Here is a 163,478-nt window from a genome sequence, read left to right as displayed (position 1 = left end):
GCCGATCGCCCTCGACAAACGGACTGGCGATGAACCGCTCGGCTGTCAGCTCAGGGCGGTTCAGGTAGCCCCGTGCCACTCCCGCCCCGCCAATGTAAAGCTCGCCCACCGCGCCGAATGGCACCAGCCCGCCACGGCCATCCAGCAGGTAAACCCGCGTGTTGGCGATTGGACGCCCGACGTGAGGCATCTGGGGCCAACATGACGGATCAGCTGCAAGGTGGTGCTCGGAAATGACGCTGATTTCCGTGGAGCCATATTGATTGATCAATCTCGCGTTCGGGTGTGCTTCGAAGAACGCTCTAAGCAATGGAGTGGCCTGCAATCGCTCGCCGGCTGTATAAAGCTCTCTTAAAGAGGGCAGCTGCACGCGCTGCGTGCTCCAGACTTCCGCAAAATGATTCAATGCCACGAACGGGAGGAAAAGCCGCTCGATCGCCTCGCACTCTACAAACTCCAGCAGGTCGGAGAAGCGCCTCCGGGTCTCTTCCCGCAGGAGCACAAGCACTCCGCCCTCCTTCCAACAGATGAACAATTCCTGACAGGACACATCGAAGTTCAGGGTCGCGAATTGAAGTGTGCGCAGCTTTGACGTGCCAATCCCCGCAAGCGAATTCACAAGCGCGCCATGGGACATTTCAACGCCCTTGGGGATTCCGGTTGAGCCGGAGGTATAGATGACATAGGCGAGATGGCGCGATGTGAGGCTAAGCGTGCCCGGGTCCGGGTTCGAAGGCGGCCGCTCGCCCCACGTCGGGGTCGCCGTCTCCAGATTGACGACCGTCACATCGGCCACGGCTTCGGCGCCCAATGCGGTTCGACCGGCGACATCGCAAAGCAGCAGTTTCGGTTTTGCATCGTCGACAATCTGCCGCAGGCGCGCTGACGGATAAGCCGGATCTAGCGGCAGATAGGCGCCGCCAGCCTTCAGGATCGCCAAGAGGCCAACCACCATCGCTAGGCTGCGTTCCAGGCAGATCGCCACCGGCTGGTCCGGCTTGACCCCGAGCTCGATCAGATAATGCGCCAGCCGGTTGGCCCGCGCATTGAGTGCGCCATAGCTCAGTCTCTCCTTCTCATGGACCACCGCCACCGCTTCCGGTGCCTTTTGCACCTGCGCCTCGAACAGCTCATGGATACATCGCTCAAAAGAATAAGGCGCCGCCTTCCCATTCAAATCCTCAAGTAGATACCTGCGCTCGTCAGTCGGCAGAATGTCGATCCGGCCGACAGACTGCCCCGCATCGTCCATCACGCCGCATAACAAAGCTTGCAAATGCTGCGTCATGCGGTCGGTCTGCTTGGGCGCTAATCGGGCGGCATCAAAATGCCAGCGGAAGTTTCCATCCAGAGCGCGAACCTCAAAGGTCAGCAAATCGCCGCATAAGGCTTGGCCAGCCTTGTGGCTCGTCGTCAGATCGTCAGCGATGGAACAGCTCTCTGCGGTGATTGCAATGCCGATCGGCCAAGGCTGGCGCGACCGTAGCGCCTCCACACTTCGCAATGTCGGACAGCGCGCGATAAGATCCCGGGTATAGCTAGCGTGCGTCCTCAGCTGAGCGACTTCGGCTGCTACGGTTTTGCGAACTTCTTCAAAATCGAGAGCAAGTCCGATGCAAACATCCATCGGCACGACGGAGGAGATCAACACCTCGACGAGTTTGCAGCCAGTTTGCAATACATCCCTTGCAGGCGTCCATCCCAGTTGAAGTTCTTTTTCCCCCGTGATCCGAGCGAGATAGATCAGCCAAGCCGTTACCAGATATTCCGACCGATCCTGTGGGGAAACTTGAGCCAAAGCGCTTGGGCAAAACCACGAACTCGACTGCCATCGGGAAGGCGCCGCAGCCACGGAGGATGACACGAAAGGAGGATGCAATCTTCTAAACTGCTCGAGCCGCCGTCGCCAAAACTCCTCCCCACGCGCCAGGAGTTCATGTGCGCCAGATATGCTCTGCACCTGTTCATCGCTCAAGATCGGAAGGCGACTTCCTTGATTCACGCAAATCGCTCACACTGGTTCTAATCTGTTTTGGGGCTTAGGCTGGTCTGCATTGATGTGGCGAGCCCCTTCGCCGAAGCAGATCACTCAATCTTCCTGCCAACCTTCCGCATCATCAAATATGGTGTCGGCAGTAGCCGCGGGGAGGCGTTGCGGTAATCGCAGCTGCCACTCAACCGCGTCAGAGTTTCTGGCAAGCGTTCTCATCGAACGGCTTCTCCTTTATGGCGCCCTTTTAGAGGATTACGCATGTATCGTGCCAAAGGTGAAATCGAGTGCAATCAATGCGGTAGCCACAGCAGTGCTATGTCAGCTGTCGAACAGCGCCGCCAGACATCGTACAACTGAGCGCGCTATCAATCGGCACAAGCCTCCGCTCGCGTGGTCTTCCGGACAGAGGAAAATGGACTTGGAATGCCAAAGTAATTTGTCGTAAAGCCGGGACAAAGACTTTTTCTGAGGTCCGCGCGTGCGATACGAGACAGCGCTGGATCGCTCGAGTAAATGTTTTCGCAATTAGCGGCAGTTCATGTTGGATTGGCGTTTCTTCGCATCGCTCAATATGTGGAGCCTGCCGGGTCGTCGAGCTTGTGGCGCTCGGTTCCGGTCAGGGGCGGGTTGAAGATGCTCACGAGGATCATGTCCTTGTCCCGTCCCCCGCGCAGGAAATGCTTGTCATGCTTGTCAAGCACATACATGTCACCCTTGCGAATGGGAAAGACATTGCCGTCCATGTCCTCGACCTCGCCCTCTCCGCCGATGCAGTAGCAGGCTTCGAGATGATTCCGGTATTGCAGAAGCGAAACGGTGTTAGCGCGCACCACGGTGTGGCAGATGCTAAAACCCATGCCGTCCTTATCCGTCAAAAGGCGGTGGCTAGTGCCATTGCCCCAATCGACGAAGCGATCGGTTGCTTCGACGTCGTGCAGGTTACGCACAATCATAGTGTTCGATTGCCGGGTGCAGGTTGAAGTGATTGATCCAAAAGCTGGAGGCCGTTGTTCTGCCCCGGAACTGCGACTTCCCTGTCGCGCGGCCGACCTGCGGTCTCCGTCGAAACAACCAACCGTCGGTCGCGGAGAGCCCGTGCAGTAGTCCTATCGGATAGGCTACACGCAAAAGGCCTGCCATTTGCCGACGGCGACTAGTGAGAATATCGGCGCGAGGGTATTTCGCAGCCGATCCCGATCGGCGCGTACCAAATTGATGTTCCACCCTTCGCGTGGTGCCGCCGCTCACCTTTGTATTCCCCAGAATGCTGCTAGAGATATTGCCGGCGACATAAACTGTCTCCAGTCGCAGATTTGGCAAGTCGTTTCCTTCCTTGCTGTGCCTCTCGCCGCGAACACGGTCCGCAGCGTCTCAGCTAGTAGAGCAAATCTCATGCCGTGGTCACAGGCCGATGAAGGATGAATTTGTGGCTGTCTCAGCTGGCTAGCGAGTGAGAACGATTTGCCTGGGCGTGTAGCCAATCTAACAAACTGCCGAGATATGGCCGAACACAAACAGGCCCGCGAGCGAGAACCGGTCGAACAGTGCGGCTTTTTATTCCGCTATGGCAAGTGCCGATATAGATTGAGCACCTGATACCCGAGCCGAATGAACTCACGTGCAAGTCCGCAGATCAGGTCCTCGGGGCTAGGCCAACAGCGGGCGGATATCGTCGATTATTTGCCGTTTCGCGAGCTCATGATGATGCCGTCGGCGAGAAATTGCGTGGTCCCGAATGCGCGCGTCGTTCGCGGCTCGGCGCCTAGCTTGCCGGCATGTCCGTCCCCTTCGGAAGGCTAAACGCGAGCGGAAAGGTGTCGGCCGAAAGAGACTCGAGCGCGGTCTGCTCTTCGGTGAGGCGTCTTTCAATGAACTGACGTTCGACATCCGACAGGTTCGACTTCAGCAGGCGACGATAGCGGTGGACGTTGTTGCGGTGAGCACGAATGCGCGCCAAATATTCATCAAGCATCCTGGACGCTCCTGAGGTCGTCGCAATCTCAACGAAGAGATATTCAGGTGAGCATGTCGTCGATCAGCGCGGCGCCTGTCATCGCACCTCGGAACCCGTTCGGCAGGCGGACAAGGACCATGGCAGTCCGTGCTATCATTCGTTCGCCTAGCCTAGCTTAGGCTAGCCTTTCCATCGCGACGATCCGCAGCGTTTTTGGCACGCCATACGCCGTCTTTCTGCTCGGTTAGTCCCTCAAACAGAGCTGGACGCTTGTAAGGCGCAAGGAATAGTCGGTCACGCCCCCGGCGGCGGACGCTTATCCCTAACAAGCTCGCCCGTCAGTATTCTCTGCCGACGAGCTGAACATCATTTGGCGATGTGCTATACGCATCTTCGTTGAGAACAGCTTTGTTTGAGAGTTTCGATGTCTCTTTCGATTGGATTGATTGTGGACGGCTATGTGAAACTAAACAACCGCAGCGCGCTGGAGAACCTTCTGGCGCATCGGCGGGAGCTACTGCAGCAGTTGAACTGCGTTACTGGAGTTGATCCAAAGCCAGCGATCGCTCAGGTCAGTCAAGACATCACAGTGATCGAAAGGGCACTTGCGGCGCTCGCACAGGACTAAACAGCAACGGCGCACCGGCTCGCGTGAGTTGACGGCGCTCCGGCGCCGAACACTGAGTTCGCCCTCGTTTCCGGACGAAGGTAATTAGCGCGACGCCTCACCGGCATCGTGGCGCGCGTGCGCCAAGGCTTGGATGCGCTGCCTGTTGTACGAGCTGCTCTCTCGTTTCAACGAACGGCCTCGCAGCGAGCAACGCGCCAACCGATTCACATCAGATAACGCCGCGTCTTGGCTAGGCCGCCATCGATTTGCGACCACGATACACCTCTGCGAGCTGGTCGGATCGCTATGCCGCAGGCTACGCGACGGCGCGCGCGAACCTGGATAGCAGGCCAGGATCTTCAGCACTTTAACTTGGAAATTCACCTCAATGACAAGCCATGCCCTAGATCTTTCGCCACATCGATGGTGCCCTGGAAAGAGCTTCCTGACCGATCTGTTTAAGCAGATCGGGGCGCGTCTCACCTCTGGTGGCGGCCTCCAGGATTTTGGAGGCAACGTAGGCGCGGACGCCGACGTCATACGGTGGGACGGTCTCGCAAACCTCATCCAGGATCGTGCGCAGAAGCGCGGTCGTGGCACCGTCCAGCATTGGGAGATCTCCCTCATACCATCGAGGAAGATAATGGGCATTTGCTGGACCGCAACTCAAGTACATCAGATCCTCCGCGAATGTCATAATACTGAACCGAACTCGCACTTGGCTGCTCTCGGCAGCGTGGGAGCGGCCCCGCCTCGCTCCACCCCGTCTGCGGCAGAGCCAATCTCCAACCGACATCATGAACTCGAGCGTGGGGCAGTTGCTCAGCACGCAAAGGGCAGTTCCCGATCGTCTTCGAGAGTTCTTCCAGGATGTTGAGGATCTCAGGGCCAACCCATCCGGTTCGAGTGGCTTCTGAGCGCTATCACTTGCGGATCTGCCTACGACGGCGACCAGAACAGGTCTACATTGTCGATCAACCGAGTCGAGCCGACGTACGCTGCGACACAGAGCACCGCCGGATAACGCAGAGGGCTCTCCGCAATCCTTAGGGTCCCAGTGTCGACAAGCTCAAGGTACTGCAGTCGATCGACCCTTTCCAAATGCTTTCTTGCAAGCGCAATCAGCGTTGCCGCGTCGCGCTCCCCTGAGGCGAACTCTTGCGCTGCGGCGGACAAGCCACGGCTGATCGCAAGGCTTCGACCACGTTCTTCCGGGCTGAGATAACGGTTGCGACTGCTCATTGCCAGCCCATCTGGCTCCCGCACGGTTGGCACAGTGACAATCTCGATCGGAAGATTCAGATCAACCGTCATGCGGCGTATCACAGCGCATTGCTGAAAATCTTTCTGTCCAAAGTACGCGACGTCCGGCTGCACCATGTTGAATAGCTTGCAAACGACAGTCGCTACACCACGAAAATGTCCAGGCCTGAAAGCTCCGCAGAGCGGTTTTGCGAGTTCGCCCGGCTCGACAAAGCTCTCGAATTGGGCCGGGTAGATCTCCTCTGCACTTGGCGCGAAGATGATGGAGACCCCGGCCCTGCGGCACAACGCTTCATCGCGCGCGAAGTCGCGAGGGTACCTGCTGAGATCCTCATTTGGGCCGAACTGAGTGGGGTTGACGAAGATGCTAACGACAGTGACGTCGCAATGTCCCCGGCTAGCCGAGATCAGGGCCAGGTGGCCCTCGTGCAAGTATCCCATCGTCGGAACGAATCCGATGCGCTTATCGGCCTTGCGAACGTCTGCAAGGGCGCGACGCAGCTCAGCGACCTTCGTAATGACTTGCATTTCTTACCCTGAGGTTGAGTTGGAGGGCACCCAGTTGGCGACGGCAGGCCGAAGCTGATCAGGAAGCCGATAGCACTCCTCTGAGCCCGGGAATGCACCTTTGCGGATATCGGCAGCCCAGCGCGACAGCGCCTCCTGGAACAACTGGAATCCATTTGTATAGGCACGAACGAATTTGGGGCGATGGCCTTCGGTTAGCCCCAAGACATCATGAAACACGAGCACTTGGCCCGAGCAATCGGGTCCTGCTCCGATCCCGATGGTTGGTATCGTGAGAAATTCGGTCGCTCGCGCCGCGAGCTCGGCAGGAATGCCCTCCAGGACCAGCGCGAAGCAGCCGGCTTCCTGCAGACGGTGCGCGTCATCGAGCAGCCGCAAGGCGGTATCCGTTGTCCTTCCCTGCACCTTGAATCCACCCATGACGTTGACGCTCTGCGGGGTCAGACCTAGATGTCCCATCACAGGAATTTCGCAATCGACCAAGGCGCGTACCATCTCGATGCGTTTGGCACCACCCTCGAGTTTCACAGCATCGGCGCCGCGCTGCAGAAAACCTCCTGCATTGCGAATTGTATCCTCAGAACCGAGATGAAAGCTCAGAAAGGGCATATCGGCAACAAGCAGAGCATGAGGCCTCGTGCGCGCAACAGCCTCCAGGTGATGATTCATCATGGCCACGCTGACGGGCAGCGTGTTGTCGAATCCCAGGCAGACGTTTCCAACGCTATCGCCGACCAGGATGATATCGACAATGGGATCTGCGATGCGCGCCGCAACCGCATCGTAGGCGGTGGTCATCACGACACGCCGTCCTTTATCCTTCCACTGCTGCAGTGCCGGAATCGTGACACGTTCTAGAGGCTGCTCTGAATGGTGGCTCATATTGGATCCTCTCCCACACACCGTCGGCGCTTCCTAGAGAAAGCGGGAGAAACCTGTCAATGGCATGGAGGATGGAGATCCCAGTTCTCTAAAACTGGAGAACAACGCAAAAACAGTCCAATGGTCGCGCAACCATGAGGCAAGACCTTCCTCATCGCGATTCCCCCCAATGGCTCATCTTCCCGTACAGCTTCAGCGACTATGCCCGCCGCCGCCTCGATCGAGGAGTGGCACTCGCGACGAGCCACCATCTGCACGCGCTTTCTGCGCTGATTGCAGGCTCTCCAAACGGTGAAGGCTCGACCCGACCGGGCTGCAGATGCACGCAGTGGCGACTTCCTCTCCAGGGCACATCTCCAGGGCACATCTCCATGTCTGCTCCCTAGGGGTACTCGTGAGACTCCTGCTTCGGCGCTGACGCAGCGAGCAAAGCAAACGGATGGCAGGCCATGAACGTCCAAACGTGACAGGCCGCTGTAAGCGCAGCGAGAATCGCGGTCGAGTAGACGTCGTCGCGAAGGCGCTCAGACCGAGCCAGCCTGCTGGCCCTGTAAGTCCTGAAGTCGATTATTTTTGCCGATGTTTCTGTCACTTGATTTCCACGCGCTCTAGAGGGAACACTCGAAGCCGCAACAAGTCTGAGCAGGGCGGTAGCGGCACAACTCGGTCTAGTCCTAAGCCGCTCGCAACCATCGAAGCCATTTTTGATCGGCCTCCCGCCGCGCCTTGAAGCGGTTGACGCATTTCGTGGAGCAAAGGGCCGTTCGCCAGCAGTAATGGCGGATCAGCCCAAACTTTCCTCCGCATATGGCGCAGCATGTGGCTGAATGGTGGAGGGAATTACGGAAGCCAATGTGCATTCGCGCCTCCTGTCAGACTTTTACTTGGGAAGCCCCGCTGCCCTCTCACCACATCACCACGCGCGCACCAAATGTGCGGTCGCCCGGCGGCCCGTCTCCCCGGTTCTTGCAGCCATCAAGTGACTGATGTGCGGCTGCCTCGTGAAGCAGTACTTTCCGCAGAAAGCCTCGCCGAGAATTTGCTCAAGATAATGGATTTCTCTATCGTGATTAACGCAATTCGCTCGACATTTCGGCCAAATGCTGCGCCTTTCATGTCTAGCCCGCAGGATTGCTGCGGCAGTTGGATCTGGAGCGCTTAAAGCAAGTGCTCAAAGCACGATCAGCCTGCGAGCCGTGGGTGCTGCATCCTCGTTGCACTATCAAACGGCAGCAATACGGACACTTTCGCCTTGCAAGATGCTGTCACTGCAGACGATTGCACAGTCTCATGCACCTCACATCAGGAAGTCAGCAGCGTCACGGATGGCAGCATAGATTTCATCAAGGTCGGCCGCCGTAACGCAGTAAGGCGGCATCACGTAGATCGTGTTACCGAGTGGGCGTAACAGCAGATTCCGCGCTTGGAAGAAAGCCAAAAGCTTCAGCCCGATGTCCGCCAGATAGCCTGCATCGCTCGTGTTGAGTTCAAGCGCTGTGACTGTTCCTGTGCGTCGGACGTTTGCGAACCGTGAATCGGCGCGGAATGGCACGAGTGCCTGTTCTTGCATCCTGGCCAAGGATGCCGGCCGCCGACGATATTCCTGATCCTGCCATAGGTCCAGATTGGCCTTGGCGGCAGCACAGGCCACCGGATTGGCCGTATATGAGCTCGAATGAAAAAACGTACGGGTGCGATCTTCAGAATAATGCGCATCGAAAATATCGGCACGACAGAGTGTGACGGCGAGCGGCAGCGCCCCAGCCGTGAGGCCTTTCGAATAGCAGGCGATATCGGGCGTGACATCGGCCTGCTCACACGCAAACAAGGTACCCGTCCGGCCCCAGCCCGTCATGACCTCGTCGGCAATAAACAGCACATCGAAGGCTTCGCAGATCCGCTTCATCTCTCTTAGCACCGAGGGAGAATACATCAGCATTCCACCGGCACCCAATATTAGGGGCTCCACGATAAAGGCTGCGGGATGTTGGTTTCGACACGCGTTCTCAAGCGCATCGAGCGCTATTTGCTCACGATCTCTTGCCGGGAACGGAATCGAGGTCACCTCGAACATCAGCGCCTCGTAGGCCCCATTGAAGACACCTCGGCTACCTACCGACATCGCCCCGATCGTGTCGCCATGGTACGAGTTCTGCATCACCACAATTTGGGTTCGCTGTCTTCCGGTATTGTGCCAGTAGCCGAGCGCCATTTTCAGCGCGACTTCGACGCTGGTCGACCCGCTATCGGAGAAGAACACATGCTCGAGCGCCGGGGAGGTGACCTTCAATAGTTCCGTCGCAACTTGCTCAGCCGGGTCGTGAGTGTATCCGGCGAAGATGACCTGGTTGAGCTTGCCTGCCTGCTCTCGGATCGCGTTCACGATGTATGGATGGCAATGGCCGTGGGTCACGACCCACCAGGAGGAGATTGCATCGATAAGGCGCCGGCCGTCTTCGGTGTAGAGATAAGCCCCCTCTCCCCGCAGCACCTTCGTCATGTCCCGCTGTAGAGCATGCTGCGTGAACGGGTGCCAGATCGGCGACCTCTTGGCTATCTTCATAGGTTCAGGAAATCACTGCTAACAAAGGAGTCTTTGAAAGCGGCCTGCAGCCTTTCGTCCGTGAGGGGAACAAGCCATGGGAGCCGTCCCAACCAACGCACTCTCCCGCTCTCGCAAATCGCGCTTTCAGTTTCGGTGTTTCTTTCCCCAATGAACGCAATTCCAAGGATTCGAATCTGACGCTTCCGCAGAGCCTCTATGGAGAGCAGGGAGTGATTGATTGTGCCCAGTCCCGTCCTTGCGCAAAGCACGACGGGAAGCTGCCAGCGCTCGAAGATGTCGATGTAAAGAGTGCGGGCTGTCAGCGGCACCATGAGTCCGCCGGCCCCCTCGATCACGAGTTGCCGCTCGCCGCTGTCCGGCAGTCGAAGCGTCTCTGTATCTATGCGAACGCCGTCGATCTCCGCGGAGTAATGGGGCGACGCAGGCCTCCGAAGTCGATAGAGCTCCGGGACAATCCGATCGGACGAGAGGCCGCCGAGGCGGCGGACGCACTCGGAGTCGGTCTCTTGTTCGAGTCCAGCCTGGACCGGCTTCCAGTAATTCGCGCCGAGAAAGCCGGCGAGCCCTGCGGAAAATACCGTTTTGCCGACCCCGGTGTCCGTACCAGTCACGACGATCCGCTTATTCATCAAAACGAGCCCCTCGTCACCTCAACCAGCGCATCGAGCATTGCGCGCACGTCGGCCTCCCCAACATTGAGTGTCAATGAAATTCGCAAGCGGGCGGTGCCTGCAGGGACGGTTGGCGGCCGAATTCCGCGGATATCGAAGCCGCGCGCCTGCAGAGCAGAGGCAACTCGCATTGCATGAGCATTGTCACCTACGATGTACGGCACGATCTGAGAGGTCGATGGTGTGCGCAAACCAAGCGAGGTGATCTGCCGATGCGCGAACGCAACGAGTTTGGCCAGCCGTTGCTGCCGCTCCGGCTCTTTCTGCAGGATGAGGAGTGCCTCTCGAACGGCAACGGCCATTAATGGTGGTGGGGCGGTAGCAAAAATAAACGGACGGCAGCGGTTGACCATGAAATCGCGCAAGATGCCGGAGGCCGTAACAAGTGCACCCGCCGCACCGAGCGCTTTGCCGCAGGTATGAACGACGATGAGATTTTCGCGCCTGTCATAAGGGGCCGTGAGCCCTCGTCCCTGATGCCCGTAAGCGCCTGTGGCATGAGCCTCATCCACGATCAGAAACGCGTCATGGCGATCGGCGATTGCCACCAGCTCTTCGAGTGGAGCGAAGTCGCCATCCATACTGTAGAGACTTTCGGCCACAATCCAGACGCGGCCCGCTCCACCTTTGGTTCGCCAGTCGCGAATTGCGTCTTCGACTGACTGGGAATCATTGTGCGCGTGAATTCGGCACTCTGCGCGGCCGGCTCGTGCCCCCTCGTGAATACTGGCGTGCACGAGCGAATCGAGAACGAGCAGATCGCCGCGCTGCGGCAGCGTTGTCAGGAGGGCAAAATTTGCGATGTAGCCGCCTCCAAAGAAAAGCGCTGCCTCCGCGCCAAAGAACTTGGCCGCTTCCGTTTCGAGCCGTTCATGCTCCTCGCAATTGCCGCGCAGAAGCCGCGACCCGCCGGCTCCAACCGGAGTGCCCGCCTCGAGCGCGGCGACCATCGCCATTTTGATGCGCGGGGCGCTCCCGAGCGCCAGATAGTCGTTGGATGCAAAATCGATCCCCACGCGCGGCTTGAGGCAGCGCAGGCGTTTATCTTCGTTCAAGGCATTCAATGCTGCGACGTAGGGACTAAGTCTAGCTGCTTGGATTGACCGCATTCATCGCTCCCAGGATCGCATCAATCACGCAAAAAATGCGTTGGCCGTTTAAGAAGGAAGGATGGCCCTTGAGGTTCAACTTGCCAGGATGCGATTGTCTCGGTCCACACGCACAATGCGTGGCTTGAATATCTTTGCTTCGGCCTCGTCAAATGAGGCATATGCAACGATAATGATCTTGTCTCCGGGCATCGCCAGTCGGGCGGCCGCACCGTTCAGGCTTATCGTGCCAGACCTCGGCGGCGCCTCGATCACGTAGGTGGCAAAGCGCGTTCCAGTTTCGACATTGTAGATTTCGACGCGCTCGTTGATCACCATTCCTGCTGCCTCAAGGAGCGTACGATCTATCGAGATCGAGCCTTCATAGTGCAGATCAGCTTCGGTCACTGAGGCGCGATGGATTTTGCCCTTCATCAAAGTTATCTGCATTTCTCACCTAGGCTGGATGCAGCGGCAACATATTCCGCGCACTGCTTTCCTCCGGCGAGCCCGGACGTGACGCCGAGCCGGGCCAGCAGATCCGCATCGCGATCAACTTTCGGGTTATTGGTGGTCAAGAGCACGTCCCCGATGAAGATTGAATTTGCGCCGGCCAAGAAGCAAAGCGCCTGCAATTCATCGGTCATGTATTGCCGCCCGGCGGACAAGCGAACCACACTCCTCGGCATCATGATCCGAGCGGTCGCCAGCAGCCGGACCAGCGCGATCGGATCGGGAGGCTCCGCCGTGTCTTCCACCGGCACGCCCGAGATCTTGTTCCACAGGTTGATCGGCACGCTTTCGGGATGTTTGGGAAGATTGGCGAGCAGCACGAGCATAGCTAGGCGGTCCTCGACGCGCTCGCCCATGCCGATAATCCCGCCGCAGCAGATCTTGATGCCGGCATCGCGCACATGCGCCAGCGTATCGATGCGGTCCTGCAGGCTGCGGGTGGTGATGATCTTACTGTAAAACTCGGGCGATGTGTCGACGTTGTGATTGTAGAAGTCAAGGCCGGCCTCGGCGAGGCGCGCGGCCTGCTTCGGTGTCAGCATGCCGAGCGTGACGCACGTTTCCATGCCGAGTCCTTTGACCGCGTTGACCATGTCGCAGACGGAATCAAGATCGCGATCTTTTGGCGTGCGCCATGCCGCGGCCATGCAGAAGCGGGTGGCCCCGGCATCCTTCGCGCGCTGCGCGGTCGCAACCACATCGGCGCAACGCATCAGACGGGTCGCTTTCAGGCCGGTCTCGTAATGCGCGCTTTGCGAGCAGTAGCCGCAGTCTTCCGGACAGCCGCCGGTCTTGATGCTGAGTAGGCTCGCAGTTTCGACGTGGTTTGGATCGAAGTTCTTGCGATGAGCGCGCTGCGCCTGAAGCATCAGGTCGGCAAAAGGAAGATCGTAGAGCGTCTTAGCCTCTCCGACGTTCCAATGATCACGAACCTGCGCCCCGTTGCTTGCTTCGTTCCGTTGGACTTGCGCAGCAGCATCCATAACCCAATCCCGCTCAATTGTAGATAATCGCGTGAATTATCTATAGTCATTGCTCTCGAAGAGATGCTAATCGAGCTGCCTCGCAAATGCACCGGTTATTGCGGTAGATAATCTATGATCACTGCTGACAACATGACGACGGTCGCGCGCATCGCGGACTCAATCGCTGAGCGCATTATCAGCGGCGCCTTAGAGCCAGGCGCGCCACTCCGTCAGGATCACCTTGCAAGAGAATTCAATTCCAGCCACGTCCCGGTGCGCGAGGCCTTTCGGCAGCTGCAGGCACAACATCTTGTTGTCGCTGTGCCGCGCCGCGGTGTTCGGGTTGCCCCGCTCGATACCCGTTCAGTGAAGGAGATCGCCGAAATGCGCGCCGCGCTCGAAGTGGTGGCATTGCGCCATTCGGGGCCAAGGCTCACGTCAGCTCATTTGGCTCGGATCGAGCTCACCGTGATCGAAGGAGACAATGCAAAGACGATCGAGGAGTTTGAGATGGCCAACCGCGCCTTTCACCAAGCCTTGGTCGCGCCGTGCGGAATGCCGCGTCTGCTCGCGAGCCTCGATGGACTGCAGCTTGCCAATTCTCGATTGGTGTTCGCGATGGCGCGTTCGGTGGGCTGGCGACCGCGCTCCAATCAAGATCACCGCCTGATTCTGCAAGCCTTGCGAACGCGCAACCTCGATCAAGCCTGTAACCTGCTCACGCGCCACATTCAAACCATTGAGCGCCTTGCCCTTCCGGCGTCCTGAGGAAATCCGGCAAGCTTCATTGCGGATCGCCGACGATCGCAAGCGACGATCATGCAGCAAGCGACCAGCCTCATTGCAACGGGCTCTATTCCCAGATAATTATGCCACCCGCTAGCGACATCTCCACGGACGGCCATGATTCGCCACATCGTCTTCTTCAGCGCCAAGGACGAGGCGCATATCGACCAGATCATCGAAGGTCTTTCGCTTCTCACCACGATACCACATGCGCGCCGGCTTGAGGTTGCCCGCAACCGCAAGACCGATCAGCTCGGCAACGATATCGACATCGTGCTCTATGGTGAGTTCGACAGCGAGGTGGAGCTCGCAGCGTACAAAGCGCACGATCTCTACCAGGAGTCGATTAAACGGGTCCGACCGCTCCGCGAGCTTCGGCTCGCTGCCGACTACAATGTATCAATAGATACCGCTTTCGTCTTCACGGCAGGATGATCCAGGTGCTGCCGCAGCAAAACGTCCACCGCCGGCTTAACTTGGCAATGAGCCTCAAGTTCCGGTCCATCGCAGACCAGCGTCGTTCTCATTGGGTGGGGCAACAGATGGAACGGCACTTTCGCGGCGTCAGCCTCCGGTGACCGATGACCCGATGTACGTTCGCGAGTTGCAGTGGGTTGAACCTGTCACAGCGATGCGACGTCTTGGGCATCGATCGCATCTCACGTTTCTCGATAGCGCAGCAAGGCACGAGCTGCTTGGGCGCTACTCATATCTAACGTGCGACCCGTTCAGCACCTATAGGGTTGCAAACGGCCAAGCCAGTTTGAACGGACTGACTCTCGAGGCCGATCCATGGAAGGTCCTTCGCACGCTACTCGCAAAGTACCCGCAAGAGCATCGTCCGGATCTCCCGCCGTTCCAGGGAGGAGCGGCAGGCTACCTTGCCTACGGCATGAACAGGACATTGGAGCGATTGTCTGCGCCGGCAATTGCCGGTCTGGGTTTGCCCCAATCCATCCTGCATTTCTATGACGTGGTCATCAGCTTCGACCACCGGGATAACAAATGCTGGATCGTTTCGACCGGGTGGCCGGAGCAGGATCGCGTGCGACGGAGCGAACGAGCGCGTCGTCGAGCCGACGAGTTTGCAGCATTGCTTGACGGTCCAAAGGCGCCACAGAAGGGTTGTCCCAGCAAGGCGGGCGAATGGCGCTCGAACTTCAGCCGCGAGGGCTACATTGCGGCGGTACAACGCGTGATCGACTTGATCCTGGCGGGTGACGTGTTCCAGACGAATATTGCGCAGCGTTTCAGCACCCGCCTGTCGACCTCATTTGATCCGCTCGCCTTCTATTGCCAGCTACGATCATTGAATCCAGCGCCTTTTGCGGCCCTGCTGCGATGGGGAAAGCTGACCATCGCATCAAGTTCGCCGGAACGATTCCTGAAGCTTGAGGGGCGACAAGTCGAGACACGACCCATCAAGGGCACGATCGCGCGTTCGCCTGATTCCAAGGAAGACCACCGCCGTGCGGCTGTTCTCCTCGCTTCCGAAAAGGATCATGCCGAGAACACGATGATTGTCGACCTTTTGCGTAACGATCTGTCACGCGTTTGCACTGCGCATTCGGTCGAGGTTCCGGCCCTGTGCAATCTCGAGTCCTATGCCTCGGTGCACCATCTCGTGTCGATCGTTACGGGGAAACTTGCCGAAGACGAAGACGCCGTTAGCCTGCTCCGTGCTTGCTTTCCCGGCGGCTCCATTACGGGAGCGCCAAAGCCGCGGTCGATGGAAATTATTACAGAAATCGAGCGCATAGCGCGAGAGGTCTATTGTGGGGCGATCGGCTTCATCGGCTTCAACGGGCACATGGACACAAGTATTGCGATCCGCACTGTCACGATCGACGGCGACTTGGCTGTGTTTCATGCGGGCAGCGGTATAACGGCCCTGTCGGAGCCCGAGGCCGAATACGAGGAAACGCTCGCCAAGGCAGAGCGAATCTTTGATGCATTTGGTTCTGAACCAGCTGGTGCATTTTGATTGTCATCATCGATAATTATGATTCCTTCGTGTTCAACATTGCGCGCTATTTCCACAAGCTCGGTGAAGCAACGGAAGTGATCCGAAACGACGCTATCAGCATCAGCGAGCTCGTTGGTCTCAAGCCGCGCGCGGTGGTGATATCGCCCGGCCCCTGCACCCCAACTGAGGCAGGAATATCGACAGCAGTGGTCCGCGAACTTTCAGGGCGCGTGCCAATTCTCGGCATCTGCCTTGGACATCAGTGTATTGCGAGCGTTTTCGGAGGACGGGTGGCGCGTGCGTATCGGCCCATGCACGGTCGGCGCTCATACGTTGAGCATGACGGCCGAGGGTTATTCAAGGGGCTGCCAACCCCGCTTGGCGTCGGGCGCTACCATTCTCTTATCGCAGAGCTTGATCAGTCCTGTGCGCATAACCTCATAGTGACAGCGCGTTCGGAGGAAGGCGAGATCATGGCCCTCACGCACGGCTATTACGCCACCTATGGGGTCCAGTTCCATCCCGAGTCGATCCTTACCTCACAGGGGCACGTTCTGCTTATGAACTTCTTGCGACTGACAGAGGATGTCCGAAACCAGGCGCAGCAATGAGAGGCTCGGCCTGTCCATCAAGATGGTGGATGGTTGGTTTCGGACGTGGTTGGAAGGAGCAGCGTCATATGCCAGTCATTTTGTGGTAATCAGCGCTGTTGCGTGCTCGGCTCCGCAGTCAGCGGCGCGCCTCCGATAGAAACCGGACCTTGCGGTTTCGAGCGCCGGACGTCTCTCTTGGCCGGCTTGGATGTGGTGCGCACGGGTGGCGAAGAAGCAGCAGGAGCAGGAGAAGCAACAGGCGCCGGATTCTGCAGCTCCTCGATTCTCTGGGTCAGAGCTGCGACCTGATCCGAGATCCGCTTTAGCTCGGCTTGCTGGGCATCGACATTGCGATTGAGCTCGGCAATTTCATCGGCTGTCTTCTGCTGCCCTGATTGGATCCCCAAAAGGACGGCCCTATCTTCAGATGACAGGCCAAGCGTGGGAGGCTCGACTTCATGCGCCGGCGGCGCCTCCGCAAACGTTTCGATATTCGTCCAAAAATAGGCTCCTCCGGCGCAAAAAGCGAGCAATACGGCTAGAAGAGCAAAGATCCACCGAAAGCCTTTCGACGGTCTCCGCAAGGCCAACGGCAACTCCGATTCCTGGGATTGATCCGTCACAGCCCGCGCTCTCATCATCTCGATCTGCCTTGGTTGTTCTCGTTGCCGCGATAGCAGAAGATGGTCAAGAGCTGGCGCGAGCCGCAACCCCGGCTGCATCGTTTTCAGCAATGTTGTCCCCAAAACCGAGGCTTCATCGCATCAGGGTTTGTACGAGCTTCGCATTGCGCCCCAGGTGGTGAGGTAAATAATGAGGGCCGGTAGAGGGGTTTACCCGTGAAGCACATTCATACCTGCTTGCTCTTGAGGGGGCCGCCTCACTCAAACGCTGTGCGCGTTGGGGATTTGCTGGGTGACGCCCCCAGCGCTCCTGTGCCTGATTGTTCGAGGGTCGATAGTTGTCGCGCCGAAGTTGACCTGGCGCAGAAATGCTGCGCAAACCACGCAAAAAGCGCGTGATGCGAGCGCAATCATAAGACTAACTATATCGTTCGATGGAGAGGGACCTACGTTGTTAGTGGGCACTGCACGAAGCCCAGCCAGGAGATCAGATCCGCCGTTCAAAAAAGCGGGCACGACATGCGAAAGCGAAGCGTTTCGAGGAAGCGGATCCCTACGGCTGCTTAAGCAGGTCATCTACAACCGCCGGGCCGCCATACGTGGAAAACCACACCAGCGCACTCTGTCCGGCTGCGTACCGTCTTGCGTGACGTCTTGCAGGGATCCTAGCTCGCCAAAGGTCGACCGCGGGATCTAAATGAAAGCAAATGCGAGCAGGCTAGAGCAAAGCAGCGCAAGCCCAGCGGCTGTCAGCGCCAACAGGCTGCCGGACACAATGTCATGATTGCGCATGAACCGTCCTTCATGGGGAAGCAGCACGAGGGGGCGGCTGCCTTCACGGTGAATAGCCGATTACCCGATTACTACTCAAATTCGCTGCACTATTCCTGCGGTCTGCGAGGGAAAATGCATTTTTTGAGCGCAAATGTCCCGCTGTTCGGTGGCTAACGGCGAGAACGAACGAGTATCAAATTTTGTGAAGTGTTGGTGGCCTATAGGCTGTGTGGGTGGGATGCCCCGTAAGAGCCGCCCCTCTCCAGGGCACGGGATGTGAGCCGTTTCATAATTGCGATATTCGTTTCGAGTAATCCTGGTTGCATGCGCGTTCTCCTAACTGGTAAAGCACCAACCCGCATATTCCGAAAAAGGCTGCTAAGAATTCTACGACGTGCAATGTCGCCGGCTCGAGGGTCCCTAGGGGGTCGTCGCATCGACAATTGTCCACTTTCATTGGAGTATTAATGCCGTCCTCGCTTTGTGGCGTTCGAGCGCTCCAGGCAGAGGCTCTGCGACGTCGCGGGCTAGCAGAATTGGGGTCGCTGCCGCGGATGTCTCAGAAGCGGCGGATGGCAGCGCAAAAGTCGCGGCGGATGCAGGTGCCGCTGCAGAGAGCGAAACGATGGTCGAGGCCCGGAGCAAGATGAGTTTGCTCTTGCAAGCGACATATTTTGATTCATAGCCGTAGAACATTGCTCGTGCCAGACCCGATGTACTCTCAGCGCGCCGGTTCTTCTTGCATGCTTGAGCCAGCCGCGAGATGGTAGCAAGATCGTTCCAGCTTTGGCACGGGCACTCATCAATATGCACCCACAGCCTGATTGATGCGATGCAAGTTGGATGAAGGCCGGGTAGTTGGCGGTGAGTTTGTCATCGCGCGCCACGCGCCGGTATGCTCGACGTTGTTGAGGAAGCGCTCGACGGAATTCCGGTTCAAATAGAGATGCGGGCGAAGATTGATTGGATCTCAGCGATTGCAGCGCGGCGGAATGTTGGCCGATGCGCCTTCTTCCGGTCCGCATCATAACCTCGGCCGTCCAGGAGCATTGCTCCTGACTTTAGGTGAGATACAAGTCTTTCGGCGAGTCATTCGCCTCACGCGAACTTGCTTGTGACCAAATCGTCGGCGTTACTTCATCATCGCTTCGACCTCTGCACGAAAAGCTTGGCGCGAGGTATCTCGTGAATAGAACATATGGCCGCCCGGATAGACTACAAGCTTGAGGCGCGGCGCCGAGGCAAACGGCGGCAACTGATCCAGCACGATCTGCGATGCGAAATAGGGGGTGACGAGGTCAAACAGGCCGTGTGCGACGAGCAATTTCATCTTCCGGTCCGTTGCCAGAATCTGGCGCAGCTGTGAAAGGGACTCTGGAGAGCCGCGACCGAAATCCCAAGCCCGCCCAACCGCGCCGTTGCGCAGCTCGTAAGACCCGTCCGGCCGCCAATTAAGCTTGCGCGTAAGCAGATCGACAGTGGCGCTGGTCAGAGGCGCCAATAGCGTATCGCTGGAGGGATCACCGGAAAGTGGGAAATCGGAGTCCGGATACGGATTGAGGCCACGCACCGAGGCGTCATAATTGCCAATTAACTTACCGTTTTTACGCTCGAGTTCACGGCGGAACTCCGGGAGGCCGAAGCGGCCCGCCAGCCTACGACTGACCTTCTGGTCGATGCCGGTCAGCGCTGCGGCCTTGTCGGCCAGGCGCGTGGTCGCTTCATTGTCCGCCTGGCCTTTCATGAGATCGACCAGAAACTCGCCGCGTGCATAGGCTTCCACGTCGGCAAGATCAGATCGCTTTACCGGACCCTCGGCTTCGCGCAGGGTCGCGACATAGCTTGGCAGGGTTGCGACGTATCGCAGCAGGCTCGTGCTGGTAAACTGACTGTAGTCGAACAGTGGCGAGACCATAATCAGTCCCTTGATGCCTATGCCCTGCTGCATCTGCAACTGCTGGACAACCTTTGGCCCGCGAATCCCGCCATAGCTTTCACCCACGATGTATTTCGGCGACAATAGCCGGTCATGCATTTCGAGCCAGCGGCGGACCACCAGCGCGAGCGCGTTGACGTCGCCGTCAACGGAATAGAGCTGCTTGCGCGCATCATCGCCGGTTCCGACGAAGCGGCTATAGCCGGTGCCTACGGGGTCAAGAAACACGAGATCGGTGAAATCGAGCCAAGTTTCCGCGTTTGGCCGCGCCTCCGGAAAGGTCGATGGCGTGACCTCGTCCGCATTGATCGGCAACCGCCACGGTCCGGCATTACCGAGGTGCAGCCAGGCCGATGATGAGCCCGGTCCGCCATTGAAGAAGAATGTTACGGGGCGCGAGCCGCGGTCGGCTCCGTCAAGCTGATAGGCAGTATAGGCGATGTCGGCCTGGGGCTCGCCCTTGTCGTCGAATAGGCGGATGGAGCCGGCGGTCGCGACGAAAGAAAGCGTCCGCCCGGGGAGCTCAAGCGTTTGCGCGGTGCTGGAGTCCGGCGGCAGGCGATGCTGCTCGGCCGGCGATCGCATACTCGGCGTTTGCCCAGCGCCAGCCTTCTGGCCGGGCGGCGTAGTGACCTGAACAGGCGCCGAATCGGCGGCTAGAGCGCTCTCCATTCCCCCGCAGGCAAACAGGATCAGCGCAAGAGAGGTGTGGCGCAGCGCGGTCAAATGCATCGAGTTTCTCCTGTCCCGGCGCGCACCCTATGCGCGGAACCCATCTGTCAAGCAATTCTGATCGCTAACTCATTTGGAGGTACAACAAACCTACTAGAGCCAGTAGTCGTCATCATCACCGCGTGCGCGCACAAAGGGGGAATTCCCTCCGTGCATACAAATCTAACCGGGTGGACCCCCAACTCGCCGACGAGCATGCGGTGTTATCGATGCGTGCTTCTGCCGGCTCAAGGAGGTTTCAGCGCGTTACAACCGGCTACGACAAGCTTGCGAGAAATCTCCTGGCCGTCGTTTACCTTGTCGCCATCGTCAGAGTGAGTATTGGATCCTTGGCCTGACTCCTAATCCTCCTCGCGGCTTTTACGATCATGTTGGCGGCACGTGACCAGCACCAAAATGGCTTCGTGCCACGCCCGACGGCATCCATGCCCCCGGTTGACGTGCCGTAACACAAGCACCTGCCTATGTCCTCTAACGACTTGACGCACTTCATCAATATTGGGCAATCACTCAGACCCATGCTTGCGATCTGCACCGCAGCTGTAGGCAGCACATCTTCCGCCCTAGCGTGGGGACAGCTACGTCATTCTGTCATCGCGGAACTGGCGTAGCGGCACTTAAGTCCGGCAGCTCAAGCTCAAGGAGCCGATCGGCACACTTCGCTGGCCGCCATCTCAAACTGGGTGGGCGACTATAAATCAACGCCGGAAGGAAAGGACACCTATCGCCGGCATTTCGTCGATATCGACATCGAGCGGCCGACATATGACGTCGCTCTTGGTTGCAAGGTTGAACACAACCAGGGAACCTGCATCCTCGAAGGTCTTCCGGCGGCGATTGCGATCCTCAAAGACAATTCACGCCCTGAGGAAGACAGGTTGCGTGCGCTGAGGCTCGTTGTCCATCTGGCTGGGGACCTGGAGCAGCCGTTCACGCAAGCGAACACAACGGCGATCAATGCGGTAACAAACTTTATGTCATCTTGCACGCGAAGCGACCCGACGGCACGTGATGTACGCGCGCCGACATTCCACAGCATGTGGGAGGACCTCTCTGGTCGGTCACCAAGCGTATCGTGGGAGAGTTAAACTGATGCGCTGGATGCCGGTCCGCTGCCAACAGTCGAAGCCCCGCCCTATGATGAAGCACGAGTTGCTGCTTGCGCGAACGATACGCACGCCGTGGGTATAAGAGCCTATCAGCTCCTGCCAGCAGGAACGCTGGACCACAACGATTCGGGCCACGCCGTAGGATCAGCAACGATTATGCCGTAGCCATCAAAGCGGACCTGGATCGCGAGGTGGTAAAGGAAGCCGCGCGTCTTAAGGCTATTCTGGAAGATGCACTCGGCAATTCCTAGACGAACTGCCAACCTTAGGTCGGCCGCAGAACACCTCCCACTAATTCTCGATAATCATGATTTAACAAGATCAGTGTTGGATGCTTTGTACACTCGAAGTCCGCACGATATCCGAGGACGGTTCTGCGCGATGAGGGTCGTGCGGCTTGAAGGCAATCGGCGCGCGAACCGCGTACTAAGCTAAGGTTGAAACTCATTAAATCCACCATACACCAGATCGCAGCATCCAGCAGATACTATTGAGGACGCGTCGGTCGTTTTACCCGAGGGTCTCCACGCGGCTTGTTTGGTAGCATAGACTCGATAGCTGCCCATTCGTAGCGTTAGTTCATGGCGCATGATCGAAGCCCCAGTTTGGGAGCTTGAATCCCGGGCGCCGGGCCAATCACAATGCTTTTGCCATGTCAGGCCGACTTGTCCTCACGACTGCCCTCAAGCTTATCTCGCAAGGCCGTGATCACGCGATGGACAATCCGTATATCCTTGACCGACAGCCCTTCTGAAAGATCGTTGATCCAGGGAGCCTGCAACTCCATTGCGGCTTCGAAGGCGCGCTGTCCATTCGTAGTGAGCACGACGAGCTGCGCCCGTCGGTGATGCGGGTTGACCTCAAAAGATACGAGGCCCTCTCTGTGCAGATCATTGATAATCCGCTGCACGTTTTGACGATTGCCGCCGAGGTCACGTGCGAGCCAAGCGACCGGTTGGGGACGTTCGGCGGACACAATGGCGCCAAGCACCTGCCAGCGTGCGCTTGTTAGGCCGAGCCGGGCGACCAGACGGTCGCCGGCCGTCAGAAATAGGCTGTCGAGCCTGAATAGATCGAGAACAAGGTCGGTCAGGGCGTCACCCTCCGGGGTTCGCTTGGCTCTATTCATTTGTCACCATCGTTTTGTATTGACATTATGATGTCAAAGTGGTACGTGAACATAATACCAATTAGACACCACGTATCAAATAGCAATGGAGGCACTCATGTCGCTGCTACGCCCACTCGACCCTTCTTTCCCGATCGACCGTCAGATCGCTATTGAGGCAAATTCGGTCGTCCTGGTGAACCCATTCACACTCGACAAAGCCGATGAGGCGGCTTTTCTCAAGACCTGGCAGGACGACGCAGCGTTCATGAAGCGACAGCCGGGCTTCATTTCCACTCAGCTGCACAGAGCTCTCGGCGACAGCTCGACCTATCTGAACTACGCCGTCTGGGAATCCACCGCAGACTTCCGCGCGGCCTTCACCCATCCTGACTTTCTAGCAAAAATCGCCAGCTATCCGGCCTCCGCGATAGCCTCCCCTCATCTGTTCCAGAAAGTTGCCGTGCGCGGCATCTGCGTTGCCTAGCCCTGCTCTTTTTAGGAAGGGAAGATACTCATGATCAAGTTGATCCATCCTGTCGCTGGTGCCTTGGCTATCGGAACGATCGGCACATTTTGGCTGTCGACGGTACTCAGCGAGCTGTTCGCGTCCCATGCCACAGTTGCAGCGGTTAAGAGCACCATACCGTGGGGTTTCTTGTTGCTGATTCCGACGCTCGCTGCGACCGGTGGTACAGGTGTCATCTTGGCAAAGGCGCGCCGGGCCGGACTGATCGGGGCCAAATTCAAGCGCATGCCATTCATTGCAGGAAACGGCATCGTGATTCTTATTCCGTCTGCGCTCTTCCTCGCGTCCAAGGCTCAGGCGGCAGAATTCGATGGCACGTTCTATGCTGTGCAGGTGATCGAGCTCGTCGCGGGCGCAACAAACATTACACTTCTTGCTCTCAACATGCGGGACGGTCTCAAAATGAAGGGATGGTTGCGCCACAAACCCGCTTGATCAACTGAACCAGAACCGCGCGGACAACTGACCTGAGGCCCGGTATTGTCGTGGCTTTATGAGTACGCGCCCTAAAATGTTCTAGTTCTCCCGCCGGAGAACAGGCCGGGTGGTATCAGAATGCGTAGCCCGATCAGCAGTTTAGAACGTTCGGCCCTTCAGTTGACCTTCGGCAGCATAACCCTGACCGTGGTAACACTGGCCTGCTTGTACCTTCACGCGCATTTCGCTGCGAAGGCGTTCGCGTATTTGTTAGTGATCTTGCTGTTTTCGCTGATGGGCAGTTTCATTGCGTCGTCGGCGCTTTGCATCGTAACCATCGCTGCTCTCGCTTACTACTTTGCGCCGCCGGCTTGGAATGGGTCTTGGTCGATCGTGGAAGCTCATGGAGGACGACTGTCAATGGCCCACAAAAATGGACCGGGCGCGACCTTCCAGGTTGCCCTACCGCCGCATAAGGAGGCCGTCTCGTGACAGGACGATTTGACTCGCCAGGTGAAGTCAGCAATGCCGAGTCCTCGACAAGGGAGGTTGTCTTCGTCGTGGAGGATGACATCTCAATGCGTCGCTCGCTTACGAATCTTTTTCAATCGGTAGGGTTAGGCGTCATTGCATTCGGATCGGCGCGCGAAATGCTGCAGAGCCCGATCCCGGACGTTGTTAGCTGTCTGGTTCTTGATGTCCGGCTGCCAGGCTTGAGCGGCCTTGACTACCAGACCGAGCTCGCGAGGTTGAACATACATATTCCGATCATTTTCATTACCGGCCATGGCGACATTCCAATGACTGTCAGGGCCATGAAGGAAGGAGCGGTCGATTTTCTCAGCAAACCGTTTCGCGATCAGGAACTGCTTGATGCCGTGGTTGCGGCGACCGAACGCGATCGCAAAAGACGGGACGCTCAGCAGATCGTCGCGAACCTGCAGTCTCGATTTGAGACCTTAAGCCCGCGCGAGCAGGGGGTGATGAAACTGGTCGCTGCCGGCCTGATGAACAAGCAGGTGGCCGCCGAGCTTGGGCTCGCCGAGATTACGGTCAAGATCTACCGGGGACACGTAATGAAGAAGATGCGTGCACGGTCGCTGGCCGACTTGATCAGAATGACTGAGACGTTGGGAATTGGCGCCAATCGTCCTGAACAAACACAAGTATGATTTTACAATTTCATCAGTCGAGCCGATCTTTAGCCGAAGGTGGCTAATGCTTGCAGCCGCTATTCCCGCTTCAGGAGGGCTCGTCTTGTCCGCGCCTGTGATTTCCGTCGTTGACGACGACGCCTCAGTCCGTGCGGCGACAGAGAACTTTTTGAAATCGCGTGGCTACATCGCCCAAATATTTGCCTCGGCCAAACACAGAGGAGCCCGGAGCAGGCTAGAACGCTTTGAGAAGCCGTACGGTTGATTGCGATTGCTGGGGTTTGGAATAACCGGCTTGGTTGCGCGCTCATCGAGTTCTTCACGCAATTCGGCGCTATCATAGGCTTTGTCAGCGAGCATCCATTTAGGCCGCTTGACCCTGCGCACGAGGCCGGCACGTTACGCAGCCAGGACCTCAAGCGCGTCACGGTAGATACCACAGTGCAGTCGAAGGCCATCACCATTCCGACCGATGCCGAGCTCCTGCATGCGGCCATCAAGGGCCTCAATCACCTGGCGAGAAGGCACGGGGTCAGGTCTGGCAATCCTATGCTCGCGCGGCCAAGGCCGCCGCGATGATGGCTTCCCGCTACGCTCGCGCCAAACAGTTCAGGCGGCATCAGGGACAGTTGCGCACCCTGTGTAGCAGGCTCGGCCCAATCATTCGCGACATCCGCCGCAAGATCGAGGGCCAGCCGGCACTGGAGGAGCCCTTCGCCCTTCAACTCGGCTGGGCCGCGCACATTCGTTCGCAGCAGCAGCGCCAGCGCGGCTGGAAGCTTTATTCCTTCCATGCTCCGGAGGTGGAGTGCATCGGCAAAGTCAAGGCCGCCGCGCCCTACGAGTTCGGCGTGAAGGCCTCCGTCGTCACCAACAATCGCCGCGCTCCCGGCGGACTGTTCGTGCAGCACGCGAGCGAAATGCCCGACAATCCGTATGATGGCACACCCTGCGGGACGTCATCGAGCGCACCGAGACGCTCACCGGCTGTCCGATCGAGCGGGCCTATGTCGACAAGGGGTACCGCGGCCACGATGCGCAGACTCCCCGTCGCGACTTCAGCTCCGGCCAGAAGCGCAGCGTCTTCGGTGTCATCAAGCGCGAGCTGCGCCGTCGCTCTGCCATCGAGCCCATCATCGGGCACATAAAGGCCGAAGGCCACCTCGGCCGCGGCTACCTCAAAGGCCGCGCCGGCGACGCCGCCAATGTCGTCCTCTCAGCCATCGGCCACAACTTCCAGCCGCATCCTCGCCCGGCTCAGAGAACTCTTGGGCGTCTTCCGCGAGTTGCTAATGGCGAACGCTCGCCTCTCCAACACAGCTCAATCCGGCTTCTTAACTCAGGAGTTGGAGCTTGGAGGCCAAAGTGCGGTTCATTCCCACTGGATCCGGATGCGAAGAAGACCAATGCCGTACCACAAGCGGCACTCTATCGAGTCGCTTAACTAGTCTCGTATCGAGTCACCTGCGTGCCCCGCGCTCCGTTCCGGCCAAAGGATACCCTGGATAGCCGCTAAAAGCGGAACCTAACAAGGACTTGCAGAACGCAGGCGTGAGCTTGCCGCGGTGGATCACGACGTCTTCGTGACCCGTTGCAGCTCGAGCGTTCTGCCAGAGGCGATTGTAGCCGCGCTGTTCGTTGGATTTCACGTGGCAAGCGGCGAATTCGGCGTCAATCAATGTCGTTAACTGCCACGCATAGACCGGCCGCTTCGTATGGATGTGCACCCACATCGGATTCACAGTACCATTGCGCAGTGGCGTAGGCTGCAGCTTGAGCTCGAACAGCGTTCCGGGCTCACCCTTCAGCGCGCGCGGTGACTCCAAGGGAGCCAACTCCTCGGCCGCCTGCAACCGTTCGAGGTACTTCTGCGAGGGAAACGCATAGGTCTTCATGCAATCGATCTCGATCGAAGCCTTTTGCGCCTTCGCAGTACGTGCCTGCCCCTTAACCTCCGACAACATCGCCTTGAGGCGGACTATTTTTTTTTGCACTTCGGGCACTTGGATAGGCGTGAGTAGGCCGCGTCGGCGAGGTTCGTCCAACGCGGTTACACAGGCCTCAATCTCCGCGGATTGGCTCTGCAGCCGCTCAACCACGGTGTCCACGACGTGCTCGGCATCTTCGGGCTTCATGTGGCGCGCTCGAGAAACGGCTCTTTGCTCACTGCGCAGATCGAATTGCAAGAGTTCGTCTAATCGCGCGAGCAGGCGCGTCAGTGTCTCCTTCGATGGCGGGGCCTGCCATATTGCCAAGTGTTCCCTCGCGGAGGATGACATCCTCGTATGCGCCTCCTCCGGGCTCGCGAGTTTCTTCGTGCCCAGATCCGAGAGCACAATAACCTTGGTGGTTCGCGTCGTAACGGCGTCGGGCCTAGCGAGCTGCGGATCGGGCTGCCCGGCTGCCGAACTCCCCGCACCTCCGGCCTGCCTGCGCTTGCCCTTCCCTTTCCTTCGCGCTGGACTGCCTTCGGCCGCCGGGTCGTTGCCGGCAGCGTCGGCCGGTAACGCAAGGCCAGCCTCCGTTGGCGGTGCAATGATGGCTGGTGTCTTCGGCTGCACTGCTAGCAGGCGCATGACCTCATGGGCCGTGACCCACGATCCTTCCACGATCTGATCCAACAGATCCAACGGAAGCTCGGGACTTGCTCCCTTATTCCTTAGCTCGGCAACCATGTTGGGCAGCGCCGACGCAAATTCCGATAGCCGCTCCATGACCCCTTCCAGAACGGCGCAGTGCTCTGCGTCGAGGGCTTGTCCTTTGCTGTTCAGAACAGCGTCGCCCGTTGAGAGGAATGCCGGGACAACATCGCCCATGAAGGTTCCGAGTAGACGTGCCCGACCGTTCTCACCCAAGAGGATTTGCCTGACGGCCGGGTCGAGCGTGCTCGCGTGCGACTCAATCATGACCCGCGCGAGAAGGACTTGCGATTGCAGATGCACGCACCTCGTATTCAGTGCCCAGCCGGTATGCAGCCGTAGTGTCGCCTGTTCGGCCTGTCGCATTTCGGCCGTTGCACTTGGCAAGCTGGCAGTGGCTGCGCAGACGGACTGCATCCGTTCAGAGCGCAATGCCTTCTTTTCCCACCACTCCGTGCAGGCCAGATAGTGTTTCGCCACACCGGAAGCCGCTCGAATCAGCTGGTCGGGCGGAGCATTGGATTGGCGCATCCGCTCGAGTATCTTTCCCGCACTCTCCCTACTCTTCTCCAAGGCGTAGATGGTCGGTGCGGCCAGCGCGTTGCATTCGTTCCCCGCATCCAGAGTCCGGTCACGAATTCGGCAAGCCTGCTCTTCGGACAGAATGCTGCGCGCCACATCTGGAGACAGGCTCGCGTAATAGTCCAGAACTGCTGCGCCAGCTTTGACAACGTGATCGATCAGCTCTTGCGCCTCAGACGAGCTCTGAGCGCCCATGGCAGCACTGTGGCAAGCATCAAGTTCCTCAAGCAGGCCGTCCATATTTTGTTTCGCTGCGTTGATCCCCTCACCGCTTGAGGAAATGGGGACTGCCACACCCGAACCTGAGGGCAGGCTCGCGAGCGTCGCCATGCTATCTTCAGAGCGCATCCGCTGCACGACGGAGTTGAAAACTCGGTCGCCTTCCGCAGGGACACACTTTGGCTCCGAATGCGCACTGCTCGATACCGACGTGGTGTCGGCTCCCGCAGCCCAAACGTGCGGTTCGCCAGGTCGGCCAATGCCCGTCATGTTCCATCTCCCATACGGTCAACAATGCGCAGCGTCCCTGGATAGGCCACCTGGCTGACGGTTGGCTGACGAAGGATGCTCTCCGAATGCACCACCCCGCCGTCCGAGTTCCAATTTCATGGAAGCTGTTGTGGTGCTAAGGCAGCAATAGGGGATGACCCATAAGGTGCCGGATAGTCGATTGTAGCGCCTGTCCGCATTCCGTTGCCTCGCCGCACCTCGATGCCAGCGGCGACCCTACTCATCTGGAACATGAAAATATGCGCCTTTGGGGCTTGCACAGTTCCATCCCACCGCCGTCAACGCATTGTCCAAAATTTGGAAGCCGCGGCGTCGCGGCACGCGGCTCAAATAGATGTTAAGCGCCAATCATCAAAAGGGCCGCCTGGCTGACGGACCGCGGCGCTTGTCTTGCCGCTTTGGGACCAACCCAGGCAAGCGCGCGCACCACGGCACCTGCTCGACCGCTTGCGAGGGATAGCTGCCAACGGGGCGCATGCTTGAGCTCCACCATCTGCTTGCCGATGTAAAGCTCACGAGAAGGACCGGACGTTAGATATAACCTAGCACCCCAACGGAGCAATCGCGGTTGCTGCCACAGAGCAGATAACAGCAGATCTCAGCGATCCCGAGGTCCTCGCTTAACGAGTAACGCACATTTGCCCTTTATGAAGTCCAACATCAGCGGAACAGGCAGCCGCAATAGTGCGGCCGGCACCCGCCAGAGGGATGAAGTTCAGAACTGTCGAAGAGCTCAAGCTAAATGATCTCGAAGTATCTCCGACGTTCAAAGTCGGTGACCCGATGTTGAACGGCTTCCCACTCCCAACGGCGCGAGCAAGAAAACGCTTCAACAAACCTTTCTCCGAAGACATCACTTGCCGCTGCAGACTCTGCAAACCGAGAAGTTGCCTCTGACAGGCTTTGAGGCAGCCTGGCGGACGGACGACACATTTCCGCGCTTGCATCACCGACGATCGAAGCCGGTAGTGCCGGACCTGTCTCAACACCCAATATTCCCGAACCAATAGCACATGCGAGCGCGAGATATGGGTTCAGGTCTGCGCCAGGCAGCCTATACTCCAGGCGATGGGCAGATGGCTCTCCCGGAATGGCGCGAACCGCGCAGGAGCGGTTGTCAACTCCCCAGCTTGGACTGATTGGTGCCCAGCAGCCAGGTACCAATCTCTTGTAGCTGTTGAAGTTCGGCGCAGCGAGCACACAGAACTCATTCATGTATTCTAGTTGTCCGGCGATGAATTGCCTCATAAGCTTCGAGACGTTGCCGAACGCATCACTGTCGTAAAACGCATTCTGACTATCCGAGGACATCGAGATGTGAATATGCCCGGACTGGCCGGGCCATTCCTCGGAAACCTTGGCCATAAATGTAGCCATCATGCCTCGCCTTTGCGCCCAGGCCTTTATCATCGACTTGAATATGGTTGCTCGATCGGCAGCTTCCAGCGCATCACAATGACGAAGTGACGCTTCGACCACGCCAGGTCCGGTTTCAAAGTGCAGTCCGCTGAGAGGTATTCTAGCCTTCTCACAAAGCGCCAGGATCTCATCGAACAGTTCATGTTGCGCGACAGAGCGCGCAATCGAGTAGCCGAACGGGCCGCGAGTTAGAGGAGCCCATTCGCCGAACGGCTTTTCTTCAATCGTGTCTGCGTTCTCCTTAAACAGCATGAATTCAAACTCGAATCCGGCAGTGCAGTCGTATCCGTGTTCCGCAGCCCTTCGCAGGACCTTACGCAGAATACCGCGCGGGCAGATGTTCTCATGTGCGCCCGTGAACTCCGCGAGGTAGAGATATTGATCGCCAAGATGAGACACCGAACGGCCGGTGCCTGACAGAATACGCAGGTCAGCATCTCCGAACGCTGATAGCGGCTTTTGCGTGAAACTGGCCGGAATGACCCGGTCCGTACAATCCCACGCCAGCACCGCTTCAGAGAACTTGATAACTTTATCTCCATCCGAGAGATCTTCACCCAAGACGTGTTTGCCTCGCAGAACGCCATCGAAGTCGCTTACGCCGACCATCGCCGCGCGGGCTGGATTCGCTCCGGTCAACCTGGGATCAGTTGGCATTAGTCGCGATCCTGCATCACTAAATCGAACACCTGGTCCATCCGCATTGCTCGCAACTTGCGATAGTCATTCTCAAGCTGAGTCAAGTCGCTATTCACGAGATAAACGATGCCTGGTGTTGACGCCAAGTCGATCGTGGGAACTAGCTCTTCACCAATCGGAACGAATGCAATGGCATCCGCGAAGCTCGGGAGCTTGCGGATTGCTTCGAGTCCCGGGTAACCGGCAACGACACCGCCCATATCTGAGATCAGCGAGACACAAAGTGCGTGAGCCTGCCGCTTGTAGGGCCCGCGCAGCCTCATATATTCACCAAAACCCTTGGGATCTGCGTAGCGCCAGGCCGTCAGGGTCATATGGTTGTGCCCCAGCGCCATCGTTCGTGCTTTTGCCGACATGGTCCCTTGAAGCCTCGCTCCGAAGTCCACCAGGACCGGTCCCCGATGATCGACGATGATCTCAGCATGAGCCGGTCCGTCGACGATCTGTAGTGCCTGCAACGCACGCACTAAGTAGTCGGACAGTTCCTGAACGATTGGTTCGCTGCCCTCCAACAATCTCTCAAGTGAGCAGACCGATGATGCCCTCTCAATAGGAACCGTGTCATAGGTCCAGGCCTCCGTAACGAAGGCTTCCCCGTCGATCGAGACGGCATTTACGGTGTATTGCTGGCCGTTTATTTTTTCTTGCCCAAGGGCAAAACGATTCAACGCTCCGACACGGTTCGTCTTCCCGACAATTGCGCTTAGAGCCCGCTGAATATCAGCATCTGTCGAGCAAAAGAACACATCCTCGGTACCCGTACTGTTCAGAGGCTTGATCACGATCTGATCGAACTTCGCTTCGCGCTTCCAGTTCGCGATCTCTATAGGACTGTCGGACACGATTTGTCTGATCGATCGCACGCCTGCAAAGGTCAGCGCACAAGACAATCGCGCTTTGTCACGCCGAGCAGCGGATAGCGCGGTCCCATTTGATGGTAAACCCAGCCGCTCCGACAAAGAATCGGCGAGTTCAACTCCGGTCTCGCAGCCCGCGATAACGAACTGCAATTCCCGGCCATGGAGAGCCTGAAGATGATATTCAACGATGTCGTCATACCCCATGCGCTCGCTGGGGCGAATGACTTCACCATACAGGTCGGCATTGAAATGCGATTGGAATATGGGCGGAATCTGTGCAGCCGACATCACATGCACCGTTCCAATTCCATAGCGCTTGAACTCTTCCGGTAGGTATCTGCCGGTAGAGTATGCGTCTACGATTACACAATTCCGTTCTTTCATGCGGATCTCCGATACTGCAAGTAGATGTTGCCGAGAGCAACAGCGGTAATGAGAACATTTCCAATGAACGTATGTGACGAAGGCACGATGCGAGAATCGAAGTACTGGAACAGGAAGGTGATGATAGGGGCGGTGGACAGGACCATGTTGACTGTGAAGGGCTCTACGCGGCGAATGCCCTGCTGGATCAAGAGCAAAGGAACAAGGATCGTCGACAGCCCAATTGTCGCGATCGCAAACCAATGCTGCGAGATCTCAGGCACGATAGATGAATGGTCGACCAGTCCTAGCAGCAAGAGAATCGTTCCATAAAAGCGATGCGCCAGGACTTGTCGGCCAGAAAACCCGCGGTCGAACAGCAGTTTGACAAGTATATTTGTAAGGGCCAGCGATAGGCCGGCCACGATGGCCAAGACGATGCCAAAGGACGATCGAGCTCCCCACTCCACGCCTGCGTGGCCGCTGGCCGAGATCCAGATCATGTAACTCCCGATCGTGGCGATCGTAACGCTCACGACAATATCGGATGCTGGAGGGGCACTCTGGCGCCTGATCAGTGCGTTTAACCACACTGTTGCGGTGGGTCCCAGCGCCACCATGAAGGCGACGACGATCGCAGGTTCGGCATATTTCAGTCCGATAAATAGGCCGATCCAGCTGATTGCTGTCACGACATTGAGCGCGACGAAGACCAGGAGCGACCATTTCGCCACCGTTGCCTCGCCTCGCTCGTGGCGAGCCAGGAGATTGAACATCAGACAAACAACAGCGAAGGACAGCAGTAGCGCGACGAACACATCCGCTTGCTGAAAATACGATGCCGCATAAACCTCGCCTGCCGCGCTCACGACGACATAAAGCGCCACAAAGAAAACTCCCAGAGTGAAGCGATTCGTCGATCGCCCAGTCTTCCTGTGCCCTCGAGGGGGCACACGGCCCTCGCAGGACCGGACGCGTGCATCGGCTCCGAGTGACTGTCCTTTCGCCGTGCACGGACCACGTTTGGTTTGAAATGTCACAACCCACCTCTAGTTCTTCTTAGTTCGGTAGTACCCAACACACGCCTCTCCAAATGCCTTGAATAGTTGCTTGCTGAGGAGATCGGTTGAGACGTGCCATTCGGGGTGCCATTGCACACCGATTTGCAGGGTCGGGGCGCCAATGACCGAAGCCGCCTCGACCAAGCCGTCAGGCGCCCACGCCTCCCGCCTCAGCGCCGGGGCAAGCGCCTCGATGCCTTGATTGTGCAGCGAGTTGACTTGCGCTTCGATCGTCCTTGCGATTGGAAAGAGCGCGCCATCGGAACATATCCTGACGCTGTGCGCGGCGTCGTACTGACGGTCTCTTGGACGATCTGGCTTCTCGGCATGCATCGCGCCACTTTGCGGCCTCCACTCCGCAAGCGATGAGTGGAGCGAGCCGCCGAAATAGACGTTGAGTTCCTGAAGCCCACGGCAGACGCCCAGAATAGGCATTCCGAGCGCGATGGCGCTCTCTATGGTTAGGGCAGAGAGCCTGTCCCGCGAACGGTCAAGGATCCCGACCTGAACGTCCTGCCGATCAGCCTCCGTCAAGGACGCAGGCGCTCTCAGGACGGCGGGGTCGATGTTCGATTCATCACCTGTCAACACCAAGCCGTCGAGCCGGCGCATGATCGCGGGGGCGACCTCCTCCTTTGCATCTTCGGCGTCGACCGTCGACAATATGACGCAAGCCACTCCCGCATGACGATGGAGTGCCTGTAAGTACTTGCGCCGCAACCAGTCGCGATGCACACCATCGACAAGAAGACGGTTCGAAGTGACGCCGACCACGGCTCGGGTGCTCTCTGGCCGTAGCAACGTCACGTAACCTGCCCTCGGGTGCGAACCTCGGCAACGGACTGCTCATACAAGCGTCGATTTCGCTCTTTTAACTGAGCTATGACGCTACGTTGACCTTGAGGTCCCTTGACAAAGAGCCCGCCCCAGGTCGCCGCGACCTTCGCGTAATTCGGATCCTGCATTCGGATTTTCTGAGCTCTGCGCAACAGCCAAAACGGGATACCCGGCGAAAGGTGATGCTCAAGGTGGTACTCATCCAGATTCTGTCCGAGGATGGCCCGCTCGAGGAAATTTCCTTTCCGATTCCTGGTGAGATAGACGTTCTGCGTCTCGGTTTCGCACATAGGTGAGTGCTCGGCTAGCTCGATAAACCAGCCGAGGACCTGGAACGTGGTGAGATAGGGCACGATCCAAAACAGGACGACGATATGGAGCAGCCCAACAGCATATGACCCGGCCAGGATGCTGATCCAGAAGAGATAGAAGCCATACTTGTCGACAAGTATGCCTGAGCGACTCTGATCCTCGGCCTCTGTGATCGAAAATCGATTGGTCCAAAGATACTTCAGATACGCTACTGTCGCGCCGCCGAAGATTGGCTTCCAGATCATGTTGAAAGCGTACCGCTCCGGAGGCAGCACGTCGTAGACGCCGCTGGCCAGGAAGAACTTCAGGTCGGGATCCTTGTCCGGGTCTCCGAGATAGGGATGATGCAAATAGACGTGCGAGATCCGGTATGCCCAGTGGCGCTGGAACAAGGGATAGGAAGCGAACAGAATGCCCAAGACATAGTTCCAGGTCGTGTTCTTCGCGAGCGTGCGGTGAGCCGCATCATGAGCGATGGTTGTCAATCCGCGCTGATAAGCACCAATTAGAAGGACGGCCAGCGGGTAGAGCCACCATGAGACGGACACAGTCGCGAGCGTGCACGCTGTGATGACAGCGTAATCTTTTGCAATATAGGCGGCTCCCGTTATGTTGTCGGGTCTCAGCTCGGAGAGCTGCCTATTGATTTCTCGGCTGAATTGAACGGCCTCATAGCGTGATGACCTCAATTTCCAAGCGTCTGCCTGATTCATGAGAACCTCCTCCTGATCGCCTTGCAGGTTGTCAGATTGCGGAAAGCGCCTTGTCCAGATCGCGCAGGATGTCGTTGACATCTTCGATGCCGACGCAAAGCCGGATCGAGCCGCCAAATATACCGGCGGCTTCGCGCTTTTCCCGCGGGACCGTGGTGTGGGTCGTCGAGACAGGATGGGTCACGAGCGTGCGGGCATCGCCTACATTCGAAACGTGATACATCAAGTCGACGTTCTGGATGAACTTGCGCCCGGCATGTTCGTCCTCCACTTCGAACATGACCATCGCGCCGTGTCCGTATGCAGCATTGAGTGTCTGTTCGACGGTTTCGCGATCGGCGCCTTCAAAGAGCCCCGGGTAGAAGACACGGCGCACTTTAGGATGCTCCTTGAGAACGTCGGCCACGATCCTGGCATTCGCGCAGTGCTGCTTCATGCGAAGTGGCAGCGTTTCGAGCCCTTGGATCAGCTGAAAGCTCGCAAACGGGGCGATAGCCGCGCCGGTATCGCGCAACCAGGTCATGCGAGCCTTGAGAAGAAATTCGCTCTTTCCAAGATCGTCGACATCGCGCACCGCGTTATGCCAAACAATTCCGCCATGCGCATCGTCAGGACGGTTGAACAAGGGAAAGCGAGAGGCTCCCCGATAGCTAAACTCGCCGTTGTCAACGATCAGTCCACCGAGCGTCGTGCCGTGGCCGCATATATATTTTGTTGCGGAGTACGTCGTAATAGCAGCGCCGAGATCTGACGGCCGGCATACCAGTGGCGTCGTCGTATTGTCCACGACCAAAGGCACGCCGTACTTTCGGCCGATGTCGGCCAGCTGTTTGACGGGGAGCGGAATTAGGCAAGGATTCGAAATCACCTCTCCGAACAGGCATATCGTGCGATCATCAATGGCACGTTCGAACGTCTCAGGCCTTCGAGGATCGGCCGTCCTCACGCTGATCCCAAGACGCTTTAATGTGTTGTGGAGCAGGTTCCAGGTATTGCCGTATAGATACGGAGAGGCGACGACATTGTCCCCCACTTCGCCACTTGACAGGTTGACGATAGCAAGAAACGTCGCTGCTTGACCTGACGCAACGGCGAGCGAGTCGCGTCCCATATCCACGGCGGCGTAGCGCCTTTCCAGCGCGCGCGTCGTTGGATTGATGATCCTTGTGTAGGTGAACCCATCGGCCTTAACGTTGTAGACGTCGGCAATGTGGTTTAGATCGCCATCGAGTTCATAAGCTGTATTCTGGTAAATCGGCACTGCGACGGCTTTTGTCGCTACGTCACGTCGATAGCCCGCATGCAGAACAGCAGTCTCGGCCGAAAACGGCCGCTGCGGGTCCCCAGCCGCTCGCGCTGCCGGCATCGTTACGCGAGCCCCGCATGTCTCTTGGACCGACATCGGCACCGCTGACCGAGCCTGACCGGACCGGAAATATGTACGAAAAGCGCAGCCCAACTGCTCGATCCAGCTGGTTTGGATATCCCCAATGCAACCGACGCGGAAACTCCGCGTCGGAAGATGCAGCTTCGAGTAGACGTAAAGGTTATGGGCCGCCAAGTGGCGATACAGCCCATCGAATCCTGCTTGGTCCACCATTCCGGATGGCGCACTGAACGCGACGCAGACCGGCGATTGCAACTCCGTGGACAGCAGCGGAGACACCAGTCCTTCGAGTTCTTTGACGAGATCGTCCCTGACCTTCTCATACCTGCAGCGCCTGACATCAATGCCCTCCTCGTGCAGAATCTCCAGGGCCTTTGTCGTTGCCTGAACGATGTGGGTGGGAGGGGTCGATCGCCACTCACCGGTGCGCTCGAGTGAGAGCCATTGATCTCTCACGTCGAGCACAAACGACCTCGGTTCTTGAACCGCATTCTCCAGCAGCTCGCGAGACGCGATGACAAACGCTACACCCGGCGGCCCTTCTATGCACTTGTTGCTCGAGGTGACCAGGACGTCAGCTCCACGCTGGCTCAGATCGATATTAAGGGCGCCAAAAGAACTCATCCCATCGACGATGGTCTTTACGCCACGTCGCCTCGCCTCCTCCACGATCGCGTCCAGCGGATTGACGATTCCGGTTGTCGTCTCACAATGCACGAAACATAGGTGCGTAACGCCAGGATTTCGGCTCAGATGCTCGCCAATTTCTTGAGGATCCAAAGGATCGGTCGCTCGCTTGACAAGCTTCAGTGCTTCGACGCCCCACAGCCGCAAAATTCGTAGAATGCGCTCGCCATAGATGCCGTTTATGCAAACGAGCGGCCTGTCGGCTCGGGACACAAATGAAGAGAGAGCGGCTTCCATTGCAAAAGAGCCGCCTCCCTGAATAGGCACCACCGAATAGTCTTCAGCATTTCCCAGCAAGCTGAGCATCAGCCGCCTCATGCAGGCGGTCACTTCCTTGAACTCGCAATCGCGCGATGCGAGATCAAGCTGCATCTGGCTCCTGACTGCCAGCGATAACGACAATGGACCAGGCGTCAGCAAAGAGCGCTGTCTTGTCAAATCATTCCTCCTCGAGTTGTAGTTGTGAATGGATCTGGAGAACGCCGAGCCACCAGGGAGCCCCTGTGGCGAGCGTCGACTTCCTCGGGTCAACAGCTTCGGGGCAAGCGCCATAAATCGCGGGCGCATTTCAGGTCGGCGCCCGAAACACCTGCCGGATGGCACCCTCCATATCTCATCGCAGATACGGAGCGATCCCTCATAAAGCTCATCACCGATGCCATTCACACCTCCTAGAAATTGGCTTTGGGAGCGCGCCTTCGAACGCAAGTCGCGCCGACGCGCGCTCTTATCCCAACTATCACACAGGCGCAGACTTGAGCGCCGTCGGCTTCTTGCGTCGCGAAGCAGCAGGTCAGGCGACCGACTTACGCGGTGAACCTTCTATTCAGGCAAACTTCACGTTAGGAAAACGATGCAGTCGGACGTCATCGCGCCCGGATGCAGATCAAGCCAAGGCACACTTGATGATCGTCGTCGGGGCTTGAGACTTGATGCATTCGCATTCCGTCGCTCGTTGGATGGTTTGGGATGCCGATGACTGTCGTTGTCCATTTCGAGATCGTACAACTTGACGTTAGGGGCGTTTCAACCCTCTCGCGGGATTTTCTCGCGTGAATTTTTCCTGACGCACTCCCATCTGGCGGCGACAAGCCGACGGGTGCAGCAAAGTGCGGAGATTCACAGCGAGGCAGAATAGTTTGAGAGTTCGACATCAGGATCGTCGGCATTCCGCCTGCAAGCGCGATACCTGCAGGTAAGTGATAGCCCAATCTGCCCGTTCACGTACGATCCTCGCCATACCCCCAGCTGGTGTACGTGCTCTCCGCCGTGTCGGCGAGATCCCCCTGGATGGTGGTGCCTGGAAAGTGTACGCCCTCGTCGCAGATGACTGCCGGTATCACGTCGATGCACTTGAATGGAGCGGCCCTGGCAGGCTGTGGCCGAGCCCGGCTTTAAGACAATTGGGCGACCTTGGATCGCTGGCCGTTTAGCGACGATCAGTTCGACACCTTTCGGCGAGTCGCCGTGAAGCAGAACATGTCATCCTGCTCTGGTAGGACTACATCGAGCCGACTCCAGATGAGTGGCATGTGTCCTCTGTGCGAGCAATCGCTAGGCTAGTAGCATCTCTCGGTTCTGTAAGCCGCTTCGCGGCGAGAACGTCTTACGGATCAATCATCGGCTTTGTGAGCGTGCTGTAGTCGACGGTTGGCCCAACGCGTGAGGCCCAGGGTGAGCCGGAGTTCCATTGCGCCGCGGCACTCAATGAGCGCCAGTACCTCGGCCGTGAGGCGCTCTGGTTGGACGGATCGCACCTCCGACCCTTCTGCTCGCGTGCCTCTGCAGCGCCTGCTCGTTGATGGCGAGCTCGCATTAGACGCGGTCTACCGCGCGGTCGAATAGGTTGACGGTTGACCAGAGCGGATCATCAAGGCATCGCCCTTGTCGCTTGCCATGGATGAACTCGCTTGCCTTTTCAGCCGCGGCCATCGCCGGCTTCATGGCGATCAGCGGGGGCAGGCGGAACGGAGCAGAACCCGAAGCATGGCGGAAGCCCGTAGCGCAGCGCAGGATTGGCTAGTGTTCGCGGCTGCTTTGTCTCGCGATGCGAACGCGCGGGGCGTATCGGTCGACGAGCGGCGGGCCAAAAGGAAGCAAGCTTCCGGAAAGCTGGCAGGGTCGCGACAGGAGAGAGTCGGGTCGACTGCTAAGTTCGGATTGGTCAATATACTGAAGCAAGCGCCGAGCTCGCTGGATGCGGCCAGGCTCGGAAAACCCGAGGCCCACCCTCATACTGCTGCGCGAAAGATCGAAGCCGGCCGAGACGCTGCCTGGCATGGCTTTATGGGAGCTTGGCGTGTCGCTGGCCGCGCGCGTAGCAAGAAGCGCTAAGCGAAACTCAACCTACTGGAATCGGACTTCCTCTCTGGCCTTTGTCATCGTCGTAGATTTGATCTGGAGCATGGGCGCTTCTTGAGCTCCTTTGCTCCCCCCATCTCTGCTCGCGTGATCGGTTTCTCGAATTGACCATCCACTTGGAGCACGTAACCGGAAGCGGGCACTCGAGGAGTGGGCGCGACAATTTTGTTCCTTTAGAGCGAAAAGTCCGGTCGCAGGCCCGCCCGAGCCGAATCGCGTTGGCCGGGTCAGCAGGATATTCGATGGTGCGATGCGAGGGGCATCTAACCATCAAGGATTGAGCGCGCCATCAAGACATCGACTACCGCTTCCGCTGAATGCTCTAGGGTCTGCTCCATGGTCCTGAGATGAATCTCCGGTGTTGTTGGTGCTTCGTAGCACGAGTCGATCCCGGTGAAGTTCTTGATCTTGCCGGATTTCACTTTTGAATACAGGCCTTTTGGGTCTCGCCGAGCGCATTCCTCGATCGGCGTATCGACAAAGACTTCTATGAACTCTTCCTTGCCAACCAGGCCGCGCACCCTGTCCCGTTCGGCCCTAGAGGGCGAGATCAAGGAGCAGATGACGATCAAGCCGCTGTCCGCCATCAGCTTGGCAACTTCACCGACGCGCCGAATGTTCTCCACGCGGTCCGTCTCCGAGAAGCCGAGGTCCGCGTTTAGTCCGTGCCGGAGGTTGTCGCCATCCAGCAGCATGGTATGCCGCGACATGCCACACAGCTTTTGATCAACCAGGTTGGCAATCGTCGTCTTTCCCGCGCCAGACAGGCCAGTGAACCAGATGACGCAAGGCTTCTGATTCTTGAGCGCGGCGCGCTCCCTCCTGTCCACCGATAGCGCTTGCCTAGCAATATTGGTGTCCCGCCGTAACGGAAAGGCGATCATGCCGGCCCCGACCGTACGATTCGTGTAACGATCGATGAAGATAAATGATCCGGTCTTTCGATTGAGCTCGTAAGGATCGAATACTGCGGGCATTGCGGTCGCAACATCGCAGAAGGCGATCTCGTTGAGGGAAAGCATCCCGGCGGCCAGATGCTCACAGGTGTTGACGTCGATCCGATGCCTAATTGCGGTAATGCTGCCGGTAATCGTCTGTGATCCAATCCGCAGGACGTAATTGCGTCCGGGAGCGAGCGGCTCCTGGTCCATCCAGATCACATAAGCGGCGAACCGGTCGGCGACCTTCGGTCGGTCGTCCGGTCGCGACAGAATGTCGCCACGGCCGATATCGATTTCATCTTCCAGTGTAATGGTAACCGCATCCCCGGCTTCGGCGCCGACAAGGTCGCCATCGTGGGTCACGATCCGCTTGATGCGCGTGGTCCGTCCCGACGCGGCGACAATGATCTCGTCTCCTGCCGAGATCCTCCCGGAAGCCACCGTCCCGGCATAGCCCCGAAAATCCGGGTTTGGGCGGTTCACCCATTGGACGGGAAAGCGGAAAGCCTGGCCTGCGGTGCCGGACGGGATGTCAATGCTCTCCAAATGCTCGAGCAGACAGGGACCATGATACCAGTTGGCATGAGCGGAGCGGTCCACGACGTTGTCGCCGTAGCGGGCCGAGATCGGGATCGTAACGACCGAGGTGAAGCCGAGACCGGCGGCAAAGGCCAGATAGTCACGGGCGATCCGATCGAAGCACTCTTTGTTGTATGAGACAAGATCGATCTTGTTCACTGCCAGCACGACATGACGAATGCCGAGCAGCGAACAGATAAAGGAGTGGCGGCGGGTCTGAACCATCACGCCTTTGCGGGCATCGATCAGGATGATGGCGAGCTGGGCATGCGAGGCGCCGGTAGCCATATTGCGGGTATACTGCTCGTGGCCGGGAGTGTCGGCCACCATGAAGGAGCGCCGCGGCGTCGTGAAGAAGCGGTAGGCGACGTCGATCGTGATGCCCTGCTCCCGTTCGGCTTCGAGGCCGTCCACGAGCAACGCGAAATCGATGTCATTTTCGGTGCTACCGTGCTTGATGCTGTCGCGTTCCAGCACCGTGAGCTGATCGTGGTAGATCATCTTGCTGTCGTGCAGTAATCGGCCGATCAGCGTCGATTTGCCGTCGTCCACCGAGCCACACGTGATGAATCGCAGCTGATCCTTCGTCCTGGGGGGGACCGCTTCCGTTGTCGGCTTTACAAACATCAAAAATAGCCTTCCCGCTTCTTCTTCTCCATTGAAGCGGCTTCATCGGTATCAATTAGGCGTCCCTGGCGCTCCGACAGAGTCGCAGTCCGCATTTCCGCGACGATGTCTTCGATCGCCATCGCATCGGATTCAATAGCCCCGCTCAAAGGATAACATCCAAGCGTGCGAAAGCGGATCATCCGCATTTCCGGCGTCTCGTCGCAGTTAAGCGGCAATCGCTTGTCGTCGATCATAATCGTCGCACCATTTCGACGTACTGTCGGTCTCTGTTTTGCGAAGTAGAGCGGAACGACCGGAATCTTCTCGAGCATGATGTATTCCCACACATCGAGCTCGGTCCAGTTTGACATCGCAAACACGCGCATGGTTTCGCCTTGGCGGATCCGTGTGTTGAACAGGCTCCAAAGCTCCGGCCGCTGGTTACGGGGGTCCCATACGTGTCCGGCCGAACGGAAGGAGAGTATCCGCTCTTTTGCGCGACTCTTTTCCTCATCGCGCCGGGCTCCACCAAAGGCGGCATCAAATCCGTGGAGGTCGAGCGCCTGCTTCAGCGCGTCTGTCTTCATCACCTGGGTATGGAGCGTGGAGCCGGAATCGATCGGATTGATCCCGCGCGCGATGCCCTCCTTGTTGATATGGACGATCAGGTCGAGCCCGAGCCGCTTGGCTGTCGCGTCTCGAAAGCTGATCATCTCGCGGAACTTCCAGGTCGTGTCGACGTGGAGTAGGGGGAAAGGCAATTTTGCCGGATGGAACGCCTTGATCGCAATGTGCAGCATCACGCTTGAGTCTTTTCCGATCGAGTAAAGCATGACCGGCCTTTTGAACTCGGCGACCACATCACGCATGATTTCAATCGATTCAGCTTCGAGACGGCGCAGATGTTTCGGCAGCATGTATCTTCTTTTCGATGCAGGATCTCTTCTTCGCCGTTCTATGGCTCCAGCTCGGAGTTGGGAATATCCGCGGCGGAAACGGCCGGCCAAGCGGCAGGCTCGTCCATGAGGTCAAGCCCCATTGGACAGCAGACTTGCAGACGCGGCAACATATGGCATTCCGCCGCTGGTGCGGTCGGCGCCGGCGTCACACCTGATCGGGAGATCAGGTTAAGGATCTTGGCTAAATCAACCAGCGTGTTTTGATCGCAAGCATTCAGATCGCCCTACGAGATATTGAGGATCTGCTCAAGCCGCGCGACCTCGCCTCGCAACATCTCGATAGCCGCGTCGCGGTTCTCCGAAACGTTCCAAGCAGTGTGGAGCGGCTCTCCAGCGTGACAGGGGCCGGATAATGCTCCGGCCTTGGCACTTCGCAAATCCCACCAGGTTCGGAATATTCGACGATAGAGTTCAGTTACCTCACCTCCCCTATCCAGCACTCCGGCTTTCTGTGCATGCAGCAGTTCCTGCTCATATCCGAGTTCCAGCAAGAGCTCAGCGCCAACCAAATCAGTCACGGTCTGCATCTCTTCGACGCTCAATTGAGATTGCCATGACTTGACAGAGCTTTCGTCGACGGCGTTTCGTTCCAGGATTTTTCGATCCCCAAAGCTGCTGGATCGAAGATAATCTGCTTGTCTCATCCCAGTCGATGTGACGGCCGCTGGGTCACAGCCGAGCCCCGTCAACAGACGCCGGGTTTCCTCGTCCGGATGCGCAACGAGCAATTCGTATTGCACGAACTGTGTCTGCGGGCGAGTGCGGTGCGCGGCGAGCTTGGGAAGGCCCAGAACCAAATCGGCGAGCGAAGTTATGATGACGTCGGGCAGACGGAGCATGAGATCGGCGAGACTGGATACGCTAACCGAATGCGAGCTTTCTGTCCGCAGTGGGATGCCCCACGTCGATTTCAGTGAAGCGGCGATGGCATACGGGTTGCGCATCAGAAGGATGTGTGGCGCTTCTGGATAGACAGATTCAAGAAATTCAAGCACTGTCCAATAGCGTGGTGTCTTGTCTATGATGATGCGCTTGCCCGCTTCTGCCAGATACTGATCGTATGCTGCATCGGCAAAAGCGCGGCTGACGATCGTGCGATCTATCCGCCCCAGGAATTCGGAGGTCGCGGCCTTGATCAGTGAGCTGCCCGCCGGGTGACGCTGATCCACCCTGCCAAATGCTTCAAGCGCCAACATCAACCAGGGTTCAGGCGGAGCCACGATGTCTGGATGGTGCTGGAGCAAGTGCGCCAGCAGTGTCGTCCCGGATCGCGGAAGACCGAGGAGAAAGCACACCGCAGGCGAGCGGCCAAAACGTCCGCTCATCGTTCAGACCCTCGTGCTTGAAAAGCAAACCCTGTCGGCGCTCGCTCGATTGAGCGAAAAATGCCAACCGCGCGATCACATGGGCAACCGCATGCGTACAAGGCGTCAAAACGACAAGAATTTTGTCTGCCACTCATGACTTGAGAACCGTTCAGTTTTGATCGATCGGGCGGGATCGCGGAAGCATAACTGCAATTGCCTCCTCGATCTCCCAACAGTTGAAACGAAGTGAAGCGCCACCTCAATTGCACGAAGGTTGATCGCAATATGGGAAGGTTGGGAAGAACTATACGGACGTTTGCCGAAGACCGCCCGCGGTAAATGGAAGGTTATTAGTGTAGTCATAAGCTGCCCGACGCTGGGGCATTGACGTCGTAAATGCGACATGCACCTCGCTGATGTTCGGCATACAAGAGCGGACAGCTCGGCAAGCGCGGCAAAGAAGCAGACTACATCGCGGACATCTCACTTGGCGGGGCGCAGCTATCTTGTCAGCGCGTATCGATCCTGACGCAACTTTGCCCTGAATGCTGCCGTTGGTCAGTCAAGACACTGAGCCATAGCTCCGGCCCGCCTGTTGTGCGCAAGCCCATCCGTCCGAACCATACCAACTATTTGATTTATCTGCTCTTGCAACCCTGGCGCTCCCCTAATCGGGGCTAAGGACGGTTGTCAAGGACGGAACCTGGCTTAATATGCCGCCGGATTTTACCTGATCCAGCAAGCGCTCTTGGCCGCATCTATACTGACGGAGACGACATTGTCCGGCCGTTCATGTGGGAGAGCAGATCAATCCATGCGCGTCTCGCAGAACTTGCCAGCTTTCCTACCATTGTGCTGGGCATCACTGGGCCACGGTGGACGATCCTGATGGCGGTGACCTATTTGGGCAAAGGAAAGGGTGTACCGGTCAATCTAGCGTCACGATTGATGCACGTCGACCCTTCCTTCGTGACGACCCATTCAAGGCTGCTAGAAAAAAACGGTTTGCTGCGGCATAAGTCCTCCGCAAAGGATGCCCGGATCCTACAGATGGCGCTGACGGCCAAAACGCGCTAGCATCTCGCGACTTTGGCGCCACGACAGGCACCGCAGGATGAGCTCGCTTTTGATGAAAGCGGCGTTGACCGATCAAGCGAGCGCACTGCTAAGCCTGCTACAGCGAGGCATCGCCTGGAAAGGGCCCGCCCTGGCATTATGAAGACCAAACGCACCCTAGAAATGGAGCTCCCATGAGTCTCCCATCCTTCGAATATGTCTTGGAGCAGCGCGGTCGAAGGTGGTTGTGGTCCGTGCACAACGCCGAGGGCGCGCAGGTGATGACGGGTTCAGGACGTAACCGCTCCGCCGCGATCTATCAAGCTAACAGAGCGCTTTTTCAATTGCTGTTGAGGGCGCCAAATCGTCTCGGAGCTCAAGCTAGCCAACAGGCTCGGCGCGGTCCGCTTACGCCCAAACTTTAGTCTGGCATGAGCTTCGAGGATGCCCCATTCGCGAGGTTCTTTCCATTCGGTTAAGGCGATCAGCCGATGTGTTCTGCCCAGCGCAGCCAAACTGCCTCGCCGAAGCTGAAGAAGCTGCCGCCAGAACGGATGCTAGATTCCACCCTTACGGGAGTTCGGCCGAGACTGGTCAGCTTCTCGAAAGCTAACGCGTCCAGGACTCGGCGTTGTGGTCCATCGCATCCGTTCCGGGACCGAGTGTTTCCGAATTTCATCTTCGAGACAGGGCTATGACCAAGGCTATGTCTTCACTCGCGATCATACATCGCAAGCGGCCGTCGCCCCCCTTCCAAGTCTCTTGATCAAAGATGAGGAGGCGCAGGAGCGCATTCCGCGACATTGAAGGCCAGCACATGCGTGAAAAACTCTCTCAGCGCGGATCGGCAAAGCCAAATGTGCGACAAATTTCTATAACAAAAGAGGGCGGCCCGCGAGCCGCCCTACCGCACCATCAGGCAGCGTCGCTCAAAATTAACGCTGATGTCCGAGTCCGATTCCGAGATTTAAGGCCTTCTGGCGTAGCGCGCCGGCGCTGCGTTTAGTCATTTTTGCTATCTTTATGACCGGGGTCCGAGCCTTCGAATGGACTTTGAGCTCTTTGATATCTGCCTTCGTCCACTCGCGCCGCTTAACGCGTTTCTTGGTTGCTTTTTTCACGATGAATGCTCCTTCTGAGAAGAGCGCTTGTAACATGGTTTTTTCGCAGCGCGACAGTAAAAAAAAGACAGCATGGGAACTCGCGCCGGGTATTAGCTCGGTCATGCTTTCGGAAGACAGCGCGTCTGGACTAGCGGCTGTGGAATTGTAAACTTCGTACAGACGCTGTGTGCGAGAGGCTTCGTTATAATTGAACGCAGCCCCAATCGACCCCTCTCTATTCGAAGCTAAGAACGTAGACTAACATGTTCTGGAATGAGAAAGCCAATCGCGATGAACCTGAACAGCTGCATCTCGGGGAGCTTCGTGATTTGGATTGAGTCTGGAGCGATCAAACATCGAGGCCCTCTGAGACATCGTGGCGATCTCTTGCTATGGTCACCTTTTGACAATTAGCGCGCTCGTTATCTAAACGCCAGAGACCCCATGGGGCTTGCGCGTATACTAGATCGCTCACGTCTTCGTGTCGGTCGTCCGGGCTCGGCTCAACGCGTCGGAGTGCACGAAGACATCAGCTCCTCCATTCCTTAGGTTGAATAAAGACATATCGTCCCTTGGTCGCGTTGGAGCACTTCACAATACCAATAGCCACTGCATTATGTCCAAACTGAACTTGGGCGATCTAATCGGGGTACGTGGCCATCAGCAAGGGCTTGAGCGGCAAGCCGTCACGCCGATAGCCCTTGCGCGGGCTCGTGCCGGGGAGCGCATTCTGCGCGCGCTCGTTTGTAGCTGCGAAGACACCCAGGGGCGGCTACTCCTCTTCGGATTCGTGCGCGATCTCCCGTCCAACCTGCCCCCTGCATAGCGCCCAGATCTAGCAGTTCGAGCCCTTCAAGAGTCTTCCTTCCCTCGTCGGTGATAATCCAGCACCCGGCCTCTCGCTCGATCAGCCTTTGGCCAAAAATATCGAGTTGGGGCGCGCGGCTCGCGATGCGCTTCATACGCGCCGGCCACTCTGGGCCGCTGCTGTAATAGATAGCCAAATGCTGTTTAACGACTTCGATGCTCGCCCGTCCGTGCGGCTGGCCGGCAAGTATCTTCAGTATGGACAGCTGAAAACTCACGCGAGCACGCCATCGAGTCGAGGAAAAGCTCCAAAATACTTATCCTGAGGGAAGCCGCAGCGCCGTGCGCCGCTTTTCAAAAGAAACCTTGCGCCGTAAGCCTGATGAAGCAGGATACCCACCTGCCGCCGACGCGGTAAGCAAGGCTCTCGACGGCATCGGCGACATCCTGCCCAGAGTGTTTTGAAGTGGGTCAGCGGAGACAGCCGCGTTGGCTACGCGTGTGACGAGGTCTCAACTGCCGTCTTCGACCGATTTGAGATCAAACTACGTCGGTGGTAACCGCGCTGTTCCACATCTTGGCGAATGACATTGCTCACTGAACGCACCGCACGCTTCTTTCGCTTCCAACTGCCGGCTAACCCCGCAGGGATCGCAAACCCTCGCGGAACGACCAAAAGATCGCGTCTTCCGTTCAAATAAATATCGAACATGTCGTCCCTCGTTTGATACAAGCGTAGATCGCGGGTTCATACATTTGGTGACATCGAAGCAACAGTTGCGCTTTAAGACTCTACGCGAGTTTTCTCCGGATTTCGCCCGCACTTGAGCGTGCATGGCGCAATCCCGCTTCTCCTTCGCGCGCTCCGCATTGCCGAGAATACAGGAGCCTTCGCACGCCTTTTTTTCGCTAACAGATCCCCTCATGGGGGCGTTGTTCTCGATAAGGTAATAAGCCTTGCAGGCAACCGTTGGACCGATAACGAGCCAGTGAACTGAATTGTCCTTCAGTAGACAGAGGCCTGATCTGTGATGCGACGGACTTTTGCCGCGCGGACGGATTTGATTGAGCATTGTCTTGCGTGGCCATCTTCTTTTGTTCTGAGTTATCCCTGACCGCGCGATCATATCGTACTCGGGTGCTGCTGTTTCAATGTACGTGACGACCGTCGCGGGCGCGATGGTGCCGCCGGACGTGAACGTGTTCACACCCCAACTTACCGCCCACTGGTCACGGAATACAGACATGGCGTTCATAGCGCGAACGCGAGATTCGCCAGCCACAAAGTGCTACGCTCCTCGGTCCAACTTGTGCCCTTGACAGCTGACCATTGGCCGACATGAGGTCGATATGGCTCAGCCTTCGTCAGATCGACACGATAATGACCATCCGCGTTTTAGGAATATTTCCGTCCTTGTCAGGAATATGCGCCCGAGCAAGTGGAGCGCACTCACCATTTGTGTTGAGCGTCTTCATGCAATACGCCGCGCCCTTTGAGACTGCATTTACTTTATCCAGCGGCCACATCGCCATTACCGAGGCGAATTTGATCAGACCGAGTTGTAGTTCGGCAGACCTATCATCTCCGCCTGCGGTAGTCGCGCCGGCCGTTGCGGCGGCGCCAGGCTGGCGGCGAAAGCGAGCAATACGCAGAAGGTAAACGCGGGATCGTGTTCCCGTCGCTGCGGCAAAGCAGAAAACGTAGGCAGAAACAGCGGTACAGACATAAGGACTGCTTCACCCATGTCGTGGGTTTCGAGGGGGCAATGAGGCTTGTCCTGTGTCGGCCCTCTTTGAATGCCGGCATGCTCAGGAAGCAAGATCTTTGTCGAGGAACTGTTGAGCGCAATCAATCGCGAAAGCGTAGCGGGAGGATATCCCACGGCCGAGCGCGCAGGGTCTGTTCATTCGGGCAGTCTTTGAGCGGACTTGCATGGTCTGACATAGGCCACTCACCCGCTGCAGATCGCGCAACACGTCTCCATAGCGGCAGCAAGCGCATTCTCGGAAAACCCGGCAAGTGCCAGGCGCCTGCTTAAATGTTCAGGAGAGCGCGCTGGTTTGAAAGGCAAATGCAGACAGATCAAGTCAGGTGCGATCGCATCGATGTGCTGCGGGCTCAAGTAAGCCCGATTCGGATGTCCGGGACAGGCTCGCGCGCAAACGGCTGAGCAGATGCCTTAACCGTCAAGGGCATCAATGTGTGCAGATTGGCTAACCACGCATACCCTTTGAAACAGCCATGGCCGCCAGAGGCAGACTTGTGCTTGACATGAATCAAACAAGACCGAATTGTGGGAGCGGATCCTTCCGGATGGCCCTGCCGGTACAACGCTTGACGGAGCGCTGCAGAGCCAGTTGAGCGGCAGGGGCAAACTCTCCAGCGAGGTCCGCTAGGTGTCGTGAGACAACAGGGCGCTCGCCGATTTGACGCCAGCATCACCAGTTGTTCTCGAATCGACGGTCGACGCGATCCTGTCCGGGATCACGCTTAGATTACAAATTGACCCACAATTCAATTCGCAGACTTCCCCAGCCAAAGTCAAGCTAACCAGCCCATGCCGGCGGCAATGCAGGCGGGGTTCGAAGCTCTATCACATCGGCGAAGACTGTCCAATCGCGAACACTCTTTTGCTTGCAGAAATTGCTCTCCGCCTGCTGTGCAGCAGCACTCAGCGAGGCGGCATCGACCTTGAACGCTGCCTGACAGGCACGATGTTCGTGTCCGGTATCGTCACAAACGGTCTTAATGAACCGAACATTAAATGAAGGCATGGCATCCTCTTCTTGTGGGTTTGCTTATCCACCATTCTGCCATTCGCGCCACAAGAGTATTTGATCTGCCTCAAGCAGCATCCCCAAGAGGTTGTCCGCTCGCTTGGCGGATCGCACTCTTTTGGGCCGAGGGATAACGCCTTCTGCTCTGCTCATGCCCTGGACTGACAAAATTGAGTTGCCGACGAATCGAGAATGTCTGAAGAGACGATTGAGAGCCGCATGCGCCGTTACGCCCGGGATGCCGGCTATTGATCTCTATCGATCCCATACTCAACCGCTGGCAATATGGAGACTTGAGAGGCCGCGAACTTTACACCGCGATACTTGATGGTCTCACGAGGCATTGCCGCAAACGCAAGTCATTGCGCCAATCAGCGGGCAGAGCCATTCTGACGCGCGCCGGCGGCCGGGACCTGCGAGACCTACGCGCACGTGATCGGGGGCCAATGAGGCGAACCGCCTGTGCGGCCGCGACAGCAAAGCCGATGATCACGCCTGTCGCATCCAACGTTTCGATGAGCCCAGGGTTCAGGACTTCAGCGCCGAAGCCTATGGCTGGGATCTGCCCGGCAAGGCCACCGATAATGCGAGGTGAGCAATCAATTGACCATCTGCTTGCCGGCTATCGCAGCATTGAGGACAAATGCTGTCGTGGCTCATTCGCGCGCGCTGCGCCTCAAATCAACCCCGCTACACGCTGGCGTGTTGCGGACCAACGCGAGGTCCTGGCGGATCGCCCGACTTGGGACATGTCGCCTGCCAACGCGGGCCTGTGCGGCTCGCAGCAGCCGCTCGAGCTCGGCCATTCTGGATACGCATCAGCTCTTTTTGACCTGTATCAATACTGCGGCGACTGCCTACTGATAGAAGTGAGCTTCCCCTCCAAGGTCACACACATGGCAGACAGAAAGACTTGGCGCCCCATCATCTTTTCACGTCCAGATACCGGCGACCGAGTTCAAGGACTGCGGCCGGACGTACCCGAGCCGCGTGCCGATGACCTGCACACAATAACCTGCGCCGCGTGCGAATGCGTCCACTTCATCGACCCGCGGACGGGCGCGATGATCGACGCCGAGCGCAGCTAGGCCCCTCCGAATGGAGTCAGGCGAGTTCCGGCATCTTCCGGTCCTCGGGGATGCCGCCCCGGTCACAAGGGCGCGGCTGACGTCATCACAACCCAATGCCCGACGCTGACGCCGTGGGACAAGGAAATTTCCCACCAACGAAGGATGTTCGAGATGACAGACCACGGGGACATTCGTCCCGCCGCGCGCCAGATTGCGGGAGCGGCGGTTCAGTTCAGCTTCTGCAGAACGGCGGTTAATACCAACCGCCGAGGTCTTGAGCTGATCCAGATCGATTCGACCGAAGCCCGGGAGTTGTTTCGCAGCGCCAATCCTAATATTTCGGTTGGCGAGCCGATCATGTCCCGGCACGATAAGTTCAACGGCGCCACGGCCGATAAAACCCCGGCCGCCACGCCGCCTGGGCAATATTGGGCTGAGCCTGCTCGCGCGGCGGTCCAAGCCATCTGGTCCGTAGTTCAGAAGGTTGCCTGAATTTGTCAGCCAGCAGCAATGAACACCGTCCAAGATCTACTGGCGACCTGACCTGGGAGCGGCTGGAAACGGCGCCGCCCTTTGGTCGGGATCTGGAGATTGCCGTGATCGAGGGTAATACCATTCACCGGGTGGTCTTTCCTTGCCGCCGGACCTTCGGCGGCTGGATCAAGGCCAAGACCGGAGAACACGTGGCCGTGCAGCCGACGCACTGGCGCATATGGCCAGATAGCGGCGGCCATCCTGCACAATAGATTGGTCTGAGTTGAGGCGCGTTCTGGTGGCCTCTCGTGGGAAACAATGTAGAGTCAATCGAATGAGAGGGTCTACCAGGAAACATGTCCGACCACGTCCGGTAAGGCTATGGCACTGCAGCGGCAGCCGCCGCGCTGGCTCTCGTGCTGTGCCCGGCGCTAAATCCGTATCTTCAGGACCTCACGTTCACGAACATCTACCTTCCAGTCCTCGTTTTGCTGCTTTCGTCGCGGCCGCGGCCGGGCGAACGCCGCTCCTCTGCTCTGCCTCATTACAGCATGGCCCTTCTTGTGAAAGGTCTGATTACCGATCCCGCAAACATGATCGATATCGCGGAATTCGCGAGCGCCATGATCGTGATTAACGAGAAGGGCATCACTCGCTCGTTCAGCGCCCCGGCAGTGCGTTTATTTGGTTGGTCTCCGGACAACGTGGTCGGTATGAATGTGTCGAGGTTGATGCCGCAGCTCTACCGCGCCGAGCATGAGCGCTACATCGAACGTTATGTGGCCAACGGCGAGCGGCCCATCATCGGCATGGGCCGCATCGTGGTCGGCGAACGGAGCGACGGCTCGACCTCCGTCGGTGAGGCCATAGCGCGCGCCGAACGGCTCTTCACCGGTTTCATCCGAAACGTCACTAAGAGCGGGCGCAGGAATGACGGTTGCAAGATCTGCCATCCGAACTCGTGCACGTGTCGCGGCCGACCGCCATTGGTGAGATGGCATCGTCTATTGCCCATGAGGATGACCCGCCCGCTCTCCGCAATTACAAGCAATATGCGCGAACAAAGGCTCTGCTGGCACCCGACAAATCGGACGCAACTGCATTGGTGATGCACTCGAACATGCCGCCCAAGAGGCTCTACGCGCCAAAGATATCATCAAGCGCAGGCAGGAATTCGTTGTCAGGGGCTTGCACACTGTGGAGAGGCGCCCACGCTCCTTGAACAAGCTGTGGCTCTGGCCTAGTCGGCCCCAAGGAACAAGGCGTACGCGTGATGACCCGCAGCGACCGCGACATGATCGTCGACAAGATCCAGATCCAGATCCAGATCCAGATCCAGATCCAGAAGGTTGCGCTGGACCTGATGTGCAATGCAATCGAGTCCATGGCCTCCTGCCGGCGCCGCGAAGCTGCCAACCTCGAGAGGTTTACCGTTGCCGATAAAGGCCCCGGCATCAGCGCTGATATCGCCGACCGACTGTTCCAGCCCTTTGTCACGATTAAAAGGCATGGCATGGGTGTGGGACTATGCCGGACGATTATCGAGTCGCATGGCGGATATATCGTCGCGGAAGCGAATCCGGGTGGCAGCACGATCCTTCAGTTCAGCGCGCCATTTGCGGAGCTTAATGAAGAGACATGATTGGGCGGCGCATTCTTGTGATCGACGACGACGCCGCAATGCGGGACTCACTCGCGTTTCTTCTTGATGTAAACGGTTTCTACGTAGCAACCTATGAGACGGCGACCGCGTTTCTTAATGACGTGGCGAGCGGTCCAGTTGATTGCATTGTGTCAGACATCCGTATGCCGGGTATGAGCGGTCTCGAACTAGTCAGTAAAGTGAAGGCCAATCGCGACAACTGCCCCGTCGTTTTGATAACTGGTCATGGCGACGTATCGCTCGCAGTCGAAGCGATGAAAGCGGGTGCGGTCGACTTCATCGAGAAGCCGTTCGTGGAGGACGTGCTATTGCGTGCGATCATTAGTGCTTTGGAAGCGCGGCCAACGAAACTAACCGATAACGCAGCGAAACTGCAGGCGGAAGCCAGCCTCGCGGGCCTCTCCTCGCGCGAGCGTGACGTCCTGCAGGGACTATTAGCCGGCAAGATTAACAAGGTGATCGCCCATGATCTCGGCATCAGTCCCCGGACAGTCGAGGTTTACCGTGCAAACCTCATGGCCAAGACCAATGCCCGCAGCATGTCTGAGTTGATGCGGATCGCCATTACCGCGGGACTCTAGCACCAGCGCAAATGGCGCGAATGGCTTATTCCTGCATCCAAGCTGCGCAGTCCAGACGGCGAACGGAGGGTTTTCAGGCGTACCCGCGCCGAGCGGATCATGTTTTCGGTGACGGCTACCGATGCAACACACGCTGCTGGTTACTTGAATCACGACGGCACATGACGAAGATCATTACGTCGGCCCAAATTTGTGCTCCGATGGACAGCAGCTGCCGTGAACGGTTCGACTTCCATCGCATTGAGCACAAGTGCGCATCTTGACGCTGTGGCAATCGGCTACGAGAGGACCATCATTCGCTCATTGCGCCCGGCTGGGCGACAGTCACTTCGGTCTTCGAAATCGAACGGTCGCGTACTTTGGAGCGAGCCGAAGCGGCACTGCGGGCACGGAACGCCGGCATACCAGCGCGCGCTGAGTGCGGTTCCGGCCGAGGCGCGCCGCCCTAACCATCGTCACACACCATTAAGGGGGTACGACAGCGGATCGCATGATCATGAGCGCGTCGACCACGTCGGCCAGCGTACATCGATCGGGATGCCGTCAATATCCACCTCGTCACCTCCGCGGCCGACCGATGCTGACGGCCCGAACAAGACCTCCTGCGGCGAGCTGAAAGTGGCGGTGGACGACAACTTTTGGGCTGCCTGGAGCTCTTCACGGGTGCGGCCGTGCGCTTCCGACTGTTTCCATGGACGCGGCCGCCGAAGCCAGCATGCAGCTTTGTAATCCGATTTGAACATGTTTGAGCAAACAAGGGACCGCGCCGCTCCCATTCAAGACGCCCTGCTCATGGCACTTACGTGTAAATACTTAGGGACTTCTACCTAGGGAAAACATCCAAATTTTCCAGTTCGTCAGGATCAGCCAATCTGCGTCCCATCGACGTTCGCAAGATAGGATCCGCCATGCACGCCCAGGCCGCCAGTTTTACCGAGACCACCTGCTATCCGACCAGCGTCTTGCGTGGGCAACCTCAACACTTCGGCTAAGTTGATTTACGCCAGCTCAAATTCAAGCGCGCTACTCTTTTGCGTCGAACAGCGCGGAAAATTGCAGCGCAAACGACACCGAACTCGGCTTGGGCGATCTTGCAAGTGGCAGAAACGCTTCCGGCCTAAATTGTGCCTCCAGGAGCACCGCAATGATCATCGATCTTTTGCTTCGAGAGCATCGCAACATTGATCTGCTTCTGGCCGCTCTCCAACGCGAATTGGAGATTTTTGAGAAAGGGATCCGTCCCGATTATGAGGTCATTCGCGCGATTATCAGCTATTTCGAGGTTTACCCCGAGGTGTATCATCATCCACAGGAAGACTTGATTTTTTCCAAGCTCAAGGCTTGCGATCCGGATGCAGCTGCAATCGTCGGCGATCTGGCGCTTGAACACCAGGAAGTCGTCGACCGCTTGCACCGCTTCGCGCGAGCTATTGACGCCATCCTCACGGATCGTGAGCTCGCTCGGCAAGACGTCGGCAATATCATACGCGACTTTATAGTATGCGAGCGGCGCCACATGATGTGGGAAGAACGAGATTTCTTTCCGGCCGCACTGAAGGCTCTCTCGGCACAGGAATGGACCGAAATCGCTTCCGCCGTCACCGATCATGGAGATCCGCTGTTCGGCGAGACAGCGGCAGCCACTTCCGATGCGCTAAGAGCGCATATTCTGAAATTGGAGCAAGAAGCTGAGGCCGAACGCAGCTCGGTCGCGTTATCGTCCACCAAGGCCGGCAATCCCTGACACGGCGCCGAGACGGGCCGTATTGGTCGCTGCCGTTTTACAGCAGGGATTAGACCTTATGCTCATCCTGCCGAAATGAAAATGGGGGTGTTCGCGGGCACGTAGGCTGCCGTACCGCCAAAATGGCTTCTGCGCACTAAGATCGCTTCTCGACCACCCGTGCAAACGCCATGGCCGAGCCTTTCTGAGCTCTGGTTCCGGCACGTTCCACAGTATGACCGTCGCAGGTTGGGCAGTTGCGCAGTGACATCGCGCGAAGCGGATGTCTCGCATATCCGCCGACCCGTAGGACGGACCTTGCGGCCGCGCGGGTGCGGCGAAGCACTCCCACTCCTTCCCTGCCCGGCACGCTCTGAATGATCCGCGAGGCACTGCTCGCCCGGGTACGTTTAGCACGAACGGCAAGGCGCTGGACGTCCGGTCTAACTCTGCGCCGAGCCGAGTCGTGTCGGATCCGAGATCGCCATCATTCAACTGGCCTATGTTGAGGGCAGGACCACGCTCACGGCTGAGGAGCAACCTATCGGCACCGTGCCATCTTCAAGCTCATGACATCCTCCGCGTGGTCCACTCATAGACTCTCAAACAGAGGCCCAAGCCGAAACCCGACTATCGGGTGGAACCGGTCGACCAACTGCCTTAAGCAGGGTTCAAATCAACAGCAACCGCTCATGCATTGTCCACGCTTGCGAGATCCTTGGAGCCAGGTTTTTCGTATCGTCGCTGATCGAGCATAAGGTTTCCAGGCAGGAAAGCGCACCGAGTTTGCGGCTCGTGCCGGCGGTGACCGCCCCGCCATCACCACCTCCCCTCGTCGCTGTCGTAATCGTTGCCGACGTGCTCTTGAGCGACAAACCTTGGTGTATATTTGTACACTTCAGGCTATACGGTCGCATACCACTGCATAATTGAGCTATGCTGAGCTTGTGCTTCAACTGGGCTCAGATTTTCGGCGAATGTCCTTGCCGTAATCGAACCGGCGGTTGTCCTCTCTTCCGCCGAAGCCCGCGCGACGCATCAGCGTCGCTCCTCCCAGACTTTCGCCCGGCCCGCTAAGCGGGGGCCGGGCTTTTTTTGTGTTCCCAAGGCTCCATCGATTATGGAGAGCGCAAATGACCGCAAGAGGATCAACTTTGTCGAGAAGAGATCCAAGCCCGGATCAACGGCCTCGCGAATCGAATGCAGCGCGCAGTTGGCGGGCGGCAGCGACCATGTTCGCTAGCGCCGGCCGAACCTCCTCCCATTTGCGCGTCTTCAGGCCGCAGTCCGGATTGACCCAGAGCTGCGAATCCTGCAGCCGGGTCCGAGCCAACGCCATCAGCTCCTTCATTTCGCCCGCCTCGGGAACGCGTGGAGAGTGGATGTCGTACACGCCCGGCCCGATCTGATTTGGATATTCGTAGTTCCTGAACGCGTCGAGTAGTTCCATTTTCGACCGCGATGTCTCGATCGAGATGACATCTGCGTCCATTGCAGCGATCGCGCCGATGATGTCGTTGAACTCCGAGTAGCACATATGTGTATGAATTTGGGTTTGATCAGCGACGCCGGATGAGCAGATGCGGAAGCAATCCACGGCCCAATCGAGATAGGCGGTCCACTCCGACCGACGCAACGGCAATCCTTCGCGAAGTGCAGCTTCGTCGATCTGGATCATGGTCGCACCAGCATTCTCGAGATCGCGGACTTCGTCTCGGATCGCGAGCGCAATCTGGCGGCAGACCTCGCTTCTGGGAATATCATCGCGAACAAAGGACCAGTTCAAGATCGTCACCGGTCCGGTCAACATCGCCTTCATCGGCTTCCTCGTTAGTGATTGCGCGTAGCGCCACCAGCCTACGGTGATAGGCTTCGACCGCACTACATCGCCAAACAGGATCGGTGGCCTGACGTAGCGCGATCCGTAGGACTGCACCCATCCATTCCTGGTAAATGCGAATCCGGCGAGTTGCTCACCGAAGTACTGCACCATGTCATTGCGCTCGAACTCGCCGTGCACGAGGACATCGAGACCGATGTCCTCCTGCCAGCGTACGACGCGCGCCGTCTCCTCCTTGAGGAACCTGTCGTATTGCTCGTCGCTCATAGCGCCTCGGGCATGCGCCGCACGGGCATTCCGGACCTCTTTGGTCTGCGGAAACGATCCGATCGTCGTGGTTGGAAAAGCCGGTAGTCCGAAACGATTGCTTTGGATCTCGGCACGACGGGCAGATGGGCTCGCGCGCCGACGCATGGTCTGATCGATCGCTTTCATCCGGACAGCGACATTGGCATCATGGATTTTTGGCGAAGTCCGGCGGACAGTCGCGGCACATTCCGACTCGGCAAGAGCTAGCGCAACATTCTGGTCGCCTGCGAGTGCCCGCGCCAGGTTCGCGAGCTCTCGCATCTTCTGGACCGCGAAAGCAAGCCAGCTCTTGACGTCGGAGGCGAGCCCGGTTTCGAGTTCAACATCAATCGGCACATGAAGCAGCGAGCAGGATGGGGCAATCTGTACACGATCCTTGCCGAGCTTCGCAATCGCGGGTTCGAGCCGCTGGCGCAGCGACGACAAATTCGACCGCCATACATTCCGGCCGTCGACGACACCGAGTGACATGACTAGATCACTTCGGCCGCCAGCGATGATCTGGTCCAACAACTGTGGCGCTCGAACCAGATCGAGGTGCAGTCCGGCGACTGGCAGGCTCAAGGCGGTGTCCAGATTGTCCCCGAGATCGCCGAAATAGCTGGCGACTAAGATCTTGATGGCCGGCCCCTCCTTGGCGAGCCGGTCATAGGCATGTCGCAAAGATTGTCGCGCCCTCTCATCCAGATCAAGAACCAGGCAGGGCTCGTCGAACTGAACCCAATTTGCCCCACGTTTGGCCAATTCCTGCAGAACCTCGATATAGGCCGGTATCAATTCATCCAGTAGTAAGAGTGGCTGGAACGCAGGATCGGGACTCTTGCCGAGCTTTAGGAATGTGACCGGCCCGATCAGGACAGGGCGGGTCTGAAAGCCAAGGGCCTTGGCTTCCTCATACTCCTCGATCGGCTTGCGAGAGCATAGCCTGAAAGTCTGTCCCCTGTGAAACTCGGGGACCATGTAGTGGTAGTTGGTGTCGAACCACTTGGTCATCTCCTGCGCGGGTGCGCCAAATCCGCGCGGTCCGTGACCGCAACTCGCATCCTGATCGTCGCATTGTGACCCGCGGGCCATGGCGAAGTACGTCTTGAGCGAAACGGATTCGGCTTTCGAGGCGTAGATCTCCGGGATGGCGCCAACCATGACACTTGTGTCGAGCACCTGGTCATACAGCGAGAAATCGTTCGATGGAATAACCGTGACGCCGATAGATTTCTGACGAGCCCAGTTCGCGGCACGCAGGCCAGCTGCGTCCTCGAGCAACTGCTGTTCGCTGCTTTTTCCGGCCCAGTAGCTTTCGAGAGCGAGTTTGAGCTCGCGCCTTGGACCGATGCGTGGCGTTCCGAGGGTGGCAACCGGAAGGGAGAGAAGAGTCATAGCGTGAACCCCATGTTGGGGGCAAAGGCCATGGCGGACGCAGGCAGGGGAAGTCGCGCGGTGCGACGGCTGCTTGGCGCACCACCGGGACACCCCGCCCCGTGGACAAATATATTGTCGGGGCAGGTCTCCTGGCTCGCGGGTCATCGCTTCTGTCCGGCCTTCCCGAAGCCGCGCAGGCTTCAGTGACGTCGTTGGACAGCGGCTTGCCGCTCACAGTTGCGGGGGCAGCGCCGGCATTGTCACCGGCTTCCCTCTTAGCTCCGGATCAAATGGGAACCGGAGAACCTCGACGACTTGGATTATCGGCAAGAGAAGTCTTCCGTCAACCTCTCAGATTATGTCTCAAGCTGGTGCTGCGATATCCGCTACGCGAATGACCGTGCATCTTTATCGTTGAGTCGACGTAGAAGCGCTCTCCAGTCAGCGATATTGGAATGACCATCGCAGCTGCCCCCTTTGCCGCATGCCCGATCGATGGAAGGGACAAATGCGACTTGCGCGGTCGGGACTGCTGCCTCGAGCAGAACGCATTTGATGCGCGTCCCGGCTTCCCAGCGGTTCTTTGAGCACGTCCACCATCCAGCCACCTTCTCGGCCAACAGGATCCGTGTTGAATAGGCCCAAGCTGGGAAGCCAGCTACATACCCTGCCAGCACGTTGATTTGCGGTTCAGCAAGACTCCAAATGCTCGGCGGTGAAGATCGGCTTCGCGTCGTTGGCCGTCGAGTGCAAAGCGCTCCGGACTGAGGCTGTTCTCGAAGCGCCGCGAGTCGCGACGGGAGCGCCAAACGCACCATGGCCCATTGGCCGCAAATTGGCAGAGATCGAAACGCACATTCTGGCAACGATACCGAACCAAACCGTCGCGAGACGAGGATGCATAAGCCGCGCTGGATAGCGCTGAAAGGAAACATCGAGACCTGGGCCAGTCGGAAAGTCGACAAAGAGGACACAAAAGCGGTGTGAATTGCCGCCCATTACCTGGCACGAAGAATGCAAGACTTCGGCATGCCCAGTCTCCTCCTGCTGGGCAAGTCCAGTACAGCAAATTGAGGCTGTCGCCGGCAGCGAAGTTAGCGGCGCGTGACATAGAGGGGAGCGCCTGCTCGCACGGGACACCATCGGTCTCCCCGCCGCGTCGCCGCTAACTTCTTGCGCTCGCGTATAACAGGTTAAAGGTTGCCCCGCTTTAGAAATGACGTGTGGATGAAAGCAGATAGGCCGACAGTTATGAGGAAAATGTCTGGAAGACGCGCGTTATGGTTTTGTCTCGGTCAATCCCTGATATGCCTGGCCGGGCTGGCTGCGACGAGCAACAGTGTTCGCGCCAACGAGAGCCCCCTTATCGAAAGATTCAAGTCAACGTGGCGAGCGCAAGACGGCGAGACAATAGAACAAATTATCTCCAATGTCTCGAAGGTGGCGCAGTTCGTCCCTCGAATGTGGGGCGTCGCTGAACTTGACGAAAATGACTATGTTTTCGTTTCGTGGACCAGGCACCGCGTCGATACATCAGACGAACAGTACGTTATCACTTGGAAGGTCGCGCTCGACGGCACGATTCAACTTGCGTCGACCTATGCCAAACCGATGGAATTGGGCTGGCGCGCCCTGGCGCTCTCGTTGATCGCCAGTGAAGTCAAGGACGGCGAAAGGGACGCAAATCTTGGCTTTCTGCATGATCCGAGCAACTTCAACTTTGTGACGACCATGCAAGGCCGGCTCGGCGATCTTCTGCGGCAGGGCCGCTGCACTATCGTCGAACCTGTTGGAGTGGACTACTTGCCGAAGCAGAATGACAAGCCGACCGAGAAAGGTGATCTGTGGCGCGTTTTGCTTTTAGTGAACTGTAATATCCCAGGCCCCCGTTTTTTTACACACAACGGGGTCATCACTTTCGAGAAGAGCGAAGGGCAAGATTGGGAGCCGCAATCCTCCTTTGCCAAGCGTATCGCGGCGTTTCCTCCTGGCTCCTGGTTCGCTCGCATGGAGCCAAAGGAACCGGAAGAGTTAGAGGGGAGCAAAGGCCCTCGGTAAAATGGTCGCGCAGAGCAAGATCGCGCCGTAGCTCCTTTACCGCCGAACGTCTGAGCAACTGCAGACATATTAGCTCTAGAATGTCGGTGTTTACGCCTTCAGCAGTCGCGAGCCTTTCCTGAAGCTTTCAGCCCGTCAGGAAAAAGTCGGGCAGCACGATTACTTCCGATTCCTTCTGCGAGTAGTCGAGCTCAGCGGCGCGTTCCAGCTGGCGAGATTTGGCCCCCAGCGCGCCCGACGCGGTGGGAGGACACCAATCCGCGAGGGAACCAGCTCCTCCATGCCACTCTTCAAGGGACCGGGCCTGAAGATGCCTCGGGCCCAAGCCCGATCCGGCGTGCGCGCCGCCATCGCGCGACTGACTGGCACCCGCAAGAGCGTATGCATGCCGACGCCGAGGCGGCACGCGGGATCGAGTGCTGCGACGAAACGCGTTAAGACGGTAATCGGGCAGTGTTAGTGGGCCGGCAGTGCCCTCTGAGCACCGACCCTTTTCCGAGTGCCCCCGGCGAGAGCCGCGGAGCCGTGCGCGAGGCTTCGAGGACCGAACTGAGTCGGCGCTAGATTTCCTCGCGCGCATTCGTCTGCGCGTCAAAGATCCGGATTTGAAGCGTGGGAAAACGCCTCTTTAGTTCTGCTCCGCCTGTGCCCTGGCGCCGTCTCTGGTTGCGAATTCGGCTCTGAGTCGACCATCCACTTCAAGCGCCTTGGAAGAGACCGGAAAATCCCGGGGGGCTGCAACCATTTCATTCCCATTGTGTAGTGAGATCGTTGCGAATGATTTGTAGCTTGAGTCGGCTAAACTGCACCAGAGCTACCCCGCCCGAGTGCCGCGATGGGGCAACCATGTTGTGGATCGAGGCCTCGCACCGAATGGCATCAGGATGGCACTCGCGATCCTCCGAACACGCGGGCGGCTTACCCCTCGCTCGGTGCGTATACAACGAAGCCACGGAGGTTGCCGTTCCAAATTTCCCTGACGCAAACGCACGCCCTCACGCCGGGCTTGGTGGGTAACTCTCCACATGTGATGGCGGTGAAGCGTACCACGAGAGAGCGGCCGCCAGTCGCCGCCTGGGTCACGACAATCCGGTCCTTGTACGAACGCGGCGGCGGCACCACGAACGAGATATGGTGCAGCGCAGACGTGCGAAAAGCCACAATGGAATTGGCATCAACGACCACCCCGGTTGACTCTCCAAAAGAGGCCTCCGGGTCTTGCGCGGTTTGCGTAAACGATACCGGTTCATTTTGCGCAACGGGCATTGAGCAGAACTCCGTGGCGGCTTTGTCCAGATTTCAGAAGAAGCAAGACCAGGTTTCTTTCGAACATCAGTCTTTGCTGACGAGAAGTTACGGCGAAATGCATCGCTCTTGCTGAAACCCTCGGCAGCCTTGCCGATGGTGGCCGCCACAAAGCATAGCCAGATTGCTCCTCCCCACTTGACTTCCACTCGACCCTCAAGATTCACAGGCGACTTTTGTTCTTCGACCGCGTGAGAAACAGCGTTCCGAGGTTCGGCTTTCTCCCGCACCGAGTTCGCGGCCGAGCGATGGGGATCTCCTCCTCTCAGGTCGAGAGGGTGCAGTGCGCGCCCAGAGAGAGAGAGAGAGCCCAGCGAGGTTCGAAGGGTACCGCGACACGCACACCGGAAGAAATCGCTTGAACCTCACGCAGCGTCAGGTCGTAGCTTGGAAATGACGGCCACGCTTTCATAGAGCAAACGTCGAAAGATGTCGGCCGAATAACGGACATAGCGTTTAAGAGTCGAATGTGGCAGCGCCGGATCGTGCGTGAACATGGATCAAGAGCGAGAGGTTATTGTTGAGATGAAACACCGCGTAATCATGGTCGCATTGTTCGCTGTCATCACATCTCCGGTCTGCGCAGCGAAGCTCAGCGGCCCTCCTCGCATCCTCGACGGCAATACGATCCAGATCGAGCAAACTAAGCTTCGGCTCTCAGGCATCGAAGCTCCTGAGACTGACCAGATTTGCCTCGACGCCCACGGTCGGAAATGGACTTGCGGCGTAGCTGCTCGCGACGAGCTGATCAAGCATTCGAACGGACGAACGTGGGATTGTCATACCACAGGAGTTGATGAATACGGCAGATCACGTGGCAGTTGCTTCATAGAAGGCGAGGACGTGAACGCCTGGATGGTACGCTCCGGCTGGGCATTATCGTCGGGTCCTTCTACCCAAACCTACGTTGTCTATGAGGTTGTGGCGAGCAAAGCGTATGCGGGGCTGTGGTCGGGGGCGTTCATCGCGCCCTGGGACTGGCGTCGCCGCAACAAGGGGACGATCATCATCGGCGCGAGCTCCGTTCCGATCGACGCTCAGGAACTCCTGCTCGGATCCGCGCTGCTATCGGACCCGCCCTCGTCCGAGTGTCTGATAAAGGGCACCGTAGACCGCAACGGCGAGCGCATTTTTCACCTGCCCGGGCAACTCAGTTACGAACAAATCGACATGACGAAGAAGCCCGGTGAACGCTGGCTTTGCAGCGAAGCGGAAGCCGAAGCCACCGGGTGGCGTAAAGCCGCGCGATGAGGTGAGATGCATGCATGCAGGCCATTCTCCGACCCATCTGACCAAGATCGCGCCTTCGCGCCGCTCACTGTTGCAATTCGCTATTTCGTCAGTTTGCTTGCGGCTTGGCAACAACATTGTCGATGCGAAGGAAGCAAAAACGCCGCCGAAGCCAGATAACCTGATCTCGCCGGAGACTGCTCTGAACCGGCTGATGGAAGGGAACGATCGCTATGTCCAGGGCGTATCACGAAGCGACGATTTCAAGCGCGAGCGCCCGGTTTTGGTGGATGGGCAAAATCCATATGCCGCGGTTCTGAGCTGCGCCGATTCTCGCGTGGCGCCTGAACTTGTCTTCGGCAGCGGACTTGGCGATCTGTTTGTCTGCCGCGTCGCCGGCAACTTCGCCAACGATGACACGCTCGCCAGTATGGAATATGCGGTGGCCGTGCTGAACACGCCGCTGATCCTGGTACTTGGCCACGACCATTGCGGTGCGATAGACGCCACGATCAAGTCGCTCCACGACGATAAGCCGCCGCCGGGGCACATTTCATCCCTCGTCGCTGCGCTTGCGCCTGCGGTAAAATTATCTCGCCAGCAAACCGGTGACACGTTCGTCCTAGCAACTCGACAAAATGTAGTCGATAACGTCAACAAACTCAAATCGACGGGCCCGATTCTGAACACGGCAGTTGAGCAGAACAGACTGAAGGTCGTCGGGGGCCTGTATCGGCTCGACACCGGCAGGGTCGATTTGCTGAGCTGACGCCGGCACCTTCGCCGGCCGGCTAGTCGTTTGCCGCCTGATGTAGGGCTTCGGTCTAGTTCCGTGCAATCCGCTCACGTTTCGGCTGCATTAAATGCACCGAATACAATCCGCTCCACAATTATCTTAGCTTCGAGACGATCTTTGGTATGCGCGGCCTCTTAATTCTTATCGTATTCTACGTGCTCATGTTGGCAACGCGAGGCCAGCACCAAGAAACACTCATACCGCGGGCGACACTATTCATGCCTGCCCGTTGATGCGCTAAGCCAGCAGAGGTGGTGCAAGCGGCAGATCACGGTGCGAGGCATGCAGGGGCTGAGCTCTCGGCCTAACGGAACACGCGACAATTCCGGCAGCTCTCACCCGCGATCCGGCAGCCCCCCTCTGGTCCTGCTATGATCACCAGGCTCAGCTAGGGCCGAAGATCACATAGAGCAGGATTACGACCACCAAGACTACCCATCCGGCGGATGTAAAGAAAAATGCTACTCGCGTCGGGACCGGACGGTCTCCCCCGCATCTGCCATCAATGGTGAACGACTGTGATGGCTATAAAAAGAAGATAAAGATCTGCCGTCCATTCTTTCAAAGCGGCCGGAGGCAACTGTCTCGCGTCAACCAGCCACGAGCCGAGGCCTGCGCGTTTTTCCTTCCCCGAAGGACGCACAACTGCAGCCAGTCCGGCGCTTATTGAGTCGTCACCATGATTGGCGACTGGAGTGCTTCGATTACGTAGATGACCGCGCTTCGGTTTCGATTTTGGCAGGTCGCGGCGTATCTGTTGATCAACTATCCCGGCCCCGCGGCAGCGCGCGATCGAGCCTTCGTCGCACAAACTTTCTCGTATGACTGGCGCGCCACGCATTTGCAGGAAGATCGAACGCGCGCTTGTCAAAAGACGCCGAGCGCCGTCGGCGTCATCCGTCGTGTACTGGCGTCCGGCGGACAAGTCCCCGGCTGGGGTACATATCGCGAGCAAGCGCACTCCGATCTCTCAACGCCGGAAACCGGCTCGCGCTTGACGTCATTCCATAGGATATACGCCAGGCAGAACGAGCATACCAAGGCCTGCGCGTCCATATCAGTGATGCCGCTGCACACCTTGATGTCAGCGCCACGCGGAGACACCTGCGCCGCCAGTTCTTCGCACCTAATGGCCTTTCCGAAGGAATGCGAAAGAAGTTACCGTTGCGGCGCAGACGGTTCCGCCCCAAGTGGTTATTTGGCAGATTTGGCTTCGCCATGAGCGCAAGCTTCGTACTGACCCAGACAATGCACACTCTCAGCGAGAGTGATCTGATCGCATCATAAGCGTACGGTGCGTACCGGAGCGACCGTGAGAAGACTTCCAGTTTCGGCGCCCGAATCACGCCCCCCGGACGCGCCCCAACTCGATCCTATCTCAGAGTCCTGTACAGCACTGATCTCAGCAGCAAGGACGAGCAGCCAATCGTGTCGCTGTTGCTGGCGATTTGGACAAGCTCAGTCATGATCTGAGGCATCTGGCGCTGAAGAGAGAGGCGCCGAAAAGGGTAAGTCACGTCAGGAATGTGTGCGATCTGTTGCGTTTGGTACGACAAAACAGGAACAGGCGGATCGTTGCTGGCGCACCTTGAAAACTCAAAGCATCCAGGAAGCTTTGCCTTTCGCTTGCATGAGCGGCGGCACTCTTCAGTACATAGGACAGCGACTTGATTGCAATGGCAGCCCTGACGCTGCCGTCACGTTTGTTGAAACACCTGCCGTCTGATGTCCGCTTCTAACCAACAGCTCATCCACAGTCGCGAACACGGTAAATTGCGCTTTTGGTAATGTCGCGAGATCGGAGCGGGCCTGAAACTCCAACAGGCAAGCCGAGCCCGGCTGGTTCGCGGTCGAGGTCCACTTCAGTCGCTCTCCTTCCGTCGCGTTCGGTTGATGACATCTTGTGCCTGGAATCAGACGCGGGAGGCGCGAGCGTCCTGCCGGCGAGGCACGAGCCACGTGATCTCGCTGGATTCAGACACGGCCTCCAGACCATGATTGATGGCACGTCGATTGCTGGGGCATGGAAAAGAGCAGCAGGCTTTGGCCACCTTGCGGTCGCCAAGTCAGGAATTCACAGTTGGTTCGAGCCGCCGAGCCCAAGTAATCGTCCGTTGGAGAAGAGATGACAAAACAAGCGCTGCCGTCAGACGTCGGAGACATAGTGCAGCAGAGGCGGATCGATCTCGCTGCCGCATATCGGTCGCTTTGCCGGTTCAGCCTCAATGACAACATCGACAGACATATCTCCGTCAGTTTTCCAGGCCCTCAACACCTTCTCTTTGAGTCAATCCGTTCTGGGTATGGTTTGGACTGGCAACCGCATGTAACCCCATCACAGTCGATATCAACTGCGACAGTTCCGACGATCCCTTCCGACTGGGTATAAGTCCGGCCCGGCTTCGCCATGCGCGCGCAATCCAAATCAGTGAAGCGCCGCATCGATCGGCTCAAGGCACCGAGGACAGGTCATGAACGCTCCACCAGAGAACATCACTTCAGAAACCGACGCTACGGCTGCAACGTGGGATAATCTGTCGCCGCTACTGGTCGATATCCGCGCGCGCCGAAATGAGTTCGCCCGCGCGCAGAAGATTCCAGACGAGATCATCGAGGGCTTCAAGCGCGTTGGCGTCTATCGGGCTTTGGTCGCCAAGCGATTTGGCGGCGAGGAGCGAACGCCGGCCGATTTTTGTCGCCTAATCGAGCGCATTTCCGAAGCCGACGGCTCCGCCGGTTGGGTCGCCAGCTTCGGCGATGGGGCTCGCTACCTCGCTGCTCTTCCGGACGACACGCTTCGCAAGGTATACGCGAATGGACCTGACGTGGTGTTGGCAGGTGCGCTTTTCCCGCTTCAGCCCGCCAGGCGAACCAGCGACGGGTTCGTCGTAAACGGCGTGTGGCCATTCGCCAGCGGCTCACCGGGCGCGGATCTGATAGGCGTTGGCATCACCGTGGAAGACGATCCGACCGGAGGCCTTGCCCGTGTAGCCGTGATGCCGGCCGAGAAGTTGACAATCCGCCCCAATTGGGACGTCATCGGCCTGCAAGGCACCGGCAGCCACGACGTCATTGTCAACGATGTCATTGTACCGGAGGAATGGACCTTGATCCGCGGCGGTCCGCCGACACTCGACGCGCCGGTCTATCGTTATCCGTCCGTCACTTTCGCAGCGCAGGCGCATGCGATTGTCGGCATCGGTATTGCGCGCTCCGCGCTAAACGAGGTGATCGCCATGGCCGGAAGCCGCGCCTCAATCACTGGAGCGCCCGTGATGGCAGAGCGCGGCTATGTCCAACTGGAGATGGCCAGAGCCGAAGCCATGCTGCGTTCCGCCCGTTCCTTCTTCTATGAGGCCACCGAGCAGCTGTGGAAGGAAGCGCTCAAGGATGCGGTAAACCCGCGCACGGCGACGCTGATGCGACTCGCCGCGACGAACGCCGCGCGGCAGAGCGCTGAGGTCTGCAACATTGCGAGCGGTCTCGCTGGAAGTGCGTCGCTCTATACTACCAGCAATCTGGCGCGCGCCATGTGCGACAGCTTCGTGGTTGCTCAGCACGCAGCTTTAAACGAGGGAACGCTCCAAAGCGCCGGCCGACTCTTGCTCGGAAGTGCAGTACAGCCGGGATTTCCATGAAGCGGTTCATACACGTTCCGCACGCCCCCGCCTCAACGGATTGCCGGACCTGCGATATGATGCTGTCTGCAGCTACAGGACCTCGCGGCCTGCCGGCCTTGTTTAAAGGACAAGAAAGAGAGAGAGAGAGAGAGAGAGAGAGAGAGAGACCCTTGCAGTCAGGCGTTTCTCAAAAACACCACTTCATATCCGTGGAGCATCCCTTGAGCGCTCTCATAGGTCTCTCTACGCTCCCGCCTCGCTCATTGTCGTGTCGAGCACAATCCACTTGCATTTCAGCGCAACGGCTCGCGGTTCAACTCACAAAGCTCCCAAGTCCGACTTTTTTAATGTCGCGCTCCCTGCTTAGCCGCTCGTTCTGCTGGCGTAGGCGGACGATCTCCGAAGCCTGGTGCGCCGACGTCGGCATCCCCTGCGTGGCGGGCCCAACGCCGCCGATGTCGGCTCCTGCCGGAGCTTATCCAGAGCCGCAGCACTGAGTCGCCCAGACCGAGTTCATTGACGACCGTTCCGATCGTGGCAGTGTTAGAAACCCACCACCCGCCCGACGCGGACGTCGTGCGCGGGGTCTGTATTGGCAACAGGAAACCGGAGCGCCCCGTCCGGCCACCGATATCCGCTCGAATGATCACCCGTTGTGCAGCTTTTGGCGGCTAAGCGCGCTGGTCAGGTTTACCAGCAATGAATGAGGCGCCCGATATGAGTCGCCGCTAGAAGCGCTTATTTTTGAGCAATACATCACCCTCCACCGCGCGTGGATAGTGGGCCGCCACTTCGAATGATGGCAACAGGTCAAGAATAGCTTGAAGGGACAACTGCCCTTCGTAGAGCTCGCGGTCGCTATATTCTGTGTAGACGAAGCGCGTATTGCTCAAGGTCTGCATGCCGCCGGCGATAACGTCCGCTTCGGCCCCCTGGACATCCATCCAAATGAGATCGATCGTATTCAGCTTGGCTTCGCTGCACCAGTCGTCCAGCCGCCGCGTTTCAACCGAGACAGGGCGATCGAACCGAACCCACTCATACTCAGTAAGATGATTCTTCGGGCGGCGTATTGAGCCGGAGAGGTCCCATTCCTTCGCATCACCATCTGCATTGCTTGGATGGAAGTCGATCATCCCGTTTCGATCACTGATCGCGATTTCAAGCAACTTCACCCTATAGAGGGATGGGCCCAGCTTCTTCTTGAAGCGCGCGATCGCTCTCGGGTCCGGCTCAAAGCAGTAGAGCTGAGCTTGCGGGCAGAGATTGAGAAACTGTTCCGTATCGGTCCCGTCATTGCAGCCGATATCGAGGATGACGGGATTCGGCTTCTGAAGACGTGAGACGATGTGCTGGTGAACTTCGGCAGACGACACAGGTGTTTTTTCCATGGGCGCGGAGATCGGATGAATTTCGTCTTTGACGCCAAATCACACGCCAGACGCGCCGGCACAACGTATATCAACGTATATGATTCATATTCCCGTCGGTCCCTCGATTCATGACAGCTATTTGGATGCCATCAACACCAAAAGGGACGCCTGTCGAACCGGGAGCTGCAGTGACTGCCCTGCAATACAAACTGCCGCTTGGTTTCGGGAGCCGCGCCAACTGTGAGCTAGATCGTCGTGTCAGGTCCGCCTTTCGGAGCGGCGGAAAGAACGGCTTCGCGCCGAAAGTCAGCGGTCGGTTCTCTCTGACGCATTTGCGAGCAGCTCCGGGCGATCCCTTCTTCGGAATCATCTGTCCTTCGGAGAAGAGCGTATGAGGTCAAGGCTCCGACGCACGCGTTGCCGCGTGCAAACAAGCCTCCGCAGCGATCATCTTCGATCACTCGATCGGGGTAAATGAAACAGGTTTGAGCGACCGTGCGACGTCTGGAGACGGGACAATTCGATGATGGCCTTTCTTGGAGCACGGGGCCTCCAACAGGAAACATCGCCTGAGTTTTCGAGATAGTTGCCCTATTATTGCGACTACGTCCTACTGATCGAACGCTGCTCATCGAGCAGGGTCTTGTGCAGATCGCCGGCGTCAACTGCTAGATGCTGCCGTCAGACGAAGCAATCATTTGCCAGCCACGCCGTCGTCGTTGAAACACGCGGCGCTTCGATCGGTGTAACGGCCGCCCGTGCAGTGTTGAGGAACCCTGGGCTCAATCCGGGTGTTTCGACGAAACGCAATGTCATTTTCGCAACAGCTTGGCGGGCTGTGTAGCTGAGGGCGTTTGCTTCCGGACAAAGACAAACACTGATCAGGCTACGATTCAGTAGAACTTCAGGCATCGATCGTTCAGCTCATTTTTGGCCTGATCCTTGCTATAATTGGGCTTGTCACAATGTGACTATCTCTAACTTGTTCAACCGCCCAGGAGACATGCATGAATTTCCGCCCGCTTCACGACCGCGTCGTTGTCAAGCGCATCGACGCCGATGAGAAGACCGCTGGTGGCATTATCATTCCCGACACAGCCAAGGAAAAGCCCTCGCAGGGCGAAGTCATTGCAATTGGCCCGGGCGGCCGCGATGAGACTGGCAAGCTGATTCCGATCGACATCCAGGTCGGGGACCGCGTGCTGTTCGGAAAATGGTCGGGCACCGAAGTCAAGATCGACAGCGAGGAGCTACTGATCATGAAGGAGAGTGACATCATGGGCGTTCTCGCCGATGTGTTTCCCAAGAAGAAAGCCGCCTAACCAAGCGCTCACACAGCTCACTCCCTGACGAGCGCCCTGTTAGGCGCGCTGAAGGATGAGAAAACAAGAACTGAGGGAATCTTTATGTCAGCCAAAGAAGTCAAATTCGGAGTAGACGCGCGGGATCGCATGCTGCGCGGCGTGGACATCCTCGCCAATGCCGTGCAGGTCACGCTTGGTCCGAAGGGCCGCAACGTAGTGCTCGACAAGTCGTTCGGCGCGCCTCGCATCACCAAGGACGGCGTTGCCGTCGCCAAGGACATCGAACTCGACGACAAGTTCGAGAACATGGGTGCGCAAATGGTGCGCGAAGTAGCTTCGAAGGCGGCGGATGCTGCCGGCGACGGCACCACCACTGCGACCGTACTGGCCGCCGCGATTGTCCGCGAAGGCGCCAAGTCGGTTGCCGCCGGTATGAACCCGATGGACCTCAAGCGCGGTATCGACCTCGCGGTCGAAGCCGTGGTTGCGGATCTCCAGACGAACTCCAAGAAGGTCACCTCGAATGAGGAGATCGCCCAGGTCGGCACCATTTCGGCCAACGGCGATGTCGAGATCGGCAAGTTCCTCGCCGACGCCGTGAAGAAGGTCGGCAACGAAGGCGTGATCACGGTCGAAGAAGCCAAGTCGCTCGAGACCGAGCTTGACGTCGTCGAGGGCATGCAGTTCGACCGCGGCTATATCTCGCCCTACTTCGTCACCAACGCCGACAAGATGCGCGTCGAGATGGACGACGCCTACATTCTCATCAACGAGAAGAAGCTCTCCTCGCTGAACGAGCTGCTGCCGCTGCTCGAGGCCGTGGTGCAGAGTGGTAAGCCGCTGGTCATCGTCGCCGAGGACGTCGAAGGCGAAGCGCTCGCGACCCTGGTCGTGAACCGCCTGCGCGGCGGCCTGAAGGTCGCGGCCGTCAAGGCTCCGGGCTTCGGCGATCGCCGCAAGGCCATGCTGCAGGACATCGCGATCCTGACCGGCGGCCAGGCGATGTCGGAAGATCTCGGCATCAAGCTCGAGAACGTCACGCTCAACATGCTCGGTCGCGCCAAGAAGGTGATGATCGACAAGGAGAACACCACGATCGTCAACGGCGCCGGCAAGAAGGCCGACATCGAGGCGCGCGTGGCCCAGATCAAGGCGCAGATCGAGGAGACCACTTCGGACTACGACCGTGAGAAGCTCCAGGAGCGTCTTGCCAAGCTCGCGGGCGGCGTCGCGGTGATCCGCGTCGGCGGCGCGACCGAGGTCGAGGTGAAGGAGCGCAAGGATCGCGTTGATGACGCGATGCATGCGACCCGCGCGGCTGTGGAAGAAGGCATCGTCCCGGGCGGCGGCGTCGCCCTGCTCCGGGCCTCCGAGCAGCTCAAAGGCCTGCGCACCAAGAACGACGACCAGAAGACCGGCGTCGAGATCGTGCGCAAGGCGCTGTCCTGGCCGGCCCGCCAGATCGCGATGAACGCCGGTGAAGACGGTTCGATCGTGGTCGGCAAAGTCCTGGACAACGAGCAGTACTCTTATGGCTTTGATGCGCAGACAGGCGAGTATGGCAATCTTGTCTCCAAGGGCATCATCGACCCGACCAAGGTTGTCCGTATCGCGGTCCAGAACGCTTCCTCGGTGGCCGCGCTCCTGATCACCACGGAAGCCATGGTCGCCGAGCTGCCCAAGAAGGGCGGCGCCGGTCCCGCGATGCCCCCGGGCGCCGGCATGGGCGGTATGGACTTCTGATCCACTCTCTCAAAGTGTCGATGACCGTGCAAAACCCTGGCACGAATGCCAGGGTTTTGTTTCGGCGAGCTTGCAACGTAGCCTAGCAAGCCGCGCCAAAGGCCGAACCCATCGGTCAATCCGTATGAACGGCGGTAGAGCCCAGACCTAATTTGCTTGTGACTTTTCCTTCGGCGGCGACAGAGCCTCGGCCAAGGTAAAACGGGTCCAGCACTGCGATGGAAGTGGGCCTGTCGCTATTTGAGCCTCACCAAGCTGCCTCTGCCGAGTGTTCGAACCCTTCGTCTGGGTTTATCAGGTGCCGCCTACCGCTTCTTGCCTACTTTCCTGTCCTGACGCGTGGACCCAAGCGCCCACATGCCCTTTCCTGGTTCGCACTTACATCTGATGGCGAGAGGCTTATTTGAAACCCTCAGCGACAATGCGCATCATCAAAAACCACAAGATATCCTGCTGAAGTGCCATGATTTACTGTACGCTCTATTTTTTCCTCGCGGATGGGCTCCGCTTCGCCTACGGGCCGCCAACTTCGCCGCAGCGTCCTACCATGATATCTGTCTTACAGAGAGTGTGTGTCAGCAGGTTGCGCAAGGCGCAACGAGGTTGCCCCGACGGTAGACCGCTGGCCAGTGGCGCCCCCGATCCTTGAGGAAATCTATACAATGGAGGACGCGCTGGCCTTCGGCGGCGCCTGCATTTCCCTGTTGGATCACGCCGATCGGGTGAGAGTTGCCTGCCTGGCGCAACTCGTGAACGTCATCGCGCCGATCATGACTAAGACAGGCGGAGGTGCGTGGCGCCAAACCATCGTCTTTCCTTTTGCGCATATGAGCCGCTTTGGTCGCGGAAGAATTTTGCACGCGCGAGTCGAGACGGAAGCCTGCTATGTGTCGTACAACAATCCTGATGGTACACCGGCCGGGACCTTTCCAGCGCCTGACGTGCCGTATCTCAAGATAGCGGCAGTCGCCGAACAAGGCGGCGGCTTATCGCTCTTTCTGCTCAATCGTGATCTGAAGCAGGAGATGGAGGTGAGCGTCGAGGCCAGAAGCTTCGGTCCCCTGACAGTTCACGAGCGGCTCGAGCTCCGGCACGATGATCTGATGGCGGCAAATACCGAGAATACGCCGGACAAAGTCAAGCCGGCGCCTTTGCAAAGCGTGGCCTTTGCCCGCGGGAGGTTGCGGGCGACGCTCAAGCCGGCGTCATGGAATGTGATCCACCTGGCGCCACATCGAGAAGATGAAGGGCCCGCGAACACGGCGCCAAAGGATCAATCGTGATCGCGGTTTAGGTTCTTGCTTGAGCATGATTTCCGCGAACACTATTAAGCCGAGAGCGTGAGCACCTCGCAAAGCTGTGAGCGCTGCCGATCGTACCAGGGCCGATGATCGTGGCCAACGGCAGCGATGGGTGATAGTCCCCTGCCGCGATCAGCGCGCCCGCCCCAGATTACCTGCTGGGGCTACGACAAGATTTCAGGCCGCCGCATTGTACGCCTGCACGACATCATACCATCATCGTCTGGCGCCCCGCCAAGCAATCGGCCCGTTCGAGAGCGGCTCGCCCCACCGGCGCGTGCCTCCCATAGGTCATATCGACAAGCTTATCTTGATGAGAGCCTGCGCAGCGGCCGCAATAAATCCAAGTCCCGGAGAACGTGCTTATGCTGCGCTTGCATCCACACTATACCAATGTGTAACCGAGATAGCCACGGGGATGAATTGGCACGAAGCGCGACCGGGTTCATTGTGGGCTTTATGGCTATGTATACTCAGGTTTACGCCCAATTCAGCGAGGCGCAGGAACGCACAGCCGAAGGCCGTGCAGCTGAACTATACTCCAGTTTGATCGCTGACCTCAGTCAGCTGAATTTCGCTGACGCGGATGACCGCCGAGCATTCCCTCCGACCCTACACAGCCTATTGGCAAGGCATGGACTGTTCGGGCTCACCACACCAGGAGAGCACGGCGGATTAGCTCTTCCCTTGCAGGAGGCCATCAACCTCATCTCCGCCACTGCGTCCTTCGATGTCTCCGCTGCCTCTACCCTCGTCATCCATAACTTCCTGGCCTTGCCCTGTATCCAAGCGGCACCGCACATCCCCGAACAAAAGCATATCATTTGGGGTGCAACACGCGGCGATCTCTGCGCTTTCGCTTTGACGGAACCCGGGGCTGGATCGGCCCCGAGGCACATAGAGGCTTCGGCTCTCATGCGCGAAGATAAAGTTCGTATCTCTGGCCGCAAGATCTGGATCGGCCTCGCTGACTGGGCTCGCTGGATCGTTTGCTTTGCGCGCGCGTCTGGACCCGATGCGAAAGGTCGGCTCGTTGGTGTACTCGTTGACAGGCAAGCTCCAGGCCTAAAGGTCACGCACGAGCATCGCACACTCGGTCTACGTGGCATCATTCAGAATACCCTGGAGTTCCACGATGTCGAGGTGCCGCGTTCTTACGTGCTCTCTCGCGATCAAGACGGCTGGGGAGCGGCGGCATCTAGTATGAACCGCGGCCGTCTCGGTGTGGCTGCTATGGGTCTTGGAGCCCTTGAGCGCGCTATCCAGGTCGCAGCCTCTTATGCAAGCCATCGCCGGCTCGGTAAACTGCGTATGATCGAGAACAGTTACATCGAACAGTTATTTGGACAAATGGTGCTGCGGCGGGAAGTAGTGAAGGCGATGCTGACCGCATCCTGCCGACTTGTTTCAGCGCAGGGCGCGCCGAACGTCCACCTTGCGTCGGCAACGAAGGTTTTGTCCTCGGAGTGGTGCGGCCTTGTTGCTGATCAGTGCGTCCAGCTGTTAGGTGGCCGTGGTTACGATGAGGGAGCGCCTTTAGCGAAAATCTATCGAGACGCTCGCATCCTTCGCATCTTCGAAGGTCCGACTGAAGCGCTCCTATCACATCTCGGCCGCTGCCTCCTCTCTAAAGCCACGCGTGACGAAATCGCCGATCTCTTTCGGTCAGTTGGAGCGGCATCAGTCCATGCTGCTGCAATTGAGGAGCTCTCTGGGCTCAATGAGACAGACGGGGCCGTGCTGATCTATGCGGGTTGGCTCACCACGTTGGCACTGGCAAGAGCTATCATGTCTGCTGGTTGCTTCTCTGCCTCAGATTGCGCCGCAGCAGCGGCTGACCTGGTCAGTTCCGAACTTGCAACCCTCCGTACTCGCGCGCCGATCCGGCAATCTGTCGAAGTCCGCAATCGGGCTAGTCGGACTCTGACCACCTTCCTTGAAGACGCGGCTTGTTCTATTCGCTCACCTGTCCTCGCAGACGATTACCTTAGACTGGTGCAGTATGTCTGATATCTGGCGGATGTCGGAGGTCTTTCCCACCTGGTGGGCCCGCGCGCGATGATGCAGCTGCGGAGAGGCGAAGCATCCCTGAGCACTGCCACGTCTAATTCCGGCAGACTGCTATGAGGGCCTAAGCTAATCTCGCTCCCGGCGCGCCGCAGCAGCAAAGGCTTTCGCGTTCAGGAGGACCCGATCCGCTCATCGACCCGGCGCCGCATCAGAAGAATGGGCCGCGTCGAACAACTTGAGCACGCTCCCTACCCTATCGATGATGGCCAACCACCGCTTCGCGGTCCCCCATGGTCGATACTGACGCCACCGTGCTTTCGCGGCTGACGACTGCGCGATCGTGATGCGTGTTCCTACATTTCTCGTAATGCGCCTGAGAAGCGCTATGTACCCGCGAAGTGCCGCCCTCCACTCAAAAGCCCCACGCCCTTCATTCCTGGTACCGTTTCGCTCCATTGGAACGCGGCGTCGAAGCGCATGCCGCAGCGAGATGATCGCCATGACTTAGCCATGCCATGAAGCTTCTGTTGTTTCGGGCACGAGCTGTATACTGAACCCATCAGCCATGTGTAAGCCGTCTGACGGTCTGGCTTAGGATCAATATCATCGAGCCATTCGATAACTGCGCTTAAACTTGCGGTCGCTCGTGAAGCATGCATCGCCGCATCTGCAAAACGAACCTGCCCCGCGGCTCTCAATCGTCGCGGGGCTTCATGGGTCTCAGGACCCGCCTTCCTCGCCGCCGATGAAGCCTTCCGGCGGCATGGGGCCGACGACTAGCCATTGCTCTGGCTGAAAACGGCATACCGGCGGCTCCGCACTTGTCCGCCGTCGATCTTCTCTCCCGGTCCGATCACTTTCGAGCTTGGTCGGATGGGCCCGGCTGTCGTCGAAGTCGCAGAGATAATGGATTGCCTTTCGTGGATGATGCCGCAGAGCCGCGCCTTTGCAATATCGATGGGCTTCTGCTGACACCTTTCTCGCGGCACATGGCATATGCAAGTTTCATGATCTCTTTGAAGAGATCAGCTTATGTCTATGCTTGAACATACCCTTAAGTCGGATGTCCGCTGGACAGATGGGTGGGTTCCAGGCAGAAGGGCATCGACCCACGCCGGCCGCTTTCGCACTTTGTAATTCTCGTCGGGTTCGTCAGCTTTCGGAAAGCTAGTCCCTGTACGGTGACGTCGAAGTTAGCGGCGCGTGGTAGGGACAGCGCTTGCCCCGTGTATGCGTGGGGCTTTGGGGCGCCGAGTCACGTTTCTGCTAACTTCAACCAGTGCGGGCGTGGCAGCGACAGCGTCTGATCCACCAGCTGACCAGCGCCGAGTCGCGCCTGCGCTGCTCCCGGTGTGAGACTGGGATCATATAAACACCATCGGACAACGTCTTCCAGATCAACTAATAGCCAGCTTGCGCCCGCTCCGCGGAGAGGGCCTCCAGGCCGTAAATCTCAGAAATTGCTTGTAGTCGGCTCAGCGCTGAGTTTGACCGTTAGGCTTCGAACGAACACAGTGCATAGGGTTATCACTGTCGGCTCCCAGTTTTGAGATCTTCAACCAGAGCCGCGCGTGTTCAGGGCGCGACATCCATGTCCCCTACCATGGTTGCACTATCGGAGGCGATGTGGCTCTCCGGCGTCGTTCGCGAAAGATCCACTCGCGGGCCTCGGGTCTGTTGCAACCTCCGAAACACTCACGTCATCCTTTGTGTGACCACGGTCGATATATCATGTCCGTTCGGGTTCCTGTAGCGGTCGGCGAGACTTTTGAACAACTCACCCATCTGATCTGACCGAACGGTAAATTCCGAATTAGGATCAAAGAGGGTCATTCCATTCGATGTCGACGTTGCGATTGTGTGGGCGCCACCTGCGGCGAAACGCAAGCTGACCAATAGATCGACGCGTTGTCAGTGACCTCATTCACGATCTGATCAACGCGCGAAGATGTACCAAACCTATATCGCGTCTGTTCGGCAAACGGCGCTAGGCCGGCTTCGCGTAACATCGCACTTTTTGCCTGAAGGTTGTGAGAACCTTCCGGCCTATCGCTTCGCAACAGACTCTTGGGGTCTTCATAGCGCTGCTGCCGCATTGCCGCTGAGCTGTGATTTTGAGTCCCCGGGCGCGGCGCCCTCCATCCGGGATGAAGGGCTGCTCGGCAGATTGAGGAGCCACTCCGCTGCCAATCCAACGCAGATTTCGTTAACATTGGCCTGGGGCAATTCAGCAGTCCTGTATTCGAACAGAGGACGGATGGGCCTCGCTGGAGAGGATGGATTTGAGCTGGACGACAGAGAGGATGTGCTGGGGTCCGAGGTGCTTGGACTATGAATGATTGCATCTGAGGTCGTCGGACAATTCCCCAGATGGCGGGCTCTCCCGTTGAGCGAGATCCGTCAACGTTTGAGCAAATTCGTAACCGCCCACGGACCGACTCGGTTCGTCAGCTTAATCAGGGCGTGTGGATCGGCCACTAACTCGATTATACATGGCGGTTCGCCTGCTTCTTCAGCGTACTTTCCTCAGAGCGAGCGCGGGCTGCTTACGCTCTGCTTGCGAATGATCTTGCGGCAAGCTGACCACGAGCTGACAACCAGATATTTTGGCGAAGCTACCACCTCGCCCGCGCCTAGTTGGTGTCTCGACCGTCTCTGCTCACGAGCTCCGCTCCAGATGCGGGGTGGCCGACGAGCTCACGGCTGTCGCACGGCGACGACCGGCCGACCTTGTGTAATTCCGGATGCAGTCAGGGTGATGGGGCGACAGCGCCTTCGTCAAACCGAATTCGACAGTCGCGTTGGCCTCGATCTCACCATCATCGCGTTATGCCGCCGGTAGGCACACTTCTCGCTCCAAAGAGTGCGCAATTCGCGTCGTCGGATCGCCCAGTGATTGCCTTGTGACCGGTCGTCGGCCGGGCAAGATGCTGTTGTTGCTGCCGAACCGCGTTCAGCACAGTTCCGCGATCTTTATTGGGATCAGCGCACTATTCGCTGCTCCTAGTTGATAGCAGCTAATTCAGGCTCAGCCCCCCGCACACGGCAACAGGCGATCAGTCCTGACATATCCCCGCCTTTAACGCCTCAGTTCGGCGGCGCCGAATCGGTGCTCCTGCAGCCGCTCGGCGTCACCTTCCGCTTGGATAACTAACTCAGCTGATCATGATGTCGCGCTCATCCGCGCGAACAACATTGCCGCGTCTGAGGGCCCAAGTCCAACGATGCCTACAAAGCTCGGCGGCGGCATCGGGATGTCCCGATGAGTGGGTCTCCACAGGTGAAGGCAATATCGGCTGTTATTCACATACTGCGAATGTGGCGGATGCAGTTGCATGACGCACTCCTCTTCATCCCAGAACAGGTCTTTGACGAAGCTCATCTCTTCCCAGTTCGGACAGCGCCGCGGCGTCGAGACAGCGACATGCTCCCAGCCAGGACGGACAAATCCACTTATCTTTAGTTCACACCCGCAAGGCCCCTGTACAAAGAACACGCCGCAAGGGCCTGATCCCGGAACCGTAGCGAACCGGCCGTGTTGCACGCGGCCGGCTTCCAGCTTCTCTATCATCTGCTCTCGCACGCCCGCTCCTTCGCTGTTCGGAGGGTCTTGAACTCGATGCAGATGACGTTGTCTCGCAACTCGTCAACCGGCTCGATCCTCGGCCCAGCGCTCCTATACCGCTCTTCAGAGCACCATCTGAGCAAGCCGCAGCTGTCCATCATCACTCGTTCTCCTGCTATAGTCTTATAACGATCGCATTGTGGGCCGAAGATTGCCGAGTATGAGCGGTAGCACGATCTGGGCGATGGCGAATCAGTCCGCCGATCGCAACTTCCCGCGCATGTTGCAACTCTGTCAGCGAGCCCCTCTCATGCGAAGCATCTTACTCACCGATGCCGGCCAGTATTGGTCGCACATCGCCGAATAGAGCGCCCATCAGCAACACTAATGTCCGCCATCGCTCTCCCGCGCTTCAAGTAAGCGTTAGTGCGCATTCATGTTTCATGGCTACCTGCTTGAGCACAAGACACTGGCGGCTCCTCTCCTCAACGAATTGGTCGTCATGATGGCATGGTCCCGTAGTGACCTTCGACATCCACACTCTATGGTGACTCGCAAAGCCAGTGATGGCACCAGTTGATGCTGCGAGGCGATCAACTGCTTGATGAGATCGCAGTGCACATTCACTGGTTCTCGTCGAATGCGAATGGTCCTCAATGCGCCATCTATGTGAACACGATTGAATTGTGCCGGGTCGAGTCGAACGGGCCTGCACCAAGGCCGCGGACGCCTGACATGAACTGTCGTTGAGCTGATAACAGGAGCGGCTCGCCTGCCATCTCGGTGTCTCCTCGTAAGCCAACGGTCCGAAACAATGATTAGTCGATCTCAATCAGCGCGGCAGTCGACCGATCTTCCCGCGTCAATACGATGCAAGTCCCAGCTCATTGTTCATGGCATGGCGCTCGCGAAGCGCTGAGCCTTTTGCTGCCAATGCGGGTGTCGTCTTTCAGACATGGACGTCGCGAATCCCACCTTTGGCAGCGACTCTGTGTCGCCAACGCCCGACAGACGCGCTTTTGTTTGCATCAAAGCGGTGTCGATACTTCTGCGTCGTGGCATGTAGATTGCTGCGGTGACGGAAAGCGACCTTAACTGTACCGACGATACACGAGCATACGACCGGAGGATCGCCGCGCAACAGACAACGGTTCTGATACTCTCCTTATGAAAGAGGACTGCGAACTTATGAGTGGTACGAGGCATGCAAAGCCCGGCATTTTTCGGCGGACCAGCGCGACGTCTGATGAAATGACGCATTGGCGCACACCAAAGCACCCACCGATGAAGTATTACGGCGCCGATTGCCGCTGCCGGCAGGCGCAAAGGAGGTGGAACCTTTGGCCGCTGGCCGCACTCCTCATAAATGCGCTGCTTTGGGCCGGACTCTACTGGATCATCGCAGCGTTCTTCTGAAATAATCTCGCGGACGGCAGAGCGCGAGGGGCTTTCCGACGCCTCTCGCATGCCGCGGCCGCACCGTCTGCGGACCATCAATCGGACGTGGAGACCTCTTTCACAGACTTGGTTCCAGCGCACACTTCGCCCGACTACCTGGAAATCTGCCCCTCGAATGAACGCAAAGGAAATATTGAGGCATGGCGCAGAGGTCTCGAATTGGCGAAATTGAGATGCAATTGCAGCCGCGACGAAGTTCCAAACATTAGCCTGCAACAGCTGAACGTTCCGGCGCGGATGGCATCCGGGCTTCCGCATTAACTGCGACGCACTGACTGCAACTTGAGGTGTGTAGGGTTGCGCTTTTTTTATATCAGAATTAGCTTTCGAGAAGCTGACTAAACAAGTCCGCCTGAAGGAGCGTTGGGCCGGCGGGCTGCTCCGCCTTCACGTATATGTCGCGATTCGGAGCGCGCAGGACCGTCAGGATGCCCCGCCCTACGATCCCCCTCAACATTCCTTCCTGGCAGTGACTTGCTCGCTGAGCGACATTTGCGTGGCCATTGGGTCGGCTAGCGATCAACAGGCTGGCGCCTTTTGATGATCCGCAGCGAGCTTTAGGGCTCTTCCTCATGCCACGTCTCGTCCTCCTCTTTGTGCATCTGCCACACGTGGGCGCGCCGAGCCAGCTTGTCGTATTCCACGGCAATTTTGAGCAGCCTGTCTTTGGCTTTTCCGTCAGCGAGCGCTTCCGCTTTCTTTCGCGTTGCTTCTGCACGGCCTCGCCAGTGCTCAGGTTGGTAGAGTTTACTTTTCGGATTCATGCCCAGAGCATGCAACTCGTAGATCAAAGAATTGCGACACTGGCGCTCCGTAAAATCACGTAACAGCGACGCTCGGAGCCCCGGTTGCCGAAGCGGACAGTCGCCATGCACAGCCGCTATTCTGAAACACCGGTCGGCGTTGCGGCCGAGGCTCGTACGAAGAATGCACAGCCCCGACGTCCTCAGACGATCAGACGCACGAAGGGGCTTGAACCGCACGTAGCGTTAGATTGTACGATCCTCGACAAGCGGGAACCACGTCCGACAATCCAGACCGTTCCGAACACGTCATGAGAATCGCGAATGTTTCAGACATCTAAACTCACCTGGCGCGACTCGATCAGGACGATAAGATCCTCCAGGTGCATCCTTGTCCGCGTTGCGTCGGAGCTATTCATGTCGCGGCTGGACGAAATCGCGCGTTTCGAGCTCTGCACGGCAGGCGCTCCCATCACCGTAGCCTCGGCGGAACGGACGATGGAGGCTCCATCCCAGATACCGCACCCAAGGTCTTCACACATAGCGGAACACAGGCGCGATTACACCAAACATAGTCTAGGCGCGCGCCATCATGGTTTGCTCTGAACGATCGAATGCATCATCAACAGTGGCTTGGGCGCACCTGCGCTTTTTCCTGCTCTCTCTGCCCCGCGATAGCTGGCCCGGGCCCTTCAAGCCGGCGTCGCGCCAGCTACGGCGTCTTAAGTCGATTGGCGGTAGGGTGAGCCAGAGTACCCAAGCACATGTCAGGCCCAAGCAATGCCTCGCGACATCCAGGCATGCACCGAACCACTGGAAGCTCCAGAATGATGACTTGCGGGGCCAGCTCAGCCGACAGCGCTTGTACTCTTCGTGGTGCTCCGCCACTACGGCTGGTGTCGTTTCTGTCCTGCCGGACAGATGACCAGCACCGTACGGACCGCAAAAGCGGAAGAACGAGCATGTCGGCACCGTCCTCAAGCAGTTCAGGCCTGTTTCCCGGTTGACACGTCATGTTGCGCTTCGCGCAGGAAGAACAATAACGCAGCCACACGGAGTTGAACGGATATCATGACTCAATATCAACGAAGTCAGTCGACTTCGCGCCTCACAATCTGCCACTGCGCCAGCGCTCTTGTCGTCGCAATGACAGCTGTAATCCCCGGGCCGGTCAACGCACGCGATCAAACGCCCACCGCAGAAGAGAAAGAGGCTTGCATGGAGGACGTGTTCCGCCTTTGTAGCAGCCACATACCAGATCGCACCGCTATCACTGCCTGCCTTAGATCCAAGCAAGCTAGCCTCAGTCAGCGATGTCGCTACGTGATCTCCGTGCGAGACACTGGCAAGAAAAGCAGCGACTCGAAGTGACGATGCGGCGGCCTGTCGTTTCCTTCATTTACGATCAGGTGGGGTTAATTTGTAGAGCCAGCTGAGATCGGGCTCGATCTACCCAGCACCGACAGACTCGAAGAAGGGAGAGGAAGCCGCTTCAACGCTTCACCACAACGGTCCCGGAAGGCTAAAAGGCTTTGAAGGATGCGGTGATCCGGCCGGAACACCGCGGTAAAGAGGCCGCTGCGGACGCGGCAAGCGGGCGCCAGACAGTGTCATCGATTCCGCGACAAGCAACTGCGGTGTTCTAACTGGCCGACGATCTCCTCTCGACGGCCACCGGAACGGAGAGCTTGACCCTCACGTAGCGTCAGGTTGTAACCTCGCCACGTGTGTCCACACTCAACCGACCGCCGCCTTCAAGCGTCAATGAGACCATGCCGCGTGCGGCGGGCTACTTCATCAAGGCAATCGGTGCCGGGTCTCAGGGAACGTGTAAAGTTCGATGGAAGTGCTTAAATCGATCATCGGAAAAGTTGCCACGGGCGCCACTCTGACGCGTGAGGAAACTGCGTCAGCCTTCGACAGCATGATGTCGGGTTACGCAACTCCCTCGCAAATCGGTGCCTTGTTGATGGGGATGCGGGTCCGGGGCGAGACGGTCGAAGAAGTCACCGGCGCCGCCTCGGCGATGCGGAATAGAATGCCGCGGGTCGAGGCGACATGCGACCCTGTCGGCCTCGCTGGCACGAGCGAGTCCCTTATGTATTCGGTCAAGGTGTCGACGTGTGCTTCTTTCATAGTCGCCGGGGCCGGCATTCCTGTGGCCAAGCATGCCAACCGCGCTACGTCTTCGGGTTCAAGCGCCGCAGACGTGTTGGCGCGCCTCGGTGTGAAGGTCGATCTCAAGCCTGCGGCTATCGCACGTTGCGTGCAGGAAGCCGACATCGGCTTCATGTTTGCGTCAGCCCATTATCCGGCGATGCAGCGCATCGGGCAGATCCGGACCGCAGTTGGAACCCATACCATCTTTAATCTGATCGAGCCTCTGTGCAACCCGGCAGGGGTCAAGCGGCAGATCGTTGGGGTATTGTCTCCCGAATGGGTGCAGCCTCTGGCGTACGTCTTGAAGAACCTTGGTGCGGAGTCGGTATGGGTTGTTCATGGCTCGGACGGGCTCGACGAAATAACCCTCACCGGCCCAACGTTTGTTGCTGCGCTTGAGGCGGGTACAGTCCGCACCTTCGAAGTGACGCCGGAACAAGCCGGACTCCCCCGCTGCCGCAACGACGCGCTGGAGAGCCGTGATGCCAAGACTAACGCCGTTGCGCTGCAAAATGTTCTTGACGGCGTACCAGGTCCATTTCGCGACGCCGCGCTTTTGAACGCGTCGGCGGCGTTGGTCGTGGCGGGGCGGGCCTCGACACTGAAGGAAGGCATAGCACTTGGACAAGAATCACTTGATCGCGGCGCCGCAGCCGCTCGACTGAAGCGCCTGATCGCGGTTTCGAACGCCTGACAGCCGAGCCGCCCGATGATCCAGTATTGCGACCAAGTTTGCTGCTCACGAGCGCGAAAATATGGCAGCCACGAATGCACGTCACTTCTGCGGCATTTCAAGGAGCGTGCGGCGCCTGCGCTCGGCCAGACGCAAGCAAGGCTGAGCACGGGGCGCGAGAGCCAACTTTCTTATCGACGAGAGCCTGTTGCAGTCCGGGCTGCCGAGGTGAGAACCCGGGACGAAACGCGCTGCGCGAAGGAGATGATATGTCCTGGCAAAGGATTGAAACACTCGGATCTATTGCAGTGATAGAACACATCATTCGCAAGTTTCGGGAATTGATCGATACAGATAGCTCAATCCCGCCGGAGCTCCGGGGTGCGCTGCACGCGACGCTCGATGAGCATCTTCTCGAGGCAAAAAAACGTGTTCTCCTAAAAGTAAATTAGGTGCGCCGATGCGGTCTACATGCGGAGAAGCTCTGGCAGGCGCGCGCCGGTACCGCAATCGGCATCATCCCGTCCGCACGAAGCCCGGCGACCAGTCGAGTTGGTCGGATTGCGACCACCGCTCCATGTGCACTGGCGCGTCGCCGGGTTGCTCAGCACGGTTTGCTGTTTATGGCGGCCCTGTTGAAACATTGGCGGCCGCAATTCTCAGTTCTGCCGCTGCCCGGGCGTAACGCGCCGAGATATTGCACGTCCATCCGGTCATGACCGTAAGTAGCTGATCCGGAGGACATCGAAATCATACCCGGTCTCAATCTGAGTCGACTTATCACGCGATTTCGACACCGGGTACCCCATTACAGGCCCAATGGCATCAAAGTCGTCTCTGGGTATGGAGACACTAGAAGTGGGGATCAACTAAAGAGGCTGATCATGAGCCACCAGTTCCCTCCTGCGATTCGGGAAATGCCGTCTATTCAACCGGCAGAGTTCCGCCATGCCATGCAGAGCCTGGCGTGCGGTGTCGCCATCGTGACGACCGGGACGGCAGCCGGACGACGTGGACTGACGGTGAGTTCTGTTACGTCCATCTGCATGGAGCCGCCGTGCCTGGTCGTTGGCATCAATGCCCGCTCCGAGGCACATGATGACATCCTTGCCAACGGCAGCTTTGGAGTCAGTGTTCTCCGCAGTGACCAGGAGGACCTTGCCCTGCGTTTTGGCGGTGAGCAGGGGGCGAAAGGCGTTCACCGCTTCGATACCGCGCCCTGGGATCAGGGCGTCCTCGATGTGCCGCTATTGCCCAACGCATTTTGCGCGCTCGAATGCGTGTTGTATGACCACAAGGTGCTTGGCACACACACCGTCTTTATCGGACGAATTATCGCGACCCGACAAAGCGATGGCAATCCATTGATCAACTTCCAGGGCGCGCTTCGTACTTTACTGCTTGACTGACTGCGGTCTTTGCGCAGATCCCGTCGGGACAGCAGAACGGGAGATGGCCTCAATCGCTGGTGGCTTCCACGACAGTCATCGAACAATTGCCCGGGCTGCGACTGGTTTCACAGATTATAGCTCGTATTGAAAGGTCTTATCAGCTCCGGCGATTTCGGCGCTTCGCCTGTCGCGCTATGCTTGCGCCGGTCTGCGACCTTCCGCGTCAAGACGCGTGCGGGTTACCTGGTCAGGACAATGCGTTTTTACCGATATCGCGGTAAATTCCCGATCATAACCAACCACAGCCCACCAGACCGTCAACTCCAGTACGGCCTCGGCCCGCATAATCCCGTCGAAAACTACCAGCTTTGGTAGATCAGCTGTGATCGACAGGCGAGTAGTTTCGTTGCCGAAGCAGGGTCGGGTCCAGAGGCACGCCCCGGGGCACAACGGTTGGCGCTTCTCTAGATCTTCGGGCTCGATTCTGATGTGAGTGCATGGTGATGTCATGATCTTGCCCGCCGCTCGGCATCACGCACCTCTACGTCTCGGACGAAGAGATCGGCAGACCAACCTCGCGCGCGCTGATCAAGGCGGAGGGCCGCAAGGCCAAATACATACTGGTGACCGAGCCGGCGCGCGACGGGGGCAAGGCCATCTCGGGGCGCAAGGGCGTTGCGCGCTTTGACGTAATCATCAAGGGCGCTCCCGCGCATGCAGGTACGCGGCCCGAGGACGGCCGCTGCGCGATCCGGGAACTCGCCCATGTGATCGAGACGCTGGAGGCGATGAACGATCTCACGCACGGTATCACCGTCATGCCGGCGTCATCCGCGGCGGCACCAGGCCCAACGTCGTCGCGGAACTGGCCTATGAACAAGTCGACATGCGCGTCCCGACCATGGCCCATGCCGGCGAGCTGGTGCCGAAGATTCTCGGCATCACCTCGTGCGCCGAGGGCGTCAGCGTGAAGGTATCAGGCGAATTGAACCGTCCGCCATATGAGAAGACCAGCGCCGGTGCCGCACTTTTCGCACACGCCAAAAAGCTCGCCGCCGAGCTTGGGTTCGAGCTGCTCGACGCGTTCAGCGGCGGCGGCTCCGACAGCAATTTCACCGCGCCGCATACCGCGACACTTGACGGCCTTGGTGTCGATGGCAAGGCCGCGCATACGCATTATGAGCAACTCTACATCTCGTCGATTGAACCCGCGCGCGGCAGCTGTACCGCTAACCTCGGCGCCAGGCGAAGTCAGTGATCGCGACGCGCGTTTGATGACGGCCGCGGCACATTCGCAGGATCGTTCCTCGCCCTCCCCTAAGGGCTGCAGGCTGCGCCCCCTCCGACCTCATCGAAACCTAACGGTCGGATGCGGGATTTGGCATTGCAATGTCAGCGTAGGATAGAAGTGACTGAGCTGTCCAATGACGGCAGCGGGGGTCAGGCGGGTAATCCGCTGCAAAGGTAGCGAGCACTTGGTCGCAATAGGGGAACGTTTCCGACGATGGGCTCATCGGCAGCGACCCTGATCTGAAAGGGAGACGAACCTTCTTGACGAAAATCGCAGCGCTGAATGCGCGCGACACCAGACCGGCCGGCGGCGAGAGATTGGCTACGTTCACACAGCTGCATGAAAGGGCTTGAATCGGACCTAACGTTAAGTTGTACGGTCTTGAGGTAGGCACCTATCTCGGTCTGCCACCGGGATTGTGAAGGATTGCGAATGTCTCAGCTGGTCAGATCTCCGTCCCCATGGTCGGTCATTCTTATCCCCCGTGGCGGGTCGCTCGGAAGGGCGCTGCAGCGAGTCCCGATTGCGGCGCTATGGCTCGAACGTAGCTTTGAATGGCTCGCCATTCCGGAAGCAAGACTATGTGGCTGTTCTGGGCCGGAGCACCAGAGAGCCGGCGAGGTCAGAATTGCCGACGTAGACCTCCATCCGAAACCCCTAAGTGGGGGACGCTCCTTCCCGAATCTGAACCAAGCCCCTCCTCTGGCGCGACACCGCGCCAAGATCAGATCGCCGAACCGGCTTTCCGCTCTGCTCAGACTGCTTTCCCGTGAAGGCAAGGAATTTCCATCGCGCAAAGGTGCGCCAGACGGCGGGGTTCTCAAAGAGCCTAAGCTGCAATTGTCGCTCCGCGTGACCAGCGCGGCATCGGAAGATATTGCTTGGCATTATGGAGCAGCAAGTTGAAAGAGCCCGACGGCCTCAAGAAGGTCCTGTTGATCGACCATATTGAAGGCCAATGCCGTTGCGTCATCGGCTTCAAAGATGGAGATGCCAGAGAGGCCTATATGTGCGGCGAGCCTGTATACCAAAGACGTGGCAAGAAACTGTCTTCGTGGTGTATCTATCACTACGGACAGATGCACACGACCGCCACCCAGCAGAACAGAGTGAGTGATCAATCGCCCGAGATCCCTCAAGCGATATCGATTGTTCGCAACCCATGAGAATTATGAAAGACAAGGTCCTTCCAAGGCCGTGTGATGATAGCCTGTACAAAAGCCAACCGAAACATGCGGTCGGGGCCTCGCCAACCAATTCCGGGTTGCGCCGGAAGCACCTGGCGGCAAACGTACCATGCGGGCGAGAGGCGCATGAATGACGAGCTTGAGCTCTGCAGCCTGACGAGGGAAACGCTGCGTATGCTCGCGACAAAACTGCGATCCATTTCGAAGGGCAGACTCTCAGCTACGTCATCCTCAACCGATAGACTGAGGGATCGCTCGCCTTCAAGAGCCAGCTCGGCGTCCAGAGGGGAGACCGGATCGCGATCCTCAGCTTAAGCACGTCGAATTTTCTGGGGATGCAATGGTCGATGCGAAAGCACCGACCTATCCTCTCTCGGAGCAGGACGGCGCCAAATCGAGCCTCGCTCAGTGCCTCACCACGGCATAGCAAGTTCAGCATTGTTGCATCGCGATCCCTGTCTGATGGCGTCCAAATGTCCGGAGGTTGCGGATGCCGCGGATCCTGATCATGAATGCCGGTACGGCTCAAATGTCGGGCACCGATCTGACACCAGCTCAACTTTCGCTGGCCGCCAACTCGGCATACCGTTCAGCGTGGTTTGCTCGTGAGGGTGACCTGATAGTCTCCCCAGTAGTCATCCCGGCGGATCTGCTATCCTTCATTGGCGCGACGCTCGATTTCGACGCATCGAGTCTCTGTCTGCTTGTACCTCAAGGCGGCAGCCAATCGCCGGTCCTTGATGATTGCACACTCCTTTCCAAAACTGTTGTTGAGCGAATCAACAGACATATTCGTCAGAAATCAACCTGGCGATTATATCCCTGCTACTCTACTGAAGGCGTCGCACGCCTGGCGACCATGCTGGGCATACCGCAGACCGGCGACGACTTCGCTCTCCAGCGAGGGCCTGATCTGTTGAACCGCAAGAGCCACTTCCGTCAATTGGCGACAAGCGTCGCACTTCCGCTGCCCAATGGATCTGTCACGACGGACTCGAACGAACTATTTAGAGCGGTCACTTCCCTCAGAACCGAGACCGGCAGCGTCATTGTAAAGCTGGACAATGGAGCCGGTGGAGTCGGAAATGTTATCCTGACCAGCAATGAAAGCGATCCACTACCTGGGGCAAGAGATACCCGACGGATTCCATGGCCGTCGTTTGATCCTAACGCGCTTTGGTCTGAGATGACGACGGCATCGTGTAAGACGCTGGTCGTGGAGTCGTACCACCTGGCCAACTCTTTGTTCTATCTCGAGTATGAAATCGAGGATGACGGTTCGATCGTTTTCATGAACAGTGGAAACATACGTTTGCGCAAAAGCACGGATCGATCCGAAAGAGCTCTGATCTGGACAGGACTTGAGCTTCCAAGCGACCTCGGGAACGAGCAATGGTTGACTGCCCAGGCGCATGCCTACCGATTTGTGACGCTCGCGCGAAATCTGGGATATCGCGGAATGATCAACATTGACGCTATCTTCGCTGATGACGGACGGTTGCTGTTTAATGAAGCGAACGGCCGCTGGGGTGGAGGCTCGGTGTTACACAGCATTGCCGTCCGGCTGCTGGGCTTCGACTATTCCGGTTGCAACGTTATTTTAACCGTAAGAGATGTTCGATCAGGATCCCTCCAGACAGCACATGATCGTCTGGTCAAGGAAGGATTTCTGTTCGACCGCACACGCAAGGAGGGCGTGATCCCGCTTGCCGCCGACGAAGAGGCTGGCACGGTGGAGTGCCTTGTGATTGCACGCGAAAGGGCCGCGGCCGGCGATCTGCAGCACCAGCTACTGCGAATGGTTTGATTGAGATCCCAGCGAACCATATCTTCAACCCCTCAATCCATCGGAACTTGTCCCTGCTTTCGATCGCGCGCGGTACCTGACCACGCGACGAGAATGTCTGCCTCGTCTCGCTTGAGCTCTGTCAGCTCCCATCGCGACCACCCTTAAGTCGCTCCTGAAGTGCTGGCCGATCGGCGATGAGGTGCTCGAGGTGCAGCGGCTCATGGTCTGGCCGCGTCGCGTTGCGCCAATCGTGCAATCAGCACTCGCGTCGCGTCTACCACGTAGACCCTGCAATCATGGCCGTTCTACTGCCGGGCCATGCGGGCCGCTTGCAGGCGGGAGCCCAGAAGTGCTGCGAGCTGTTCTGCAACGGTACTGTTGGAAGATCGGGCGGAGTCATAGTATGGGCAACCGGCGCGGTAGGCTCGCGCCTATCAGCCAGCAGAAGTGACCCGTGGCGCCGCCGCCAGTCACACCAGCTCGTTCACAGGCACGAACAGGAAGTTGGCGGTATCGTTGCCATTCTGATCATTGACGATCTGCTGGAAGATTTGTACGCGGTCGCTCTGGCTCGGGATCAAGCGCAGCAGCCGGACTTGCGCAGGTTGAACGAATCGGGTCTGGGCGGCGAGATCCGGCTCTTTCCGTCGCAACTCTCCTTCCACGAGCGCGTAGTCCGCCGTGATATGCTCATCGCCCAACCATTCCGTGACACCGAGCAGACGCCCGCTGCGGCGTCCGTGGCACGAGGTCAGATCCACAGCAGCGAGCTGGACGGCAGGTGGGTAAGCGCACCAGTTCGAATTCGTTGGTGCTTGAACGCCCACCGCCCAACGTGCAGACGATGGGTTGCAACCCAGCAAGGTGACCGCTCGATCTGCAAGCCGATCGTGGTAAAGTGGACTTGAAACGGCAAACCCTCGTATAACTCGCACCCTCCTTCTTTATACCGATCACCCGCCTCCTTATAATTGAACATTGGTGCCCAGCCAGCTATAGGAGCGTAGCCTCTAGATGGCAATTGCCTCCACAATGATCGGTCGGATCGATTCCCATGGGGCAAAGCTGCAGCAGCGAATGATTGAACATTGCGAAATTTAACCGGACCGACTGCGCCCGGTGCGCCAGAGGCGAACGATCGCGATCTAGCTTTGGATTTCGCCAAAGGAGTGCTGATCATTTTGGTGATCGTCGGTCACCTCATCCAGTATATCCTCTACCGAGATGAAGGCTTCTGGGATTCGCCATGCTTCAAATGGATCTACATGTTCCACATGCCTCTCTTTATGGCGATAAGCGGATATCTTGCTTGCCGTACGCTGCTGCGAAAGTCGTTGACGCAAGCCGTCGGCGATCGGGCGATGCAGCTCTTGCTGCCCATGCTGTTTTGGTACGCTCTCCTGGAGACAGCAAAGTTGGCTGTGCTTCCTCGCGCGCCTGACGCATCGGGTGACATCTTGCCATTTCTATACGATGTCGCCGGCACGTACTGGTTCATCTGGGCAGCGTTTGTTTGTTTTCTTCTCGTTAAAATTCTTTTGGTCTTCGATCATTGCTCGCCCTGGATCTTGTTCGTATCAGTCGTCCTGGTCGCGCTTGCGCCCGTGACATTCTCCATATTTCCTTTTATAAAGTATACTTACCCGTTCTTCTGCCTGGGCTTCTCATTTGCCCAGTCGAGAGACCGCTGGACGAGCATAACACGCTCTTACAAGCTGCTCTTGAGCGCGTCGCTTTGCATAGCGGCACTGGTGTGTTTTCTAGCCTGGCAGAAGGGCACTTACGTCTACAACAATCTCGCCCTGGTTCAAGATATGCTGTCGGCGAAGAACGTGCTTCTGATGCTTTTTGGCTCTGCGGCAGCCTCAGCGATCATGATTGAGCTCTTCTTGCAATGCTGGAGATTTGGCCGCTCATATCGAGTGGTCCGCTTTATCGCCGTGGAAATAGGACAGAGCACGCTGGTGCTGTACTTGATTCAGGGCACGGTATTTCGCCTCATGGATTCGATACAGTACGCAGAGCCTTCGGATCTCACAACCAGGTTAGCCGTGGCGGGTATTCTAGGGGGAGCGATTGTTCTCGTCACGCTGATGGTGCGCCGAACCGTGCGCGACATTCCCTATCTGTCTCAGCTCATTCTAGGAGCTTCCCCCCGCGCCCTTCGTCCAGCGGGTCAGCCCGCGCATAAGTAGAGCTGTAGCCGAAATCCGGTCAGAAGCCCCTAGATCATCGGAGAGCCGGCTCCCGGTTCGCTCTTCGCAGCCTCCAGCCGGCGCGTCGTAGTCGCGCTCTACAGTGATTATGGCGGGCTGCGTCGAGCGGCAGTCAGATTAGCTCCGGCAGGCTTTTGGCAACAACGAAACCTCTATGCTGCGGGGTGCCCTTGCCTGCCTTCTGATGAGACCGGCTCGCTCCAATGTCAGGACCATTTGGTGAACCGAAAGCGGGCTAACGAGGAAATATTCCTGCATGTCGGTTTCCGCCGGTCGGCATCTCCGGCGGAAGGATTAGTCCGGCTTGCGATCGGTACGAGTCCGGCCCCAGCCTGCGAGGCACGCAGATGACCGAGGGTGGCGGTAAGGATGCCCCGCTCGCCCGCCTTCTTGAACTCCGTTGCATCGCTGTCCAGCGCGCCCTCGCAAAAGCCCTGCTTGTTGTTCTTGACGAGCCATCGTGCCAATCTAAGAAGAAAGTCTACATGACTCTTGGCGGTGCGCTCCTTGAACCCGCCCTTTATGAGTACCGCCCTCAGCGCCTCTAGAAGCGGTGCATCTTCAGAATAGAGAGGCTTGCCGCTGCGGCCAACGAAAGCCCAGGTTGCCCGGCGCGGCTGCCGCGCCGAGACGGAAGGCATCGTCTCAGCCGTTCCGCGATGCGGTATTTGCGAGTATTCGTGTTCGCCTGCCTCCGTAAGGAACTGTCGCTCAGGTAAGGGTGGACCAACTTGATGAATGGAGACTTGCATCGGCACGCCGTCACCTGCATTGGCGATCTCCCGCAACTGTTGCTCGAAAGCCGTTGCATCTACCGGGGGGAAACCGACAAGTTCTCTTGCGGGCCCGCGCTGCCCGACTGCCGAAGCCCCCCCGCGAGTTTGAGGTAAAGTCCACCCGTTCGGGCCGATCGAGCAAAAGACCGAGCGTGATCAGGGGCATCAGAAGAGTCTTCTCTTCTGATGGATCCTGCAAAGCCACAGCGCGCGCATACCGTCCCAAATTCGCCCCGAGCATTCGGCTGTTTGCCAGTCTGGTAGCTGCCGAGAACCTGACGACAACACAGGCTTCCTGCGCGCAGCGCGCGTACACCATCGCGCGCCGACGCGCGCGTCGGTTCGACGCAGCGACGATGACTTGCCACAACTACTCTGAGCAAGCAGAGCTCGGATTACGCGTGGTGGCCTTTACAGGCAACAAGGCTAGCCGTGGCCTCAGACCGGCATTGTGGCAGCCTTTGCGAGGGGACAGCCTGAGCACAAGATAGCCAAGCTACCACCCTCTCCTGAAAGCTCACCCTTTGCCCAATTTCAGCCACCCCATCTCATACGTCAGCGGTAGAGCTTTCAATGGTCCGGCGGTTCGCGCCACTGCGTTTTGAACAGAAGTAGACCAGCGATCGGCGCTCGCCGGAGAGCACAGGCTTCACCTCGTGCCGGAGCCTACATGTGGTGATAAGCACGGCGCCAAATGGCGGTCGGAGTACCTGGTGTTCGTACCCGCTTGGATATACCACGAACTCACCCCCCTCGAAGTCCCTCGCCAGCTGCACAATCACCGAGTACTCGAAATCCGGGTCGCTCGCAGCATCCAGATGAATGCCAACAAAGGAACCAGGAGGCATCCGATGCATTTGGCATCGGCGAATCACGTAATCTGACGTGGCTCCCAAAATCTTTCTTAGCGCGAAGCTTCGATCTTTCCTTTCAAGTAGCTCCATGATCTGCCCCGGAGCTGCACCACTCGCGTCGCTAGGAGCGCGGCCGGGCGGGTCTACCCTCACGCGTTTGACGAAAACATTGTGCGAGTCGCCGGCATCTCCCTCCCTCACTTCTTCTTCGGGAATCTCAGCCTGCAGCTCATCGAGCCTGGCCAAGTCATCTTGGGTGAACAATATCTCGGGGCCGATCACGACCGTCCCCTTCACCAACAGCTCTATGCGGTACTTTGTCAAAGCTTCTTCTGAAAGCAGGCGAGATTTATGATTCATTGCGCGCGCCATTCAAGTTCACTCCACGGTTTGATCTCGACGCAGGACTCCAGGTCCTGGTGCATCGAGCGGAATGCTTGGTCCCAATGCTCGCCATCGAACTCGCTTATTGTTATGCGTTCGATGGTCCTGTTATCCAAGCATCGAATGTTTACGCTGAATCCCGAGGGGTTCGACCGCGGCCTATAGAAGGGCTTTACGCCACAAATCCGGCAAAACGTGTGCCGAGCGATGTTCTTATTGAACTGATAAGTCGTGAGGAATTCCTCGCCGCACTCAATGCCAAGCTTATTGCCGGGTACGAGCAAGTGCAGAAATCCAGACATTTGGCAGATTGAGCAATTGCATCGAACTGCAGAGAGCTCTCGCGGTGCTTTGACGTAGAACTTGACAGAACCACAGTGACAACGGCCGTGGTGTTCGATCTCCGAGTGATCATCTCCCTTAAGTGAGGCGATTCGGAGCATATCGCGGCACCAATGTACGCTGAGCCGATAGGCTCGATCGAATTCGTCCAAAAAGCGAGCATTACCGTCAGCCGGGACAAGTTCGCCAATCAGGCGGCTTGTCATTTCTCCGTGATACTTCTCCGCGGGATCTTCTCCGCCGACATGGCTGCGGAAGTACTCAAGATCATTAGGCCGCGCCTTGAAGGTTTTGACCAGAGTGGTCCATAGCGACTGGATCATGTCCGCAGCATGTAGCTCAAAAGCGACCATGTAGGCGCAACGCACTAAGGGATCTTTCGATGACAATCCGGCATAGAGAGAATGTAGGTACCGCTTCGTCGTGGCGCTGTAGTTGGGTCGTATTGTTCTGCCGAGTAGTTGCGACGCATCCTTTCTAAACAGATTGGAGTGGAAGTTCTCAGTCACCAGAATATCGGGTAGCGCCGCCTTGCCGCCCTGGAGAATTTGGCCATAACCGCCCGTCTCATCCCAACAGATGAAATTTCCGACCACGCTGGTCAGTTCAATGTCCCTCGCAAGATCTCGATTTTGATCCATTGCATCGAATATGAGATCCCGTTGCGACCCTGCCTGCAAGTATGGAAAGGCCTGTGACATCGCGAGATATTCAGGCAGCAGGCTAGCGACCTGGTCCTCGGACATCTCCACAGCGAACGGGTGCGGGCCGAATTGGGCTCGCGCTTGCTCAGTCAAGTACTCGCAGCATATCTGCGGAGGCTGATCGGGTGTAAATCGAGACGCTTGAGATGTCATTTGACCCCTGGCGATGAGGAGAGAACGATCCGACGGTGCAACTTCGTATCCGGGCCACTATTGGCTACCGCGAGTTCGTTGGTTTCGACGGACTTGTATTCGCGTTCACCATCCAGGCGCCATTCTTGGTGGCCACCTTCGCGGTAGCAGACAGCGGCAATGCTCAGTGCTGCTCACCCGCATCGAAGGGAACGCGTAGATCGACTGAGCGGCGGCGATCCACAACGGATTCCGGTGCACGAAACGTCCGATGTCGCGAATTCCGGGCAGGGCCAGCATTCGCTTGCACAGTCATGACGGATATTGCGCCGCGCAGGCTCTCGCGGTTGCTGCTCCTGCCAGTTGATCGAACCGCTATGAGCTTCGTACAGCATTGCAAGGACTATCGGCATCTACCTGGCTCTTGGACCTTCGGCAGCAAACTGCGCGTAATGCCGGCTGCTGGCCGGCTCGAGCTTCTCAAAGAGACTCGCCGCTATGTTTCACGTTCGCGAGCGCCAACACGCTGTCTTCTTGCACGTTTACAGCAATCACCGTGCCAACTCGTGCATTCACTCCAAAGTCTGAATACATTGGCAAAACGCTCGCGACCGACTCGTCATTGCAGTGTACTGAACCTGACAGCGCTGCACGGTCGTCGGACACCAGACGGCGATGAGCCAGCCGCCACTCACAACGGGTACAGGGCTTTTGAAACGCGGAGATTTGTCCAAAGGTACCCCATAGCTCGGTTCTCCCTGGACAGTGCGACAGCGCTTTGGGCGTTCGTGCGCCAGCATGGTGATCCCGATCGGCTGACGTAATCCGTCTTCGCTCGTGACAACTACGCGAGAAGCGGTCGACTCAACGCCATCGAACACGACTATATAGTGGGATCTGGACGCATGCGCAGCCCTTTGTCGATGCGCCTGACGATCGCGGCCAACTCCGGGCATCGATCGAGACCATAGGGAACATGCGTCCCCGGCGAACGCGAGCAATCGAAGAACGCTATGGGCCAGAAAGCGCAGGTCGCCGGCTGAGATGCCTAGCTACATCTTTGCGCGCTCACTGGACGCGGGTGCCTCATGGTGTTGAGACATCCTTTGACCTTTACGATGAGGACACTCCAGATCAAACGTCGCGGACAAGTGCCGCAAGATCGGCTTCGAGCTTCGGTTGATGCTTGAAAATAGCGTCTATCAACGCCGGCGCCGGTTGCTCGGCGGCCTCGACCAGCTCCGCCTTCTCAGCCCGCGCAGAGGGAGCGAACACTCGCTTGACGACGGTCGGCGATCCCTTGAGGCCGCATTTGGAGACGTCTTCGATACCGGCATCGTTTGCGCTCCATTTAACGATTTGGGCACGCGCGGCACGCAAGGCATCCTCCATCGCGCCGCGCCGAATCTGATTCGTTGCCTCCAGCATGGTGATCAGACAGGGCAGCCTCGTGTGCAGCACCTGGACACCACCTTCGGAGCGTCGTTCCGCTTCAATTGTATGGGCGGCGAGATCTAGGGATCTGATTTTCGCAACGTAGGTTAGCTGCAGTACGCCGAGCCGCTTTGCGATGCCGGGCCCAACCTGCGCCGTATCGCCGTCGATGGTCTGCTTTCCCGTGAAGATGAGGTTTGTCGGGCCATATTCCTTACCAATATTTCGGATGGCTGTTGCAAGTGCATACGTTGTGGCCAGAGTGTCGGAGCCCGCAAAGCAGCGATCGGTGAGTAGGACGCCGCGATCGGCGCCATAAGTCAGCGCCTTTCGCAAGGAATCTTCCGCCGATGGCGGCCCCATTGTAAGCACGGTAATTTCGCCGCCGAACCGATCGCGCAGCTCCAGCGCGGCCTCGAGCGCGAAGAGGTCATACGGGTTGATGATGGTCGGCACTCCCTGACGCATGATTGTATTGGTGACGGGGTGCACGCGGATCTGCGCCGAGTCCGGAACCTGTTTGATGCAGACGACATTGTGCACGGTGTTGCTCCAAAAGCTGCGACAGCTGCGGAGAGCACAGCAAGTGTTGTACCATCGCCTGCCCTTTTGAAATTGGCTTGCCATCACAGAGGCTTAGGCCGGGTGATGCGCCCCTCTAGCCCGCTTGCCGACGAACGAATGCTAACATAGTCAGGACTGCGACAGCGCTGTTCCGCAGGGCACGCCAGCTGAGTGAGGCCAGGACAGCTTGCGACAGATTACCGCCGCCAATCACCAGCGGGCGGCCGACCGGTTGACCTCAATGAGCATTGCCGCTCACTATCCGAGCTTTATCGACGGATGGGCATGACGCTTGTTAGATGTTCAGCCAACCGCCTGTTCGCGATTGCATGGCCCGCAGGTGATGCAAGTATGTCATGGCGCGCAAGTCCTCTCTCACCGAATTAGGTGAGCCCGCCGTTCGACAGCAGTCCCGCAAGCGGGCGCGGTGATTTCGCTCGGGCCAGGTCGCCCCCGAGGGCGGACTCACTTCCTTCAGATTGCGATCAGATTGCCCATCGGAGATAGCTATTTGGCGATAGCAGTTCCGACCGATGTCATCGCTCAGAACCGCTTTATCTCGATTCCATATTTCCTCAGAGCGTAGCCAATCTGGCGCGGCGTTAGTCCGAGCAGGCGCGCTGCTTTTGCCTGCACCCAACCAGATTTTTCCATGGCCGCAATCACCCGTTCGCGATCGGCCATCTTCGCGCCACTAACGAGAACAGTGCCGGGAGGCCCCAGTGAGGCCAGTTCGCCGCCGACAGACTGGACCGGCTGGGTCGCTTGAGCCAGCGGAACGGTGGACTTTGCGGGCACCGATGTTAGGGGTGCGGGCTGGTCTAATCTCTCATCTGACGTGCCTTTCCACAGCATCGCAGAAAGACACTGGCCGTGGCAGCATGCAAAGTCACTTCTCACGATCGATGATCCGGCGCACAGCGTCGCTGTCCGCTCGATGCAGTTCTCGAGTTCGCGGACATTTCCCGGAAAGCCGCAGTTCATCAGTACATCGATCGCACTCGCCTCCAACGTCAGAGTACGGCCGTTCTCGTTATTGAAATTTCTGAGGAACTCCCTGGCAAGCAGCGGAATATCACTGCGTCTTGCGCGCAGCGGCGGCAACAGTAATGGAACTACACTGATACGATAGTAAAGGTCCGCGCGGAACTCGCTCCTTGCAACAGCCTCTTCAAGGTTCTTGTTGGTCGCAGCTACCACTCGAACATCGACCTTAATAGTCTGGTTGCTGCCGACGCGCTCGAACTCCTGCTCTTGCAGAACGCGCAGCAACTTCGCCTGGAACGGAGCTGAGATCTCGCCGATCTCGTCAAGAAACAGCGTTCCTTTATCAGCAAGTTCGAAGCGCCCCTTGCGCGAGCTGAACGCACCGGTAAAGGCGCCTTTCTCATGTCCGAATAATTCGGATTCCAGGACGGTCTCAGGAAGCGCCGCGCAATTCAGCTTAACGAACGGGCGCCTGGCGCGGGACGATGATTCGTGAATGGCCTTGGCTACGAGCTCCTTTCCGGTACCGGATTCGCCACGCAGCAGAACTGTGCTGTTAGATCTGGCTACAACCGCAATCTTCTCGAGCAGCCCGCGCAGCGCCGGACTGTCGCCAATGATCCCATGGTCGTGTAGCTTCTTGCGCTCACGAGCGGGTTGCCTAAGCTCTAGTACTTGCTTTTGCAGCCGGTCTTTCTCCGCCATCAGTCGTTCGCCATCGCTGCCGAACAAGCGATGTAACTTCACTGTTTGTCCCACCAGGTTAGCGATCATGGCGAGCAGTCGCGCATCGTACTCGAGCGCGAGACTCGACCCATCGTCCCGGATACGGTCGACCGTCAGCGTACCCACGACCTTCGGATCAATACGAATCGGAACCCCGATGAACGACACTGGCATATCATCAGAGGCGCCGAGCACTTCCCGGTCGGCTGCGCTGAATACCGGCTCGGCGGCCACGTTGTCAGCGACAAGAGGCATGTCCGTCGTGATGATGTGGTCGATTACCTTTCGCGGCAGTCGCATCCGGTAACGTTCGTCGCTGCCTTCGCTCCAGCCGGCGCCCACTGTAATGTCCGGCATGCCGTCGTCGTCGAACAGCGAGACGATGCCGTGCCGCATCTGGACAAACGATTGCAGAAGACCAACAACGTTGGCCATCGTGACTTCGAGCCGACAAGGAGCAGTGAGTATTTTCGATATTTCGAAGATGCCGGTCAGCGCGTTCTCACGCAAGGGCTCCCCCGAGAGCTTACCCTCCGGCTCAGGTTGCGAGGTAGGTCTTTCGCGCGAGGAAGGGATATCCAGCATGAGGCGGTCTCCGTTGTCTTGATCATCCTCCCTGGCACCTTGTCCTGGTTGGCGAGCTTCGTTTTGCATGTCACGCTCGATCTAACGCCAAGTGTTGACGAGATGACATAGAACCGTGACAACTTTTCATGGCACGACGGTAAACTTACGGTGTGCCTTCATTTCATTTTTACGGATTGCGTGCGCGTCAGCGACGAACATACGTACCGCTGCTGCAGCTCAAGTCAGCTGTGTCGCCAAGGCCGGCCGATTCACAGATGTTGCCCACCATTGATAGGCACCTCGGCCCCCGTGACATAGCTCGCCGCATCCGAGCACAGGAAAAAGATGACCTTGGCCACTTCATCCGGGGTTCCCACCCTGCGCAGCGGGATACTTGGCACGAGACGCGCTTCTGTATCGGGCGATAACATGTCAGTCCTGATTTCGCCGGGAGCGATCGCATTCACGCGAATGCCATGCGGCGCATAGTCGTGGGCCATTTCGCGCGTGAGGCTCGCAAGCGCAGCTTTCGACGTGGCATAGGCACTGCCCGCAAACGGGTGCACCCGCGAGCCCGCGATCGAAGTCACATTAACGATCGACCCTGACGCGGCTCTTAGCTCGTCAAACAAACCCTGCGCCAGCAGGATCGGGGCCACCAGATTGAGATGAAACACCCTCATCCAAGTCTCTATCGACGTCGTCAACGACGTCATCCGATCGCCAGCGGGCGTTTTCGGCGAGACACCGGCATTGTTCACGAGCGCGTGCAAAGGTGCACCGGCCAAGCGTTTCTTGACCTCACTTATCGCGCGCGGCAGCATTCGATGATTGCTGAGGTCGATCTCGACATGATCCTGGTTTCCTCCCTGCCAGGGGCATCGCTCGCCGTCGAACGGCTGACGCGCGCAAGAAATGATGCGCCAGCCCGCCTCCGAGAACAGCTTGGCAGTGGCATGACCAATTCCGCGCGATGCGCCGGTGAGCAACATCGCCTTCTGTTCTCCGCCATGAGCACGGGCTTTATCGGCCTGAAAGGGGCAAGCCAAATGTGTTTCGGGCAGCGGGCCTCTGATTAGATCGTCATTTGGCAGATCCAGACCCACGCCCGCCTCCTCTCCTGATGCGCGCCGCACGCGTAGCAGGATTTGGGCCACTGCGATGCATGTAAATCCCCTTCCGTTTTGCGTCCTAATGTCGCGTACACGGAATGTTTGGCGGGCTCAAGACACGGTGCGTGTGCTTTGTGACAGCAATGATGCATCAGCCACGCAATGTCGCGAGCACACTCGCCTTCGTAAAGACAAGGCTACGAGCCGCGCTCTCTTCCTGATCGCACAACCAGAAGAGCCAAAAAAGTGGCCAGCGCCTCTCGTCGGGCAACGATCGATCAGGATTGCGGCCGCCGCCAGTAGCCGCTTCAACTCGAAAGCTGACGTTACCAGCTTCGTACGTTAGATTCGCGTGCTGCTGATGCCAACTTCATCGCGCCCCGCTGTGCTGTGTCCAGCACTGGCACATCGCCGGGCGGATTGATTCCCGGACCACGACCTGGCGAACTGAATGTTTCTCAGAATAGTGGATCTCGAGAGCGCCCGTTCGCATCAGCGAGTACAGACCGCCAAGACGGAACTCGCCGGCTGAACGGAGACCCCTTTTGATATGTTCATCCGCGATCGACCACCGATTAGCTTCGACTTGCGGCCCCCGAGGCGAAGACGAAGACGTGTTACACCTGTTTACCACGGCGGCCGCACGTAAGCTCATTGTTGTCGACGTCGAGCTTCACCGGAAGACATTCGTACCCCGCGTCGCTCTGTTCTCCGGTGGAAGTTCGGGACAGAGCATCACCTTGGGCAGACAATTGCCGGCCCGAGAAGATCTGCCAATACTGCTGGATGCAAAAAGCGGCAATCAGATCGATCAGGCGAGCTACGAATTTCATAAAGCCACGAGCTCTTGCGGGGATTCTTCAATCAGGATCAATCGGCTCGGATCGTTCAAATCGAATTCTATCACGCGTGGGGCAAAGAGACGCGCATAGCGCGTGAAGGCGCTCGTCGGGGGAAAACGGATCACGGTGTTGCAGCGCGCAAGGAGATACATATCAATGAGGGCGGAAAAGCCGCCCTCGGCTCCGAGCGCGGCGTTGTGCAATGGGCCGGCCTGAGGTGCCTGGAACCGTTTTGGGATCGTGAAAACGTCGGGAAATATAGTCGAAACCTTCTCAAGGACGAGCGCGCTGTCCGTGCACAGGAAGGCTCTCACGGGTTTTGCGTGGGGTAACACCCTGGCCTTATCGATGGCATTACAGACCTGTCGCAAGGCGCGCTCCGGGTCAGCCCAATAGGGAGCATGCCCCATAATGTCCTCGCCGTTGCCATGCCGGACATGAATGCCGATTACGCTGTACGGCTCAAAGTGCTCCTGGTAGATAACATCAATCCGAGCCTGAATTTCAGGTCGTGGCTTGATGCTCCGAAAGATTTCTCGTTCGGCCTCCTGATCGCAGCGCCACATGAGGCAGGCGTCACACACAACTGTGTTAGCGTCACTATCTTTCCGACTTTGGAACAGTTGATCGAGCTCGTCGCGTTCCCGGAAAATCTGCTCGTCCGTGCGATAGACGCAATCGATGGATGGATTGTTCCACCATGCCGGGAAGAATGGTCCCGGAAATGAACACTGATTGATCTCGTCGTCGCAAATCACCCGCACGCCGGCAATGTCTTGAACCGGTTCGAAGAAGACTGGAAAGGCATTGGTGAATGGCTCATCGAGATAACAAGATCCCCGCCAATCAATGGCTAGCGTCCGTCCTGTCTGCTTTGCAAAACGCCAGGCCGCCGCCAGTGACCACAGGCAATCGCCGAACCCCGTACGTCGCCGGGAAACTACGAACCGGTCATTCCTCGGACAACTAAGCATCTGCATCGCCTCTTCCCGGGCACCTGTGTGGACAGAAGATGTCATTGCAGACATCTCACTCATGGCCTGAAATCGCGGTGCCGGCGAGCTGCGTCGGTAGAACTTCATAGCAGCGATATCCCTGGTGTGCCGCGTTCTTTCAAGTTTGCGTATTCTCTTCAGCGGTGTTGCGTCGACGTACCTGATTTCAGTCGGATGTCCGATGCCCCCCGTGCGTCGGATGGCCTAGCCTCCTCACATGCCGGCATAAGCATACCCATGCTCATGAGTTCCGACTATGTTTCGCTTTGCACTTAATTGCAGCCGCAAGCCGCGCGCGGCGGATGCAGCCGAACGCCCCGCAGCTCCCACACGAGCCGCAGTTCCTTCACAAGATCTTCACGCTTGCCCTGGTCCAGCACGGTTGCGTCGAGAAGCCCGCCGAGCGACGCCTCGCCTTCGATCCGCATCAATATCTCGAAAAGCTCATGTGAGATACGCGTACTATCGCGGGCGGAATGTCCCGTGCGGATCTCGCAGACCGTTTCCTGACGATCTGGCGCTGTGTGGGAGCGAACACGATGAAGGGATGCATAGGGCGGCAATGAAACGCCCAGTGCACTCCAATCCTGCAGTGATGCTGGCCGCTTCCTGACGAGGAAAGGCCCAACAACAAGTCCGTCCAGGTCAGTCGTCAGGAACGTGGTGATCGCATCTGATACGGACTCCACGATCGGCTCGGCATTGTTGTTAAATGAGGTATTTAGAAGAACTGGAATTCCTGTTCGCCTCTTGAACGCATAAATTACATCCCAATAGGTTGGGTTTGTCATGCGCGATACTGTCTGCAGCCGAGCGGTCCCATCAACGTGCGTGATCGCACCGAGCACGTTACGCTTGGCTTCACGCACACGAACCACGAAGTTCATGAAGGGGAGCTGCCGCGTGCCCTCTGGGAGCTCAAAGAACTCCCTTGCATCCTCCTCCAGTACAGATGGCGCAAAGGGGCGATAGCCCTCGCGCTTCTTGACCATCGCGTTGATGCGGTCCTTGTTTTCCGCAGGCCGCGGGTCCGCAAGAATGCTGCGGTTACCAAGCGCACGTGGGCCGAACTCAGAGCGGCCCTGAACCCAGCCGATTACAGCGCCATTTGCCATCCAGTCTGCCGCACTGGATGCTATGTCATCACTTCGCTGAATGTCGAGGTGGCCTGACCATGCGTTGAGCTCATGCTCTACGGCTTGCTCGTTGCCGAGATCTGGCCCCCAATAAACGTCCGGCAGTCGCTCGCGCGGCGCCGGCCTGCCCAGCTCGTTTGATACCATCAACGCAGCGCCCAGTGCGCAACCGGCGTCGTGCGCCGCGGGTTGAACAAAGATGTCGTCAAATAGCCCGGAATAAAGCAGCTTACCGTTCAGCGTGCAATTATGGGCTACTCCCCCAGCCAAGCACAAGCGTGTCATGCCCGTCGCTTCACGATGGTGCCGCAGGATGTGAAACACGATCCGCTCCAGCGCCTCCTGTAGCGAAGCGCTGACATTTCGATGCTGTTGGGTGAACGGCATTCCTTTTCGCCGAACCTCGATGTTGCGGACCAGGGCCGGACCGATCCGATCCAGGTGAACGCGATAGCCGCCGCTTTCCAGCAACTCGTAGAACTGCGCGAAGAGCTCGCGATAGGGAGCGGGATCACCATACGGGGCAAGCCCCATCACTTTGTACTCGTCGAACAACCCGTAGCCGAGATATCGGATCGCCTCGAGATAGAACAGCCCCAAGGAGTTATGTTCCGGGAAGCTTGCAAGTTGCGCAATTTCGGTGCCAGACCCTACCGCCAATAAGCCGGAGAGAAAGTCGCCACCGCCGTCGATGGCAAAAACGAGACTTTGCTCGAAGCCGGACATGGCAAACGCGCTCACGGCATGCGCTTCGTGGTGATTCACGAAGGAAAGCCGCGACGGATCGATCTCAGCGCCGAACTCCCGATCCAGCAGCTGGCGCAGCAACAGTTTGGCGTCCAACGGAACGGGCTGCGAAACAGAAAGACGTTCGAGCATGGTATTGCAGTAGGCTTCAGTCGCGTAGAACGCGATACGGTCGATCTCGCCGAGCTCAACTCCTGCGGTAGAAAGGCAGTATCGGATCGAATTGTTCGGGAACTTGTTGGAGTGCTTGACGCGGTTGAGGCGCTCCTCCTCGACAGCAGCAATAACGCGGCCATCCTGCACAAGAACCGCAGCGCCATCGTGGAGAAATGTATTCGGCAGCTCCGGCGAGCTTTCATAGATTCTGTCAAGTCCGCCACTCACTCCAAGGCACAACATCCCGATCTCCATATGATCATGCCGGGAACGCCAACTGCGTCCCACTTATCTAATCTTTACAGTCACGCTCCGTAGGGCGCGCGGGTCAGACAGCACAACATAACTTTGCAAAGTCCATCTCGGCGCCTAGCGACAGGCGCTCAGAAAGTAACGGTGCTGGCGTCCGCACCGATCGACCGAACAGGCGGTCGTACACGCTCGATCGCGGCCTCTTTAGGCCATTGCAGCAGCTGCTGTGACAGACCGGGCCATCCGGAGCTACCGCAGAACGCATCGTGACATTGCATCGATGTGATTTTCTCCATTTTCGCTGAACTCACGTCAACGCAGCAGGCGGCGACGAAATAGTGCCGTCGACGCAAAAAAGGGCAAGGCCGCGTAAACGCAGAGCGCACCTACGTGCAGGGCAGCGCTGTCGGCGCCGCGCTCAAGCATCGCTGGGCGAATAAGGTCGACCGAATGTGCCAGAGGCAACAAGCCGGCGAAATGCTGAAATGAGCCGGGCAGTTGGCTCGTCGGAAAGACCGCGCCGCACAAAAACACCATAGGAGTGAGGACAAGTGTCTGGTAAAACACGAAGTAATCGTAACTTGGCGCAACAGATATGACGACCATCGCCAGGCTGGCGAAGACAAGGCCAGTAAGGGCGATAATTGGCATCGCATACAGAATGGATGGCCATGACGCATAACCCAGCGTGGCAGCGACGATCCCGATCGCTGTTCCGGCCAGAACGGACTTACTGGCCGCCCACGCCAGTTCACCCAGAATGATGTCGCCAAGCGTAAGCTGAGTGGAGAGGATTGCTTCCCAGGTGCGCTTGGCGTCCATGCGTGCAAAGGCTGCATACATGGTTTCAAAGGTCGCGGACGTCATGGCGCTGGTCGCGACCATGCCTGCCGCCAGGAACGCGATGTACGACGTCCCCTCAACAGGCCCCACGATGAGTCCAAGCCCAAAGCCGAGACCAAATAGATTGGTTATAGGATCTGCGAGGTTGCCGAGAATCGATGCAAGTGCGACTTTCTTCCATGCTAGGAAGTTCCGACGCCATACCGCAATCCAATTGTACGCGTTAGCGGGCATCACCGCCGCATAACTTTCACCCATCGCTCACTTCTCCATCTCGCGCCCGGTCAGCCGCAAAAACACGTCCTCGAGATTCGGGGGGCGCTGCAGAATACGAAGGCCCGCTCGCCCGCGCAGTTTCACGCGTACCTGCTCCGGATATGGCGCATAACAAAAGAGCGTCTCTCCACTCACTTCGATGTGCCGTGCATGCGGCCTGATCAACTCGGAGAGCTGATGTGGATCACCGCCATAGATTTCGACCACGTTGCAGCCAATATGCTCATCGATCAGGCCGTCCGGCTTGCCTTCGGCGATCTTGCGTCCACCCTCGAGGACACACAGCCGATCGCACAGGCGTTCGGCCTCTTCCATGAAGTGAGTGGTCAAGAGAATCGTCTTGCCCCGCGCAAGCAGAACTCGCAGACGCTCCCAAATCAGGTGGCGGGCGTGCGGATCCAAACCAGTCGTCGGCTCGTCCATCACGAGCAGATGCGGGTCATTGATTAGCGCACGCGCCAGCGTCAGCCGCCGTCTCATGCCACCGGACAGCTCGGCGACGCGCGTGTCCGCCTTGCTTTCGAGGCGTGCAAACTCGAGCAGCGAGGGGGCGACCGCCTCGATCTTGCGCGCGCTCATGCCGAAGTAGCGGCCAAACACCAGCAGATTCTCTCGTACGGTGAACTCCAGTTCAAGGTTATCGAACTGCGGCACCACGCCGATGCGCATACGCGCCACACGAGCGCGGGAAGGAACAGGCTCATTGAGCACCGTAATCTTGCCTGCGTCCGGCGAAATCATGCCGAGGAGCATACGGGCAATCGTACTCTTGCCAGCTCCATTAGGCCCGAGAAGGCCAAAGCATTCTCCGCGCGCAACAGAGAACGACAGCTCATTGACGATGATCTTATCGCCAAATGATTTTCTCACGCCGGCAAGGTCGATCGCTACCGTGGACATGTTCATCTTAGGCTGAAAGAAGTCGTTCGGCAGACGATGGCTTCTTAACAACCGTTTTGGTCCAGAGCTGGCCGTCGCACCACACATGCTCAACACGCCCCCATTGGCACGCCGCGGCAGCATCCGGGAAGAATCCCCGTCCGTGGAGGTTGGCGCTCGTGTTGCAGAGCAGCGGAATCCCCGTGAGTTGCTCAAATTCGACGAGAAGCGCGGCGACCTTGTGCGGAGAGTTGCGGGAGATTGTCTGCAGCCGCGCCGAGCCGTCAAGATGGACCACAGCAGGGATCTTGTCGCGCCATTCCGCCCGGGTCTGGTGATCGAACAGCATGTAAGGATCTGGCGTACCTGGGCTGAAAATTTCTGTCGCCCGATCCTCCAGACAGATCGGCGCGACCGGCCGGAAGTGCTCGCGACGCTTGATGTCGTTGAGGTGATCCTTCATTGCCGGGGAGGTCGGGGCTGCAAGAATGCTTCTGCCGCCCAACGCCCGCGGCCCAAGCTCCGCGCGCCCGGAAAGGAAGATGACCGGCTTGTTGTCGGCGAGAATCGCCGCAAGTTCACGCAGACTGCATGGCGCCGCCTCCCAATCCGGCGGAAGCTCGCTGTCCTGCAGGTCTGGACCACTGTAAACTGACCATTCCAATGGCCCGAAGCCATTTTGCGCCGCCATCGCACCGCAAGCAGCGCCGATGGCCGAGCCGCTGTCATTCGGAAACGGCGGCACCCAAACGTCATCGAACAATCCCTCCGCACGAAGCGCGCTGTTCCACTTGATATTGAGACCGCAACCTCCGGCGATACATAGATTTCGCGCTCCCGAAAGCGACGAGTGTCGCAGCAGAACCAACGCCATTTCCTTGACAAGAAGACGCTCCACGAACACATGAAACGACGCAAGGACGTCCTCCGCTCGCTTCGCCGTCAGGCGCAATGCGCTTGCCTCGAAGAAGTCGTGCATAGCTGCCAGCGACGATTCCGCATTGTTGATGTCAGCGCGGTAGCTGCGAGCCTGGTCCGTGTCAGCGGCGAAGCGCTTTTCATAGAGCTCCTGAAACACCGCCACGATGCTTTCGTCGACAGAGCCAAGCGCGATGTAAGCCATTAGCTTGCCGGCGATGCCCAAATCCCAATTGGACCGATTCGGCTGCCTATAAGGGCCGAAGTGAAGGCCCGCGGCAGCATAGGCATGGCCGATCATCGGAAATAGAGATGCAATCAGCCGTGCCCCCCGAGGCTCGACATAGTAAAGACGTGGAAAGATGCAGCCGTCCCATACCAGACAGAACGCGGGTTTTCCCGCGCTGGCAAAGGGACTGGTGCTATATGCTGACGCGACGTGGCCCGTGACGTGCGGGTAGCTCTTGTATGGAAACACCCTGCCTCCGAGGATCAGGCCAAAGCCGTCGACGGAATCAAGAAGGCCCTCAGCATGGCGCTCGACATAGGGCGCCCCCTTCAGTTCGATCGGCACAGCGCCACTTAGGACTTGGAACTGCGACTCGATCTCTCCATCCCAGCCGTCGATCACGAACTGATCGATATCCCGCGGATCCAGGCCATGTTCCGCCAAGGCGAGCACGACTGCATCGAGGTTCTCGACGGATTGGTATCGTGGACCGTTGCCGCGCTTCTCTTGCTCGGTGCAAAAGACAAGCTGCCCGTCCTCGACGACCGCAATTGCCCCGTCATGTGTTAACTTGATGCCACAGATGCGCATACGATCCCCTGGTCTAGTGACCGACGTTTGATTGTTCTGACGAATGACCCGGCTTCCTGAACCGGACGATCAAGCAGTCTTCGTTGACCGATTCGGTGTGGCAATGCAGACGCTCGACTTCCGATAGGCTCTCGTTGAAGAGAGCGATCACCGTTTCGGCACCAGCAGCATGACCCCATCGTTGACATGTGGCATCACGTGCGGACCCGAAAATAAGAGCTCCATTTGGCGCAAGCATACTCACCAGGTTGCGGATGGCCGCATGCATCTCGACAATGTCCTTGAGGTAGTAGAGAACCTCGGCCACGACAATCAAATCGAACTGCTCAGTGGTGGAGAACCGCTGAATGTCGCAGGTCACCCACGTGATATGTGACCACTTCCTGGTCCGTCGTCGCGCTCGCTCGATCGCCTGCGGCATGACATCGACCACTGTGAGTCGCTCGCAAAGCTGCGCCAGCATTTCCGTAAATGCACCGGCTGCACATCCTACTTCGAGGGCATACGAAACATCTCCGTCGCGACGCGACATACGGAGCATTTGCAAGTATCGCTCCTGCTCGAACGAACTACTGTCGAGGCGCCATGGATCGTCGAAACCCAACTCTCGCTCTAGCAGCTGATGATTTGTGTCCAGGGTCATGAGCCAATCACCTATTTGAAGGCAGTCGAACGGTCGCGACCGCAAACACTCTTCGTCGCCGCCAGGCTCGATGGACGTTGCGAAATCCCCGTCTTACGAATTGTACTACACGTTCCCCCCATACTTGCAGGACTTCGTCCAGCGCTCGGCTGCAGGATGACCGGCTCCTTTTCCCCTTCCGCCGACACGTTGGCGACCTTGCGCGATAGCCAATCGCTGTTGCTCAAGGTACAAAGCGCATAGGCTTTCAAAGGAAGTAAGAGAAAGATATTGATCGGTGTGTGGAGCGAGAAGCCCAGAAACCGCACTTCGCGAGCACGAAGGGATGCGACACTGCACCGGACCATCGTCATTGCTGCAATCGTCAATCCCGTCCACCAGGGTACCGAGCCGCCGACAACGAGCTGCGCGAGCGCAGCCAGTGATGAAAAGGCGAGAAGCAACGGGCCGAGATTTTGCCCGATAACATCTAACGTCAGATAGCCATCGAGCTCTGGCAGCAGACGTAATGCAAGAAACGTGTCCCGAAAGGTACTACGCGCCCAGCGGAGTTGCTGACGCAGATATGGCCCAAGGCTATCAGGGACGACTGTTGCTGCAATGGCATCCGGAACATACTCGGTGCGAAACCCCGCCTTGAGCATGAGGATGGTTAGATGGCGATCCTCGCCGAAATCGCTCGGCTTCCCACGAAAGAATTGCGCTTCGTATTGATCAAGAAGCAAAGCGAGCGCGGAGCGACGATACATGGCACATGGGCCGCAGCAACACATGACCGCACCGAAACGCGCCTGCGCGGCGCGCTCCTCGTTGCATGCCAACCAGTATTCCATATCGATCAGCCTGGTCAGCCAGGTTTGGCTGCGGTTGCTCGCTATCAACTGACCCATGGCCGCACCGACTTGCGGGTCGTGCATCTTCAATACAAGCTTCGTGACAACGTCAGCGGCAAGTATCGTATCCGAGTCGACGTTGAGGACCAGGTCACCGGACGAGCTGCGTATTGCGGCGATTTGCGCTTTGCGCTTTCCAACGTTGTTCGCCAGCAAGATGATGCTGAACCTTGGATCGTCGGCATAGATTTTGTGTACAGGCGCGACAAGGTCCCGATTTGCAGATCCGTCGTCGACCACATAGACCTGCAGCTTTCCGGTGTAGTCTTGACTCGCAAGCGACTCCAGACATTCGGCGAGCGTGATTGGATCCTCGTTGAAGCACGGCACGATGACGTCTACACTGGGAAGGACCGCCTCCGATCGTCCCAGATTGTCCTGCATCGATGAGTTATTTGCCGGCTGGGCATAAAGCGCTTGCGCGCTCTTGTAGATAGTCGAGAGCAGCGCATAAGACGAAACGGCGACAGCACTGGTGGTAGCGAGAATGTCCATAGGGTGCCAGTTTTTGTTCAGTGAAGTTGAGGGAGCGGACGGATTACAAACCCGCGCCGTTGTAATGCCGGAATCAGATATGACAGCGCGATCGTGGTCTGATCACGCAGCGTGGCATCAGTGCACAGTCGCTCCTCATCAGGAGGATATCCGTCGTGCAGGAGCACAATTGCGCCCGGGTGAACGCTCGCCAGCACTGAATTCACAATTCGATCAACTCCAGGGCGGGACCAATCTCTCGGATCGGTCGACCAGTGCACGGCTGTGAGACCAGCGCTCGCTGAGATAGCAAGCACATCTTGTGTCCATATGCCGTAAGGTGCTCGCATGTGCCTGGGCGAGGCCTGCGGGCAAGCCAAACGGATTGCCTCGCTCGCCCTCAGCAGTTCATCGCGTACCTCCGCAGGTGCGCATCTGGATAGATCCGGATGAGTCATCGTGTGGTTCGCAACCTCATGCCCTTCCGCAATCATTCGTCGAATGAGTTCAGGTTGGTCGGCCGCGTACATGCCGATCACGAAGAACGTCGCCGTAACTTGATGTTGCGCCAGCACATCGAGCACCTCTGGCGTACAAAATGGATTTGGCCCATCGTCAAAGGTCAAATAAACAGGACGAATTCCGCTCACGTCAGCGTAGTCGCACCGGACAGCAGATAGGGGGAAACGCTCTTTCACAACTCAGGCCCGTTCCGATCGATGATCGTGCCGGCCGGCCACTCGCCCATCGAGCATCCAACCGGGAAAACCACCACGATCACGTCTTCAATGCGGATCGGCGACAAATTGGGATAGACATCCGGGTGCGTGGAGCGGACGCGAATGCCAGACATGAGGGTGGCCAGCCCCTGCCTTGCGACTAATCGGGTCATATGTTTCGCAAGCGCAGGCCGAACCGTGCCAAAGCCGAATGGAACTCCAAGCTCATGCAGCATGGGATACGTCACGCGCATTGCGTGGCTTATTCCCAGCCCTTCGAGATCCGGGCGCACCGCATACAAGCCCAGTTCGGCAACGAGTAGATCGACCCCGCCAATCTTGATGAAGCGGCGTAGTAGGCCGAGATGAGCAGCTACCCCTTGCGCGTCATAACCGATAATGCGGACCTCAGGCCTCGCCCCGGCCCAACTTCGGTTGCCCTCAAATGGCTGCGCATTGAACGCACCGGTCGGCCCGTAACTCTTGCGGAAGAACTCGGCGAGTTCGGCATGATCGGTGAGTTGCAATTCGCTTTCCCAGCGACGACTCCACTGCACTTGAGCGCGTGAAGGAGTTTCCGCAGTCGGGGATACGGCAATGTTCATGGCGAGCTTCCTTGCGCCAGTGCAATTATGAGCGGAGATGGTCACGTGAGCACGCTAGTCGTCGAACCGCTGATCAATACTCGCCTGCACCGCGCCGTGCGCCTTCGCTCGCGACGAAGCGATCCCATGGTTCGCACTCGTCACCCGGCCAATGCCCTGCGCGAGATATCCCGGAAGATGCCGACGAGGCGATTGGACTAGCCAGAACATGTCTGCACCAGGGAGCTTAGCCGCGTCGTCTAGCATCGCTGCAGGCCCTTGATGCGCGGGGTCTCATCGATGGCGCATCCGAGTGGGATCAGATCAAACTGGTTCTTATGCATCTTCGATACGCCCTGAATGCGGTGGACAGGCGAGCCATTTGGAGAGGCGCCTGAATTACCTGGCATCCGCAATCTGCGCCTGCCGCTATTTCGCGACACTAGAATGCGGCTGAACGCGCTCTCAAGTGTACGCGGGTAAACCTCCAATATGGAAACGGATGAAACACGCATACCAAGGTTTATGGAGGCCTGCCTGGCGGCTCGATCGACCGAGCTTCGCACCGAGAAGAAGCGACGCGGCTCGCACGGCGCATCCATAGCCGCCCTCGAAGCGGATGCACCGACTGCTCGCACGTCTAGGAGTTTTTCTCTAAGCCAGCGTGAACGAGCAGCAGCCATCGTGGTGGGCCTGATTACCTTTGCAAACTGATGTTTGCTATCCAACATCCCGCAATTTGGTAAAATTGATTGTTTCGATGGAACACATCCAGACGATGGATAGACTCACTAAATGCGGTTCAAGGGACTTGATCTAAACCTTCTAGTTGCGCTCGATGCTCTGATGACGGAGCGCAACCTCACAGCGGCGGCGCGCAAAATTCACCTGAGCCAGCCCGCTATGAGCGCTGCGATCGCGCGGCTGCGCACCTATTTTCGAGATGAGCTATTTACCATGAGAGGTCGCGAGCTTGTCCCGACACCTGGCGCGGAGGCGCTTGCAGGTCCGGTTCGGGAGACCCTGCTGCACATCCAACTCTCGATCATATCGCGAGACGCCTTTGACCCCACTCAGTCGAGCCGACGCTTCAGGTTCATTCTCTCCGATTTCATGACGATCGTCTTTCTTCGCAAAATTGTGGACCGTATCGCACGGGAAGCTCCGGCGGTGCGCTTCGATTTGCTACCATTTTCCGATGAACCCGATGAGCTGCTCCGCCGGGGTGAGGTGGACTTTCTCATTCTGCCGGAACTGTTCATGTCGAGCGCGCATCCTAAGGCGACGCTGTTCGACGAGACCCTCGTATGCGTAGGATGCCGCGAGAACAAACAGCTCTCGCGGCAGCTTACGTTCGAGAAATACATTTCGATGGGGCACGTTACGGCGAAGTTCGGACGGGCGCTCAGACCAAACCTCGAAGAATGGTTTTTGCTTGAGCACGGCGTCAAGAGACGCATTGAGATTGTTGTGCAGGGCTTTAGCCTGATTCCGCCCATACTGTTAGACACAGGCCGTATCGGCACAATGCCCTTACGACTCGCCAAACACTTCGAAAAGCGGATGCCACTGCGGATCGTCGAACCGCCGCTCCCCCTGCCCACGTTCACCGAGGCTGTGCAGTGGCCTGCGTTCCACAATACCGATCCGGCGAGCATTTGGATGCGGCGGATATTGCTGGAGGAAGCGTCCAACATGGCATCTGGCCCTCAGGAGCCTCCAACTCGAAGGCGCTGCTAGGCTCACCGTAAGCCGCTCTCGGCGCGTTCAAAACAGGCTAACAATCCTTCGACCTGTTGGCCGCTTTCGTCACTTCAACGTCTCGGAGGCGAAGCTGCCAACGGGCGATCGGCTGCGAAGACTTGCCGAGTGGTGAGCGCGGTGACCGCAGGTAAGGTTTAGTGCGCTTCCACCGCAAACAGGCGGCGCCCGCACTATCGCGGCGCAACACGCCTCCTCCAGTATAATTATGTTTGGCTTGCCACATAAAATCGCTTGAACCACACACTGCGTCAGGTTGTAGGGTAGCCGCCGTGACTAACGCTGCGCTACGCGACCCTCGACTGGGCACTTTGGCGAACTCACGGCACTGGCCGGACAGTGGGTTGATCTGCCATTAACCAACCGACCGGGTCCTGTTGCGTGGCTCGCCCGAAGCGGCAAGACCGATCAACTTCGGCACTCTTGACGGTTTCCGGCCGCTGCTGGTCGGCCTACCGCCTTGCTCTATTGTTGCGGTCATTTCACGAGCGTTCTTTTTCGCGACCGGTGAATGGAAACGATATCCATTCAGGCAAGCCAATAGGACCTCTCCAGACGCGGCCGTGACCGCTCGTGGTATGCGCCGCAACTACGTTCATGCCGGATAAGAAGAAATGCGTTTCAAAGGTCTGGATCTAAATCTTCTCGTCGCGCTGGATGCTCTAATGACTGAGCGCAACCTCAGCGCAGCGGCACGCAAGATTAACCTTAGTCAGCCTGCCATGAGCGCAGCCGTTGCCCGGCTGCGTTCCTACTTCCGTGATGAGCTGTTTGGGATGAGAGGGCGGGAACTTGTCCCGACCTCACGCGCGGAAGGACTCGCAGCTCCTGTGCGCGAGGCTCTAACGCACATTGAGTTATCAATTATCGCGCGGGACGTGATCGATCCAGCTCGATCGAACCGGCGATTCAGGATCGGCCTGTCTGATTTTATAACGGTCGTATTCTTTCGAAATGTCGTTGAGCGCGTCGCGCGAGAAGCACCCGCCGTCAGCTTTGAACTGGTGGCGCTAACCGATGAGCACGATGAGCTTCTCCGCCGCGGCGAAGTCGATTTTGTTATCTTGCCGGAATTATTCATGTCCAGCACGCACCCCAGGGCGGCCTTATTCGAGGAGAGACTCGCCTGCGTAGGCTGCTGCACGAACAGCCAACTACTGCGGCGTCTTACATTTGATCGCTACATGTCGATGGGCCACGTGGCGGTTAAGCTCAAAGGTGCGCGCAAGACGCCGGCCGAGGAATCTTTTTTACTCGATCTCGGTCTCAATCGGCGCATCGACATTCTCGTGCAGAGCTTCAGCATGATCCCGCCCCTGCTGGTAGGCACGAACCGTATAGGGACGATGCCATTAAGCCTCGTAAAGCATTTCCAAAGAACGATGCCCCTTCGCATTGCGGAGCTCCCGCAGCCATTCCCCGCCTTCACTGAGGCGGTCCAATGGCCCGTGCTTCAGAATAGAGACCCGGAAAGCCTATGGATGCGACAGATATTGTTGCAGGAGGCTGCCCGCATGGTGACTGGAGCAGAGCCCTCCATCATCTGCGCTTCTGAACGAGCGGATACTGCCTGAGATTTTGCACGATCTGACTCGCCGTTTTCGTAAGGACTTTCGCAAGATCCGCGAACCTCATATCCCAACGAATGCCTCAGCGCAGACAATTTAGGCTGGCCTCGCTCGAATTCATTGCCGCTCTATCAAGATCGTCGCAGCGGATGGCTATCATGACGACCTTGTGTAGGTCTTTCGCACGCTAGCAATAGGCTCGACGTGCGAGCGGCGGCTCAGGCTGTTGGCCTGTTTTAGAGGCACGGACGTACGTTGCACCCGGCCGCCGGGCGCACTTGCCTCGATACATCAGACTCGGCGCTGGGTTGTCCTCGTCAACTCTCCGAATCAGTAGCGGCGCCCGATGAGCGGAGAGGCTTCGGCATCTTCGGAGAAGTACCATCACGCACCTTGGGCGTGATGGTCATCGATCATGCACACGACCGCGATCTCTTGCGCTGTCAAAGCAAGCATCGCGCACGCGTGTTGCCCTGTCGCATCACCTGTGAGTACATCGCATCTTCGTCGCTCCGCGCCGCGGGTCTGACTTCTTTTGGCCCTATCGCAGCCAAACGTCTTGACGACGTGCGCTGCCATGACGCAATGACAAACAAGGAGCTGAACGTTGGAGCAATGCAGCGGCGTATTCGATCCGGAAGAGCTTTCCGTCCTGGGACGCCTTTATGATAGTGCGGTCACCGCGCTACCCCCATCGATGCGAAGTCCGGAAAATCGCACAGCAATCGCTAAACTCATCCTGGAGCGTACAGCGGCTGGCGAGGCTCAACTGGCATGCCTGACGAACTTGTTGATCATCATTTCCCCTCAGGGTTGATCCCCCGCCAATCTGAGGATAGTCACCACTCACGCGCTGGAATGGAAGACGATCCAGCTAGAGCTTTGAAATAGCTTGAATCACACGTGACGTCAGGTTGTAGGCTTTGGAATTGAAGAACATGAGCAAAGCTACACCACGAAGGCGTCGATGGCGCATTGGCGAACTTGCAGAGGCGACCGGAGTAACGGTACGCACGCTGCATCATTATGAACACACCGGGCTACTAGCAGCTTCAGAGCGTACTGACGGGGGCCACCGGATGTACGACCGCGAAAGCGTGCAACGGGTTCACCAGATCCGTGCGCTACGTGAGCTTGGCTTCTCCCTTATCGAGATCCGCAAAGCTATGGAGGGCACGACCTCACTTATCGATCTTCTTCGCAAACATTTAGAGCGGATAGAAATTCAAGTCGCTCGAGCAACTCTGCTGCGGGATCGCTTGCGCAACATGACCAACGACAGTGATATCCAGGTAAGTGTGGATGAGCTGCCTGCCACCCTCAGCGCCATGTCGCGGGTCGAGACGCATAATCAGACGTCCCGATGCACCTGCAAGTTAGCTGCAGATCGCGAGGAGCGGTGGCGGCGGATCCGCAACGACCTGCGTGATTGTATGAATCGGGGCGAGCATCCTTGCGGCGAGCGCGCAAAGGCTGTCGCAGCTGCAGCACGCCTGCTAATCAGCGAAATCGCCGGCGCCGATTCCCGCGTTTCGATGATCCTGAAGGTACTTGCACGATTAAGCGCCCCCCGTAGTCTGGCTGGTTGGGATCCCTGCCTCATGCAATATCTCGATCTCGCCCTTGGCGGGTTGGAAGATCAGCCGTACTGACGTTCTCATAGCCGGCACCTCACCGCATTGCAGATCGGCCCTGGCAATTTGAAAACGCGATGACGCTTGGTTGATCGGCGGCTCTGATGCGGCCGGCAGTTTTATGGGCTCAACCTGAGCTCCCTGGCGCCCTGTTCGAGGCTTCCTTCAAAGGGGCTTGAACCGCACGCAACGTCAAATTGTAGGCTCTTGCGTGGTCGCAATCTGGCCGACTAACGCAAGCTTCACTTGGCAGGCAGCCTCGACGTGCAGGCGCTGATCACGGCTGCTGGAAGGTTCACTTCAGGTGAGCATTGGGAACTCTACAATGTTAAATGGGCGTTACGCCTTTGCCGCGAGCGCAGCGCTTCTCTTCTGCGCCCTCGCCTCGGTTGCGCGCGGCTCCGAGGTCAATATTGCCGTAGTTGGCCCAATGAGCGGAAGCAGCGCTGCGTTCGGCGCGCAAATGCGCGATGGTGCGGCTGCGGCGGTCGAGGCGTTGAACGCTTCTGGCCTACTTCTCGATACCAAGGTGATATTGAGTGTCGCTGACGACGCATGCGACCCGAAACAAGCTGTCGCAGTCGCGAATAAGCTCACAACAGAGCAGGTCCGGTTGGTCGTTGGCCATTTTTGTTCTTCCTCGTCGATCCCGGCCTCCGGGATTTACGCAGAAGCAGGCATCATTCAGATGTCACCGGGCTCTTCAAATCCTCAGCTAACAGAACGGGGCCTTGAGAGTGTCTTTCGGATCTGCGGCCGCGACGACCAACAGGGCATCGTTGCCGCAGAGTACATTCACCGGAATTTCCCTAACGACAAGATCGCAGTGCTCGACGACAAGAGCACCGCCGGCAAGGGTATCGCCGACGTCGTTGAAGCACAGCTTCGGAGATCCGGTGAACAAGTCATTCGCCAAAGCTACGTAGCCGGTGAAAAGGATTACAGGGCGCTGGTCTCAAGAATGAAGAAGGATCGGGTGCGCGTCGCCTATATCGGTGGCTATCACACCGAAATCGGATTGTTTGTACGCCAGGCGTCAGAAGCAAGAGCGGGACTCATCGTCATGGCAAGCGATCCGTTGATGACCTCTGAATTCTGGGCCATTACAGGCAGCGCTGGAGATGGCACGTTGTTTACCTTCATGCCGGACCCAGCCAGGAATGCCAATGCGGCCGGCGTGGTGGCCAAACTCAAAGCTTCCAACCGGTCCGCTGAAGGCTACACGCTCTACGCCTATGCAGCCGTGCAAGCATGGGCAGAGGCGGTGAACCGGACCGGCTCTTTCAATGCTGTGCGCGTCGCCAGCGCACTTCGTTCACGGCCGGCTGATACCGTGATTGGCCCAGTCCGGTTCAATACAAAGGGAGACAATGCGGCTCCTGGCTTTCTGGTTTACCGCTGGCGAGACGGCCGTGTTGAAATTGTCGAGCAGAACTGATTGGCATCAACGCCGTCTCCCCCAACCCAAAGTGACACCGATGATGAGACGCACTCAGGTCGTTGGAGCAGCGATACTGGCAAGCTCTCTTATACTTGCAGCTTTCGGCGCGTTTTTTGCTTTCGTTGCAGCGCTCGCAGAGCTACCCGATGTCGACCTGAAGGAGACGCTACGTCCGATGATAGACAAATAGTAGCCGTGCGGAGCTGATCTGGCTCGCAGGCACAGGACCTCTGAAGCGGTTAACGATGCTTCTGGTCGAGCACATGCTCGCCGTAGAGGCGCTTCGGGAATGTCTATCAAGGGTGCGCCCGGACCGCGATTTGCGCATTCTCGTGACCACTCTCATTGTGCAAGCTCAGATCCACGCCCCAAAGAGGAGCCGCCTAAGCGGTCGAATGACGAACGAGACCTCTTTGAGTGCGACGGCATGAAGCAACAGCCATCTGACCCATAACCGGAGATTGATCGAGTGAAGAGTGGCCTTCCTTCAAGACTAAGGTGCGGCATTTTCGACCATTTGGATGACGACGGCCGAGATGCCGCACGACAATATGAAGATCGTCTCAAGCTGGTCGAGGTCTGCGACTCGCTCGGCTTCTACGCTTATCACCTGGCCGAACACCACTGCACACCTCATGGCAGAGGGCCCTCGCCGAACCTGTTTCTATCGAGCGTCGCGCAGCGCACCCGGCGATTACGCTTCGGTCCGCTCGTCCTGTTGCTCAACCTTTATCATCCCTTGCGCGCATTCGAGGAAATCTGCATGCTTGACCAATTGAGCGGCGGCAGGCTCGAGGTCGGGATAGGCCGGGGCTCACAGCCGATTGAATGGGGCTTCTTCGGCATCAGTGCAGACGCCGCACCAAGCCGTTATACGGAAGCCAGTGAAATCCTGAATATTGCGCTGAAGGGACATACGTTATCTTATCAGGGACGCCACTTCGAGTTGAGCGAAATACCCTTAACGTTGAGGCCTCATCAACGTCCGTATCCGCCTACCTGGATCGCGAGCAATCGGGCTGAGTCGGCGCAGTGGGCCGCTGCAAATGGCGCCAATCTGGCGTGCATAGGCCCCGCCCGTGTTGTCCGGAACGTTACGGACGCCTACCGCTCCCATCGAGCCCTCGATACAGCCGCACACGGCCGCGAGCCATTTCTCGGGCTGGCCCGCATGGTCGTGATTGCGAAGTCTGATCGGGACGCTCATGCGGCGGCCGAAACTGCGTATCGGCGATGGCTGGAAAGCTTTAAGTTCCTTTACGAGCGGAACGACATTCCGACACCGCCCGCCCTTCCGCTGACCTTCGATGCGGCGCTTGAGAGCGAATTGTGCGTCGTTGGAACGCCGGCCTCCGTCCGACAGCTCCTTCTTCAGCAGATGGAAGTGGCAGGTGCCAACTACTTGCTTTGCCAGCTTGCATTCGGAAACCTTCCGCTGGAGATTTCGCTGTACACCGCAACCGCAATCAAAGCTGAAATTCTCGATAGCTTTGTCTTTGGCGGACAAAGTCTGGATTTGGGAGATCGTACGCTTGGCAAGTAGACCGACGCACTGAGGTTATCCGAAGCTGTTGCAATTTTGGTCGTCGTTTGCCCTGGGCGCAAAGGCGATCGTCAGCCTCAATGGCAGTGATCGAGCCGTTGACTTTTCTGACTGCGCTTCTTCTTACTCGGACCCATGAGACGCTGCTTTCGAACGGAATTCTTCGTTGTGAGGGCGCCCTGCGACTTTCCTCCTTCTCAATCATGTCCGATTATCAACGAATCGGCAGGCTCGCCTAAAAGGCCCTAAGCTCACTGCACCAAGACGGCAGGAGAAAACCAACTGACCCGCTTTTCGATGTAAGAGATGAGATTAGGCGCGTGCGCGATCCACGAACTGGATGCATCCCATCAACACTTTCGATTTTACCAATTTCGGCCAAATACCTCATAAGTCAGTGGCCGGTTTCCGGAAAGCACGTTTCACGAATGTCGTGTGAGCAATGGACCCTTTTTGCTTTCAGCATAGTCGCAGGCCGATTCAAGGTTCTCGTGGCTGCATCGCCAACGAGTCCCATCAATCTTTGGAATCGACGCACGTGCGGCGCAAATGTGGTCGGATGGCTAATCGCCACGTCAGGCACATGATCTATCACGCTGGCGCCTCCCCCTTTGCAATCATATTAAGGCCCTACACGAAGATCGACTCTCACGCACACCACTTGGCCAAGGTAAATGCGTGCGCTGCATAGAATTGGGGCAGGCGAACGGCCCTCTACACCGGTGCGGGCTGGGCTTTTTGCCCTGACCAGGCGGGCGCCGCCTACAATCCGACGCTGTCGCGGCCTTCAAACAAAGCAGTGCGGTCGGCTATCTGACCCCGCTAAGTGCAAGCCGCATATCGTCCCGCCAGGACGAGGCACTGACGTCGATCGGTGTGATGAGACCAGCCTCGCGATCTTACCGCCCGCCCCTGTACGTCGTGTGATCGTGGATTCTCACTCTGCTCGCGTCCTCAGTCTTCGCCGGCGGGCGGCTTCCACACCCATTTCCTACAAACTGACGTCACCCTATCTCATTCTATGCGCCGGCGCTCTTCGACCATACCCCGGCGCGGTTATCCCTTCTCAGCAATCCTTACATCACCGTCGCAACGAGGGGGGGAGGTGCGCGATCTGCCGGACTTGTCTCTTGGCGCGCCCACCCTCCAGGAGCCCATCCGCACCCTCACCGGGCCAGGCATCGCCTGTCAACGAATGCAGAGAGAAACCGCAGAGGTATGTGGCGGATGTTGTTTCTGGGTTGCCTGGCATGGGCTGGGAATTAATTTTCTGGCACGATGAGGAGACCGGTCTGGACCAGTTGACGGCGCGAGCGCCAAGCGCTCTTTACTGCATTCTGCCTGGCGAGACCTCCGGTTACGTCTGCGGCACGCAACCCGGCAGCAGTTCGGGCCGCACTCGACTTGCCGTCATCAGCGGTGTCCCCGCTGGCTGGAGTCGCTACCACCGTCCGACGCGCTGGACCGGCTCGACGGTCGAATCAAATGACGGGCCATCTACAACGCAGTTCGCAGCGTTTTATAGTCGATTCCGCCTTTGCGGTCCTTTCGCGGCGCATGCCTGCCACCCTCTCCCTACGGCGACCGTGCGTGCGCGCCTTGCCTTGTGCAGCCCCATCCGTTCTATCGCCGCGTCTTGCGTCTCGCGAACGGGAAAGCACGACACAACCGTTACTCAGCCTGCTGCTTGCATTCAACTACCTTGGAGCAACACCGTGGAACTTGACCCTGCCAATTCACGCTCAGAGAACCTCGAGGATCGCATCGACCTGCAACTCGACATCGTGGCCGCCCTCATACGCGAAGAAGGCAACGAGGTCGAAGCGATCCGACTGCTAAACGCCCTGACAAACCAAATGATTACGGCGGAACTGGAGCTCGGCCAGCTCGGCGATACGAGAACCAGAGGCCGCGCCGGCGACCGGCAAACGACGCGACTGTCGCGAGACCGTGGCGTTTACTACCCAGAAGACCTTCAAGTTCTGGGACGCCTTCTCGATCAGGCCGTGGCCGCATTACCGGCAGATCTCCGAACACCCGCCAACCAAATGAAGATCGCGAAACTAATTCTGTCACGTGCGGCAGCGGACTGAGATTTCATTTTTGGCTTTTTCTGCGGCTGTTGGCGCTTATCGAACGTTTATCGCTGGGCTGAGTGCTACGGCCGTACGTACCAGAGATCGACGACTTGGCGTTTATGGGCTCACCGTCCCGTAAGCGCGCCGGTTCCGCTGGCTTTTCCATATCACAACTGTTCACCACCATGCTCGAAAGCTGGAGGCCGAGGGGTCAAGCAAAGGACGAGTCCCGGCGGACACATGTCAGAAAGCAAACAAGCAGTGGCTGGAAAACGCCACAGGTTTCCAGAAACGCTTCTTAGCTGAGACTGCGAAAGGAGCCGAACGATCCATTTTTCATCGATGTTCGGCTTTAGTCGTGATTGGCATGGGCCTATCTTCCGATTGCTGGAAGAAGAGCCCCAATTGAACCGATACCTAGCAACAAGAGCACTTCGGCAACGAAGCCGCGCGAACAATGCGAGCTGGTGTCAACCGCCTCAGAATTATTCGAATTGCGCCTGGTAATACCACATTTGGGGTCATCGTAACTTCAACAAACATCTATAAATTTATTGAAGCATCGAGAGCAGCTCGATGTCCGAGCGTACTGCGGCTCTGATGTCTTACTTGCTGGGACAAGCCACAGACTCCCGGTTTGCTTTTGAGAAGGTACTTCCTTGTATCAGGAAGTCGTGGAGTGTTGAGATGGATCAGTTGTTATCCGAGCAAGTGCAGATGCAAGATGCTATCGTGAGCGTCGCATTTGACAAAGCCTGGCGCTTTGTTGAGAAGGATCCGTTGCTGGCGCATAATCGCAAGACGGTCCTCCATAGCCGGTTGTGCACTTTCCTTGAGTCTTCGATCAGGAAAGGTGAACGGAATACTTTGAATCTGGCTAACGAGGCGATACGCAGCTTGCGGGCTGAGCTGGCGCCGTCAACCGAGCAACAAGGCGCTTGAAGCTCTATTGCCACACGAGTTTGGCTTGTTAAGGCTCTTGGGGACCTTATATGCCACGGGAAAACAACAGGGGCAGAGCGTGGTGGAGCTGACCTTAATCCATATTCAGCCCCACCGAAGACGAGCACGTTCGCGACGACTGACGCCTACGCAGCTCTTCCGGTGACCCCAGGCCAGTCACAGAGCAAGTCGGCGACGAGGCGGGACAGCCGCGCTAATATTCGCTGGCGCCAGGAAAAGCCATACCGTTTCCTCTCCTCCCCCTTGGCTCGGCACGAGCTTGCGGAAGTTCAAGCAAGAGCCTCGTTAAGCACAGCCGCATCGGCTCCTTGACATTCGTCGATCGACGTCGAGGTTGAGGAACATCGAGCTACGCTAGTGATAGGTCCTGAGCGAAGCGATCCAGGCTTGTGATCGATCATCGCCGCATCGCTCACGATTGCAAGCGGCAGCACGACCGTCCTGCCGGAAGAATGAGCTTGCACGCAAGAGACGCGTGCTCGATCAGCGGTCTTCATTTGCCGAACTCTCTGAAAAGCGAGCATGCACGGGACGTATTGGCTCAGCCTGGCTTTGTCACTAGTCAGCGACAGAGGGAGCCAAACAGCTCGCAGCATTGCCTCCCGTTACAGGCCATCACAAACGGATCGTATTCAAAGAAGCATCTGCGCGGAGCGGGCAGTGTCAGGCCGCAGCATTGCGGTCGAGGCAGTGCATGGCAAGTTGCGCGCTCCACAATCTGACGCGGCGTGCGATTGGACCCATTTCTTTCGAAGACATGTTGTGCGGCAGTTACAGCAATTCGCGTTCATATTGTTAAACGCACGGCGCCGGGGGGCACCGAAAGGAAACGACACTCGAATGAAAAAGATTCTGATTCTGACTGCAACCATCGGCGCACTCAGTGCGGTCGCCCCCTCGTTCGGCACGGACTTGGCGGGGCAACCTGTCAAGGTCAAGGCGGCACCGCCGCCGGTCGCAGCCCCGATTATCGACTGGTCCGGCTACTATATCGGTGTCAATGGCGGTTGGGGAACGAGCCACAATTGCTGGGATTTCAATGGCGTCACTCCCGAGGGCTGCCATAACTCGACTGGCGGGACCATTGGCGGTCAGATTGGCTATCGTTGGCAGATCTTCAACATGGTCTACGGCATCGAAGGTCAGGGCAACTGGGCCGACTTCAGCGGCTCCAATGTCAGCACCGCCTTTCCGGCAAACACCGTTGGCACCACGACAGACGCATTTGGTCTACTCACGGGGCATATCGGCTACGCGTTCAGCGCCGTCCTACTTTACGGAAAGGGTGGTGCTGCGGTGACCAGCAACACCTATCACCTCAACTCGGTAGCTTCTCGCACCGAGCTGGCCAACAGCAATGATGTGCGTTGGGGTGGCGTGCTGGGCGCCGGTGCCGAAGTCAGCCTCACGCCGAACTGGTCAGCTGGCGTCGAGTATAACCACTTGTTCATGCAGCGCAGCAACTTAAGCTTCACAGGGTTTCTCGGCACGGACCGCGCCCACCAGGACGTCGATCTCATCACGGCACGGCTCAATTACAAGTTTGGCTCGCCCTTTGCCAAATAGAGACCTCCACGCGTTTGCGTGAATCGGGAGCCCCGACTGCGGTCGGGGCTCTTTCGTCAGATGCTCCTCTCCCCCGCGGCACCCCTCCCCAGTTCCGAAGCACCAGGTCCGAGCTCGTCTAAGCATGGATCACCGACTGGATGGAACGACGCCGTTTGATTTCAACACTGGCGGACCAGGTCAGTCGACTCGTCTCATCGACGGTTATGGAGCTCCACAACCTCACGCGGCCAACGATTTGGCAGTGGGTGCCCGTTCCTCACAATTCAAAGAACATTGAGGCGAAGCGCCATAACGACCGCTTGAATCCGGCTGGTCGCATCCAGCTTTCGCATCGCATTTTTGATATGAAAATTGACTGTATTCTCGCTGATTTTCAGGATCTTCCCAATTTCCCATGACGATTTCCCCTCTGCCACCCACCGCAGGCAACTGATCTCCCGCTCCGATAGTGCAACTTTTCTTTCGCAACCATTATCGCAGGGACGAGCAATGTCGCCATAGGCGGTGTGAAACTGCCAGGCCAGCGCGTTGAGATGACCGATGCGGTCCTGAGGATCGGCCTCGTCGGATGCAGATGCAAACGACACCACAGATACCCGACCCAACGGGCCAAACAATGGCACGCTCATGCCATGCTTCAGCCCCGCCTCTCTCGCCTCGTCCAGTACGCGTTTTTCGTCCGGTTGAAGCTGATAGTGGTAGGCGAGTTCATCCCACAAAAAGGGGCGCGAAAGCATCGGCGTCCGCCGGACCACCGGATCGATATTATGGTACTTGCGCTTGAAATATCGGTCGCACCAGTCTGGTGGCCACTTCACGGCCACGGTCGGGGGTGGATACTCCGCCAGCCGAAGTGGCTCAACGAAGTTGAGAGCGCCGTATGCGACTTCACTGAAGCCTTCCTTGGTGGCACAGCCTACAAGAAGCTCGAATAGCGCTCTGAGTGAATGAGTCTGGTTCGCGCATTCGGTGAAGCTAAAGAGGTCCATGATGGGCGCTTCAGTACGAGGAGCGAGCTCCCCGTCATCGTGTTCGATTGCGCTTGTTTCCGGCGGAGCCAAATTCCAGTCCATGAGCTGAACTCGAGGGTTAATTATTCGTGCAGTCTGCGCGCTCGCGCTGTGCCGGGCGCCATTCGCCGAACACGTTGCCCTGCCGCTGAATGCGCGGGCATGATCGCATCAAACACCGGAGATAGCGCCATCATCCCTGCCTCCGAGGCTGAGCGGAGGTGATCGGTCCAGTTCGCTGCGCGATACAGCTAAGCTCGAGTGGCTTGGCGGCGCGGGACCCGACGAGCGTCCTGCCAGCATCCATTCTCTGCTTAGAGACGAAGACAACAGGAGAGTCATGTCTTCCCAATCTTGCGAATTGCCATCGCTAACCGTTCGCCGACTCTCTGCCGTGCGACGGCGGCGGCGACGCGATCGATGAGCAACACGGAACAGTCGAGGCAGAAGCCATACTCCTCGCATCATTGTGCGGCGTCTCATCGAATCCGTCCGGCAGGCTTGGCGCAAACGTACCGAACGTGCAGAAAGAGGCCACCTTAAAGGCGCAACGAGAGATACTCGTAACCGCGAGATCCGCTTGATCCGGACGACAATTTGCATGCGCTTCTCCAGCAGGGAGAGGACCCGTGCTAGACCAGCAAGTGTCATACCAACTGTTGATTTCACCAAAATCAAACGTCGCAGAAAGGGCTTCGAACGCGCTCCGTTGGTTGCGACGTAGGAGCGCCGAAGCATTTACGACACGCGCAGGAAAGGCGACAGCACCATTGCGAGGCGCGGCACGAGGTGAGTTACAGCAAGAAATGCGGCGGCCCCTCGAGTGCCGCCCCCTTAGGGCCCAAACGCGGCCCTATTCCAGCCCAGTCAAGTACCAAGGTTCGGCAATTGATGGGGCGGCCCCAAACATGGCACTCGTTAAGGAACTTAAACTGACTGCACCTCCGGCCAGCGATTCCGGCCAAGGCTTAGATCCATCCCCAAGCAGAAACACAGTTAGACCGCACCTGATGAACGAATCATGATGGGCTCGGTGGAAAACGGCGAAGATCGTCGCCAAGATTGGTGAAGCATGGCTTCTCTGCTCTTCGCGATCATCTCACTGCTCTATGCGAGCGTTGGCCAGGCTGGTGGCACTGCATTCGTCTCGCTAATGGCATTTTTTGGTATGTCATCGACAGAGATGCGCCCGACGGCCCTTGGTCTCAACATTGTCGTCGCGACTTATTCTACGTGGCTCTTCAACCGCAACAAGGTCGTTGACTGGGCAATCCTGCGCCCGCTTCTCTTTTCGTCGATGCCAGCGTCGCTTGCCGGTGGCTTGATTGTGCTCGGGGATCACATGTACAAGACGCTGACGGGGCTCGTTCTTCTTCTGGCGAGCGCCGTGATGATCATGCAGCGGCGACGGGCTGCAGATCGTGTTTGCGAAACTCCACTCACGGCAAGCGTGAGCATTGGCGCGGCCCTTGGCCTGGTTTCCGGCCTGACCGGCGTGGGCGGCGGAGTGTTCCTCGCGCCGACGCTCATCACACTGAATTGGGCATCACCGAAGCAGACCGTCGCGTTATCACCACCTTTTATTCTGGCTAATTCCACCGTCGGCTTCGTCGGAGCTCTTTTCAGCGGCCAATTTCCCTCTCCGGATTTGGCTCTTTACGCTATCTCCGCGCTGGCGGGTGCGGTCGCTGGAACGGTAGTCAGCCTGAACTGCCTGAACCCGGCAGGCATCAGATTTGTCCTCGTGGTGGTTCTGCTCGTTGCCGGGATCCAATTGGTTCTCGCTTGAAAGTCTCAACTCCCAACTTCCGTGGGATCGGCAGGAGATCCAGCACGGTCAGATCGAGGTGCAACATGATGGAGGCCGCAGCTTAAGTCTGGTCCGCGCGCCTTGACTAACCAACGCAACCACTAAAAGCTGTCGGGTCGAGCGACGATGGGGCGGATCACCTCGTGCATTCCAGCTGATGGTCATGAGCCGAGCGGTCCGTACCTAGTCACATCTCGTTCGCGCTTCCCATTTGGCGGGAGGGTCAATGTTGGCGGGGCGCGCGAGCGGGATGAGGCGTACCTCCATCTCGTCTATGGCTTGCGCGGACCTCCAATCTGGGGCGCAGTAACACAGGAAGAAGAGCATCTGATGGGAGGCGATCGGGCACGCTCTCGCTACCCTGCGGATCGCGACAGGGGGCGCATTCGACTTCCTCAAGAGCGGTGGGGGCCTGGAAGATCTACTTCAATGTAGAACTGCAACGCCCCGCGCGTGTGTCGGTTACGTTCTCATGGAGCATGTCAGGGAAGATGATGTGCTGAGCGCCATAAAGTCGCAGGCAATTCGAGATGGCATGGATGCGAAGGCGCGGCAATGAGCCGCCTCGGCCACGAAGCCATCAAAATGTCGCGCGTGCTGCCTTTGCAGCCGCGCCAAAATAGTCATCCTTTTACCGGTCCCCGATGCGTTCGATGCCGTCGGCGTTGTACAACAGAGGTTGGGTGGGCTGCCCACTTCGACCGATCAAGCTGTTTGGCAGCTTGACGCCTGGCTAGGCTCAGCTCTCATTCGCGCGAGATGAGCTCCAGGTTCGATTGGCCTACCGAACCACAAACTTCCTCAATCCATTGTGAATGAACTGGGATGCCAGGATGCGAAGGCGATTTGCATGCAATGAACAGGGGCAAGATCTGCCAGCCGGCTCCTGCATGGACGGCTCCAGCTCGCAGCATCGAGAACCTAGTGACGGGATGGTCGAGGCCTGACAAGGCGGTCTATTTGAAACTGAGAGCTGCAGGTGCATCGCATCGATGCGACGCGAATGAAGGCTAACGGAATAGATATGCGCGATCTGGCAGGGATGGATAGCTCCAAAGGCGATGTTAAAAAGACAACGACCCAGTTGATGAAGCAGAATAGAAACTATTGGTCTCGTCCGATGCATCCGGCCAGGATTCGCTCTGCTATCAGCAACGTCCAAGTTGTTTTGAGTTCGTGAGCTGCATTAGAAAGCGACGAGAGGCCACTGAACCAAGGCGCCCCGACGCACTTGGCCGGGGGGCTGAAAGTGCGCTGGGGTCGCCCCAACATCATCAGTACATCCGTGATGATGCTTGTGGCAATGAGACAACCAGCGTGGCGGAATTGAGGCTTATGCGTTCGATGGTAGGGATTAAGAATTGTTTTCGTCGGCTGCGCTAAAGGACTTAAATCGCACGTCGCGTCACGTTGTGTATTGCGCTCCCCGCGCTCTCATCTAGCAAGCAACTTATCTTCCGTGTCACGCCGGCCTTGGACCGATGCATCCGTCGAACTCTGTGAGCAACCAATCGGCTTTGCTTGAAAAACCCGGTTTGAAGATCCAGCGGCAAGCTCAGCTGCTCCTGGTGACACCTACAATTCCCTGTTTTCGTCGGAAAAATGACCTGGCCGTCAACGGGGGCGAAGCGACGCGCCCTCGGATGAGCGATTGATCGTTCGCGACAGCTCGTCGGGCACGTCTAGCCGCTTGAACCGTGCTCGCACGAGAAATTCATATCCTAAACGTTCAGATAATCGCCAACGAGCGGCTCTCACTCCCTGCCCTGCGCCTAAGCCGCGTTGGCAGTAACATCGAAAACGGGACCGGATCTCAGAAACCATTGGGCGGGTTTGACATAACGCAAAGACATTAGAGAGGGCATCGGTCAGCCTCATGCTGTTTGAGCATGGGAAAGCTAAGCCTTGCACACCTCTCTCCTTAACAAGTATTGCGATGCTCGCCTGCCTTGGTACACCATCTATCCAACCGCACCGGATTTCTCCGCGATGGTCGGTGTCCAGACTTGTGAGACGTGGCTGAGGCGGCTGCCGCCTGAGGAACCCGTATCGCTCTACATCCACGTTCCCTTCTGTCGCTCTATATGTTGGTATTGCGGCTTCCCTACAAGCCTCACTCGCGGCGAGCGACCGGTCCGCAATTACTTGGCGGCAGTGCGGGACGAGATAGGCTTGGTCGCAGAGCAAGTGCCGCGCGCTCTGCCGGTAAGCGACGTGCATTTCGGCGGCGGGACGCCGACCACCGTTGCACCGAGCGATTTTCTCGCCTTGATGGAACTCCTGCGCCACCGCTTTGCATTCAGCAAATCAGCTACCATCGCGATAGAAATCGATCCACGTGGAGTCACGGCCGAGATGGTCGAAATGTTACAAGCGGCCGGGGTCAGCCGCGCGAGCATCGGCGTGCAAAGCTTCGATCCGGTGGTTCAAAGGTCGGTCAACCGCGTGCAGAGCGAGGTGCTGACAGCTTCTGTCGTCGAAAGCCTACGCCAGCATGGGATAAGCCGCATCAATTTCGACCTTCTCTTCGGACTGCCGCATCAGACGGTGCGGTCCTGCGTGGACTCCGCGCGGACGGCTCTGGCCATGCGGCCAGACCGGCTTGCGGTTTTCGGCTATGCTCACGTCCCCTCCTATATGAAACGTCAGCGCCAGATCGATGAGACGGCGCTGCCGGATAATGTCGCCCGCGCTGAGCAAGCCGCGGCTATTGCAGATACGCTGGTCTCGGCCGGCTACCGCCAGATCGGGCTCGACCATTTCGCTCTGCCCAATGACGAGCTCGCGCTGGCGCAGAAAACTGGCCGGCTGCGCCGCAACTCCCTGGGTTATTCGGCTGATACCTGCAAAACCGTGATCGGCTTAGGTCCGTCAGCCATCGGCCGTCTGCGTGACGGTTACGTCCAGAACGAGATCGCAACCGCTTCCTATCACCAACACATTAAGGCTGGCCGTCTGGCAACCTCAAAAGGCTACTGTCTCACCGCCGAAGATTGCCTCCGCGCCGCAATCATCGAGCGTCTGATGTGCGATTTGCAGGCCGACGTACCAGCGATCTGTGCTGCTCACGGATTTGATCCGCTTCCTCTTCTCGATTCGGCCGACCGCCTGGGAATGCTTGCCGAAGACGGGATAGTGGAGATTGAAGAGGGATTCATTCGGGTCAAGCAGGAGCACCGGTTTGTCATTCGCGCCGTTGCTGCCGCGTTCGACACTTATCTCGACCGCATCCCTATTAACTAAGCCACGCATGTGAGCAGATCCCAAACCTCTAAGCTCTTCGCGGGGGGCGATCCGAAGAAGCGCCTCGGGCAGACAGGCAGATTTCGAAGAAGCAGCGGCGGTGTGATGAGACGAGCTTTCAGGTATAGTCTCAGAACTGGCGAGGGCTGATTAAAAAGGGAGCTGATCGCAAGGAGAGGCGCAGCGCGCTCAGCCGCTCAGGGCCACGGCTCGATCATGCGGAAAATGCTGTGCGCCACCTGTCCTGGAGCGCGCGCGATGATAGACGGCCTCAGTGACATGCCCCTGGAGACGACGGCCCGCACAAACTTCGGGTATTTGACGGCCGGAGGCAGCTTTGCGAAGCTACGGTCCACCTCATCTAGCACAGTTGACCACGCCTGCAGCGTCTCAGACCTCAAGGGTCGGCTGTCTTCGGTCCGGCGATCACTGGCGCGCCTCCGACGGAAACAGGTCCCTGTGGTTTGGACCGCCCGAAGCGTTTCCTGGTGACGCTCGAAGCAGCCCGGGCTGGCGACAAAGGAGGCTCTGACGCAGCAGAAGGGACAGGTGTTACACTCTGCAGCAAATCGATCCGCGAAGTCAGCATGGTGATCTGATCCAGGATCCCTTTGAGGTCATCCCGCTGGGCATTGATCCGGCTGTTGAGTACTGCGATCTCATCGTCAGTTTTCTGCTGTGCCCAGTTTATCTCAAACAAGGCTGCCCTGTCCTCCAGTGACAGGCTGATCGTTGAAGCGACGTCCCGGGCTTCCGGCGTCTCGACAAACGCTTCAAGGTTAGCCCAAAGCCAGACGCCAGCAGCACACGAGCTGACGAGGACAAGCGGGAGCACCAAAACCGGGAGAATTCGTCTTGACGGCCCGCGCAAGAGCGGCCGCAAGTCTGAAGCGGCCGCTTGATCAATCAAGTCCATTTTCCCTCGCCCAAGATCCCATTCCAGCAGGCTTGTTTTGTCGACGCCATAGGCTGCGATGCTCACGGGGCGAGCGTCGACGACAATCAATCTTGCCGAGCTTCCCGATCGGCTGCCCTGCTCCTATGAAACGCCACTTCTTGGGGAACGCAACGCGACAATTTGCGCGCGTTCTCCATGATAGCGTCACCAGCAAGCAACGGTATTCATCTTCGCCGGCGATGGCGCAGCATTTTTTCATCATTCAGAAGAACCCTGGAGATTTTCTTACCCCCCGGCACGAATGCACACCGTTCACTCATTCCTGCAGTGTGCTCGATGGAGCCCCCCTCACGGCTTGCCGAGACCAGCAACTCCGCCGGGACGCGGCACGTAAGCGCCACGGCCAATCGGCTGAGCGGCAATGGCCGATTGGACCGGCAACCATTGCACCTGATCAACTACCAATTCCGGCAGGTTGTTCGAGATGACGGGCTCGTGGCAAGCGTGACCAACGAACGCCGTGCACGTCAAGGATTCGAATGCAAGACAGGTTGTGCCGCGCTCACGGCAGCCAGCAACTGTTCGCCGATACCTGCCAAAGCTGCTCGATGGCCGATTCCTCCGGTCTCCTGGGCCGTCACGTTAGATGTTGTGGTGAGGTTGCCGCGCGCGCAACTTCAAGCCTGGCGGTTGTCTCGTGTTTCGCTGACAACGATACCGCTAAAGCGCTTCGTGAATCCAAGCCTCTTGCACGGCGATCCTTGCTTTCCGGTAGCTGCCGTTTCGTCCAGAAGGCCGCCTTCGATGCAGATGCGCAACACCGCCAGACCCGCCTGACCCACAGTGAGCAGGGCGGACATTCGCAATGTTTGATGGCCAGGACAGCATGCCCTCGCGCGCTCGTCGTGAGCATTTGCCGAGGCAGCGCCCTTCTCTGGCTCTCGGCGCACCGTGGTTATGCACCAGCAGAGTTTCGGACCAGATCATCATCGCGCCGCGGGCTGAGAGGTTCAGCAAGCCTGAGTGGTCCTCTTCGGATGGATCGCGTTCTGGCTCGTCCCCCTCGCCCTCGGACGCGAAAACGCCGGGACCTCACTCTGAGCCAATCAGGCCGCTGTTCAATCTATTCATGACCGGCAGACATGGACTCGAAGTACGCCATGCGCGATTGCCTTCTTGCGACGAGCTCGCCTCGGACAAATTCGGCTACGGCAGCACTTTCTTTCAATTTCAGACCAAGGGGAAGGCAATTTGGGCTTATTATCGCGCTTTCGCTAGCGGCTTGTCTGGTCGGCAATTTCGTACTGGGACAAACCGCGAGCGGACTTGATCCTAGTTCTATGGATCAGGCCAGCAAAAGAGGAAAGACCTCCGATCGGGCCGCAAGGCTCCGGATCAACCTGATCCGTCAGGCAATCCGCCCTCCTGCCCCGGCGCCAACAGCAGGTCCCGGAGTGCCTTTTGAGAAGCGCGGCAATGCGGGCAGGGGTGCCCAGACGAGACCGCAAAAGACGATCGATCCCTTCGAAAGGTACGACAAGCTGCGTGAAAAAGGGTTGTGGTTCAACGTACCTGGCCCTGCGGACACGATTGGTCAGGACAAGGACGGCGTTAGATCGGCGCTGGCAGATGTCGGCATCGGCTACATCGGCTGGACGCACAACAGCTTTGTAAACAACCAGCTGCCGAATGCGGCCAGAAGCACTATCGCAAACCAGCTTTATATGGGCCAGAACCCGACCTTCGCGTCGGCAAGCTTCATGATCGTCACCTACGATCTCAGCCGGTTTGGCATTGCCGACGGACAGATTGTTGTGGGAGCCGAGCAGCAATACTGGACGTGGGATCGACCGGGACCAGATCGAGCGGGAATCAATACGCTCGCCTACTACCAGACTTTCTTCGACAGGACGCTAGAACTCAAACTTGGCTACCTCAGAAACCAAAATGAGTTCACCGGCACATTGTTCGGAGGGATTACAGGATCGAACATGTCTGCCTTGTTCCAGGGAGGGATGAGCACCAATGCTGCACCGACGCCGGCGGTCAACTTGAAGTACAATTTTGACGATCGCTTGTACAACAAGGTCTCCGTCCAGCGCTCAATCAGTCCAGATGGTGCCTATGCCCACATAACCGAGAATCCCGCTGGCTTGAACTGGAGCACGGCCAATGCGGGCATCCTTCTCGTTGACGAAGCCGGCTACAAGAGCAAGGCTGCTGCAGGCGTACCCGACACGTGGCTGCGGGCGGGCGTTGGTTTGAACAGTAGCCGCTACACGAATTTGGCGGATCCCAAGCAACAAAGGGAGAGCGGGAATAATTTTCACTACATCGCTGCGGACAGGCAGCTCTGGCAGATTGACGCGAGTGGGACGCCGTCTCGCGGCATCTATGGCGGCTTCTCCATCATGGGAGCTCCGCCTGTCCTCAACAAGATCAGCCAATATTACGAGCTTCGTCTTTATGCGAAAGGGCCCTTTGATAGCCGGCCCAGTGATCTGATTGCACTCGTTGCTAGCAAGACGAGCTGGAGCAAATTTGCGGTGGATGCTGCCCTGGCTAAAGGCCAGCTTGCGCATCGTGATACCACGGCAATCACCGGAACATATACCGCCCATCTTGCTCCGGGAATATATGCAGGCGTGGGATTATCATACGTTCATAACCCCACAAGCATCACGCACACGCCCCAAACTGAACACGCGCTCAATCTTTTGGTATCTACGTTGATATTCTTCTGATCATCGCTAACGCCATTTTGGTCCATCATCTCGTGCCGCATGGGACTTGAGCTTCGCGATCTTGTTGAAGGGACCGGCGCCAGACGAGCCCGTTGGGATCTAAGGGTGCGCCAGCTGTAAGAGCTTATGGACAAAAAGATGTCCTTGGATCCCAGGGAGGGTGAGGCGGATTGTTCAGGAGAGCCTGGTCCCGAACGCGGTCATTTCCGAGGTTGGCCACCGCGATTAACTCTCTGCGGAACCATAGCCAGGTCAGGTTCTCGAAAGCTTGCCCGACTAGGCAGACCTGTTCAGGTGATCCTGGAGGTGATGTTAGCGTGGACCTGCAAGATTTTGACCCGTTTAACGCGCCAGCTTGGTCGCAGGTGCAGCACGACGTCTCGCAAGAGCCGCAGACAAGCCAGGCCGGACAAGATGGCTTTGAGCAGCACTTGGCTGAGGCAAGGCAGGCCGAAGCCGCGCCCATCGGCGCTGGAGGCTCCTATCCACATCTATCTACAGAAGACCGCGACCTTATCGACAGGGCGATTGCTCAATATACGGCTCAGAAGAACCCACAACCGAACACGGGCAAGTTTTGTACTAACGCACTTCGTCGGCTGGCGAATGATATTCGCGCCCTTGGCCAAACGACTGAACTAAGGGACCACCAGTCCCTGGTTAATCACCTAGATACTTACTTTCCGAAAGACGCCCTCATGAAGACAGGCGTAAGCGTGCTTCGTGCTTATCATGATTCCGGTCATTTGGTTTCTCGCGGGCGACCGCGCGCGCTCCCCTCAGCGAAAGACGCATCTAACGATGGCCAGCAATCCCCGGACGAAGCGATGGATGCCCATGCCCGGAGCAATCTTCTGGCAAGCGAGGAGGCCCCCATCAATCATGAACATGACGCAGCTCAATCGAGAGCAGCGAAAAGACAGAGGACGCTGAACGATCTGGAAGAAGTTCTGGTATATCGGAAACCGAGCGCAAGCGCCGCTTCAGGAGGAAGTGGCGGAGCAATGCCGGTCGCCTCAACGGGCGTCATAATCCGGGGGCAGTGGGACAGGCGGCCTCTTTATGCCGAGGATGCTGCCGATATCTTCAGGCTTGAGGAGGCGCTTATTGAGGGCGGGACGGCCGCCGTTACGGCGAAGCAGCATGCAGGTTCTCTTATTGGCTATAGCCGTTGGCTCTTCGCAAACGCCAAGCCAAGCATTGTTGCTCGACTAGACGGCAAATCGCTGAGCGATGGCAGTGACGTGCGCGAGTTCAGCGGTTCCTCTAATAGCAACAGACTCGTTAAAGCATTAGAGCATCTGCGGACCTTTCGGTCGACGGGCGTAGTCGTGCCCATCGTGCGTCCGGGGCGCACTCGCGCCAAGCTCAATCCTCCCAACCTGCCTCCAATCAATCCTGAAACCGCGTCACTGACGGACCCGATACGCATCGACGGCGCCGCTACGCAGCACCGCGCGTTGCAGGAAGCCAAGCGGCAAGAGGAGCATCAGGAGGTGCAGGAAAATCTACCCGTCCCGTTGGCGTCGGCTCTCCTCCAAGGACAGGTCGCGGTCGATCCAGAGCAGCTTCCTCAGGAGCACCTTCGGCGCGGACTGGATCATCTTGATGACGAAGCCATCCCTTTGCCAGTTCCCGTCCGTTCAGAGGAGGAGCTTCAACGACTGGAAAAGAACTTGCACGACGAACTTCAGGGACGATTGGAGGATCACGCAGCGCCTTCGTTCTTCATTGATCCGCAGGAGTTTACTTTCGATCCAGACCTGTTCTCTCCAGCGGAGTTTCGGCGACTGCTCGAGGATGAAGACGCACAGGAGGTTACCGAGGGGCGGGATGATCAACCCGCCACCTCGGCTTTCGTCCAAGAGCAAGTCGCATCCGATTCAGAGCAGCTCCCTCAGGCAGATCTTCGGCAAGTACTGGATCATCTCGATGATCAACCCGGCGACTCGCCAGTCTCCGTCCCTCCAGAGGAGCTGCGGCAACTGGAAAAGGACTTGCACGAAGCGCTTCACGGACGACGGGATGATCACTTCGCTCCTCCTGTTTCCATTGATTCAGAAGAATTTACTTTCGATCCAGGGCGGTTTCCTCCAGAGGAGCTTTGGCAACTGCTTGATGCTGAGTCCGCAGAGCAGCTACAGGAAAGGCACGATGATCAATTCGCCTCGCCGTCTCTTATCCAGGAGCAAGTCGCATTCGATTCAGAGCAGCTTCGTCAGGGGAGCGTCGGCGAGTACTGGATCTTGTCGATAATCAACACGTCCCGGTCTCCGTGCCTTCCGAGGAGCTCCAGCAACTGGAAAAGGACTTACATGACGAGCTTCACGGACGACAGGATAATCACCTTGCCGCTCCAGCGTCTATTGATCCAGAAGACTTTGCTTTGGATCTGGAGCCATTCCCTCCAAGTGAGCTTCGGCGCATGCTTGATGATGAATAAGCAGAGGAGCTTTCGGAAAGCCGAGATGATCAACCCGCCCCGTCCGCTTTCGTGCAAAGGCACATCGCGATACGGGGTACCGCCAACTTGTATCGCAAAGGACTCCAGCGAGCTTACCATGATTGATGGCAGCCTTGATCGACTACCTTCGTCTAATCTGGTTGCCGATCTAGGAGAGACTCGAATGGCCAAACGCGCACGCATTCGTCGCACCAACAAGAAGGACGGAAAGAACCCTCACGAAAGGATCACACACGTCGGCGGACTAAACCCCAACGGAACGCAGCGGAAGCGATCCATCGATGATGGCAATCAAAGACATCGAGAGCGGCGAATGGGAGTTCTATGTCGAAGAATACCGCCGCAGGGTTGATGTGATGTGAGCCACTCACGCCGGGCACAAGTACATCAAGAGGACGGTGGACGGCATCCAACCTGACAATGTCCTTTCGCTGCTCGTCGAGTGTCGCGGATGATCGCCGGTCCGCACGTTGAGCCCCCCTCTGGCAGCGCTCTCAAGGGGGTCTGCCCGACAGGTAAGCCGGACGCCCTCCCAGATACCAGTCAGCGCCTTGCGAGCGTGAAGGCTGAATGCGCGGGATGCCCCCCGAACGCATCCTGCGGCAACCGCAAAAGGCGATTGCGTCGGCATTTGATGATGGCCCCAGGTGTCATCTGGTCAGCGCGTAATATCCGCCCCAGCCGCCTCAGCTCGGCCGGCGAACGCTTCTCCCGTTTATGATCACCGTCGACTTCGACCAAAGTGGAAGTTAGCGGCAACTTGATTCGACGCTTTGTCGGCCCTGAAAAGCGCTGTCCCTACCACGCGCCGCTAACTTGGGTGGGCTGCCTTGCCATAACAAAGCTACCACGCCTTCCCGGGAGTGTCGTCAAACTCCACGGGCTGCGAATTGTAGCGCCAAGAGCGCTCGTGGGATGCCTACCAGGATTGGTGGCTGGCCTTCACTTCAGGAGGGAGCGCGATAAAGTGAGGTTTGGCCGCAGAAGATCGGCACAAGCACATCAAGATGACGCCGTGCTTGCGAGCAGGTCGGCTGACTTCCCCCCAGCCTCATGCTCCTTCAATACGCGATAATCTGCTCTTCCGTGAACCTGGCGCGCTTCATTTGTCCGTCCTTCTTCGGGCCGTCCTCTAACTCCTTCCGGAGCAAATACTCAGTCGCAGGTCAAATCTACGATGGTCTGCGAGAGCCTTCTGACCAGACTTCGGTTACAGCTACTTATCGGCAGGGCTGGTTCGACAAACGAATGAGCGCGGTGGCACGCCGAGCATGAGCTAGGACAGACAAGGAATGTCGCGCACGGTCCAGCGAACCGCAAGCGCGACGGCAACAATCATTGCCCCGAGAAATGCAGCCGCGGCCGCCTTCGTCGTGGGGCTCCACAGTTCTCCATACTGTATCGAATCCATTAGACGGAATACCCTACCCTGGATCAAGTACAGCACCAGCGTGCTCGGTCCCAGTTTCGCGGCGATAAAGCGGACCACCCGATTTGAGCGCCCAATATTCCATGATCGAAGTAGGACCTCAATCATCACCGCTGAGGCAGCTGCGGAGCCAAGAAACATCAGAAGCACATTCTTGCGGACTGCAAATCCTGGACCAAAGCGAGATTGTTGTAGACATAAGTGTCGTTGCGCCAGACCAGAAAGCACATCTTCGCCACCATTGAGGCAGACACAATCGAACGGCCCCTTAGAGCGCACTATGCTCGTCCACCGCTCTCTCGACTGCGCAAATGCGAATCCGAAGCAGAAAAACGGGTACGTATACTTTATGAGAGGGAATATGGAAAAGAGGTCAGAGGTGCGAGGACGACCAGAATGACCGATACCAAGAAGACCCAGGACGAGGAATGATTGAAGATCGAAATAGTTTTGGCGAGAAGAAAGCAAATGAACGCGGCCCAGACGAACCAGTATGCGCCGGCGAAATCATTCAGGAACTGCAAAACGTTGTCTGCTGCGCCCGCCGGTCGGGGAAACACGGTCAACTTTAATGTCTCCAGAAGAGAGCACCAAAACAGCATAGGCAACAGGAGCTGCATCGCACGATCGCTGATGGCTTTCGTGAAGGGCTTTCCCGTTAGCGCGCGGCAGGAAAGATAGCCGCTTATCGCCATAAAGAGAGGCAGGTGGAACATGTAGATCCATTTGAAACTTGCCGAATCCCAAAACCCTTGAGGATATATTGGATCAGGTGGCCGACGATCACTAGAATAATGAGCACTCCTTTGGCGAAGTCCAAAGCGAGATCGCGATCGTGCGCTGTCTCAGGCATGACCTTTCCTGTTACATGATGTATCAACATCTCGCCACGCTTTTCCAATTAGCCGAATACATAGCTCGCGACAAATCGACCTGTCCGATGACGGCGGAGACAATCGCCGCTCGAGTCTGCACTCCAATAGCTGACTGTGCGATAAAGACCCAAAGGAAAGGGGAAACGAGCTAGACGATGGTTTATCGATTTCTTTCCACCAACCAATGAGCGGAAGAGCTGTTTGAAAGTCATCGCGAGGAGTCATCCCATAGCGTAATAACTGAACTGCGCATGAAGGCTTGACCGTATGCACGCTGCGAAGTAACACGCCCACCGAGGATTTTGGCCCATCGTTACGAAAGCATTCGTCAGCAAACCTTTGTCTGGTAGCCATGTTCTTAGTGCTTGTTCCCTCGGCTGCACTCCGCGCTGTGCTCCGTCGATGACAAATGCCCTCGATCTGCAGGGCTCGCTGAGCGAAGGTTTTCAAGACAAGAATTGGCGAGTTTTTGGGAAAGGATCAGGGATGCGGAAGGCAGCTTAGGGCCTGCACCAAATTCGTAGAATCCAATGAGCCTGCCTGGTTCTACAAAGAGAAAGCTGCACGGTTCAGTCCGTGACCTAGCAGCCGATCTCGCCTTCCAAAAGCCGCGTATAGGAACGCCGCACGCGAGCTGCCTCGCCGAAAGACGGGGATTGCTGCCCTGCTGCCTCTTCAGCCACGTTCAGGGAAAATGCGAACGCGTTGGCGTCCCTCGCTTTCCACCAACTCGCCCCTGTAAGGCACTCCGCGGATCTCGAAATAGGTCGGCCGCTCAGGCTGGGGCATGATGCGCTCGCCTTCCAAAACGCGCACGAGGTAAGACGGCAGGAATCGCTCCCTATGCTCCCAGCCGCCCCGGATAAGATAACCAAGATCGACTGCACTTTCCTCGGTTTGCCTTGCGCTTACGATTGGCGGTGGGCGATGCAGCGACTGGGATGGCCCGGCCTCGTTCGTCCCACCGGCGCGCGGGTGATGAACCAGGCGAACGTCCCTGCGACCGCCTGGTCCGAACGTAGCCGAATAGAGCTCACCGTTGATCGCAAACTGACTTGGTCCGAACTGGTTTGGCAGCAGATTGATATTGCCCAGGACATCGATCAACACGTCTGAAGCCGCCTGCGAGCGGTGGCGCCAGCCGGCGCCAACAATTGCGCCAATATCCCGTAGCTCCGGCGCCGCCGTCGGCAGTCCTGCGAACGACGATGCGGCTGCAAGCTCAGGTGCTGGCGCAGAGTGCGCATCGTCACGCAAGTGGTACGGCGTTGACGGGTCCAGATCGACGAAGGAATCGAGGCCGGCATAAATGTTTGACGATTGCGGCTGATCTGACGACGACGATGCGGGCTCATGCATCTGTTGCCCAAGCCAGGCCCATGCGCCCTGGCTTGGGGTAGCTGGAGTCGCAGGAAGTTCGACTGGCAGATCAGCCTGGGCGGCCCAGTGCGGCGCTGGAACCGGTGACGCAGGACCGTGGATCTGCTCCCCGAGCCAGTCCCAGGCTCCGGTGCTCGGCGTCGCTGGCGTTGCAGGAAGCTGCTGTAATGAGGCAGCGTGTTCCCCCCGGTACGGCGCTGGCATCGATGAGGCGGGCCCGTGCATTTGCTCGCCAAGCCATTCCCAGGCTCCCGCGCTCGGCGTTGCCGGCATTGCGGGAAGTTCCTGCGGCGAGTGAACCTGCCGAGCACCTTCCGCAGACGGATGACCAGGGTCCTGAGGAGGCAGCAATCCGAGCGCCCTGTTCGCCCCCAGGATTTGCTCGTATTGGCCAAGCTTGACCGGATCAGCGTTGATCTTGCTGTCGTCGGTATCGTGCCTGTACTCCTCGACATCCTGAGCGAGCCCAGCGGTGGACAGCCGGTCGGCGATCGGTGGCCGGTCATGCGTCTGCAGCCACTCACTCAGCCTCGACATGCGGCGAGCTTGCCTGTCGATCGTCTTCGGGTCGATCCTGCCTGTCGCCTTTTCCGCCGCCGCCCACATGCCGATCAGGGTTGCGTCCGCACCGTGAGGAGCCAGTCGGCGGACATCGGCCGCCAGGTCGTTTCCGGCATCGACCTCACGAAGCTTCTTCAAGGCGGCCTTGATGCGCGTGCCCCGGTCCTTTGCGTAGGTATCGACATCCTCATCGAGCTCAGCTTCCAGCTGGTGGTTTTCCACATCAGGATTTTCCAGCTGCGCGTTTTCCAATTCCCGGCGAATCCGATCCGCGATTGAGGGCCTGCCAGCCGTGCTCAGGCGCGCGCTCAAATGGCGCAAATCGGTTGCCGCATTCTTGATCGTGCCGTCGCTGAGGTTACCCGTCGCCTTCCTTCTGAAATCGTTAATGAGCGCCTCATCGGCCGGAGGGACCCCGCGCGTCCGGCCTGGCTGCCTGGCGTAATCAATTCGCAAATTCGTCGAAAAGACGTCAGATTGGCCCACCTCGCGCGGCGACTTTTCACTGCCGCTCCGGCCAAGAGCCTTGCCGATTCCCGACTTGAAGCGTGACCATAAACCGCGTCTTTTTCCGCCCTTGGCGGAGGCGGCAGACTCTGCGTCCGGAAAGCTGTAACGTGCGCTGCTGAACAGATCATCGCGCAGACTGGATTGCGGCACTTGCCCCAAAGCGGGAAGCTGAGAGCGAGGAATGTCTACGCTCCGGCGCGTCGGGCCAATCGAACTCTCCCTAAATGCGGTGTGTGGCGGCACCCGCGTCGACCCACCTAGCTCATCCCGCCGGACTGCTCGTCCGCGTGCGGTAAGAGCCCGATCAGGCGACGTCGATTTGGCTTCATCAGAAGGGTCGAGGTTCAAGCCCTCCAGCCGCCTTTCAAATTCACCCTCCTCGGAGGGTCTATCCTCTCGCTGCGCATTTCGCCCCTGCAAGGCAGCGTACTCCCGCATCCAGGCTCCTGAATTCAAGAATGGGTCAACCGGGTCCATCCTGCTCTCCTCATGTTTGTATTGGCAATGCAGCAATCCGCACGGCCGGCAGCAGATCGTCTAGCGAGACACGATTCTCGATTGTTGTCGCTGCGACCTTTCGAAAAGCTGACGAGATCAGGACATTGCTGCGCGATTGACGGCCTCTCGTCCGGCCGACCGCTTGGCGACAGGACGGGGCGCTCCCGCTTTTCCGCACCTCTTCGGCGGGCCTATTCCAGTCGACGAGATATCAAGGGATCTCGACGAGATATCAATGGATCGCCCTGTCGATCGTGAGAGGAATTCAAACATCACAGCGGGGATCACTCAGCCTCGACAAGGATTATCGCGCAGTCACAGATCAATTAAGTTCCGGCCCTCCAGCGACCTTTGTCTTGAACGTCAACCAAAGCGGGTTGGTTCGCTGCGGTAGCGCCTCACTCCTTTCACCGCCGCGCCACCTTGGCCTTATCAACAACTTTCACCTGGGAGCTCTCGTCCCGACGAGGCTTCCGAGCGGAGTACACCTCGCCTTGCGTCCCAGCTTTCATAGCTCGGCAACACCGAGAGGAACTGATCGACGCAGCGCGCCGTCGAAGCGCAAAAGCTCCTTGTCAGCGATTGGCGAGACTGCAGCATCGATCTTTGGCTTCCGCCGCAGAGCAATGATAATATACCTGCGGCGGTTTGCGACTTCATAACTCGAGGCCGCCACGGGCGGCCAGCACGCGGTGCATGACCTCGCGTTTAATCTCGCTGGCGAGCTCGTTTCGGACTTGGGCTCCGAGCACCCGCTCGGCATCCGGATCGCCTAGAAGACCGTGCTGGGTCAGTCGCTGATCCAAGCGGGTTTGAAACTCCTCGCCCATGGCTTCGACGAGCCGTTCTTGCATCGCTTCATATTCATCAGGAGCGATTCGTCTCAGCACCGTCTCCCAGGGTTGCCAGCGGGCTGCCATGTAGTCGGTAAACTGGTTCGCTTCTTGCTCGCGAACCAAATCCAGAGCGCGCGCCGCATCGTCGGACGTCACGTGAGAAACCGTCAGAAAGCGCATGTCAGGGGCGACCTGGATCAGCTCCAGCGGCTCGCGCAGAAGATGTTGATAGGCCAAGTAGACTTCGACGTCGTCTACGTTCGGGTGCAGGGTGAGGAGCGAGTTCACCCGGTCGCGCGCGATCCCGTCCAGCGCGTCTAGGCGGAATGCAACGCGGCCGCGCTGGATTAGTTGGTCGAGCCTATCATCATAAACCCCCTCCTCCACGTCAGCATTGAGGCGCGCGGTCCGCATACCATTCCAGTGCAGGGTAACACGATCCTCACAACTGGCGTTGGCTTCGGAAGCCTGTGTGAAAAACTGTTCGCGCAATCTCGGATTGGCCGCCGCCTGCCGCAGATCATCAGCCACGGCCTGCCGAAAATCGGCACTTCCATAATTGACGGTCTCGCGTAGCCGATCTAGGAACCGGGCGTAGTCCGGGGCGCCAGGCTCATCTGCAAAGTGCAGCCATTCGGCCAGCGCCGCCGGATCGTCCCCCAGCCAGTGCGCGGCCGCCTCGTACAGAGGCAGCTGCCCAAGGTGCGGTGCCGCAAGGCGAACGCGGACCTCGTCCGGGAATGGATTATCGCCGAATTCGACGTTCTCCAGCGGATAGCTCAAACTTCCCGGTAGGAGATGTTCAGGCAGGCTGGTGAGCCGGTTACCGCTGAGATTGATTGATTGAAGCCAGTTCGGAAGGGTTTCGGGAAGGTTGGCCAATTGATTGCTACTGACATCGAGTTCAACGAGACCCCATGGGAGGGACTCGGGAAGCTCGGTCAGCTGGTTGCCACTAACCGACAGCGCGGTGAGGCTGCTTGGAAGAGCCTCGGGCAGGCTACGCAGTCGGTTGTTGTTCGCGTTCAGGATCCCCAGCTCCGCTGGGAGGCTGTCTGGGAGACTGGTCAACCTGTTATCGCTTACCTCGAGGCGATAGAGGCTCGCCGGAAGAGCGTCCGGCAAACTGGTCAATTGGTTGTGGCTTATAAGAAGCTCGCGGAGACCAGGTGGAAGGCTTGCGGGCAGGCTACTTAGCTCATTGTGCATGGCGCCGAGGTTCAGTAGCCTCGGCGCAAGGGCGTCGGGCAAAGCGGTTAACGACAGGGATGACAAATCGACCGAGTTCGAGCGCATGTTCTCCGCAGCCCTGATTCGCGAGCGCCCCTGTCGCCTGTTCTCGGCTTCGCCCTGCCCCTCCTCGGCAACCCAGCCGTCCAGGATTCGCGCGCGCGCGGAGGCCGGGTTCCGATATCCTGTCAAGCTTTCGAGCAAATTCGCCACGGCACGGTTGAAGCCGCCGATGTAGCATTCACGCTCCCCTTCTTCAAAAGTGTCCGGGCTGGAACGCGCGCTCCGCTGTGCCTGTCCTGTGTCCACCATTTTTCTCCGTCATCAGAAACTTAAGGAATACGCCTGCCGCCGCGCAATGCTGCGAAGCAGGAGTTTGCGCGCTGGCGCAATAATCATTCGAGCGGGCGCACGTGCGACGCGTCGACCCACTCCTGGTCGAAACGGTACATCTTCACGCTATTTGAGGCGGCGAAGGGATCGATGCGGCTGCAACGTTTCCTGCCGTTCCGTTGACCGGACAGATCTAGAGGACCGCCAGCGTGAAATCGTTCTGCCCATATTACGGCCACCTGTCGATTAGCTGACGGGTCTCGCTGCAAAACAAAAAGTTGCACGATTTGTTAACCAAGGAAAAAACCGGCGTTGCACCGATTGCCTTACCCGCATGAAAAGACCGCTCCGAAGTTGAGCTTTCGAGCGACTGCCGCTCTTCCTTTTCACGCACTCAACCGAAAGAGGCTCCATTGACTGCCATTGAGATAATGCACCGTTGCCGCGCTAGCGCGCGATGTTAAGGCGCCGCTGCGTCGGCTAGATGCCGAAACGTATAGATGGGAGATAACTGCCCGCGACCGCGATCGATTCGCTATTCCAATCGTTGTACCGAAGTCATGTCGGCTTCGAAGCCATCGATACCGTTGCCGCGATCGGTCTGTCAGCTTGTCGAAAGATCAGTGCCCTAAGTTCTGGACCGCGTTGTCACGGGCCGGGTTGGCTCGGTGTGGTAAGGAAAGTGGAATGGATCCTTTTGAGGCAGGACAAATTCGGCGCCGCGAAAACATCTTTTCTGCATCTTCCGGACAAGACGCGGGGGAAGACGGGGGAGCGGCACAGTGGGATGAGGTCGTCACGGGCTTCGCATCAAACTCTGGGCATTCACCCCATGGGGCGGCTGAAGAAGACGAGGGGCTCGAAAATTGGGTTGCTGAACAGGACGTGGGCCCCCTCGAGGACCGGGAAGAAGCGGCAAGGCGGATGAATGCGCTGGGTGAAGACGCCATACTGGATCTCGAATCGCTGTCCCTCACCAGTCTGCCCAGACTTCCAAGCGAAATCGTTGTGCTCGATGTGCCCTTCAACCGGCTTACGAATTTGCCTGACGAACTTCCTGCTTCGCTCCAGCGTCTCAATGTCAGTGGCAATCAGCTGAGCAGCCTGCCCGCGCTGCCAAGCGGGCTCAAAGGGCTCGACGTAAACTCCAACCGGTTGGAGAGTCTCCCTACCGTGCTGCCTGCCGGGCTCCAGTTTCTGTGCGCCAACGACAATCGGTTGCCGAACCTGCCCGAAGGCCTCCCTTCTTCGCTGCGATTTCTCCACGCCAGCCACAATCATCTGACAAATCTGCCGGAGCTCCTTCCTGCTACGCTCCTGTTTCTCGATGTCAGCGAAAACCAGCTGACGGAGCTGCCTGAGGCTCTCCCCGCTTCGCTCGAGTTTCTCGATGCAAGCCTGAACCAGTTGACCAGTTTGCCCGAGGACCTACTGACGGGGTTGGACGCTGGCGCCACCATAGTTCTGACTGAAAATCCGCTATCCGAGCACGTGCTGACGCACTTGAATACTGTCCTAAGCGCGGAGGGTTATGCCGGTCCAACCGTCCACCTTTCGCGCGACGACGAAAGTGAAGCGTCCGGGACGGACGATGAGCAGGCGGAAGCCCTCGCTGAAACGGTTGCAGAATGGCTCAAGAGCGATCCACGGGAGGGCGATCGGGAGGTGCTCGCCGCTTGGCAGAACTTTGCAGAAGAGCCGGGCGCCCGGGAGTACGGGCTCTTCCTCGGCAAGCTGTTCAATTCCGTCAACTCTAGCAATGAAGGATTCCAGCAATCGGTGGCCAATGATCTGCGGCAGGCGGCAAAAGACCCGCAATTGCGTGCGCAGTACTTTCAACTGGCGTGGGATGCCAACCAAAGCTGCGAGGATCGTAGAACTTTAACGTGGAACGGCATGCAGACCGCGCGCCTCATCGCAGAAGTCGAGAACGGCTTCTATGACGACAAGGCACGGCTTGCCGATCTCGTCGATTTGGGGCGTGTCATGTTCCGCATGGACGCGCTCGAGGCGATTGCGCGCGAGAAGGCTCACTCTCTCGGCTCGGCTGACGATGTCGAAGACATCGAGGATATTGAGATCTTCCTTGCCTATCAGAACAAGCTGCGCGAGCGGCTGGGCCTGCAACACGTCGCGCCGGAGATGCGCTTCTTTGAGGTCTCCGGCGTCACGGACGCCGACGTTGACCGCGCAGAGACATCCGTAAGGAACAGGGAGGCGGTTGAATTTGCCGACTACTTGGCAATGGACTGGCAGCCTTGGGACGATGTGGTGCGTCGCATCGCACCTGAAGACCACGCCAAGGCGCGGGACCAGCTCATTGATGCAATGGGGCGGGAGTTCGACAGCAGACTGAAGCAACAGCTCGCCGACCAGGGGTTGACCGGGGCTGAAGCTGACCTGGTGGAAGATGCCAAGCGAACGTTGGGCCCCGCAATTCGCAAAGAGATCGCCCGTGAGATCAAGGGGACTCTTAGAGACAAGGTGCTCAATGAGCACGGTCTCACGCTGTGAAGCGGCCTTTGCCGAAGAATCTGTTATTCTGTTGCAGTTCCTCTGGTGGAGAAGCTAGCGTTGCTCCTGTTTATTATGCTGTCACGAGATGCTGGTCAGGTAGACGCTTGGAGCAGACTGGCTGCTTACTCTGTACTGAGTTCCTAAGCCCAATACCTGGATCGTCAGCGATACCCACTCTCAATGCGGAGCACACCAGTAGGCGCTTATCGGCCAGGCCGGCAATTCAAGAGAAAATTCAAGCCGGCTTATCGCGCGCGTTTCGATCTCCGCGCAGCGGCGCATCCATTGGTCAAACGTGTCCGGCACATCTAACAACAAACGGTTATCAATCATGTGCTGGTAATCCTGCTCCAAGACGGTTCGGGACACTCCTTCGGGAACAGGCTGCAATGCACCGTCGACGGCCACGCGAAAATCGATGACCGATCCCGTAGCGCCCTTTTCTGAGAAAAACCACGACTTGTGATCTGCGACAATCCCAGCCAGCTTCCGGTCTTTCAGACCCTTCTCTGCTATACCGGCCTCGTCCAATCGTACAAGATCGCACCAATGACGCGCAAAGCGCTCGCCCTTCAATTTGCCCTGAACGCAACAAACATGGATTGCAGTAGCCTTCTCAGAAGGTACGCTCTGCCTTCATCGTCTTGGGCTTGGCCGTCGGAAAGTCGAGCGTCTCAAGATATTTGGCAGCATCGCAAACGACGTCATGAAATTCGCTCGGCTCGCCCGTTGATAGTGCGCCGAATTCGAGCATGACGGCGGAGCTCACATAACCGCTGCCGGTTTCCAAGAAATCGTAGGTAACAAAGATCTTGTCGTCCTTGGTTTCAGCCTTTGCGCTAAGCTTATCTCCTGCAAGCGTTGATTGAGAACGCGTATTCGAACGGCTTCACTGGCAATACGAGCTGACTCCTGGACTTACCGACCAATCTCATTCACGGAAATCGACACTTCTTCTGTGGCCATGCAACGGAATGAACGTTCGTGGACGCCTGTTCGGAGACCGACGCTACAACGGTCGAGGGTCGCTGTGTCTATTCGGCAGTCTTTGCCAGTGAGCCAGCCGACGCTTCCAGTTCTGTAGACGCGGAGGAAACGGTTTCAACAATTTACCCTGTGGCGGCCTCGAACGCATCTGCAAGCCTGCGCATGTCGGACTTTCGTTGCTCAGCAGCGATACGATCATGAGCTAGATTGGCTTGGGTTTCCGCCCCGCCTTCTCGGCCGAATTCACTTTGAACCTTTTGGACCGCGTTTGCAATTTCACCACTTTCGTCTTTTCGACCAAGACCTTGGAGCACAACATTGAAATTGCCGTTGGCCAAGTCCAGCATCGACGCCGTCAACTTCTGAATCGGGTTGCTAATGCTACGTGAGGTAAACACCGAGAGGCCAAAACCCAGCACCAAATGCGAAGTAGTTGTTTGACGGGTTGCCAGCCGGAATCGCCTCGCAGGCCGATAGGTGCGCCATGCCCTAAGGGCGACGGCGCGACAGGCAAACGCGACACCTTCGCTCAAGGCGAGCCTTCTGGTCTCTATTGGGCACGGCAACCCGCACCGATTGCTATTTCACGTGTTGACCGAGGCTCGCTCTATAGATTCGCAGAACAGTTTCATACAGAAGCGTGAGGTCCGAGCTCTGCAACTTTTCGGGCAAATACAGTGCCGCCGCCGACAGCCAATCGCCGCTACTGCGGGCCGGCAACGCCGCATGCGCATAGGGCTGCAAACTCCCGACAGCAGGCGGGTTGTACTCATGCACGATGTCTGAAATGCTCTCCTGCCCGATCCTCAAGGACGGATATTCGCTGAGTGATCGACACGATCATTTCGTCTCGCTTGTCTTGGGTCATGCATTCCAGTACCCGACGACGGCATAATCGAGATCCAATTTCTGATTCACGGCGCATTTCCCGTCGTCGCCAAAGGCGCGAGGGCTCGAAAGCGATTGTCCAAAGGCGACATCGCCGCGCTGGGTAACGCGTCGGCACACGATGCTCTGAGGCAATTGGTGATAACTAGTGTTGCATGGGATCCGGCTGCATCGACCCGCCCCGCAAACAAATTGCCTCGACATAACCATTTAGAGATGCATCCGGGACGTGGACCAGCGCCTTGCCAAGCACCTCCTACGTTCCCGCTGCCGTGCCAGCGCCAGCATCCACCCGCTCCAACAGCGGATCGATCGAGACTTTGCTGAGTAGGCTGGTGAGCAGGGGCTTGGTCAGCGGCGGGCGGATGTTGTGACTTGCGTTGATCCGTGAACGAGTGGCTCCGAATGCCTTTGAAATCGAGACAATGCGCTTTCTGTTTCGCTACGCAAGACGGAAGACTTTCCAAACTTCTAAACAAGATTCAGAAGACGCCGCTCGCCTTCGTCGTTGCGCCGATTACCGCCGAGCAGTGCCTTCGCTTGGCCTTTGAGAGCATTCACCCGGTCCTGTTCAAGACCTCCATGTGCAGAACCCGACAGCAAATTGCCACTGAGTCGATCTGAAATCGCAAAGAGATGATGGTCTGAACAAGTTCGCCAGTCCTGGCATGTCGATTGCTAGAACGCAAAGGCCGAGTCAGACCCAACTTGCGGTCCAAACCAATTCTCGAGCATAGAAGCGGCCCTGTTAACTGCCGCTCCGCCAACGGAGCCAGGTCATGCCGATCGACACATCCAAAATCTTCGCGTCCATTCGCATCAACAAGCAGGACGCGCAGGAGCGCCAGACCGCGGCGCTATGCGAATGGCCAGGTTGCCAGAACAAGGCTACCCATCCCGCGCCCAAAGGCCGCGACAATGCGCGCGACTATTGGCACTTCTGCATCGACCATGTTCGCGAATACAATCAGTCCTACAATTTCTTCTCGGGGATGGACGCGGAAGCGGTCGCACGCTACCAGAACGACGCGCTGACCGGCCATCGTCCGACCTGGAAGATGGGTGAGAACATCAGCGCCCGCAAAATGACCGGCAGCACTGCCAATCTCGAGGACGACTGGCATGCCCTCTGCATGCTCGTCGAGGTGAACGGACGCGCCGGTGCCCGCCCCCACGCGAAGGCCAAGCCTGAGGCGCGCAAGATTTTAAATGCCGAGCGGAAAGCGTTGCAGGTGATGGGCCTGAATTCCAATGCGACGCTCGGCGATATCAAGGCGAAGTACAAGGCGATGGTCAAGCAGCACCATCCCGACGCCAATGGCGGCGACCGCTCCACGGAGGATCGCCTGGTCGAGATCATCAAGGCCTACCATTACCTGAAGACCGTGGTGCGCGAGAGCTAGCCCGGATATCTCCAGTGGGCCTCAACGGCGCATCAGCAGTGGAAGACGGAACCACCCAGACATTAGTCGCTTTGCTCTGGTTAGCTGGCAGTTTGACTTTCCTGGCCAACGCTTTCGGCCGAGCATGGCGAACAACCGACATGATGAGCGGTTCGTCTCATTCCGGCCAGCGATCAGGAACAAGGGCCGGAAAATGGATGCGGCAAGACCGTGCGCAAGTGGCGGCTGCATCGGCCGAGCGGTGAGTTCGCGGAAATGCCAAACGGTTCTGCCCAGTCCTGACGGCTGAGTAGCTACTACCGGCGGTTCCATCTTCGAAGCTTCAACAGGAGTTGCGCACGATCGACCTCTCCGTTGTTCGAAGGGCAACACGAAAGTACAAACCTCTCCCTGGGGCACGCGTTGGCTGTCTGGAAAGGGTTACGGCGCTGTGGCGACCCGTCCAGACCTATTCGCTCGGTGGTGCCGGATCAACGATCGATCACGAGAGCCCGATGAATCGCGGGGTACACGGCCGGTTCTGACATAGCCAGGGGAGCAGCGCCCCGCGCCACTCACCTATCTCAAGGGCTCTGCCGATCGCCGCGAGGCAAGGTGGTCATCGTGAACTTGATCGCCTTCAACGTGCATCGAGTTCATCAAGCACTCGGCTATCGCACGCTGCTAGAGGGCGTTTCCCCTGTTCGTAAGAAACCGTCTGGTAAGGCTTTCGATTTCCCACAAATTGTCCTCCGACGATGGCGCCCAGCGCGATCTCAGTGAGATCTATCCGCTCTCCTCCGTCATTTATCCAAGGAGCACCGTCGTTTCCTCACGTCAGTGTTACTTTGTGTTCCCTCGATGTCGTTCCGTTGGCAGCCAATCTGTGGCACCTCCGAAGAACACTCTTAGCGACCATCTCGAGGCTTCGCTATCGGTCAGTTGATGGGAGTGGGGTTCGCGGCCTGAGGGGTTAGCCCCGGCCCCGAAAGATCTATATTCGGCATAATAGCTCGTGCTCAAGGAGTTGGTCTTGCCGGGAGCCCATTCTCGCCAGCCTTCTGCAACGACCTGCGCATCTATCTTTGTCGACAGGAAGACCACTGTGGCGTAGGGACGCCAAGGGCGGCCAAGCGCAATATCGCGCGCGGCAGGGTCGGCACTTAGGCTGCAATGATCAAAAACATACCCGCTGTCCTCATCGGGAGCTGCCTTGCTCTGTGCGGTAAAGACGACCGCTTGATTAGCGATGCCGTGCAACTCACATTCCTGGAACCAGGCCTTGGCGTTGCCAAATACGAAATCGACATGCCCTTCGATGTAGCAGTTCGAGAAGTATTGGCGTGACATTCTGCCGTTTGGACCCTTGCCGGCAAACAGCGTGTCCTGGGCGCCGAGCAGACGGACGCGCATAACGACGTCCTTGTCTCCGGTAAGGGATAGTGCAACCGCTTGCGAGGGTGGATTGGCCGGATTGAGGGCGTAGTCGTTCTGTATGGTCAGATTCTCGAGCCGGAAGTCATCGCCAGTGGCACTCAGCGTCGCCGAGCGGGCGGTTCCTCCTAAATTGATCGCGCCGTCGCCATACACAATGACGGTATCCTCCGGATTGCTACCAGTCCCTGAGAGATGAATACCGGATTTTGAGATTTTGACCTTCTCGCGATAGACGCCTGGCGCGATCCGGACATTTCCGCCTTCCGCCGGCAACGCGTCGATGGCTTGCTGCACGGAGTGATAGTCTGCATTTCCGGCATGCGCCACCCATAGTGGCCGAGCGTGCGCTGCCGAGATGCAGAAACATCCGGCCAGAAGCGCAGACGGCACGAAAATTCGCATGTGATCACACTCTTCGTCGAGTTCGCGGCACGTTCGACGCAGTCGATATAAGGTGCCGCCGCGGGATAGCCGCCGTCCATGCTCAAACACATTTTTCGCGTCGAATCAGAAGCCTGCACGTCACCTTCGTATTCCCAGCCCTGCAAACCGTCGGACAATTGCAATCAACTCGGGGCATGCGGCCGACCTTCTTCAACACCGATCATCATGCCCCAGATACGGAACTCAGCACCCGAGTTCGGCACCGGGTGTCGTGCTTACCGATTGCCGTCGCGGAATGCCCTGGAACATACCTCCGATCCGCGCAGCAGCGGTTCTGCAGCTCGTCCGGGCAGCGGCGGTGATACGTCGGAATGTTTTGCGGTGACATTCGCATGTTCAACTTGCCAAGTCGCGGAATTGGCAAATCGGACATCTTCGAGTGTCACGTCAAGTGCATGCCCTTCGTCTATGCCGCGCATCAGCAACACGCCGGTGTCGCCATGCACATGACGGAGAACGATTTGCCGATAGACCGGTATCCTCGTGCCTTGTGCGCGCGGATCATACTTTGTATCGAATGCCACGGGCCACTTGTTGCCCCTCAGGCACACGTACTCATAAGTCACGCTCTCGACCAGACCGCCTCGACTGACATCGCTCTTGATGCGCAGGCCAGACGTCGTACCATCCAGCGTCAGATTACGCACCAATATGTCTCTGGCCCCGGAATTCACCTCACTGCCGATCGACATGCCATGCCCCCAGCCGAAATAATTATCAATGATCGAGATACGGCTGCTTGAGCCATTATCGCCGGCCTTGATTGCGACGTTATCGTCACCCGTACGGATCAAGCTGTGGGTGATGGTCACATCCTGACTCGCGCCAAGATCGATGCCATCGGTGTTGCGGGCATCCGCGGGCGAATCGATCGTGAGGCCCCAAAACGTGGCACCTTCGACCCGGCTCATCGCGACATGAAAATTGGGAGCGTTGCGCAAGGTGATACCAGAGAACGTGATGTCCTGCGCATGATCGATCTGGATCAAGCGCGGGGCGTTCTGGTTGCCGCCCTGGGCTTGGGCGCGGCGGGTTAGCTGCCACCAGCTTTCCGCGCCGCCGCCAATAATTGCTCCGCCCTGACCATCGATGATGCCCTCTCCGTAGATGCCGCCGCCACGCGTTTTAGAAAAGCTGATGAATGGCCGGCAACCATCGCCCTTTTCCGCGATGCGACCACATTGTCCGAGCCCCTTGTCGTAAGCAGCAGGTTCGGGAATGGCGATCAGCGTCGCACCGCGTCCGACCCATAAGGTCACGCCCGATTTCATCTCGAGTGGACCTGAGTGAAACTCGCCGCGCCCGAGATAGACTGCAGCCCCAGCGGGGCAATGTTCAATGGCGTCCTGTAGGCTAACTGTATCGTTCTTGCCGGAAGGCACAGGGCGATCGCAGACCGTATGAGGTGCAACAGGTTCGGTGATAGTCCGGCGGTCTTGCGCCTTTGCGGCGGGCCAGACAACCATGGAGGTGAGTATGGACAATAGGACCCAATTGCGAAAACGCTTTGTCATCGACCTGCTCGTGCTTTGTCACACGCATCCTTGCCGCGTGCTTGTCTGGTATTGAGCGCTGGCTCGATCGAGCCGCCGCGCGCGTCACTGGCCCGCGCAAGATGACATTTATAAGACGCAGCAGAGGCCTCGACCGTGCGATCTCGCAGTAGCACCTTGCCTATGCGCGAAAAAGACTAAGCGTTGTGCGACAGTCCAAAATCCAAACAGCTGTCTCAGCGTTCTCTTGCCAGATCGGCAAGGGGCGAAACATCCAGCACTACCAACCACGAGGAAGATGCGGCCGATATCCGCGCCAGCTGGCGCTCGCCCAGCAAGTGATGGCGCGAAGCCGGTTCGCCGAAAGGCAACGCGATACGCTCGATCAAACTAAATGCTCGCAGGTTTTCCGGGGCGAGCGGATCCGGATCCAACCGCGCAGAGTCATTATCCAACAACTGAGGAGGCTCCCGCCGGAGTAGATCGCCGGGCGTCAATGGTGAGCTCCCCCTGGATCGATGGAGACCAGCGAATGCGCTGATTGACAGTCCAGTTACTCGCCTGAGTTTTCTCGGGCGGCCCATGAGATCCTCTGGACCCGAAGTGAATTCCTCCCGATCGACGGAAGCCGTGGGAAGGATGGATTGATCATCCCACCCGCTCTCAGTCTGCTGGCGAAGCTCCTATTCCTGCCTCGGAAGTTCGGGATCCTCGACCATGACGGAGCGCGCCGCATCTAATTGCTGCTCGAAGGCGTCTTCTCCCGCCTGGTTCGGTTGATCGTCTGCAACGGCGCGCTGTACCGATGGCGGAGGTGCTGCATTGGATATGTCAAAATTGTGCGAGTCCATGCCAGCCCCCGGATCAGTAAGTTAGTCCGTACTCGGGGAAGCTTTCGAGAAGCTGACGAGGCTGCGGCCAGCACCGGATCGCATTCGCCTGGTAACCCTATCCCTGGCGTCTCACGAATTTAGGTGACTGCCGTCACCTGCCCTCTTTGATGCATTGTGATCGTTTGCGGACATAGTCAGCCAGTTCTCATCATCCTCCATGGGATGGCCGATGAGGCATGGTCGGCTTCCGCGGTCAGCACCGCCCGTGACTCGCATGCCTTGCCCCACGGCGATAGGCGACCATCGCGTCATTGAGCGCGCCCCTCGCGCCCCCTCCGGAGACGTCTACCGGTAATTTGAACGCCTTAAGACGGACAAAACGACCGGACTGGCTGGCTCAAGTTGAAGAGCTTTGACATTCGATACAGAACATCTACGTGAGCAGCCCCCAAAACAGGAGGCTCTAGCCAAAGACGCGGCGATACGTCCCGTATGTGGTGCTACTCTGCGCGCATCCCCTAGCCAACGCACCGCGATCAACCAAAAAGCCGAGCCAATCGGCAGTGCCGCACCCAGTTGTCCAGTTCGCCGCCGGGCTCGCAACACCCTGCGTCTCGAGATTTTCGCCAAGTCCGTGACAAAACCTTTCGCCGCTAACGTGCGCGGCGGCAGCTTTCAGCGGTCCCATGATCGGCTCGAAAACGCCACGGCAGCATCCTGGTCAACGGAAGCATCGACGCTTCGCGATTGGGGCGGTCGTGCATTACGTATTGAATTGGTTGCCGCAGAGTTGCGCTGGCGTTCATCGATCGACGATGAGACCGCTCGACGCTCAAGCCTTCGCTCCAGATCCGCCAGTCCTGCCTTACATTCGGCGACAACCGATTGGGCGCGAAGCAGCTTGACCTTGAGCTCGTCCTGTTGCCTGAGTATTTTCTCAGGATCCCAATCGTCCTGCATCAGCTCATTGACCATCTGCAAAGCACCGATTTAAGGCCGCCGCTTAGCTTCACGAACCCAGGCTCGGTATCTCGCAGATGCCCGGCGCTTGAGCCACCGCGCCAAAAAGTGACCCAAACAATCGCCCTGGGGTTTAACGCCTTTACAGCGGTGTGCACCATCTTGTTGAGGACCGCCATTCGTCCCGAGCCCTTTACAAGACGATCGGATTCGGCCCGGCAAACCGGAGCGCGATCCGAAGATGGCAGAGTTCGCGACGCAAGCGCACTTTTGAAAAGCGCATCAAGAGACCTCTGCCATCGATCAAGCGGGCAAGTTCATCTGAATACCTGGACCGGATGCTGAACGAGCATCATAGTCAAGTGGTTTCGTCATATCTTCAGGCAACCGGCATGCCAATGCCGGTTGAGTGTTTTTTATGAAAAAACGATGTCGGTTTTTCCCGTAGTACGCAGTTGCAGGCGGTGCTGTTGTCGCGCTTGAAACAAACGACGTCTTGAACGAGACAGCCAAAGCAGCAACCACGACGGCCATAACTGCGCTCACTATGGCAGCGGTCAGTATAGAGAGAAGATTTTGCGGGCGTCGGCCAGAATGCTCTCACCATTTTTGAGCGGTGCGTTGTTGGTCACGGCGCCGAGGATGCGAATGCAACCGCAGCGATAAGATCGTGTCAGCAAGTCAAAGGATAGCTGAAGCGCGCAATGGGGCAGCGTGTTCATGAGGAAGACAGCAAAAAAGGCCCGCATCGCGGCCTCGTCGGTTGGCGAAATGGGTAGCTGGCCGTCAAACTCACGCACGAACTGGTCGCAAGTGCAACACTCGCGACCCCGATCGCGCTCACGCAGATCGGACAGATCGCGATGATGGCGACGGATACGGCCTGGGTTGGCCATATCGGCACTGAGGCAGTGGCGATGCCGGCATGATCTTGTCGGTCGGCGTGACCTCCGCAGCCGGTGTGGCATGTGGTGCGGCGGACGGAGCTCTGGTACGGCGTTCGGTGCGCATTGGGCTATGGGTTGCAATCCTTCTGTGGTGCCGATCATGGTTTGCCGTTGCAGGGCGAGCAAATTGTGCTTGCGCTCGACCCACGGACCAGCCATCGCGCAGCTAGCTCAACAATATCTGTTTGGTCTGGCCTGGGAGATCTTGCCGGCATTGTGGTTCCTGTCGATCCACCAACGCACTGCTGGCCTATCTGTTGAGCACCGGCCAATTCGGCTCGCCGTAACTTGACTTGTTCGGAGCCGGTCTTGCGACCAGCCTCGCGAACACTGCGACTTTCCTTGCCGGGATTTGGTTCGCCACACAGTGTCGCCCGTTTCGCGGATGTGCAGCCACGTTTCAGGCTGGTGAGGCGGGCGGGCTCGGCTTTCGTCACGACATGAGTCTTGAGTCTATCGCTAGGGCGATGGGGCTGCTGCGCCTTGCGGCGCTGGATCCGCTTGCTTCAGGCGCTCTAGGTAGCCGCGCGCGCGCGAAATCACCGCCTCGACCACCGTGTCCAGGACGGGATCGCCGCCGGCAGGCATGGCTTCGATCTCGGCCTTGGCCGCCATTGCATGGTGCGTCACGGCCTGAGCAATCTCGGAGACGCGCCGGATCGTCTGCGCTGGAGAGAGCTTGCAGTCGATGGCGAAGCGCTCCCAGTGGTTGCGTCCGAGCTGGTCAGCCTGCTTCTGCCCGCCGATCTTCTGCGCCATGTTGCGGGTGATCTTCGGATATGGCGCCGCACAGACGATGTCGTAGCCTGGCGCCATGGCGGCGCCGCGCGCCGATAGCATCAGCGAGTAATTTTTGGCGTGGGAATCCGTGTTCCAAACCATCGGATTGAAGATCGCAAGATCGACGAAGCGGGCGGTCTCCTGCGCTGTCATGTGGCGTTGGGTCACGCCGACCATGTCGGCCAATGATGGTCCTTTTAGGCCTCTATCGTTGTTCTGGTACTTGGCAGCTGGCGGGCGGCCCAGGGCTTGGCAGAAGTCCTCCTGATGCAGCCGCCGCCACCGCTTGCCGTCATGACGGCGGTCATAGCGCTCAACCAGCAGGTAGCTACGTTCGCCTGCCGTCCCGGTCGTCACCTTCGGCGTCGGGATTCCGATCATGCGCGCGAGCGTCAGGCAGAATGCCTCGTTCTGGACGGCGCCAGGCAAGCGCTCGCCACCGGGCTTGATGATGTGGGTCGATGGCGCCCCGTCGATCGGTATGTACAGGGTATCGCCGTCCAGAGCGACGGCGAGCTTCGTCTGCACACCGGCAAGCGACATCGACACGCCGTCCTCGCCGACGAGGAAGGGCTTGTGGGGTAGCTCATTGAGAATGCGCTCGAGCGAGGCCTTGTCGGGGATCTCTCGCCATTTCCCGGCGATAAGACCGGTGCCAGGTTGTCCGACGGAGAGCGCGCCGGCGGTGTCGCGGCCCATCTCGGCAAGAAGACCGATGACATCGGCCGGCGACTTGCCGAGCATTTGACCTACGGCCCCGAGAGCTGCGTTCTCCGGGAGCAGATTTGCCGCCCATGGCAGAATTGCCGAGGCATCGTGCGACGCCCGCGAGAGCGGCATGGTGAGCGACACAGGGAAGGCGCCGGTCAGCCCGCGCCAGGATTCGGCATAGGTGAAGGCTGACGCTTCGTCGGCGGCCGTGATCCAGCCGACCTCTCGCGTCTCAAAGTAGACCGGAAGACGGTCCATGAGGCTCCTCCTCGTCGCTGTCGGGAATGTCCGGTGTCTCGGAAGTGTTCGCGCGGCGGGCTTGGGCATCCTTAAGAACATCCTCGATGCGCAGCCCGAGCACGTTTGCCACGTGCAGGCTGCGCCCGAGCTGACAGGTGCTTTTTCCGGCCTCGAGGTCGACGATGAAGCGCTTTCCTGTCCCGCTCACCATGGCCAGCTCGTCCTGCCGGAGGCCCTGGCGTTTGCGTTCTTCCTGGATGAGACGACCGAATGCTGCAGCGAACTCGGCGGCTTGGCGTGCGACACCAGTCTCGCCAGGAGCCTCGTTTCCGCCCGAGGGGGGAGTGCCCTTTGGAGGCGTGTTCATAAGCTCTCTCCTCGTAGAGTTACCGATCGGGAACTTTATGAGTTGAAACAGCGAATGTCCAGCGAAAAGTTACCGATCGGGAACTTTACCCTACGGCTCCGATGGAGAGAGCACAAAAGTTACCGAGCGGGAACATTCGCCCCAAAGCGACGCTGAGCGGCCGGGAAAGTTACCGATCGGGAATCCTGCTCCCAGATACGAACGGGGTTCATGAAGAGATCGACGGACGGCGGGCCGGGAAAATCCCCGTTAATCCCCATCGAGCGAAGCAACGTCCTAGGCTCGGTGTCGAGCGGCGCTGCCGGCCCCACAACGGCGATCCCTCTGAAGAGGATGCGAGCCTAATCGACGGCGCTGTCAAGGCAGCTGCTGCGCGCCGGGCATGGATAACCCAACAACACTGAGAAATATCATCGGGGCCTTTCACCAAGCTGGCGAAATCTCTGCAGTCCCGAGGACAGACAATTGCCGCGCTGGATCACAACGCGGTTCTAGCCCCTGGGAGGGCATCACACCCAGGTGACAAGAACAGAAGCGCCGCCTGGGAGGGCGATCACGGACAGGAAGAGGCGATGGAGAGCCGGCCGTCAATTCTGCACGCTCTGCTGCGATACCTGACAGGTGCAGCAGGGTGACAGCTGACCAAATGTGATCAAGACCTGCTCTAGCTGTCGAAGATTACGCGCGCGCTTGCTCCGCCCAACCCAGCACTGGAGGCCGGCGCGCACGTCAAGCTGAAGCCATGGTTGAGGGGCCGCTCTCTTTGATCGGCGAAGGCCTTTTTGAGCGCAGACAGGAATTGCCGCCCGTCTTGCGTATTTCCCAGCCAAGAGCATCCTAACCGCTTCATGCGCTCGTCGCGAAACACGCAAAGTCCGCGGGATCCGGCCCGTGTTCTGCGGCGTGCGCTTCCCGGCGTGTTCACGAGCGTACGGCTCGAACCGTTCGTGCTAACTCGGCGAAATATTTTGCCACAGCGGCACTGCGACGTGACTGGTACAGCTGTAACTCTGGCTGCAGCGATTGGTCAACGGCTCCAGAAGATCGAGGCTCTCAAGCGGTTTGCGATACACCCCCATGCCAAGAAGAGACGGTCGAAAGACCGAACGCCCGGCGCGCCGTCACAAGGCATCGCCGGACAGGTGCGAGAACAAGCTTTGCAGAGAGCAGTTTCCGAAGGCGAGTCAGATCAACCAACCCGGAGATCCTCAGCTGACGTCTTACCCGAACGCCCGGCCTTGAGCTGATAACTTACCCGGGCCCCCTCTTCGAGGGTGGTGCAACCGGCTTTTTCGACGGCACTGATGTGCACGAAGACATCGGGACCTCCGTCCTCAGGCTTGATGAACCCATAACCTTTGGTCGAGTTGAACCACTTCACAATACCCATTGCCACGGCGGAATCTCCATAGTGAACCATTGTGGTCTAGCGAAGAGTCTCCCGGCCATCAAGACGGTCGGCAAGAGACACCCAGCGTCGCTGCGCTGTGCACGTGCTCATTCTTTTATCGCGTGGTCTAGGTGCTGCCGCATCCTGCAAGCGACAAAAATCCTGACGTCGACGACAGTTTCGCCTCAAGGCTTCAGCCCAGATGACGTTTTGACCTTCGCTTCACTCGTCGCGCGTCACCGGCTTACAGAAGAGTTGCCGAGCCTCGAACATGCCGCGCTTATCCAGAGCCGGCGGATAGTTTTCATCGACGTTGAACAAAGGCGGTCATAATTTCTTTGCGCAGCCTGGAGCGTGCCTACATTGAAGCTACCTGACATGTTTTCTCAAGCACGAAGACGCTGGCAGGGCTGCGCTTTGGCTGTTCGTCTTCGGACGTCAGCCGCACGCCGCGCCCTGTCGAACGAACAGGGCCTGCCGAGACAATCCTCAAGGAAGCGCATGTGGCAAGTTATCCGCTCGTCATGTTGTATTGGGGGGAGCCGGCAAACCCGCTCGACAACGGCGGAGCCTGTTCAAACCGGTAACTTGCGCATCTGACGAACTTCGTCGCGCCGCCGGCGGCTCATCAGCCTCTCGCCTTCTTCGATGAATTCAGCGAAGCAACGGAAATTAGCGTGGCGAAGAGGAGTGATGTCTTCATGGATTTGCTCCGGATGAGGTCGAGCGGCTACGCTCGCGGCCCCTGGCGCGTCAAGCAGAAGCGGCGGAAAGCGCGCAAGCGCATGACATAGCGCGGCTTGCGCTATGTCACGGACCGTTCGCTGCAAGCTGCGTGCCGGCTAAAGAGTGGCAAGTTTCAGCCGTTCGCGGCTGCACGACCATGTTCGGTTTCCGTCATTGGTTGCCAAGCGCACATCAAAGCGTGTCGGCGGACGGCGCGCGAGACAGCACCAGCATTTTCGATCTTCCGTGGCAAGCCCGGGACGCAGCGATGCTGCTTACCTCCGCATCTGAGGTCCTCCTGGTCGGCGTCACCGGGCGGACTTGTCGACGGGCATTATCAGGACAAAGACCAGCGCATTGATCACCAACCAGATCGACATCATGCTAAGGGTGGTATGCATGGCGATCCCCGACCCGCGCCAAAGACCTGGATTGCTCCTCTGTCCTACTACAGAAGCCTGTCATCCGCCGCGCTATGCTTTTCACCCGGTCAGTCCTCGCGGGCTCCAAGCGCTTGGCCGCGATGACCATCGCGGGAAGCTGTCGCCGCCGGCAGATCCCACAGTCTATCCTGTGTATGCTTCAGTGGGACCGCTAAAGCCTCAAAGGCTGACTTCACCTCTCCATAGGCAGCCTCCTTCAAAGCGTCATCAGCGGGATCGATCTCATTATAGGCGCTCAGCCCCGCAGCATAACTTTGATACAAGGGCATTTGAGCCTCGTTGGTCCAGCCGAGACCGAGATGGTGGAACTGATCAGCCGGAACGGTGATGCTGCCTTTGTCCAGCTCCCGGAGGTAGTCCGCCGACCAGTCGTGGATGGTATAGGATTCAATCTTATCCACCATCGACCGCCAGCGTTTGACACGCTCCTCAAGCGGCATGTTGGCCGCTTTCGAAATAGCGTCTGCGATTTCTTGGGGATGGTTTGGATCCACCAGCAGCGCCTCATCCGCGTTGAAGTCTTCAGCCGCCCCAGCGAACTTCGATAATACCAGAACGCCGGGATCCTTCGGATCTTGGGCCGCAACATACTCTTTCGCTACCAGGTTCATGCCGTCCCGCAGCGGCGTGACGACACCTACATGTGCCGCGCGGTAAAGACGCGCGAGTGCAGACTGGCTGAACGAGTCGTTCGTGTAGTGGATCGGCCTCCACTCGTCTGTGCCATGCTCAGCATTGACATGGTTGATTGCATTCTCCACGTCCTCCTTGTACTTTCGATACTCGTCGACGTCGGCGCGTGAGGACGGTGCGATCTGCAACAGCGAGATGCTGCCCGGCTCGGCCGCCAAGAGCTGGTTAAACCCCTCGACCCGTTTGTCGATGCCCTTCGTGTAGTCCAGCCGATCTACGCCGATCGCAAACTTGGCGCCCTCGAAGTTTTGCAATAATAACGAGATTTTTTCCTGCTCTGCGAGCGAGAGCTCTGCCGCAAGATATTCTGCGAACTGCTTGGGATCGATACCGATCGGAAATTTCTGAAGTCGCGTCTGGCCACGCTCTGAGGTCACGAGGCCATCCTTGCTCTTCAGCCCGAAATAGGTTCGCAGGCAGGCCAAGAAATTGTTCAGATCCCGGTTCGTCTGAAAGCCGAGCAGATCGTATTCCAGCATCGACTTCATCAGTTCGTGATGATTGGGTACGCGCTTTATCATGTCGGGCGTCGGCCATGGCGTGTGCAGAAAAAAGCCGGTCGGCTTCTCGATGCCGAGCCTATGCAGGTCGGCCCCGAGCGGAAGCAAATGATAATCATGCACCCAGAATGCGTCCCGATCCCGCAAGTCGAACGCAGCACGCGCCATGAACTCGTTGATCTTTCGATAGCTGTCATAATCAGCTTCAGAGCTCGACATCCGCTTGGGCAGGGAGTGCAATGCTGGCCACAGCGTCGAATTCGAAAAGCCTGTATAATAGCCGGAATAGTCCGCTTCCGGCAGATCCAGCTTCGCCACATCGCCTGCTCCGGCCTTCACGAGCGGTAGCGGCTGCTCGCTCCCGTCGCCGCGATTCTCCGAGGAGCCCATCCAGACCGCACCGGAACGCTCAACGACCGGCTCGAGGCCAGCCGCAAGCCCACCGGTCTGGGGTTTATTGGGGTCGAACGGCGCAACGCGGTTCGAAATGACAACCAACTTCATTTCGGGCTTCTGGTTGACGGTATCGAGGCCGTCCTCCCTGTCGGCCGAAACAAACGCATCGGAAGGACCTGCACTTCCTTGTTGCTCCTGCTCCGACGGCAAGTCGGGCAGGTGCAGGTCAAAGGCCGCTGGGCCTAAGGTTTCATCTTGCTGGGTCGCGCCTGATGTGCTGCTGGAATCCAACGTTGCGGTGTCGGGGGCGTCATGGATCCGGACCATCTCGTAATTCCCTTTGACGATGTTTTGCGTTCGATGCAGTCGCAGATCAGCCCCGAGATATCGCCACTACGCCAGGATGGCAGGTCCAGCTTTCTGGAAGCTGACCAGTCGAGCAAAATGGTCGGATTGCTGCATCCAACCAGGACTTCAAGGTAGTCCATGGCGGATGAGGCAACGAGATGCGGATTGAGCCAAGACGACGTTTGGCTTCATCGAGTTGATGAGTGCAAGCAGAGCGTTGCCGGCCTAGCCGCCGACGCGCAATGGTCTCGGCGCTAGGAGCACTCGGGCGCTGTGGCGAGGTCACCATCCTGATCGGCACCACCTGAATGGCGCGAGCGCATTGACGAGTCTATGGAGTAGTCAATCCTCTGGATGTCGCAGATCTTTCGCCAACATCGGCCGCCCGCTCCGGCACCCGACGGTACGATATAGACGGGCATCATAGGGCTGCTGGCGTGGTCCGCGCGTGGAGCATCAGCGCGCATCCGAGACGCTTCTCTCAAGCTGCGGGGGCCCGCAAGCTTGGCTCTATGAGTTATGGCCCTGCACGGTGATACGATCCGCTTCCATGACATGCCTCTGTTCATACCGCGAGAGGATACCTCCGATGTGGTCGGCTTGATGCTCTGCCGGCGGCACAAACAATGCGGGCGGCCTCCACTATGCGAGAACGAACGAAATTTCAGCTCGAAGGCTTGACCAGTATCGCAGGGGCGTGCGCCGTTGATGGTTCCGTACGTGTCGCGCCCACCTCGCGGAGACATGCAATGACCTATATAGATTGCGCACCGATTCGTGATCGCGTTGCGCGCCCTCTAATCCTCCTCAACGCCGTCCCGGTACTGCCAAGTTTCCAAATCATCGATGACGACCTCTGATCGTGGCCCCAAGCAGCCACATCGACTTCGGAGTCGTCCGCTTCCGGAAAGACCCAGATCGCGCCGTCCGCCGCAGACAAATCCAGCTCATCTCGCTCCGCTACATCATCGGAAGAACGCAACAGTCGCACTGGGGGTCCGCGAAAAGTCGTTCATTAAGCTAGCTACGTTTCGTGAGGATCGCCCGCACTTGGTTGAGCGCGCAGAGCGCTAGAATATCGTGCAACGTCTACCAGCAGCACGCTTTTGGAAAATGGTTTCGCGGACTATCATTGCTGTCTTTGCGTCCGGCCCAGGCCGTCTACACCGCCTCTCCGATGACCATACTTCAGTAGCGAAGCCGCTACGATCAACTCTCTTCAATTTGCGGACAGGCATACAACCGCCGGCCTCGCAGCAGGGGGAACGGACGGACCACCACGTTAACATAGGCAGCCG

At 58.0% G+C, this 163,478-nt stretch carries 110 protein-coding genes, 4 pseudogenes and 1 riboswitch; of the genes and pseudogenes, 47 read left to right on the top strand and 67 right to left on the bottom strand.

All coding sequences use genetic code 11. The annotated features are described in order from the left end of the window. From GGD67_RS14870 to GGD67_RS14860, 3 genes are all read right to left on the bottom strand, one after another. Window positions 1-1,975: AMP-binding protein (locus GGD67_RS14870; protein ID WP_210286472.1), on the bottom strand; the 1,975-nt coding region annotated here is incomplete at its 3' end. Between the two features lie 584 nt (window positions 1,976-2,559). After that, a complete protein-coding gene (locus tag GGD67_RS14865) occupies window positions 2,560-2,946 on the bottom strand; it encodes an ectoine synthase (RefSeq protein ID WP_179733797.1) in 387 nt (128 codons plus the stop codon). An 809-nt stretch (window positions 2,947-3,755) separates the two neighbouring features. Continuing rightward, window positions 3,756-3,965, bottom strand: a complete 210-nt coding sequence (locus GGD67_RS14860; protein ID WP_179733794.1) for a hypothetical protein — start codon at window positions 3,963-3,965, stop codon at window positions 3,756-3,758. Window positions 3,966-4,371: 406 nt separating this feature from the next. Here GGD67_RS14860 and GGD67_RS14855 point away from each other — a divergent pair, with 406 nt between their 5' ends. Continuing rightward, a complete protein-coding gene (locus tag GGD67_RS14855; protein ID WP_179733793.1) occupies window positions 4,372-4,575 on the top strand; it encodes a hypothetical protein in 204 nt (67 codons plus the stop codon). Window positions 4,576-4,960: 385 nt separating this feature from the next. Here the strand turns inward: GGD67_RS14855 and GGD67_RS14850 are convergent, their stop codons facing one another. From GGD67_RS14850 to bioB, 8 genes are all read right to left on the bottom strand, one after another. Then, window positions 4,961-5,167: a hypothetical protein gene (locus GGD67_RS14850; protein WP_179733791.1), complete on the bottom strand. Its 207-nt coding sequence runs from the start codon at window positions 5,165-5,167 to the stop codon at window positions 4,961-4,963. 329 nt (window positions 5,168-5,496) lie between these two features. Beyond that, window positions 5,497-6,348, bottom strand: a complete 852-nt coding sequence (gene panC, locus GGD67_RS14845; protein WP_179733789.1) for a pantoate--beta-alanine ligase — start codon at window positions 6,346-6,348, stop codon at window positions 5,497-5,499. A gap of 3 nt (window positions 6,349-6,351) precedes the next feature. Then, window positions 6,352-7,230 carry a 3-methyl-2-oxobutanoate hydroxymethyltransferase gene (panB, locus tag GGD67_RS14840; protein ID WP_179733787.1) on the bottom strand — a complete coding sequence of 293 codons (879 nt, stop codon included), beginning with the start codon at window positions 7,228-7,230 and terminating at the stop codon, window positions 6,352-6,354. Between the two features lie 1,297 nt (window positions 7,231-8,527). Then, a complete protein-coding gene (locus tag GGD67_RS14835) occupies window positions 8,528-9,793 on the bottom strand; it encodes an adenosylmethionine--8-amino-7-oxononanoate transaminase (protein WP_179733785.1) in 1,266 nt (421 codons plus the stop codon). Next, window positions 9,790-10,425, bottom strand: coding sequence for a dethiobiotin synthase (gene bioD, locus GGD67_RS14830; protein ID WP_179733783.1), 636 nt, complete (start codon window positions 10,423-10,425; stop codon window positions 9,790-9,792). The genes GGD67_RS14835 and bioD overlap by 4 nt, the downstream gene beginning before the upstream one ends. Then, window positions 10,425-11,576, bottom strand: coding sequence for an 8-amino-7-oxononanoate synthase (locus tag GGD67_RS14825; RefSeq protein ID WP_179733782.1), 1,152 nt, complete (start codon window positions 11,574-11,576; stop codon window positions 10,425-10,427). Before GGD67_RS14825 ends, bioD begins: the two co-directional genes overlap by 1 nt. 75 nt (window positions 11,577-11,651) lie before the next feature. Then, the gene (gene panD, locus GGD67_RS14820) at window positions 11,652-12,005 is read right to left on the bottom strand and encodes an aspartate 1-decarboxylase (protein ID WP_179733780.1); all 354 of its coding nucleotides are present in this window, start codon (window positions 12,003-12,005) and stop codon (window positions 11,652-11,654) included. After that, window positions 11,996-13,051 (bottom strand): biotin synthase BioB, encoded by a 1,056-nt coding sequence (bioB, locus tag GGD67_RS14815; protein ID WP_179733778.1) that lies wholly within the window; start codon window positions 13,049-13,051, stop codon window positions 11,996-11,998. Before bioB ends, panD begins: the two co-directional genes overlap by 10 nt. 114 nt (window positions 13,052-13,165) lie before the next feature. Here bioB and GGD67_RS14810 point away from each other — a divergent pair, with 114 nt between their 5' ends. The 4 genes from GGD67_RS14810 to GGD67_RS14795 all read left to right on the top strand — a co-directional run bounded on the left by GGD67_RS14810 (window position 13,166) and on the right by GGD67_RS14795 (window position 16,396). Then, a complete protein-coding gene (locus GGD67_RS14810; protein ID WP_179733776.1) occupies window positions 13,166-13,801 on the top strand; it encodes a GntR family transcriptional regulator in 636 nt (211 codons plus the stop codon). 135 nt (window positions 13,802-13,936) lie between these two features. Further along, window positions 13,937-14,254, top strand: a complete 318-nt coding sequence (locus tag GGD67_RS14805) for a Dabb family protein (protein ID WP_179733773.1) — start codon at window positions 13,937-13,939, stop codon at window positions 14,252-14,254. 139 nt (window positions 14,255-14,393) lie between these two features. Beyond that, window positions 14,394-15,803 carry an aminodeoxychorismate synthase component I gene (gene pabB / locus GGD67_RS14800; RefSeq protein WP_312013689.1) on the top strand — a complete coding sequence of 470 codons (1,410 nt, stop codon included), beginning with the start codon at window positions 14,394-14,396 and terminating at the stop codon, window positions 15,801-15,803. Beyond that, on the top strand, window positions 15,800-16,396 hold the full coding sequence (locus GGD67_RS14795; protein ID WP_179733771.1) for an aminodeoxychorismate/anthranilate synthase component II: 597 nt from the start codon (window positions 15,800-15,802) through the stop codon (window positions 16,394-16,396). The genes pabB and GGD67_RS14795 overlap by 4 nt, the downstream gene beginning before the upstream one ends. An 89-nt stretch (window positions 16,397-16,485) precedes the next feature. Here GGD67_RS14795 and GGD67_RS14790 read toward each other — a convergent pair whose 3' ends face one another. Together GGD67_RS14790 and GGD67_RS14785 are read right to left on the bottom strand one after the other, a co-directional pair. Next, window positions 16,486-17,112, bottom strand: a complete 627-nt coding sequence (locus GGD67_RS14790) for a hypothetical protein (RefSeq protein ID WP_246790801.1) — start codon at window positions 17,110-17,112, stop codon at window positions 16,486-16,488. 1,795 nt (window positions 17,113-18,907) lie between these two features. Beyond that, window positions 18,908-20,443: a S10 family serine carboxypeptidase-like protein gene (locus tag GGD67_RS14785; RefSeq protein ID WP_179733769.1), complete on the bottom strand. Its 1,536-nt coding sequence runs from the start codon at window positions 20,441-20,443 to the stop codon at window positions 18,908-18,910. 650 nt (window positions 20,444-21,093) lie between these two features. Here GGD67_RS14785 and GGD67_RS14780 point away from each other — a divergent pair. After that, window positions 21,094-21,531 (top strand): annotated as a pseudogene (locus GGD67_RS14780) (S1/P1 nuclease); the annotation flags it as partial. Window positions 21,532-22,207: 676 nt separating this feature from the next. On the opposite strand, the gene GGD67_RS14770 reads toward GGD67_RS14780, so the two are convergent. Then, entirely contained in the window at window positions 22,208-22,681 is a 474-nt protein-coding gene (locus GGD67_RS14770) for a MarR family winged helix-turn-helix transcriptional regulator (protein WP_179733766.1), read from the bottom strand. Between the two features lie 97 nt (window positions 22,682-22,778). Here GGD67_RS14770 and GGD67_RS14765 point away from each other — a divergent pair, with 97 nt between their 5' ends. The 5 genes and pseudogenes from GGD67_RS14765 to GGD67_RS14745 form a co-directional block, all read left to right on the top strand. Next, entirely contained in the window at window positions 22,779-23,147 is a 369-nt protein-coding gene (locus tag GGD67_RS14765) for an antibiotic biosynthesis monooxygenase family protein (RefSeq protein WP_246790800.1), read from the top strand. 30 nt (window positions 23,148-23,177) lie between these two features. After that, entirely contained in the window at window positions 23,178-23,624 is a 447-nt protein-coding gene (locus GGD67_RS14760) for a hypothetical protein (RefSeq protein WP_179733763.1), read from the top strand. A gap of 120 nt (window positions 23,625-23,744) precedes the next feature. Beyond that, entirely contained in the window at window positions 23,745-24,098 is a 354-nt protein-coding gene (locus GGD67_RS14755) for a hypothetical protein (protein ID WP_246790799.1), read from the top strand. After that, a complete protein-coding gene (locus GGD67_RS14750) occupies window positions 24,095-24,778 on the top strand; it encodes a response regulator transcription factor (protein WP_179733761.1) in 684 nt (227 codons plus the stop codon). Before GGD67_RS14755 ends, GGD67_RS14750 begins: the two co-directional genes overlap by 4 nt. A gap of 363 nt (window positions 24,779-25,141) precedes the next feature. After that, window positions 25,142-26,098 (top strand): annotated as a pseudogene (locus tag GGD67_RS14745) (IS5 family transposase); the annotation flags it as partial. A 122-nt stretch (window positions 26,099-26,220) separates the two neighbouring features. On the opposite strand, the gene GGD67_RS14740 reads toward GGD67_RS14745, so the two are convergent. The 10 genes from GGD67_RS14740 to GGD67_RS14695 form a co-directional block, all read right to left on the bottom strand. Beyond that, window positions 26,221-28,470, bottom strand: a complete 2,250-nt coding sequence (locus GGD67_RS14740) for a hypothetical protein (RefSeq protein ID WP_179733759.1) — start codon at window positions 28,468-28,470, stop codon at window positions 26,221-26,223. A 759-nt stretch (window positions 28,471-29,229) separates the two neighbouring features. Continuing rightward, the gene (locus GGD67_RS14735) at window positions 29,230-30,567 is read right to left on the bottom strand and encodes a glutamine synthetase family protein (protein WP_179733757.1); all 1,338 of its coding nucleotides are present in this window, start codon (window positions 30,565-30,567) and stop codon (window positions 29,230-29,232) included. Next, the gene (locus GGD67_RS14730; RefSeq protein ID WP_179733755.1) at window positions 30,567-31,853 is read right to left on the bottom strand and encodes an ATP-grasp domain-containing protein; all 1,287 of its coding nucleotides are present in this window, start codon (window positions 31,851-31,853) and stop codon (window positions 30,567-30,569) included. Before GGD67_RS14730 ends, GGD67_RS14735 begins: the two co-directional genes overlap by 1 nt. After that, a complete protein-coding gene (locus tag GGD67_RS14725) occupies window positions 31,850-32,719 on the bottom strand; it encodes an EamA family transporter (protein WP_312013688.1) in 870 nt (289 codons plus the stop codon). The genes GGD67_RS14730 and GGD67_RS14725 overlap by 4 nt, the downstream gene beginning before the upstream one ends. A 162-nt stretch (window positions 32,720-32,881) precedes the next feature. After that, window positions 32,882-33,667 (bottom strand): gamma-glutamyl-gamma-aminobutyrate hydrolase family protein, encoded by a 786-nt coding sequence (locus GGD67_RS14720; RefSeq protein WP_312013687.1) that lies wholly within the window; start codon window positions 33,665-33,667, stop codon window positions 32,882-32,884. A gap of 29 nt (window positions 33,668-33,696) precedes the next feature. Then, window positions 33,697-34,755: a dhydrorhizobitoxine desaturase gene (rtxC, locus tag GGD67_RS14715; protein ID WP_179733751.1), complete on the bottom strand. Its 1,059-nt coding sequence runs from the start codon at window positions 34,753-34,755 to the stop codon at window positions 33,697-33,699. A 31-nt stretch (window positions 34,756-34,786) separates the two neighbouring features. Next, window positions 34,787-37,201, bottom strand: coding sequence for a 2-aminoethylphosphonate--pyruvate transaminase (locus GGD67_RS14710; protein WP_246790798.1), 2,415 nt, complete (start codon window positions 37,199-37,201; stop codon window positions 34,787-34,789). Window positions 37,202-39,453: 2,252 nt separating this feature from the next. Further along, the gene (gene cysN / locus GGD67_RS14705; protein ID WP_179733746.1) at window positions 39,454-41,337 is read right to left on the bottom strand and encodes a sulfate adenylyltransferase subunit CysN; all 1,884 of its coding nucleotides are present in this window, start codon (window positions 41,335-41,337) and stop codon (window positions 39,454-39,456) included. Next, window positions 41,337-42,278 (bottom strand): sulfate adenylyltransferase subunit CysD, encoded by a 942-nt coding sequence (gene cysD, locus GGD67_RS14700; RefSeq protein ID WP_312013694.1) that lies wholly within the window; start codon window positions 42,276-42,278, stop codon window positions 41,337-41,339. Before cysD ends, cysN begins: the two co-directional genes overlap by 1 nt. 224 nt (window positions 42,279-42,502) lie before the next feature. Continuing rightward, window positions 42,503-43,603 carry a sulfotransferase gene (locus GGD67_RS14695; protein WP_179733742.1) on the bottom strand — a complete coding sequence of 367 codons (1,101 nt, stop codon included), beginning with the start codon at window positions 43,601-43,603 and terminating at the stop codon, window positions 42,503-42,505. A gap of 870 nt (window positions 43,604-44,473) precedes the next feature. On the opposite strand from GGD67_RS14695, the gene GGD67_RS14690 reads away from it, so the two are divergent. Beyond that, on the top strand, window positions 44,474-44,662 hold the full coding sequence (locus tag GGD67_RS14690) for a MarR family transcriptional regulator (protein WP_179733740.1): 189 nt from the start codon (window positions 44,474-44,476) through the stop codon (window positions 44,660-44,662). 914 nt (window positions 44,663-45,576) lie between these two features. Here GGD67_RS14690 and GGD67_RS14685 read toward each other — a convergent pair. Together GGD67_RS14685 and GGD67_RS14680 are read right to left on the bottom strand one after the other, a co-directional pair. After that, window positions 45,577-45,798, bottom strand: a complete 222-nt coding sequence (locus tag GGD67_RS14685) for a hypothetical protein (protein ID WP_210286471.1) — start codon at window positions 45,796-45,798, stop codon at window positions 45,577-45,579. Window positions 45,799-49,098: 3,300 nt separating this feature from the next. Further along, window positions 49,099-49,326 carry a hypothetical protein gene (locus GGD67_RS14680; protein ID WP_179733738.1) on the bottom strand — a complete coding sequence of 76 codons (228 nt, stop codon included), beginning with the start codon at window positions 49,324-49,326 and terminating at the stop codon, window positions 49,099-49,101. 752 nt (window positions 49,327-50,078) lie between these two features. Here GGD67_RS14680 and GGD67_RS14675 point away from each other — a divergent pair. From GGD67_RS14675 to GGD67_RS14650, 7 genes are all read left to right on the top strand, one after another. Then, window positions 50,079-50,417 carry a hypothetical protein gene (locus GGD67_RS14675; protein ID WP_179733736.1) on the top strand — a complete coding sequence of 113 codons (339 nt, stop codon included), beginning with the start codon at window positions 50,079-50,081 and terminating at the stop codon, window positions 50,415-50,417. A gap of 153 nt (window positions 50,418-50,570) precedes the next feature. Beyond that, entirely contained in the window at window positions 50,571-50,891 is a 321-nt protein-coding gene (locus tag GGD67_RS14670) for a hypothetical protein (RefSeq protein WP_179733735.1), read from the top strand. A gap of 2 nt (window positions 50,892-50,893) precedes the next feature. After that, complete coding sequence (locus GGD67_RS14665) at window positions 50,894-51,145, top strand: hypothetical protein (protein WP_246790797.1); 252 nt, start codon at window positions 50,894-50,896, stop codon at window positions 51,143-51,145. Window positions 51,146-51,466: 321 nt separating this feature from the next. Beyond that, a complete protein-coding gene (locus GGD67_RS39360) occupies window positions 51,467-51,982 on the top strand; it encodes a PAS domain S-box protein (RefSeq protein WP_246790796.1) in 516 nt (171 codons plus the stop codon). 164 nt (window positions 51,983-52,146) lie between these two features. Then, window positions 52,147-52,515, top strand: a complete 369-nt coding sequence (locus GGD67_RS39355) for an ATP-binding protein (protein ID WP_246790795.1) — start codon at window positions 52,147-52,149, stop codon at window positions 52,513-52,515. Continuing rightward, a complete protein-coding gene (gene fixJ / locus GGD67_RS14655) occupies window positions 52,512-53,117 on the top strand; it encodes a response regulator FixJ (protein ID WP_179733733.1) in 606 nt (201 codons plus the stop codon). Before GGD67_RS39355 ends, fixJ begins: the two co-directional genes overlap by 4 nt. Before the next feature lie 1,144 nt (window positions 53,118-54,261). Further along, window positions 54,262-54,861: a hemerythrin domain-containing protein gene (locus tag GGD67_RS14650; protein ID WP_179733731.1), complete on the top strand. Its 600-nt coding sequence runs from the start codon at window positions 54,262-54,264 to the stop codon at window positions 54,859-54,861. A 1,159-nt stretch (window positions 54,862-56,020) separates the two neighbouring features. Here the strand turns inward: GGD67_RS14650 and metE are convergent. Then, window positions 56,021-58,366 (bottom strand): 5-methyltetrahydropteroyltriglutamate--homocysteine S-methyltransferase, encoded by a 2,346-nt coding sequence (gene metE / locus GGD67_RS14645; protein ID WP_179733729.1) that lies wholly within the window; start codon window positions 58,364-58,366, stop codon window positions 56,021-56,023. Between the two features lie 103 nt (window positions 58,367-58,469). After that, window positions 58,470-58,673: riboswitch (cobalamin riboswitch) on the bottom strand. A 902-nt stretch (window positions 58,674-59,575) separates the two neighbouring features. Here metE and GGD67_RS14640 point away from each other — a divergent pair. The 4 genes from GGD67_RS14640 (at window position 59,576) to GGD67_RS14625 (ending at window position 67,375) form a co-directional block, all read left to right on the top strand. Then, entirely contained in the window at window positions 59,576-60,406 is an 831-nt protein-coding gene (locus GGD67_RS14640; protein ID WP_179733727.1) for a nodulate formation efficiency C protein, read from the top strand. A 1,800-nt stretch (window positions 60,407-62,206) separates the two neighbouring features. Continuing rightward, window positions 62,207-62,962: a thermonuclease family protein gene (locus GGD67_RS14635; protein WP_246790817.1), complete on the top strand. Its 756-nt coding sequence runs from the start codon at window positions 62,207-62,209 to the stop codon at window positions 62,960-62,962. A gap of 10 nt (window positions 62,963-62,972) precedes the next feature. After that, window positions 62,973-63,710: a carbonic anhydrase gene (locus GGD67_RS14630; protein ID WP_179733725.1), complete on the top strand. Its 738-nt coding sequence runs from the start codon at window positions 62,973-62,975 to the stop codon at window positions 63,708-63,710. A 2,498-nt stretch (window positions 63,711-66,208) separates the two neighbouring features. Further along, a complete protein-coding gene (locus GGD67_RS14625) occupies window positions 66,209-67,375 on the top strand; it encodes an acyl-CoA dehydrogenase family protein (RefSeq protein ID WP_179733723.1) in 1,167 nt (388 codons plus the stop codon). Between the two features lie 710 nt (window positions 67,376-68,085). On the opposite strand, the gene GGD67_RS14620 is transcribed toward GGD67_RS14625, so the two are convergent. Continuing rightward, entirely contained in the window at window positions 68,086-68,733 is a 648-nt protein-coding gene (locus GGD67_RS14620; RefSeq protein ID WP_179733887.1) for an FkbM family methyltransferase, read from the bottom strand. A gap of 1,004 nt (window positions 68,734-69,737) precedes the next feature. Between GGD67_RS14620 and GGD67_RS14615 the strand changes: the two genes are divergently transcribed. The 4 genes from GGD67_RS14615 to GGD67_RS14600 all read left to right on the top strand — a co-directional run bounded on the left by GGD67_RS14615 (window position 69,738) and on the right by GGD67_RS14600 (window position 75,088). Beyond that, a complete protein-coding gene (locus tag GGD67_RS14615) occupies window positions 69,738-70,052 on the top strand; it encodes a co-chaperone GroES (RefSeq protein ID WP_179733721.1) in 315 nt (104 codons plus the stop codon). Between the two features lie 84 nt (window positions 70,053-70,136). Next, complete coding sequence (gene groL / locus GGD67_RS14610) at window positions 70,137-71,777, top strand: chaperonin GroEL (RefSeq protein ID WP_179733720.1); 1,641 nt, start codon at window positions 70,137-70,139, stop codon at window positions 71,775-71,777. 572 nt (window positions 71,778-72,349) lie between these two features. Continuing rightward, the gene (locus GGD67_RS14605; RefSeq protein WP_312013686.1) at window positions 72,350-73,060 is read left to right on the top strand and encodes an alpha-L-arabinofuranosidase C-terminal domain-containing protein; all 711 of its coding nucleotides are present in this window, start codon (window positions 72,350-72,352) and stop codon (window positions 73,058-73,060) included. 483 nt (window positions 73,061-73,543) lie between these two features. Further along, window positions 73,544-75,088 carry an acyl-CoA dehydrogenase family protein gene (locus GGD67_RS14600; RefSeq protein WP_179733716.1) on the top strand — a complete coding sequence of 515 codons (1,545 nt, stop codon included), beginning with the start codon at window positions 73,544-73,546 and terminating at the stop codon, window positions 75,086-75,088. Between the two features lie 1,695 nt (window positions 75,089-76,783). Here the strand turns inward: GGD67_RS14600 and GGD67_RS39755 are convergent. The 4 genes from GGD67_RS39755 to GGD67_RS14590 all read right to left on the bottom strand — a co-directional run bounded on the left by GGD67_RS39755 (window position 76,784) and on the right by GGD67_RS14590 (window position 80,902). Beyond that, entirely contained in the window at window positions 76,784-76,975 is a 192-nt protein-coding gene (locus GGD67_RS39755) for a YopT-type cysteine protease domain-containing protein (protein ID WP_283814118.1), read from the bottom strand. Next, entirely contained in the window at window positions 76,918-77,184 is a 267-nt protein-coding gene (locus GGD67_RS39750; protein ID WP_283814117.1) for a YopT-type cysteine protease domain-containing protein, read from the bottom strand. Before GGD67_RS39750 ends, GGD67_RS39755 begins: the two co-directional genes overlap by 58 nt. Next, window positions 77,165-77,278: a hypothetical protein gene (locus tag GGD67_RS39745; RefSeq protein WP_283813731.1), complete on the bottom strand. Its 114-nt coding sequence runs from the start codon at window positions 77,276-77,278 to the stop codon at window positions 77,165-77,167. The genes GGD67_RS39750 and GGD67_RS39745 overlap by 20 nt, the downstream gene beginning before the upstream one ends. Window positions 77,279-80,668: 3,390 nt before the next feature. After that, window positions 80,669-80,902, bottom strand: coding sequence for a hypothetical protein (locus tag GGD67_RS14590; protein WP_246783462.1), 234 nt, complete (start codon window positions 80,900-80,902; stop codon window positions 80,669-80,671). A 1,792-nt stretch (window positions 80,903-82,694) separates the two neighbouring features. On the opposite strand from GGD67_RS14590, the gene trpD reads away from it, so the two are divergent. The 5 genes and pseudogenes from trpD (at window position 82,695) to GGD67_RS14565 (ending at window position 89,363) form a co-directional block, all read left to right on the top strand. Then, entirely contained in the window at window positions 82,695-83,708 is a 1,014-nt protein-coding gene (gene trpD / locus GGD67_RS14585) for an anthranilate phosphoribosyltransferase (RefSeq protein WP_179733714.1), read from the top strand. A gap of 863 nt (window positions 83,709-84,571) precedes the next feature. Continuing rightward, window positions 84,572-85,096 carry a flavin reductase family protein gene (locus tag GGD67_RS14580; protein WP_246790794.1) on the top strand — a complete coding sequence of 175 codons (525 nt, stop codon included), beginning with the start codon at window positions 84,572-84,574 and terminating at the stop codon, window positions 85,094-85,096. Window positions 85,097-85,599: 503 nt separating this feature from the next. Further along, window positions 85,600-86,336: pseudogene (locus GGD67_RS14575) on the top strand (M20/M25/M40 family metallo-hydrolase); the annotation flags it as partial. Window positions 86,337-87,271: 935 nt separating this feature from the next. Beyond that, a complete protein-coding gene (locus GGD67_RS14570; protein ID WP_179733712.1) occupies window positions 87,272-87,535 on the top strand; it encodes a hypothetical protein in 264 nt (87 codons plus the stop codon). 511 nt (window positions 87,536-88,046) lie between these two features. Then, the gene (locus GGD67_RS14565; protein WP_179733710.1) at window positions 88,047-89,363 is read left to right on the top strand and encodes a peptide ligase PGM1-related protein; all 1,317 of its coding nucleotides are present in this window, start codon (window positions 88,047-88,049) and stop codon (window positions 89,361-89,363) included. 452 nt (window positions 89,364-89,815) lie between these two features. Here GGD67_RS14565 and GGD67_RS14560 read toward each other — a convergent pair whose 3' ends face one another. Continuing rightward, window positions 89,816-90,106 (bottom strand): hypothetical protein, encoded by a 291-nt coding sequence (locus GGD67_RS14560; protein WP_179733707.1) that lies wholly within the window; start codon window positions 90,104-90,106, stop codon window positions 89,816-89,818. Between the two features lie 327 nt (window positions 90,107-90,433). Between GGD67_RS14560 and nolL (GGD67_RS14555) the strand changes: the two genes are divergently transcribed. Further along, on the top strand, window positions 90,434-91,540 hold the full coding sequence (nolL, locus tag GGD67_RS14555) for a nodulation factor fucose acetyltransferase NolL (protein WP_179733705.1): 1,107 nt from the start codon (window positions 90,434-90,436) through the stop codon (window positions 91,538-91,540). Window positions 91,541-91,767: 227 nt separating this feature from the next. Here nolL (GGD67_RS14555) and GGD67_RS14550 read toward each other — a convergent pair whose 3' ends face one another. The 16 genes from GGD67_RS14550 to GGD67_RS14475 form a co-directional block, all read right to left on the bottom strand. Continuing rightward, entirely contained in the window at window positions 91,768-92,349 is a 582-nt protein-coding gene (locus GGD67_RS14550) for a hypothetical protein (protein WP_179733703.1), read from the bottom strand. Window positions 92,350-92,885: 536 nt separating this feature from the next. Continuing rightward, entirely contained in the window at window positions 92,886-93,551 is a 666-nt protein-coding gene (locus tag GGD67_RS14545) for a 2OG-Fe(II) oxygenase (protein ID WP_246790793.1), read from the bottom strand. Beyond that, window positions 93,548-94,663 (bottom strand): GFA family protein, encoded by a 1,116-nt coding sequence (locus GGD67_RS14540; protein ID WP_246790792.1) that lies wholly within the window; start codon window positions 94,661-94,663, stop codon window positions 93,548-93,550. Before GGD67_RS14540 ends, GGD67_RS14545 begins: the two co-directional genes overlap by 4 nt. A 1,224-nt stretch (window positions 94,664-95,887) precedes the next feature. Then, window positions 95,888-96,730, bottom strand: a complete 843-nt coding sequence (locus GGD67_RS14535; RefSeq protein ID WP_179733698.1) for an electron transfer flavoprotein subunit beta/FixA family protein — start codon at window positions 96,728-96,730, stop codon at window positions 95,888-95,890. A gap of 564 nt (window positions 96,731-97,294) precedes the next feature. After that, window positions 97,295-99,118 carry a nif-specific transcriptional activator NifA gene (gene nifA / locus GGD67_RS14530; protein ID WP_179733696.1) on the bottom strand — a complete coding sequence of 608 codons (1,824 nt, stop codon included), beginning with the start codon at window positions 99,116-99,118 and terminating at the stop codon, window positions 97,295-97,297. Window positions 99,119-99,300: 182 nt separating this feature from the next. Beyond that, on the bottom strand, window positions 99,301-100,137 hold the full coding sequence (locus GGD67_RS14525) for an SDR family NAD(P)-dependent oxidoreductase (protein WP_179733694.1): 837 nt from the start codon (window positions 100,135-100,137) through the stop codon (window positions 99,301-99,303). Window positions 100,138-100,760: 623 nt separating this feature from the next. Beyond that, window positions 100,761-100,976 carry a hypothetical protein gene (locus GGD67_RS14520; protein WP_179733692.1) on the bottom strand — a complete coding sequence of 72 codons (216 nt, stop codon included), beginning with the start codon at window positions 100,974-100,976 and terminating at the stop codon, window positions 100,761-100,763. Further along, window positions 100,973-102,067: a nodulation protein NodZ gene (locus GGD67_RS14515; RefSeq protein WP_283814116.1), complete on the bottom strand. Its 1,095-nt coding sequence runs from the start codon at window positions 102,065-102,067 to the stop codon at window positions 100,973-100,975. Before GGD67_RS14515 ends, GGD67_RS14520 begins: the two co-directional genes overlap by 4 nt. A 185-nt stretch (window positions 102,068-102,252) precedes the next feature. Beyond that, window positions 102,253-104,262, bottom strand: a complete 2,010-nt coding sequence (locus GGD67_RS14510) for a carbamoyltransferase (protein ID WP_179733878.1) — start codon at window positions 104,260-104,262, stop codon at window positions 102,253-102,255. Between the two features lie 321 nt (window positions 104,263-104,583). Then, entirely contained in the window at window positions 104,584-105,372 is a 789-nt protein-coding gene (locus tag GGD67_RS14505) for an ABC transporter permease (RefSeq protein ID WP_179733690.1), read from the bottom strand. 3 nt (window positions 105,373-105,375) lie between these two features. Next, the gene (gene nodI, locus GGD67_RS14500; RefSeq protein WP_179733688.1) at window positions 105,376-106,296 is read right to left on the bottom strand and encodes a nodulation factor ABC transporter ATP-binding protein NodI; all 921 of its coding nucleotides are present in this window, start codon (window positions 106,294-106,296) and stop codon (window positions 105,376-105,378) included. 1 nt (window position 106,297) lies between these two features. Next, the gene (gene nodU, locus GGD67_RS14495; RefSeq protein WP_179733686.1) at window positions 106,298-108,007 is read right to left on the bottom strand and encodes a nodulation protein NodU; all 1,710 of its coding nucleotides are present in this window, start codon (window positions 108,005-108,007) and stop codon (window positions 106,298-106,300) included. A gap of 13 nt (window positions 108,008-108,020) precedes the next feature. Next, window positions 108,021-108,650 (bottom strand): nodulation methyltransferase NodS, encoded by a 630-nt coding sequence (gene nodS, locus GGD67_RS14490; RefSeq protein WP_179733684.1) that lies wholly within the window; start codon window positions 108,648-108,650, stop codon window positions 108,021-108,023. Window positions 108,651-108,661: 11 nt separating this feature from the next. Next, window positions 108,662-110,038: a chitooligosaccharide synthase NodC gene (gene nodC / locus GGD67_RS14485; RefSeq protein WP_179733682.1), complete on the bottom strand. Its 1,377-nt coding sequence runs from the start codon at window positions 110,036-110,038 to the stop codon at window positions 108,662-108,664. A 17-nt stretch (window positions 110,039-110,055) separates the two neighbouring features. Continuing rightward, complete coding sequence (gene nodB / locus GGD67_RS14480) at window positions 110,056-110,715, bottom strand: chitooligosaccharide deacetylase NodB (protein WP_179733680.1); 660 nt, start codon at window positions 110,713-110,715, stop codon at window positions 110,056-110,058. Further along, the gene (locus tag GGD67_RS14475; protein ID WP_179733678.1) at window positions 110,712-111,341 is read right to left on the bottom strand and encodes a NodA family N-acyltransferase; all 630 of its coding nucleotides are present in this window, start codon (window positions 111,339-111,341) and stop codon (window positions 110,712-110,714) included. Before GGD67_RS14475 ends, nodB begins: the two co-directional genes overlap by 4 nt. Before the next feature lie 774 nt (window positions 111,342-112,115). On the opposite strand from GGD67_RS14475, the gene nodD1 reads away from it, so the two are divergent. The 8 genes from nodD1 to GGD67_RS14435 all read left to right on the top strand — a co-directional run bounded on the left by nodD1 (window position 112,116) and on the right by GGD67_RS14435 (window position 123,874). Next, window positions 112,116-113,060: a transcriptional regulator NodD1 gene (gene nodD1, locus GGD67_RS14470; RefSeq protein WP_179733676.1), complete on the top strand. Its 945-nt coding sequence runs from the start codon at window positions 112,116-112,118 to the stop codon at window positions 113,058-113,060. Window positions 113,061-113,695: 635 nt separating this feature from the next. Next, complete coding sequence (nodD2, locus tag GGD67_RS14465; protein ID WP_179733674.1) at window positions 113,696-114,655, top strand: transcriptional regulator NodD2; 960 nt, start codon at window positions 113,696-113,698, stop codon at window positions 114,653-114,655. A 932-nt stretch (window positions 114,656-115,587) separates the two neighbouring features. After that, a complete protein-coding gene (locus tag GGD67_RS14460) occupies window positions 115,588-116,301 on the top strand; it encodes a MerR family transcriptional regulator (protein WP_179733876.1) in 714 nt (237 codons plus the stop codon). Window positions 116,302-116,608: 307 nt separating this feature from the next. Beyond that, window positions 116,609-117,721, top strand: coding sequence for a branched-chain amino acid ABC transporter substrate-binding protein (locus GGD67_RS14455; protein WP_179733672.1), 1,113 nt, complete (start codon window positions 116,609-116,611; stop codon window positions 117,719-117,721). Between the two features lie 472 nt (window positions 117,722-118,193). Continuing rightward, complete coding sequence (locus GGD67_RS14450) at window positions 118,194-119,267, top strand: LLM class flavin-dependent oxidoreductase (RefSeq protein WP_179733670.1); 1,074 nt, start codon at window positions 118,194-118,196, stop codon at window positions 119,265-119,267. Between the two features lie 1,715 nt (window positions 119,268-120,982). Beyond that, window positions 120,983-121,360 (top strand): NolY, encoded by a 378-nt coding sequence (locus GGD67_RS14445; protein ID WP_179733668.1) that lies wholly within the window; start codon window positions 120,983-120,985, stop codon window positions 121,358-121,360. A gap of 672 nt (window positions 121,361-122,032) precedes the next feature. Further along, window positions 122,033-122,287 (top strand): hypothetical protein, encoded by a 255-nt coding sequence (locus tag GGD67_RS14440; RefSeq protein WP_179733666.1) that lies wholly within the window; start codon window positions 122,033-122,035, stop codon window positions 122,285-122,287. Window positions 122,288-123,148: 861 nt separating this feature from the next. Continuing rightward, window positions 123,149-123,874, top strand: a complete 726-nt coding sequence (locus GGD67_RS14435; RefSeq protein WP_179733664.1) for an outer membrane protein — start codon at window positions 123,149-123,151, stop codon at window positions 123,872-123,874. A gap of 266 nt (window positions 123,875-124,140) precedes the next feature. Here GGD67_RS14435 and GGD67_RS14430 read toward each other — a convergent pair whose 3' ends face one another. Then, the gene (locus GGD67_RS14430; protein WP_179733874.1) at window positions 124,141-124,866 is read right to left on the bottom strand and encodes a LuxR family transcriptional regulator; all 726 of its coding nucleotides are present in this window, start codon (window positions 124,864-124,866) and stop codon (window positions 124,141-124,143) included. A 1,093-nt stretch (window positions 124,867-125,959) separates the two neighbouring features. Here GGD67_RS14430 and GGD67_RS14425 point away from each other — a divergent pair. Both GGD67_RS14425 and hemN read left to right on the top strand, forming a co-directional pair. Then, window positions 125,960-126,676: a sulfite exporter TauE/SafE family protein gene (locus GGD67_RS14425; RefSeq protein WP_179733662.1), complete on the top strand. Its 717-nt coding sequence runs from the start codon at window positions 125,960-125,962 to the stop codon at window positions 126,674-126,676. Window positions 126,677-128,602: 1,926 nt separating this feature from the next. Beyond that, the gene (gene hemN, locus GGD67_RS14420; protein WP_179733660.1) at window positions 128,603-129,940 is read left to right on the top strand and encodes an oxygen-independent coproporphyrinogen III oxidase; all 1,338 of its coding nucleotides are present in this window, start codon (window positions 128,603-128,605) and stop codon (window positions 129,938-129,940) included. A 397-nt stretch (window positions 129,941-130,337) separates the two neighbouring features. On the opposite strand, the gene GGD67_RS14415 is transcribed toward hemN, so the two are convergent. Then, entirely contained in the window at window positions 130,338-130,946 is a 609-nt protein-coding gene (locus tag GGD67_RS14415) for a DNA-binding protein (protein WP_246790791.1), read from the bottom strand. Window positions 130,947-132,178: 1,232 nt separating this feature from the next. Between GGD67_RS14415 and GGD67_RS14410 the strand changes: the two genes are divergently transcribed. Together GGD67_RS14410 and GGD67_RS39345 are read left to right on the top strand one after the other, a co-directional pair. Then, window positions 132,179-133,582, top strand: a complete 1,404-nt coding sequence (locus tag GGD67_RS14410; RefSeq protein WP_246790790.1) for a carbohydrate porin — start codon at window positions 132,179-132,181, stop codon at window positions 133,580-133,582. Window positions 133,583-133,899: 317 nt separating this feature from the next. Further along, window positions 133,900-136,398 carry a hypothetical protein gene (locus tag GGD67_RS39345; protein ID WP_246790789.1) on the top strand — a complete coding sequence of 833 codons (2,499 nt, stop codon included), beginning with the start codon at window positions 133,900-133,902 and terminating at the stop codon, window positions 136,396-136,398. Window positions 136,399-137,322: 924 nt separating this feature from the next. Here the strand turns inward: GGD67_RS39345 and nolL (GGD67_RS39930) are convergent. The 3 genes and pseudogenes from nolL (GGD67_RS39930) to GGD67_RS14390 all read right to left on the bottom strand — a co-directional run bounded on the left by nolL (GGD67_RS39930) (window position 137,323) and on the right by GGD67_RS14390 (window position 143,677). After that, a pseudogene (gene nolL, locus GGD67_RS39930) lies at window positions 137,323-138,358 on the bottom strand (nodulation factor fucose acetyltransferase NolL). A 667-nt stretch (window positions 138,359-139,025) separates the two neighbouring features. Continuing rightward, the gene (locus GGD67_RS14395) at window positions 139,026-140,951 is read right to left on the bottom strand and encodes a hypothetical protein (RefSeq protein ID WP_312013685.1); all 1,926 of its coding nucleotides are present in this window, start codon (window positions 140,949-140,951) and stop codon (window positions 139,026-139,028) included. Between the two features lie 1,004 nt (window positions 140,952-141,955). Next, window positions 141,956-143,677 (bottom strand): NEL-type E3 ubiquitin ligase domain-containing protein, encoded by a 1,722-nt coding sequence (locus GGD67_RS14390; RefSeq protein ID WP_210286469.1) that lies wholly within the window; start codon window positions 143,675-143,677, stop codon window positions 141,956-141,958. A 708-nt stretch (window positions 143,678-144,385) separates the two neighbouring features. Here GGD67_RS14390 and GGD67_RS14385 point away from each other — a divergent pair. Beyond that, window positions 144,386-146,212, top strand: a complete 1,827-nt coding sequence (locus GGD67_RS14385) for an NEL-type E3 ubiquitin ligase domain-containing protein (protein WP_179733654.1) — start codon at window positions 144,386-144,388, stop codon at window positions 146,210-146,212. Window positions 146,213-146,392: 180 nt separating this feature from the next. On the opposite strand, the gene GGD67_RS14380 is transcribed toward GGD67_RS14385, so the two are convergent. The 3 genes from GGD67_RS14380 to GGD67_RS14370 form a co-directional block, all read right to left on the bottom strand. Then, complete coding sequence (locus GGD67_RS14380) at window positions 146,393-146,746, bottom strand: hypothetical protein (protein WP_409411357.1); 354 nt, start codon at window positions 146,744-146,746, stop codon at window positions 146,393-146,395. An 85-nt stretch (window positions 146,747-146,831) separates the two neighbouring features. Beyond that, the gene (locus GGD67_RS14375; RefSeq protein ID WP_179733652.1) at window positions 146,832-146,969 is read right to left on the bottom strand and encodes a hypothetical protein; all 138 of its coding nucleotides are present in this window, start codon (window positions 146,967-146,969) and stop codon (window positions 146,832-146,834) included. Window positions 146,970-147,324: 355 nt separating this feature from the next. Further along, window positions 147,325-147,735, bottom strand: a complete 411-nt coding sequence (locus GGD67_RS14370) for a sensor histidine kinase (RefSeq protein ID WP_179733650.1) — start codon at window positions 147,733-147,735, stop codon at window positions 147,325-147,327. Between the two features lie 1,134 nt (window positions 147,736-148,869). Between GGD67_RS14370 and GGD67_RS14365 the strand changes: the two genes are divergently transcribed. Beyond that, complete coding sequence (locus tag GGD67_RS14365; RefSeq protein WP_179733648.1) at window positions 148,870-149,493, top strand: J domain-containing protein; 624 nt, start codon at window positions 148,870-148,872, stop codon at window positions 149,491-149,493. Window positions 149,494-150,315: 822 nt separating this feature from the next. Here GGD67_RS14365 and GGD67_RS14360 read toward each other — a convergent pair. The 10 genes from GGD67_RS14360 to GGD67_RS14315 all read right to left on the bottom strand — a co-directional run bounded on the left by GGD67_RS14360 (window position 150,316) and on the right by GGD67_RS14315 (window position 162,159). Continuing rightward, window positions 150,316-151,311, bottom strand: a complete 996-nt coding sequence (locus tag GGD67_RS14360; RefSeq protein ID WP_179733646.1) for a pectinesterase family protein — start codon at window positions 151,309-151,311, stop codon at window positions 150,316-150,318. A gap of 257 nt (window positions 151,312-151,568) precedes the next feature. Next, a complete protein-coding gene (locus tag GGD67_RS14355; RefSeq protein WP_179733644.1) occupies window positions 151,569-152,867 on the bottom strand; it encodes a glycoside hydrolase family 28 protein in 1,299 nt (432 codons plus the stop codon). A 215-nt stretch (window positions 152,868-153,082) separates the two neighbouring features. Then, entirely contained in the window at window positions 153,083-153,304 is a 222-nt protein-coding gene (locus GGD67_RS14350; RefSeq protein WP_179733642.1) for a hypothetical protein, read from the bottom strand. A 1,050-nt stretch (window positions 153,305-154,354) separates the two neighbouring features. Then, window positions 154,355-154,654: a hypothetical protein gene (locus tag GGD67_RS14345; protein WP_179733640.1), complete on the bottom strand. Its 300-nt coding sequence runs from the start codon at window positions 154,652-154,654 to the stop codon at window positions 154,355-154,357. Between the two features lie 288 nt (window positions 154,655-154,942). Then, window positions 154,943-155,173: a hypothetical protein gene (locus tag GGD67_RS14340; RefSeq protein ID WP_179733638.1), complete on the bottom strand. Its 231-nt coding sequence runs from the start codon at window positions 155,171-155,173 to the stop codon at window positions 154,943-154,945. Window positions 155,174-155,196: 23 nt separating this feature from the next. Then, window positions 155,197-155,439, bottom strand: coding sequence for a hypothetical protein (locus GGD67_RS14335; protein ID WP_179733636.1), 243 nt, complete (start codon window positions 155,437-155,439; stop codon window positions 155,197-155,199). A gap of 606 nt (window positions 155,440-156,045) precedes the next feature. Beyond that, window positions 156,046-157,404 carry a type II toxin-antitoxin system HipA family toxin gene (locus GGD67_RS14330; RefSeq protein WP_210286468.1) on the bottom strand — a complete coding sequence of 453 codons (1,359 nt, stop codon included), beginning with the start codon at window positions 157,402-157,404 and terminating at the stop codon, window positions 156,046-156,048. Further along, complete coding sequence (locus GGD67_RS14325) at window positions 157,310-157,684, bottom strand: helix-turn-helix domain-containing protein (RefSeq protein WP_128948068.1); 375 nt, start codon at window positions 157,682-157,684, stop codon at window positions 157,310-157,312. The genes GGD67_RS14330 and GGD67_RS14325 overlap by 95 nt, the downstream gene beginning before the upstream one ends. 1,189 nt (window positions 157,685-158,873) lie before the next feature. Further along, on the bottom strand, window positions 158,874-159,080 hold the full coding sequence (locus tag GGD67_RS14320; protein WP_179733634.1) for a cold-shock protein: 207 nt from the start codon (window positions 159,078-159,080) through the stop codon (window positions 158,874-158,876). Between the two features lie 1,210 nt (window positions 159,081-160,290). After that, entirely contained in the window at window positions 160,291-162,159 is a 1,869-nt protein-coding gene (locus GGD67_RS14315; protein ID WP_179733632.1) for a trehalose-6-phosphate synthase, read from the bottom strand. Between the last annotated feature and the right edge of the window lie 1,319 nt (window positions 162,160-163,478).

The organism is Bradyrhizobium sp. IAR9 (genome assembly GCF_013408065.1).
GTDB lineage: Bacteria > Pseudomonadota > Alphaproteobacteria > Rhizobiales > Xanthobacteraceae > Bradyrhizobium.
Note: the sequence above shows the minus strand (reverse complement) of the source record. Positions and strands in the feature narration are given on the sequence as shown.

Bases quoted from the DNA above. Each gene is read 5' to 3' on its own strand.
- GGD67_RS14770 (WP_179733766.1), bottom strand. From the start codon at position 22,681: ATGAATAGAGCCAAGCGAACCCCGGAGGGTGACGCCCTGACCGACCTT.
- panB (WP_179733787.1), bottom strand. From the start codon at position 7,230: ATGAGCCACCATTCAGAGCAGCCTCTAGAACGTGTCACGATTCCGGCA.
- GGD67_RS14435 (WP_179733664.1), top strand. From the start codon at position 123,149: ATGAAAAAGATTCTGATTCTGACTGCAACCATCGGCGCACTCAGTGCG.
- GGD67_RS14430 (WP_179733874.1), bottom strand. From the start codon at position 124,866: ATGGACCTCTTTAGCTTCACCGAATGCGCGAACCAGACTCATTCACTC.
- metE (WP_179733729.1), bottom strand. From the start codon at position 58,366: ATGACTCTTCTCTCCCTTCCGGTTGCCACCCTCGGAACGCCACGCATC.
- GGD67_RS39750 (WP_283814117.1), bottom strand. From the start codon at position 77,184: ATGCGGCAGCAGCGCTATGAAGACCCCAAGAGTCTGTTGCGAAGCGAT.
- trpD (WP_179733714.1), top strand. From the start codon at position 82,695: ATGGAAGTGCTTAAATCGATCATCGGAAAAGTTGCCACGGGCGCCACT.
- GGD67_RS14640 (WP_179733727.1), top strand. From the start codon at position 59,576: ATGAAAGCAGATAGGCCGACAGTTATGAGGAAAATGTCTGGAAGACGC.
- GGD67_RS14365 (WP_179733648.1), top strand. From the start codon at position 148,870: ATGCCGATCGACACATCCAAAATCTTCGCGTCCATTCGCATCAACAAG.
- panD (WP_179733780.1), bottom strand. From the start codon at position 12,005: ATGCAGATAACTTTGATGAAGGGCAAAATCCATCGCGCCTCAGTGACC.
- GGD67_RS14505 (WP_179733690.1), bottom strand. From the start codon at position 105,372: ATGGGTGAAAGTTATGCGGCGGTGATGCCCGCTAACGCGTACAATTGG.
- GGD67_RS14710 (WP_246790798.1), bottom strand. From the start codon at position 37,201: ATGCAGCTTGATCTCGCATCGCGCGATTGCGAGTTCAAGGAAGTGACC.
- GGD67_RS14740 (WP_179733759.1), bottom strand. From the start codon at position 28,470: ATGACGGGCATTGGCCGACCTGGCGAACCGCACGTTTGGGCTGCGGGA.
- nodI (WP_179733688.1), bottom strand. From the start codon at position 106,296: ATGAACATGTCCACGGTAGCGATCGACCTTGCCGGCGTGAGAAAATCA.
- groL (WP_179733720.1), top strand. From the start codon at position 70,137: ATGTCAGCCAAAGAAGTCAAATTCGGAGTAGACGCGCGGGATCGCATG.
- GGD67_RS14760 (WP_179733763.1), top strand. From the start codon at position 23,178: ATGATCAAGTTGATCCATCCTGTCGCTGGTGCCTTGGCTATCGGAACG.
- GGD67_RS14315 (WP_179733632.1), bottom strand. From the start codon at position 162,159: ATGGTCCGGATCCATGACGCCCCCGACACCGCAACGTTGGATTCCAGC.
- nodS (WP_179733684.1), bottom strand. From the start codon at position 108,650: ATGACCCTGGACACAAATCATCAGCTGCTAGAGCGAGAGTTGGGTTTC.
- GGD67_RS14730 (WP_179733755.1), bottom strand. From the start codon at position 31,853: ATGAAAGAACGGAATTGTGTAATCGTAGACGCATACTCTACCGGCAGA.
- GGD67_RS14565 (WP_179733710.1), top strand. From the start codon at position 88,047: ATGCCGCGGATCCTGATCATGAATGCCGGTACGGCTCAAATGTCGGGC.
- GGD67_RS14330 (WP_210286468.1), bottom strand. From the start codon at position 157,404: ATGCCCAAGCCCGCCGCGCGAACACTTCCGAGACACCGGACATTCCCG.
- GGD67_RS14615 (WP_179733721.1), top strand. From the start codon at position 69,738: ATGAATTTCCGCCCGCTTCACGACCGCGTCGTTGTCAAGCGCATCGAC.
- GGD67_RS14625 (WP_179733723.1), top strand. From the start codon at position 66,209: ATGAACGCTCCACCAGAGAACATCACTTCAGAAACCGACGCTACGGCT.
- GGD67_RS39360 (WP_246790796.1), top strand. From the start codon at position 51,467: ATGATCGATATCGCGGAATTCGCGAGCGCCATGATCGTGATTAACGAG.
- GGD67_RS14690 (WP_179733740.1), top strand. From the start codon at position 44,474: ATGGCGGTGACCTATTTGGGCAAAGGAAAGGGTGTACCGGTCAATCTA.
- GGD67_RS14325 (WP_128948068.1), bottom strand. From the start codon at position 157,684: ATGAACACGCCTCCAAAGGGCACTCCCCCCTCGGGCGGAAACGAGGCT.
- GGD67_RS14860 (WP_179733794.1), bottom strand. From the start codon at position 3,965: ATGCTTGATGAATATTTGGCGCGCATTCGTGCTCACCGCAACAACGTC.
- nodD1 (WP_179733676.1), top strand. From the start codon at position 112,116: ATGCGGTTCAAGGGACTTGATCTAAACCTTCTAGTTGCGCTCGATGCT.
- GGD67_RS14695 (WP_179733742.1), bottom strand. From the start codon at position 43,603: ATGAGCGGACGTTTTGGCCGCTCGCCTGCGGTGTGCTTTCTCCTCGGT.
- GGD67_RS14600 (WP_179733716.1), top strand. From the start codon at position 73,544: ATGTATACTCAGGTTTACGCCCAATTCAGCGAGGCGCAGGAACGCACA.
- GGD67_RS14520 (WP_179733692.1), bottom strand. From the start codon at position 100,976: ATGAAATTCGTAGCTCGCCTGATCGATCTGATTGCCGCTTTTTGCATC.
- GGD67_RS14540 (WP_246790792.1), bottom strand. From the start codon at position 94,663: ATGTCCGAGGACCAGGTCGCTAGCCTGCTGCCTGAATATCTCGCGATG.
- bioB (WP_179733778.1), bottom strand. From the start codon at position 13,051: ATGGATGCTGCTGCGCAAGTCCAACGGAACGAAGCAAGCAACGGGGCG.
- GGD67_RS14440 (WP_179733666.1), top strand. From the start codon at position 122,033: ATGGATCAGTTGTTATCCGAGCAAGTGCAGATGCAAGATGCTATCGTG.
- GGD67_RS14340 (WP_179733638.1), bottom strand. From the start codon at position 155,173: ATGGCCGTCGTGGTTGCTGCTTTGGCTGTCTCGTTCAAGACGTCGTTT.
- fixJ (WP_179733733.1), top strand. From the start codon at position 52,512: ATGATTGGGCGGCGCATTCTTGTGATCGACGACGACGCCGCAATGCGG.
- panC (WP_179733789.1), bottom strand. From the start codon at position 6,348: ATGCAAGTCATTACGAAGGTCGCTGAGCTGCGTCGCGCCCTTGCAGAC.
- cysN (WP_179733746.1), bottom strand. From the start codon at position 41,337: ATGTTTGTAAAGCCGACAACGGAAGCGGTCCCCCCCAGGACGAAGGAT.
- GGD67_RS14375 (WP_179733652.1), bottom strand. From the start codon at position 146,969: ATGCTCGAATTCGGCGCACTATCAACGGGCGAGCCGAGCGAATTTCAT.
- GGD67_RS14460 (WP_179733876.1), top strand. From the start codon at position 115,588: ATGAGCAAAGCTACACCACGAAGGCGTCGATGGCGCATTGGCGAACTT.
- GGD67_RS14410 (WP_246790790.1), top strand. From the start codon at position 132,179: ATGGATCAGGCCAGCAAAAGAGGAAAGACCTCCGATCGGGCCGCAAGG.
- nodU (WP_179733686.1), bottom strand. From the start codon at position 108,007: ATGCGCATCTGTGGCATCAAGTTAACACATGACGGGGCAATTGCGGTC.
- nodD2 (WP_179733674.1), top strand. From the start codon at position 113,696: ATGCGTTTCAAAGGTCTGGATCTAAATCTTCTCGTCGCGCTGGATGCT.
- GGD67_RS14545 (WP_246790793.1), bottom strand. From the start codon at position 93,551: ATGAATCATAAATCTCGCCTGCTTTCAGAAGAAGCTTTGACAAAGTAC.
- GGD67_RS14390 (WP_210286469.1), bottom strand. From the start codon at position 143,677: ATGGTGGACACAGGACAGGCACAGCGGAGCGCGCGTTCCAGCCCGGAC.
- nifA (WP_179733696.1), bottom strand. From the start codon at position 99,118: ATGCAAAACGAAGCTCGCCAACCAGGACAAGGTGCCAGGGAGGATGAT.
- GGD67_RS14425 (WP_179733662.1), top strand. From the start codon at position 125,960: ATGGCTTCTCTGCTCTTCGCGATCATCTCACTGCTCTATGCGAGCGTT.
- GGD67_RS14670 (WP_179733735.1), top strand. From the start codon at position 50,571: ATGACAGACCACGGGGACATTCGTCCCGCCGCGCGCCAGATTGCGGGA.
- GGD67_RS14850 (WP_179733791.1), bottom strand. From the start codon at position 5,167: ATGCTGGACGGTGCCACGACCGCGCTTCTGCGCACGATCCTGGATGAG.
- GGD67_RS14855 (WP_179733793.1), top strand. From the start codon at position 4,372: ATGTCTCTTTCGATTGGATTGATTGTGGACGGCTATGTGAAACTAAAC.
- GGD67_RS14455 (WP_179733672.1), top strand. From the start codon at position 116,609: ATGTTAAATGGGCGTTACGCCTTTGCCGCGAGCGCAGCGCTTCTCTTC.
- GGD67_RS14475 (WP_179733678.1), bottom strand. From the start codon at position 111,341: ATGAACATTGCCGTATCCCCGACTGCGGAAACTCCTTCACGCGCTCAA.
- GGD67_RS14675 (WP_179733736.1), top strand. From the start codon at position 50,079: ATGTCGCCTGCCAACGCGGGCCTGTGCGGCTCGCAGCAGCCGCTCGAG.
- GGD67_RS14635 (WP_246790817.1), top strand. From the start codon at position 62,207: ATGGATCAAGAGCGAGAGGTTATTGTTGAGATGAAACACCGCGTAATC.
- GGD67_RS14765 (WP_246790800.1), top strand. From the start codon at position 22,779: ATGTCGCTGCTACGCCCACTCGACCCTTCTTTCCCGATCGACCGTCAG.
- GGD67_RS14810 (WP_179733776.1), top strand. From the start codon at position 13,166: ATGATCACTGCTGACAACATGACGACGGTCGCGCGCATCGCGGACTCA.
- GGD67_RS14680 (WP_179733738.1), bottom strand. From the start codon at position 49,326: ATGCCTTCATTTAATGTTCGGTTCATTAAGACCGTTTGTGACGATACC.
- nodC (WP_179733682.1), bottom strand. From the start codon at position 110,038: ATGGACATTCTCGCTACCACCAGTGCTGTCGCCGTTTCGTCTTATGCG.
- GGD67_RS14825 (WP_179733782.1), bottom strand. From the start codon at position 11,576: ATGCGGTCAATCCAAGCAGCTAGACTTAGTCCCTACGTCGCAGCATTG.
- GGD67_RS14835 (WP_179733785.1), bottom strand. From the start codon at position 9,793: ATGAAGATAGCCAAGAGGTCGCCGATCTGGCACCCGTTCACGCAGCAT.
- GGD67_RS39355 (WP_246790795.1), top strand. From the start codon at position 52,147: ATGACCCGCAGCGACCGCGACATGATCGTCGACAAGATCCAGATCCAG.
- GGD67_RS14735 (WP_179733757.1), bottom strand. From the start codon at position 30,567: ATGCCAACTGATCCCAGGTTGACCGGAGCGAATCCAGCCCGCGCGGCG.
- GGD67_RS14515 (WP_283814116.1), bottom strand. From the start codon at position 102,067: ATGAAGTTCTACCGACGCAGCTCGCCGGCACCGCGATTTCAGGCCATG.
- GGD67_RS14650 (WP_179733731.1), top strand. From the start codon at position 54,262: ATGATCATCGATCTTTTGCTTCGAGAGCATCGCAACATTGATCTGCTT.
- GGD67_RS14755 (WP_246790799.1), top strand. From the start codon at position 23,745: ATGCGTAGCCCGATCAGCAGTTTAGAACGTTCGGCCCTTCAGTTGACC.
- GGD67_RS14630 (WP_179733725.1), top strand. From the start codon at position 62,973: ATGCATGCAGGCCATTCTCCGACCCATCTGACCAAGATCGCGCCTTCG.
- GGD67_RS14385 (WP_179733654.1), top strand. From the start codon at position 144,386: ATGGATCCTTTTGAGGCAGGACAAATTCGGCGCCGCGAAAACATCTTT.
- GGD67_RS14865 (WP_179733797.1), bottom strand. From the start codon at position 2,946: ATGATTGTGCGTAACCTGCACGACGTCGAAGCAACCGATCGCTTCGTC.
- GGD67_RS14785 (WP_179733769.1), bottom strand. From the start codon at position 20,443: ATGCATTTGACCGCGCTGCGCCACACCTCTCTTGCGCTGATCCTGTTT.
- GGD67_RS14360 (WP_179733646.1), bottom strand. From the start codon at position 151,311: ATGCGAATTTTCGTGCCGTCTGCGCTTCTGGCCGGATGTTTCTGCATC.
- GGD67_RS14510 (WP_179733878.1), bottom strand. From the start codon at position 104,262: ATGTTGTGCCTTGGAGTGAGTGGCGGACTTGACAGAATCTATGAAAGC.
- GGD67_RS14580 (WP_246790794.1), top strand. From the start codon at position 84,572: ATGAGCCACCAGTTCCCTCCTGCGATTCGGGAAATGCCGTCTATTCAA.
- GGD67_RS14355 (WP_179733644.1), bottom strand. From the start codon at position 152,867: ATGACAAAGCGTTTTCGCAATTGGGTCCTATTGTCCATACTCACCTCC.
- GGD67_RS14345 (WP_179733640.1), bottom strand. From the start codon at position 154,654: ATGGTCAATGAGCTGATGCAGGACGATTGGGATCCTGAGAAAATACTC.
- bioD (WP_179733783.1), bottom strand. From the start codon at position 10,425: ATGAATAAGCGGATCGTCGTGACTGGTACGGACACCGGGGTCGGCAAA.
- GGD67_RS14685 (WP_210286471.1), bottom strand. From the start codon at position 45,798: ATGTTACAAGCGCTCTTCTCAGAAGGAGCATTCATCGTGAAAAAAGCA.
- GGD67_RS14805 (WP_179733773.1), top strand. From the start codon at position 13,937: ATGATTCGCCACATCGTCTTCTTCAGCGCCAAGGACGAGGCGCATATC.
- rtxC (WP_179733751.1), bottom strand. From the start codon at position 34,755: ATGAATCAGGCAGACGCTTGGAAATTGAGGTCATCACGCTATGAGGCC.